Genomic DNA, 230,686 nt, shown 5'->3' with positions numbered 1-230,686 from the left:
GAGAATGAGCAGAAGATGGAGATAGATGAGGAAGAAGAACGGATAGGCGAGCATCTGCACGCGCTTCCATCGCTGCGCGTCCATGCGTTTCCGCAGGCTTTTGAACGACGTGAGCGTGAGCGGCGCCAGGAGGACGACGAGCATCGCCGAGACTGCGAACGACGCGATCATGGTGGCGGGCATGCCGCCCAGGTTACCGGGAACGTAGCGGAGGTAGGACGCTCCGTAGCCGACCACGTGGCCGCAGGCGAGTATCGCGGCGATGATGGACAGCTCCCCGCGGATGGGCGTCAGGTAGCGTCGCGGCTTGGAATCGTCCGGAAGGACGCCGATGAACATGACTACGGCGAACATCCCGAAGGCGAGCAGGCACCGTTGCACGTAGGGCTGCAAGGCACGGTCGAGCATCGGCGCGAAACTGCCGAAGGCATGCGAGGCGAACAGGGTCGCCACGATGGCCGCGGCTGCGTAGAAGACGATCGGGCGGGCTTTGATGGCGTTTCTGCACGCCAAGGCGAACAGGACGCTTGCCGCGAGTGCGATGAGGGGTTCCATGGACGACCTCCTGTCGTTAGGGGGCGATGAGCGCGGTTCCGAAGCGTCCGACGGCGCGGTACAGCGGGTGGGCGCTTTCCTCTGTGCAGCGCGCGAAGAAGCAGGCGAACCATTTGGTCGCGTGGATGCGCTCGAATTCCGCGAGGCGCTCGGAAGCCGCCGCTTCCGCTTTCCCGTCCCCGTCGCGCAAGGCGCATGCGCGCTCGCCGTGCAGGCGGGCTGCGAACTCGAGTTCGGTGGAGATGCAGTCGGCCGGTACGTTGGCGTCGCTGCTGCGCTTGAACCCCGCTTGGCGATAGCATCGCTCGGCATCGAGGGCTGCGGGGTTGACGAACAGTCGCGCGCCGGTTTTCGGCTTGCCCGCCCGCACACGCTCCTCGTCGAGGAAAACGCCTTCGAACAAGGGGATCGCCGGGTGGTCGGGGTGGTTGAACAGCCGCGTGTACTCGCGGCGGGCGTCGGCGAGCGATGACGATCCTGCGGTCAGGCTGGCAGCGAGCTCGGCGAGCTCGGCGCGCGCCCGGCTCGTTGCCGCTCGATCGAGCGAGAGCTCGCGAGCGATTGCTTCGACATCGCGTTCGAGCGATTCGTCGCTCAGACGGGGGAACCAGCTTGCATCGGGAAATTGCAGGAGCAACGCGACGAGCGCGTAGCCGTCGGCAAGCGCCGTCTCCCGCACGAGGTCGCTGGAGATCGGTTGGTCGGTCGTTTTCATGACGCCTCCTCGGACGCCCCCTTGGGCGCCGCAGCCGAACGTGGCGCGCTTCGGCTGCGGCGGGAGGGAGGGAAATCGTGCTAGCTTTTCTTGGCCGTCACGTAGTAGACGTTCGGCTCGGTGCCGGCTTCTACGAGCAGCCGCTCGTAGTCCTTATCCTTGAGAAACGTGGCGACGTCGCTGTTCGGGTCGTCCATATCGCCCCAATGCCGCGCGCGGCCCGGACACAGCTCCATGCAGGCCGGCACTTCGCCGCGGTCGAGGCGGTTCGTGCAGAACGTGCACTTCTCGGCTGTGCCCGCCTTGTGCTGCGGCGCGTCGTAATCCCCGAGCGGGAAGTCCACGACGTATTCCGGCTCGTCCTCGATGAGCGTGCGCACGTCGTAGGGACACGAGGTTATGCAGGTGCCGCACCCGATGCAATCGTCCTGCTTGATGGCGACGATGCCGTCGTCGCGCTGGTAGGACGCTCCCGTGGGGCACGTGGCCACGCACGCCGGCTTACTGCAATGCTGGCAGTTGACGGGGTAGTGCATACGGTGCAGGTCGGTGGGGTAGGTGCCCCGTGCGGTGTCCATGTAATCGCCGCCGTCGGTATCGACCCTGTTCCACCAAACGGTTTGAGCGAGGTTGTTGTTGACCTTGCAGGCGACGCTGCATGCGTGGCATGCGATGCAGCTTGAAAGGTCGATCGCCATTGCGTATCGCGTCATGATGCCTCCCTCCCTATGCCTTCTCGATTTGGCACAACGTATCGAATGGATGGTTCGTGGGGTAATAATCGCGCGTAGCTATCGAGGTCAATTCGGAGTAATGGCCCTCTTTGTACTGCTCTTGGAGCCAGGTGTGCTCGGTCCAGACGAGCCCGGGCCGCATGCTGGGATCGAGATGGGCTTTCATGACGACGCTTCCCCGATCGTTGAATACGCGCGCATAATCCCCTTCGACGATGTTGCGTTCCTGGGCGTCGTCCGGGTTTATCTCGACCGTCGGTTCGGGCTGCAGCTCCGTGAGGATGGGGCTCAGGGCGAACGTCGAGTGGACTTTGAACTTGTCGCGGTGCGTGAGGATCGTCAGCGGATAGGTTTCCCGCAACGGGTTGCTCTCATAGGCCTCGATGGGTTCTTCGTAGAAGGGGAGCGACAGCAGAACCGTGTCGAGCTGCTGACCGTAGTCGTAGCGGGGCTTCACGTCTTCGAGGAAGAACTCGGCGCGGCCCGACGAGGTGACGAAGGGGTTCTCGTCGCGTCCGTACAGATACGTTTCGGGAAGGACCTGGATGCGCTTCTTGTCCTTCACCGTGTCGAGATCTAGGCCCAATGCCCGGGCACCGTCGCTGTCGAGGAGGATGTTGTGGTAATCGTCGGTGGTCAGGTCCATCCCCTTCAGGCCCATGCCTATGCCCAGCAGTCGCGCGATTTCGACGTCGTCCTTGCATTCGAACTGCGGCTCGATTGCCCTTTCGTTGAAATCGCACGTCATGCCCGGTGTGGTCGAGATCGTCTCGTATTCGAACCAGTGCGGTGCCGGTAGGATGATGTCGGCGTATCGAGCGGTGTCGTTCATGATCGTGTCGACGAACACGAACAGCTCCACCTTGTCGAGTGCCTTGATGAGGGCGTTGCGGTCGGTGTGACACGCCAGGGGGTTCGAGCAGTAGCAGAACAGGCTCTTGACCGGGAACGGCATGTCGCCGTACGTCCCCGTCTCCATGATCTGGGGAAGGTAGAGCAGCGTCGTCGAAAGCCCCCCGATTGCGCCTTCGGGATAGAGGAGGCCGGCCATGTTGGCGGCCGCCCAGCCCGAGCTCGATCCGCCTTGGGCGCCGCCCACGCCGGCACCCGGCTTTCCGAATTGGCCGGTGACGAGCGGCAGCGTCATCTGGCAATGCGTGATGCTGGCGCCGTTGCCCCAATGGTCGTTTCCGAACCCGACGTTGAGGTTGGTCGGCCCCTCGGCGTACATCCGCGCAAGCTCGCGGATGGTGTCGGCCGGAACGTCGCATGTTTCCGCGGCCTTTTCCGGGGTCCATTCGGCTATGCGCTCGACGAGCATGTCGAATGCGGTGGTAACTTCGTGTCCGTCAAGCGTGAAGCTGCCGCGAATGGCCGGCGAGGCGATTTCCTCGAGCGTGCCCTGCTTTCCGGTTTCGTCTACGACGACGATGGGGTCGATGACGGTCGGTTGGCCTGTCATGGGGTTGAGGGGGCCTTCTTGGGGCTCCGTCCCGAAATCGCTCATGCGGAGGAACTTGTTGGTGTCTCTCTTGACCAGATAGGGCGCGACGGTGTACTTCATCAGGGCCTCGTCGTCTTGGAGGCCTTCGTCGATGACGACTTTGACCATCGACATGGCCAAGGCGCCATCGGTTCCCTGTTTGATGGGCACCCATAGGTCCGCTTTCGCCGCCGCGTCGGTGTAGTTGGGATCGATGACGATGTGCTTGGCGCCGTTCTTGAACGCTTCGAGGAGGTAGGGCCAGCGGGCCATCTGCGAGATGGTGGTGTTGGCCCCCCAGGTGAATATATATTTCGAATCGAGGACGTCGCGCGGATGATTGCCGATGAGGTAGGTGGCCATGCCGTACATGCGCCAGCCCTGCTCAAGCGCTCCCATATCGTAGCCCTGCTGATAGGTCGTGCCGCCGAGCAGGTTGAACAGGCGCGAGTACACGAAGTAGTTGTAGGCGTACGTGCCCGCCCCGAAGGTTTGACCGATGCTGGCGGGCCCGTACTCCGCGAGGTAGCCCTTCCATTTCGTGCAGATGTATTCGATGGCTTCGTCCCAGGTGAGACGTTCCCATGCTTCCTCGCCGCGCGCGGTGCCCTCCACGCGTCGCATGGGGTACTCGATACGCTCGGGAGCGTATATCCTTTGCGCTTGGGTCAGCCCGCGCTGGCAGATGCGCGTATCGAGGGGATTCTCCTGAGGCTTCACCGAGGTTTTCACGACTTTGCCCTCGCGGACGTGCACGTTCATGCAGCATCCGCCTCCGCAGTTCCCTCGGCAGATCCCCTGAAAGATTCGCTCGTCAGGAGGCTCTACGGGTTGTACAGCCTCCTCGAGCTCCGGTTTCGGAGCGCATCCGGCTCCTGACAGGGCGACGAGCCCTAAAGCCGCCGCCGACCCTTTGAGAAACGTCCGTCGGCCAAAGCTCGCTTGGGACGCGGTTTCAGTGCTGGTATTCAGACTCATGTCTCATACCCCCTTGTTCCACAGAGTTGATGTTTCCTGCGTGAAAACGAGAAAGATCATTCAGTGGCTGCTCCTCCCCATGATCGTTCGAGTAAGGGGATCCCCATTCCCTACGTGCTGTGCAGAACGACATGTCGAAAGGTGAATGCAAGGCGATGGCCGCGTCCGGATTCCCCCAGTATCCTCCTTCATATTGTCTATATTATCATACGAATACTATGATTAATAGGTATGGCGGAGGAAGGGGTTATCCTATTTTCAGGATCATGCGCTGTGCCGGGGTCGGCCCCTTCGGGCGACATCGGGCGGTGCAGGGGAGGGCGCGTCGAGGCGTTGCAAGATGCCGTGCGCCTACCTCCGTAACCCTCGACGAAGCTTAAAGTGTCAGATTGGCACTCCAAGCTTCGTCGAGCTCTGCTCGTTGCAATTGAAAGCGATAGTCTTCCTGAAAGCAATTCTCGTACAATAATGGGAGGCTATTCGGATCGGGAGGTCTCCTTTTCGAGCAGCTTCTCCAGGGTGCGCCAGGCGAGTTCGGCGCACTTGACGCGGGCGGGCATGCGGGCGATGGACTCGAGCTCGGCAGCCTCGTCGAGGTCGGCGCGCTCCTCGTCGGTGAGCGGGCGGCCCTTGATCATGTCGAGGTAGAGGCCGCTCAGGCGGCGCGCTTCGTCGACCGTCTCGCCGGTGACGAGGTCGGCCATCATGTCGGCGGCCGCCTGGCTCACGGCGCAGCCGTGACCGGTGAAGGCGGCCTCCTCGATCACGTCGCCCCTCAGGCGCAGCGCCAGCGTCAGCTCGTCGCCGCAGCTGGGGTTCACGCCGTCGTGCGTGCACGTGGGCTCGTCCATTTGGTACTTGTAGTCGGGGTGCGCGTTGTGCTCCATGAGCGCCGCGGTGTAGATGCTAGCCATTGAACGTCCTCCAGACGGTATCCAAACCGGCGACGAGCGCGTCGATGTCGCCCTCGTCGTTGTAGAACGCGAGCGACGCCCGGCAGCACGACTCCACGCCCAGCCAAGCGAGCAGCGGCTGGGCGCAGTGGTGCCCCGCGCGGATGGCCACGTTGTGCTCGTCGAGGATGCTTGCCACGTCGTGCGGATGGATGCCGCGCACGTTGAAGCTGATGGCACCGTGGTGCTGCGCCGGGTCGGGGTGGCCGATGATCTCGATGTACGGAAGCGCCGCCATGCGCTCCATGGCGGCGCGCACGAGCGCCTGCTCGCGCGCCTGCAGCGCGTCCCAGCCGATGCCCTCGAGGTAGCCGAGCGCGGCGGCGGCGCCCACGATGCCGGCGGCGTCCTGCGTGCCGGCCTCGAACTTCTCGGGCACCGGGGCCCATACGGCCCCGTCCTGCGTGACCGACGAGATCATCTCGCCGCCCGTGAGGAAAGGCGGCATGGCCTCCAGCAGGTCGAGCCTGCCCCACAGCACGCCCACGCCGAAGGGCCCGAGCGCCTTGTGCGCCGAGAACGCGAAGAAATCGCAGCCGAGCTCCTGCACGTTCACGGGCATATGCGGCACCGATTGCGCGCCGTCCACCACCATGAAGCCCCCGTGCGCGTGCACGCGCCGGGCCATGGCCGGAACAGGGTTCTCGATGCCGAGGACGTTCGACACCTGGGCGGCGGCGACGATCTTCGTGCGCGGGCCGATCTTCGCGTCGAGCTCCGCCTCCGAGATCACGCCGTCCTCGTCGGGGAAGAGGTACACGAGGCGCGCGCCCGCGGCGCGGCACGCCTGCTGCCAGGGGATGAGGTTCGAGTGGTGCTCCATGATGGTGATGCACACCTCGTCGCCCGGCTCGAGCACGGTGGGCGCGAAAGCGAGCGCCACGAGGTTGAGCGCCTCGCTCGCGTTGCGGCAGAACACGATCTCGCGCGCGTCGGCGGCCCCGATGAACCGCGCGACGTGGGCGCGGGCCTCCTCGATGGCTTCGGTGGCCTCCACCGACAGGCGGTAGAGGCCGCGCAGCGCGTTCGCGTTCATGGTCTCGTAGAAGGCGCGCTGCGCGTCGAGGGCGACGGCGGGGCGCTGGGCCGTGGCCGCGCTGTCGAGGAAGGCGAGGTCGGGGTTGGCCGCCAGCAGGGGGAAGTCCTGCTGGTAGGGGTTCGCGGCGATGTTGGCGGGGTCGGTTGCGCGGGCGCTCATGCGACAGCCTCCTCTATGCGTACGCCGCGGGTTGCGGCGAGGCGGGCGACGGCGGCGCGGGTGCGCTCGTCGGGCGCGTCGATGGCCGCTCCTTGATACGTGGCGGTGATGAACAGGCGCTCGGCGTCGTCGGGGGAGATGCCGCGGCTGGCCAGGTAGAGCAGCTGCTCGGGGCGCACGTGGCCGATGGTGGCGCCGTGGTTGCCGGCCACGTCGTCCTCGTCGCAGAGGATGACCGGCACGGTGCGGTTCACCACGCGCTCGTCGGCCAAAAGCACCGTCTCCTGCTCGGAGCCGACGGAGCCCTTGCAGCCGTGCACGAGCTCGATGGTGCCGCGCAGCGTCTTGCTCGATCGGCCCGCCAGCACGCCGTTCGCGTCGAGGTTGCAGACGGTGCGGCGCCCGCGCTGGTGGGCGACGTAGTTGAAGTCGCGCTGCTGGGCGCCATGCCCCAGGTAGCGCGTGTCGATGTCGAGGCGCGCGTCGTCGCCGCGCAGGTCGGCGTCGAGCCCCGTGTAGGAGCGGCCCGCGCCCAGCACGATGTGGCGCACCTGCACGCGGGCGCGCTCGTCGGCCACGATGCCCGCGTCGTCGAGGACGATCCACGAGTCGTCGAGCGTCTGCGTGCAGCTGACGTCCACGTGCGCGTCGGCACCGGCGAACACGCGCAGCCGCGTGCCCACGACGCCGGTGCCCGGGGCGGGCGAGTCGAGCGCGATGGCCAGCGACAGCGACGAGCCCGGAGCGGCCACGACGTCGATGGCGGCCGCGTTGGCCGCGCCGTCCACGCCTTCGACGCGCACCGTGGCGCACGTGCGCTCGCCGGGGCGCGTGGCGAACACGATAGGCTCGCCCGCCACGAACTCGAGGTACTCCCGCGCCTCGTCCCCCATGCCCGTGGTGAACACGTCGGAAGGGGCGAGGTAAAGGTTCTCAAGCGCCTGCTGCTGATAGAGGGAGAGAGCCCCGTCCTCCATGGCTGTCGTCCCATCCTCCATGGCTGTCGTCCCATCCTCTATGGCTGCAGGGAGGGTTCCTTGGTCGTCAACCTGGTGCGCAGCCGATGTCGGGACGCTCGCGGGTTCAACGGGGGAGAGCCCCTGGTCGGCCGCGCATGCGACAGGTTGATCCCGAAGCCCCTGCGCGGCCACGGGAAGGGGGTCGGCCATGGAGCGGAGCGCGCGATCGAACGCATCAGCTTCCCCTCGCAGCCCTTCCTCGCATGACACCTCAACCTGTTGGGCGGCCGCAAGTCCGCTGGGCAGCTCGATGTCCGCATCGTTCATGTGCAGGCGGTGCCACGTGGGGGCGGGCATCGCGTTCGCGTGTTCTATCGTGAGGGTTCCCATTATCCGATGGCCCCTTCCATTTCAAGCTTGATCAGGTTGTTCATTTCCACGGCGTACTCGAGCGGCAGCTCCTTCGACACGGGGTCGGCGAAGCCGTTCACGATCATCGTGCGCGCCTCCTCTTCCGACACGCCGCGGCTCATCAGGTAGAACACCTTGTCGTCGCCGATGCGTCCGATGGTGGCCTCGTGGCCGATGTCCACGTGCTTGCAGCGGATGTCCATGGCCGGGATGGTGTCCGAGCGGCTGAGGTCGTCCAGCATGAGCGACTGGCACGACACGCTGGCTGCGGCGCCTCGAGCGTTCTCGGTGGCCACGATGGACGAGCGGAACGTCGAGACGCCGCCGCCCTTCGAGATGGACTTCGTCTCCACGGTGGCCGACGTGTCGGGCGCGGCCAGCACCACCTTGCAGCCGGTGTCGAGGTTCTGACCTGCGCCGGCGAACGTGATGCCGGTGAAGCTGCTGGTCGCCTTGCGCCCGGCGAGGATGGACATGGGGTAGAGGTAGCCCACGTGGCTGCCGAACGACCCGCTGATCCACTCGACGGCGCCGCCTTCCTCCACCACGGCGCGCTTCGTGTTGAGGTTGTACATGTTCTTCGACCAGTTCTCGATCGTGGAGTAGCGCAGGGAGGCGCGCTTGCCCACGAACAGCTCCACCGCGCCGGCGTGCAGGTTCGCCACGTTGTACTTCGGGGCCGAGCAGCCCTCGATGAAGTGCAGGCTGGCGTCGTCCTCCACGATGATCAGCGTGTGTTCGAACTGCCCCGCGCCCTTCGCGTTCAGGCGGAAGTAGCTTTGCAGGGGGAAGTCCAGCTGCACGCCCTTCGGCACGTAGACGAACGAGCCGCCGCTCCACACCGCGCCGTGCAGCGCGGCGAACTTGTGGTCGGTGGGCGGGATGAGCGTCATGAACTTCTCGCGGATGAGCGCCTCCCACTTCGGCTCGCGCAGCGCCTCCTCGATGCCCGAGTAGACGATGCCCATGTCGGCGGCCGTTTTCTGCATGTTGTGGTACACCAGCTCGGAGTCGTACTGCGCGCCGACGCCGGCCAGGTAGGCGCGCTCGGCCTCGGGGATGCCCAGGCGGTCGAACGTGTTCTTCACGTCGTCGGGGAGGCTGTCCCAATCGCTCGCCTGTTCGGCGTTCGGCTGCACGTACGTCACGATGTGGTCCATGTCGAGGCCCTCGAGGCCGGGGCCCCAGTCGGGCGCCTCCATGCGCTGGTAGGTGTCGAGCGCCTTCAGGCGGAAGTCGAGCATCCAGGACGGCTCGTCCTTCTTGGCCGAGATCTCGCGGACGATGTCGGGCGTGAGGCCCGCATCGAGGTAGCGAGAGGCGTCGGTCGCGTCGCTGATGTCGTACAGCGTGCGGTCGACGTCTTCGACGTAGGTGCGGTTTTCTGCTGGCATGCGGGCCTCCTAGCGCTCGATCTGCTCGAATTGCTCGAAGCCCTGCTCGTCGATGGCGTCGATGAGCGACGCGTCGCCCTCGGCAGTCATGCGGCCGCGCACCATGACGTGCACGCGGTCGACGTCGAGGTGCTCGAGGATGCGCGTGTTGTGGGTGATCACCACGAGCGCGCCGCCGGTGGTGCGGCGGTACGCGTCGATGCCGCGCGACACCACGCCGAGCGCGTCCACGTCGAGGCCCGAGTCCGTCTCGTCGAGGATGGCCAGCTTGGGGCGCAGCAACAGCAATTGCAGCATCTCGAGCTTCTTCTTCTCGCCGCCCGAGAAGCCCACGCCCAGCTCGCGGTCGAGATACGACGGGTCCATGTCCAGCTCGTCGGCCAGCGCGCGCACGTGCTTCTTGAACTGCTTGCCCTTGAGCTCGCCGTCGCGTCCGGCCATCGTGGCGCGCAGGAAGCTGGACAGCGGCACGCCGGGGATCTCGACGGGCGCCTGGAAGCTGAGGAACAGCCCCGCGCGCGAGCGCTTGTCGGGGGAGAGGTCGGTGATGTCCTGGCCGTCGAACTCGACCGTGCCGCCGTCCACCGTGTAGGCGTTGTCGCCCATGACGACGTGGCCGAGCGTGGACTTGCCCGCGCCGTTCGGGCCCATGATGACGTGGGTCTCGCCCGCGCCCACGTCGAGGTCGATGCCGTGCAAGATGGGGGTTTCGTCGGCCGAGGCGGAAAGCCCGCGGACGGAGAGGAGCGTATCGCGCGTCGTGGTCGTCATGTGCTGTGCCTTTCGTTAATCATATAGTTTTTCTAGGATTAAGATAAGGGCAAGCGAGAAATTGTCAAGACTTAATCCTACTTGTTTGCTAGAATTTACGGAAACCGGTTGGCTGGACCCGTGGTGCGAGGCGTGGCTTGCGGTTCTCGTCTCTATGGCGCGGGAATGCGTTTGCGAGCCGATGCGCGCGTTCCGCGCCGATTCGCGATCGGCGCGATGCGGGACGCGCTGGCCCCACGGCTTTCGTCGCGCCAAAGAAACAGGGCAACCCTACCGCTTCGGCGGCTGCCCCTTCCGCGCGCCCGCCGCTCGTGGATGGCCGGTTGCGAGAAGGTTGACCGCCCGCTGGGCGCAGCACGAACGGATGTTTCACGTGAAACATCCGCAGGGAGGAACGCGGGGCTGTCGCGCGGGCGCGCTCATGCACGCGGCACGCGAAACGGAAACGAAAACGGAAAGGACGACGGATGCTCGTATCGACGAAAGGGCGCTATGCGCTGCGGCTCATGGTGTGCGTGGCGCGCGCCGGCGCGGAGGGCAAGGTCGCCCTGCGCGAGGTGTCGGAGCGCGAGGACATCTCGCTCAAGTACCTCGAGCAGCTCGCTCGCCCGCTCGTGCAGGCGGGCCTGCTGCGCAGCGTGCGCGGCAAGGGCGGCGGCTACGCGTTGGCCCAGGAGGCCGCCGCCATCAAGGCCGGCGACGTGCTGCGCGCCGTCGAGGGGACCACGGCTCCCGTTGCGTGCCTCGACCTGGAGGAGGGCATGGCCTGTCCGCGCGCGGGGGAGTGCACCACCGTGCGCTTCTGGGCCGGCCTCGACGGCGTCATCGAGCGCTACGTGGACGGCGTCACGCTCGCCGACCTGGCCGGCGAGCCCGGCCCGCTGCCCGTGCCCGCTATCTAACGCGGGTGTGACGAGGCCCTAACGAGTTAGATCACGATGACTTTTCCGCTCCGGGGAAGCGATGCGCGCGCCATACAATGACCGGACAGCGTATCGAGGTTCCACCGAAGGAGTTGCATGAAACGGGTTATCGTGATCGGCGCCGGCGTGGCCGGCTTGGCGGCGGCTGTGCGGTTGCAGCACGCCGGATACGAGGTGACGCTCTTCGAGAAGGAGCCGCTCGTGGGCGGCAAGATGAACCAGATCCGCGAGGACGGGTTCACCTTCGACGTGGGGCCGACCATCGTCATGATGCCCGAGCTGTACCGCGAGGTGTTCGAGGCGTGCGGTCGCGACGCGGACGACTACATCCCCATGGAGAAGGTCGAGCCGCTCATGGACATCTCCTTCGGCCCCGGCGACCGCATGCGCCTGTCGAACGACCTCGCGTCCATCACCGCAACCGTCGAGGCCATCGGCGAGAAGGACGCGCAGGGCTACTTCGAGTACCTGGCGCTGCTGTACAAGCGCTACCTCATCGCGAAGGACAACTTCCTGCAGCGCTCGTTTCGCAAGCCCTCCGACTTCTACAACCCGAAGAGCCTCGTGGCTGGCGTGCGCCTCCACACGCTCGGCGACGCGTACTCATCGGTGGCGCGCCACGTGCGCGACGACCGGCTGCGCAAGGCGCTCGCGTTCCAGACGCTCTACATCGGCATCTCGCCGTTCGAGGGGCCATCGCTGTACATGATCATCCCCATGATCGAGCTCGTGTACGGCGTGTGGTTCATGAAGGGCGGCATGTACACGATGGCGCAGGCGCTGGGGCGGCTGTTCCTCGAACAGGGCGGCGACCTGCGCATGTCCACGCCGGTGGAGCGCATCGTGGTGGAAAACGGGTGCGCGTGCGGCGTGGAGGCGGGCGGCGCCACGCACTACGCCGACTACCTCGTGTGCGACGCCGACTTCCCGTACGCCATCACGCAGCTCGTGGACGAGGCCGACGCGCGCGGCAAGTACACGCCGCAGAAGATCGAGGAGATGGAGTACTCCTGCTCGTGCTTCATCCTGTACCTCGGCCTGGACAAGCGCTATCCTTCCGACGCCGTGCACTCCATCAGGTTCGCCTCCGATTTCGAACGCAACATCGACGACATCTTCGACGACGCGCGCTTCCCCGACGACCCGTCGTTCTACTGCTACGCGCCCTCGTCGCTCGACCATTCGCTCGCGCCCGAAGGCTGCTCGACGCTGTACGTGCTCGTGCCGGTGCCGCCGCTGTCGCCCGCGTCGCCGCGCTGGACGGACGCGGAGGTGGCGCGCTATCGCGACCAGGTGCTCGACCTCATGGAGCGCGAGACGGTGTACGAGGACGTGCGCGACCACATCGTGTTCGAGCGCGCCTACACGCCGCTCGACTTCGCCGAGCGCTTCAACGCCTACGACGGCGCGACGTTCGGCCTGCGGCCGACGCTCGCTCAGAGCAACTACTGGCGGCCGCACAACAAGGCCGCCGACTGCAACCGCCTGTACTTCTGCGGCAGCAGCGTCCATCCGGGCGCGGGCGTGCCCATCGTGCTGATGAGCGCGAAGCTGGCGGTGGAGGAGTTGATGCGCGATGACCGCGTCTCCTAGCGCGTTCGCCGACCGCGCCGACGATTTCGCCTGGTGCGAGAGCGTGATCGAACGGAACTCCAACAGCTTCTACCGGGCGTTCTCGCTGCTGCCCGAACCGAAGCGCCAGAGCGTGTACGCGCTGTACGCGTTCTGCCGCTTGGCCGACGATTGCGTCGACGTCGACGCCAGCGCGGCGAAGCTCGAGCAGGTGAACGACGACCTCGTGGGCTTCTTCGCGGGGCGCGTGCCCGACGCGCCGCTGTGGCGCGCGCTCGACGCCGTGTGCTCCCTGTTCGACCTGGAGGCGGCGCCCTTCTTCGACATGCTGGAGGGGCAGCGCCGCGACCTGGCGTTCCGCCAGCCCGAGACGATGGGCGACCTGGAGGAGTACGGCTACTACGTGGCGGGCTCGGTGGGGCTCATGCTGCTGCCGATCCTGCACGCCGGCTCTGCGGTGGACGATCGCCTGCGCGACAGCGCGGTGGCGCTCGGCGTGGCCATGCAGCTGACCAACATCCTGCGCGACGTGGGCGAGGACCTGACCAACGGGCGCGTCTACCTGCCCGCCCGCGTGCTGGAAGCGGCGTCGTACGGGCCGGAGCGCCTGCGCGCGCACGTGGTGGACGGATCGTTCCGGGACGCGTGGGAAGCGGTGGCGCGCCGCTCGGAGGAGCTGTACCGGCCCATGGAGCGCGACGTGTTCGCGCTCGACGGCGACAGCCGGCTGCCCACGCTGTCGTCGCTGTACCTGTACCGCGGCATCCTGGACGAGGTGCGCGCGAGCGGCTACCAGTGCTTCGAGCGCCGCGCCGCCGTGCCGAAGGACGCCGCGGCGCAGCTGGTGGGCGACGCCGTGCGCGCCCTCGAGGAGGGAGGGCGATGATGGAGAACCTGATTGGCCTGGGCGTCTCGCTCGCGTACGTGCTGGCGGTGCTGGGCGCGTCCAGCCTGGCCGCGCGCCGCGGCGCCACGTCGGAGGCCACCCGCAAGCTCGTGCACATCGCGCTGGGCGGCTGGTGGCTCATCGCAGCGGGGTTCTTCACCTCGGCCGTGTGGGCGGCGGTGCTGCCTGCCACGTTCGTCCTCGTGAACGCGTACGCGTACCGTCGGCAGAAGCTGACGTTCATGGGGCGCGACGGCGGCGAGGACACGCCGGGCACGGTGTACTACGCCGTGTCTCTGACGGCGCTCGCGCTGTTCTCGTTCGGCATCGGCGCGCCGTACGTGGGCGCGCTCGGCATCTTCTGCATGGCGTTCGGCGACGGGTTCGCCGCTGTGTTCGGCAAGCGGTTCGGGAAGCGGAGTGTGCCCGGCGCGCCGGGCAAGACCTTCGTGGGAAGCGCGACGATGTTCCTCGCGAGCTTCGCGTCGTGCGCCGCCGTGCTGGTGACGTCCGGCGTGCCGATGGCCACGGGCATCGCGCTCGTGTTGGCGGCGGCGGCCACGCTGCTGGAGTTGTTCTCCGTGGACGGGCTCGACAACCTGTTCGTGCCGCTGGGCGTGTCGGCGCTGTACGCGGTCGCGTTCCTGCCCGCGGCGGCGTACACGCCCGCGCTCGTGGGAATGCTGCTGTCCGGCGCGGTGGCGCTCGCGTCGTTTCGGCTGCGGCTGCTCACCGTGCCGGGCGGCCTCGGCGCCGTGGCGGTGGGCACGCTCGCGTTCGCCATCGGCGGCTGGCCGCTGTGGCTGCTGCTCATGTGGTTCTTCGGCAGCTCGAACATCGCCTCGAAGCTCATGGCGCGCCGCGCGGCGAAGCGCGACGGCGGCGCTCCCGCGTCGCGCAAGCACGGCGGCCCGCGCAAGCTGCGGCAGGTGCTGGCGAACAGCGTGCCGTTCCTCGCGTGCGCGCTGGCCTACACGGCGTTGGGCGACCCGTGGCTGCTCATCCTCGCGTCGGGCGCGCTGGCGGCCAGCACCGCCGACACGTGGGCGTCCGAGGTGGGCGTGTACAGCCGCAGGCCGCCCGTGAACATCCTCACGCGCGAGCCGATGCAGCGCGGGCTGTCGGGCGGCGTGAGCCCGCTGGGGCTCGCGGCCACCGTCGTCGGGTCGGCGACCTCGGCGTTTCTGGCCATGCTGCTGTTCCACGCGTTCGGCTACGCGCTGCCCACCGGGCCCGACGCGTTCTTCTTCATCGTCGCGTGCGGCATCGTGGGCTCGCTCGTGGACAGCCTGCTGGGCGTGCTCATGCAGGCGAAGTACCGGTGCCCAGGCGACGGCGAGGACGACCTCGTGGAGACGCCGCCGTGCGGCGCGCAGGCCGCGCTCGTGTCCGGCTACGCCTGGGTGACCAACGACGCCGTGAACCTCATGAGCGGCATCGCCGTCGTGCTGCTCGGGCTGCTCGTGGTGGTGTAGGGAGCGGCGTCCGGACGGCGGGCGGCCGTTCGTCGATGGGGGCCCCGGCGATCTGGGCGCAAAACGGCACCCATGACAATTTTGGGACGCGTTCGACTGCCGCATCGCTTCGGTGACGCACAAAAGCCCAGGTGGCGAAACCCCTCTGCTCGTTCACCGCACGATTTCTCCCTTCGGAATTGTCATGGGTGCCGTTTTGCGTCCAGAAACTTGGCGCGGCGGGGCGCGAGGGGGGCGTTGCGAGGGTTCTGTGGCTTGACGGTAACGTTTGGGTGGAGAACGTACGGGCTTCATATTCCTCGGGTATGTTCGAAGGGAGAGACCGGCGATGGGCGCCGGCGAGAACGACGCGAGGAGGACGTGCGATGGCGCAGCGGGCAAGCGACGAGGGGACCAAGAAGGGCGGCCTTTTCGACGATCTGTCGTTGGCGCAGGTGGCTGCCGGTGCGTTAGCCGCGGTCACCTCCATGCTGCTGGCTTCCCAGATCGGCATCTACGGCTCGGTCATCGGCGTGGGCGTGGGCTCCGTGGTGTCGGCCGTGGCATCGCAGCTGTACAAGAAGTTCCTGCAGCGCTCGGCCGACAAGCTGCGCGACCTGCATCCCGGCGAGACGGCGGCGATGGGGGCGAAGGGCTCGAAGGACGATGCGGGCGAAGGCGCGGATGCGGAAGGCGGAACGGGCGCGGGCGACCGCGCGGACGCGGCATCGCACGCCGCGGCGACCGCGCGGCTCGACGCCGCCGAGACGACGGCGCTGCCGACGGCCCCGTCGCGCACCCGCACGCCGCGCGCCGACGACGCCTCGCTCAGCGGCGACGCGGCCGTGCGGCGGGCGCGCGCCGAGCGCCAGCGCAAGAAGAAGTTCAAGCGCGGCGTGGTGATCGTGTCCATCGTGTCGGCGCTGCTGGCCGTGGCGGTGTCGGCGTTCGTCATCGACTTCGTGTCGGCCGGCCAGGGCGTGGGCGCGAAGACCGACCCCATCCTGCCGTCGCGCAGCCAGCCGGTCGACGATGCGCCGGCCGCTTCGTCCGGCACCGACGCTTCGTCGGGCTCCTCCTCGTCCGGGACGAAGGACGACGCGTCCAAGGACTCCTCGAAGGACCAGAACAAGGACTCGTCGGGCGATCAGGGCTCGTCGGGCTCGGGCTCCGGCTCGGGAACCGATTCCGGGTCGAGCTCGGGGTCGGGGTCGTCGGGGTCCGGTTCGTCGTCGGGCTCGGGCTCCGGTTCGGACACGGGGTCGTCGGGTTCGGGCGGCTCCACGGGCTCCGACGGCTCGTCGGGCAGCGGCAGCGGCTCGGGCAGCGGCGATGCGGGCTCGGGCGGCGCGACGCCCAACACGGGAAGCGACGGCTCCAGCGGCGGTTCCGGCTCCGGCTCGGGCAGCGCGAGCGGCTCGACGGGCTCCGGAAGCACGGCCGGATCGACGACGGGCTCCGGCGCGTCCGGCACCCTCGGCTCCGCCCAGCCGGCCACGGCCGCGACCGCAGGGGCCGCGGCGGCGTAACGGCGCGGCAAGGGGTATACTGGCCGGTATGAAATCCCTCGCCGTCAACATTCCCGACGTCGCGCTCATCATCGAGGGCGGCGGCATGCGCGCCAGCTACACGGCGGGCGCGGTGGTCACGCTGCTCGAGCGGCAGCTGAACTTCGGCCGCGTCTACGGCATCTCCGCCGGTTCCAGCCACACGGTGAACTACGTGTCGCGCGACATCGCGCGCACGAAGGCGTCGTTCGTCGACCTCGTGAAGGACCCGCGCTTCGGCGGCCTCGGCAGCTTCGCGCGCGGCACCGGCTACTTCAACGCCCCGTACCTGTACGAGGGCATCGCCGAGGAGCACGCGGGCTCGGGCGACACGATGGCGTTCGATTGGGAGACGTTCCGGCGCAATCCCGCCGACGTGCACATCGAGGGCTTCGACGCGGAGACGGGCGCCACGGCCGCGTGGACGAAAGCCGACATGCCCACGATGCGCGCCATGATGCTGCGCGTGCGCGCGAGCTCCACGATGCCGCTGTTCATGCCGCCCACGACGATCGACGGGCGCACGTACCTCGACGGCGGCATGGGCGAGAGCTGGGGCATCCTGCTCGACGCGGCGCGACGCGACGGCTTCGAGCGGTTCTTCGTCATCCGCTCGCAGGTGCGCGGCTACCGCAAGAAGCCCCTCGCCGCGCCCGTGCGGGCCCTGTTCCGCACCGCGTTTCGGACGTATCCGGCGGTGGCCACGTGCACCATCGAGCGCTGGCGCCCCTACAACGCGCTGTGCGACGAGGTGGAGCGGCTCGAGCGCGAGGGCGCGGCGTGCGTGTTCTATCCCGAGGAGATGCCCGTGTCGAACAAGGAGACGAGCTACGCGAAGCTGCAGGCGGCCTACGAGCGCGGGTACGCGCAGGCGCAGCGAGAGGCCGATGCGTGGGAGTCGTGGCTGCGTCCCGCGCAGGCGACGGGGTAGCGCGTGGAGCTCGGCATCACCATACCCCTGCAGCGCCACCTGCGCCTGCCGCGTCCGCCGTACGGCGAAGTGGACGACCTGCTGTTCTGCTGGGAGGCGCATCGCGTGGCGCTCGGCGGCTGCGACATGCTGTTGTTGGCGAACGCGAGCAACCGGTTCGCGGCGTTCGCGTGCATGCAGCCGGGGGAGTGGCGCGATTGGGAGCGCGTTGCGCTCGCGGCGCTGCGCGCCTCGCTTGCGGCCAGCGGGTTCGACGAGGGCGCGATCGACGCGTACCTGTTCTTCGGCGGCGCGGCGGACGTGACGCGCACGCACGGTCGGAGGCCCGTCGCGTTCCTCAACGTGCTCGTGGACAAGCTGCTGCCGCTCTCGCTGCCCCTTCCGCTCGACGAGGGCGCGCCGTTCCCGCTCGAGCTGTGCCGCCTCGCCAACGAGCGGATGGCGTGCCGGGCGGCCGGCTTCGAGGGCCTCGGCCTGCCGGCCGAGCGCTTCGCCGCCGACCTCGAGCGCCTGGGAATCGGCGCCCCGGCGTAGGCGCACGCGCGTGGCCGTGCTACCATGGTCGCCGACAGAAAGGACGCGCATGACGGCAACCGGCGACACCGCCACCTCGAAACTCGAACTGATCATGGGGCGCGACGGGCTCGCGCGCCTCGCGGAGTCCACCGTCATGGTGCTGGGCGTGGGCGGCGTGGGCTCGAACTGCGTCGAGGCGCTCGCCCGCGGCGGCGTGGGCCGGCTCATCGTGGTGGACCACGACGTGGTGCAGGCCAGCAACATCAACCGCCAGGCCATCGCGTTTCGCAGCACCATCGGCCGCAAGAAGGTGGACGTCGCGCGCGGCATGATCGCCGACATCAACCCCGACGCGCAGGTGGAAGCGCTCGACGAGTTCGTGCTGGCCGAGAACGTGCCGGGGTTCCTGGGCGCCTACGCCCACCGCGTGGACTACGTGGTGGACGCCATCGACACGATCTCGGCGAAGCTGGCCGTCGCGCAGTACGCCGACGCGCACGGCGTGCGCCTCGTCAGCAGCATGGGCGCGGCGAACAAGCTGCGGCCCGACTGCTTCCGGTTCGCCGACGTGTTCGACACGGTGAACTGCCCGTTGTGCCGCATCATGCGCAAGGAGGCGCGCAAGCGCGGCATCCGGCAGCTGCGCGTGCTGTACTCGTGCGAGCAGCCGGTGGCCGTGCCCGTGCGCGAAGGCGCCGAGCGGCGCGAGCGGTCGAACCTGGGCACCGCTTCGTTCGTGCCGCCCATCATGGGCCAGATGATCGCCGGCGAGGTGCTGTGCACGCTCGCGGGCGTGGGGCAGCGCGACGGCGCGGACGCGGGCGAGGGCGAGGGGCGCGCATGAGCGGGCCGGCGCTGTTCGACATGCATTGCCACCTGGACTTCGCTCCCGACGCGCAGGCGGCGGCGCGCGCGCTGGCCGCGCGCGGGATGGGGGCGTTCTCGGTGACGGTGACGCCGCGGGGCTACGCGCGCGCCGCCGAGCTGCTGGCGCCCTGCGATGCCGTGCGCGTGGGGCTGGGGCTGCATCCCTGGTGGATCGCCGACGGCAGCTGCGACGAGCGGGACGTGGCGCTGTTCGAGCACCTGGCTGCGGACGAGCGCTTCATCGGCGAGGTCGGCCTCGACTTCGCGGGCGATCGTGCGGCTGCGCGCGATGCCCAGGTCGCGGCGTTCGAGCGCGTGGCGCGGGCGTGCGCGGGCGGCGGGAAGGTGCTGTCGATCCACGCGGTGCGCGCGGCGGGCGAGGTGCTCGACGTGCTCGAGCGCGCGGGGGCGCAGGCGGGCAACGCCTGCATATTCCACTGGTTCTCGGGGACGTCCGACGAGCTGCAGCGGGCCCTGCGCGCAGGGTGCTTCTGCTCCGTCAACCCGCGCATGCTGGCCGCGAAGCGCGGCCGCGCCTACGCGCAGGCCGTCCCCGCCGAGCGCCTGCTGCTGGAAACCGACGCCCCGTCCGAGGCCGGCGAGCCCTACGATCCCGCCGCCGAGGCCGCCCGCTTGGCCGCCCTGCTCGAAACCCTCGCCGAACTGCGCCGCACACCCGTCGACGCCTTGGCTGCCCGTATAGCCGAAACCAGCCGCGCGCTCCTGTTCCCCGCCTGATACGCCGCACGCCGGGGAGGGAGGGGCGTGCGGCGCGGGGCGTTTCGGAGGGTTCTATTCCTTCGCGATGAGCTCGCGGGCGGCTATGCGGCCGAAGACCATGCATTCGGTGATATTGCCGCTGCCCTGGTACTTCGAAGCCCAGATGGAACCGAACTCGCCCGACGAGTACAGGTTGGGGATGGGCTCGCCGTCCACGTCGATGATCTGAGCCTTCTCGTTGCGGCGCGGGCCGCCGTCGGTGTTGAGCACCTCGGGGATGCATTCGATGGCGTAGAACGGAGGCGTGCGCACGGGCGTCAGCTGGTCTGCCGGGCGATGGAACTGCTCGTCCTCGCCGTTGTCGCACGAAGCGTTCCACCGGTTCACCGTGTTCACCAGCTCGTCGACGGGAACCTCGATCTGCGCGGCCAGCTCCTCGATGCTCTCAGCGGTGTACGCATAGCCGTCGGCCACGGGGTCGATGCTCGGATCGTTCTCGGACTTCTCGGTCTGGTTCTGCAGCGTGTTGCTCGTGGAGTTCGAGCCGAGGTACGCGCTGTACTTCAGGCCCTCGGAGTCGAAGACGAACCACTGCTTCGGAGGCAGCGGCAAGCAGCGCCAATCGCCGCCGAAGTTCTGGTGGCCGTGGCGGCAGCCGTAATGGAGCTCGAGCGGCCCCTCCTCGCCAGGAGCGAACATCGTCGTGCCTTCCCATTCCTGGTAGAAGCGGCGGCCGTTGATGCCCACGACGATGCCCTGGGCCTTCTTCAGCGAGCGGTAGGCCATCATCTTCTCGCCGTCGATGCTGATGCCGTTCGACCAGGCGCCCGCGAAGCTGTTCATATGCCACATGCTGGCACCGAGCTTCGCGCAGATGCGGTGGCCGTCGCCCGTGTTCATGGTGGCGCCGGCGGCGTGCATGCGCTCGAACGACAGGTAGTCCTGCAGCATCTCGGGGTCGTTCTCGAAGCCGCCGCACGTCATCACCACGCCGCGGCGCGCCTTCGCGTAGACGCTCTTGCCGCCCTTCTCGTACACGCCGCCGAGCACCGCCCTCGTCTCGGGGTCTTGCACGAGCGCGGTGAGCGGCGCGTTGGTCAGGCGCGTCACGGCGTCTTCGTGCTGGTCGAGGAATTCGCTCAGAAAGACGCTGATGTGCTTCGGACGGTCGGCGTTGTCGCTTTTGAACTGGCATTTCGAGAACGCGTCCGAATGCTCGATCTCGAAGTACTCGGCTTTGCCGGCCTGCGGCGTCACCTTGACGTCGCTCTCGAGCATGCCGAGCCCCGTGAGCCATCCCCAGTTCTCGGCCGCGCCCTGCGCGTACGTCTCGTACATCGACGCGGGCGTGCTGGTGAAGCCTTCCACGAGGGCTTTCACGTAGAGGGCGAAGTTGTCCGGGTCGTCGGTGATGTGGAACGACCCGCTGCACACCGGCGAGTTGCCGCTGCCGGTGGGCGTCGACCCCTTCTCCAGCAGCAGCGTGGTCAGCCCTTCTCCTTCGGTTGCCAGCGCAGCGGCCGTGGCGAGGCCGGCTGCGCCCGCGCCCACCACGATGACGTCGTACTCCTCGTCCCATGAGATGTCGGCCACGGACGTCGCGGCGTCGTTGGCGGCGTTCTGCGCCGGCTTCGGGCCGCACCCCGCCAGTCCGAGCGCGGCCGCGCCCAATGCGGCCATGCCGCTTGCCTTGATGAAGCTGCGCCGCGAGAGCGCGTCGTTCTTTTCCATGTCTCCTCCTTGATTCCGGTGCCTCTGCCGGTTCAGCGTACGACGATGCGAGCGTTTGCGATGAGACCCGGATCGGAGTAAAGGCCTGGTGAGCGTGTCGCCCGAATCGGGCGAACTTGTCCTCGCGCCCGGTTGGGGAGGGACGCGGGTTCCGTTCCGTGCGATAATGCGGCACGGGGAGGGATGGAGATGGAAGAGAAGCGGAACCGGTGGGGAGTGCGGGCGGGCACCGTGGCGATGGCGGTGGGATTCTTCGTGTGGTACACGTGCTCCAACTGGGTGAGCGCGCTGACCTACGACGCCTCGTTCTCGTACTGGTGGCTCAACAAGTCGGGCGCCGTGGTGCTGGTCACCGTTCTCGCCTGCGCCGTCTTGTGGCGCATTTCCGTGCCTGCGCGCGTGGCGCGGGCGCTCGACTGGGCGTTCGCCGGCGTGTACGCGTGCTCGCTCGTCGTGCTGCTCGGAGGGGCGGGCGTGGTGAGGCCGTTTTCGGATGTGTGCGGGCTGCTGCTGTTCGCGGCGGCTCAGACGTGGATGGTCGTGCGCTGGGGGTCGTGCTACGCGCGCTCGTCCACCGACGAGGTGACGCGCGCGCTGCTGCTGGCCATCGCGCTCGTGGCTACCGCGAAGTGCGTGACGACGTTCTTGCCGGAGACGGCGACGATGGCGCTCATGTTGGCGCTGCCGTTCCTGTCGACGGGGATGCTTGCGGTTCGCCTGCGCGATGTGGGCGACGAGCGTCCTGCCGAGCAGTGGTTCTCGCGCGCGTCGCTTCCCTCGTTCGGCCGCATCGTGATGGCGATGGCGGTATTCTTCTTCATCTGGTCCATCCTCAACATGACCTTGAAGCACGGTACCGGCCACTACAGCTTCGGCGCGGCTGCCACGCCGGTGTACACGCTGCTGTCGCAGGCTATTCTTTTCGCGTTCTGCGCGTTCACCTGCTGGTGGGTGTTCGGGCGCCGCCGCCGTCTCGACATCACCGTCGTGTGGCGTTTCACGTACGTGCTCATGGCGCTCGCGCTGTTCATGCTCGTGGCGTTCGGCATGGCGCAGTTCATCCAGGCGTTCACGGGCGCGGCCGTGGTGGTGGCGAAGATGTTCTTGTGGCTGGGGCTGGCGAACGTGGCGCATCATGGCGCGTTCAAGCCGTTCATGGTGTTCTGCCCGGGCATGCTGCTGTACTCGCTTCCCGATTGGCTGGGGCGCAGCGCCGCGTCGTTCCTCGGGCTGGAGTCGCTCAACCCCGCCATCGCCTCGTTCATGCTCGTGGTGACCGTGGTGATGGTGGCGTTCTTCCTGCCGTCGCGCTCGCCCGACGTGCAGCTGCTGCTGTCCGATCTGAACGGCGACGGGCATCGCGCCATCGGCGAGGGGGACGGCATCGACGAGCGCTGCCGCGCGGTGGGGGAGCGGCGCGGGCTCTCGCCGCGCGAAATCGAGATCATGCAGTACCTGTGCAAGGGCCGTTCGCGCCCCTACATCGCCGAGACGCTGTACCTGTCGGAGAACACGGTGCGCACCCACTCGCGCCGCATCTACGGCAAGCTCGACGTGCATAACAAGCAGGAGCTGCTCGACCTCGTGCGGGGGGAATGACGGTCGCCATCCTGCCGTTTGCTTGCCCCGCGCTACAGCTTCCCACCGGCATGGTGACGGTTGCTCGCGCTTGCGCTCGGCGCGGGGCGCGCTCGCGTATCGTGGACGGGTACGCAGGCGGCAGCGGCGGCGAAGGAGGCGGCAGGGCATGTTGACGAGCACCGTGCACGATGTGGCCCTCGTGTTCGAGGGCGGCGGGATGCGCAACTCGTACTCGGCCGGCGCGATCAGCGTCATGTTGGAGCGCGGGCTGTTCTTCGACGACGTGTACGGGCTGTCCGCGGGTGCGACGAACGCGATCGACTACCTCTCGCGCGACGCGCGTCGCAACGAGGCCTCGTTCACCACCTGCCTCGACGGCCTGTCGTTTCGCTGGTGGGTGACGCCGTTCGTGGACACCGACGGCGTCAGCGCGGCGCTGCACGGGGACGCGCGGGCCCGCTCGGGCTGCGCGCTGCCGTTCGACTTCGACGCCTTCCAGGCGAACCCGGCGCGCGCGACCATGCAGGCCATCGACCGCGACACCGGCGAGACCGTGTACTTCACGCGCGACGATTTCCCCACGGAGGCTGCGCTCATGGAGCGCGTCCGCGCCTCGACGAGCTATCCCATCGTCCTGCCGCCCACCGTCATCGACGGGCGCGCGCTGTACGACGGCGGCATCGGCCGGGGCGGCGGCATCATGGTGCCGCGCGCGGTGGACGACGGGCTGCGGAGGTTCTTCGTGGTGTGCACGCGCCCGCGCGGCTTCCGGCGACCGCTCAAGCCCAAGCGCTTCTACGACGCGTTCTTTTGGCGCCGGCCGCGCATGCGGGAGGCGCTCGACACGTGGAGCCGCCGCTACGATGCCGAGCTCGACCGGCTCGATCAGCTGGAAGCCGAGGGCCGCGCCTACGTGTTCTACGCGAACGACCAGGGCGTCAAGAACACCGAGCGCGACGTGGAGAAGCTCGCGCGCAACTACGAGCGCGGCCGCGTGCAGGCGCGCTCCGAGCTGGGCGCATGGATGAGGTTCCTCGAACGCCGCTGACGGGAACGTCCCCGTCTAGCGCCAGTCGTCCTCGTCGGCGAACTGCCAGCCCAGCAGGGCATCGCCTATCAGGCGGAACGTGAAGGGGAGGGGCTTTTTGAGGTTGCCCTGGTCGATATGCTCCGAGATGCCTTCCAGCTCGTCGAGCAGGTCGAAGAACGACGTTTCTTCAAGCGAGGGCATGCCGGCGGCTATCTCGTCGGGCGAGATGGTCATGATGCCCAAGACGATGTCGAGGTAACCGCCGAGCTGGTCGTTGCTGCGCTGCAGCTCCTCCACGGCGTCCTTGTCGAAGAACGACTCCTCGATGCAGTACCAGCCTTTGACGTCGTCGTCGGCATCGTCTTCCATGAGCTCGCTGGGGATGATGCCGTGCTCCGCGAGATCGTCCACGGTGAAGCACGACATGAGCGTGTCGGGCGTGACGAGCACCCCGTCTTCGTCATCGAGGTCGCTCATCACGTAGACGACGCGTGCGACCAGCCCGTTTTCCACGACGTCCAGCGCTACGCCGTAGTGGTATCCCGGATTCGCGTGACGCGTGCCCCAGTAGAGTTCGCCGTTGTTCTCGATAAGCGTTTTGACGGTTGCGGCCATGGGGATCCCCTTCGCGTGACGTGCCTGATCGGATCAGTCGAGTATAGAGCATCGCGGCGCGCGGTGGTACGATGGTCGCCGACTGAAAGGAAAACGACATGCCGATCATCCATCTCGACGGCCTCGACGACCCGCGGCTCGCGGCGTACTCGGGCATGACCGACGCGCAGCTGCGCGACTGCCCCGACAGCGCGCACGGCCTGTTCATCGGCGAATCGCGCAAGGTCATCGAGCGCGCGCTGGCCGCCGGCGTGCGGATGCGCTCGCTGTTCATGGAGGAGAAGTGGCTCGACCAGACGATGCCGCTCGTCGATTCGCTGCTGGACGGCGACCCCGCCTTCCCGGTGCTCGTGGCCACGCGCGAGCAGTTCCGTGCCCTGACCGGTTACGAGGTCACGCGCGGCGCGCTGGCCGCGTTCGAGCGGCCCCCGCTGCCGAGCGTGCCCGACCTCCTGGCGAACGCGCGCCGGGTGGCCGTGCTCGAGGACATTACGAACTACACGAACATCGGGGCCGTGTTCCGCTCGGCTGCGGCGCTCGGCATCGACGCGGTGCTGGTCACGCCGTCGTGCCACGACCCGCTGTACCGCCGCGCCGCGCGCGTGTCGATGGGGACGGTGTTCCAGGTGCCGTGGACGCGCATCGGAGGCGAGCGCGCGTGGGCGACCGGGGGCGTGCCGCTGCTGCGCTCGCTGGGCTTCGCGACGGCCGCGCTCGCGCTGTCCGACGACGCGCTCTGCCTGCACGACCGGCGTCTGCGCGATGCCGACCGCCTCGCGCTCGTGCTGGGCACCGAAGGCGACGGCCTGGCCCCCGCAACGATCGCCACCTGCGACTACACGGTGAAGATCCCCATGGACCACGAGGTGGACTCCCTCAACGTGGCGGCCGCCAGCGCCGTAGCGTTCTGGGAGCTCAGGACGAAGTGGCGGTAGGAGTATCTTGGCGCGATAGGCTGTGGCGATGCATGTAGCACGCCATTCGTCTCCAAGAGTACCGGAAACGGTACATGAGGCACATTCCGATGTGGTATGGTGTTCGAATAGTAATTGAAAAGCACATAGTAATACCTGGGCGGATCAAGAAAAAAGCCCCTTTCGGGGCTGGTTTGCCAAAAGGGCAAACTGAGAAATCATCGCGGCTAACGAGTCCGCAACTTATTGGGAACCACTCGCCACACAGAGTATCACGCAAGGCTCCTTTTTTCCAGTTCCAATTTGATATTGTGAACGGGAAGCATCGAAGACTGTATTGCAGGGTTCATGTCGAAAGGGTTCGTTATGGGGAAGCGCAATCGTCGTTATCGTGTTGGGATCGATGTAGGCCTCTATTCTGTTGGGTTGTCGGCGATTGAAATCGACGACTCAAGCGACAATCCCTACGAAGCAATGCCACTCGATATTTTAAGTATCATGTCCGTTATCCACGACGGGGCTTTGGATCCAACCGGGCAAAAGAGCGCTGACTCTCGAAAGGCCATATCCGGTACGGCGCGTAGAACACGGCGTCTGTTTCAAACAAGGCGTGAGCGCTATCAAGAACTCGACAGTTTGCTGAGCGAATACGGTTACCCTGTGGCGCAGGCGAGCGAGATGGTTTCGAACATGCACGGCGAAGATCCCTATCTTCCTTGGCGAGCCCGCATATCGCTGGTTGAGGGCTTTATCGAAAACGATGCAAGGAGAAAGCTTTCCCTCGCCATTGCCATGCGCCACATAGCCCGACATCGTGGATGGCGCAATCCTTATTCCAGCGTGAACGCGCTTAAGGAGAGCGCCCTTGTTGCCTCTTCGTTCTACATGGAGTTTTTCCTTAAAGTCCAAAGATGACTTTCCCGAAACGGCGAGGAACTATTCAAGGGTGTGAAAGTGAGAGAAGATGCGGATGGCAAGGTGCTGTTTGAGGGAATTCCCGCATGGGATACTGAGCCGCTTGACGAACCGAGGCTTACCGTTGCTGAGCTGTTAGAACCGCTTCTCGCGCCGAATCGGAACAACCGATTCAGGAAAACTCCGCCAGCAGGATTCCCTGCCGAGCAATTTGTCCACGTCGGAAAACTGCACCAAAGCGACAACTACTACGAATTGAGTCGTATATTTGAAATTCAGAACGTACCCGAGGCGCAACAAAAGGTTTTCTTCGAGGCGGTTTTTCGTCAGGCTAATCCAAAAGATACAGGTGCGGCGGCGAGTCTCATAGCAAAAGACGACTTGCAGCCATCTAAAATCCGAGCCTCAAGAGCTTCGCTTGCCTTTCAGCGCTACCGCATTCTCACAACGTTTGCGAATCTCAGAATCAAGCAGAAAGGGGAGGGGAGGCGCCCTCTTTCCGACGAGGAGCGGCATGGGTTGTTCGACTACTTGACCTCTTGGGAGGTGTCGTGTCGAGGTTCGGATCTGACATGGCACGATGTTGCTGACGTGCTGGGCGTAGAAAGGTGCGATCTTGGAGGCGTTGGCGGTCAGACTGCGGACGGGTCTCCTATTTCTTCAAAGCAGCCTCCTTACCTCAACACGGAATATGCGATCCTGTCATGCGACAAGATCGATAAACAGCTAGAACCACTACGGGAATGGTGGCGGGAAGCCGAACCCCTCAGCAAAGAATTCCTTATCGAGTTTCTCGGTAACGTCGGAATCTCCGGATCCTCTTTGAGCGACGAGGGGCAAAGGGCGATGGCTTCTGTTGAAGAGCTTCTTGCTGATCTGGGCGAAATGGGAGAGGAAACGATGGCCTCTTTGGATAAGATTCGCCTATCCTCCGGCCGCGTTGCTTACAGCGTCGATACTCTCGAGCGGCTCAATCGTAGAATGCTCGACGAGGGGCTCGATCTCTTTGAGGCGCGCAAGGCGGAATTCGGCGTTGAAAACGATTGGCAACCCAAAGCGAATCCGCTGGGAACTCCGACGGGCAACCCTGCTGTTGATAGGACTATCAAGATAGCCTCGCGGTGGTTGCGTGCGTGCGAGCGAGAATGGGGCAAGCCGGAAACCGTTTTCGTGGAGCATGTTCGAGAGGGCTTCAAATCCGAGAAGCAGAAGCGCGAAGAGCAATCGAACATGGACAAGCGCTATCGGGCGAATGGCGCTGTGCGTGAGGAGATTGTAGCGGCGCTTGGGGAAAAACCGGGATCGGGCGCGGTGGACAAAGAGGCGATCCGGCTTGCGGAAATCAGGCGCTGGCAGGCGATTCAGCGGCAAAACGGCTGTTGTCTCTATTGTGGAACGGGCATCGACTTCTCAAATTCCCAGATGGATCATATCGTTCCACGCAAGGGCGTCGGTTGCTCGAACGAGCTTCCTAACCTCGTTGCAGTGTGCGCTGATTGCAACGCTAGCAAGAACAACACGCTGTTCTATTCATGGGCTAGTCCCGAGATGTGCGAAGCCGCTGTGGAGCGGGTATTCTTTTGGAATCGCGACAGCTATTTCTCGTCGGAAAAGCAATTCGGGTCTTTCAAAAACGATGTCATAGCACGGCTGAAGCAAAAAGAAGAAGACGATCCGATCGATGCACGCTCCATTGAGTCGGTGGCATGGATGGCGCTCGAATTAAGGAACCAGATTGCCGGGCACTTCGGCTATGAAGGGATGGTGTCGCTGGCCACGGAAGGCAACGATCCCTTCGCTATGCAGCGTGTCCGGGTATTCAAGGGATGGATTACCTCTGAGGCGCGAAAAGCGAGCGGTTTGGAGAAGAGCCTTCCCTGGATTGGGTCGAGCTCTGAAAAGACGAGGCTTGACAGGCGCCATCATGCCGTCGATGCGGCCGTAATCGCAATGATGAGGCCCGAAGTGGCGAAAACGCTGATCGAACGCGATGCGATTCGAAGAAGTTCGCGCGATATAGGGCGGAGGTTCAAGAGAGGGGAAGAAGGAGATTGGCACGTCTATCGGGGCGCAGACGAGAATCAAAGCAAACTGTACTGCTTCTGGCGTGATGTGCAAATGCAACGTCTCAAAGAACTGATGATCCAGTATATGAAGGATGATCGTATTGTGGTGTCGAACCCGCTGCGTTTGCGTGTCGGGGTTGGACGTGCTCACAAAGACACGATATCGAAACTGACGAAGCGGAGAGTGGGAGATGAGCTGAGCGCTGCGGCGATTGACAAGGCGGAGACTTCTGCGTTGTGGATCGCCTTGACCAGGCAACCGGATTACGATGAGAATACTGGGTTGCCTGCGAACGACGCCCGACGTATCAGATTACATGACCGCTGGCTATCCGCAGACGATCCCATTTACTTTATGGCAAGCGAATCCGAGCTGGATATGGTAAAGGATGCCGTCTATGCTCCGGTGCGGAATGGCTATGCGCCCATTGGGGATACGATCCACCATGTGCGACTTTATCGCGTTCCGAAGCTGAATAGCAAAAGAAAGCGGACGGGATGGCAGTATGCCTCCTTGCGTGTGTTCCAGGTGGATCTGGTGAAGCATGCCCAGCATAATTTGTTCGACATCGATCTGCCCATGCATTCCATATCGGTTCGCTCCGCTGTGCCTATCTTGCGATCTTCGCTTGCTGGGGGAACCGCTGAGTATCTTGGCTGGGTTGTGGTCGGGGACGAGCTTGTCGTGGACGTTGAGGCTGCGCTGTTCAGTCCCGAGGGCTCTCAGAAGATGAACAAGTTTATGAAAGCATTCCCGGGTGTCCGACGGTTTTCTATCACTGGGTTTAACACCAATTCGAAGCTTACCTTAGCTCCCCGGTATTTCTCTTCTGAAGGTTTGCCGGACATTGACTGGAAGGGAGTTGATGTCGACATCGAAAAGACGATCAACCGCACGTACGGGAGCTATGGCTGGAATAAATCTGATGTCGACGCTATCAATTTTGTGATAGAAAAGGGGTGCCCTCTATCGATTGACAAGGTGCTTGCAACGCACCCAACCGTTATGCGGCGAAATGCATTGGGCGTGCCGCGTTGGGGGTCTGACAACAACATGCCGGTGAGTTGGAAAATACCGCCGCATCCGATTCAATAGGCGGTGTTTCGGATGGCGGACAACTGGAGGATGCTTGATTTTACAGCGTTTCACGGTGAGCTTCGCTTTAACAAGCACGCAAGGAAGCTTCAGACCATCGATTTGGACACGGGCGAAACCACGGAGCATTCGCTTTGCGACGTGAACATCGTGTTTGTCGGCATCAATGTACGGCTTGCACCTGCGATGATGTACCATTTCGCCAGCCAGGACGTGGTCGTGCTCTTTTGCGACTGGAAAGGTCTTCCGGTGTGTGGCGTGTATCCATGGGTTGACGCACATGGCCGTGTTGCTGCGAGGCAGCGCGCTCAAGCGTCGTTGAGCGCGCCCCGCTCGAAGAATGCCTGGATGCGCATCGTGAAAGCAAAGATCAAGGGACAGGCAAACAATCTCAAAGTTTTGGGTTTGTCCAATGCGGCAAGGCTCGACGAGTTGTCTCGGAATGTGCGTACGGGAGATTCGTCGAATGTCGAAGGTTTGGCTGCGCGAATATACTGGTCCTCCTTGTTTGAAGGCGAGGCGTTTTCTCGAATGCCGGGCGAGAGGGCGGGAGGCCGCAATTCGTTGCTCGATTATAGCTATACGCTTATGCGCGGGCACAGCATGAGAGCTGTTCTTTCCGCCGGATTGACTCCGGCGCTGGGCATGTATCACCGCAATCGCTCTAACATGTTCGCGCTCGCCGATGATCTGATCGAACCGTTTAGGCCCGTTGTCGACTTCGCCATTGTGAATCTCGGACCGGACGCCGATCTCGAAGATCGCAACGTGAAGCGCGCATTGATGCAATCCACTCTCACCACGTTTAGCAACAATGGTTTATCCGTGCCGGCAGTTATGACGGATTTTGCCCAGCAGTATGGCAAGTATGTTGAAGGAGAAATTGAGCATTTGGATGTTCCCGTATGGAACCCTCGAATCGAAAGCGAGCCTCATGAGTCCTAGGAGATACGATGCTATGTGGTGCGTTATTATGTTCGACCTGCCTGTTCAGACGAAGCTGCAGCGCAAAGAGGCAAGCAAGTTCAGAAAAATGCTCGTCGATGCCGGATATTCTATGATCCAATTCAGTGTTTACGGGAAATACTCGCCTACCACCAACGGCAACATGAGCTCGGAGCGGTCAATAAAACAGAATCTTCCCGCAGATGGGGAGGTAAGAATATTTCATCTGACAGATAGCCAATGGGCTTCTGCTACTCGATTTCGCGCGAAAAAGATCGAGAGAAATGAGGAAGCGCCGGATCAAATTGCATTGTTTTGATAGCGATTTCTAGCCTCCCTGTAACCGAAAAACAAGTGAAACACCAGATGGTTGGATCAAAGCTGCTCGAGGTGGTTCGGTTTATGTTGGGAACCACTCATTTTCCCATCTGATACACTACTCGTCATTATTCTACCCACTTAATCATGCGTTGGGAACCACTCATTTTCCCATCTGATACACTACCAGACCAATAGCAAGAGCAACTAACTCGGTTGGGAACCACTCATTTTCCCATCTGATACACTACCAAAAATCGTGATCAACGACGTAGACGGGTTGGGAACCACTCATTTTCCCATCCGATACACTACAAGGAGCTGTCTTCCTTCCTGAAATCGTCGTTGGGAACCACTCATTTTCCCATCTGATACACTACACGAACTCACTACCTGCGAGCGTCATGCGTTGGGATCCGCTCAATTCCCCGTCTGATACACTATCGACCGATCGAAGGCCCATATTGGGAATCACCCGTTTTTCATCCGGAATTGATCGCTCATGTTTGCGATTTGTCTCTAGTGGATCGAGTTCCGTTACCCCAGATCCAACCCGCCGATGACTTCCTGCAGCGCTTTCGCCGACGCTTGCAGCCTTGCCAGCTCGTCGGTCGACAGCGGGCAGGGCACCTGGTACTCGATGCCGTCCTTGCCCACCACGGCCGGCATCGACAGCACCACGTCGTGCAGGCCGTGGACGCCGTGCTGGAAGTTCGACACGGGCAGGATGGGCTTCTCGTCGCGCACGATGGCCTCGCAGATGCGCTTCACCGACATGGCGATGCCGTAGTAGGTGGCCCTCTTCTTCGCGATGATCTCGTAGGCGCTGTTCTTCACGTCCTCGGCGATGCGCTGCATGGACTCGTCGTGGTCGAAATGGCCGCGCAGCTCGCAGAAGTCGTTCACGGGGATGCCCGAGACGTTCGCCGTGCTCCACGCTGCGATCTCGCTGTCGCCGTGCTCGCCGATGATGCGCGCGTGGACGTTGCGCGGGTCCACGCCGAGGTGCTCGCCGAGGATGTACTTGAAGCGCGCGGTGTCCAGCACGGTGCCCGAGCCGATGACGCGGTTCTCGGGCATGCCCGACAGCTTGAGCGCCACGTGCGTGAGGATGTCCACCGGGTTCGACACCACCAGCAATATGCCCTGGTAGTCGCGCCGCGCGATCTCGGGGATGATGGACTTGAAGATGCCCACGTTCTTGTGCACGAGATCGAGGCGCGTCTCGCCGGGCTGCTGGTTCGCGCCGGCCGTGACGATGATGATGGCCGCGTCCACCGCGTCGTCGTAGTCGCCCGCGTAGATGTTCATGGGGCCGGCGAAGGGCATGCCGTGCGCGATGTCGAGCGCCTCGCCCTCGGCGCGGTCGCGATCGACGTCGATGAGCACCATCTCGGTGAACAGCTCGCTCTGCATGAGCGCGAACGCCGTGGCCGAGCCCACGAACCCGCATCCGACGATGGCCACTTTCCGATCATTGACAACGCGCTGCATAGGCACCCTTCCGTTGGCTCGTACGCTTCATGTTCGACTGAGAACCTACTGCATGCCGCTGCCCGCGTCAAGGACGTTCATCGATTGTCTGTACCGAAAGAGGGATAGGGGTTCCATTCTGATCGTCTGGCGCGCGGAGCGTGCCAGACATCGTTCGGGCGAAGAGGGGAAGGTGGGCCGCATGCGGGGAGGGGGTCCGCCGATGCTCGTCGTGCGATTGACGGGGAAGCTGCGCTTTCCCGCGGGCGCGGCCGCACGGGAAAGCGCAGGGGCGGCCGGCATGGGCCGCCCCTGCGTGTGGGGTAGGTCGAAGATACGGGCCCCTAGGCGGCTGCGAGGTCGATGGAGATCGCGGGGATGACGGTGGAATCGTCGCTCGCGGCGGCGCTGTCGACGGTGATATCGACGCGCGTGCCCGTGATCAGGCCTCCCGTGGTGTCGGTGGCCTCGTCTTTCGCGAACGTCATCGTTGCTCCGTCATCGGTGACGATGGTGACGGTATTCATGGTGCCGTCCGTCACCGCCCCTGTGTACACCGCGTTCGTCGCCGCGTTCGCGTCGTCGTCCTCCACGCTGACGACCGTTGCCGTGCTGGGGTCGCTCGTGAGCTCGCCGGTGTACGTGATGCTGACCGAGTTCCCCGTCTGGATGCCGTTCTTGTAATGGTGCTGGGCATCCGTCACGTTCAGCGTGATCTCGACGCCGTCTATCTCCACGGTCAGCGTGTTCATGGATGCGTCCTTGACCGTGCCCGTTGCAGCTTGTTGGGTGGGCTCGGGTGCGGGCGTCGGATCCGGTTCAGGCGCGGGGACGGGGGTGACTACCGGGGCCGGCTCGCCGCCTTCCGTTTGGGGCGTGGCCGCCGGTTCGCCGCTCGTCTTGGCGGGCGCTGCGCTCGCGGCCGGGGCCTGCGTGGTCAGGTAATCGCCGTAGATGTAGGCATCGGTGCCGTTGTAGTTGACGCGCGACCAGCCGTTGTCGCACACGCCGGTGCGCTGGATGGATTGGCCTTGGGCAAGGTTCCCCAGAATCTCGGAATCCGTGGAATACGAAGCGCGTATATGCACGCCTGCCGTGGCGTACGTCGTTTCGTCCACGGCCTTGATGTTCATCTGCTGCTTGGCCTGCTCGACGGTGTTGGGGTCGTTGTCGGTTATCTTGACCACCTTGACGCTGGAGCCGTCGGTGCCGTTGATCGTGCCGAGATAGGTCACTACCACCCAGTTGCCTTCGCGCATGCCGTTCGCGAAGTCGTGTTCGCAGTTGCTGGAGTTGAACGTGATCTCGGTTCCGTCGTTCTGCTTGACGGTGATGGTGTTCATGCTCATATCGACCAGCGAGCCGACCACCTGCTGCTCCTGCTGCTGCGTGGGCGCCGCTCCCTTGTCCTCGACCAGCGTCACGTTGACTCCCTTTGTGCCGTCGGCGTCCAGATCGCCTTCGTAATGCACCACGATCTCATCGCCGGCAACCATGTTGGCGGCCGATACGGTGGCTTCCGACACGTCGAACGTGTAGGATTGCGCGTTGCTCTCCATCACCAGATCCTTGCCCGAGAAGCTCACGAGCGTGCCTTCGATCGAGGCTTCCTGCTTCTCCGCTGCCTGGTGTTGCGGCTGCGGGTCGGCCTCCTTCTGATCAGGGCTGCTGCATCCTGCGAGTGTTCCCGCAAGCACCGCCGCCGCTATCAGCGTTGCCGCTTTCCATCCTCTTCCCCTCATCGCGAATCTCCTTTTCAGCAGGGTGCGCTCACGCACCGCATGGCTTAGGTATGCCCCAAGGCTTCCACGATTATATCTTCGGGAATGTTTGCCGATACGCTTTCGACCACGGTTCAACAGGCGGTGGAGGACGCAAGTTCCGTGCGGCAGACGTTGGACGGCATCGAGATGGCCGTCGCCTGCGGCGAGGCGTCGCTCTCGGCGTGTTTGAGATCGCAGCCCGCCTCGTCAAGGACGTTCATCGATTGTCTGTACCGAAAGAGGGATAGGGGCCCTATACTGATCGCATGCGCGCGAGATGCGCCGCGCCCGGCCGTTGCGAGGAGGAGCCATGTCCGCGAACCGTCAGAAGCTCAAGCTGCTGTACCTCATGCAGATGCTCGAGGAGGAGACCGACGCCGAGCGCGGCCTCACGATGATGCAGATCCTCGAGAAGCTGGAGGAGCTGGGCATCTCGGCTGAGCGCAAGTCCATCTACCGCGACATCGAGGCGCTGCGCGAGTTCGGCGTGGACGTGCGCACCTACCAGCGTGCGCCGGTGGAGTACGCCGTGGAGCACCGCGCGTTCGCGTTCGCCGAGCTGCAGCTGCTGGTGGACGCGGTGCAGAGCTCGCGCTTCCTCACGCAGCGCAAAAGCGACGCGCTCGTGGAAGGCGTGAAGCAGCTGGCCTCGCGGCGGCAGCGGGCGCTGCTCGACAAGCGCGTGCACGTGGAGGGCCGCATCAAGATGCAGAACGAGTCGGTGTTCGGCAGCGTCGACCGCATCCAGGAGGCCATCGCGCGCAAACGCAAGATATCGTTCACCTACTTCAAGTACGACGCGGCGAAGCGCAAGGCGCCGCAGCGGGGCGGCGAGCGCTACGTCGAGACGCCTGTGCAGCTCGTGTACGCCGAGGGGTACTACTACCTGGTGGTGTTCAACGAGAAGCACGACGGCTTCGCGAACTACCGCGTCGACCGCATGGACCGCATCGAGGTGCTCGACGAGCCGGCGCTCAAGAACGAGCGCATCGCCACGTTCGACGCGCGCGAGCTGGAAAGCCGGGCGTTCGGCATGTACAGCGGCGAGCCGGTGGCGGCCACGCTGCTGGTGGACGAGGAGGTCATGGGCGCGGTCATCGACCGGTTCGGCAAGGACGTGGAGTCGATGCCGACGGGGGAGGGCCGGGCGCGCGTGTACGCGACGGTGATGAAGAGCCCCGTGCTGTTCGGCTGGCTGGCCCAGTTCGGCGGCCGCATCCGCATCGAGAAGCCGGCATCGCTCGCGCAGGAGTACCGCGCCTACCTTGCGGACATCGTCGCCGCGTACGAGTAGGCGCCGCCGCGCCAGCGCTTCGGCTGCCCGTGCGATTCACACCGCTCGCGGCATCGCGGCCGCGCCGTGCTCGCAGGCGGGCCGGCCGTCGCCGATGACGAGCCGTCCGCCGTCGTCGAGAACGACCTCGAGCTCCACGAGCAGCCCGTGCTCGTCCGTGCTCATCACGAGGTCGCTCACCCGCCGCCCGATGGCGTACGAGCAGGGGCGCAGGCTCTTCCAGCGCAGCCCCGCCACAGGCGCGTCGGTTTCCACGCTGCCGACATGCAGCGCGATGTGCGGCTCCCGCATCACGAACGCGGCGAGGTCGCACGTCTCCAGCCTGAGGACGGTGGGCGCGCCGGGCAGGTAGGCGCGGGCGCGCTCGTCCCAGAGGGTGAGCACGTCGGCCACGTACGCTCCGATCGCCCCGCACGCCTGCCGTCTGGTGGAGGCGGCCAGGCCGCGCGCGTCGTCGAACCATCGCTGGTACAGGCTGGCGAACGCCGCTGCGGCGTCGACGGGGGCGGATGCGCTCATCGCGCGTCCCCCGCGTACAGTCCCGCGCGCCCCTGGCGCCAAGGGTCGGCTTCCGCATCGACCTGCAACACGCGCTGCTCCGTTCCCGGCTTGGGCTCGCCGAGGGCGAGCGCGCCGTCCCCGTGCCGGAGCCCTGCGATGCAATAGGTCGCCCTATGGCGCGACGGTTCGTGCATGATGCCTCCTCTTCTTTCGCTTCGATGCCGCCTATCCTAATCGTGCGCGTGGGCGCCACGTGTCCCACGCGTGGGACATGCGCACGGTTTTTCGCGATCGCGGTCGCCGATGCGTGCAAATGCGGCTCTTTGTGATGAAAAATCGGGTTTTTGGCAATCCTCGCCCATCCGAACCTGCTGTTGTGCCACCACGGAGACCGGCGACCTGGGGTTTCGCGCATGGAAATCCCCGAGAAGATCGCCAAGATTGCCAAAAACCCGATTTTTCCGCACATAGCCCAGCCCCACCGTGCATCCGGGTTCCATCCGCCGTGCGTCCGAAGGTCGCGTCCCGATTCGTGCATTCGGATCCTCGTCCTCGAGGCGAAGCGCGCACGCGGAGGACGCCGGCGCGTCCGTCCATCCCGTGTGCCTTCTTCGCCGGTTGGTTGGCAGGGGGTTGCGAGCCGCCTCGTTGCGTTAGAATGACGCACGGAGACTACGGGGCGCGCAGGGCGCGCGGCCTCGATTACGGGATAGAGTGGACGGAGAACCGTTGAGCAAGCTATCGATAGCGCCCCGGTCGCGCGACGACGCGCGCATCGCCGCGCAGCTGGGCGCATACGGGCGGCGCGTGGAGGCCACCCCGCCGGGCATGTGCCCGCTGGCCGTGCAGCTGACGATGCTGCAGGCGAGCGGCGCGCAGACGTGCGGCAAGTGCGTTCCGTGCCGCGACGGCATCCCGCAGCTTGCGGCGATGCTGCAGCGCGTGGTGGACTGCGACGCGGACGAGGGCGCGCTGGAGAACCTGCGCGCGCTCGCCGAGATGATCCGCGACACGTCCGATTGCGCCATCGGCTACGAGGCCGCGCGCCTCGTGCTCGAGGGCCTCGAGACGTTCGCCGACGAGTACGCCAGCCACCTGCACGCGCGTTCCTGCCAGGCGGGCGTCGGCCAGACGGTGCCGTGCGAGACGATGTGCCCGGCGCACGTGGACGTGCCCGGCTACATCGCGCTCACGGCGGCGGGCGACTACGCCGGCGCGGTGAACATGGTGCGCAAGGACAACCCGTTCCCCACGGCGTGCGCGTTCGTGTGCGAGCACCCCTGCGAAACGCGGTGCCGCCGCACGCTCATCGACGCGCCGCTCAACATCCGCGGCATCAAGAAGTTCGCCGTCGACCAGATGCCTGCCGACCAGGTGGTGCCGCCGCAGCGCGGCGTGGACACCGCGCGCACCGTGGCCGTCATCGGCGGCGGCCCGAGCGGGCTCACCTGCGCGTACTTCCTCGCGCTCATGGGGCACCGCGTGACGGTGTTCGAGGAGCGCTCCCAGCTGGGCGGCATGCTGCGCTACGGCATTCCCGCCTACCGCTTCCCGCGCGAGCGCCTCGACGAGGACATCCGCGGCATCCTGAACGCCGGCACCATCACGGCGCGCTGCGGCGAGGGCGTCGGCGCGCACGAGATGGCCGAGATCGCCGACACCTACCATGCCGTGTACGTGGCCGTCGGCGCTCAAACGGGGAAATCGCTGCGCATCGACGGCGTGGATGCCGAAGGCGTCATGTCGGCCGTCGACCTGCTCGGCGCTATCGGCGACGGCGTCTACCCCGACTTCACGGGCAAGCGCGTGGTCGTGGTGGGCGGCGGCAACGTGGCCATGGACTGCGCGCGCACGTCGGTGCGCGCGGGTGCGTCCGAGGTGTCGGTGGTGTACCGCCGGCGCCAGGACGACATGACGGCGCTTCCGGCCGAGGTGGAAAGCGCCATCGCCGAAGGCGTGGAGATGATCGTGCTCGAAGCGCCGGCGTCCATCGAGACGGACGAGCGGGGGCGCTGCACGGCGCTCATCACGCAGCCCCAGATGATCGGCCCGGTGCGCGGCGGCCGACCGGCGCCGGTGGCGGCCGACAAGCCGGCGCGCCGCATCGAGGCCGACGTCATCCTCATCGCCGTGGGCCAGAACGTGGTGTCGGCCCCGTTCGAGGAGTTCGGCATGCAGACCACCTGGGGATGCTTCAACGCCGACGAGCACCTCGCGGCCGAAGGCTACGACAACGTGTTCGTGGGTGGCGATTGCCAAACCGGTCCCTCGACGGTGATCCGCGCCATCGGGGCGGGGAAGGTGGCCGCGCGCAACATCGACGAGTTCCTGGGCTACCACCACACGCTGCCGAGCGACGTCGAAGCGCCGCCGGCCAGCCCGAACGACCGCACGCCCAAGGGGCGCGTGGAAATCACCGAGCGACCCGCGCGCGAGCGCAAGCACGATTTCGAAGGCGTGGAGACGGGTATGAGCCGCGAGGAAGTCGTGCAGGAATGCGGACGCTGTCTGCGCTGCGACCACTTCGGGTGCGGCGTGTTGGAAGGAGGTAGGCACCAGTATGCCTAGCATCACGATAGACGGAACCACCCTCGACGTTGCCGAGGGCGCAACCATCCTCGATGCCGCGCGGCAAGCCGGCATCCGCATCCCCACGCTGTGCTTCCTGCGCGAGCGCAGCGCCGTCGCGTCGTGCCGCGTGTGCGTCGTGGACGTGGAGGGGCTCGACCAGCCGGTGCCCTCGTGCGCCACGCCCGTGCGCGACGGCATGGCGGTGCACACGAGCTCGCCGCGCATCGAAGCGTACCGCCGCATCGCGCTCGACCTCATCATCGCCGATCACGGGCTCGATTCCACGAACTACTGCTTCTCGTGCGACAAGAACGGCGCCTGCGAGCTGCAGGCCCTCTGCCGCGAGTACGGGGTGCTCGAGTCGCCCTACGAGACGGCGCAGAAGCGCGAGCCGGTGCTCGACGACAACCCCTTCCTCTCCTACGACCCCAACCTGTGCATCCGCTGCCAGCGCTGCGTGGGCGCGTGCAACGACGCCGCGCGCAACCACACGCTGCGCACGGGCAAGCGCGGGACGCGCACGCTCATCGAGGCCCCGTTCGGGGAGGGCTGGCGCGCCACCGACTGCGAATCGTGCGGCAACTGCGCGCAGGCGTGCCCGACGGGCGCGCTCACCGAGAAGCGCCGCGCGGCCTACCGTTCGTGGGAGACCGAGCGCGTGCGCACCACGTGCCCGCATTGCGGCGTGGGCTGCCAGCTCGATCTCGTGGTGAAGGACGGCGTCGTCGTGGACGCTGAGGCCGCGCCGGGACCCTCGAACCGGGGGCTCTTGTGCGTGAAGGGCCGCTCCGCCAGCTTCGACTTCGTCGACGCGCCCGACCGCATCCGCACGCCGCTCGTCAAGAACCGCGAAACGGGCGAGTTCGAGCCTGCCACCTGGGACGAGGCGCTCGATCTCGTGGCCCGGCGCTTCACGGAGCTGCGCGACGCCCACGGCGGCGAGTCGCTGGCGGCGTTCGCCTGCTCGCGCTCGACGAACGAGGACATCTACCTGTTCCAGAAGATGGCGCGCACCGCCCTCCAAACGAACAACGTGGACTGTTGCGCGCGTGTTTGACACGCCCCCACGGTCGCCGGTCTGGCGACCATGCTCGGTTCCGGCGCGATGACGAACTCCATCCAGGACGTCACGCGCGAGGCAGAGGTCATCATGCTCGTGGGGTCGAACCCCGAGGAGGCGCACCCCGTCATCGGCATGCAGATCCGCGCGGCAGTCGAGCGCGGCTGCCGCCTCATCGTGGTCGATCCGCGCGACATCGGCCTGGCGGCGCATGCCGACATCCATCTGAAGCTGCGGCCGGGAACGAACGTCGCGTTCGCGAACGGCATCGTGAACTACCTGATCCAGAACGACCTGTACGACGAGGAGTTCGTGCACGAGCGCACCGAGGGCTTCGAGATCCTCGCGGCCACCGTGCGCGACTACACCCCTGAGCGGGTGGAGGACATCTGCGGCATCGACCGGCGCGACCTCGTGGCGGCGGCCAAGATGTACGCGACGGCCAACGCCGCCGCCATCGTGTACTGCCTCGGCGTGACGGAGCACTCGACGGGCACCGACGGCGTCATGGCGCTGTCCAACATCGCGATGATCGCCGGCAACCTGGGGAAACCCGGCGGCGGCGTGAACCCGCTGCGCGGACAGAACAACGTGCAGGGCGCCTGCGACATGGGCGCCGGCCCCGACGATCTGCCCGGCTACCAGAAGGTGGCCGACCCCGAGGCGGTGCGTCGCTTCGAGAGGGCGTGGGGCGCGACGCTGCCCCGCGCGCGCGGCCTCAAGGCCACCGAGTGCTTTCCGGCCATGGTGGAGGGCGGCGTCAAGGGGCTGTTCCTGTTCGGCGAGGATCCCGTGCGCACCGATCCCGACACGCACCATGTGATCCGCGCGCTCGAGGCGCTCGAGTTCTTCGTGGTGGACGACCTGTTCATGACCGAGACGGCGAAGTACGCCGACGTCATCCTGCCCGGCCGCAGCTACGCCGAGAAGGAGGGCACGTTCACGAACACCGAGCGGCGCGTGCAGCGCGTGCGCAAGGCCGTGGACATTGCGGGCGATACGCGCCTCGACACCGACATCTTCATCGAGGTCATGAACCGTATGGGCTATTCGCAGCCGCACCTGACGGCGGCCGAGGTCATGGACGAGATAGCGGCCGTCACGCCCACGTACGGCGGCATGAGCCACGCGCGCCTCGACGGCGATGCGGTGGGCGGGCGTGGCCTGCAATGGCCCTGTCCGAACGCGGAGCATCCCGGCACGCCCATCCTGCACATGGGCGAGTTCGCCCAGGGCCTCGGCGCGTTCTCCACGCCCGACTACCAGCCCTCGGCCGAGCTGCCGGATGCGGAGTACCCGCTGGTCATGATGACGGGACGTATCCTGTACCAGTACAACGCCTGCGCCATGACCGCGCGGACCGACGGCGTGAACGAGATCGCTGACCATTCGTTCATCGAGCTCAACACGCGCGACGCCGAAGCGCTCGGCATCGCCGACGGCGACCCCGTGCGCGTCTCGTCGCGCCGCGGTACCATCGCGTCCACCGCGCACGTGTCCGAGAAGACGAACCCCGGCCATACCTGGATGCCCTTCCACTTCCAAGACGGCAACAGCAACTGGCTCACCATAGCCGCGCTGGACCGCGTGTCCAAAGCCCCCGAGTACAAGGTGTGCGCCGTGAAGGTGGAGAAGGCGTAAGAGAAAGCGAGTGCGACGTGAAAACGATTCAGGTTGTTGCAGCCATCATCAAGAAAGATGGCAAGATTCTGGCTACGCAGCGTGGTTACGGCGACCTTGAAGGAGGTTGGGAGTTTCCTGGCGGAAAAGTCGAACCGAACGAAACGCCTGAGGAGGCTCTCGTTCGCGAGATTGAAGAGGAATTGCGAACGCGTATCGAGGTTGAATCGTATCTTACGACCGCCGAACATGATTACGAGAAGTTTCACTTGAGCATGCGATGCTACGTCTGCTCGCTTGTCGAGGACCATATGGTCCTCACCGAACATCATGCGGCGCGCTGGCTCGATGGCGAGACCATCGATTCCGTAGCATGGCTTCCGGCCGATATCCAGGTGGTCGAAGCGATCAAAGCGGCGAACCTCGTATAAGACGTGGCTCGCCGCTTTCGAGTGGGCTATTGGTCCAAATCGCTTGTGAGGTAGTCGTATAGGTCTGCTCGCACCGGCTGGTCGAGGCGGTAGGTGATCTCGACGGCCGAATTAGTGGTGTTAGGCATCGTGAAGAGGCGGTACGTTCCACTTGGGGCGATCTCCCCAAGGAAGTAAAACTCCTTGCCTCCGTCTTTGTCGTCCTTGTTCTTGCGAACGAACAGGTACGAGCGCATGCCGTTTCCGGGCCACGCTTGCAGGCGTTTGATTTCGGGGGATTGAAGCGTTCTCGGTGCTTTCGAGATGGCTATGAGCTCGCGGTCCGATACGAACCGGTCTTCGTATCGGATGGTGTCGCTAATGCTCGGGTCTTTGTCGTAATTGATGAAAACGGGAAAGGTGTTCGTGCCTTCGTCGTACTTATATCCGCTGATGATCTGGCCGTTTACATCCTTTTCCCAATTGAGCAGCCTGCAGACGTCTTCGTACGTGTACTTGGCGTTAAGAACGAAGCTCGTGTCGCGATACGGCTCGCCGTATAGCGATGCGTTTCTGGAGATGCCAAAATCGATTGCCTCGAGAACCTGGCGCTTGAACTCCTCCTGGTTGAGCGAAGCGGCGAATTTCGCATTCAGCAGGTATCGTTCTCCGTCGAACGCAATAAGAGGTTGTCCGGACGACGAAAAGCTTCCGGAGAGCACCCGGCAGGCGGATTCGACGGTTCGTTGATTCGTCGATCGCCCCGTTGCCTCGAAGATGGCCTCGAAAAGGCATTTGGTGGGTAGCTCCGAATTGCTCATGAGCTCTTTCATGAGCAGAAGCTCTTCGATGCGCTTTCCATTCGCTAGTTTCTGAGAAATGAATTTCAACGCGATGCATTGTGCGTCATCGAAAACGGTAGCGTATCGAGGCTCGTAGCGCTCGAGAAAAGCATGGTATGAGCCGAACTTCGCGAATATGCGTTGAGGGTCGATCGACTCGTTCTCGTCGAAATCGAACAAGGTGGGAATGCGACCGAGCATTTGTTTCAGATGCTCGTATTCCTCGCGAATGAGTTTGACCCCGTTGAAGCTGCCGTCGTCGATGGAGCGGAAAATGCGCGTTTCGGATACGCGATCGAAATTGATGGTTGAACAGCCGGGTATGATGGTCGAACCCTCTTTTACGAATGCTCGCAAACTGTCTTTGTTGTACGTGCGATCTCCCGATAATGCGATGGGGATGAAATAGTTCTTCTGGTAATTGCCGATGAAGTCGAGGACGAGCGTGTACTCCTTTTCTTCGGCCTTTCTCAATCCGCGGCCGAGTTGTTGGATGAACACGATTGCCGATTCCGTTCGGCGAAGCATGATGATCTGGTTGACGGAGGGTATGTCGATCCCCTCATTAAAAATGTTCACGGAGAATATGTATTCGATTTCTCCGTTCTCGAGCCGGAGGATGGCGTCGTCGCGAACCTTGTCCGAGTCGTTTCCGCTCAGCGCCATCGTTCGGTATCCCAAAGCATTGAGCTCTTTCGACAGGGCAGCCGCCTCTTCGTTCTTATTGCAGAAGATGAGCCCCCTTCGGTTCTTCTTGTCCACGGAGTATGCTTCGATTTTCTCGGCAATGTGACGCGCGCGCTCCTGGGAGCAGAGCATGGCGAAGAGCCGCGGATCATCGACGACTTCGTCATCGATGAGCAAGTCGGCGATCCCGAAGTAATGGAAAGGTGCCAGCATGTCGTTTTCAAGTGCGTCCTGCAGCGTGATGCGATATGCTATAACGTGATTGAACAGGCTGTACACGTCGTAGCCATCGGTTCTGTCGGGAGTTGCAGTCATGCCGAGGAAAAAGGCAGGCGTAAAGTGATCCATGATGGCTCGGTAGCCATCCGCGCCGCTGCGATGCGCCTCATCGATGATGATGTAGTCGAATTCGTTAGGATCGAATTCGACAAGGTGCCTCTTAAGCGTTTCAACCATGGCGAATGTGCATTGCGCGGTTGGCTTGGCCGAGCCGGATCCGTATGTCTCATAGGTGTAGCGATCGCCGAGGACCGTTTCGAAGCTCTTTTTCGATGCATCGAGAATACGCATTCGGTGAGCGACGAACAACACGCGTTGAGGTTTGGTTGCGAGAACGTCGAATGCTGAGAGGTAGGTCTTGCCGGTCCCTGTCGCGGATATCAACAACGCTCGCGGTTCTTCGCGATCATGCAGCTCGTCAAGCGCTTCGAGCGCATGCTGCTGCATGCTGTTCGGAACGACGGTCGATTCGCCGTCGGCACTAAGAACCGTTTGTCCAGCTTTGAACGTGCTCCTGCGAGTGCTCTTAGGAGCGTCTTCCTTTGCGTTGTATCGTTCGTATTCGCCGATCCATGCTTCGGTGAGGTTCGTCGTGACGGCATCGCTCCAGAGATTCTCGAACTCTTTGCACGCGGATTTGAGCATTTCTCCGTTGGCGTACGAATGGAAGAGCACGTTCCATTCCTTATTGCAGGTGAGGGCGGTTTGCGTGCAGTTAGAGCTGCCGATGATGACGGTGCTCAGCTCCCCCTTGTTGAAGAAGTAGCCTTTTGCATGCATATTGCCCTGGTAGACGCGCGTTTCGATATTCGGAAACTCGAGGAGTTTTCTCAGCGCTGCCGGACTGTTGAAATTCAGGTACGTGGAGGTGAGAAAGCGCCCGGGAATACCATTGTCACGCAGCTCGTTGAGCACTTCGATGAGCGCTTGCAAACCGCCATCCGAGATAAAGGCGACGGAGAAGTCGAAGCTTGCGCACGATTTGAGCTGGGTTTTGATGACCGAAAGCAGGTTGGTGGCGGATCTTTGATCGTTCGCTATGATGCGTGGGTTGAGAGGGCTGTCCGATCGTTCGGTTTCTTTTCCCGAGTCGATGTAGCTCGCGTGGAGACACTGCTCGAAACTGACGATCGCATAATCACGAGGATCGGCCAATGCTAGCTTCTTTCGTCGGGGACACTACCGTTTCAGTATACTCGAGCTGGACTTCGATGAGTATCCGGGTTCGGGACATCCCGACGCGTTCCTCCCGCCACGTTTCCAAAAGATTTCAAGGGCGTGGGGCTTTGTTGAAGTTGACCTGCGCGCGTTGACGATGCGGGCGGTGTCCGTGCATCATTGACCCATACTTTTTCGGAACATCACGGTGAGGAGCGGCACATGACGAAAACGCGCGTCGGCATATTCGGATACGGCAACCTCGGGCGCGGCGTGGAGCTGGCCTGCAGGCAGAACGACGACTTGGAGCTGGTGGCGCTGTTCACGCGCCGCGACCCGGCGAAGGTGGTGCCGGCCACCGCGGACGTGGCGGTGTACGCCGCCGACGACCTGGCGGCGCATGCGGACGACATCGACGTGCTCGTCCTGTGCGGCGGCAGCGCGAACGACCTGCCCGAGCAGACGCCGGCGTGCGCGAGCCTGTTCAACGTCGTGGATTCGTTCGACACGCATGCGAACATCCCCGCCCACTTCGCGCAGGTGGACGCCGCCGCGCAGGCGGGCGGCAAGGTGGCCATCATCTCGGCCGGCTGGGATCCGGGCATGTTCTCCATCGCGCGCCTGTACGCCTCCAGCGTGCTGCCCGACGGTCGCGACTACACGTTCTGGGGCCGCGGCGTCTCGCAGGGCCACAGCGACGCCATCCGCCGCATCGACGGCGTGGCCGACGCGCGCCAGTACACGGTGCCCGTCCCGGCGGCGCTCGAGGCCGTGCGCAACGGCGAGAACCCGCAGCTGACCACGCGTCAGAAGCACACGCGCGAGTGCTTCGTCGTGGCCGAGGAGGGTGCCGATCTGGCCGCCATCGAGCAGGCCGTCGTCGAGATGCCGAACTACTTCGCCGACTACGACACCACGGTGACGTTCATCTCGCAGGAAGAGCTCGACCGCGATCATGCCGGCATCCCGCACGGCGGTTCGGTGATCCGCTCGGGCGCGACCGGCGAGAAGGGTGAGCACACCCACGTGGTGGAGTACTCGCTCAAGCTGGATTCGAATCCCGAGTTCACCGGCAGCGTGCTCGCGGCCTGCGCCCGCGCCGCGCATCGTCTGAGCCGCGAGGGCGTCGTGGGCTGCAAGACGCTGTTCGACATCGCGCCGGCCTACCTCTCCGCGAAGAGCGACGAGGACCTGCGCGCCGAAATGCTGTAACTGCGCGGATCGCGCGCCTGCACAGGCGTTGCAAAGGGCCCCGAGGGTACGATTTCCCATCGTCCGCTCGGGGCCCTTCTTTTTTCTGGGGGGGGGGAGGGGGTCAGGGGCGGGCGTCTCGATTCCTGCTCATGAGCCGCGCCGATTCCGCCAAAACGGCATGCCCTTCGTCGTCCATCGCGTCGTAATACCTCTCAAGAGCGGCACGGTGGGGGTCCTCCGACGCCGGCGCGTGCACGAGCCCCGCGATCTCGTCGATGGTGCAGTTGAGCGCGACCGCGCAGTTGTACGCCTGCTCGAGGGTCATCTTCGTCGTGCCGGTTTCCCATGATTTGTAGGTGTGCCTGTTAACGCCGATCTTATCTGCGAAAACGTCCCTGCTCTTGTATCCGGCGAGTTTCCTCAACCGCATCAATTGGAGATCCATGATGTCTTTCCTTCGATCGGCGAATGAGCAAATCATACAAGGAACGTGTCGAATGTTCAATTTACTTGGATGTTTTCGCTTGACATAGATACATATGCTATCTATTATGCTCGACAATAGGTATGTAACCTATCCGTTACATCTACCGAGAGCGTATGGACATCCGCTTGTCGTCGGGCCTCGTCGTTTGCCTGGCAACAAGACGTTCGGATGGAAAGGGACGAGGTGGCAGGCTACAGCAACAAGGCGTTCTCACAGCGCCTGGAGGCGAGACGCGTCGAGGCGAAGCTGTCGCTTGAGGGCCTCGCCACCGAATCGGGCATTGCATCCGGTTTGATCGCTCGCTACGAGGCGGGACAGGCCACGCCGGATCTGGAGACGGCCTATACGCTCGCATTGACCCTCGGGTGCGGCATCGACGATTTGGCGGGTTTGCCGTTGCCGAGGGAGCGTGGACGATCTCGCACTTGAACCGCCGACGTTGCAGCGACCCTGCGGCAAGCCCATCCCTCCCTTCCGAGCTTGCCGCAGGGGTCCGAAAAAGAGGCGCGAAACAAGGGACGGAATCGAAAGGGGCGGTTCATGGGGAAGACGAATGCGCGTTTGCGACACCTTGTATTGGGTTTGGCGGTTGCGGCGGCTGCGGTGCTCGTCGGTTGCGCGCCGCAAGCGAATGACGTGGCGGGAGGCGGCAGCACCGGTCAGGACGAACCCGCTGCCGTCGATTTCTCCTGGTCGCAAGAAGCGGATTGCGCGATGTGCCATGCGGCGGAATCGGCGTCCATGGAGGATGCATCCTGTCAGGCTGCGATGCACGAACAGCAAGGCGTGCCGTGCTCGGGATGCCATGCGGACGAAGCGGGGCTGGCAACCGCTCACGAAGGGGCCACGACCGCATCTTCCGCCCCTGTGCGCCTGAAGTCGACTTCGATCGACGAGTCGACGTGCACGAGCTGCCATGGGGACCGTGCGGCGCTTGCCGTCGAAACGGCGGAGAGCGCTGCGCTCGTGGATTCGCAAGGCACGACGGCGAATCCGCACGAGCTTCCTTCGTCGCCGGACCACGACGGCATCGCTTGTTCCGATTGCCACCAGATGCATGTCGCCGGCGCTGCGGGCGAGCTTGCCAAGAAAACCTGCATCGCATGCCATCACGAGGACGTATTCGAGTGCGGAACCTGTCACGAGGAACAATAGGCGGGTAGAGGGCCTGCTTGTTGCATAAGGAAAGGGGAGCATCATGGAACATGCGGTATCGAGGAGAGGGTTTCTGGCGGGCGCGGCACTTGCTGCTGCGGGAGTTGCGGGTGCGGGCCTTGTCGGCTGTTCGGACGGTGCGTCGGCCGCAAGCGGCGCATCCGCCCCGACGTCGTCCGCTATTCCCAGCGCATGGGACGAGGAAGCCGAGGTCATCGTCGTCGGCGGCGGCGTAGGGCTGGCGGCCGCTATCGAGGCGGCCGACGCGGGCGCGAGCGTCGTCCTCCTGGAAAAAGGCGACCATACGGGAGGCTTGTGGATGACCGCCGGCGGCAGCTGCACGATGGGCGGCAACAACGTCGTGCAGCAGCGCGACGGCGTCAAGGACGACGACGAGGCGTGGTTCGAGGCGGAGATGTACAGCTGCGAGTACCGCGGCAACGCCGAGATCATGCGCATGCTCGTCGAGAAGGGCGCCGATACGGTGAAGTGGATGGAGGATCTCGGCATCGTGTGGGCGCCTATATCCGCAGGCGTGCTGGGCGGCGATGTCAAGCGCGGTCTGGCTCCGGATGTCAACCCCGGCGTGTACGAGGGCGGAAAGGGCACGCCGAACAGCGGCATCTGCTGGACGCAGGTGTGGGAGAAGAAGCTGGGCGAGCTCGAAGTGCCCATCAAGCTCGAGCATCGCATGACGCGCGTGTACCGCGAAGCCGACGGCCCCGTCGTGGGCGTGGAGGTCGAAACTCCCGAGGGGACCAAGAACTTCAAGGCGACCAAGGGCGTGATCCTCTGCACGGGCACGTGGACCGACAACGCCCATATGGCAGCCGGATGGGATCCGCGCATCGTCGGGCCCGACACCTACGGCGACGGCGGCGTGCCTGCCGAGAACCTGCTGTACGTCGACAGCTCGGGCGACGGCCATATCGCTGCATCGAAGATCGGCGCCGCGTTCGCCGACATGTCGTTCGTGTCGTATCTGTACCTGTTCTTTGGCGCGCGCTCCTACTGGGGTTGGGGCGAAGACCCGGTCGATTGGACGACGAACGAGAACTACGCGGCAGGCAAGGGCCTCTCCCGCAAGCCGGAGCTGTACCAGAAGCCGATCATCGTGAACGGGAAGGGCGAGCGCTTCGTCAACGAGGCGTCGGCTGCCGACGAGATTCCTGCCGGCCGAGGGGCGCTCTCCGAGAATCCCGAGATGCCGTTCATGGAGGCGTACTTGTCGCTCGAGCAGCCGCGCAACGTGTGGATGGTGGCGGATTCGACGACGGCCGAGGAGTTGAAATGGCCGATCGACGAAATGAGCAAGCCCAACCCGAAGACGGGCAGCATGTTCGATCCCGCATGCCTGGCCATCGCCGACACGATCGACGACTTGGCGAAGCAGATGGGCATCGACGCGGCGGCCCTCAAGGCGACCGTCGACCAGTACAACGCCGATGCCGATGCGGGCGAGGACTCGGCGTTCGGCAAGCCCGGCCCCCTGAACAAGATCGCGACGCCGCCGTTCTACGGCGCGAAGGCGAGCCTCATCCGCCACACCCAGCGCAACGGCGTGCGGGTGAACACGAAGTCGCAGGTGATCGATGGCTGGGCGGCGATCGACAACCCGCTTGAGCCTGCCGCTTCCATCGACGACGAGCCGGTGATCCCTCATCTGTACGCCGCAGGCGAGTTGGGCGACGCGCTCGGCTGGCGCCGCGTGCACAACTCGCTCGGCCATTACACGACCGCCGCCCGCAACGCCGGCGCGAATGCCGCGAAGGAGACGGAGGCGTAGCGCGTCTCGCGAGTACTATCCCGCTTACGAGGGCCGGCCGCATCGCATCCGATACGGCCGGCCCTTTCTCGTCAGATCAAAATGCCGTTGCAGTGGTCGATCTCGTGCTGGATGATCTGGGCGGTGAATCCCGTGAACGTTCCGGTGCGCGGCTTCATGCCGAGGTCCTGGTAGCGCACCTTGACGGTGCGGTAGCGCGTCGCGGTCCGTGTGCCCGCAAGCGACAGGCAGCCCTCCTCGGCGGGGTAGGCGCCCGCCTGCGACACGATCTCGGGGTTCAGCATGACGAGGTAGGAGCCGTCGTTGTCGAAGGCGATGATGCGCTTGAGCTGGCCGATCATGTTCGCGGCCATGCCCACGCAGGAATGGCGGTGAGCCTCCAGCGTGTCGAGCAGGTCCTGCGCGATGGGCAGGTCGGCCTCGGCAGCCGGCGCCGATGGGCGTTGCAGGACCAGCTCGTTTCTCATGATAGGACGAATCATCGCGGTGCGCCTCTCCGGAATCGCGGATGTTTCCTGCGATTCTACCATGCGCCCGCCGTCACAGGATCGCCGCAGCCAGCGCAGCGAGGGCGAACAGGGTGCCGAACGCCGCCGCGACGACGCGCTCACCGGAGGTGAGCTCGAAGCCGACGCCGCGCATGCCGTCGAGTCGGCGGGCCTTCGCATGACGGGGGCTCGGCTTCTCGCGCAGCAGGCCGCCGGGGATGACCCGGACCTGCACGGGTTCGGCCGTGCGCTCGTGGGCTCCGCGGATCTGCTCGGCGTGGGCTGCGCTGCTCATAGGGTTCTCCTTCGTTTGCTTTGTTCTCGTACCGTGCAGGATACCGGAGGACCGAGGGTCAGCATGTCCCACTAAAGGTACAGCGAAGCGAGCGTAAAAAAGCCCGACGGACTATCCGCCGGGCTGATCACACGAGGTGGAGCGAGCGGTTATTCCTTACCGGTCCAGCAGTACGTGCACACCTTCTCGGGATCGATGCCAATGGCTTCCAGCATGCCGTCGAGCGACTGGTAGCCCAGCGAGTCGAAGCCCATCTGCTCGCAGATGGAGCGCAGCATGCACTTCCCGCGCTCGGTGGAGCCGTCGGCGTACTCGTCGAGGTGCTGCGCGCCCTCGTCGCCTTCCAGCTGGTGCACCATGCGGCGCGAGAGCAGCTCCATATCGGAGCGGCTGCTGGAGAAGCTCAGGTACTTGCAGCTGAACATGATGGGCGGGCAGGCCGAGCGCATGTGCACTTCTTCGGCGCCGCACTTGTACAGGAAATCCACCGTCTCGTGCAGCTGCGTGCCGCGCACGATGGAGTCGTCCACGAACAGCAGCTTCTTGTCGCTGATCAGCTCGGGGATGTGGATTTGCTTCATCTTCGCCACGCGGTTGCGCACCTCTTGGTTGCTCGGCATGAACGAGCGCGCCCACGTGGGCGTGTACTTGATGAACGGGCGCGCGAAGGGGGTCTTGCACTCGGTCGAGTAGCCGATGGCGTGGGGCACGCCCGAGTCGGGCACGCCGGCCACGTAGTCCAGCTCGGGGATGCCGCCGTCGCCCGCTTCGTCGCGCGCCATGATGGCGCCGTTGCGGTAGCGCATGACCTCGACGTTCACGCCCTCGTAGTTCGAGTTCGGGTAGCCGTAGTACACCCACAGAAACGCGCAGATCTTCATCTTGTCGCCGGCGGGGGAGATGGTGCGGTACTCGTCGGGATTCACCAGCACGATCTCGCCGGGTCCCAGCTCGTACTCGTCGCGGAAGCCCAGCTTGTGGTACGCGAACGACTCGAACGAGATGCAGAAGCCGTCGTCGCTCTTGCCGATGAGCACGGGCAGGCGGCCCATCCGGTCGCGCGCGGCGATGATCTGGCCGTCCTGGGTGATGATGAGCAGCGTGAGCGACCCGTCGATGGATTCCTGCGCGTGCTTGATGCCGGAAACGAAGTCGTCCTTCTGGTTGATGAGCGCGGCGACCAGCTCCGTGGTGTTCACCTTGCCCGAGCTCATGGCCATGAACTGCCGTCCGCCGCTGGCGAAGTTGGCTTCCACCAGCTCCTCGGCGTTGTTGATGGCGCCCACGGTGGTGATGCCGAACGTGCCCAGGTGGGAGCGCACGAGCAGCGGTTGCGGATCGGTGTCGCTGATGCAGCCGATGCCGCTGCAGCCGTGGAAGCCCTGCAGGTCGTCTTCGAAGCGCGTGCGGAACGGGGTGTTCTCGATCGAGTGGATCTCGCGCTGGAAGCAGCCTTCCTCGGCGTCGTGGAAGATCATGCCCGCGCATTTCGTTCCCAGGTGGGAGTGGTAGTCCACGCCGAAGAACACGTCCAGCACCACGTCGTGATGTGCTGCCGCCCCAAAGAATCCGCCCATTGCTTGCCTTTCGTCGTGCCTGCTGCTCGTCCGTGCCAACAAAGGTTTCAGTATACGGCTCCGAGCGGTCCGAAGGAACCAAACGCGCGCACGATTCGCGGTTTCTGCACGATCGCGGGCGTCACTTCTGCTGGTCGGCCTTGTCGGGCACCAGGAATATGAACACGAGGGAGCTGATCAGCAGTAGGAACGGGTAGAACAAAAACGGGATGATCTGGAACGCCGACACCGCGAAGCCCAGCTCGGCGGCGGCCGAGATGGCCACGAGCATCTGCGCGCCGTAGGGCAGGATGCCCTGGAACACGCACGAGAACGTGTCGAGCAGCGACGCCGTCTTGCGCTTCGAGATGCCGTACGTCTTCGCCATGTCGGCCGCGATGGGGTTCGAAATGACGATGGCCACGGTGTTGTTCGCGGTGGCGATGTCCATGGCGCCTACGAGCAGGCCCATGCCCAGCTGGCCGCCCTTCTTGCTTTTGAACAGGCTCTTGATGCCGTTCAGCAGCGCGACGAAGCCGCCGTACTCGCGGATGAGCGCGCAGATGGCCGACACCAGCAGCGCCACCATCGTCGTCTCGAACATGCCCGCGGCGCCCGAGCCCATGTTGGCCAGCAGGTCGGTGGCGGCGGTGGCGCCCGTGGCCACCATGATGATGGAGCCCGACAGGATGCCCAGCAGCAGCACGATGAACACGTTCACGCCGATGATGCCGCCGACGAGCACGATGAGGTAGGGGATGAGCTGGACCAGGTCGTACTCGTGCACGACGCTGCCGCCGAGATCGGCGCCGAACGACAGCACGAGGATGACTGCGAGCGATACCAATGCCGCCGGCAAGGCGATCTTGAAGTTCTCGCGGAACTTGTCCTTCATCTGGCATCCTTGGCCCTGGCAGGCCGCGATGGTGGTGTCGGAGATGAACGAGAGGTTGTCGCCGAACATGGCGCCGCCCATGACGCTTGCCACGCACAGCGGCAGGTCGAAGCCCGACGCGGCCGACACCGCCACGGCGATGGGCGTGATGAGCGTGATGGTGCCCACCGAGGTGCCCATCGACAGCGACACGAAGCAGCTGACCACGAACAGCACCGCCACGGCGAACTGCACGGGGACGACGGAAAGCAGCAGGTAGGCCACGCTTTCAGCGCTGTCGCGGCCCACGGTGCCCACGAAGATGCCGGCCACCATGAAGATGAGCACCATGGTGACGATGGTCTTGTCGCCCATGCCGCGGCCCATGATGACGAGCTTGTCGTCGAAGGGGAGCTTGCGGTTCTGGAAGCACGCCACGAGCAGCGCGAGCAGGAAGATCACCACGACGGGGATGCTGTAGAACCCCATGGGAATGCCCATCCCGTACTCGAACAGAACGCCGAGCCCCAGGTAGCATACCAGGAACACCCCGATCGGCAGCAGCGCTTTGACGTTGCCCTTCTTGGCGGTTTCGGTGGTTTTCTCCTCCATGTTCGCCCCTTCTTACCTTCGGTCGTTACGTGCGGTTTCCCATGATACCGCAAGGCGGGCGCGATGGGGGCCGGGGCGCGCGCTCCGAATGCTACACTGTGTCCGGAACGGATGAGCGGAGGAAAGCGACGACATGAAGAAGATATTGCTGGTGGCGACGGGCGGGACCATCGCGTCGGTGGAGGACGGGCGCGGGCTGGCTCCGGCGCTCGGCGGCGAGGAGCTGGCGCGCTACGTCCCCGAGATCGAGGGGCTGTGCGACTTCGACGTGGTGCAGCCCATGAACATCGACAGCACGAACATGCGCCCCATCGACTGGATGCGCATCCGCGACGAGATCGTGGGCGCCTACGACGCCTACGACGGGTTCGTGGTGCTGCACGGCACCGACACGATGGCCTACACGGCCGCCGCGCTGTCCTACCTGGTGCAGGGCAGCCCGAAGCCCATCGTGCTGACCGGCTCGCAGCAGCCCATGGCCAGCCCCTTCACCGACGCGAAGCTCAACGTGTACCAGAGCCTGCTGTTCGCTTGCGACGACCGCTCGTGCGACGTGTCCGTCGTGTTCGGCGGCGCGGTGATCGCGGGCACGCGGGCGCGCAAGCAGCGGACGATGAGCTTCAACGCGTTCACCAGCGTGAACTTCCCCGAGATCGCGCTCGTGCGCGGCGGGCGCGTCGTGCGGGCCGGGGCGCCGGTCACGTGCGCGGGCGGGGGCGGAGCGCCGCGCGTGTACGACCGGATGAACGAGCGCGTGTTCGTGCTCAAGCTGACGCCCGAGATGGACCCGAGCATCTTCGACCTGCTCAAGCGCGACTACGACGCCGTCATCCTGGAGACGTTCGGCATCGGCGGCATCCCCGACTACGGCGACTACCGCCGCGCCATCTTCGACTGGGTGGACTCCGGGCGCACGCTCGTCGTGACCACGCAGGTGCCCGAGGAGGGCTGCGACCTGGGCGTGTACGAGGTCGGCCGCGCGTACGCGGGGCACCGCGGCATCCTCAAGGGCGGCGACATGACCACCGAGGCGCTCGTGGCGAAGACCATGTGGGTGCTCGGCCAGACGAGCGACCCCGACGAGGTCCGCAACCTGTTCTACCGCGTGGTGAACCACGACCGGGCGGTGGAGGAAGACTAGGCGCCCTCGCCCCCGGCGCGACCGGTGCCGAGGCGCACCGTGCGCAGCGGCTGGTAGATGGCGCCCGCGCGGTCGAGCGTGCTCTTGTACAGCGTGACGTCGACGGCTTCGTCGTCTTGGGGAAACGCCAGATGGGGCAGGCCGACGTGCGGGATGCGGGCGCGGCGCGCGAGCGTGAGGTGCGCCTTGAACGGCTTGGCGTCGAACGGCACGTCGCGGTCGCGCAGCTCGTCGCGAAGGCGCGCTGCCAGCTGCTCGAGCTCGGGCGCGGGGGCGATGCCCAGCCATAGGGTCGCGTCGCTTGCGCGACCGAATTTCCCCAGGCCGTCGCTGCGCAGCGGGACGGGGGACGCGCCGGCGCAGGCGGCTTCCAGCGCGTCGGTCGCGGCGGCGAGCTGCGCCTCGTCGACGTCGCCGAGGAAGGCGAGCGTGAGGTGGTAGGTGCCGCGCGGCAGGAAGCGCCCCTCCATCGACGCGCTCAGCCGGCGGGCGAGCGCGGCCGCGTCGTCGGCGAAATCCGGCGGCAGGTCGAGCGCGATGAACGTCCTCATGCGGCCTCCTTATTCCATGTCGAGCGGCGTCTTGCGCGCAGGCGCGGGGAAGCGGCGGTCGAGCAGCGCGAGGTCGTCGCCGGTGAGGCGCAGGTCGAGCGCGGCGGCGTTGTCTCGGGCGTGTTCGGGCGCGGCGGCCTTGGGGATGGCGACGACGTCGCCCGAGCGGATGGCGAACGCGAGCAGCACCTGCGCGGGCGTGGCATCGTGGCGCGCGGCCACCTCGGCGACGGACGGATCCTGCAGCAGCCCGCGGGCGCGGGCGAGGCGACCGGCCTGCGCGAGCGGGCAGTACGCCATGAGGGGGATGCCGCGCGCGGCCTGCCGGGGCGCGAGGTCGAACTCGATGCCGCGCGATCCCAGGTGGTAGAGCACCTGGTTGACGGCGCACGCGTCGCCGCCCGGCACGCTCATGAGCTCCTCCATGTCGGCCACGTCGAAGTTCGACACGCCCCAGCGGCGGATGAGCCCCTCGGCCCGCAGCTCTTCCATGCAGGCCACCGTCTCGGCGAGGGGCACGTCGCCGCGCCAATGGAGCAGGTAGAGGTCGAGCGCGCCCGTCCCGAGCCGGTCGAGCGAGGCGCGGCAGCTGTCGAAGATGTGCGCGCGCCCGGCGTTGTGCGGGTAGACCTTCGACACGAGGAACAGCCCGTCGCGGTCGAGCGGGGCGATGGCCTCGCCCACGAGCCGCTCGGCGGCCCCCTCGCCGTACATCTCGGCCGTGTCGATGAGCGTCATGCCGCACGCGACCCCCGTGCGCAGCGCCTCGATCTCGCTCGCGCGCCGGGCGGGGTCGTCGCCCATATGCCACGTGCCCTGCCCGATGGCAGGCACGAGCGTCCCGTCGGGAAGCTTCACCGTGCGGTTCGTCATAGGGGGCTCCTTTCCCTCGAGCTTCGCTACCATTCCAGTTCGCGCTCGGCCCAGGCTTTCATCTCTTCCAGGATGGGGACGAACGCGCGCCCGCGCTCGGTCAGCCGGTACTCGACGCGCGGCGGAACTTCTCCGTAGTCGTGGCGTTCGATGAAACCGTCGTCGGCCAGCTCGCGCAGCTGCTTCGACAACGTCGACTCCGAGATGCTCCCGATGCAGCGGCGCAGCTGGCCGAAGCGCGAGACGTCCTTCATGCCAAGGTAGAACAAGATCTCGATCTTCCACTTGCCGCCGATCATCCGTTGCAGCGTTGATACCGCGGGGCATCGCTCCACTTCATCGCCCGACCGTCGTGCCATGCGCATCCTCCGTGTTCGTCCCTACTCCATAAAAAGACAGTACTTCATTCTTCGTAGCTCAAGGAGCATAGTACAGCCGAGCAACGAGGAAAGGAAGGACCATCATGCATTTCACGGGAACGATCTGGCGCCCGCCGTACGAGGCGGGGTCGGCGCTGTTGCAGGTGACGGTGGGGTGCACGCACCATCGCTGCCGCTTCTGCGACCTGTACGACGTGCCGTTCGCGCTGTCGCCCGACGACGAGGTGGAGGCTGACATCGACGAGCTGGCGCGGTTCTCGCCCGGGGCTCGTCGCGTGTTCATCACGGGGGCGAACCCGTTCGGTGTGGCGAACGCACGGCTTGCGCCCATCTTGGAGCGCATCCGCGCACGCATCTCCGGTGTGAGGACGATCGGCGGGTTTGTGCGCATCGGCGATCTGCGCCACAAGTCCGACGAGGATCTCGAGCAGTGGGCGCGTCTCGGCGTGGATGATCTGACCATCGGCGTGGAGACCGGTTTCGATCCGGCGCTCGCGTTCATGGACAAGGGGCACACCGCCGCCGACGAGCTTGAGCAGTGTCGCCGGCTCGACGCGGCGGGCATCCGCTACAGCTTCTTCTATCTGGCCGGCATCGCGGGCGCAGGGCGGGGAGAGGAGGCGGCGCGGGCATCGGCGGAGGTGTTCAGCCGGCTGCGCCCGGTTCGGATCGGCGTGCTGTCCATGACGCTGTTCCCCGCGTCGCGCCTTGCCGAGGATGTGCGTGCGGGGCGGTTCCAGATGGCGAGCGAGGGGGAGCTGCTGCGGGAGATCCGCACGCTCGTCGGCGAGCTGAGGTGCGAGGCGGTGCTGTCCACGGCCCACGTCTCGGACGCGGTGCATGTCGAAGGGCTGCTCCCGCGCGACCGCGAGCCGATGGTGGCGCGTCTCGACCGCGCCATCGCGCAGCTCGATGAGGACGCGCTGTCACGGTACCGCCGCAGCATCCGGTCGTTGTGAGGGGGCGTGATGGAGTTCTCCGGACGCACGTGGCGCCCGCCGTACGAGCGGTACACACCCATCGTCGAGGCCACCGCGGGATGCGCGTGGGGCCGCTGCACGTTCTGCACGCTGTTTTGCGAGGAGCGGTTCTCGGTCGGTCGTCTCGATCGTTTCGAGCGCGATCTCGACGAGGTCAAGCGCTTCGTTCCCCATGCACGCCGCTTGTGGCTCACGGGAGGGAGTCCCTTCCAGATGAGCTTCCGGCAGCTTGAGGAGCGGGCGATGGCCGTATGGGATCGCCTCATCAAGTGCCAGAGCATCGCCATGTTCGCTTCGGTTCGCGACATCGCCCGAAAGTCGGACGAGGAGCTGCGGAGGCTGCGCGCGTTGCACGTGAACGGCCTGACGCTCGGCATGGAGAGCGCGAACGACGAGGTTCTCGAGCTGGCGGGGAAGGGGTACGGCCGCGCGGACGTGCTCGCGCAATGCCGGCGATTGGACGCGGCGGGCATCGAGTACAACCTGATCTACCTGACGGGGCTTGCCGGTCGCGGGCGCGGGAGGCACAACGCGCGCACGACCGCCGAGGTGCTCAACCGGCTGAATCCGCGGATACTGGAGATCAGCTCGCTCGAGCTGATGCCGGGAAGCGAGCTGGCCCGCCGCACCGCAGCGGGGGAGTTCGCGCCGGCGAGCGCGGCGGAGCGGATCGACGAGCTGCGCGTGCTGGTCGAGGAGCTGCAGCTGCGCGTGCACCTGGAAGCGAGCTCGCAGACGAACCCGCTTCCGCTGGTGGGGATGTTGCCGTACGACAAGCCCTTGCTGCTCGCCGCGCTCGAGGAGGGCGCTGCGCGGGCGCGCGCTACCCCCGCTTGGAGCCCTGCCGGCTGATGCCGCCCTTGTGGCCCGATGCCTTGTTCGGGCCCAAGCCGCCGCGCAGGGCGCGGTTGAGCTTGGGCGGCAAGGGGCGCTCGGCGGCGTTCGGTTTCTTGCCCATGCGGCTAGACCAGCTTGCCCTTGCAGTGGTCGATGCCGTGCTGGATGATCTGCGCCGTCCAGCCGGTGAAATCCTTCTTGCGCGGCTTCAGCTCGCCGTCGACCAGCTCGTCGTACCCGACCTTGACGCGGTCGAAGCGCGTCACCTTGGAGTCGGCCTCCAGCGACAGGCACCCCTCGACCGTCTTGAACGCGCCGAGCGCCTGCAACAGGCGCGGGTTGTACATGACGTGCGGCTGATCGTCGTCGTCCAGGTACGCGATGATGCAGGTCGTGGCGCCGATCTGGTTCGCTGCCAAGCAAGCGGCGCCGTCCATCGACGTCAACGTTTCCACGAGGTCGTCCGCCACCTGCGCGTCCTCGGCCGAGGCAGGGGTGCACGCCTGCGAGAGGATGGCCTCGTCCTTTACCAGTTCTTTGATCATGATGCTCCGTTCAAAGATGTCTCGTCGTTCGATGCTTGTCCGAGGATTTTATCACGAAGGAGGGTGCGGGTTGCCGCTGTCGTCGTTTTTGCGCTTGAGCTTGCTGGCGATGCGCGATGCCTTGTCGGCGGCAGCATGGCCGAGCTTGGGTCATATGTATGTGACCACGGTCTCTTTTGCGCTTGATACCGTCGATCCGCCGTTCAGACTCCTTTTACGGTTTCTTTCGCCCCGGCTTACGCCGCGCGACCCTCTTCGATAGTAATTTTGTGCGAACAAACAAAAAGTGTGGGCTTGTGTTCATTTGACAAGAAGGCACTGATGGAGATTGTAATGATGCCGCGCAGCGCGCTACTGAAGATCCGCTTCGCCGAACGAGGGGGGTTAGAAACGCGATCCTGTCATGAGGCATGCAATGAGAATCGTGCCGTTGGCTCATGCAGTTCAGTTACGATGACGTAACCGGATATGCATTTTTCGTGCTTACATTTAAGACTAGCTCGCTCTAGATCCTATGAGCGAGCTGTTGGCTAAATTAGATATTGCTTGGATTGACAGCTTCTAGTGCTTGCATAATTCCTATTGCGTGATTTTCCAAATTGGCAGCGATTGAATAGGAAAACATATTGATTCCAACCGTTGCTACTGCTTTGGGATGATCAGAGATGGTCGTAGGGTACAGTTGCATTGGGGCATCGTCGGGATAGACGAGGATAGAAATAGGGGCTTTAAATGTAGCCGCTGTAGCGATAGCTTGATAAAGATCATCGCGTAAGAGCTTGCTTGTTTTGTACTTTGCATCAATGCAGGCGATAATTTTTCCATTTCTGATTAGCAGTCCGTCAGGCTTTACGCTGCGATTGCATCCCTTTAAAATTCTTCTAGATTTTTGCGTTTCGTAACGGTCGGCGTAATGAGCTTCAGAACAAATCCATTTAAGACAGCGTTCCAATAGGGTCTCCAACATAGGCCAAGGCTCAACAGCGACTTCGACTCCAAATTCCGTGCCGAAGGAGCCGCTTTTAAATAATCCGCCACGAATGAATGCTGAAGCCATTTCCCAAGCTTGTCTGTAGCCGGGCCACTGTTCCGGAAACAATCGTTCAGTGATGGAGCTGTTTGCTGAAAATGATCGAGGGCAATCCGGTCTCATCTCTCTTATCGCACGCTGCAAGTGCCTCTTAGTAGCTGGAGTTACATTCGATGTGAGAATCCGCTCCGCGACGGCGCACATGGCTCTAGAGAACTCATTGTCGGATTTCAATTCGTCTTTGGTTATGTCGAAATGAGCTGGATCGATTGAAGCTCGAGCAATCCATTTGCTAAGATTCAATCGACCAGATAGTTTCGATGAGGAGCGACGCTCTCTCTCGTATGAAAGCATAGGTCCTTCTTTTAGTACGGCCCGATGCAAAAGGTTCGAATATGCCATCGCTAAGACTTCTGTTAAGGTGGGTCGAAAATCCTGCTCCCTGCTGGCCCTTTTTGTTGTCGATATATAAAATCGTGTTTTGGAATCAATGAGCCCTAGCACCGCTTGTTCCCAGGAAGATGCTTGAATTTTTGGAGCAATCTCGATCAGAGTTCCGTCTTTTAAGCTTAAGACGCCAATCATGTTTTGTATTTGAAAGGAATGAAGACTTTCGCAGTACAAGGGGATTGACGGTCTGATGATCGAAGAAGCTTTATCGAGCTCATCACGGAGCTCTTCAACTATTCGTGGATCTTCCAGACCAAGAATGTTTTCGGACTCTCGAAAGCCGTAAAAAGACATCCTATGCTCCGGCTATCATTTTGAATAGTTTGAGTTTGGTCGAGGAATCAAGTATTTCCAGGCGACGCAATCGTAATCGACTTATGCCTACTTTCGTCAAGTCATTTGGAACTTCAGTCCACTCATATGCTAGACCTTCTGCAGTGTCGCCTAGGATGCCGGCAAGGGATTGGTCGTCATCGCGATAATTCATGCGCAGAATTGGCGCTATGCGACTATCCCATTCTGCTGCAATAGAGTCAAGCACGCAGGGGGCGGATTTTGAAATGTGAATATTCCAAAATAGGGACTGTCCCAGCTCGAAATCCTCTCCAGAGATTATTGAAATGCGTTTGTTGATATTTTTCAGCATCTTTACAGCAAGGGCCCCTATCTCTTCAGGCTTGCTGTTCAAGTTCAAGGCTGATAGATTCTGAACGGCCTTTGCGCCAAGGTGTGCTGTGAGCGTTTCGTAATCCGGAGGCATGAACAAAACGGAGAATCGCCTTCTTAGCGCAGAGTCCAATGGCACTGCGCTTCGATCACTAGAGTTCATCGCCCCCACTATCCAGAGGTTGCCGGGTAGGGTAAATTCGTTTCCTTCAAGCCATCTTTCTTCTGTTGCAAGTGTTGCGTCTGCTGGTATGCGAATGCTAAGGCTATCGTACGGCAAAAGAATTGTCTCGACGTCTCTCTTATCGGCATCAAGAAGAGTTAGAGTCTCGCCGAATATTGCCGCAGCGTTCCCTCGGTTGATTTCGTCTAATACTAGAAGCGATGTCTTCAGAGTGAACTGAGAGAAGGCAGCCAATTGCACTAATGGTCCCGCAACAGCCTCCACACCCATGCCGTGTGCTGTTGGTTTTGGGACGAGGCCAACAACAAAGTTTTCGTATGAATAGCTTGGATGGAAAGCTAGGGATTTCGTGGCGCCTCCTGATTCGACGGTGCTCCAATCGGATTGAGTTTCAGTGTCAAAGGTTGTTATCCCATTCGCAATGTAGGTTCTGAGTTTGTTGAGCAGCACGGTTTTCCCCGTGCCCGGAGGGCCAACAAGAAGCAGGTTGGGATTTTTTGATAACAAATCCAGAGCCTTTTTGAACATAGGATCATTAATGTTGATGCCCTTGTCAAATGGAACGCAGGCGGTCATTTTTGAGCGACTGCCTTTTAACTGCGATAGCGCGTTTTGAATAGGGCTGGGTAACCTGGAGATACTTAATTGTTCGAGTCCTTCAGGAGGGTTCTCTATGTAAGTGCGAAGGTGCAGAGTATTGTCTTCGTTGTATAACTTGATGACGAAAAGAAAATAGATACTATCCGTTCTACATGCTTCGAGATTAAACTCTTCGAGTATTTTGTCAGCTTCCAAGGACGACTTGGCTCCAGGGTCTCCCTTGATGACCCTAGGTCCCATAGTCGTTGGATTGGGAGACATCATGAAGCATTCTGGAATATCGCCGGCCGTCCATTTCAAATGAAAACGATCGGAGGACTTTTCTATTGACCCTCGTGTCGAATCTGTTCCGCCAATCCATTTGTATTCTACATTTGTTCTACCATCTACGAGCTCGAAGATGGTTTCGACTTCTAAAGAGTTGGTGGCAAATTGCAGGTAGTCTTTAGTGTAAGTGTTTCCGCTGAATCTTCCGTACACTGCTTTTTGTATTGAAGTTGGCTTCGTCTGGCTGCTCTCGCCTTGCGCGATTGATGGATTGTATTGCCAGATCCAGACACATTCCACTTGCTTCTTGGTCATGCGCTCTCCCCAATGATTAAAGCTTCTGGCGATTCTCTTTCTTCAACTTTTCTCTTGCTTTGTGCGGCAAGAGATCTCGTAGTAGTAAAACGTACGATGTGATACTGCTTAAACAGGTCGCTAACCTCCGGCGTGTCCCTATTGCTCATAAGCCAATGCACGCCTCTGTTAGTAAGATCTTCACAAATGTCAGCTAAATCAATCAGGTCGTTCTGGCTAAAAGGCTTTGCAGTGTACTTGTTGAATTTAGAAGTAGGCTCTCTTTCCTTTTGATTGGTAAGTATTGGCAGATATGGCGGATCGAGATAAACAAAATCCCCCCTCTTCGGCTTTTTCAAAGCTAGCCTGAAGTCCTCGACTTCAATTTCGGCTTTTTGGAGGTTGCTTCCGATTGATTTCATTTCGTCAATCGTAAAACCCCTGAACTTTCTATTTCCCCAAGGAGTGTTCATGGCACCGGTTCTACTATTCTCTCTCCACAAGTGATTCCACGAAGTGCCGTTAAGGTAAAAGAACCGCGCCGCTCGCTCTATCTCACTTGATGGCTCTTTGGCTCTCATCTCGTAGTAAAAACCTTCCGAGTCCCTTTTTATGTACTCGTCGAAATAGGGAAGGAGTTGTACCGGATGAGCTTTCATTATTTGCCAAGCATTAATCAAATTGGCATTGAGATCTGATAAATACGCTGTTCCGCTAATTCTTTTCTGGGCGGCAAAAAAAACAGCTCCTCCTCCTACAAAGGGTTCATAGTAATCGCGTATCTCTAATGGGATGAAAGGGAGTATTCTCTTCAGAAGTCGGGTTTTCCCTCCGGCCCAACGAATGAAAGGTTTCGCTGCTGGAGCTACTATCGCTGAATTTTCGATTACTTTCCTGGTCGACATTATTTACTTCTCCGGTTTCAATGATTTCTTCCTGAAATGAACATGATAATCCGAATAGGTCTCCAATACTGCTAAAATACTGTATTCTACAACTACTTGTTCGGATAGGTGGCGGGTTTCATGGTGGCAATGCGGCATAATAATGACGTCGAGCTTCAATGGCCGAACAAACAGCTTTCTTTGCGTGCTGCAGGCGCAAATTCATATGAATGGATACATCCTCAGGATTCGCGTCTTCAAGGAAAGCCATTTATTGAATTGCTCGGATCGCAATCCCCTTTGACGCATGAAGAGAACATACTTGTTGCAGGGGATGGGCTGGATGCTGTAGAGGCGTTGGCTTCGGAAGAGCTATTTGGTAAAGGGGCAAGGCTCGTATATATCGACCCACCCTTTAATACGGGGAAGGTGTTCAATCAATACGGAGATAATCTCGCTTCTCCAATGTGGTTGTCCATGATGCGTGATAGGCTGTCGGCTATTCGACCGATTCTGGGTGAAGGAGCATCAGTCTGGCTTCACTTAGATGATAGTGAGCTTCATCATGCTCGCTGCATAATGGATGAAGTTTTCGGCGAGAAGGCGTATGTGGCTTCAATAGTTTGGCAAAAGAGAACTACCAGAGAATCTAGATCTGCATTTTCTAACAACCATGACACAATACTTGTATACGCGCCAGAAGGTCCGAAAAAATGGAAACAGCGCAGGAATCTTCTTGTTAAAAATTCGAGCAAACTAATAAACCGCGACAATGATCCCAGAGGGCCTTGGACGGATGCTCCCTTTACCGCGCCCGGCTATCGTTCGGGTCAGCAATATAAAATCGTAACCCCTTCAGGTAAGGTTTTGACTCCGCCAAGAGGAAGGTCGTGGTATGCAACCGAGCCGACGTATAAGCATTTGCTGGAAGATGATAGGATCTGGTTTCCCAAAGACGGCGCAGGAGCACCGAGGTTGAAATTGTTTCCCAATCAGATTCGTGGACTGGTTCCCTTTACTGTATGGTTGTCTTCGGACGTGGGTACAACCGATTCTGCAAAGAAGCATCTTCTGAAACTTTTTCCCGATAAGCCGGTCTTTGACACCCCGAAACCTGAAGAATTGCTCGAGAGTATTATTCATATTGCCACCGACCCTGGTGAGTTAGTGGTTGATTTGTTTTGCGGTTCCGGAACAACGGCTGCTGTTGCGCAAAAGATGCATAGGAGATGGATTGTTGCAGAGAGGAACTATGCAACAATATGCGGCTGTGTAATCCCGAGACTCGAGAAGGTCATTAATGGCGATGACGATGGCGGAGTCACTGAAAAAGTTGCATGGAGGGGTGGCGGAGGGTATCGGGTGGTCAGGGTACCTCCTCGTTTGGGCAGAAAGCCTTCAGCGTCCAAGCTCGATGACGCAATAAAAAAGTCATGCGTTATGATTTAAGCTTGTGCAATGGGGTCATCGTCAGCGTGCGGCATTAGAGAAGGTTTAATATCGCACGTTATGTTGCATGGATGAGGCTGATGTCTTTTCGTTGACGGCGAAAACGGCCCAGGGACTTCTCCGAAAGAATACATTGGCGTTTTTTGCCTCTTTAAATGTGAAACTCATTGTAATGGGATTCAACTTATGGAGCTCTCTGAGAATACTCTTTTTCTAAGAGAAGAGTATTCTTATTCCCACTCGATCGTCGCGGGGGGCTTGCTGGTGATGTCGTATGCTACCCGGTTGACTCCTGGGACTTCGGCGACTATACGACCTGATACGCGCGCCAGCACGTCGTACGGCAGCTTGGCCCAGTCGGCCGTCATCGCGTCGGAGCTCTCGACGGCTCGCAGGATGATGGGGTAGGCGTACGTCCGCTCGTCGCCCATGACGCCGACGCTCTTGACGTCGGGCAGCACGGCGAAGTACTGCCACACGCTGCGCTCGTCGTTGCGGTCGCCGGTCTCCTCGAAGATGCGGGCGTTGTAGGCGTCCAGCTCCTCGCGGACGATGGCGTCGGCGTTCTTCAAAATCTCCAGCTTCTCGCGCGTCACCGTGCCGATGATGCGGATGGCCAGGCCCGGGCCGGGGAAGGGCTGGCGATGCACGATGTGGTCGGGCAGCCCGAGCGCCGTGCCCAGCGCGCGCACCTCGTCCTTGAAGAAGTGATCCAGGGGCTCGATCAGGTCGAACGACACGCCGTCGGGGAACGGGATCAGGTTGTGGTGGCTCTTGATCGTGGAGGCCTTGCCGCCGGTCTTGCGGGCGCCGCTCTCGATGATGTCGGGGTAGATGGTGCCCTGGGCCAGGTACTTCACCGGACGCCCGCCCTCGGCGAGGTCCTCCGCCACGGCGAAGAACTCCTTCCAGAACTGCGAGCCGATGATGCGGCGCTTCTGCTCGGGCTCGACGACGTCGGCCAGCAGCGCGGCGTAGCGGTCCTCGGCGTGCACGTGCACGAAGTCCACGTCGAACTGCTTCGTGAACACGTCCTCCACCTCTTCGGGCTCGTTCTTGCGCAGCAGGCCATGGTTGATGAACACGCAGGTCAGCTGCTTGCCGATGGCCTTCGCGCACAGCGCGGCCACCACGGAGGAGTCCACGCCGCCCGACAGGCCCAGGATCACGCGGTCGCTGCCCACCTGTTCGCGGATGGCTTCGACGGCGTCGTCGATGATGGAGTCCATCGTCCAGGAGGGCTCGAGGCCGCAGATGCCGAACAGGAAGTTCTTCAGCAGCTCGTCGCCGTGCGGCGTGTGACGCACCTCGGGGTGGAACTGCGTCGCGTACAAACGCCGCTCCGCGCACTCCATCGAGGCCACGGGGCACGTGTCGGTCGAGGCCGTCACCGCGAAGCCCGCGGGCGCCTCGGCCACGGCGTCGCGGTGGCTCATCCACACCGTCTGCTCGACAGGCGTCTCGCCGTACAGCAGGGACGCGCCCTCGTCGCAACGCGTCAAAGCGGCGGCCCCGTATTCCCCGGCGTCGGTGTGGCCCACAGTGCCGCCCAGCGTGACGGCCATGATCTGCTGTCCGTAGCAGAAGCCCAGCACGGGGATGCCCAGCTCGAAGACGCCCGGGTCGATGGACGGCGCGTCCTCGGCGTACACGCTGGCCGGCCCGCCCGACAGGATGATGGCCGCCGGCGCGAGGTCGCGCACTTCCTCGGCGGTGATGTCGCACGGGACGATCTCCGAGTACACGTGCTGATCGCGCACGCGGCGGGCGATCAGCTGCCCGTACTGGGCTCCGAAATCGACGACGATGACCAACTGGCTGGACGGGGTGGGTGCTTGCGTCACAGATGCTCCTTCGTACTGGCGTCATGCAGGGCGAAACGGCCCTTCTCTCGTATGCCGAACATCTTACACGAAAGCCCGTGGCGCGTGCAGTTTGCTCCCTGCAATGCACACGCTCTGCATCAGCGTACCATGCCGAATCCATGATGGTTCCAATCAGGAAAAAGCCTTGCGACGAGCACCTATGCATCGGCGAACAGGCGGGTGTAACCTCGGGGAAACACGGCTGCGCCACGCGTGCGTCCGTGCGGGGATGGTATACTATAGGTTACAGGGGAGGGCTTCGCGAAACCATTGAGGAGTGCGGATATGCCCGACAGCGATACGCTCGATACATGGTTGTCTTCGGTAGGCAAGGAATCGGTTCAAGCGTTCCAGGACGATTTCTCGGGCCTGACCGACGTAAGCCTGTGCCTGGTCTATCTCGATGGGACGCCCGCGCTCGTGGCGTCCAACCGCTCGCTGCTCTGCTTCCATATCGAAGACCGCAACCGCACGCGCTGCCACATGCAGCATCAGCAGATCCTCGAGCGCATGGCGCAGCGCGGGGTCGCCATCATCGATACCTGCTACGCAGGGCTTACCTGCTTCGCCTGCCCCGTCTTTCGCGACAAAGACGTGGTGGGCGCGTTTTTCGGCGGCATGGTCCTTGGCGACAACGTCGAAGCCGTCAGCGCGATCGATGCGGAGCGCTACGACGTGAGGGCGATGGGCCGGTTGGAGCTGGAGAAGGTGCTGCGCTTGCTGGGCTCGACGCTTTCCCTACTCAAAGGCGTTCGGCTTGCGAGCGGGGCGACCATCGACGAAACGGGCCACGAGCTGATGGAGGCGTTCGGGCTGACGAGCCGTGAGGTGATGGTGGCGGGCCAGATCATCCAGAACAAAAGCAACCGCGATATCGCCGACGCGCTGTTCATCAGCGAGAAAACGGTGAAGACCCATGTCACGAACATCCTGAAGAAGACGGGGGCTAAGAACCGCTACGACATGGCCCTGCTGTGCAAGAAGTACTTCAACGCCTAGGCCGCTCCATGAAGATCAACCGGCAATTCACCTTGGTTCTTCTCGGCAGCGTCCTGTTCTTCGCGCTCGTTTCCACCGGGGTGAGCTACCTCGTGCTCGGCAAGATGCAGGAGCAGGCGTCCTACAGCTTCCTCACCACGACGAGCGGATTCGCCGAATCCATGATGCAGGATCAGGTGCGCGTGTTCGAGGCTGCGGGCGTTGCCGCGGCGTCCAGCGCGCCGCGCGAAGGCGATGACGCGGCGCGTTGGGACGAGTACATGGCCTCGCTCGAGGAGGCGCTTCCGGATTTGGGATTCGCCCTCGTGGTCGGCGGAGGGGGAGAACTGCTGGCTTCCACCCCGTCGGTTCGCGCCGATGCCAGCGCGTCCTTCGGGCGCTATTTCGACGCGGTCGAGCAGGAGGGCGTCTCGTCGATCGGCTCGATGGACGTGGTCGACCTCGGGGCCGTGTTCGAGGAGGGCAGCCCGGAGTACGAACGCTATCTCGTGCGCACGGCCGACGGGTTGGTCACGCGCGCGCTCGTGAACCTCGCCGTCATCGCCCCATCCGGTAGTGACGCGCTGCTCGTCCTCGGGGAAGTGATCAACAACAACATGCGGTATCCGGAATACTATACCGAGCGCGTCGCCGACTCGTTCCTGTCGTTCGTCGTGGACGACGTGCGCGTGTCCACGAACCTTGCGCCGGGAAAGGACCTTTCGTCCCAGCTGGGCACGTCGGTGCTCGTCTCGCTCGCCGACGTGTCGGACGGAGGCTACTTCGGCAGCGAGCTCTCCTCGGCAGGATACCAGTACTACTACCTGTACACCGCGGCCGAGAACCACTGGGGCGAGCCCATCGCCAGCATGGGCGTGGGCATTCGCGAGGCCGTGTACTCGAACCTCATCCACAACAACGTGCGCGTGGTGTTCATCGTCGCCCTCGTGCTGTCGCCGTTGGTGATCGCCGTCAGCTGGCTGTTCAGCAACCGCATCACGCGGCCGCTCAAAACGGGCAAGCGGATGGCGGAGCGCATCATGCAGGGCGATTACGAGGCGGTGGCGCGCTATCCTGCGCCCGAGGACATCATCAACGAATCGGACCAGCTGGTGGCCAGCCTGCAAACGATGGCGGTGGGGCTCAACGAAAGCCAGCGGAAGATCAGGGAGACGGTACGCGATCTCAAGGCCAGCAAGGAGGCGGCGCAGGATCTCTCCGACCAGCTGCTGCGCGCGAACGACAACCTGGAGATCACCGTGCGCGCCCGCACTTTGGAGCTGCAGCAGCTTGCCGAGGGGCTCGCGGTGTCGAACTCCACGAAGACGCGCTTCATCGCCAACATCAGCCACGAGCTGAAGACGCCGCTCACCAGTTCCATCTCGGCCGCTGACCTGCTACTCTCGGAAATGTTCGGCACGCTGAACGGCAAGCAGCGCGACTACGTGGGGAACATCCATCGCAGCAGCTCCCACCTGCTCGAGCTCATCAACGACATCCTGGCAACGGCGAAGATCGACGAGGGAAGGTCGAACCTGTACTTCGAGGAGTTTTCGGTCGTCGACGCGCTCGACGAGGTGGTGAGGACGGTTTCCGGCTCGAGCCCTGCGAGGGCGGCCGACGTCCGCGTATCGTGCGAGCCTGCCGACCTCGCGCTCTCGGCCGACCGCGTGGTGCTCAAGCAGGTGCTGTACAACCTGCTGTCCAACGCCACGAAATTCTCGGAGGTGGGCAGCGAGATCCGCATCGACGTGCGTGAAATCGAGCGGGGAGGGCGCTGCGTCGTGGACTTCTCCATTGCCGACCGCGGCATCGGCATCGCGGCAAGCGATTTGGATCGCGTGTTCTACGAGTTCGAGCAGGTGGAGAACTCGTATTCGCGCACGTACGAGGGTACGGGCCTCGGCTTGCCGCTTGCGCGCCGTCAGGTGGAGCTGCACGGCGGGAAGCTATGGCTTGAAAGCGAGCTGGGGTACGGCACGACCGCGCGGTTCTACGTGCCGGCGCAGCAGGATGCCCCGCTCGACGCCGATGGATCGGAAACGCAAGGAGCGGCGTATGAATGAGAAGGTGCTCGTCGTCGACGACAACGACGCGAACCGGCAGATGATGGTGGACGTGCTGGTGCAGTGGGGCTATCGGGTCGAGGAGGCTCGAAACGGCAGGGTGGTGATGAAGCTGGTGGAGGAGTTCCATCCCGACCTCATCCTGCTCGACGTCATGCTTCCGGGGATGAACGGCTACGAGATATGCCACCGTCTGAAGCAAGATCCCCAAACCGACCACATCACCATCATCATGCTCACCGTGCTCAACGACAGCGAATCCCGCACGCGCGGCATCAGCGTGGGGGCCGACCTGTTCGTCAGCCGACCTCCCAACTATGTGGAAATGCACAAGAATATCGAGTCGTTGCTGACCAACAAGCGAAAGTATCGAAGGATGGAGAGTCTCGAAGCCCTCTGCGGCTTCCTCGAAGGGCTCGTGGAGCGGCTGTCGCCGAGCGAGTTCGCTCGGTACCAGAAGGTGTTCGGGTATGCGAAGCGCACGGCGAAGATCCTCGGCATCGACGACGACGCGCAGCGACGCATGATGATGGGTGCGCTGTGCTGCGCGCTCGAGCAGGCGCTCGCCGAGACGGGCGGCGCGTCGCCGGCCCTCGCGGACATCGTGGCGCCTTTGAACGCCGCGCCGTGGGTGGAGCGCTTCGCGGCCTACCAGCGCAATCCCAGCGCAGTCGAGGCCGAGGATGCGGTGGCGGCCGTGTACTACGTGTGCACGCACTACTGCGAGCGAAAGGAGCTGGGAGGCTCGGACGACGCCGTGCTCGGGGACGTGCGGAAGCATCTCGTGGGATACTCGGCGCGCACTTCCGTGTTCGAAGCGCTCAAGCAGGCTATCAGCGACGAAGCGTTCCTCAGGCACCTCACCGGCCAGGGCGAGGACGCGGCGGGGGAGCGGCTGATCGGCTAAGGGGCCATGCGCGCGTTGGCCTCGTCGAGCCCGTCGTAGCCGTACAGGCGCACGAGCTGCTCGTACACGAGCTCGCTGCCGTTCTTCCCGGCATCTGCCAGGCTGCGCAGGTGACGGGCGTACAGCCGCAGCGTTCGGAGCGAATACGTGGCCAGCTCGGCGCGCAGGTACGTCTCGAACGACGTTCCCTGCCGGCTCGCCTCGTCGCTCGACAGGTCCCGGCCGCGCTCGACGATGAACGGGTAGCGCTCGCGCACGGCTTCCTCCCACGCCATGATCCGCGTCGCCGTCTCGTTGACGAGCGCTTCCGCCTCCTCGTCGAGGGGCTCGAGCCAATCCTCGAGATCGGCGTAGGCATCGGGATCGGTGCGCTGCATCATGCGCGCGTATTTCTCGGTCATGAGGTTGCGCCCTTCCGCCTGCGCTGCCCGAACGTCGTCGCGATAGCTGCACAGCACGATGGCGGGCCAGGTGAGATATTGGCTGCGTCGTTGCAGGTCGAACGTCTCGGGCTGCTGCTGGCATGCGGCTTCGCCGCCGACGTTGCGCACGGTCGCGAACATCTCCCATTCCGTGGAGATGATCTCGTCGATGAGGGTGATGCGTTCGTCCATCAGGGTTCCTCCGGTTCGGTCGATTGTTTCAGCAAGGCGCTTCGAGCGGGATCGCGCGCAGCCAGTCGGTTTCGATGCCGCGGTGCAGCTCGACGGCGACGGCGTACAGGTCGTCGTCCGACGAGGCGGCCAGCCCGCAATCGCACAGGGCTTCGGCAAGCTGCCCGCACCAGCGATTGATCACCACGGCGCTGCGCGGCCATCGGGCGTCGTCGACGGAATCGGGGCCTGACAGCGCGTCGGCGTACTGGCACGACGCCTCCCCGAGCACGGGCAGGCCCACAGTTAGCGGGTGCAGCCACTTGTAGAACGGCGGGTACGCGTCGTTGAGGTAGTACGTCATGCGCAGCGCGGCGGTCATGAACGTCGTCAGCGCCAACAGCGCCGCGCTGCGGTAGCCGCGGCGCATCATGCGCGGGTAGTTGTACTGTCCCGCCTGCAGGGCCAGGTAGCAGCAGTACGCCAGCTTCTTCAGTTTGATATCGCGCGGATACCCGCCCGCAAGCGTCTCCCTCCAGGCGCTGAACCGCCCCAGGTTGTCGCAGAACACCGTGCCGTTCGTGACGGTGGCCAGGTTCGCGTCGGGGATGGCCCACCACTCCTGCAGCGTGCGGGGCGGGTGGTAGACGCCGGTGAAGCGCTGGAAGAAGCCCTCGATGGAGAACGCGCCCACCCGGCCGTCGTTCGAGCTCGCCAGATACGCGAACCGCGAGGGCACGCCGGGATCCGGCCTCAGGCCGCGCAGCGTGCGGGCGAGGGGAGCGGCGTGCTCGCGGTAGACGTCGGCGGGGAGCCAGATGCAGAAACCGGCTCCCCAGTCGTGGTCGCGCGACTGCGCGTCGTCCATGCCGAAGCACTCCGATCCTTCCCCGACGAGGCCTGCTGCCAGATAGGGCAGCACCTCCGGGTGGCAGGCCTCCAAGGCGGGCAGCCCCTTCGCGGCGAAGAAGGCTTCGCTCAGCTCGCGGCCGTTCATGGCCGTTCGGGCTCGCCTTGCGCCACGGCGGCCCGCGCGTGCTCGAGCAGCTCGTGGTCGTCGGGGAGGAGCAGTCGGTACGCTTCGATGGACTTGCGGATCAACTCGTCTCCCAACTCCTCCTCGCCGAGCTGTTTGAAGCAGAAACCCGTGTTGTACAGCGACGTGGCGTAGGCGACCGACGGCTCCTCCAGGCGTTCGAGGGCCATGCTCACCTGCAGGTGTCGGTCGATGGCCTGTTCGTAGTCGCCCGCGTCCTGGTGGCAGAGCGCCTCGTTGTTCACGGCGGTCAGGTACTCCATCGAGGTCTCGCCGAGCGTGCCGGCGAACACCTCCTCCGCGCGACCGAACAGCTCCAAGGCCTCGGCGAGCCTTCCCGTCACCCGCAAGGCGCCTGCGTAGTTCATCGTCGCCATGGCGCACTCGGGGCTCTCGGGACCCGCGGTCCGCTCGACCGCCTCGACCGCCTGGGCGAACCGCTCCGCCGCCTGCCCGTAATCGCCGGCGGCGCGCAGGCACGACCCCAGCTCGTTCAGCGCCGCGGCGTACTCCAGGCTATCCCGTCCGTGCTCGGCTTCGATCTTCTCGAGGGCCCGGCCCATGACCTCCGCCTTCCTCGAGCCGCTTCCCTCGCCCACGATGGCGTCCAGCTCGGCGAACAGATCCTTCATCGTGTCCATCAGTACAGCACCTCCTCGGCCACGTAGCAGGCGATGCCCCGGTCCAAGAACAGCTCCTGGATGTGCTCGAGTTTCGTTTCGGGCGTGGGCTTCTCCTCGGAGTACTCGTAGGTTTTCCCCAGCTGCGTGTACTTGGAATCCCCCAGCCGGTGGAACGGCAGGATGTTCGCCTCGAACAGCCCGAGGCCCTCCATGAACGCCGCCAACGCCAGGATGTTCTCGTCGGTGTCGTTGTATTCCCTGATCACCGGCATCCTGAGGATCAAGCGACCCTGCCAGTCGGACTGCGCGAGCGCGGCTATGTTGCCGAGGATCAGCTCGTTGCGCACGCCCGTCTTCTCGAGATGCCTCTCCGAATCCATGTGCTTGACGTCGATGAAGGCGAAGTCGATGTGCTGCATCGCGTCCAGGAACACCGAGCGCTCGGCGAAGGCCGTCGTCTCAATGGCGATGTGGATCTTCTGCTCCTTGCACCACCGCGCCAGCTCGCGAACGAACTCGTGCTGCATGAGCGCCTCCCCTCCGGAGAGCGTCACGCCCCCGCCGTCGGACCAGTATTTGCGGTCGCGCAGGATCACGTCCCTCACCTCGTCCTGCCCCATCCACGTGCCCGACAGCTTGACGGCCTCGGCGTAGCAGCTGGCCACGCATTCGAACGTGTCGCACGCGGCGCATGTGTCGTGGTCGAACGCGACCGGCGCCCCCTCCCCGGCGCCGGTCGGTTTCACGGCCCCGCGGGGACAGGCGTCGATGCAGCGCGTGCAAGCGTACTTCGAGCGCTTGCACCGCTTGGATACGAACATCACCTTCTGCTTGAGCTCGAGCCCTTCGGGGTTGGAGCACCATGCGCAGCGCAGGGGGCATCCTGCGAAAAAGATAAGCGTCCTCGCGCCCGGCCCGTCGTGCACCGAGAACCCCTGGATGTCGAAGATGAGCGCCTTGTCCATGCCTGCCTCCTTGGGAACCGCCCGGGCGGACGACGCGCCGCCACCCGCCCGGGCTCGATGGATGCCTACTCTTGGTAGCTCTCGCACGTGGTCGCCGACCTGCTGCCCAGCGTCCAGTGGGACTCGTCGGACAGGCCGGTGCATGTGCCGATGTTGTCCTCATCCGGCGCGTTGAAGTTCTTGCACGTCTCGCACTTCGGCTTGCGCACGTAGGCCGGGCACGTCTCGCCGGCCCACTCCACCATGCCGCCGTGCTTGAGGCAGACGCCCTTCACGACGTCGATCGCCTGGTAGTTCCAACAATCGATATGCTGTGTCATGGTTATCTACACTCCTTCGTACTCGGTGCGGGCGATGATCTCGTCCTGGATGGGCTTGCTGATCTCGACCCAGTACTGGGTGAACCCGGCCACGCGAACCATGAGGTCGCGGTAGTTCTCGGGTTCCTTCTTGGCCTTCTGGAGCATCTTGCTGTCCACGACGTTGAACTGGATGTGGAATCCGCCGCTCACCATGTAGGCGCGCACGAGATCGGCGAGGTGCTTCGTGCCGACGTCGCTCTTGATGGCCGTCGGGTGGATCTTCATGTTCATCTGCGAGTTCTGCGACTGGCTCTGGTCCCAGCAGCATGCCGACTCGAACAGGGCGTACGGGCCCTTGCGGTCGGTGCCGGGCGCCGCCGACATCGAGGCGTCGGCGAACGTCACGCCGGCGAGGCGCCCGTCGGGCGTGGCCACCTCGTTGTTGCCGAACACGCCGTGGGTGGAAACCGAGATCTGGCAGGGGTAGAGCGGCTCGTCCATGAAGGAGCGCAGCGCGCGCGGGAACTTGCAGAACCACTTCTCGTACTCCTGCAGGATGCCGTCGGCGTACGGGTCGCCCACGCCGAACTTGGGCGCGGCCAGGCAATCGCTCAGGATCTGGTCGTACTCGCCGCCTTCGGGCTTCTGCACCTGCTCGGACATCGAGTAGCTGCCGATCTCGGAGGCCGTGTAGAAGCCGAAGTTGTTCTCGATGGCGTCGCGCATCTCGTCGAGGGAGTAGGTTCCCTCCTCGTAGACGAGCTTCTTGAGCGCGGCGAGCGAGTTCACCATGTTCACCGTGCCGGTGGATTCCACGCCGAAGAACGTGGAGTTGTACAGGGCGCCCCGGTGCTCGATGTCGTGGCCCTTGTCCAGGCATCCGGGCGTCGTAGCCGAGCCGAACAGGGTGGGCAGGTACTTGCGATGCAGGTCATGTTGGATGTTGCCGAACTTCAGCTGGATGCCCACGATGAACTCGTAGTAGGCCTGGTACTGCTCCCAGAACTCCTCGTAGGTCTCGAGGGCGCGGTTGTGCGGGGGCAGCAGCTGGATGCCGGTGCGCTTGTCCATGCCGTTGAACAGCACGAGGTTCACGACCGACGGGTTGGAGATGAAGTGCACGCCGTTGACGGTGGCGCCGCTCGCGCCGCTGGGGATCTCGTACTCCTCGCCTCCCACGTGCACGGTCTTCCACGTGCCGGCGTTGGTCTCCAGGCAGCCGCCGATGGCGAAGGCGCGCGCCTGGTCGACGGTCATGCCCTCGTGGGCGCACTGGTCGAGCACGAACTCCTGCGCCACGCGGCAGTTCATGTAGGCGGGGAAGCCGTTGCCCAGCTTCACGACCTCGGCGGCCTTGAGCAGGAAGTCCTCGGGGAGCTTCTCGTCCCACAGCACGCTCAGCGTGGGCTGGGTGGTGGGGACGCGCTCGGCGGCCTCGAGGAACATCCAGTCCAGCTTGTTGTTGGCCGGGCGTCCGTCGCGGGTGAGGCCGCCCAGGGCCACGTTGCTGAACGTGTTGCCCATGAGGACGCTCGACGACGCGGTGGACACGAACAGGTCGATGGCCGTGAATTTCACGCGCATGAGCTCGAGGATCTCCATGACCTCCTCGTCGGTGGTGCGCCCGTTCTTGATGTCCTGGTCGTACCACGGGTAGAGCACCTGGCCGAGGCGCCCGGGCGACATGCCGGAGGCCACTTCCTCGTTCACGAGCGCGAGCTGCGTGAACCAGCAGATCTGCACGGCTTCGCGGAACGTGCGCGGCGGCTCGTGCTGGATCCAGGCGAGGACCTCGCGCGTGCCCTCGTACTCGGCCTGCTGCTTCGGATCGTCGGTGAGGGGGATGCGCCGGTCGAGCTCCTTGATGTAGTTGCCGATCCAGGCCTGGATGCCCTTGATGACGATGCTGACGGCCTGGTAGAAGTACATGCGGTCGATGCCGCCGTAGCCGTCGCCGTCGGCCTGGCCGGCCACCTCGAGGTACTTCTGGTCGCAGATGTCGATCATGCCGTCGAAGCCGTACTCGAGCGGGTAGTAGTAGGACACCACCGTGCGGCCGACGGGAATGGTGTAGGCGGAATCGGCGCGCGACGTGGCCGTGCGCAGCAGGTTGTTCTTCACGTCGAAGCCGGGCACGGTGGAGCTGATGCGCTCGCCGACCTCTTCGAGCGTCTTGCCGGCCCAGTAGTCGGTGATCTTGTTGAGGGCGGGCACTTCCTCGGCGCGCAGGCCGAACTTGCCGGCCAGCGAGATGGCGCCGGGCAGGTCCTTCGTCACGTTGCCGCCGCCGGCGCCGATCTGGGCCAGCTTGTCGATGTCGTTGCGGGCGTTGCTGTCGGATTTGTACTTCTCGTAGAGCTCCGAGCTCTTCGCCACGAAGAACGACTGGATGAGCCAGGGATTGCCGAACGAGCCGCGCAGGTAGTTGGTCTTGGCGCCCACGATGAGCTCGCCGGGGTAGATGGCGGGCTCGAGGTGCGCGAACGCGTAGGCCTGGGCCTTGGCGCGGCGCAGAACGGTCAGGTCGCCTTCGAGCTCCTCCCACTTGCGGGTGAAGTTGTACTGCCACTCGGTGGTGGTGGAGGCCAGCGCCTGGTAGTAGTCGTCCAAGAGGGCCTTGGCGCGGTCGGACGCGCTGTAGCCCAGGTCCTCGCGCTCGACGATCTCGTCGCGGTTGATCGAACCGTCGCCGCCGTAGCGGAAGTTGAGGCCCTGGCCTTTCTCCTCCAATATCTCGGTGAGCTTTCGGGTTTTCTCTGCGGTGGTCATATTCCTTCCTTTCTGCTTGCCTTGCCGTGCACGGTCAGGGGCTCGCGGCCCCGCTTGCCTCGGTTACGCAGCCGCCTTCTTGCCCTTGCCCCGCAGCAGCACCAAGCCGATGAGCAGGCAGATGAAGATGCAGACGGCGTAGATGATGAACGCCATCGTGTACGCGCCCGTCATGTCGAAGATCGCGCCGGTGAGCGGGTTGCAGATGATGGGGCCGAAGTAGAAGAAGAACTGCATGGTGCTGTAGATGCGCGTGTATTCCTTCTCGCCGAACGCCGCGTTCACCAGCAGGGCGGCGAACATGGTGGGCGTGGCGAACGACAGGCCGAACAGCACCGCGTGCACGTAGCACAGCGCCGGGTTGGTTCCCACGAACAAAAGCAGGATGTACTGGACGACGAAGATGCTGAGCGCGATGACGAACGTCGCCTTCATGCCGATGCGGTCGCGCAAAAATCCCCAGATGAACTTACCGAACATGAGGAACAGGCTGACGGCGGACACCACGGAGGCGGCGAACACCTTCTCGTAGCCCGTGCCCACGAGATAGGCCGAGAGCTGCTGGAACGTGCCCATGGACATGCCGGAGAGGCAGATGATGACGAAGGCGAGGATGTAGAACTTGGGCGAGCGGATGGCCTCCTTGTAGGTGTAGCCCTCGCGCACGACCTCCTTTTTCTCACCAGAGCCGCCGTCGGCTGCGGCCTGAGCGGCCTGCTCGGCCTGCTTCTCCTCGTAGCCGAGGGGCACGAGGCCCTTGTCCTCGGGCTTGAAGACGTAGAGGGCGAGCGCCGGGATGAAGCATACGAACATGATGGCGCCGAGGCACAGGTAGGCGGTCTGGTAGCCCATGTTGCCGATGAGCTGCTGCGCCACGGGGTTGAATATCATGCTGCCGAAGCCCGAGCCGGCCATCGCGATGCCCATGACGGTGCCCTTGTTCTTGATGAACCAGTTGTTGATGAGGACGCCGACCGTCGTGGTCGACACGAACGCCAAGCCGAAGCCGATGAACACGCCGCATACGTAGAACTGCCAGGCTTGGGTGCACTGGGACAGCAGACAGTACGCCGCGCACATGATCAGGAAGCCGATGATGGTCATGGTCTTCGGCTTGATCTTCGCGTAGATCTTGCTCAAGAACGGCACGGTGAGCATGAGGGCGATGTTCTGGAACGACGTGTACAGCGTGAACGCCGCGCGAGACATGCCCGTCTGCTCGGTGATGGGCAGCACGAACTGGTTCACCGTGTTGACGATGATGCCCGTGCCCACGATGAGCATGATGATGCACGAAACCATGATCGCATAGCCGTAGAACAGCTTCCCTTTCTGTTGCGTCATGATCCCTCCTTTGGTCGATGGTGGTGGTCCCGCCGCCTCGGGGCGGGGTCGATGATGAGCGAGCTGATCTCGGGCTTACGGCCCCTTCCGGTGCTTCACGAGCGCCTCACCTCCTTGAGCGCACGCGGCCTTGCGGCCCTCGGTGCTTACGCGGCGGGCTGGTCCTTGCGCTTGTTCGAGAGCATGATGGAGCCCACGATCAGGCAGATGAAGATGGCGATGCCGTAGAGTATCCAGGCGCCGGTGTAGGAGCCCGTGCCGTCGAAGATGGCCCCCGACAGCGGATTGCCGATGATGGGTCCCAGGTAGAAGAAGATCTGGACCGATCCGTAGATAGAGCTGAACTCCCGCTCGCCGAACGACGCGATGGTCAGCAGCGGCGAGAACACCGTGGGCGTGGCATAGGCCAGGCCGAACACGACGGCGAACACGTAGCACAGCGCGGTGTTGAGCGGCACGAGCAGCACGAGCACGTAGGACAGCACGAAGAAGCTCAACGCGATGATGAGCGTCGGGCGCGGGCCGAACGTGTCGCGCACCTTGCCCCAGATCACCTTGCCCACCATGAGGAAGGCGCTCGTGATGCCCAGGATGGACGCGGCGAACACGGCGTCGAGCCCCGCGCCGGTGAAATACGCCTGCAGGTGCGTGAACGTGCCCATGCCGCAGCCGCTCAAGCACAGCACGATGAACGCGAGCAGGTAGAACTTCGGCGAGCGAATGGCCTCCTTGTACGACACGCCCTCGCGCTTGACCTCGCCCGGTGCGGCGCCGTCGGAGGTTTCCGTCTCGACGTACCCGAGCGGCTTGAGCCCCATATCCTCGGGCTTGAAGCGGTAGACGATCATCACGGGGATGAACACCACGAAGATGATGGCAGCAAGCATGAGGTAGGCGGTCTGATAGCCGTAGGTGGCGATGAGCTGTTGGCCGACGGGATTGAAGATCATGCTGCCGAAACCCGAGCCGGCCATGGCGATGCCGATGACGAGGCCCTTGTTCTTGATGAACCAGTTGTTCATGAGCATGGACACCGTCGAAGTGCTCACGGCGGCCAGCCCGGCGCCGATCACGAAGCCGCAAATCCAGAACTGCCATGCCTCGCGGCACTGCGACAGCGTTGCGAATGCGGCGATCATCACGATGGCGCCGCAGATAGTGAACAGCTTCGGCTTGATCTTCTTGTAGATGATGCCCAAAAACGGCACGAGGATCATGAGCGCCGCGTTCTGGAACGAGAGGTACAGCGTCATGCTGCTGCGCGGCAAGCCCAGGTCGTCGCATACCGGCGTGATGAACTGGCCTGCGCAGTTGTTCACGATGCCGGTCCCCACGATCAGCATCACGAGGCAGCTTCCCAGCATGTAGTACCCGTAGAAGATGCGTTTCTTTCCCTCTGTCATGGCAGCACCCACTTCCCCTTGACGAACCTCGGTTGATGAAGCTCCTGGCGCGGCGGGGCCGACAAGGTGAAACTCCGCTGCGTGCCCGCTTCAAACGATACGGAAATCGCAGGGGGCTTTGAATCCGTCCAGGGTCGCAATGTCTGCGGCTTCGGAGGGCTTGCGGGCGCGTTCCTGCGACCTTTTGCGACCACGGGCGAGCAAAGTCGTAGACGGAAGTCCCTTCCGTGCGGCTCGGGGGCGCATGCCGTATACTGAACCTATGGTTGAAGGGGGTGGCGATGGTGCGAGGTCTTGCGAGGCTGCTGCTTGTCGGGTTGCTGCTGGCGTGCGGCGCGTTGCTGCCCGCATGCGAGCGCGAGACGCCGGCGCCGATAGCGCCTCCCGAGCACGCCGTCGCGCTGGACGCCATCCCCGCGTTCTCGGGCGATCCGTTCGTCGAGATCGACGGCAACGAGCCTTCCTTCTCCGAGGCCGAGCATCAGCTTGCGGCGTTCGAGGCGTATGCGCCGCTCGACGGGCTCGGGCGTTGCGGGACGGCGTTCGCGGTCGTCGGTCCCGAAACGATGCCGACGGAAGAGCGCGGGAGCATCGGCGGCGTGAAGCCGTCCGGCTGGCACCTCGTCAGGTACGACATCGTCGACGGGGCGTACCTCTTCAATCGCTGCCACCTCATCGCGTACCGGTTGGTCGGCGAGAACGCCAACGAGCGCAACCTCGTCACGGGAACGCGGTTCATGAACGCCCAGGGCATGGCGCCGTTCGAGAAGCGGGTTGCGGATTACGTCGATCGGACGGGCAATCGCGTTTTGTATCGCGCGACCCCCGTGTTCGAGGGGGACGATCTGGTTGCGCGCGGCGTCCATCTGGAGGCGGAATCGATGGAGGACGACGGGGCGGGCGTCAGCTTGAACGTCTTCGTCTACAACGCGCAGCCCGGCATCGAGATCGACTACGCGACGGGGGAGAGCCGGCTGGACGGAACGCTCGCGCCTCCGGACCGATTCGACGCGTCGCAGCACGCCTACATCCTCAACGTCAACACCAAGCGCTTCCATCGGCCCGATTGCCCTTCGGTCGACGACATGAAGGCGGCCAACCGGGAAGGCTTCGACGGCACGCGCGAAGAAGCCGAAGCGCGCGGGTACGCTCCCTGCGGAAGATGCGAGCCGTAGCGATCTCGGTCTCCTCGCGATGTTGCCCCTGTGGTTTCTCTTCGCTCCTCGCTCATCCTCGTGTACAATTCGCGGCATGGAGAACGCGCGAAACGACATAGAGGCGCTTGACGACCTGGAGCTGGACGCGCCCGCGCCCGCCCCGGCGGTCGACGATGCGCCCGCGGCGAAGCGCCCGCGTCGGGAGCCGCCGTCGGACGAAGAGCGCCAGCAGATGCACGCCTCGTTCAACGACCGCATCTCCTATCTCTGCAAGATGGCGGCGCTCGTGGTGGCGCTCGTCTCCCTTGCCACCATCGCGCTCGGGCAAGAGCTTCCCCAGTTCGTCCTCATGGGGCTGTGCCTGTCGGTGGCGCTGCTGGCCATCGCCATGCTGCAAGACCATCATCAGCGCAAACGATAACCGCATCGACTCAACCAAGGATACGCACGCATGATCATCGAAGCATTGAAGGCCTTCCTCATCGGCATCGTGGAAGGCATCACCGAATGGCTGCCCATCTCCTCGACCGGCCACATGATCCTCGTGGACGAGTTCGTGAAACTGCAGGTGTCCGACGAGTTCCTCGCCCTGTTCCTCGTGGTCATCCAGCTGGGCGCCATCATGGCCGTGCTCATCCTGTACTTCCACAAGCTCAACCCGTTCTCGCCGAAGAAGGACGCCGTCGAGAAGAAGAGCACGTGGCGTCTGTGGGGCATGGTGGCCATCGGCTGCATCCCGGCCGCCATCATCGGCCTGGCGTTCGACGACCTGGTCAACGAGTACTTCTACAACAAGGTGACCGTGGCGGCCATGCTCATCCTGTACGGCGTGGTGTTCATCGTGCTCGAGCGCCGCAACCGCCGCCGCCTGCGCGAGGCCGAGGCCGCCCTCGAGGCGCCGCGCGGCCGCCATGCGCGCGTGGCGTACGGCGACGCGGCCGACGAGGCCGAGGCGTCGCTGTTCAAGATCACCGACGTGGACGAGATCGACTGGAAGACCGCGCTCAAGATCGGCTGCTTCCAGGTGCTGGCCATCATTCCCGGCACGAGCCGCTCCGGCGCCACCATCATCGGCGGCATGCTGGCCGGCTGCTCGCGCACCGCGGCGGCCGAGTTCACGTTCTTCCTGGCCATCCCCATCATGTTCGGCTGGGGCCTCGTGAAGTGCCTCAAGTTCTTCGCGGCCGGCATCGCGATGACGTCCACCGAGGTGCTCGTGCTCGTGGTGGGCATCGTCACGGCGTTCGCCATGTCGGTGGTGGCCATCAAGTTCCTCATGGGCTACATCAAGAAGAACGACTTCACGGCGTTCGGCTGGTACCGCATCGTCGTGGGCGTGCTCGTCCTGGGCTACTTCGTCTTCGAGAGCATGGGCATGCTGCCGTAAGGCGCGCTTGCACGGAGCATCGCACGGTTCGCGGCGCGCCTTCGGGTGCGCCGCGTGCGTTCGGGGTGGGGCGTCTCGGGCCTCGGAGGACTCTCGTCCCCGCGATATCCCATGAACTTCCTCGCAAATTCGGGCGGCGCGTCGTTGGAGCGCGTCGCTTTTGCTATGATGTCAGGCACACGTGATGCCCGCGACGCGGGTCGAGCGTTACCGCATTTGAGAGTCATGAGAGGAAAAGCCGATGTCTGAAGAGAACAGCTCCCTGGCGGAGATCCAAGAACATCGTGCCAAGATCGACGAGATCGATCAGCAGATCGTCGCGCTGCTCAACAAGCGCGCCGGCCACTCGCTGGTCATCCGCGGTCTCAAGCCCGGAGCCCATCTAGGGCTGTACGACGCCAAGCGCGAAGAGGAGATCTTCGCGAAGGTGAGCAGCTACAACGAGGGTCCCCTGTACAACGAGAACCTGCGCGAGATCTACTCGGCCATTCTCAAGATCATGAAGGAGACCCCGTCCGTATGAGCGAAGCGAAGATTGCCCCCATCCCCGACTTGGGAACCCGCACCGACGAGATCACCATCTTCGCCGGCCCCTGTTCCGTCGAGTCGGTCGAGCAGTTCGACGAAGTGGCGGAATGCGTCGCGGGCCTCGGGTTGCAGTGGATTCGCGGCGGCGCGTTCAAGCCCCGCACGAATCCGCACTCGTTCCAGGGCCTGGGCGAGGAAGCCCTCAAGATCATGCGCGACGCGGGTCAGAAGTACGGCCTCAAGACGCTCACCGAAGTCATGGACTCGGCGCACTGCGAGCTGGTCCACTCCTACGTGGACGGCCTGCAGGTAGGCGCGCGCAACTTCCAAAACTTCAGCCTGCTGAAGAAGATCGGCCAGGTCACCGCCGAGTCGCACAAGATGGTGCTGTACAAGCGCGGCTTCGCGGGCACCATCGCCGAGTGGCTGGCCGCCACCGACTACCTCACCGCCGAGGGCAACGACAACGTGGTGCTGTGCGAGCGCGGCATCCGCACGTTCGAGACGGCCACGCGCTTCACGCTGGATATCGCCGCCATCCCGGTGATCCACAAGCAGTCGCTGTGCCCCGTGTGCATCGACGTGTCGCACCCCGCCGGCCAGCGCGACCTCGTGCCGGCGCTCGCCTACGCCGCCGTGGCGGCCGGCGCCGACTCCATCATGATCGAGGTGCACCCCAACCCGCCCGTGGCCCTGTCCGACGGCCCGCAGCAGCTGACGCCCGCCCAGTTCGAGGTGCTCGTCGCCAAGCTGCGCGAGATCGCCGCCGTCTTCGGCAAGAAGATCGTGTAAAGAATCGAGCGCGTCCGACGGCCTGAAAACCGTCGGACGCGCCCCTTTTGTAAAAACTTTACCCGAACTTTACCTTCCCTTGACCAGGGTCTTACCGACTCCCCGGTATCCTTTCGGTTCACGTGCTTGAGCGCTTGCAACCGACGATGCGAAGGGGAGTCCCGCGTGAACGCTCCGATGGAAACCGTGTTCGGCCTGGCTGGCGGACTGGCCGTGTTCCTGTTCGGCATGAACATGATGTCCGAGGGCCTGCAGAAGGCCGCCGGCGCCAAGATGAAGTCCATCCTGTCCCTGCTCACCTCGAATCCCGTGCTGGGCGTGCTGGCCGGCGCGGTGGCCACCGCCGTGCTGCAAAGCTCGAGCGCCACCACGGTCATGGCCATCGGCTTCGTCAGCGCGCGCCTCATGACGCTGCGCCAGGCCATCGCCGTCATCTTCGGCGCGAACATCGGCACCACGATGACCGCGCAGCTCATGGCGTTCAAGATCAGCGACTACATCTGGCTCATCGTGTTCGCCGGCTTCATCGTGTGGTTCGTGGCGAAGGACGAGCGCATCAAGAACGTCGGCCAGACCGTGTTCGCGTTCGGCCTGCTGTTCGTGGGGATCGACACGATGGGTGCGGTCATGAAGCCGCTCGCGCAAAGCGACGTGTTCCTGGGGCTCATCGACCAGGTGAAGGGCATCCCCGCGCTCGGCGTGGTGGTGGGCACCGTGATGACGCTCGTCGTGCAAAGCTCGAGCGCCACCATCGCGGTGCTGCAGAGCTTCGCCTCGCAGCCCGGCCCCGACGGCGTGACCAGCGTGCTGGGCCTCCAGGGCGCCATCCCCATCCTGCTGGGCGACAACATCGGCACCACCATCACGGCGCTGTTGGCCTGCATCGGGCAATCGCGCGACGCGAAGCGCACGGCCGTGGCGCACAGCGTGTTCAACATCACGGGCGCGTTCGTGTTCATCTGGTTCGTGCCCCTCATCGCGCAGTTCGTGCAGTTCCTCACGCCCGGCCCCGACCTCGACGTCATCGCGCGCCAGATCGCGAACGCGCACACCACGTTCAACGTCGTGTGCACCCTGCTGTGGCTGCCGCTCATCGGAGTGATGGTGAGGATCGTGACGTTCCTCGTGCCGGGCAAGGCCGACGGGGAGGCGCACGCCGCCCTCGTCACCCTCGACGACAAGATCCTCGGCCAGCCGGTGTTCGCCATCAGGATGTTCGGCGAGGAGCTGCAGGCGTACTGCGGCAAGGTGCGCGCCATGCTGGGCGCCCTGCCCGGGGCGATCGCGAACCGGGACGCCGCCGCGCTCAAGGCGCTCCAGGCCGATTGCGCGCAGGTGGAGGCCGCCGAGGGGGAGCTGGCGAACTACGCGGTGGAGCTGCTGAGCGCGGGCGCGACGTCCGAGCGGCAGGCCGCGGAGATATCCGACCTCATGTTCATCGTGGACGCGGTGGGACGCATCGGATCGCGCTGCGGCGAGACGGCCGCGCTGTACGGTGAGCGCCTCTCGTCCAAGAAGCCGTTCTCGGACGAGGCGCGCGAGGAGCTGGCCGAGAGCGCCGCGATGGTGTCGGACATGTACGACGCGGTGCTGCGGTTCCTGAGCGACCAGGACGCCGCGTCCGAACGGGTGCTCGACGAGCGCCGCCGCCAGATCATCAAGCGGCAGAGCCGGGCGCGCAAGGCCCACTTCCGCCGCGTGGGCAGCCAGCTGTGCGCGCCCGAGAACAAGGCGGTGTACAACCAGCTGCTGCTGTGCCTGGAGCGCGCCGGCAACGAGTGCTCGAACCTCGTGGAGCACGGCGCGGAGCTGTCCATGTGGGGCGATGCGCTGGGCGCCGACCGGCGTCCGGATGCGCCCGCCGGCGAGCTGGCCGAGGCGCTCGCGTAGCGGTCCGCGCGCTTGCGCAGATTGCGCGCGTTTGCCTGTCGCCGGTCGAGAAACGCGGTAGAATACGGAAGCTTGTTTTCACCTCCATCCGTAGGAGACTGCTCATATGTCAATCGATATCGACAGCTTGAACGGGCCGCAACGCGAGGCGGTCGTCACCATCGACGGGCCGCTGCTCGTGCTCGCGGGCGCCGGCTCGGGCAAGACGCGCGTGCTCACGTACCGCATCGCGAACCTCATCGAGAACCACGACGTGGCCCCGTGGGAGATCCTGGCCATCACGTTCACGAACAAGGCGGCCGCCGAGATGCGCGAGCGCCTGAACGGCCTGGTGGGCCCCCGTTGCCGCGGCATGTGGGTGTCGACGTTCCACAGCATGTGCGTGCGCATGCTGCGCTCCGACGCCGAGAAGCTGGGCTTCACCCGCAACTTCACCATCTACGACACCGACGACCAGAAGCGCCTGTACAAGGAGATCATGGCCGAGTTCGACATCGATCCGAAGCGCTTCCCCGTGAACGCCCTCATGAACCGCATCTCCGCCGCGAAGAACGAGCTCATCGTGCCGAGCGCCTTCGAGAAGGAGGCCAACGACCCGGTGGGGAAGGTGGCCGCGCGCGTGTACGCGCGCCTGCAGGAGCGCCTCAAGGCCGCGAACGCCTTCGACTTCGACGACCTCTTGCTGTACGCCTTCCTGCTGCTCAAGAACCACGAGGACGTGCGGTCGGCCTACCAGAGCCGCTTCCGCTACATCATGGTGGACGAGTACCAGGACACGAACCACGCCCAGTACTCCATCACGGGCCTGCTGGCCGAGGGGCATAAGAACATCATGGTGGTGGGCGACGACGACCAGTCCATCTACTCGTGGCGCGGCGCCGACCTGCGCAACATCCTCGAGTTCGAGCAGGACTACCCGAGCGCCCACACGGTGAAGCTCGAGCAGAACTACCGCAGCGTGGGCAACGTGCTGGCGGCCGCGAACGCCGTCATCGCGAACAACCAGCACCGCAAGGCGAAGAAGCTGTTCACGAGCGCCGAGGACGGCGACAAGATCCAGGTGTACATGGCCGCCGACGAGCGCGACGAGGGTCGCTGGATCGCCGGCGAGATCGAGAAGCAGCGCGCGGCGGGGCTGTCGTACAACCAGGTGGCCGTGTTCTACCGCACGAACGCGCAGAGCCGCATGCTCGAAGACATGCTGCTGCGCGCCGGCGTGCCGTACCGCATCGTCGGCGGCACGCGCTTCTTCGACCGCGCCGAGATCCGCGACGTGATGGCCTACCTCACGCTCGTGGTGAACCCGGCCGACGACATCGCGGCGAAGCGCGTCATCAACGTGCCGCGCCGCGGCATCGGCAAGACCACCATCGAGCGCATCGAGCAGTTCGCCCGCGAGATGGGCATGACGTTCATGGAAGGCGCCGAGCTGGCCATCGTCGACCCCGAGCTGCGCGCGTCCGCGCGCCAGGCCATCGGCGAGTTCGTGGGCCTCATCAACGAGGCGCGCACCTACGGCGGCGACCTGCGCAAGGTCATCGAGATGATCATCGACAAGAGCGGCCTCATCGGCGCGTTGCAGGCCGAGAACACCGACGAGGCGCGCGGCCGCATCGAGAACATCCAGGAGTTCCTCGGCGTCGTCGACGAGTTCACCGAAACCCACGAGGACGAGGACGCGATGTACGAAGCGCCCACGGCGGGCGGAGCGGAGCTCGCGGACGAGGAGGCCGCCCCGGCGTTCTCTGCGCCGGCGGATGCGCCGGCCGGGTCGTTCTACGCCTTCGCGGGCGCGAACGAGCTCGCGAAGGCGTCCGAGGACTCGCCCGTGCGCGTCCTGCGCGGCGACTCGCTGGCTGACTTCATCGAGTGGGTGCGCCTGCGCACCGACCTCGACACGGTGGCCGAGGACGGCCATGCCGTCACCATGATGACCGTGCACTCGTCGAAGGGCCTCGAGTTCGACTGCGTGTTCGTGGCCGGCATGGAGGAGACGCTGTTCCCCCACATGAACAGCGTGGGCGACGCGGCCGGCATCGAGGAGGAGCGGCGCCTCGCGTACGTGGCCATCACGCGCGCCCGCAAGAAGCTGTTCCTCACCTGCGCCTACGCCCGCCAGATCTTCGGCCAGACGTCGTCGAACCCCATCTCCCGGTTCGTCCAGGAGATCCCCTCCGAGCTGCGCCAGACCACCGGCCTCGGCTCGGCCGGCTTCAGCGGCACCGGCTGGGAGAAGCGCGGCAGCCGCAAGGGCATCGCCGGCAGCGGCACCGAGGCGGGCGGCGGCCGCGTGTTCGGGCGCTCGAGCGCGTCGGGCCCGACGAACCGCACCGACGACCGCGCCGCGCGCGTGAGCGGCTCCTACGTGCGCCCCGGCGCCGAGAAGAAGGCGGCAGCGAAGATGACGTTCGCCGCCGGCGACACCGTGGACCACAAGACGTTCGGCCGCGGCAAGGTGACGAAGGTGGACGGCGACACGCTGTTCGTGAAGTTCTCCAAGACCGGCCAAACCAAGAAGCTCCTCAAGGACTACGCGCCCATCGTCAAGATCGGCTAGCGCGAAGCCCGCATCGGACACGGTGCGGGCTTCGTCGTTTCTTCGCGGTTTCGGTTCCACTTTCGTTCGACCTCTTGCAACGCGCTGCGCTATCCCGCATGATGAACGCATCGACGACGTGCGGTCACCACCGATCCACAACCCCGCGCTCTTCGTCCCACTGGCGAGAGAAAGAGGTTCCCATGAAGATCGTCACTGATTCTTCCGTCATGTTCTCCGTGGAAGATGGTGCGCGGCGCGGCATGACCGTGCTGCCGCTCGTCGTGGCCATCGACGGCCAAACCTGGCTCGAATACGAGGACATCTCGGCCGAGGAGTTCCTGGCGAAGGTGCGCGCGGGCGCGTTGCCGCAAAGCGCGTCGCCGCCGCCGGCGCTCACGCTCGCGGCCTACGATACCGACGACGAGGTGATCCACCTCGCCATGGCCGACGGCCTGTCGGGCGCCTACGAGGTGGCGTGCGGCCTGGTCAAGCAGGCGCGTCATCCCGAGCGCGTGCAGGTGGTGAACACGCGCACGCTGTGCGTGCCCCATCGGGTGCTGGCCTGCACGGCGGTGCAGCTGGCCGGGCAGGGGCTCGACGCGGCGGCCGTCCTCGAGGCGCTGGACGCCCAGATCGCCACCGCGCACTCCTACCTCATCCCCGAGGATTTCGACTACCTGCGCCGCGGCGGGCGCCTCACGCCGCTCGCGGCCACGTTCGCCCACCTCGTGAAGGCGTTCCCCGTCATGAAGCAGACCGACGACGGCACGCGCCTCGAGAAGATGAAGGTGGCGCGCTCGTTCGCGAAGGCCGTCAACGCCATCGCCGACGATCTGGAAGCGCGCGGCGTGGGCGAAGGCTTCTTCCTCAGCGTCAGCCATGCCGACAACCCCTCGCAGGCCGAGGAGGCGTCGCGGATGCTGGCCGAGCGCTTCCCGGGATGCCGCCGCGGCATCTTCGAGCTGGGCCCCGCGTTCATCACGCAGGGCGGCCCGGGCTGCCTCGCCATCCAGGCCATCGACCTGGGAGCGTTCCCCGACCTCGTGCTGGAATAGCGCACAGGGAAAGCGGCCGTGCCTGCCAAGGTGCGGCCGCTTTCTTGTCTCGTATCGTAAAGGCCGCTTTGACGTCAAGCCGCCATGGCGTCTCGCGAACCCGGATGCGCTCGTCACCCTGTACGTCAATGGCGGTTTTGCACCGGAAAAGGCGATTCTTGCACGAAAAGCGTCGATGTGCGAAACCTCCGGTCGGCATCTTCCGGTTCGCTGTATCCAGTTTTTCGAAAACCGCAGGTCGGCGATATGGCTCCCGGTGAGCAGGGTCGAGTGCCGCGCCAGCTGGCGTCCTCACGTCTCGCACGCCGTCGATTTTTGTGCGCTGGCGACGGGATCACCTGCAGCGCGCCCGTCGAGCGCTAGGCGCAGTCCGGGCAGTAGGCGCAGGCCGTCGGCGCGGCGGCGATGCCGCCGAGCGCGCTTTCGCGCAGCTCGAAGGGCAGCGAGCGTCCCACCTTGCGCATGGCCTCCACCGTCTGGTCGAAGTCGACGAGGTTGCCGATGCCCGCGAGCGCGATCTGCGCGCTGACCAGCGCGACGGCGGCTCCGGCGGCGTTGCGCTTCTGACAGGGCTCCTCCACGAGGCCGGCGATGGGGTCGCACACGAGGCCCATCATGTTCGTCAACGCGTTGCTGGCCGCGGCGAAGCACTGCGCGGGCGTGCCGCCCATGAGCTCGACGGACGCGGCGGCGGCCATCGCGGCCGCCGAGCCCACCTCGGCCTGGCAGCCGCCTTCGGCCCCCGACACCGTGGCGTTGCGCGTGATGAGGTAGCCGATGGCGGCTGCGGCGGCCAGACCGCGCGCGAGGTCGTTGTCGCCGTAGCCGCGCGTGCGCTGCAGCGCCAGCAGCACGCCGGGCAGCACGCCCGCCGAGCCGGCCGTGGGCGCGGCCACGATGCGGCCCATCGACGCGTTCGTCTCGAGCACCGCCATCGCGTAGGCGATGGCGCACGACAGCTGGTCGTCGCACAGCTCGCCGCCGCGCTCGTGCAGGTCGGCCAGCTTGCGCGCCTCGCCGCCGATGAGGCCGCCCATCGAGGGCAGCGCCTCGTCGATGGGGCGCCGGGCGGCGCACCTCATCACGGCCAGCGCCTCGCGCAGGTACGCCGCCGCGCCGTCGGCGTAGCCGAGGCTCGCGGCCAGCGCCGCCTCGCGTGCGAGGAACGCCTCCGACAGCGTCGCGCCGTGCTCCTCGCAGTACGCCAGCAGCGCCGCGCCGTTGCCGAAGTCCAGTTCGGCGAACCGTTGGAGCGCGGCGGCCGCGTCGGGCACGGCGACGCGCTCGACGTCGGCGCGCGCGTCGCCGGGGATGATGCGCACGTCGTAGATGGCGGGATGGTCCTCGATGGCCGCCTTCGCCTCCGCGCCCACCGCCTGATCGGTCTCCAGCACGGTGTAGGCGGTGTCGCCCTTACGCTCGCGGTACATGCGCGTGGTGGCGATGTTCACGCCCTCGTCGCTGATGCTCTGCGCGATATGGGCCAGCACGCCCTTCTCGTCGCGCTGCCGCACGACGATGCTCGCGCTCTCGCCGGTGATGCGCACGTCGATGTCGTCGATCTTGCGGATGACGGCCGCGCCGCCGCCGATGCTCTCGCCGCGCACGTCCATCGCGTTGCCCGCGGCGTCCACGATGCGGACGTCGATGGTGTTGGGATGGTCGTACTCCGCGTCGGGCAGCGTGACGAACGAGAACGCGAGCCCCGCCTCGCGCGCAAGGTCGAAGGAGTCGCGGATGCGCAGATCGTCGGTGGCCAGCCCCAGCATGCCGGCCACGAGGGCCTTGTCGGTGCCGTGGCCGGTGAGCGTGTGCGCGAACGACCCCAGCAGCCTGAACTCCACCGTCTTCGGCTCGGCCAGGCACAGCCGGCGCGCCATGTAGGCGATGCGCAGCGCGCCCGCCGTGTGCGAGCTCGAAGGGCCCACCATGATGGGGCCGATGACGTCGGTGAGGCCGAGTGTTTTCATGGACGCTCCTCGCTTTGCCGGTTCCGCTGGTTCTGCGCATGGTCGGGGTCGGATCGTGCGCGCCTATGGTATCACGGACGGGTGCGGCCGTCGCGCGCGGGCGCTTTTTGGCTCTTTCGTGACATTTGCGCCCGAAACGGCTGATCGGGCGACACCCGTTTCGCCCGTCCCGCTATACTGGGGGTTCTCGGCAGCCGCGCGGCCCCGCATCGGGGGCGCAGCGAGCATCCGCATGACTGCAACGTGAGCGGGGCGCCGCGCGTGAGCGCCCTCGGATAAGGAGTACAGCAATGTCGGCACCGATCATCGTCGTGGGCCATAAGAACCCGGACAACGATGCGATCAGCGCAGCGGTGGGCTACGCGTATCTGAAGAACGAGCTTGCCCGCCGGTCGCAGGATCCCGAAGAGGCGTCCCGCGTCTACCGTCCCGTCCGCCTCGGCCCCCTGCCGCCGGAGACCGCCTGGATCCTCGAGAGGAACGGCATCCCCGCCCCCGACATCATCGCCAACGTGTACGCGCGCGTGTCCGATGTCATGACGCCCGATCCCATCTCCATCGGCCACGACGCCACCTTGCTCGAGGCGGGGCGCCTGCTGCGCCAGCACAACGTGCGCGCGCTCGTCGTGACGAACGACGACGGCTCGTACCGCGGCCTCATCACCACGCGCATGATCGCCGAGCGCTACATCACCGCCACCGACGCGCTCGAGGAAGGCGGCTCGAACGAGATGGCCGTCGCGAGCGACCTCATCGCCTCGCTGGGGCAGAGGGTGGAGGACATCACGGAAACCGACGTGCTCGTGCTCAGCAAGGACGGCCTGTTGAAAGAGGCCGTCGAGGACCTCATGGCTAGCGCGTTGCGCGAGGCCGTCGTGCTCGACGACGAGGGGCGCGCCATCGGCATCGTCACGCGCTCGGACGTGACCGTGCGCCCGAAGCGCAAGGTGGTGCTCGTCGACCACAACGAGATACGCCAGGCGGTCAACGGCATCGAGGAGGCCGAAGTCGTCGAGATCGTCGACCATCATCGCATCGCCGACGTGATGACGGCGAACCCCATCAAGTTCCTCAACCTGCCGGTGGGTTCAACCGCCACCATCGTGGCGATGGAGTTCCGCCGTCACGACGTGGAGCTGCCGCCCGCCATCGCGAGCGTGCTGCTGTCCGCCATCATGACCGACACCGTCATCCTCAAGTCGCCCACCGCCACCTACGTCGATCGCGAGCAGGTCGAGTACCTGGCCGGAATCGCGGGCGTCGATCCCATCGAGTTCGGCCTGTCCGTGTTCAAGTGCCGCGGCGGCGAGGACGACATGCCCGTGTCCAAGCTCGTGGGGGCCGACTCCAAGGAGTTCCAGATCGGCGACTCCACCGTGCTCATCGCGCAGCACGAGACGGTGGACCTGCCCGCCGTCATGAAGCGCGAGGACGAGATCCGCGCGCACATGCGCCGCCTTCGGGAGGATCACGGCTACGAATTCGTGCTGCTGCTCGTCACCGACATCGTGGCCGAGGGCAGCCAGTTCTTGTGCGAGGGCAACCGCCGCATCGTCAACCGCGTGTTCGGCATCGAGTGCACGGGCGAGGGCGGCACGTGGATGCCCGGCGTCCTCAGCCGCAAGAAGCAGGTGGCGGCGCGCATCCTAGGCGCGTAGGGGCGAGGGCTCGCGCCAGCGCGCTTCGAACCGAGAGACGAGGAAGCCGTGGAATGCCGCGGCTTCTTTGCTGAGAGGGCCGTGTGCCGGCTCGATCTCGATGGTGCGCGCGAACGGGGCGTCGGCGATGGCCGTCAGCGTGGCGCTGCTGTCCTCGAGGCTGCCCCAGCTGCGCTCGGGCCAGAACCCCACGCCCAGCCCCAGCCCGATCATGCTCTTCACCACGGCGGGGCTGTCGCTCTCGAACGCCACGCGCGGCGCGAACCCCGCCTGCGCACATGCCTCGTCGCACACCGCGCGGAACGTGCGGCTGCCCGCGAGGCAGATGAAGGGCTCGCCCTCGAGATCGGTCAGCGCGAGCGGCCCGCCCGCGGCGCGCTCGGCGGGCACGGCGATGCCGATGCGCTCGGTGAAGCGGCGGGCGCCCGTGGCCGCGCCGTCTGCGCGCACGGTGCGGATGCGCAGGTCCCAGCGGCGCGCGGCGGTTTCCTGCGCCACCACGAAGCGCGCGTCGGGGTGGGAGGCGCGGTACGCCGCGATGGCGTCCACCGCCAGGGCCGAGGCCGACTCGATGGCGAGGTGCACGGCGGCCTGCTCGCGGCCGGCCACCACCGCCAGCTCCTCCGGCAGCTCGTCGAGGGCGGCCAGCAGCGGCGCGATGCGCTTCTGGAGCGCCGCGCCGCACGCGGTCAGCCGCACGTTGCGCCCGACGCGCTCGAACAGCGTCACGCCCAGCTCGCGCTCGAGCCGGCGGATGGACTGGGTGAGCGCGGGCTGGGCCACGTTGAGCTTCTTCGCGCTGTTCGTCACGTGCTGGGTGCGCGCCACCTCGTCGAAGTACCTGAGCTGCTGCAGTTCCACCGCGATCCTCCCGATCGTCGTCCGCCCGGACCCTTATCCATAAGGTTCATCATATCATTTAAACATGAATTCATATTGGACAACGCAGGGACGAGCGCGTAGGGTGGTGGACGTTGCGGTACGGCGAGGCCGGCGGTCGAGATGCGACCCGGCACGATAAAGGAGATGATAGGCTCGTGGCAGAGCTCTTGGAAGCGGCGATGCTCGTGTGTTTCGGATTGTCGTGGCCGCTCAACGCGTACAAGAATTACAAGGCGGGCACGGCGGCCGGATCCAGCTGGCAGTTCATCGCGCTCATCACGGCGGGCTACGTGGCCGGCATCGCGGCGAAGTTCGTGTCCGGCTCGGTGAACTGGGTGCTGGCCGTGTACCTGCTCAACATCGCGTGCATCGGCGTCAACTGGTTCGTGTACTTCCGCAACCGCCGTCTCGATGCGCAGCGCCGCATCGAGTTCGAGCGCGTCGAGGCTTAAGGCCCGCGACGCCGAAGCGCCGCGGGCCGCGTGCGCGCTACAGCAGCACGTCGGAGAGGGCGCGCTTCGGCACGTAGTGCACGCCCGCCCCGTCGCGCCAGTACTCGGTGGCGCCGCCGGCCGGAAGATCGACGATACGCACGTCTTCGACGGGCTTGCCCAGCGCCAGCACGAGATCGGGCTGGAAGCGCTCCGCGTCGATCCCCAGCGCCTCGGTCAGGCTGCGCTTCTTGAACGATGCGACGATGCAGCCGCCGAAGCCGGCCTCGACGGCCTGCAGCATGACGGTCTGCGCGGCGATGCCCTCGTCCCAGGCGGTGAAGGTGTCGGCCAGCGTGCGCTCGTTGTCGCGGCACACCACGATGTAGGCGCTCGGCCGCTCGCCCGGCTCGGGCCCCGGCCAGTCGGGCAGGGCCTTCGCCCACGCGCAGCACGAGAACACGCGCTCGCAGGCGCGCTCGTCGCTGACGATGGCGTAGCGCAGCGGTTGCGCGTTGCCGCTTGAAGCCACCAGCCGCGCGGCGTCCACCCACGCGGCGAGCAGCTTGCGATCGATGCGGTCGCTTTCGTCGAAACGGCGATAGCTTCGACAGGATTTGATGATGTCCTGCACTCGGAACCTCCCTCGATTTCGCGGTACGGATCGCGTGGCCCCGTTGCCGGGGTTCTCGCGAGTATGGTGCTGCTGCTGATTATAATGGCTTTCGGTAACCGAACGCATCGTCGTTGCCAAGCGTTTTGCTTGGCGGCTGAAGGAAGGACCATCCATGCAAGCGAATCGTCTGCTCGACCTGTTCTGCGAACTCGTCCGTATCGAAAGCCCGTCGTTCCACGAGGCCGCGATGGCCGCCCGCTGCGCCGACGAGCTGCGCTCCCTCGGCTTCGAGGTGCGCTTCGACGACTCGGCCGCCCGCGTGGGCTCCGACACCGGCAACCTCGTCGCGCATCTTCCGGGCACGCGGGCGGGGCACGTGGTGTTCTCGGCGCATATGGACACCGTGCAGCCGTGCGCGGGCATCGAGCCCGTGGTCGTCGACGGCATCGTGCGCTCGGCGGGCGACACCATCCTGTCGGCCGACGACAAGGCCGGCGTGGCGGCTATCCTCGAAGGCGTGCGCTCGGTGCTGGAGGCCGACGCCCCGCGCCCCGACGTCACCGTGCTGTTCACCACCTGCGAGGAGCAGCACCTGCTGGGTTCGAGCGCGCTGGCCGACGGCCTGCTGCCCGCGGGCGCGCCCTGCTACGTGCTCGACGCCGACGGCGCGCCCGGCACCGTCATCACGGGCGCGCCGTGCCACTGGACGTTCAACGCCGCGTTCGCGGGCCGTGCCGCGCACGCGGGCGTGTGCCCCGAGGAAGGCGTCTCGGCCATCGCGATGGCGGCCGCGGCCGTCGCCGCCATGCCGCTCGGCCGCCTCGACGAGGCCACCACGGCCAACGTCGGGTTCATGGAGGGCGGCGGCGCGACGAACGTCGTGCCGGACGCCTGCACGCTGGCGGGGGAGTGCCGCTCGCTGTACGCCGAGCGCGCCGAGGCCCAGAAGGCGGCCATGACCGAGGCGCTCGAAGCCGCGGCGGCGCGCTTCGGCGGCACGGTGGACGTCGCGTGGACGAAGAGCTACGACGCCGTGCTGTTCGACGAGGAGGACGAGCTCGTGCAGGCCATCGCCCGCGCCGCCCGCGCGGCCGGCCTCGAGCCGCGATTCCACCGCTCCGGCGGCGGCTCGGACGCGAACGTCCTGGCCGCCTGCGGCGTGCGCCCCATCACCCTGGGCGTGGGCATGGCCAGCTTCCACTCCGCCGACGAGCACATCGCCGTCGCCGACCTCGAGGGCACCGCCCGCCTCGTCGAGGCCCTCATAGCCGAAGGCGTCGAGTAGGGGGAAGGCGCGCGGCGCGCGTTCCCGGGTCTAAGCCTGCGGAAGTGCGCCCGCCCGCGCCGCCTCGAACGATTTGAACGGGATCGGCCCGGAAAGCCCGTTCTCCGATCGTTTCGCCCGCGTGCAGCGCGCCATGGCACGACGGTAGTCGAGCACCTCGACGCGCCCCGGTTCCTCGCCATCGACGACCGCCTGCACGAAGCGCTTCGCCTCCTCGTATTCGCGCGCGTCTTCGACGTCCACCTCCAGGATGACGGGCGTCCCGTCGGGCTCGTCAGCCCAATACTCCACGAATGCGCGGGCGAAGCGTCCTGTGGGGCCGTCGGTTGCCGTGCGGGCGCGCCGCGCCTCGACGGACGCGCGGCTGACGAGGACGCGTCCGTCCTGGCGCGTGCCGGCCAGCACCCCGTTGGCCACCATGGCGTTGACGCGGAAGCGGCTCAAGCCCAGCAGCTCGCCCGCCTCGTCGGGGGATATGAGATCGTCCTCGTCGGCATCGTCGAGCAGTTTGCCCACCGCCATGCCGGGCCTCGTGATGGGCGGGGCCAACTCGATGCGCCGCTTCGCCTCCTCGAGCGTCGGGACGGTGCGGGTCGCCAGACGGGGGTAGCGCACCTCGAACGCCCCGTCGTCCGTTTGCACGATGCACCCTCCGGGAACGGGTGCGCCGTTGATGCGCACGTCCCAGCATCGCGGCTCTCCCTCGGCCCCTTCACGCTCGTGCCAGGTTCTGATCTGCCGTGTCATGGTTCCTCCTTGTCTCGGTCGGTGTCTCGGTCGGCCGTTCGGCGAACGCGGGGCAGCGGGGATAGCGCCCGCCGAACCGCGCCTCGATGGCCGCGATGGTTCCGTAGCGCCCCAGGTCTTCCAGGTTCTCGCGGGTAACCCAGCCGTATCCCAGCAGATCGCGGGCCAGATCGTCGCAGTACGTGCACGTGTGGCAACGCCGATTGCACGTCGAGGTCCGCTTGAAGTGGGAGGTTCGGTCGAGCGCCTTGTTGTCCACGTGCGCGCTGTGCTCGATGCCGTAGAAGCCGATGCTGCTGCACAGGATGTCGAACAGGTTGCCCTCGTAAGACTCGTCGAGATAGGCTTGCGTGCAGCGCAGGACCTTGCTCGGCAGCATATCGCGCCCGACGATCTTGAAGAAGCGGGTGATCTTCTCGTAGCGTACCAGGTCTTCCGGGCGCACCCAGTTCGATTTGAACACCTGGCCCGGATCGCGCAGGATGATGTCTCCGCAGGCGAACGAGAACGCCGTGCCTTCCGAGGCCGTCTCCCTCGATTTGTGCGAGATATAGTTCATGTGGAACTTCCGGTACGGGCACTTGTCCAGGCACCCTTCGTTCACCATGAGCTTGACCTCCACGCCCAGTCGATCGGTCATCTGGCGCAGCAGCTTGAGGTCCTTGTTCGCGCTCGTGTCCACCGTCACGGTGCTCGCGCCGGCGCGCGCATACGCTTCCGCACGGGAAAAGCAGTCGATGTCGGCCAGCACCGAGGCGCTGATCTCGATGGCGGGGCACGCGTCCCGCACGCGCTCGATCAAAAACGGGTTCGCGAGCGTCACCGCCTCCACGCCGCGCTCCTCGTGCATGCGCCGGACGAAGCCCACCTGCCGGCTCACGGTTTCCCGGTCGTACCATTCCGCGCCTTCGCACGTCGAGTTCATCGTGATGTCCGCTCGCACGCCGCCGTCGTGGATGCGCTCGACGGTCTCGACGAACGCGCGTTCCGTCGTTTCGGCCCCCACGCGTCCCGATCCGGTCACCGATTGCGGCGCGTTCAGGTACACCTCGCGGATCGCGTTGCCATCGCGACCTCGGAGTTTCAGAAGCGCATCGAGCGTCCCGGGGTCCCCGTTGAAGGGGACGGAGAATTCGTATGCGGTCATGAGCTGCCTTTCCTCGGATGCCCGGCAGCATCGCTGCCGTCTGTGCGGCGCGAAGCTGCCGGGCCGTTCGACCGTGCCTACTTGCCCTCGGCGGCGTCCCATGCCGAAAGCGCGGCGGCGCTGCGTCCTGCGATGCGCCCGACGCACCAGTTCTCCGAACCGTTGCCGCCGGTGATCGCATACGTGTGGCCGTTCATGTTGCCGAACGAGCCCGCCGAGTACAGGCGCGGGATAGGCTCGCCGTCCGGGTCCACGACGTTGGCGTGCTCGTTGCGGCGCGCGCCGCCGATGGTGTTGCAGATGCCGGGGTAGAGGGGGATGGCGTAGAAGGGGCCGGTCTCGATCTTGCCCATCTCCTCGCGCCCGAAGTCCTCGTCGACTCCCTTGTCCACCAGCTCGTTCCAGCGCTCGACGGAGGCCTTCAGCTTATCCGCGTCCATCTTGTCGTCCCACTTGCTCTTGGCGAGGTTCGCGGCCAGCTCGTCGAGCGTTGCTCCCTGCGTGATCCATCCGCGCTCGAGCTCCCATGCGTTGTCGGCCGACCAGCCTTCCCATCCGCCCAGCTCGGGGTCGAGGCCCTCGGTCATGTAGCCGATCCCCATGCCGCCGTTCTCCTTCGCGGCGCCGCCGACCATGCCGCCCCAGCTGCCGCCCTCGAACGACGTCTGGTCGAAGACGTACCAGGAGGGGATGCGGTCGAAGTCGCAGATCTCCTCGTTGAAGTTGGCGTAGGGTTTCCACCCGCCGTGCGGGCTCGACGTGTCCTTCTCGCCCCAGCGCTCGCCCAGCCGGTTCACCTTGATGTAGTTCGGCGTGGGGCTGGACACCGAAACGCCGCCGGGGACGATTTCCGGATCGTCGAACCAGGCATCGTCGCCGCCGCACACCTGCTGCATGTGCCAGAGGTCGGCGCCCACCTTCTGGGCGATCTTGATGCCGTCGCCCTCGTTGTACTTCCAGCCGTAGAATCCGCGCATCGGGTAGCATTTCAGATACTTGGCCTGCAGCTCTTCGTTGAACTCGAACCCTCCGGTGCACAGGATGACGCCCTTGGAGGCCTTCACGGCCTTCTTCTCGGCGTCGTCGCCGATCAGCGTGTAGCATCCGACGATCTCGTTCGTCTCGGGGTTCTGGATGAGCTCCTCGTCGTGGCAGTCGAACACCACGTCGATGCCGCGGTCCTGACGATGCTGGTCCATGGCTTCGAAGAACGCCTTGCCGTAGCCCGTTCCCGCACCGACGTACATCTCCTCGTATCCGGTGAAGATGTCGTACTCGGCACGCGGCGTCTCGCCCAGCGTGTATTCGAGGCCGTACTCGTCGGCGTAATCGGGATTCTGCACGGCTTCGTCAGCCCATGCCTGGCAGACCTCCAGCGGCGTCTGGCCGTGGAACGCCTCGAACGCGAACTGCGCTGCCGCGTCGGCATCGTGGGGAGCGGTCCACTGCCCCATGTTGATGGACGACGAGCCGCCTCCGCGGAACGGGGCCTTCTCGAGGAACAGCACCTGCGATCCTTCGTCGTAGGCCGTGATGCCGGCCCAGAGCCCGGCTCCGCCGTACCCGATCACCAGGACGTCCGTCTCGTAGTCCCAGGTCGCGGGCATCCAGCTGGGCGTCGCCTCCTCGGCCTGCGCCGTGCAGCCCGAAAGCGCCGTAGCTCCCGCGGCGCCTGCTGCGGCGAGCGCCGATCCCTTGAGAAAGCTGCGCCTTGAGATTCCTTCTTGCATGATGCCTCCTTGTTGTAGCGGTTCGCTTGCATCCGCCTTCGTGCTCGGCGGACGGTACCGAAAGAAAGCGGCCGCGCCCGATCGCCGCTCCGAATGAGGGAGGGGGTCGAAGGGTGATCGGGCGGCGCCTTCGGTTAGTCGTGGCAGGTGTTGCACTCGTAGATGCCCATGTGGTGGCAGCTGATGCAGGCTTTCTGGGCCGTTTCGGCGATGTCGTCGGAAGCGTGCATGTCGTGGCAGCTGCCGCAGGTGACGGTCTCGTGGTCTGCGTTCTCGGGCAGGTCGTGCGGATTCACGACGGTGCCGTTGCTGTCGGTGAGCAGCGTGCTCGACGAGGTCTTCTCGGCCAGCGTCTCGTAGCTGCCGTGGCAGGCTTCGGCTTGGCAGGTGGATTCTGCGACGTCGGTCGTCTTGAGGCGTTTTGCCCCCTTGTCTCCGTAGGCGACGCCGTCGTGCGGGGAGGCCAGGCCGTCGACATCGCTGTGGCACGTGGTGCACGTGAGCGCCGCATGGTTGGATGCCGCGCATGCGCTGTCGCTGAAGGAGTCGCCTTCCACGGTGTGGCAGACGGCGCAGTCGGCCTCGGCCGAGAAGGCGAAGTCGCCCGTTGCGATGGTGGTTGCGGCTTCGGCTTCGCCTGAGGATTCCGATGGATCCGTCGAAGCCTGCGGTGCGCAGCCCGCGAGGCACACCGAAACAAGGATGACGATCGACGCGACGGTCGCGACGCCCCGCTTCAGCGTGTTTTGTTGTTGCATGTTTGCCCCCTTGCATGATGACTGCCACTTCTTCCGCAGTGGCCGCGGTGCTTGAATGCGATGGCGAGAGTTTCGACCGGCAGCCGGGCCTTCGCATCATCCGAAAGCGATGCTCCGCGTTGCTGCTTGGGATGATTTTCCGGAGCGGCTATCATCTATTTCGGATGAATCGCCTGATGAGAGGTGTCTCGTCGCGAAGCCGGCAACCATGATCTGCCCAGGTCGCCCAAGCGAATGTTGCTATACTGAAGGGGGATGGATGCGAGCGGTTGCCTCTTGCGGCGGCTCGAAAGGGGAGATCATGGGGAATGCGAAACGCGCGGGCACGGCCCGCGTCGCCAAGGGATCCGCCGTTGGCTCGGGGAGCGAGGGCGGTGCCCGGCGCGCGACGGCGTGGATGCCGGTGTGGTGCGTTGTCGGCCTGGTCGGCGCTCAGGCGTGGATGCCGGCCGTCGGGCTCGTCGCCGACAAGTACCGCTCGTCCGCGTTCTCCATCGACGAGCTTGCCCCGCTGCTGCTGTCGTATCTCGCGTCCCTTGCCGTCGTCTCGGCCCTGTTCGCGGTTCTGCGCATGCGAAGCCAGCCCTCGAAGGGAACGTACGGCGTGCTGGCGGGCGCGGCTTTCTCCTGCATCGGCGCCCTGCTGCTGCATTTGCTCGACGGCATGGCGCCCGATCGCGTGGCGTTCCTGTTCTCCCTGTCCGGAGCGTTGCTGGGGGCGGGCAACGGCCTTATGGCGCTCGTGTGGAGCTCGGCGATCGCCCGCCTTCCCGGTCCCGCGCAGGCGGGCAGCAGCGTCGCGGTCGTCCTGGGGTGCTGTTCCTTGGCCGCTTTCGCGCAGGCGGTGGGGGCGAACGCGCTTCTGCTGGGGGCGACGATGGCGCTGGCCGTCTCGTCTGCGCTCTGCTTCGTGCTTGCGGCCAGCCGGGGCGACGTCGTCGAATCGCCGGCCCCTCAGAAGGGGGTCGGTTCCGCGTATGTGCGCGTCGGGGCGGCGATGGGCTGTTTCGGGTTCCTGTTCGCGATGATGATCATGCAGTTCGTCATCGCCCCGCACGGCCGCGCGAGTACGTTCACGTGGGCGTACGGGTACGCGGGCGTGCTTGCCGCGGTGGTGTTCCTCGTCCTCGTCCGCGTCGTGCGCTCTTCGTGGGACTTCCTGTTCGCCTTGCGCTTCGTGGCCGTTCCGCTGATCGTCGCGTTTTACCCGTTCGACACGGGAACCGATTTCTCCGTCAAGTTCGCGCTCTGCTTCTCGACGTTGGCGCTGTGGTGCTTTTGCACCATCGCGCCGGGCGTCTTGCGCGAAGCGGCCGACGTGCTGCACGCGCCGGTATACGTCATGGCATCCGTCGGGGTCGGGGGGCTGTGCGGCGGCGCGGCGGTCGGCTATTGCCTCGCCGGCGTGATCGAGGCGGTCGGCCCCACGACGAACTACTTCATCAAGATCACGGCGATCCTCGCCATGGTGCTCGGGCTTCTCGGGACGAACATCGTGGTGACGAAGGGCGGGCTCGTCCGGATATTCAGGAAAGCCGCGGTGGCGACGGGGTCGACGACGGAGAGCGATTCCTTTCTGGAGGAGAAGGCGGCGCTCGTTTCACGGTGCTACGGGCTTACCAGCCGGGAGTCCGACGTGCTGCGCATCTTGGCGAAGGGCCACGGATTGGGGAGGGTGCAGGAAGAGCTGTTCATCTCCGAGGGCACGGCCATCACCCATCGGCGCCACATCTACCAGAAGCTCGACGTCCACGCCAAATCCGAGCTGATCGACCTCGTTGCCCGCGCCGACGAGGCATGCGAGGAAGACTGATCGCCGCGCGTCCCTGCGAACGCGTTTCACGTGAAACATCCGTTCTGATCCCCGCTTTTTTGGCGCACGGTCGAACGGGACGCGGCATCGGCCTTCCGGGCTTGCGCCGCCGCAGGTGCCGCAAAACCGCACCATTTGGGTGAGAACTGCACGGAAACGGGGCGGGAGGGCTCGCCAAACGTTTGGCTGGATTACTGCATCGCCACGATCAAGCGCGCTCGCTGCTCGGCAAAAAAACTTCTTGATTCTTTGAGAAACGGTGAACTTTTCGTCGACGATTCGCCATGTATCCGCATTCCACCTGCGGATACGGATGTCAAGAGGTGTAGATACTCCCGGGTGCGTGGCGTTTGACAACCCTGATGGCCGATGGTAGAGTTCACCTTCGCGTCTCTCAGGAGGCGATAGTTTTCGTGTGCGTACCAGCTGAACGCACTTGGAAACGGTGTTCAAGCGGGCGTCTAGCGGTACTAGGCGCTCGGACAAGCAAGAGGTAAAAGGAGAGAAGCTTTGCCTACCATTAACCAGTTGGTCCGCAAGGGCCGCAAGCAGGCGGTCGACAAGAGCAAGACGCCTGCCCTCAAGGGCAACCCGCAGAAGCGCGGTGTGTGCACCCGCGTGTTCACGACCACGCCGAAGAAGCCGAACTCGGCCCTTCGCAAGGTCTGCCGCGTGCGCCTCGTCAACGGCATGGAAGTGACCGCCTACATCCCGGGCGTCGGCCACAACCTCCAGGAGCACTCCATGGTGCTGCTGCGCGGCGGCCGCGTGAAGGACCTCCCCGGTGTGCGCTACAAGGTCATCCGCGCCGCGCTCGACTGCGCCGCCGTGGACAACCGCAAGCAGGCTCGCAGCCGCTACGGTGCCAAGCGCCCGAAGTAACACCCGCTAAGACGCGCGGGCCGCATCAACCGTCGAAGCCCAAAGGGGGCTGGCGGGCGGTCTAATGAACGGAGAGAAAGCCGTTCCGAAGCGCGCAGGACCCAGAAGGAGAACACATGCCGCGTCGTGCAGCAGCAGTCCGTCGAGAAGTTCAGCCGGACGCCCAGTACAACAACCGCCTCGTCACGCAGCTGATCAACAAGATCCTGCTTGACGGCAAGAAGGCCACCGCCGAGAACATCGTCTACGGCGCCTTCGCCATCGTCGAGGAGAAGACCGGCGGCGATCCGCTGTCCGTGTTCAAGAAGGCCATGGACAACGTCCGCCCCACGCTCGAAGTCAAGCCGAAGCGTGTCGGCGGCGCCACCTACCAGGTGCCGATGGAGGTCAACTCCCGTCGTGCCACCACGCTTGCTATCCGTTGGATCGTCGACTTCTCGCGCAAGCGCAAGGAGCACACGATGAAGGAGCGCCTCGCCGCCGAGATCATGGACGCCGCCGAGAACACCGGCGCGTCGGTGAAGAAGCGCGAGGACCTGTACAAGATGGCCGAGTCGAACCGTGCGTTCTCGCACTACCGCTTCTAAAGGAGGACTCGACTCATGGCTAAACTGGAACTGAAGGATACGCGCAACATCGGCATCATGGCCCACATCGACGCGGGCAAGACGACGACGACCGAGCGCATCCTCTACTACACGGGCAAGACCCACAAGATCGGCGAGGTGCACGACGGCGCCGCGACGATGGACTGGATGGTGCAGGAGCAGGAGCGCGGCGTGACCATCACCGCCGCCGCTACGACGTGCTTCTGGAACTACCCCGGTGGCGCGGACGACGGCAAAGAGTACCGTTTCCAGATCATCGACACCCCGGGCCACGTGGACTTCACGGCCGAGGTCGAGCGCTCTCTGCGCGTGCTCGACGGCGCGGTCGCGGTGTTCGACGCCGTGGCCGGCGTGCAGCCGCAGTCCGAGACGGTGTGGCGCCAGGCCAGCCGTTACGGCGTGCCCCGCATCGCCTACATCAACAAGTACGACCGCGTGGGCGCCGACTTCTTCCACGCCATCGACACCATGAAGGATCGCCTGGGCGCGCCGGCCGTCGCCGCGCAGATGCCCATGGGCGCCGAGGACAACTTCTGGGGCGTCATCGACCTCGTCACCATGACCGCATGGGACTTCAAGGCCGACGAGAAGGGTATGACCTACCCCGAGCCCATGGACGCCATCCCGGCCGAGTTCGCCGAGGAGGCCGAGCTGCGCCATCAGGAGCTGCTTGAGGCTGCCGCTGACTGCGACGACGATCTCATGGAGAAGATCCTCATGGAGGAAGAGGTGACGGTCGACGAGCTGAAGGCCGCCATCCGCAAGGGCACCATCGCCTGCCAGATCCACCCCGTGTTCGTGGGCTCGTCCTACAAGAACAAGGGCGTGCAGGAGCTGCTCGACGCCGTGGTGGACTATATGCCGTCCCCGATCGACGTGCCGGCCATCAAGGGCACGAACCCGGACACGGGCGAGGAAGACGAGCGTCCCTCCGACGTGAAGGCGCCGTTCTCGGCCCTGGCCTTCAAGATCATGACGGACCCGTTCGTGGGCAAGCTCACCTACCTCCGCGTGTACTCGGGCCAGCTCGACTCGGGCTCCTACGTGAAGAACGCGTCGAAGGACAAGAAGGAGCGCATCGGCCGTCTGCTGCAGATGCACTCGAACCAGCGCGTCGACATCGACGGCTGCGCCGCGGGCGACATCGTCGCCGTCGTGGGCCTCAAGGACACCTCGACCGGCGACACGCTGTGCGACGAGAAGCACCCGATCATCCTCGAGTCCATGGAATTCGCCGAGCCGGTTATCGACATCGCCGTCGAGCCGAAGACGAAGGCCGAGCAGGACAAGATGGGCATCGCGCTGCAGAAGCTCGCCGAGGAGGACCCGACGTTCCGCGTGTCCACCAACCAGGAGACCGGCCAGACGATCATCGCCGGCATGGGCGAGCTGCACCTCGAGATCATCGTCGACCGCCTGCTGCGCGAGTTCAAGGTCGAGGCCAACGTGGGCAAGCCGCAGGTTGCGTACCGCGAGACGGCCACGAAGGAAGTCGACAACGTCGAGGGCAAGTTCGTGCGCCAGTCCGGCGGTCGCGGCCAGTACGGCCACGCGGTCATCAACCTGCTTCCCCAGGAGGCCGGCAAGGGCTACGAGTTCGAGAACAAGATCGTGGGCGGCGTCGTCCCCAAGGAGTACATCACCCCGATCGACCGCGGCATCCAGGAAGCCATCAACTCGGGCGTGCTCGCGGGCTACCCGGTTGTGGACATCAAGGTCGAGCTCGTCGACGGTTCCTACCACGACGTCGACTCCTCCGAGGCGGCGTTCAAGGTCGCCGGTTCCATGGCGGTCAAGGCCGCGCTCAAGAAGGCCGCTCCGGTCATTCTCGAGCCGATGATGGCCGTTGAGGTCGAGACGCCCGAGGAGTACATGGGCGACGTCATGGGCAACCTGTCCAGCCGTCGTGGCCAGATCCAGGGCATGGGCGACCGCGGCAACGCCAAGACCATCAAGGCGAAGGTTCCGCTGTCCGAGATGTTCGGCTATGCCACCGACCTGCGCTCCACGACGCAGGGTCGCGCTTCGTACACGATGCAGTTCGATTCGTACGAGGCAGTTCCGAAGAACGTGGCAGAGGAAATTATCAGCAAGGCCGGCGGCAACGCCTAGGGCGTGCGCGCGAGCATAACGGAGGTAAAGTAAGTGGCTAATCAAAAGATTCGCATCCGCTTGAAGGGGTACGATCATGAGATCGTGGACCAGTCCACGAAGCTCATCGTCGATACCGCGCAGAAGACGGGTGCCAAAGTGTCCGGTCCCATTCCGCTGCCGACGGAGCGCAACCTGTACTGCGTCGTCAAGGGCCCGCACGTCGACAAGGATTCGCGCGAGCAGTTCGAGATGCGCACGCACAAGCGTCTCATCGACATCCTGGAGCCGACCCCGAACACGGTCGATTCCCTGATGCGCCTCGATCTCCCTGCCGGCGTCGACATCGAGATCAAGCTGTAAAGGGGGATGTGCGATATGATCAACGCCATCTATGGTAAGAAAATCGGCATGACCCAGATCTTCAGCGAGGACGACCGCGTCATCCCCGTGACGGTGATCCAGGCCGAGCCGAACAAGGTCTGCCAGGTCAAGACGAAGGACAGCGACGGCTACGAGGCCGTGCAGCTGGGCTTCGGCGCCATCAAGGAGAAGAAGGTCAACAAGCCGATGGCCGGCCACTTCGCCAAGCAGGGCGCGGCTCCCACGCGCTACCTGCGCGAGGTGCGCGTCGAGAACGCCGGCGAGTACAACGTGGGCGACGAGCAGACGGTCGCCGCGTTCGCCGAGACGAAGAAGGTCGACGTGACCGGCACGTCCAAGGGTAAGGGCTTCGCCGGCGTCATGAAGCGCTACGGCCATCGCGGCGGCCCGGGCGGCCACGGTGCGCACTTCCATCGCGCTCCCGGTTCGGTCGGCCAGTGCGCCACGCCGTCCCGCGTGTTCAAGGGAGTCAAGCTCCCGGGCCACATGGGCGTCGACACCGTGACCGTGAAAAACCTGGAAGTCGTCCGCATCGACGAGGAACAGAACCTCATCCTCGTCAAGGGCGCCATCCCCGGCGGCAAGAACGGCGTCGTTCGCGTCCGCATGGCGTAGTTGAAGTAACCTATAAGGAGCTTGTATATCATGACGACTATCGAGATCAAAGACGCGAGCGGAAAGAAGGCCGGCACCACCGACCTCACCGCTTCCGTGTTCGGCATCGAGCCGAACGTGCCCGTCATGCACCAGGTTGTGCGCGCCCAGCGTGCGTCCTGGCGCCAGGGCACGCACAGCACGTTGACGCGCGGCCAGGTGCGCGGCGGCGGCAAGAAGCCGTGGCGCCAGAAGGGCACCGGCCGTGCCCGTCAGGGCACCATCCGCGCCCCTCAGTGGGCTGGCGGCGGCGCCGTGTTCGGCCCGCATCCGCGTTCCTACGCGTTCCGCGTGAACAACAAAGAGGTCAAGCTGGCCATGCGCTCCGCGCTGTCCGCGAAGCTGGCCGACGGCGAGCTGTACGTGGTCGACACGTTCAACTTCGAGAAGCCCTCGACGAAGGCGGCTGTAGCTGCGCTCAAGGCCCTCGGCCTCGACCGCCGCACGACCGTCGTCATCGCCGACGACGACGTGAACGCCTACCTGTCGTTCCGCAACATCCCCACGGTGAACATCCTGCCCGTGGCCGAGGCGAACACCTACGAGCTGATCGACAACAAGGCGCTCGTGTTCACGGCCGACGCCCTGAAGCGCATCGAGGAGGTGCTTGCATAATGAAGGACCCCCGCGAGGTTATCATCCGCCCCGTCATCACGGAGCATAGCTACGACCAGATGGAGAAGAACACCTTCACCTTCGAGGTTGCCAAGGATGCCAACAAGGTTGAGATCCGCCAGGCCGTCGAAGCCATCTTCAACGTGACGGTGGTCAAGGTCAACACGCTCAACGTGAAGCCGAAGCCGAAGCGCGTGCGCTACCAGCTCGGTAAGACCCGCGCCTGGAAGAAGGCCATGGTCACCCTCAAAGAGGGCGATACCATCGAACTCTTCGCTTCCTAAGCGACCCGCACATCGTGCACCCAAGCGCCCCCGCATTCGCGGGGGCGCTTCTGCGTGATGCGGCGCATCGCGCCCCGCACCCGGCGCCTCCCCAAGCGAGCCGTTCCGCCGGGTCGCCGGATGGTTCGCGCGAACCATATGTTCTCGTTCGTCGTGCATGCGCGTTCAACGGGCCGGCGTTCGTGACGGCGGCGTGTTGTTGCTGGCGCTGGGGGATGGGTTCGTGTATGGTGGGGGAAACGGGTATTCGAGCTGATGGAAGAAGGCAGGCATGGCGTTCGTGGAGTTTCGCGACGTGCGCAAGGTGTACCGCATGGGCGAGGTGGAGGTCGCCGCCGTCGACGGCATGACCTTCGACATCGAGCGCGGCGAGCTCGTCGTGGTCGTGGGCCCCTCGGGGGCGGGCAAGACGACGCTGCTCAACATGCTGGGCGGCATGGACGCCTGCTCGTCGGGCACCATCATGCTCGACGACCGCGAGATCAGCGCCTTCTCCGAGAAAGAGCTCACGTACTACCGCCGCTACGACATCGGGTTCGTCTTCCAGTTCTACAACCTCGTGCAGAACCTCACGGCGCTCGAGAACGTGGAGCTTGCCAGCCAGATCTGCAAGCACCCGCTCGACGCGGGCACGGTGCTCGAGCAGGTGGGGCTGGGCCACCGCCTCGACAACTTCCCGGCGCAGCTCTCCGGCGGCGAGCAGCAGCGCGTGGCCATCGCCCGCGCGCTCGCCAAGAACCCCAAGCTGCTGCTGTGCGACGAACCCACCGGCGCGCTCGACTACCACACGGGCAAGGCCATCTTGAAGCTGCTGCAGGACACGTGCTTCGAGACGGGCAAGACGGTGGTGCTCATCACACACAACTCGGCGTTCACCGCCATCGCCGACCGGGTGATCCACATCCGCGAAGGCCGGGTGGCCGGCGTCGAGGTGAACGATGCTCCCGTGTCGGCCGAGACGATCGAGTGGTAGCGGCACGAGAGTGAAAAGCGCGTTCAACACCGAAACCCTGCGTTCGATCACCCACTCGCTCGGGCGCTTCCTGGCCATCGCGGCCATCGTCGCGCTGGGCACGGGCTTCTACGCCGGCCTGCGCATGACCGCGCCCGACATGAAGCTGGCGGCCGACGAGTACTTCGACGGCACGTCGCTCATGGACATCCGCGTGCTGTCGACCCTCGGCCTCACCGACGACGACATCGCGGCGCTGCGCCACGTCGAGGGCGTCGAGGCCGTCATGCCCGCGCGCGAGACCGACGTCATGGTCACCATCGACTCCGAGCAGTACGCCGCGCGCATCCACTCGCTGCCCGACGCGGCGCGCACGAGCGACACCTCCGACGGCGTGCACGCGCGCTCCGACGATCCGGACTATCTGAACCGCCCCCTTCTCGTGCGGGGCTCGTGGCCTCAGAAGGCGGGGGAGTGCGTGCTGTCGTCCAACCTCGTGGAGAACGACGCCATCGCCATCGGCGACACGGTGACCATCACCGAGGGCACGCAGGACGTGGACGACACCCTCGTCACGCGCACGTACACGGTGACGGGCTTCGTGAACGCGCCGTACTACGCCACGTCGTCGAGCATGGGCGAGACCACGCTGGGCTCGGGCTCCATCCAGCAGTATATGTACGTGCCCGAGAGCGACTTCTCGGCCGACCTCCCCTATACCGAAGCGTACGTCACCGTGCGCGGCGCGGCGGACGAGCACGCGTCGAGCGACGCGTACGACCGGCGCGTGGCCGAGGTGATGGACCGCATCGAGGCGCTCGCCCCCGAGCGCGAGCAGGCGCGCGTCGACGGGTTGAAAGCCGACGCCCAAAAGGAGCTCGACGAGAAGCGCGCCGACTACGAGCGCGAGAAGGCCGACGCGCAGGCGCAGCTCGACGACGCGCAGCGCCAGCTCGACGAGGCCGCCGCCACGATCGCCCAGAGCGAGCAGCAGCTGGCCGACGGCCAGGCGTCCTACGACAGCGGCGTGACCGAGCTGGCGAACCAGAAGGCGAGCGCCGATGCGCAGCTGGCCGACGCCGAGCGGCAGATCGCCGACGGTCAGGCCCAGCTCGACGCGCAGCGCCCCGCGCTCGAGGACGGCGCCGCCCAGCTGCAGCAGGGCTGGGACGCCTACGACGCGCAAGCGGCCCAGGTCGAAGCGCAGCTCGCGCCCGTCGAGGCGCAGATCGCCGCCGGCCGGCAGCAGCTGTCTCAGATGCAGGCCCAGCTCGACGAGCTCAACGAGGATCCGGAGGCCAACGCCGAGGCCATCGCGGCCCTGCAGCAGCAGATCGCGGCCCTCCAGCAGCAGCTTGCCGCCGCGCAGCAACAGGTCGACGGCGCGCGCCAGCAGCTGGCCGACGCTCGGTCGACCCTCGACCAGCAGCAGGCTTCCTACGACGCCGGCAAGGCGCAGTTCGACGCGAGCGCCCAGCAGCTCGAGCAGGCGCGCGCCGAGCTGGCCGCCGCGCGCTCGCAGGCCGACTCCCAGATCGCCGCGGCTCAGCAGCAGCTCGACAGCGCCGCCGCGCAGCTGCAGGACGGCCACGCCCAGCTCGAGCAGGGCCGCGCCGACTACGACAGCGGCCTCGCCGAGTACGAGCGGCAGAAGGCCGACGCCGACGAGCAGCTGGCCGACGCCGAGCGCCAGCTCGACGACGCCCAGCGGCAGATCGACGACCTGGAAAGCCCCGAGTGGCTCGTCATGGACCGCACGGCCAACTACGGCGCCGCCAGCTTCGAGGCGGACGCCGACCGCGTGGACAGCATCGCCGCCGTGTTCCCGTTCATCTTCTTCCTCGTGGCCGCCCTCGTGGCCCTCACCACCATGACGCGCATGGTGGAGGAGGAGCGCGCGCTCATCGGCACGTTCAAGGCGCTCGGCTACCGTCGAGGGCGCATCGCGTCCAAGTACCTCGCGTACGCGGCCGTGGCCAGCGGCGCCGGCAGCCTCGTGGGCATCCTCGTGCTGTCGCAGGTGCTGCCCGCCGTCATCATGAAGGCCTACGGCATCATCTACTTCGTGCCCGAGCTGCCGCTGCCGCTGCCCATCGATCCCTGGTTCGCCGGGCTCGCGGCCGGTCTCGGCGTCGGCGTGACGCTGTTCGCCACCTGGGCTGCCGTCACCGCCACCCTGCGCGAGCGCCCCGCGCAGCTCATGCTGCCGCGCGCGCCGAAGGCCGGCAAGCGCTTCCTGCTCGAGCGCATCGGGCCCCTGTGGCGGCACCTCTCGTTCTCGTGGAAGGTGACGTTCCGCAACCTGTTCCGCTACAAGAAGCGCTTCATCATGACGGTCATCGGCATCGCGGGCTGCACGGCCCTGCTGCTGACGGGCCTCGGGCTGTCCAACGCCATCAACGACATCATCGACAAGCAGTTCGGCGAGATCACGAAGTACAACGCCACCGTCACGCTGGCGGACGACCTGTCCGACGAGGAGCGGCAGCGCGTGGACGACCTGCTGGACGACGGCTCGCTCGTCACCGCGCACACGATGGTCATGCGCCAGAACATGCTGGCGAGCGGGCCGGACGAGCAGGACAAGCGCATGGAGCTCGTCGTGCCCGAGGACCCGGCGTCGTTCGACGACTACGTGGCCCTCGACACCCGGGTGGGCCACGAGCCGGTGGAGCTGGCCGACGACGGCCTCGTGCTCACCGAGAAGCTGGCGGGCGAGCTGGGCGTGCGCGTGGGCGACGCCGTCGCGCTGACCGAGCAGGACGCCCTCGGCAACGCGACGAGCGCGTCCTACGAGGCAACGGTCACGGGCATCGTCGAGAACTACGTGTACCACTACGCCTATATGGGCCCCGCGCTCTACGAGCGGCTCATGGGCGAGGCGCCCGACTACCGCACCGTGCTGGCCATCACCACGTCCGACCCCGACCAGCGCGCGCAGCTGTCGAGCGACCTGCTGGCCATCGGCGGCGTGAAGACCGTGGCGTACAACGACGAGACGATCGACGCGTACCGCGACATGATGTCGAGCGTGAACATGATCGTGGTGGTGCTCGTCACGGCCGCGGCGGCGCTCGCGTTCATCGTACTGTACAATCTCACGAACATCAACATCACCGAGCGCATGCGCGAGATCGCCACGCTCAAGGTGCTCGGCTTCACGCCGCGCGAGATGAACGCCTACATCTTCCGCGAGATCTTCCTGCTGGCGGCCATCGGCTGCGCGGTCGGCCTCGTGCTGGGCGTGTGGATGGAGAGCTTCGTCGTGGTCACGGCCGAGGTGGACCAGATCATGTTCGGCCGCGACATCCACGCCACCAGCTTCCTGCTGGCGTTCCTGCTGACCATGCTGTTCACCGTGCTCGTCATGCTGGCCATGCGCGGCAAGCTGCACCGCATCGACATGGTGGAAAGCCTCAAGTCCAACGAGTAATGCGCTACAATGAGCGCTTGACGATCAAACTAGAAGGGGACGCCTTATGAAGGTAACCGAAAAGAAGCTCGACGACGGCCAGGTTCTGCTGGAAGCCGTCGCGTCCACCGCCGAGGTCAGCCATGCCCTGACGATGGCCCAGTACGGGTTCGCCCAGCAGATGGGCATCCAGCCCACGCCAGGCATGTCCGTCGAGCAGGCCGTGGAGAAGCAGCTCGGCATCAAGGATCTCGACGCCATCGTGCAGCAGCAGGCCATCGAGTACCTCGTGCCGTTCGCCATCGACAAGCGCAACATCACGCCGGCTTATCCCGCCCAGCCGAAAGCCGACGGTCCGCTCAAGCGCGGCCAGACGTTCTCGTTCGAGCTGCGCGTGGCGCCGAAGCCCGACTACGAGCTGACGTCCTACGAGCCCGTGTCCATCACCGTGCCGCCGTTCGAGGTGGAGCAGGCCGAGGTGGATGCCCAGATCGCCCAGATCGCCGAGAGCTACGCCGAGTTCGTGTCGGACGAGCCGCACCCGGTGCAGAGCGGCGACGGCTTCCTGCTGGCCCTCGACGCCTCCCAGAACGGCGAGAAGATGGACAACCTGTCCACCGAGGGACGCACGTACCTCACCGGCATGGGCCTCATGCCCGAGGACTTCGAGAAGCACCTCATCGGCATGAACGTGGGCGAGACGAAGTCGTTCTCGTTCGACCTGCCGGGCATGGGCGCCGAAGGCGATGCCAAGGGCGACACCATCGACTGCACCGTCACCGTCAAGGAGATGCAGAAGAAGGTCGTCCCCGCCATCGACGACGAGTGGGTGGCGAAGAACCTGCCCATGTACCGCGACGCGGCCGCGCTGCGCGGCGGCATCGCCGAGCGCTTGACGGCCGACCGCCGCGCGCAGTACGAGGCGTACAAGCTGCAGGTGGCCGCCTCCGAGCTTGCCAAGCGCTTCCAGGGGCGCATCCAGGACGAGGTGTACGAGGCCATGCAGAAGACGCTCGTGTCCAACCTGCGCGGCCAGCTGCAGCAGCAGGGCATCCCGTTCGAGCAGTTCGTGCAGAGCCAGGGCGGCGAGCAGCAATTCGGCATGCTCATGATGATGCAGACCCGCGAGATGCTCGTGCAGGGCTACGCGCTCGACGCGCTGTTCCGCCACGAGAAGCTCACGCTCACCGACGAGGACATCGACGCGGCCTGCCGCTCGATGAACCCGCAGAACCCGGACGCCGTGAAGCGCGAGATGCAGGAGAACGGGCGCGGGTTCGCCCTGCGCGAGGCCGCCGAGCGCATGAAGGCGAACCAGTGGCTGCTCGACCACGCCACGGTCACCGTGGAGGACCCGAAGGAGCCGGCCCCGCAGCAGTAAGCGCCGCAGGCAGCGAGAAACGAGAAGGGGGAATCGGCTTCGGCCGGTTCCCCCTTCTTCTTCGCCGTTGCGAAGCGAAGCGTCTCTAGGAGCGCTCGCTCGCCGCGATGACGGCCGCCGCATCCTCGGGCGGCAGCGGCCGCGAGAACAGGTAGCCCTGCATGAGGTCGCAGCCGCAGTGGTCGAGGTAGGCGCGCTGCTCCTCGGTCTCCACGCCCTCCGACAGCGCCTCGGAGCCGATGGACGAGAAGCACGCGATGAGGTACGGCAGGAACGCCGCGTTGTCGCTTCCGGCCGTGGCCGACCACAGGATGCTCTTGTCGATCTTCACCACGTCGAACGGCAGGTTGAGAACCGTGGACAGGTTGGAATAGCCCGTGCCGAAATCGTCGAGGTAGAAGCGCACGCCCTCCTCGCTCATACGGGTCATGAACGTGCGCACGGCCTCGGGGTTCGCGATGATGGCGCTCTCGGTGATCTCGATGCGCAGGTACGACGCGGGGATGCCGTGGCGCTCCACGATGGCCAGCACCCTTTCCGCCAGGTCGTTCTGCACGAACTGCACCGACGAGAGGTTCACCGACACGCCGCGGAACGCGGTGCCCGGATGCTCGTCGCAGTAGGCCCGCACGAACGCGCACGCCCGATCGAGCACCTCGTAGGTGAGCTCGGGGATGATGCCGGTCTCCTCGGCGATGGGGATGAACTCGTCGGGCGGGATGGGCCCCAGCTGCTCGTCGTACACGCGGCACAGCGCCTCGGCGGTGACGAACGCGCCCGCCTTCTCGGACCAGATGGGCTGGTAGTGCACGGTCAGGCTGTTGTCGGCCACCGCCTCGCGCACGATGTCGGCGATGGTGCTGCGCCGGTTGATGGCGTCCATGATGGCGGGCGTGCAGATGCACGACGACCCCGATTCGAGCCGCTTCGCCTTCGCGGCGGTGTATTCGAGCGCGGTCACCACGTCGGCGGGGGTGTGGGCGATGGCGGGGTACGACACCACGCCGATGGCGGCCGTCATCGTGTAGGAGTAGCCGCCGATGGTCCAGGGCTGCTCCAGCCGCTCGTGCAGCGCATCCAGCACCGCGTCCACGTCGTGATCCGGGTTGCCCTGCATCTCCTCCTCGTCCATGAGCAGCGCGAACTGGTCGCCGCTGTAGCGGTACAGGCGCACGGTGGGCCCGAGCGTCTCGAGGAACTGCGCGAACTCGCGCAGGAAGCGGTCGCCGTTGTCGTGCCCGAACTTGTCGTTGATGAACTTGAAGTTGGACAGCGACACGAGCAGCGTGGTGAACGGCCGCTGCTTGTCGTGCATGAGCGCCACCATGGACAGGAACTCCTGGCGGTTCGGCGCGCCGGTCAGCAGGTCCACCGACAGGCGCTTGTTCTGCAGGTACAGGTAGATGATCAGCAGCGAGCACGCCGCGGCCGAGCCCGACAGCAAGTAGGAGGGGAACACCTGCTGCACGGCGATGACGGCCACGGCCACGAGCGGGAACACGGCCAGGATGCGCTTGATGGCCGGGTCGATGGGCGAGCGCGTGAACACGACGAGCGCGAAGCACGCGATGCAGTAGAAGTAGAACACGAGGTACGTGGTCAGGATGAGCGGCCCCTGGTGGTAGCCGCCCGCATCGTCGAACCAGAACAGGCAGTTCGTGGCGAAGTTCGCGATGACGCAGAGGAAGTACAGCACGCAGGGGACGGCGCTCACGGCGATCTGCCAGCGTCCCACCGAGCTGGCCTCGCCGACCACGGCGACGGCGTAGTAGAAGTACACGGTTCCCAGCAGCGGGGTGAGCACGAAGTAGACGGCCGTCACGAGCCAGGTGAGGGGCAGCAGTTCCGCGGGCGCGTAGGCGATCATGAGCGTGGAGGCCAGGTTGGTGCCGATGGCGCCCAGCGTGGTGATGAGGCAGAGGCGGAACAGCAGGTTCTTGCGCGACGGCACTGCGTGGCTTTTGCGCGAGTACACCGAGATGATGAGCACGATGATGAAGGCGATCATTTCCGCCGAGACGTTCCATGCCATAGTGTCCGCCGTTCACGCTTTCTCGCAACTTCCCCGATGCGCCCCAAGCGCACTGCGCTCATTGTACCCCACCTTCGGGCGCTCCAAGCGCGCGTATTCGACACGGGGAGAGGTTGTCTTCGCGGTTGAATCGCCTGCTGTGCGGGCGGTTACACGAGCACGAGGCGGGCGCGGTGGGGAAGGCCGATGTCGCCGATGACGCGGCTGGGGTCGATGAGCGAGCCCGTGTCCTCGGACATGAGCGCGTTGCCGCGCACGACGTCGGGCCGGGCGGGCGCGCGGGAGGCCAGCGCGCGGGCGATGAGCAGGCTCGCCTCGCGCACGGTCAGCGCGGAGGGCACCCAGAGGTCGTAGGCTTCGCGCGTGGCGGGAAGCAGGACGTTCACGAGAATCTCGTCGCGCATCACGCATCCTTTCCGCGCATCCGATCAACTATGAGCAATAGTATCATGGTATTGACGGCGGCGGGGGGCGCGAAGGCGCGTTTTGAACGAAACCGGGAAGCGGGGAGGGCCCCGCCCGCCCGTGGAGCACTTGTGCGCAGGTTGTGTCTGTGAAATTGCTTCTTGAATACAAGGCGTTTTCTGCGTATAATTCTCGGTTGCGTCTGGACTTCGATGGATACACCCGGACGCGTGGCAACCGGAGTCGCACGTACCCAGCCTCCCTGAGGTACACCGGCGGCAATCGGAGCCACGAAGAGACGAAGGATTCTCGGTGTACGGAGAGGCGTGCGAGCGAGAATCCGCAGAAAGGAAAGCAATGGGAGTCAAACAGTACAAGCCGACCAGCCCCGGCCGACGCTTCCAGACGGTCTCGGACTTTGCCGAGATCACGACGTCGAAGCCGGAGAAGTCGCTGCTTGCGCCGCTGTCCAACAAGGCAGGGCGCAACAACAACGGCCGCATCACCACCCGTCACCAGGGCGGTGGCAACAAGCGCCGTTACCGCATCATCGACTTCAAGCGCAACAAGGACGGCGTCCCCGCGAAGGTGGCGACGATCGAGTACGACCCGAACCGCAGCGCCCGCATCGCCCTGCTCAACTACGTTGACGGCGAGAAGCGCTACATCCTTCATCCGAAGGGCCTCCGCGTGGGCGATACCGTCATGAGCGGTGTCGAGGCCGACATCAAGCCGGGCAACGCCCTGCCGTTGGCCAACATCCCCGTCGGCACGCTCATCCACGCGGTGGAGCTGCAGCCGGGCAAGGGCGCCGCTATCGCCCGTTCCGCCGGCACGAGCATCCAGCTCATGGGCAAGGAGGGCGACTACGCCATCCTGCGCATGCCTTCCTCCGAAATGCGCCGCGTGCTCATCACGTGCCGCGCGACGGTGGGCGAGGTCGGCAACGCCGAGCACTCCAACATCAAGATCGGCAAGGCCGGTCGCAACCGTTGGAAGGGCATCCGCCCCAGCGTTCGCGGTACCGTCATGAACCCGGTCGACCACCCGCACGGCGGCGGCGAGGGCAAGAACAAGTCCGCTGGTCGTCACCCGGTCACCCCGTGGGGCGTTCCCACGAAGGGCCATCGCACCCGCAATCCCAAGAAGGCTTCGAGCCGCTTGATCATCCGCCGTCGCAAGAAGTAGCGCAAAGCGTTAAGGAGTAATAGTGAGTAGAAGTTTGAAGAAGGGTCCTTTCGTTGAACCGCGCCTTCTTGATCGTATCGAGAAGATGAATGCGGCGGGCGAGAAGAACGTCGTGAAGACCTGGTCGCGCTCGAGCACCATCTTCCCGGAAATGGTGGGTCACACCATCGCCGTGCACGATGGCCGCAAGCACGTGCCGGTATACGTTACGGAATCCATGGTCGGCCACAAGCTGGGCGAATTCGCCCCGACCCGCACGTTCAAGGGTCATTCCGCCGACAAGGGCAAGAAGAGATAAGAAGGGGTGAAAACAATGGAAGCTAAAGCAATCGCACGCTACGTCCGCGTTTCGCCCCGCAAGGCGCGCATCGTCATCGATCTGATTCGTGGCAAGTCCGTGCCCGCCGCTCGCGAGATCCTGCAGTTCTCCGACCGCGCCATCGCCGAGGTCGTCGCCAAGACGCTGAACTCCGCTGTGGCCAACGCCGAGAACCTGCACCACGTGCGTCCGGAAACGCTCGTCGTGAAGACGGCCTTCGCCGACGAAGGCCCCACGCTCAAGCGCATCCGTCCGCGCGCCAAGGGCTCCGCTTCGCGCATCCGCAAGCGCACGAGCCATATCACCATCATCGTCGCACCGCGAGAGGAGGCATAAGCCGCATGGGTCAGAAAGTAAGCCCCACCGGGTTCCGCCTCGGCATCACCGAGGAATGGCGTAGCCGCTGGTATGCCGACAAAGACTATGCCAAGAACCTGGCAAACGACTTGGCCATCAGGAAGTTTTTGGACAAGCAGCTCGCCCGTGCCGCCGTCTCCAAGGTCGAGATCGAGCGCGCTGGCGACAAGATCAAGATCATCGTGACCACCGCCCGCCCGGGCGTCGTGATCGGCAAGAAGGGCGCCGAGATCGACTCGCTGCGCAAGAAGCTCGAGAAGGTCGCCAACGGCCCCGTGTCCATCGAGGTCGTCGAGGTCAAGCGCCCCGAGCTCGACGCCGCGCTCATCGCGCAGTCCGTCGCCGAGCAGCTCGAGGGCCGCGTCGCCTTCCGTCGCGCCATGCGCAAGGCTGTCCAGTCCGCCCGCAAGAGCGGTGCCAAGGGCATCCGTATCCAGTGCTCCGGTCGTCTCGGCGGTGCCGAGATGAGCCGTCGCGAGTGGTATCGCGAGGGTCGCGTGCCGCTGCACACGCTGCGCGCCAAGATCGACTACGGTTTCGCCACGGCTGCCACGACGATGGGCTCCATCGGCGTGCAGGTGTGGGTGTACCACGGCGAAGTGCTCCCCGGCCAGAAGGCTCCCCAGCCGGCGCTCGAGGGCAGCTCTCGTCCCAGCCGTCCCCGTCGCAACGATCGTAACGATAGGAGGGCAAAGTAAATGCTCGTACCTAAGCGCGTTAAGCACCGCAAGGTGCAGCGTGGTTCCATGAAGGGCAAGGCCAAAGGCGGCACCCGGTTGAACCACGGCGAATATGGCATCCAGGCGCTCGAAGCCGCATGGATCACCAACCGTCAGATTGAGGCAGCCCGTATCGCCATGACCCGCTACATGAAGCGTGGCGGTAAGGTGTGGATTACGATCTTCCCGGACAAGCCCATCACGCAGAAGCCTGCCGAGACCCGCATGGGTTCCGGCAAGGGCAATCCCGAGGCGTGGGTCGCGGTCGTCAAGCCCGGCCGCATCATGTTCGAGATCGGTGGCGTCGACGAGGAGACCGCTAAGGAAGCGCTCCGTCTCGCCATCAACAAGTTGCCCATCAAGTGCAAGATTGTTTCTCGTGAAACGGAAGGGCAGGAATAAATGAAAGCAGCAGAGATCCGTGAGCTGTCTGCCGACGATTTGCAGGCGAAACTCAAGGAAGCGCGCGCGGAGCTTTTCAACCTGCGCTTCCAGATGGCCACGAGCCAGCTTGACAACACCGCCCGCGTGAAGCAGGTCAAAAAGGACATCGCGCGTATTCAGACCGAGATGCGCGCCCGCGAGCTGAGCGCTTAGCTCGTCAGGAAGGTAGAGTACCCATGAGCGAAGATCGTAACTCCCGCAAGGTCCGTCAGGGCGTCGTCGTGAGCGCCGTCAACGACAAGACCTGCGTCGTGCAAGTCAAGGAGCGCAAGCCGCATCCGGTGTATGGCAAGATGATGACGACGACGAAGAAGTTCCATGCCCATGACGAGAACAACGAAGCCGGCCTCGGCGACACCGTTCAGATCATGGAAACGCGTCCGCTGTCGAAGATGAAGCGCTGGCGCCTCGTCAAGATCGTCGAGAAGGCCCAGTAGTCCCGCGCGTTTATCGCGAGAGACTATCGAGATGAAAGTTAGGTTGAAGCAATGATTCAGATGCAAACCATGCTCGCAGTGGCCGATAACTCCGGCGCTCGCAAGGTGCAGTGCATCAAGGTCCTGGGCGGCTCCAAGCGCCGCTACGCGGGACTGGGCGATGTCATCATCTGCAGCGTTAAAGAAGCCGCGCCGAACACCAACGTGAAGAAGGGCGATGTCGTCCGCTGCGTGGTCGTGCGCGTGAAGAAGGAAGTTCGTCGTCCCGACGGCAGCTACATCAAGTTCGATCAGAACGCAGCCGTCCTGATCGACACGAACGGCGCGCCGCGCGGCACGCGTATCTTCGGGCCCGTCGCCCGCGAGCTGCGCGACAAGAAGTACATGAAGATCGTGTCCCTGGCACCGGAAACGCTCTAAGGAGGTGTTGCGCAATGAATAGCATGAACATCAAAAAGGGCGATAAGGTGAAGGTCCTGTCCGGCAAGGACAAGGGCAAGGAGGGCGTGGTCCTGCATGCCCTTCCCCAGAAGGAACGCGTCGTGGTCGAGAAGGTCAACGTCGTCAAGAAGGCGCTGCGTCCCACGCAGCAGAACCCGCAGGGCGGCATCTCCTCGGTCGAGGCTCCCATCCACGTGTCGAACGTGATGCTGGTGTGCCCGAGCTGCAAGCAGCCCACGCGCGTGAGCAACAAGCGCGACGAGAACGGCAAGAAGGTCCGCGTCTGCAAGAAGTGCGGCAAGGACATCGCCTAGTTTGCGAAGGTGGCGCGGCGCTTCGGCGGCGTGCCCCTTCGAGCAATGACCCCCGCTGGCCACAAGGTCGGTTGGGGACGCAGGGTCGGAAATCCTGCGTTTAATTCATCGAAAGGATTAAGGACATATGACTGCTCCTCGCTTGAAGGAAAAGTACACCAACGAGATCGTGGCCAAGCTCGAGAAGGAACTGGGCCTCGATAACGTGAACAAGGTTCCGCGTCTTGAGAAGATCGTCGTCAACATGGGCGTGGGCGCCGCTGCGGCCGACCACAAGCTGCTCGACGCCGCCATGGGCGACCTGCGCATCATCACGGGCCAGCAGCCCTGCGTCACGCGTGCCAAGAAGTCCATCGCCGGTTTCCACGTGCGCGAAGGCCAGCCCATCGGCTGCAAGGTCACCCTCCGCGGCGACCGCATGTGGGAGTTCCTCGACCGCCTGCTGGCCACCGCGCTTCCCCGCGTGCGTGACTTCCGCGGCATCTCGCCGACCAGCTTCGACGGCCGTGGCAACTACACCATGGGCGTGACCGAGCAGCTCATCTTCTCGGAGATCGACTACGACAAGATCGATCGCACGCGCGGCATGGACATCACGTTCGTGACGTCCGCGCAGGACAACGACAGCGCGTTCGCACTGCTCGATGCGCTGGGCTTCCCGTTCAAGGACAAGGAATAACAGCCGCGAAACCCCACCCAAGGCTGTCGCTGGCAGCCTGCGCTGCAAGTGCACTCGAGCCCGTCCGGATGATCGGACGGGCTGGATATAAGAAAGAAGGATTTGCATGGCTAAGAAATCGATGGTCGCCAAGGCCAAGCGCGAGCCGAAGTTCTCGACGCGTCAGCATAACCGCTGCACGCGCTGCGGACGTCCCCGCGCCTACTACCGCAAGTTCGGCCTGTGCCGTATCTGCTTGCGCGAGTTGGCCAACAAAGGCGAACTGCCCGGCGTGACCAAGGCGTCGTGGTAGGCGCTACGACGGACTACGCTCGGGTGTGCCACGGTTCAGGCGGAGGCGTTATGGGCGCCGACGAACCGAACCGCTAGGCTCATCACGGACCAAAGGAGAAAATCACTATGACCATGACCGACCCCATTGCAGATATGCTTACGCGCGTGCGTAACGCTAACTCTGCCGGCAAGCCGACGGTTTCCATGCCGTCGAGCAAGAAACTTGTCGAGATAGCCCGCATCATGCAGGAAGAGGGCTATGTCCAGGGCTACGACGTCGTCGAGGGCGAGCCGCGCGCTACGCTCGAGATCACGTTGAAGTACGGCGACAAGAAGGCCAAGACGATCCGCGGCATCAAGCGCATCTCGAAGCCCGGCCTGCGTATCTACGCGGGCAAGGACGAGCTGCCTCGCGTGCTCGGCGGCCTCGGCACGGCGATCATTTCGACGAGCAACGGCGTGATGACCGATCGCGACGCCCGCAAAAAGGGCGTTGGCGGCGAAGTCATCGCCTACATCTGGTAGGAAAGGGAGGTTTGATATGTCTCGTATCGGCAAACAGCCCGTCACCGTTCCTGCCGGCGTCGATGTGACCATCGACGGCAACACCGTGACGGTGAAGGGCCCGAAGGGCGAGCTCACGCGCAGCTTCCCCTCCATCATGATCATCAAGCGCGAGGGCGACGACGTCATCGTCGAGCGTCCGGACGACACCCGCGAGGCGAAGGCCTACCACGGCCTCGTGCGCACGCTCATCGCCAACATGGTGGAAGGCGTGTCCACGGGCTTCACCAAGAAGCTCCAGCTCGTCGGCGTCGGCTACCGCGCCGCGCTCAAGGGCAAGGACCTGGAGCTGCAGCTCGGCTTCTCGCATCCGGTTTCCATCGAAGCCCCCGAGAACATCACGTTCGAAGTCCCGAGCCAGACCGAGATCATCGTGTCCGGCCCGAGCAAGGAGCAGGTCGGCCAGGTGGCCGCCAATATCCGCAAGTGGCGCAAGCCTGAGCCGTACAAGGGCAAGGGCATCCGCTACGAGGGCGAGCTCGTGCGCCGTAAGCTCGGCAAGGCCGCTAAGGGCGACTAAGCGTAGCCGCGAACGATTGAGATCGAAGGGATTATCATGAACAAGCTTCAGAAAAAGCAAGCTGCGCTGGCTCGTCGCCATCGTCGCGTTCGCGGAAAGATCGCCGGTACGGCGGCCCGTCCCCGCGTGTGCGTCACGCGCAGCAACTCCAACCTGTACGTGCAGGTGATCGACGACGTCGCCGGAAAGACGATCTGCGGCGTTTCCACGCTCGGCCCGGACTTCAAGGCTACGGGCAAGAACGGCGCGACCGTCGAGGGCGCTGCCGCGCTCGGCGAGATCGTGGGCAAGAAGGCGCAGGAATCCGGTGTCACGGAAGTCGTGTTCGACCGTGGCGGCAACCTGTATCACGGGCGCATCAAGGCTTTGGCCGATGCTGCTCGCGAAGCAGGCTTGAAATTCTAGAAGGGGTTAAGGTCTATGGCTCGTAACAAACAAGACAACGCCGCGGTCCCCGAGCTTCAGGAACGCGTCGTCTACATCAACCGCGTGTCCAAGGTCGTCAAGGGCGGCCGCCGCTTCGCGCTTACCGCGCTCGTGGTGGTCGGCGACGGCAACGGCCGCGTCGGCGTGGGCATGGGCAAGTCCCAGGAAGTGCCGATCGCCATCAAGAAGGGCGTCGAGGACGCGAAGAAGAACATGTTCAGCGTGCCGCTGACGGCCGAGAAGACGCTGCCGCATGAGATCATCGGCGAGTACGGCGCCGGCCGCGTGCTCATCAAGCCGGCTACGCCCGGTACCGGCGTTATCGCCGGCGGCGCGGCCCGTGCGGTCATGGAGCTCGCCGGCGTGACCGACTGCTTCGCGAAGTCGCTCGGCACCGACAACGTGATGAACGTGGTCAAGGCCACCGCCGAGGGCCTCAAGAGCATGGAGAGCCCCGAGCAGGTCGCGGAGCGCCGCGGTCTGTCCGTCGCTCAGATCTACGGCTGGAAGGAGAAGAACTAATGGCTGACGCAAAGAAGACGCTGCGCATCACCCAGGTGAAGAGCTCCATCGGCTACAAGGAGGATCAGGGCAAGACGCTGCGCGCCCTGGGTCTCGGCAAGATCAACCGCACCGTGGACCAGGTGGACAACGAGTCCGTCCGCGGCATGATCTTCAAGGTGAAGCACCTTGTCAAGGTCGAGGAAATCTAGGCTTTTGCTTTATAGCAAGTAAGATATAATGATTCATCGGCGTGCCGCAACGGCGCGCCGATGGTCGATTTACGGAAGTTTGCTGGCGGCGAGCTGCCAGCGCCGGGATGCGTCCCGGACAGCGAAAAGAAGGAGAATCACAACATGGAACTCAAGGATCTCAAGCCGGCTGAAGGTTCGCGCAAGCCCCGCAAGCGCGTGGGTCGCGGTCCCGCGTCCGGCACCGGCAAGACGGCCGGCCGTGGCATGAACGGTCAGAAGTCGCGCGCTGGTGGCGGCAAGGGTGCCGGCTTCGAGGGTGGCCAGACGCCGCTCGCTCGTCGTCTCCCCAAGCTCCCGGGCTTCAAGAACATCAACCACGTGGAGTACCTGCCCGTCAACGTGAAGCGTCTCGAGGAGCTCTTCGAGGCCGGCGACGTGGTGAACGGCGAGAGCCTCAAGGCCAAGGGCGTCATCAAGCATGAGGACGCGCTCGTGAAGGTGCTCGGCGACGGCGAGATCACGAAGGCCCTCACCGTGCAGGTGGATAAGGTGTCTGCTTCGGCCAAGACGAAAATCGAAGCAGCTGGAGGAAAGGTCGAAGAGCCTTGCTAAGCTCGATCATCGATGCATTCAAGGTACCGGAGCTGCGCAAGAAGATCTTGTTCACCCTGGCCATCCTCGCGCTGTATCGTTTCGGCGCGTACGTGCCGGTGCCCGGTATCCCGTTCAACGAGTTCGCGAACTCGTTCCAGGACTCGGGCGTGTCCATGACCATGCTCGACCTGTTCACGGGCGGCGCGCTGTCGAACTTCTCGGTGTTCTCGCTCGGCATCATGCCCTACATCACGGCGTCGATCATCATGCAGCTGATGCAGGGCGTGATTCCCGCCATCGGCCGTTGGGCCAAGGAGGGCGAGACGGGTCGTCGCAAGATCACCCAGATCACGCGCTACCTGACGCTGGGTCTCGGCCTGATCAACGCCGTGGGCTACCTGCTGCTGTTCAAGTCGCCGCAGTACGGCGTGGTGTTCTCGACGGCCGTGCCGGAGGTTCTCACCGACGTCCTCGTCGTGTTCACGCTCGTGGCGGGCACCGCGTTCATCATGTGGATGGGCGAGCTCATCACGCAGCGCGGCATCGGCAACGGCATGTCGCTCATCATCTTCGTGAGCATCGTGTCGCGCGTGCCGAGCGCCATCTTCTCGTCGATGAACCTGACGGCGGACACGGGCATGGGCATCGCTATCACGGTGCTGACCCTGATTGTGGTGCTTGCCTGCATCCCCGCGATCATCTTCGTGGAGCGCGCGCAGCGCCGCATCCCGGTGAACTACGCCAAGCGCGTGCAGGGTCGTAAGATGATGGGCGGCCAGTCCACCTACATTCCCCTCAAGGTGAATGCGGCGGGCGTCATCCCGATCATCTTCGCGAGCTGCCTGATCTACTTCCCGGCGCAGCTGGCGGCCCTGTTCAACGTGGACTGGCTGACGGCGGTGGCGGACGCCATCTCCACCGGCTGGGTCAACTGGATCCTCACGGTGGTGCTCATCGTGTTCTTCGCGTACTTCTACACCTCCATGGTGTTCAACCCGGAGGAGACGGCCGACAACCTGCGCAAGCAGGGCGGCTTCATCCCCGGCGTGCGCCCGGGCACGGCGACGGTGACGTACATCAAGAACGTGCTGCATCGCGTCACGCTGCCCGGCGGCATCTTCATCGCCGCCATCGCGGTCGTGCCGACGATCATCTTCTACTTCACCGGCAACACGCTCATCCAGGCGTTCGGCGGCACCTCGATCCTCATCATGATCGGCGTGGCCCTCGACACCATGAACAAGGTGGAAAGCCAGCTGAAGATGCACAACTACGACGGCTTCTTCAAGTAGGGAACCGTACAAGCGTGCAAGAAGGGGAGGGCCTGCGGGTCCTCCTCTTTCGTTCTTGGCGCAAGATTCTCCCGGGGATGCCCGCGTCGCGCGCCAGAAGGGAGAATGCCCCCCTCTGGTCGAGGTCCCTCCGTTTTCCGGTGGTCTTCCGTGTTTTTGGGTCGGCGATAGTTTCCGGTGCAGGGCTTTGGTACAATACGGCGCATCGATTGTATGTCGAAAGGATTGAACCATCATGAATATCGTGTTGTTGGGGGCGCCGGGTGCCGGTAAGGGCACGCAGGCGGCCAAGCTGGTCGAAGAGTTCGGTACGCCGCATATCTCCACGGGCGACATGCTCCGCGCCGCCGTGAAGGCCGGCACGCCGTTGGGCCAGAAGGCGAAGTCCTACATGGACGCGGGCGATCTCGTGCCCGACGACGTCATCATCGGCCTCGTCACCGAGCGTCTGCAGGACCCGGATACCGAGAAGGGCTTCATCCTCGACGGCTTCCCGCGCACGTCCGCCCAGGCGGTCGCGCTCGACGCCGAGCTGTCCAAGCTGGGCCGCCCGCTCGACGCGGCGCTGCTCGTGGACGTGGACCCCGAGGTCATCGTCAAGCGCCTCACCTCGCGCCGCATGTGCCGCGACTGCAACTACATCGGCACGGCAGCCGACGAGACGTGCCCCAAGTGCGGCGGCGAGATGTACCAGCGCGACGACGACAACGAGGCCACGGTGCGCAACCGCCTCGACGTGTACGAGAAGTCCACGGCGCCGCTGATCGACTACTACCGCGGCTGCGATCTGCTCGTCTCCATCGACGGCGACCGCGACCCGAACGTGGTGTACGGCGACGTGAAGCAGGCGCTGGGCCTGTAAGGCGCGCCGCGCGCGGCTTTTTGCACGCAATCTTGAAGGCGGATGGGGCTTGAGCTGCCCCCTCCGCCTTTTTTCATCTATAATTCTTTACCATTATGCCGACCGTACGCCAGAACATAGCCTATGCCTATACCGGCTTCATGAGCAGGCACCGCCCGGCGGTGATCCACTTCGTCAAGAGCGCGCTCGTCATCGTGGCGATCTCGCTTCTGCTGGAGACGTTCCTGTTCAACATCAACTATTTCACGTCGGCGAACTACAACACCATCTCGCTGAACGACAAGCTCACCTTGCAGGAAACCACCGACGACCAGTACAAGGTGACCGCGGTGAACCACGTGCTGGAGTTCTCGAACCTCAACACCGAGGTGCACAACGTCTGGCTCAATTTCGACTACCTGCAGCCCGCGCAGGAGCTGACGGTGAAGATCCAGTTCACCGACGACGCGCACCACACGTACTTCGACTCCACCGAGTACACGGTGGGCGTGCCGGAGGTGGGGGTGTCCACGTTCAGCGACCAGAGCGAGTACATCAACCTCAACACCACGGGCCTCGTGAAGAACCTGCGCATCGAGATCACCGGCGACGACGTGAGCTATCCCATCAAGTTGAGCGACGTGTGCATCAACGCGCACCATCCGTTCGACTTCAACACGACGCGCTTCTTCGTCTGCATGGGGCTGCTGGCGCTCGTGTTCGCGTTCCGCCCGCGCTCCGCCATCTACCGCATCGGCATCGTCAGCGAGCCGCGCAAGTCGAAGGCCGCCATCATCGCCACGGTGGCCATCGAGGTGTGCCTGTTCAGCTCGTTCATGTTCCTGGGGTCGAACCTCGTGGGCGTCGCCACGCAAAGCTACAACAGCGGCTCGTGGGACGGCAAGAGCCTCATCAACACGTTCGAGGTGGGCGGCGACAACGCGCAGCAGTACGCGGAGCTTGCGAAGGCCATGGCGCACGGGCAGCTGTACCTGGAGGAGGAGCCGCCGCAGTGGCTGCAGGACTCCAACGACCCCTACGACAAGGGCGCGCGCGACGAGATGCAGAAGGAGACGGGGGAGTCCTACCTCTTCGACGTGGCGTACTACGAGGGTCACTACTACGTGTACTTCGGCGTGGTGCCGGTCATCCTGTTCTACCTTCCGTTCTACCTGATCACGGGTGCGAACTTCCCCACGGCCATCGGCGTGCTCATCGCGGTGGTGGCCTTCGTGCTGGGATGCTCGGCGCTGTTGGACCGGTTCGCGCGCTACCACTTCAAGCGGGTGAGCCTGGGGCTGTATCTGCTGCTGCAGATACCGCTCGTCATGTGCTGCGGCGTGCTGTACCTGCTGAAGTTCCCGACGTTCTACTCGCTGCCCATCGCGCTGGGCCTGGCGTTCTCGGTGTGGGGCCTGTACTTCTGGATGAAGGGGCGCGCCTCGGCGGGGCCTGAGAAGTGGTACCTCGCGGGATCGCTGTGCATGGCGCTCGTGGCGGGCTGCCGTCCGCAGCTGCTCGTGCTGTCGCTGCTGGCCTTCCCGCTGTTCTGGCGCACGTACATCACGAAACGCCGGCTGCTCACGCCGCGCGGCGCGCGCGAATTCGGCTGCCTGATCGCGCCCTACCTCGTGGTGGCTGCGGGGCTGATGGCGTACAACCACGCGCGCTTCGGCTCGTTCACGGACTTTGGCGCGAACTACAACCTCACGGTGAACGACATGACGAAGCGCGGCTGGAACGTCGGCCGCCTGGCCCCGGCGCTGTTCGCGTACTTCCTGCAGCCGCCGAGCGCGACGGGCGTGTTCCCGTACCTGCAGCCGGCCCCGTTCGACACCACGTACATGGGGCAGACCATCAAGGAAGTCACCTTCGGCGGCATCTTCGCGTGCCTGCCGGTGCTGTGGGTGCTGCCGTTCGCGCGCCGCATCCTCAAGCTGCGCATCAACCAGCGTTCCACCCGCACCATCGCGGGCGTCATCATCGTGCTGCTGCTGGGCGGCGTCATCGTGGCGCTCGCCGACGCGGAGATGGCCGGCATCCTGCAACGGTACTTCGCCGACTTCAGCTTCATGTTCCTGGCGGCGGTGGTGCTGCTCGTGTTCATCGTGAACGAGAACTTGAAACCGGGTTCCACCGCGCAGAACCTGCTCATGAAGGTGCTGCTCGTGCTCGTGGCCGTTTCGGTGCTGTACAGCACGCTGCTGTGCTTCGTGCCGGAAACGGGTTGGTACTCCGACGTGTACCCTTGGGCATATCGGAATATCATCGAAGCCGCGCAGTTCTGGACGTAGGTTCGCGTTCGCATCGCATCCGTATCCGCATGCGCATTTCCATCCGTTCGATCCGAGAGAAGAGAGGTTCTATGGAATTCATCATCGCCGACAGCACCGAGGATATGAGCCGCCGGGCGGCCGACCGCATCGCATCGTTCGTCGAGGCCGATCCCGCGTGCGTGCTGGGCTTGGCCACGGGCACGACGCCCATCGGCCTGTACGCCTGCCTCGTTGACGATTGCGCGCAGGGCAAGATCAGCTTCGCCGACGTCACCACGTTCAACCTGGACGAGTACCGCGGCCTCGATCCCGAGCACGATCAGAGCTACCGCTACTTCATGAAGAAGCACCTGTTCGACCACGTGGACATCGACCAGGCGCGCACGCACGTTCCCGAGGGCTCGAACCCCGACGCCGAGGCCGTGTGCGCGGCCTACGAGCAGGCCATCGAGGAAGCGGGCGGCATCGACCTGCAACTGCTCGGCCTCGGGCCGAACGGGCACATCGGGTTCAACGAGCCCGAGGACACGTTCCCGAAGGCCACGCATTGCGTCGACCTCACCGAGAGCACCATCCAGGCGAACAGCCGCCTGTTCGACCGCGTCGAGGACGTGCCGCGCCAGGCGTACACGATGGGCATCGGCACCATCATGGCCGCGCGCAGCGTGCTCGTGGTGGTGGAGGGCTCCCACAAGGCGGAGATCGTGAAGCAGGCGTTCTTCGGCCCCGTGACGCCCGAGGTTCCGGCGTCCATCCTGCAGTTCCACCCCGACGCCACCGTCATCGTCGATCCGGCGGCGGGCGCGCTGTGCAAGTAACGCGCTGCGCGATGCCGTCAGCGCCTGTGAGGCAATCATGGAAGGAGCGTGTATGCTCATAAAGAACGGAAGCGTGTTCAACGGCGAGGGCTTCGAGACGCGCGACGTGGCCGTGCGCGGCGACCGGTTCGCAGGAGCGGAAGCGGCCCCGGCCGACGGCGAAGTCGTCGATGCCGCGGGATGCTACGTGATCCCCGGGTTCGTCGACGTGCATTTTCACGGCTGCGTGGGAGCCGATCTGTGCGACGGCACCGACGAGGGCCTCGCCGCCATCGCCCGCTACGAGGCGAGCCGCGGCGTGACCGCCATCTGCCCCGCCACGATGACGTACCCCGAGGACGTGCTCACCGCCATCGTGAGCACCGCCGCTGCGCACGAGGAGGCTGCGGACGAGGCGGCGCTCGTGGGCATCAACATGGAGGGGCCGTTCATCTCGCCCGACAAGATCGGCGCGCAGAACCCCGCGTACGTGCAGGTTCCCGATGCGGGCATGATGCTCCGGGTGCAGCAGGCGGCGGGCGGCCTCGTGAAGCTCGTGGACATCGCGCCGGAGGAAGAGGGCGCGCTCGCGTTCATCGACGAGATGGCGGGGGAGATACGCGTGTCGATCGCGCACACCATGGCCGACTACGACTGCGCCCGCGAAGCGTTCGAGCACGGCGCGCGCCAGCTCACGCATACGTACAACGCCATGCCCTCGCTGCATCACCGCAAGCCGGGCCCCATTCCCGCCGCGTTCGAGCGCGACGACGTGACCGCCGAGCTGATCGCCGACGGCGTCCACATCCACCCCGCCATGGTGCGGATGGCGTTCAAGCTGTTCGGCGACGACCGCATGATCCTCATCAGCGACTCCATGCGCGCCACCGGTTTGGAGGACGGGGAGTACGACCTGGGCGGTCAGAACGTCATCGTGCGCGGCAACCTGGCCACGCTGGCGGACGGGACGATCGCCGGATCGGCCACCGATCTGGCCTCGTGCGTGAAGTGGGCGGTGCGCGAGGCGGACGTCCCGCTGGCAAGCGCCGTCAAGGCCGCCACCGCGAACCCGGCGCGCGCGATCGGCATCGACGCCGAGCGCGGCACTATCGAGGAGGGCAAGATCGCCGATGCGGTGGTGCTCGACGAGAACCTCGAGGTGAAGCACGTCATCCTGCGAGGCAACCTGCTGAAGTAGGCGAGGGGGCGACCCCCTGCCCGTCGAGGAGCCTCCCTTCTCCTTTGCGCCCGCGAACTCTGCGGGAGGAGCGGATTGCGCGGCGGGCGCAACCCACGCATTCCGCAGGTTGTCCCGCCGCGCATAGGTAAGGCGCACAGGGGAGCTCGGAACCCTACCGTTCGGTGACGCTCTTCCTTCGCGTTGGCGGCATTCGGGCGGCGGGGTTCGCTTGCATCCTATACTCTCCTTTTACGTTGAAGCAGAAGGAGAGGCAAGCCTATGTCGATGGATGTCGCGCTACCGACCGTCGGCGTTCTGGCGGTATTCGTCGCGCTGCTCGTCGTGCTCAAGATCATGCGCTCGAAGGGCCTGAGCTTCACGGTGCGGGTGTTCACCGCCCTCGGCCTGGGCATCGTGCTGGGCCTGGGAATCCAGCTGCTGCTCGGCCGCGACGGCGAGGCCGTCACGACGGCGCTCGACTGGATATCCATCGTGGGGCAGGGCTACATCGGCCTGCTCAAGATGCTCGTCATGCCGCTCGTGTTCGTGGCCATCCTCGGCGCGTTCACGCGCGCGGAAGTCACCGAGCACTTCGGGCGCATCGCCGCCGCGGTGCTGGCCGTGCTGCTGGGCACGGTGACCATCGCCGCCATCGTGGGCTGGGGCGCCACGGTGCTCACGGGGCTCACGAACGCAGGCTTCCTCGACGGTGCGACGCCCGATGCCGCGGAGCTGTCGTCGCTCGTCTCCCAGCAAGGGCAGGTGAGCGACCTCACGCTGCCGCAGGAGATCCTCTCGTTCATCCCCACGAACCCCTTCGCCGACCTCGCGGGCATGCGCTCCACGTCCACCATCGCGGTCGTCATCTTCTCGGCCATCCTCGGGGTTGCGTACCTCAAGCTGCGCGACAAGGACGGCGAGCAGGCCGACTTCTTCAAGCGCCTCGTCGACAGCCTGTACGGCATCGTCATGCGCGTGGTGGCCATGGTGCTGGGGCTCACGCCCTACGGCATCCTCGCGCTCATCGCGAAGGTGATGGCCACGAGCGATTACCACGCCATCCTCGGGCTGGGGAAGTTCGTGCTCGTGTCGTACGGCGCGCTGCTGGCGGTGCTGGGCGTGCACTGCCTCATCCTGCTGGCGAACCGCGTGAACCCGGTGACGTACTTCAAGAAGGCGTTCCCCGTGCTGAGCTTCGCGTTCGTGTCGCGTTCGAGCGCGGGCGCGCTGCCGCTCAACATCGAGACGCAGCATCGGGCCCTCGGCGTGGACGGCGCGTCGGCGAACCTCGCGGCCAGCTTCGGCATGTCCATCGGGCAGAACGGGTGCGCGGGCGTGTACCCGGCGATGCTCGCCACCATCGTGGCGCCCACGGTGGGCATCGACGTGCTGTCGCCGGCGTTCTTCGTGCCGCTCATCGTCGTGGTGGCCATCAGCTCGTTCGGCGTGGCCGGCGTGGGCGGCGGTGCGACGTTCGCCTCGCTCATCGTGCTGGGGACGATGGGGCTGCCCATCGAGGTGGTGGCCGTCCTCGCATCGGTCGAGCCGCTCATCGATATGGGCCGCACCGCGCTCAACGTGAGCGACTCCATGGTGGCGGGCATCACCGCCTCGCACGTCACCGGCAACCTCGACCGCGCGGTGCTCCACGATCCCGAAGCGCGCGTGACCGCCGACGCCCACGTGGGCTAGCGCGCGCGACCTTCCTGCGAACGCTTCGCCTTGGCCTCGTACAGCTCCCTGTCTGCGGCGCGGATGAAATCCTGCAGCGTGCGGATGCCGCTTTCGTAGCGAGCGCCGCCGACGCTGACGCGCATCTCGTACGGTGCCCCCGCCTCCTCGTTGAGCTGGGCGAGCTCCGCGTTGAGAAGCGCGCTCGCCGCGACGGCGTCGCAGGTGCCCGGGGCGTCTTTCACGATGATGAACTCGTCTCCGCCGTAGCGCGAGAGGAAAGCCGGCTCCTTCGCGCTGAGGCGCCGCATGGCGTCGGCGACGCGTTGGAGCGCCCGGTCTCCCTCCACGTGCCCGAAGGTGTCGTTGATCTGCTTGAAGCGGTCGACGTCGATGATGAACAGGCAGAGCGTGCGCTCCGCGTCGCGATGCCTCATCTTCTGGGCCACGTACTTCGCCAGATGCGTTCGGTTGTTGAGCTGCGTGAGCGGGTCGAGCGAGATGTTCTGCTCCTGCATGTTGAGGTACACCCACAGCAGCGAGAACGTCATGCCGACGCAGGTGAGCGGCACGCCGGGCAAGGCGGCCTGCAGGCTGATGAACAGCAGGGGAAATATCGCGAAGTAGGTGAGCGTCAGATACTGGGAGCGCAGCGCGAAGTTCTCCTTCTTGAACGCGTTGAACACCGCGTGGACGGCCGTGACCGCGCCGTAGCCGTACACGATGGCGAACTGCACGTAGTACCCGTCTCCCCGCTCGTAGGCGCCGGTCTCGTCGATGGACAGCACCCAACCGGTCGCGGCGGACGACACGATGAGCGCGAACGAGATCATCAGCGGAATCGCGCAGATCAGCAGACCCCGGCGCGTGCGGGCGAAGCGCGAGCGCTGCACGCGTTCGGAGTAGACGAACCAGCAGTAGCTGGCGACGGTGGCGAGGAAGTAATAGGATGCGTTGATGAGGAAGCTGCCGAGGAACCCCACGTCGAGCGCATCGGTCATCACGAAGGTCCAAACGATGTCGAGCGAGAAGGCGGCGATGCCCGCGCAGAGCACCGCAACGAACCAGGTCTGCGTGTCGCGCGATTCGTTGCTCTTGGTCGCTTTGATGGCCAGCAACAGCAGGATGAGCACGCATAGCAGGTTCACTTCGATATACAACAACAGGGGTTGCACGAGCGCTCTCCTCGTTTGCGGGCTCTTGCACGGCGCGGCAAGCTTCGCATAGAAGTATACCGTATTCCTAGGAGTTGGAGGAGGCGCGGATCCCGCAGGGGCTTTTGTCGGCGTTGCCGTCGTGCGGACGGAAAACGAAAAGAGCCGCCGCGCGGGGCGCGCAGCGGCTCGTGTCGATGGAGCGTTGTGCCGGATTACGGCTTAGAGCACGGCCGGCAGGCTCGCGGCGGCCACGGACTGGCCCACGCGGCGCATCATCTCGTCGGGCAGCGTGACGTTGATCTGCGCGTCCAGCTCGGGATGCTCTTCGGCCAGCACGCGGTTGCACTCGCTGATCACGAGGTCGCCGCCCACGCCGGAAGCCACGCGGCCCAGCACCAGGAGCGTCTTGATCTCGTAGAACGCGCTGTACAGCACGAGCGTGTGCGCCAGGTACACGCCGATGGAGCGGAAGATGTCGAGCGCGCCGGCATGGCCCTCGTCGGCCAGGCCCTGCACTACCTTGAGCTTCTCGGCGGGGGAGAGCGTCGGGTCGAGCTCGATGCCGGCGGCGGGCGCCAGCTTGATGACCGCGTCCTGGCTGAAGTACTTGCAGCCCACGCCGAAGTCGCCGGACCACTCGTCCTGCATGGCCTCGGGCGACAGATCGACCGGCGCGAACGCCAGCTCGTTGATCCAGCCCAGCACGTTGCCCTCGTCGTTGACGTAGCCTACGGCCTCGGAGGTGCCCATGGCGATGCCGAGGATGTCGCCCGAGCCCGTGCTCATGAAGCCGGCGAGCGCGGTGACGTCGCCGTCGTTGGCCACCACCAGGGGCACGTCGCCGATCTCCTTGCCGGCGCGGTCGTAGATGCTCTTGACCTCGTCGCGGCGCTCGCGCGGCACCTTGATGAACAGGGAGGCCACCATGGGGCTGTTGCCCACGAACGTGCCGGCGGACGACACGCCGATGGCATCGACGCGCGGCATCTTGGATGCGGCGGTCTTGAACGCCGTCACGATCTCGTTGAAGTGGTACTCCGGATCCTCGGTGACCTTCGGGAACCACACGACCTCTTCGGAGTACACCGACTCGCCGTCGATGACGGCCGACACCTTGCGATCCGAGCCGCCCGCGTCGAAGCCGATGCGGCAGCCCTCCATGTGGCCGCCGATCTTCTTGGCGGCCTCGTTGGCGGCGGGGAAGTCGGCCTCGGAGCAGGCGATGACCTCGAGCGGCTTCTCGTACACGTCGCCCACGAAGCCGTAGTCGAACGCGCGCGCGCCGTCGGGCGCATAGGCGGCCGCCAGCTTCGCCGCGATGTCGTCGCAGCCGCAGAGGTAGACGCGGAAGCCGCCGATGCTCCACAGCTCGAACTTCACGAGGCGCTCCACGTAGCGCAGGTCGGCCTCGGCGAACTCGCCGCCGCGGATGAAGCTCTTGCGCACGGAGATCAACCCGTCCTCGCGTTCGACGGCCACGGCGATGGGCGTGTGCGCGTCCTCGAGGTAGGCGCGCATCCACACGCCGAAGGGGATGAACCCGTCGTCGAGGACGGGAACGTTCTTGATGTCGTAATCGATACCCAGGTAGTTCATGGCGTTAGTCTCCTATCAGCTCGGTCAGCACGCGCTCGGTCATGGACAGCGCGCGGGGGACGTGGAAGGGCCCTTTGAACGTGGAACCCTTGGTGGGCGGCATGGTGGGCAGGCCGTCGCGGCGCAGGTAGCCGTACCATTCGCCGTACTCGGGGTCGGCGAAATGCTGCTTGCAGTAGTCCATCGTCTTCAAAAGCCAGTCCAGGTAGTACTCGTCGCCGGTGTCGCGGTACGCCTTCGACGCGGCGATCATGATCTCGTTGTGGGGCCACCACAGCTTCATGTCGTGCTCGTACGCCTCGGTCGGCAGGCCTTTGGCATCGATGAAGTACAGCAGTCCGCCGTACTCCTCGTCCCAGCCGGCTTCGATGGCCAGGCGGAATATCTGCTCGGCGCTGCGGTGCAGCTCCTCGTCGCCGCGGAAGTTCGCCTCGTCCATCATGAACCAGCTGCACTCGATGTCATGGCCGGGATTGACCACGCGCCCGGCGGTGTACCACAGCTCCGGCTCGCCGTCGAGGTTGACGCTTTCCAGCGTGCAGCCCAGCTCGGGACGGTAGTGCTCGTTCACGATGCGGTCGGTGCACTCCTTGGCGTGGCGGTTGTACTCCTCGGTGTTCGCGGGGTCCACGCGGCGCATGATGCCGATGATGTTCAGGAAGATCATCGGGTCGCCCAGCGCGCGGCCCGACCGCGTTTCGGGGATCGTCTTGGGGCCGAGGCCCGTCGGATCCTCGATCAGGCCGTTGTTGAGGTCGTAGATCATGCGGTACGCACGGCGCGCCCGTTCGAGGTACGCGTCCTCGCCCGTCAAGCCGTAGTACTCGGCGTTGGCGATGGCGTAGAAGCCCTCGGAGAAGCAGTAGCGCCTCTGGCGCAGCGGGCGCCCTTCGGCGGTCACCGTGAAGTACAGGCGGTCGCCTGCCTCGCGGTTGATGCAGTGGTCTTCCAGGAAGTCGAGGCAGCTCTTGGCGGCCGCCATCCATTCCGGCTTCTCGCCGTACAGGCGGCACAGGTGCGAGAACGTCCAAGCGCAGCGGCCCTGCATCCACACGCTCTTGTCGGTGGAGTAGATCTGGCCGGTGCGGTCGAGGCAGGTGTACACGCCTCCGTTTTCCTCGTCCATGCCGTGCTCGAGCCAGAAGGCGACGCAGGCATCGAGCTCCTGGCGGAGCCAGTCGCGCGCCTCGATCAGCTGTGCGGTGGTATCAGCGGTCACGGAGCCTCCTTACTTCGGCTGCCCGACGGTGGGGCAGGCGCACCAGGTGGACTGACGCGTCTGAGCGTCGGCCTCGAGCAGGCCCGCGCCCTTCAGCACCTCGACGATATGGTCCACGTCCTCGCCCTCGAGCGCGCACACGGGCTCGCGCATCTGGTTCGTGTTGAACACGCCCATCTGCCACAGCGCCGTCTTGAACGCGCCCACGCCGGCGCCGAAGCCCACGGTGGCCTTCACTTCGCGCGTGACGTACATGAGGCGGGCGAGGTGGTTCTGGATCTGGCGCACGCGCTCCCAGTCACCGGCCTGCGCCGCGCGCCACTGCTCCACGTAGCTTGCCGGGTCGATGTTCGCGAGGCCCGGCACCGAGCCGTCGGCGCCGCCGAGGTACGCGCCGTCGACGACCACCTCGTGGCCGGTCAGCAGCCGCAGCGGGTGGCCGGCGTCCTCGTTTTGCAGGCACATCCAGCGGAACGACACGTCGTCGCCCGAGGAGTCCTTCACGCCCTGCAGCACGCCGTCCTCGCCGAGGCGCACGAGCATCGTGGGATCGAGCTTCGTGTGCACGCAGGCGGGCAGGTCGTAGGCGAACAGCGGCAGGTCGGTGTACTCGCGGATGGCGCGGAAGTGGCGCTCCACCTCTTTGGGGCCGCCGAGCGCGTAGAACGGGGCGGTGGCGACGAGGGCGTCCACGCCGAAGCCGGCAGCGCGCTTGGCCTGGTCGACCACGCGCATGGTCTCCATGTCGATGATGCCCGTGAGCACCGGCACGCGGCCGTTCACCATGGCGACGGCCTCCTGCAGCACGTGGTAGCGCTGCGCGTCGGTGAGGAAGGCCACCTCGCCGCTGGAACCCAGGAAGAACAGACCGTCGACGCCGGCCTCGATCATGCGGTTGATGGAGCGCTCGAGCGCCTCGAGGTCGAGCTGGCGCTTCTCGGTCAGCGGAATGACGACCGGGGGAATGACGCCGCGGAACGGTGAATCAGTCATAGGAACAAGCCTCTCTTCGTTCGTCGGTAAACGGTAAAAGGGTAAACTCCCTCAGCGCAAGCGTCAACGAATGAGGGCAGGTCACCACATAAAAAGCGCCCCCGGTCCGAGAACCGGGGGCGCGGTGAAAACGGGTGGGGCGCTACTTGCCCAAGTCGGGGTGGAGCAGCGACGGGGCGGCGCCCAGCAGCAGCTTCGTGTAGTCGTGCTGCGGATGCTCGAACACGTCCTTCGACGCGCCGCGCTCCACGGCCTCACCGGCGTTCATCACGATGATCTGGTCGGAGATGTAGCGCACCGTCTGGATGTCGTGGCTGATGAACACCATGGACAGGCCCAGGTCGCGTTTGAGGTCCATGAGCAGGTTCAGGATCTGCGCACGCACCGACACGTCGAGGGCGCTCGTGGGCTCGTCGGCGATGATGGCGTCGGGCTCGAGCGACAGGGCGCGGGCGATGGCCACGCGCTGGCGCTGGCCGCCGGACAGCTGGCCCGGCAGGGCGTCGAGCACGGAGTTCGGCAGGCCCACCATCTCGATGAGGTCGAGCACGCGGCGCTCGCGCGACTTCTTGTCGCCCACCTTGTGCACGGTGAGCGGGTCCATGAGCTGGTCGTGCACGCTCATGCGCGCGTTCAGCGCCGTGGCGGGGTCCTGGAACACCACCGAGATCACGCGGCCGATGAGGCGGCGTTCGGCGGCCGTGCGCTTCGTCACGTCCTGCCCCTTGAAGTACACCTTGCCCGACGTGGGCTGCTGCAGGCCGCACATCACGTTGGCCGTGGTGGACTTGCCGCAGCCGGACTCGCCCACGATACCGAGCGTCTGGCCCGGCATGAGCTTGAGGGTGAGGCCGCGCACGGCCTGCACCTTGTTCGGATGCAGGATGGAGCCCGTGCGCGTCTTGAACGTCACGCGGATGTCGTCGAGGAAGATGATGGGGGTGGGCTCGCCCGCCTCCGCTGCGGGCTGGGCGCCCGCGTTCACGCGTTCCTGCTCGCTCATATGATGGCACCTCCTGGGACGTACGGTTTGATGCCGAGGCGCTTGAGCTCGCTGTCGGGCAGCTCGGCGAAGTAGTGATCGGTGTCAGCGACGCGCTTGAGCACCGGACGCAGCTGCGAGACCTTGTCGGGATGGCTCGAGCGCGGCGTGAAGCGGTCGCCCTCGGGGAAGTCCTTGGGGCTGGGAACGCTGCCGGGCACCTGGTGCAGGCGCGTGCCGCCTGCTTCGATGGACAGCACCGAGCCCAGCAGGCCGCGCGTGTACTCGTGCACGGGGTGGCACAGGATGTCGGACACGGGACCCTGCTCGACCACCTGGCCGGCGTACATGACGGTGATGGAGTTGGCCACCTCGGCGACGAGCGCGAGGTCGTGGCTCACGAACACCATCGCGAAGCCCAGCTCCTTCTGCAGCTTGTTCAAGAGGTCGATGACCTGCTTCTGCACGGTCACGTCGAGGGCCGTGGTGGGCTCGTCGGCGATGATGACCTTCGGGTCGCGCGTCAGCGCCATGGCGATGAGCACGCGCTGGCGCTGGCCGCCCGACAGCTCGTGGGGGTAGGAGTCCAGCGTGCGCTTCGGGTCGAGGCCCACGAGCTCCAGCAGCTCCTCGGCCGTGCGGGTGCCGCCGCGCTTCGTGAGCTGCTTCATCTGCGCCTTGATGAGCATGGACGGGTTGAGCGAGGACAGCGCGTCCTGGTAGATCATGGCGATCTCGCGGCCGCGCAGGGCGTTCATCTGCTTCTGGTTCATGTCGAGCAGGTTCTGCCCGTCGTAGAGCACCTCGCCCGTGACGGTGGCCTTCGGGTCGAGCAGGCCCATGATGGTGAGCGAGGTGATGGACTTGCCGCAGCCGGACTCGCCCACGAGGCCCATGGTCTGGCGCGGGCGCACCACGAAGCTCACGTGGTCGACCACGTTCACGTCGCCGTGGCGCGGGAACTTGATGCAGAGGTCCTTGACTTCCAGGATGGGCGGCACGTCGGTGCGCGCCTCGAAGCGGTCGGTGCGCGTCTTCTCGACGGCCTGCAGCTGGGAGAGGCGCTGCTCGAGCATCTCGGCCTGAGCGGCGTAGGCCAGCGTCGGGTCGGCGACCATCTTGTCGGCCTCGCGGTTGGCGGCCAGCGCGTCGTCGGCGGCCTTGACCGGGGCCTTGGGCGCGGCGGCCATGGCGTCGGTGATGCCCTCGGACAGGATGTTGAGGCACAGCACGGTGATCATGATGGCGAGGCCCGGGAACAGCGCCTGCCACCAGCGGCCCGCCAGCACGCCGCCGCGCGCGTCGGCGAGGATGTTGCCCCACGTCGGCGTCGGCTCGGGGATACCGGCCGAGATGAACGACAGGGAGGCCTCGAACACGATGGCGTCGGCCACGAGCACGATGGTGAACACCATGACCGGGGCGATGCAGTTGCGGATGACGTGCTTCACGAGAATCCACGGGGCGCGGGCGCCGGACACGACGACGGCGCGCACGTAATCCTGGTTGTACTCGCTCACCACGTTGGCGCGCACGATGCGGGCGATCTGCGGGATGTACAGGAAGCCGATCGCGAAGATGAGCGAGGGCACCGAGTTGCCGAACACGAGCACGAACGTGGCGGCCAGCGCGATGCCGGGGAAGGACATGATGACGTCCAGGATGCGCATGATGACTTCCGACACCCACTTGCGGGCCACCGCGGCGATGGCGCCGATGATGGAGCCGCACACGAGCGCGAAGGCCGTGGCCCCGAGGCCGATGATGAGCGAGTAGCGCGCGCCGTACATCATGCGCGACAGCACGTCGCGGCCCTTGTCGTCGGTGCCGAACAGGAACTGGGCGTCGGGCGCCTGGCGGGCGGTGAAGATTTCCAGCGGGTTGTGCGGCGCCAGGACGTTGGCGAGCACGGCGATCATGACGATCAGGATGAGCACGATCAGCGAGATGCGCGATCCGATGCTCATGGCCTTCCACCGGCGGAAGTGCACGTTGCCGGCGTTCGATTCCATAGACTCTGTGAGGTTTCCTCGAAGTTTCACCATGTCGCTACACCGTCCTGATTCGCGGATCGATCAGGATATAAAGCATATCCACGATAATGTTGATGATGATGAAGGTGATGGCCACCACCAGCACGACGCCCTGCACGAGCATCGTGTAGCTGGACTGGATGCCCGAGAGGATGGCCATGCCCATGCCGGGGAGGTTGAAGATGACCTCGATGACCACGGCGCCGCCGATGAGGTAGCCGATGCGCAGGCCGAGCACCGTCACGGGGGTGATCAGCGCGTTGCGCAGCACGTTGCGGGCCACCACGACGCGCTTCGGGATGCCGGCGCCGAGGGCCGTGCGCACGTAGTCCTTGTCGAGCTCCTCGACCATGGACGTGCGGATGACGCGGGTGAGCTGGCCTGCCACGGGGACGCCCAGCGCGACGGCCGGCATGGCCATGCGGGCGAGCCAACCGCCGGGATCGGAGGTGAGGGAGGGCAGCGCGCCGGATGCGGGCAGCAGGTGCAGCATCGACGAGAACAGCAGGATCATGAGCACCGCCAGCCAGAACGAGGGCGTCGCGATGCAGGCGATGGAGAACACGCGGATGATCTGGTCGGGCCATCGATCTCGGTACAGGGCCGAGATCACGCCCAAGATCACCGCGATCACCACGCCGATGATGAGGCCGAAGAACGTCAGCTGCAAGGTGACGGGCAGCGCCTCGCCGATGCGGTCGGCCACCGAGGCGTTGTTCGCGCCGTAGGTGCCGAGGTCGCCCTGGACCAGGCCGACGATGAAGTTACCGTACTGCACGAGGATCGGATCGTTCAATCCGTGCTCCTCGCGATACTGCTCGGCTTGGGCTTCAGTGGCGTTCTCGCCAAGGACCGAGTACGCCTGGTCGATGGGTGAGAGCGCCATGATGAAGAAGACGAGGATGGTGACACCGAAGATCATGATCGGCAGCGCTATGAGGCGTCGTCCGATTAATCGTAGCAGGTTGCTCACCGTATCCCCCTTTCGCTTCGTGGGCCCGAGAGCCCGCTTGCACTGACAACTGCTGCCTGCATCGCGCGCACAGGCGCGGTAAGCGTGTAGACAACCAATCGTATTTTATCTGATCTGCGCAGATTATGCAGAGAAATAAGAGCGATCTTGAACCATATCCTGCGCCGCCGGTTCAAGCGTTCCTCCAGATCAGGATTTCCCCTGATCGCACACGAGAAACCAGCTGCTTCCCGTGCTGCGGGCGTGCTCGCAGCCGACGCACGCGACGCCGGGGCAGAGCTCTTCGGAGCGCAGGGAGGCGTCGAAGAGGTCGGCGGGCAGCGTGCGCGCAGCGGGTTCGGCGCCTTCGATGCACGACGCGATCATCGCAGCCAGCTGGCGCATGCCGCGCGCGTTGGGATGGGTGCCGTCCACGGCTTCGTAGTCGACGCCGAACGCCTCGAGGTTGGCCACGCGGCAGCCGTGCTCGCGCGCGGACGCGCGGATGGCTTCGTTGTAGGCGCGAAACGGCGCGCCGCGCAGGTTCCAGGCGAACGTGGGGCGCTCCTCGCCCGCAACGCGGCCGGGGCAGAGCGTGCAGCACCACGTCTCGGCCTGCGGGTACGTGGCGCGGAGGCGGCTGAGCAGCAGGTCGTATGCGGCGCGGAACCCGGCGACGGCGTCGGGGGAGGCGCATCCGGGGGCGTGCGGTTCGATGGCGTCAAGGTCGAGCGTTGCGGGCAGGGCGTTGCCGCGGCCGGCGGCCTGCGCCGCCGCGCCGCCCCAGCCGTAGTCGTTGATGCCCATGAACGCGATGACGACATCGGGCTGCACGCCGTGCGCGGCCAGCGCGTCGATGCGCTCCTGGCTGCTCCCCGCGGGGAAGCCCGCCCCTTCCACGAGGCTGCCCGAGAAGGCGCTGTTCGCCAGCAGCCGCCCGTCCAAGCGGGCGACGACCTGGGACCACCAGGTGTCGGCGGGCGTCAGCACGCCGGTCTGCGCGCAGCGGTCCCCTTCGTAGAACACGCGGTAGCCGGGCGGGTTGCATCCGTCGAACGTGCTGATGGAGTCGCCGAGGATGGAAATGGATCGCATGGGTCCTCTTTCTCAAAAGCAAGGGCCCGCCCCTTGCGGAGCGAGCCCTCTCGTTGCGTTTACCTCAGATGATGCGTGCGCTTACGCCTTCACGCTGGCGCCGAGGAACACGAGGCCCGTCGTGGCGATGGGCTCGAAGCCGGTGATCTGCGTCTCCTGATAGCCCGTGGCCAGCTCGCGGTGGAACAGCGGGTACAGCGGCACCTCTTCGGCCAGCAGGTCGAAGCACTTGTTCCACAGCTCCTGCTGCTCGTTGCCGGTGGCCTCGCGCGCCTGCTGCATGAGCGTCTGCAGCTCGTCGAACTTGCCGTCGCCGGCCTTCTTCCAGCAGCTGCGGCCCTGGGTCCACACGTTGTCGCCGTACCACCAGGACATCAGCAGGTCGGGGTCGTTGCCGAAGCAGGTCGGGTCGCCCGGGGTGAGCATGACGTCGTAGGGCAGCACGTCAGCCGACTCGGCCAGGGACGCCCAGTCGACCTTCGTCTCGTTGATGGTGCAGTTCAGGCCGATGTCGTCCAGGTTGTTCTTGATGCCTGCGGCCAGATCCTTCACCCAGTTGTTGTTCGTCATCAGCTCGAAGCTCAAATCGGTGACGCCGGCCTCGGCGAGCAGGCTCTTGGCCTTCTCGGGGTCGTAGGTGTACACCGTGGAGGCCTTGTGGTAGTTCTCGTGGCTCTCCGGCAGGAAGCCCGTGACCTTGGCGGCATGGCCGGCCATGGCGTTGGAGATCAGCTTGTCCACGTCGACGGCGTAGTAGAACGCCTGGCGGACGCGCTTGTCGTTGAAGGGCTCCTTCAGCGTGTTGAACATGAAGAACGGCTGGTTGAAGCCCTGGATGTAGTCGACGGAGGCGCCGGCGGCCTGAAGCTGGTCGGCGTTGGCGTCGGGCACGTTCTCCATGACCTGAACCGTGGCCTCCTGCAGCGCGGTGGTGCGGGAGGTGTTGTCAAGCAGGATGTCCCAGTGCATCTTGTCGGCGGTCGCGGCGTACTTGCCGTTGTAGTTCGTGTTGGGCACGAACTCGATGGCGCCGCCGTCGTCGCCGTTGATGGTGTCGTACATCCAGGGGCCGGAACCGATCGGCTTGGTCTTCAGGTCGTCGTCGGTCAGCGTCGCGGGGAACACCTTGACCACGCTCAGACGGCCCTTGAGCAGGCTGTCGAAGGGGTACTTGAGCGTGAAGGAGACGGTCTTGTCGTCCTTCGCGGACACCGTGTCGATGAACTCGAGGAAGGCGCCGTAGGTGGCGTCGGCCATGTTCTTCTCGAACGCGTTCACCACGTCGGCGGTCGTGACGTCGGTGCCGTCGGAGAACTTGGCGCCGTCGCGCAGGGCGACCTCGTACTCGGTGTCGGAGACCTTCGTGGGCTCGCCGGCGGCAAGCGCGTTGTAGGTCTTGTAGGTGTGCAGGTCGAGGTCGTACAGGCCCTCGAACACGTGCCACGTGGCGGCCAGCATCAGCGCGGAGCTGTTGCCGATCGGGTTGACGTTCGTGCTCGTGTAGGCCATCGCGCCGGTCAGCGTGCCGCCCTGGGCAGCCGTGCCGGTGTCGGTCGTGCCCGCATCCGTCGACGGGGTGGACGTCGTGTCGCCGCCACCGCCGCAACCTGCCAGGCTGAGACCGGCCGCTGCGGCTGCAACGGCGCTGCCTGCCAAGAACGTGCGGCGAGACAAAGACGCTTTCATAGGCTGTTCCATTGGTTTCCCTCCATTTCGGTATCGGGGCAGGAGGCCCCGAACGTACGTGCGTGCTTGCGCACGCGCACAACAGCACTGCCTATTATCGGGGAAAACCCTGAGAAAATAAAGAACCTGTAAGCTCAATGTTGTGATGATTATTTCGCTGAGAGAATAGTTTACCTGGGAAAATCAGTGGTATCATGCGCGGGATGGTTCGTAAGCAACATAAAAGTAACGGTTGGCTAACGGTGTTCCTCGGCACTGAAAACCAGCCGTTTCCCGCATTGGTGGACCGCCTTGCGCGCCCGGCGCTGCCCGCGCCCGCCAAGCTGCTGCCGCCGCCCGCGTCGAGCGAGGCCGTGCGCAAGTCGATGATGGGCAACAAGCGCAGCAACACGAAGCCCGAGCTGCTCGTGCGCCAGCGCCTGCGCGCGGCGGGCCTGACGGGCTACCGGCTGCAGTGGAAGGTGCCCGGACATCCCGACGTGGCATGGCCCGGCAAGAAGGTGGCGCTGTTCGTGAACGGGTGCTTCTGGCACCGGTGCCCGCGGTGCAAGCCCAGCATGCCGAAGCGCAACGTGGAGTACTGGGTGGTGAAGTTCGAGCGCAACGTCGAGCGCGACGAGCGCAGCCGCGCCGCGCTCGAGGAGCTCGGCTGGACCGTCCACGTGATCTGGGAGTGTCAGCTCAAGAAAAAGACGATCGACGAAACCTTCGCCGAGCTGCTGCCCGTGCTCGCCGAGGAGCTGGGGAAGGAACTCAAGGACGCGTAGCCGCCCGCCGCCGCGTGCGGGCCCCGTCTTCACGCTCTCCCTACATTTGTGGCCGTTTGCCGACGTGGGCGACCGCGGCGAGCCGCCCATCGTCCTCGTCGCACCGCAACGCGATTTCGGGCTGGTATCATGAATGCCGTGTATTCTGTCAGGCGAAGCAAACTGAGCTAGAGGAGAAGGTCGGGGCCCCGATGCGCTCGGTCGGGCGAGCATCCCCTTCGAAGGAGAGGAATATGACGAGAGAATTCAAATCCATGGACGGCAACAACGCCGCCGCGTACGTCTCCTATGCGTTTACCGAGGTGGCGGGCATTTATCCGATCACCCCGTCGAGCCCGATGGCCGACTTGGTGGACCAGTGGTCCGCCGCTGGGAAGAAGAACATCTTCGGCACCACGGTGAAGGTGTGCGAGATGCAGTCCGAGGGCGGCGCCGCGGGCGCGGTGCACGGCTCGCTGGCCGCAGGCGCGCTGACCACCACCTACACCGCCTCCCAGGGCCTGCTCCTCATGATCCCCAACATGTACAAGATGGCCGCCGAGCAGCTGCCGTGCGTGTTCCACGTGAGCGCGCGCACGCTGGCCACCCAGGCGCTGTCCATCTTCGGCGACCACTCCGACGTCATGGCGTGCCGCCAGACGGGCTTCGCCATGCTCGCCGAGACGAACGTGCAGGAGGTCATGGACCTGTCCGCCGTGGCGCACCTGTCCGCCATCAAGGGCCGCATCCCCTTCATCAACTTCTTCGACGGCTTCCGCACCTCGCACGAAGTGCAGAAGATCGCCGTGTGGGACTACGAGGACCTCGCCGACATGTGCGACATGGAGGCCGTGAGCGAGTTCCGCGACCACGCCCTGAACCCCGAGCGTCCGGCCATGCGCGGCAGCCATGAGAACGGCGACATCTTCTTCCAGCATCGCGAGGCGTGCAACGGCGTGTACGATGCGCTGCCCGCGGTGGTCGAGGACTACATGCACCAGGTGAACGCCAAGCTGGGAACGAACTACGAGCTGTTCAACTACTACGGCGCCCCCGACGCCGACCGCGTGATCGTGGCCATGGGCTCGTTCTGCGACGTGGTTGAGGAAGTCGTCGACTACCTCAACGCGCAGGGCCAGAAGGTGGGCCTCGTGAAGGTGCGCCTGTACCGTCCGTTCGTGTCCGAGAAGTTCATGGCGGCGCTGCCCGCGACCGTGCAGAAGATCGCCGTCATGGACCGCACGAAGGAGCCGGGCGCGCTCGGCGAGCCGCTGTACATGGACGTCATCAACGCGCTCGCGCACGAGGGCCGCGCCGACCTCACCGTGGTGGGCGGCCGCTACGGCCTGGCGTCGAAGGATACCCCGCCGTCTTCGGTGTTCGCCATCTACCAGGAGCTCGAGAAGGACGCGCCGGCGCGCGAGTTCACCGTCGGCATCGTCGACGACGTGACGAACCTGTCGCTGCCCGAGGATCCGAACAGCCCGAACACCGCGGCCGAGGGCACCATCGAGTGCAAGTTCTGGGGTCTCGGCGGCGACGGCACCGTGGGCGCGAACAAGAACTCCATCAAGATCATCGGCGACCACACCGACAAGTACGTGCAGGCCTACTTCCAGTACGACTCGAAGAAGACGGGCGGCGTGACCATCAGCCACCTGCGCTTCGGCGATTCGCCCATCCGCAGCACCTACTACGTGAACAAGGCCGACTTCGTGGCCTGCCACAACCCCTCCTACGTCACCAAGGGCTTCCGCATGGTGAACGACGTGAAGCCGGGTGGCGCGTTCATGATCAACTGCCAGTGGACGCCGGAGGAGCTTGAGCACCACCTCAACGCCGAGGCGAAGCGCTACATCGCCAACAACGACATCAAGCTGTACACCATCAACGCCATCGACCTCGCCGCCGAGATCGGCATGGGCAAGCGCACGAACACCATCCTGCAGTCGGCGTTCTTCACGCTGGCGAACGTGATCCCGCAGGACGAGGCGCTCCAGTACATGAAGGACGCCGCCACGAAGTCCTACCTGAAGAAGGGCCAGGACGTCGTCGACATGAACCACCGCGCCATCGATGCGGGCGCTACGGCGTTCGTGCAGGTGGAAGTGCCTGCAAGCTGGGCAAACGCCGTGGACGAGGGCGAGGCTCCCGTGCTCGAGGGCCGCTCCGAAGTGGTGAAGATGGTGCGCGACATCATGGAGCCGGTCGGCCGCATGGACGGCGACCGCCTGCCGGTGTCCGCGTTCCTCGACCATGCCGACGGCCAGTTCGAGCAGGGCGCGGCCGCCTACGAGAAGCGCGGCGTCGCCGTGAGCGTGCCCGCGTGGGATGCCGCTTCCTGCATCCAATGCAACCAGTGCGCGTTCGTGTGCCCGCATGCCACCATCCGCCCGTTCGCCCTCACCGAGGAAGAAGCCGCCGCCGCTCCCGCCGCCACCGTCATGGTGCCGGCGAAGGGCAAGGCCGCTGCCGGCCTGCAGTACACGCTGGCCGTGTCGCCGCTCGACTGCATGGGCTGCGGCGTGTGCGTGAACGTGTGCCCGTCCGACTCGCTGACGATGGTGCCCACGGAAAGCCAGCTGGCGCAGCAGGACGTGTTCGACTACTGCGTTGACAACGTGTCCGAGAAGCCCGCGCTCGAGGATGCCACGGTCAAGGGCAGCCAGTTCAAGCAGCCGCTGCTGGAGTTCTCCGGCGCCTGCGCCGGCTGCGCCGAGACGGCGTACGCGAAGCTGGTCACCCAGCTGTTCGGCGATCGCATGTACATCACGAACGCCACCGGCTGCTCGTCCATCTGGGGCGGTCCGGCCGCCACGTCGCCGTACACGGTGAACGCCGAGGGCCGCGGCCCGGCGTGGTCGAACTCGCTGTTCGAGGACAACGCCGAGCACGGCCTGGGCATGCTGCTGGGCCACGAGGCGGTGCGCAATCGCCTGATCGCCAAGCTGGAGGAGATGGCCGAGAACGACAAGACGCCGGCCGACCTCAAGGAGCTTATCGCGGCGTACATGGACACCGCGGAGGACAGCGAGGCCAACGCCAAGGCCGTCGAAGCGCTCATTCCGGGGCTTGAAGCCGCGGTTGCCGACGGGTGCCCTACGGCCCCCGAGATTCTCCAGGACAAGGAATACCTGTCCAAGAAGTCCGTCTGGATCTTCGGCGGCGACGGCTGGGCCTACGACATCGGCTACGGCGGCCTCGACCACGTGCTGGCTTCCGGCGAGAACGTCAACGTGTTCGTGTTCGACACCGAGGTGTACTCCAACACGGGCGGCCAGGCGTCCAAGGCCACCAACATCGGCCAGGTTGCCCAGTTCGCCGCTGCCGGCAAGGACATCAAGAAGAAGAGCCTCACCGAGATCGCTATGGCGTACGGCTACGTGTACGTCGCGCAGGTTGCGATGGGCGCCAAGCCGGCCCAGACCATCAAGGCAATCGCCGAGGCCGAGGCGTATCCGGGACCGTCGCTCATCATCGGCTACTCGCCGTGCGAGATGCACTCCATCAAGGGCGGCATGGCGAACTGCCAGGACGAGATGAAGAAGGCCGTCGATTGCGGCTACTGGAACCTGTTCCGCTTCAACCCGGCCGCCGATGCGGGCAAGAAGTTCACCCTCGACTCCAAGGAGCCGTCGGGCGGCTACCAGGAGTTCCTCATGAACGAGGCCCGCTACAGCCGTCTGACCCGCGAGTTCCCCGAGCGCGCCGGCGAGCTGTTCGAGCGCAACGAGAAGGCCGCGATGGATCGCTACGAGCACCTGCTCAAGCTCAAGGACGTCTACGCCGAGGCGTAAGCCGAACCTCTGAGAGCATCGCGCGCTGAAAGCCCCCGGCATCCGCCGGGGGCTTTTTCGCGCATGAGGGCGCCAGGGGAGGGGCGGTCGTTATCCGTCGATGCGGTCGGCAAACTTGTAGCCGACGCCCCACACGGTGAGCACGTACGCTGGCTGGCTTGCTTTGTCCTCGATCTTCTCCCTGATGCGGCGGATGAACACCGTGATGGAATTGGTATCGACCGCACTGTCCTCGCCCCAGATGTGCTCGTATATGTGCTCGCGCGTGAACGCCTGACCGGGGTTTCCCGCCAAGAGGGCGAGTATCTCGAACTCCTTGCCGGTCAGATCGAGCTTCACGCCGCGCTTGCGCACGACGTAGCCGCTGAAATCGATCTCGAGATCGCCGATGACGCTCGTTCCTGCACGAGCGTTCGCTCGTGCGAACGCGAGGTCTGACTTATGTCGATTGAGATGCGCCTCGATGCGCATGAGCAGCTCTTCGTTGTTGAAGGGCTTCACCAGATAGTCGTCCCCTCCCGCTTTGAATCCGATGCCCTTGTCCACGATGTCGCCCTTTGAGGAGAGGAACAGAATGGGAATGCGCCGCCCCTGCGCCCGCATCTCGCGGCACACGTCGTAGCCGTTCATCTTCGGCAGCATGACGTCGAGCAGCAGCAGGTCGGGGTGCTCTCGGCCGAGCATGTCCAGCCCGGTTCGGCCATCCGACGCGCAGCAGAATTCATAGCCTTCGTCGCAGATGATGCATTCGAGCGCCAGCTGCAGGCTGGGGTCGTCGTCGATGAGCATTATCTTATGCATAGTCTGCTCCTTCTGGTGGCAGGTTGGCGGGTATGCGCACGGCGAACGTGCTGCCGATCCCCGGTGCGCTTTCGACTTCTATGCTGCCTCCGTGCAGCTCGACGAGCTCCTTGCACATGGCGAGTCCGAGGCCGCTGCCGCCGTACGAGCGGCTGATGGAGCTGTCGGCCTGGGTGAACTTGTCGAAGATGCGCTCCAGATCGTCTGCCTCGATGCCGACGCCGGTATCGCTGACGCTCAGAACCACGCACATGCCGTGCTCGTCGTAGCGACAGGCGATGCGAACGCATCCGCCAGCGGCCGTGAACTTCACGGCATTGCCCGCAAGGTTTTCCGCAACGCGATGGAGCTTTTCCGCATCGCCGACGAACAGCGGAATGTCGTCGGCGACGGAATACTCGACGTGCACGCCTTTTCTGTGAGCGAGCGGGTCGATGGTGGGCTGCAGGCCCGCAACGACGTCGACCATGTCGGTCACTTCGAGGCACAGGTCCTCCTTGCCCGCTTCAAGGCGGGCCATCACGAGAATATTGTCGATCATAGCGAGCAGCGCTTGGTTGTTCGTTTCGAGCTCCGACCAGAGCCGCTCGTCGTCGGCCGAGAGCTGGTGGCGCTCCTTGAGGATGCCGGAGAATGCCATCGACGCCGCGAGTGGGGTTTTGAGCTCGTGGCTCATCATGGCGAGGAAGTCGCTCTTGTACTGGTTCTCGTCGGCGAGGCGGTTGTTCGTGCTCGCCAGTTCGCGTCGCTGGGCTTCAAGCGCTTCGTTCGCCTGGCTCAGCTGCTGGGTTCGCGCGTCGACCGTTTCCTCGAGCGTCGTGTGCGATCGCTCGAGCTCATCGGCCATAGTGTTGAATCCGCGCGTCAGAACCTGAATCTCCTTCGATTGCCCGTCGGGGTTCAGGCGCGTGTCGTAGTCGCCTTTCTCGAAGCTTTCCATCCCTCGTTTCACCTGATCGATGGGCTTGGTCACCAACGAATTGATGGCGACCCAGATGATGGAAATGGACGCGATCACTGCAAGCGCGCTCAGCAGCACGCTCTGCTCCCTGCTGGTTTGCGCGGATTCGATATACGTGGTCGCGGGGATGGCGAGGGAAATGGCGCCGTACAGGTCGCCTTCTTTGAGCCCTTCTTTCGGATAGCCGGCAATATCGATTTCCCCGATTGGTTCGCCGTGGCATTGCAAACAGGATGTTTCCATGTCCATGCGTTTGAGATAACGGAAGTACGTGCCCTCGTCGAACTCCTCGAAGCGATAGCATTCGCTGAGCGACGGGTCGTTCGAGAAAGATTCGAGCGCCTCGCGCTCGAACGCATCGGGCTCGTCGAAGTCGTTGCGCGGGGAGAGGGCCACGTAACTCGTCTGGTAGTTGGTGGCGCGCGAGAACAGCGATCCGATCGAGCGGCCGGCGATGGAGCACTGCAATCCCTTGAACTCGTAGTTGCCTTGGGAATCGTAGTTGATGAGGTCTTGGTTCACCGTCATGAAGAACCATACGGCATCCATGTTGGCCGAGATGGCCCGTGCCTGCTCCGTGAGCTCCTGCCCGATGCGTTCGCTGCTGGAATGCTGCTGCCACAGCACGTTTGCCCCCAGCATCGCCACGATAACCGATACGAGGAGCACGATAAACTTCACGCGAAGCGAACCAGACGATTTCATGTATCCCGCATCCCCATTCTGCAGGTGTATGAGGCTTACCAGTATAGCATTTTCACGGCGCATTCTCGGGAGGCTCGGGTGTGGTATCGTTTGGTCTGATGAAGTGCAAACGTGTGCTCTGACCAGGAGAGTAATGAATTGGCAATATCTGGTCAGGGAATTGTCACATCCTGTCAATGTCTATGACGCGCGTTGGTTCCTATACTCGGGCTATCGGTTAGGGGCAAGGGACGAGAAGGAGCGGATGATGACCGACAGCATGTCGAACAAGACAACGATGGACCGAAGGAGCTTCGTAACCGCAGGCGCGGCCGTCGCGACCGCGCTGGCAACTGCCGGTGCGCTGTCGGGGTGCGCACCGAAAGCGAAGCAGGAGGCGGAGGGGATCGGTGCGTTTGCGCCCGAGGGAACGTTCGAGGGCGGCAAGACCATGACGACCCTCAACGATGGCGAATGGAAGAACGTTCCCTGCTTTCATGGGTGCGGCAACGCCTGCGTGAACAAAGCGCTGGTGAAAGATGGCGTCGTCGTGCGGACGAAAACCGACGATACGCACGAAGACACCCTCGGGCGTCCGCAGTTCCGCGGGTGCTTGCGCGGCCGCTGCATGACCGAGCTGGAATTCGGAGCCGACCGCTTGAAGTACCCCATGAAGCGCAAGAGCTGGAGTCCGGAAAACCCGCACGACGAATTGCGCGGAACAGACGAATGGGAGCGTATCAGCTGGGATGAGGCGCTTGATATCGTGGCCGATCAGCTGCGGGCGGTGTACACCACCTATGGGCCGCGTGCCGTGTACAAAGACTGGGATCTGTACCACCAGCGCAGTCCTGTTCTCGATGCGTGCGGAGGGTTTTTGACCACGTGGGATACCGCTTCCTTCGGCAGCTATCTGTCGGACGTGTCCCAACTCGGCATGCCCTTTCTGGACGACTGCGCGTCGAGAGATCTCGGGCTGCCTTTTTTGGGTGAGGGCTCGGTTAATGATCGCTTCGACCTGGTTGAGAACCCCGACTTGATCGTCCTGTATGCGCAAAATCCTGCTTGGAGCGCAAACGGGCTTGCGGGATGGCTGTTTTGGCAGGCAAAGCAGCGCGGGGCAGAATTCATCTGCGTCGGCCCTGAGAAAAATGCCAGCGCAAACTTGTACGATGCCAAGTGGATACGCCTGTTGCCGGGAACCGACACGGCGTTTCTGCTCGCGGTGGTCTACGAGATGGTGCGCCTGGACGCCGAGCAAGGGGACGTGATCGATTGGGATTTCCTGCACACCTACTGCGTTGGATTCGATGACGAGTCCATGCCGGCGGAAGCGAAGCTGCAGGAGAACCTGTTGGGCTACGTGCGCGGCGACTACGACGGCATTCCTAAAACCCCTGAATGGGCGAGTGCCGTGTGCGCGACGCCGCCCGAGGACATCACCTACTTTGCCAACGCGGTGAAGAAGACGACCAACGCGATTCTCTCTCATGGCTATGCAGCAGGGCGCTGCTCGGGGGCGGAAGAGGTGCCGCAGCTGTTCCTCACGGTGGGATGTCTCGGCGGCCATATCGGTAAACCGGGAAATGCGTGCGGGGTCTATTATTGCGACCGGAGCGGTGTTGGCGGCACTATGATATTCAAAGCTGGCGACCCGGGGGATGCGTGGGACGTATCGAGCTGCGAGCCGCTCTGCGCACCGGAAGAATCGTTCGTTTCCGGAAGCTGGGATGCTGGAGATTACGTCAACGGCAATCAGATTTTCGACGCGGTGGTCGAGGGAGGCTACCAAAACGTTGGAATATGCTGGAATGGAAGCTGGAAGCCTATCGAGCAGGCCACCTGCGATATTCATTTTATCGAGGGCAAGAACGATTCCAGCCTGAGGTCGGCGCCGAATACGGTGAAGGGTATCGAAGCGTACCGAAGCGTGGATTTCGTCGTCATGCGCGACTACATGGCCAAGGCGAATTGCTGCTACGCCGATGTGGTTTTGCCGACGACGGGGCGCCTGCAAGAAGACGATGTGATGGTTGGCGGGCAAGGGGATCGCGAAGCGATTCAATACTTCACGAACGTGCTCGATCCCGAGGACGAGGCGAAGTCGAACCGATGGGTTGACGAGCAGCTTCTCGAGCGTTTGGGCTACGATCCCTCGAAGGTGTATCCGGTGAGTTCCGGACAGGCTCTTTATAATAAGGTTGCCGGGGCCGCCATGATGAACGATAAAAAGGAGTACGAAACCCTGATTACGCTCACGCAAGAAGACATCGACGAAATGGGAGCGCAAGGTAAGCCTCAGGAGGGAAAAATCACCCTTGCTGAACTCAAGGAACAGGGTATTTATTCAATCGAGCGTCACTCGGGCGATGCATTCTGCCACATCGGCTACGAGGAGTTCATCAAAGACCCGGAGAAGAATCCGCTCTCGTCCTCTTCGGGAAAGTTCGAGCTGTACTGCCAGGAAAAAGCCGACGCGTACAACATGATCAGTTTCGATGGCGAGCAGTTCAAGCCCTATCCCACCTATCATGACATCGCCCGCATCGAAGGTTACGATTTCGTCTGCTTCAGCCCGCACTATCTTCGAACCGCCTGCACCGACTTCGGAAATGTCGCCACCTTGCGCGAAGCGTGGATACTGCCGCTGACGATCAATTCGAACGATGCGGCGGCACGGGACATCGCCGATGGCGACACCGTGCTGGTGAGCAGCCCCTACGGCAAAATACTGCGCAAGGCAACCGTCAGCGGGCAGATTATCGAAGGTGCCGTCGGCTTGCCGAACGGAGGCTGGCCGAAGTTCGACGACGAAGGCATTGATCGGGGCGGCTGCGCCAGTACGCTCATGGGAGCCAAGCCGACGGGCATGGGGATCTCCGGGCACAACAATATCTGGGTCACGTTTGAAAAATGGACGGCATCCGAGCTTGAACCCGACTGCGACTGGCAGCTGCGGGTCGAGGCGAAGGCGTAAGGGGGAGCGACATGAAACGCGTAGGATTTTATTTCAACAGCGCTCAATGCAAGGGTTGCAAGACCTGCCAAGTTGCCTGCAAGAAGCGCAACGGCCTGCCGATCGGCATCAACTACCGCCAGGTGCATACGTTCGAGGTCGGCGCGTATCCCGACGCAAGCTGGTATCATGTGTCGGTAACCTGCAACCATTGCGAGAATCCCGCCTGCGTGCGCGCGTGCCCGACGGGTGCCATGTACAAGTCCGACGAGGACGGCACGGTTCAGCACGACGACGGCGTATGCATCGGGTGCCAGCAATGCGTGAACAGCTGCCCCTACGGCGTTCCACGCTACTTCCCGGAGCTCAAAATCGTGGGCAAATGCTATGCCTGCAAAGACACGCGCGAAGCCGACGGCGCGCCAACGTGCGTCGCATCGTGTCCCCAGCGCGCCCTCGAGTTCGGCCCGTTCGAGGAGCTTGCGGCCGCGCATCCGGATGCGATTGCCGATATCGCGTGCTTTCCCGCCTCGACCGAAACCGACCCGAGCGTGCTCGTGGACGTGAGGCCGATGGCGCTCGAGGAGGAGTATCGGGAGCTTCGCCTGTAGCTCAAGGGCGGCATGGCGAACTGCCAGGACGAGATGAAGAAGGCCGCGATGGATCGCTACGAGCACCTGCTCAAGCTCAAGGACGTCTACGCCGAGGCGTAAGCCGAACCCCTGAGAGCACCGCACGCTGAAAGCCCCCGGCATCCGCCGGGGGCTTTTTCGCGCACGGGGGCGCCAGGGGAGGGGCGCTGCCGACTGCGCGTGCCTTCGTGGCAGATTCGGGGAGTTTTTCGTCATTTTCGCCCGCAGCGCGCGTCCGTTTGCGCGCATGCGCCCTGCGCGGCTCGCATCGTGCCTGGTGGGGAGTCTCGGCGTCGTGCGGAGCCGCGCTTGGGCGCGATAGCGCGACGAAAAACTCCCCGAATCTGCCACGAACGTCGCGGGTGCGAGGTACGCTGCCGCGAGGGGCGCATGCGCGCGAGCTCGCGAGCGTCAGGGGCGCGCAGCGCGCAGTGCCCTACACTAGAGGGGGCGCGGCGCGGGGGCGCCGTCCCGCCCGTTAAGAATTTGGAAAGATCCGAGTAAGAAAGTCTCAAGAACCGGGACATGGCAATTAACGGATGCGGTTCGTATGCTGATATCAAGCCCGAAAAGGGCTGTTCGTAGGGGGTGCGAGGCAAAGGAGGAGAGATGACGAGCTATTTGGAGAAGGCGCGGCGTTCGCCGCAGGTGAGTCGTCGGGGGTTCGTCAAAGCGAGCGCTGCGGCAACGGCCGCGCTGGCGGTTGCGGGCCTGGCGGGTTGCTCGAACAAGGTCGAGCCGGTCGAGGACTCGGCGGCGGACGGCGTCCAGCAGGCGTCGCTGACCGAAGGCACGTGGATTCCCGCCGCGTGCTGGCACAATTGCGGCGGCCGGTGCCTCAACAAGGTGCTGGTGAAAGACGGCGTGGTCGTGCGGCAGAAAACCGATGACACGCATGAGGACAGCGTCGAGTTCCCGCAGATCAGGGCTTGCTTGCGCGGGCGCAGCCAACAGCAGCACGTGTTCGGCGCCGACCGTATCAAGTATCCGCTCAAGCGCAAGCACTGGGAGCCGGGCGGCGGTCGGAAAGAGCTGCGCGGCATCGACGAGTGGGAGCGCATCAGCTGGGACGAGGCTATCGGCTACGTGGCCGACGAACTGAAGAAGGTCTACGAGACGTACGGCCCGACGGGCGTTCTGATCGCCGGGTACGGCACGGGTCAGAACGTGCGGCTCATCAGCTACTTGGGCGGCGCCGTGGCGGAATGGGACTCGGCCTCGCACGGAACGTACCTGCTCAACGTCGGCAGCCTGGGGCTGCCCCATATGGGCGTCGGCCCGGGTGCCGTCATGTGCACGTCGGCGAACGATCGGTTCGACCTCAAGAACTCCGAGACCATCGTGCTGTACGGCTGCAATCCCGCGTGGGCTTCGGCGGGCAACCGCTGCAAGAACTTCCTGGAGGCGAAGGAAGCAGGCACGGAGTTCGTGTACGTGGGCCCGAGCTACAATCCTTCGGCTTCGCTGCTCGAGGCGCGGTGGATTCGCGTGCGGCCCGGCACCGACGTGAGCTTCCTTCTGGCCGTCGCCTACACGATGGTGACGCAGGACGACCCGCAGAGCAACCCGCTGGTGGACTGGGATTTCATTGAGAAGTACACGGTGGGTTTCACGGCCGACACGATGCCCGAAGAGGCGACGCTTGACGAGAACCTCCACGACTACCTGCTGGGGGCATACGACGGCGTGCCGAAAACCCCCGAGTGGGCTTCGCCGATTTGCGGCACGCCCGTCGAGGATATCGAATGGTTCGCCCAGCTCGTCGGCAAGGAGCACAAGGTCGCGCTGCTGCACAGCTTCGCGGCGGCGCGCAACAAGGGCGCGGAGGACTTTCCGCAGATGCTCATGACCATCGGCGCTTTGGGCGGCCATATGGGCAAGTCGGGGCATGCGTGCGGCTCGGCGTTCGGTCCGACGGCCGGCGATGGCGGCCCGTCGCTCGTCATGCCGGGCCAGGCGGGGCTCACGCCCATCCCGAACACCCTGGGTTATTTCGTTGCAGGGCCCGACACGTGGAACGCCGTGTTGACGGGCAGGTTCTTCGATACGGGCCACAACATGATGGGCTCCGAGCAGGGGTTCCCGCCGCCGGTCGAGCGCGAGGTGGACATTCACCTCATCTGCCACGATGATTCGGGGGCGGCGCTTCAGTCGCGCATCAACATCCCGGGCGGCATCGAGGCGCATCGCAAGGTCGATTTCGTGTTCACGCAGGCCTACACCATGACCACGAACGCGAAGTACGCCGATATCATCTTGCCGGCTTGCACGCAATGGGAGAAGAAGGCGTCGTATTTCCAGATGATCTATCCCGGCCGCGACTTCGAGGTGTTCCCGTCGAAGGTGGTGGACCCGCTGTACGAGTCGAAGTCGGACTACGACATCATCGTGGCCATCGCGGAGCGCATGGGCATCGATCCCAAGGCCATCTTCGATTTCGACGAAACGCAGCAATGGTTCAACGTCATCGTCGGATCCACCGTCATGAAGGAGGACGGGACGGGCTACGAGCCGCTCGTCACCGTCACGCAGGACGATATCGACGAGTGGGGCGTGCAGGGCCAGCCGCAAGAGGGCCGCATCGGCATCAAGGAGCTGCTGGACAAGGGCATCTACCAGGTAGAGCGCTACGAGGGCGATCCGTACACCTTCATTGCGTACAAAAGCTTCGTCGACGATCCCGTGGCGAATCCGCTGCCGTCGCACAGCGGCAAGTTCGAGATCTACTGCCAATGGAAGGGCGACTGGCTGGCGGCTTCGCCCCGCGGCGACACGCCGTTCAAGCCGTACCCGACCTACCAGGTGCCGATCGAGGGATACGAGACGACGTTCGACGATTGGGACAACCAGGTGAAGGGCGACTACCCGTACCTGTTCTTCACGCCGCACTACCTGCGCCGCGCCCATACGACGCTCGACAACGTGCCCTGGTTGCGCGAGGCGTTCGAGAACCCCGTGTTCATCAGCGCCCAGGACGCCAAGGAGAAGGGCGTCGTCACGGGCGACACGGTGCTCGTGCAGAGCCGTTACGGCAAGGTGCTGCGCATCGCGAGCGTCACCGAGACGCTGATGCCGGGCGTGCTCGCGCTGCCCCATGGCTCGTGGGTGGACATCGACCAGGAGACGGGGTGCGACAAGGGCGGTGCCGACAACGTGTTGTGCGGCCCGGTGACCAGCAACAGCGGCGTATCCGGGTACAACAACTACAACATCAATTTCGAGAAATACGATGCGGAGCAGCTCCTGCCCGACGTCGAGTGGCCTCAGCGCATCGTGGATGCTGAATAGGGGGATAAGCAATGTCGAATGCCAACGTTGAACCGAAGGGCTTCTACTTCAACAGCCTTCGCTGCTCCGGATGCCGAACGTGCCAGGTGGCGTGCAAGGACAAGAACCGCCTGGACCCGGGAACGTTCTTCCGCCACGTGACGTCGTACCAGGCCGGCACGTATCCGAACGCCATGCTGTACCATTATCCGGCCACGTGCAACCATTGCGCGAACCCGGCGTGCGTGGCGGTGTGCCCGAACGCGGCGATGTACGTCGACGAGGACGACGGAACCGTGCAGCATGACGACGAGAAGTGCATCGGATGCCAGTACTGCGTGAAGGCCTGCCCGTACGGCGTGCCGCAGTACCTGGAGGCCTTGCAGAAGACGCACAAGTGCGATGCGTGCATCGGGCTCCGCGCGGCAGGCGAGTCGCCGGCGTGCGTGGCGGCGTGTCCCATGCGTGCTTTGGAATTCGGGCCGATCGCCGAGCTGCGCGCCGCGCATCCCGACACGGTCGACGAGATCGCCGTGCTGCCCGAAGCATCGCAGACGACGCCGTCGGTGGCAATCCTGCCGAAGGCAGCCATGCTGGAGAAGGGCCCGGTGCCGGTCATCCTGTAGCGCGATCTACTATTCGACAGAGCCTCGGCGGCGGCGCTCCCTCCCTCCCGCTGCCGAGGCTCGCGTCAAGGGAGGAACGATCATGGACGATTCGATGGAACTGTTGCTCAGCAATCGGCGGTTTCTCTACACCCTTCTAGCGCGTGCGTTCGCGTCGGAACCCGATGGGACGCTGCTCGGCGTCGTGATGGACGAACGCACGGGCGACGAGTGCGCCCTGCTCGACGGCGACGAGGGCGCGGGCCGCCGCCTGTGGCGCGTTCTGGCCGATGAGGCTGCCGCCGACGAGGACGATCGCCTGCGAAGCGAATACACGCGGCTTTTCCTGGGCCCGGAAAAGCTTCCCGCGCCTCCGTGGGAATCGGTGTACGTGAACGGCGAGCCGCTGCTGTTCCAGGAGAGCACGCTCGTCGTGCGCGAGGCGTATCGCCGTTCGGGGTACGTGTCCGCCGGGTACCCTCGCGAGGCGGACGATCATGTGGCCATCGAGCTCGACTTCATGGCGACGCTTGCGGCGAAAACATGCGAAGCGGCGGCGGGCGATCGGGGCGCGCTCGAAGCGCAGCGCGCGTTCTTGGAGGAGCATCTGCTCGCGTGGGTCGATTCGTTCGCTGAGCGCCTCGGGTCATGTGATACGGTATCGGGGTTCTATCCGTCGTTCGCGCGTTTGGCCGCGCTCGCATGCCGACGCGACGCGGGAGTGTTGAAGGAGCTGCTCGCCGCGTAGCGAGGCGAGCATGCGGCGCAGAAGGGGGAGATGCGCCATGGGGAACATCAAGCTGAAGACGAAGTTCGCGGGCCTGATCGTGGTCTTGCTCGCCGTGTCGCTGATCGCGAACATCGGCTGGACCACGGTGAACAAACGCGCCCAGATGGAGAACGAGCTGCGCGAGAAGGGCCAGGTGCTGGCCCAGCAGATGGATGCCATGTGGGAGTTCATGGCGTCGAACCAGTACCGCCTCGAGCAGATTTCCTACACGGAAGACGGGGTGTACCAGGGCCTTCACTGCGCCATCGTGGGCCGCAGCATCGGCGCCCTGTTCACCTCGCAGTCCTCGTACACCACGCGGTTCGTGAACTTCAATCCTCGCAACCTTGCCGACGAGCCCGACGAGTTCGACGCGGCCGCGCTCGATGCGTTCAACGCAGGTTCCGTTGCCGAGTACTACGGCATCACCGAATACGAAGGCGAGGAGGTGTTCCGCTACCTTGCGCCCATGCGCATCGAGGAGAACTGCCTCGATTGCCACGGCGAACCTGCCGGCGAGATCGATGTGACCGGGTACGAGAAGGAGGGGTGGAGCATCGGCGACGTCGGCGGCGCCATCAGCATCATCATGCCGCTCGACGTGTACATGGAAAGCGAGCAAGCCTCCATCGTGCAGGACGTGATCTTCTTCGGCGGCATGCTGGTGGTGTGCCTGCTGATCATGTACGCGGCGCTCAGCTATCTCGTCACGCGCCCGTTGAGCAAGATCCAGGCGGGCGTCGAGTGCATCCAGACGGGCGACTTGAACGTGCAGCTGGCCTACACCGAGTCGTCGCGCGAGATGAACACGCTCATGACCGAGTTCAACCAGATGGCGCGCGAGCTGTCGGACATCTACGACAACCTGGAAACGCAGGTGGAGGACCGCACCGCCCAGCTCGCCAGGGCGAACACCGTGCTCGAGCAGCAACGCACGCAGCTGGAGGAGGCGAACGAGCGCCTGCGTGACGAGAACCAGTACAAGTCGGACTTCCTGGCCATGATGAGCCACGAGCTGCGCACGCCGCTGACCTCGATCATCGCGTTCACCGAGCTGTTGAACCGCGACAGTCGGCCCTTCGACGAGAAGGAGGCCGAAACCCGCGGCGAGATCGAGGCGAACAGCCGCGCGCTTCTGCTGATGATCAACGACATCCTGGAAATGAGCCGGCTCGACGCCGGAAGGACGGATATGAACATCGAGATTATCGATTTGGGCGATATCGCCGGCATGGTGGAAACGGTGGTGCAGCCGCTCGCCGACAAGAGCCGCGTGGCGTTCGCCTGCGATATCGATCCCGACGTGCCGCTCATCGAGGCCGACTTCGAGAAGGTGCGTCACGTGCTGGAGAATCTGTGCGGCAACGCCGTCAAGTTCACGCCCGAGGGCGGTTCGGTGACGCTGCGCATGGTGCACCATCCCGAATGCGGCGAAGTGTGGATCAAGGTGTCGGATACGGGCATCGGCATCGCGAAGGCCGACCAGCAGCGCATATTCGAGCGCTTCGTGCAGGCGGATTCGTCGCCGTCGCGCAAGTACAACGGCACGGGCTTGGGGCTGTCGCTGGCGAAGGAGTACACCGAGATGCACGGCGGCGCCCTTTCGGTGGAAAGCGAACCGGGAATGGGCAGCACGTTCACCGTGCGCATCCCGGTCGAGAGGACGGGGGAGCGATGATGGGGAAAGCGAAGATCATGCTCATCGACGACGATGAGAGCCTGCACGTGCTCATCCGGCGCATCGCGGGCGAGGCGGGCTACGAATTCTGCTCTGCGACCTGCGGAGAGGAGGGGCTGGCCGCGCTTGCGGCCGAAAAGCCCGACCTGCTGCTGCTCGACGTGATGATGCCGGGGATGAACGGGTTCGACGTGTGCCTGCGCATGCGCGAGGAGGGGCGGCGCATCCCCATCATCTTCCTGTCGGCCAAAGGCGACATCGTGGACAAAAGCATCGGCTTCAAAGCGGGCGGCGACGACTACGTGGTGAAGCCGTTCAGCTCCGACGAGCTGCTGCTGCGCATCGAGGCGCATCTGCGCCGGCATCGCGACGACCTCGCGTTCGCGAAGGCCGTGAGCCGCGAGGGCAGCAACCGCACGGGCGACTTGGAGATCCTGTTCAACCAGTACGAGGTGCGCCTGCGCGGGCAGCGGGTTGACCTCACCGCGAAGGAGTTCGAGATCCTCGCGCTGTTGGCCGCCAATCCCGGGCAAGTGTTCACGCGCGGCCAGATATACGAGCACATCTGGGGCGGCGACAGCGAGGTGGACGAAAGCAGCATCACCGTGTTCATGCGCAAGATCCGCGAGAAGATCGAGGACAACCCCTCGCAGCCGAAGTACCTCCTCACCGTCTGGCGCGTCGGCTACAAGTTCGCCGAGCGGGTGTGAGGCGCGGGACGCATCGCGCCGCGCACCCGCGGTCGATCATGCCGTCCCCGCGAGCTCTTCGAGCAGGGCTGCGTCGACGGCGATGAACGCGGCGACGGCCGCGCACAGCGTTGGGTACAGGTAGTCCGTGCGAGCGCCTTTCGCGCGCTCGGCGAACGGCGGAAGCCAGGTGAGCAGGTGGTCGTTCTCGAACGAGCGCTGCACCTCGACCAGGCGGCCGAACTCCTGTCGATCGTCACAGCGCAAGGCCTCGAGCGATCGATCGGCGAGGTGCGCCAGGAAGTCGAGTTCGTACACGATGCCGTCCTCCGCTTCGCGCGTTTCGGCGTCGATGCGATAGCCTTCGGCTTCGTAGCGCTTGCGCACGTCGGTCGTGCTTTCGAGGAAGAGCAGCTCGCGCGGGTCGAGGTACACCGATTCCCAGAAGGGCGCGACGATCTTTTCCGGCCCGATGAACAGCGTCGTGTATTCGCGGCGCAGGGCGGCGAGGGTTTGCGCCGCGTCGTCGTTGTGCGAGAGGGAGCGCATCGTCTGCGCAAGACGATCAAGCTCGTGATGCCCGTCGACGGCGAATGCTTCGATCGACGCGACGGCCGGCTCGCTCGCGAGCAGCTCCAGGAGCGTCTCGTCCGGCTCTTCGGCATATGCGTGCCGGAACAACATGAGGGCGAGCGTGCGTTGGCGCAGGATCGCTTCGGTTGCGTCTCGAGGGTCTTCCATGGCTGGTTCCTCTCCGTTTCCCTTACCGTGCGTTAAGATTCATTACTCAAAAACTATCCCGTTTACCAGGGGAAATGCTTGTTTGCACCCCCTTTGGCGGCTATATTATAGCGTGTCGGAACCGATGATCAAGCCCCGGCGAAAACCCGGAGTTTCGCAGCTGCCGAACCGGCGTGCTGTGCGATCATCGACATGCATTGAGGAGTAGGGGGAGCTTATGGGAAGCCTCATCCAAGAGGTATCGGGCAAGGTGCTCAGTCGTCGCGGCTTCGTCGCCGGCAGCGCGGCCCTCGCCGCGTCGCTTGCGGCATCGTCGTCGCTCGTGGCCTGCCAGCCCGGCAGCCAACAGCAGGCGGAGCAGGGGGCCGAGTCCGCCGAAGGCGAGGGCGTTTGGATTTCCGCAGCCTGCTGGCACAATTGCGGCGGCCGTTGCGTCAACCGCGTGCTCATGAAGGACGGCGTGGTCGTGCGCCAGGGCAGCGACACATCGCACGAGGACAGCTTCGAATGGCTGCAGCAGCGCGGGTGCCCGCGCGGCCGCTCCCAGCAGCAACAGTGCTTCGGGGCCGATCGCCTGAAATACCCCATGAAGCGCGCAAGCTGGCAGCCGGGCGGCGGCGAGGCGTCGCACGGCGAGCTGCGCGGCAAGGACGAGTGGGAGCGCATCAGCTGGGACGAGGCCATCGGCTACATCGCCGAGGAGGTACGGCGCATCTACGACTCCTACGGACCGCGCGCGGTGGTGGGCAACGGCGGCCCCGGCATCGAGCAGGTGCTGGTGAAGCTGGGCGGCTATCTCCAGGTGACGGATACCAGCTCGTGCGGCACGTATTCGTTCAACGTATCGAAGCTGGGTTTGCCGGCGACCGACCTGGGCGAGACGAACGACCGGTTCGATCTGAAGAACGCCGAGACCATCGTCGTCGTCGGTGGCAACTCCGTATGGTCGTCGGGCGGCACGACCATGAACAACTTCAACCAGGCTGTCGAGGCGGGAGTGAAGTTCGTGTACGTCGGGCCTTCGTACAACGCCACGGCCGCGTACTTCGATGCTCGCTGGATACCCATCTACCCGGGAACCGACACGGCGTTTCTGCTGGGCGTTGCCTACGAGATGCTCCAGCAAGACGTGGTCGACCGGGAGTTCCTCGACACGTATTGCGTCGGATTCGATGCCGACCATATGCCCGAGGACGCGACGCTCGACGAAAACTTCGAGGGCTACCTGCTGGGCGAATACGATGGCCAGCCGAAGACCGCCGCGTGGGCGAGCGCCATCTGCGGCGCCCCGGAGGAGGATATCGCGTGGTTCGCGGAAACCGTGGGCAAGGACCACAAGGTCATGCTGTTCCACAACTACGCGCTTGCGCGCTGCACCAGCGCCGATAACGTCCCGCAGCTTTTCATGACGGTGGGCGCCATGGGCGGCCATATGGGAAAGTCGGGCCACGCGATGGGCGGCGCCTACAAGACGTTCGCGGGCACGCACGGCCCCACGCTGGTCGCGTACGGCGAGACGGGCGTCAAGGCGATGGCCAACCCCGTCAAGGAGTACATCACGGCGCCGCTCTTGTGGCAGAGCTTGCTCGACGGATCGTTCAACAGCACGGGCAAAGCGTATTCGAACGAATTCAACGCGCAGGACATCAAGCAGGCCGACGTCAAGTACCTGTCTCTCGAGGGCGCCGCGCGCGTGCAGAACACGCCTTCGTCGGTGACCGCCATCGAGGCGATCCGCAGGATGGACTTCGTCACCTGCTCGTCGCACTTCTTCAACGCGCAGGCGAAGTACGCCGACATCGTGCTGCCCATCACCACGGAGTGGGAGCGCGTGGGCGGGTTCCCCGGTCACCAGCGCAGCCGCGAGACGGTGATCGTGTACACCCAGGTCACCGAACCGCTGTACGAAGCGAAGACCGATCAGGAGATCGGGACGATGCTCGCCGAGAAGCTCGGCCTCGACGCGAAGGAGCTGTGGCCGATCAGCGAGAAGCAGCAGTTCTTCAACCAGATTCTCGGCTGCACGTTCGTCGATCAGGCGGGCGAGGACCAGGTTCTCGTCACGATCACGCAGGAAGACATCGACGCGTGGGAGTGCGAGGGCGCGCCGCAGGAGGGCGTTGTGGGTTTGGACGAGTTCCTGAAGAACGGCTGCTACACCATCAAGCGGGCCGAAGGCGACGCCTACGTGCGCATCGGGTACCAGGACTATATCGAGGATCCCGAAGCGAACCCGCGTCCCAGCGATTCCGGCAAGTTCGAGATCTACTGCCAGTACAAGGCGGACACGCTGAACAGCATGGGCTACAGCCCCGACGGCACGTTCAAGCCGTATCCGAACTACGTAGCCGCGCCTGAAGGACGCGAGGGCGCCTTCGTCGACGGCGTCGTCGGCGGGGAGCCGAGCGCGTATCCGTTCGTGGTGTACAACCCGCATTACCTCCGTCGCGCGCATCCCGTGCTCGACAACGCTCCGTGGTTGCGCGAGGCCTGGCCCAACCCCGTGTTCCTCAACGCGTCCGATGCCGCCGCGAAGGGCGTGTCGGACGGCGATACGGTGCGGGTGTTCAACGCGCACGGCGCCACGCTGCGGACGGCTTCGGTAACCGAGATCGTCATGCCGGGCTGCGTCGGCCTGCCTCACGGCGCGTGGCTCGACTACGACGAGGAGGCCGGCATCGATCGCGCCGGCACCGACAACGTGCTGTGCGGCACGGTGACGAGCGGCATGGGCACGTCGGGGTACAACAATTACAACTGCGATTTCGAGCGTTACGACGGCGAGGCGCTCGCTGCCGATTGCACGCTGCCTCAGCGCATCGTGTCGCTGGACTAAAGGGGGAACAGCATGGCCATGAAGCAAGTGGGGTTCTACTACGACCAAACCCGGTGCGCCGGATGCAAGACCTGCCAGGTAGCGTGCAAGGACAAGAACCGCCTCGAGGTGGGAACGGTGCTGCGCGAAGTGCGTACGTACCAGGTGGGCGCGTTCCCGAGCGTGAAGATGTACCATTTCGCCGCCACCTGCAACCACTGCCAGGTGCCCGCCTGCAAGGACGTGTGCCCGGTGGGCGCCATCACGAAGAACGAGGACGACGGCACGGTGGTCATCGACCACGAGGCGTGCATCGGCTGCTCCTCGTGCGTGAACGCCTGCCCGTACGGCGTGCCGCGCATCGACGAGAAATCCGGGCTCTCGTACAAGTGCGACGGATGCATCGAGCTGCGCGCGCAGGGCTATCAGCCGGCATGCGTGGAGGCGTGCCCGTACCGTGCGCTCGCGTTCGGCGACATCGAGGAGCTCAAGGCCCGCTACGGGAGCGAGCTGGTTACCGAGCTTCCCGCCATGGGCGAGGGGAAGACGGGGCCCAACACGCTCATCAACCCACGCGCGGTTGCCGTCGAGGAGCTGGGCGTGCCGATCACGCTGTAGCGGCCCGGGGGCGTCCGCCGATCATTCCGCGCTGCAAGCCGCCCTCCCGGCTTGCAGCGCGATCGCGTTGCGGGTATCGTTCGGTGTGCGCGAACCGCGAAGGGGCCAAGGGGGTGCGGGGATGAATCGAAAAGAAGCGCGTGCGTCTCGGGGGAGGCGCACGCTGATCGTGCAGTACGTCGTGCTCATGACGTGCATCGCTTCGGTTCTGGTGGTGGCGTACAGCGCGTGGTCGTACGGGCAGCAGACGCGCCAGATCGAGGAGCAGATGCTGTCGGAAGCGCGCGTGCTGGAGAAATCGGTGCAAGCCACCTGGGATTTCATCGACTACGAGCAGCCGAACATCAACTACGATCGCGATGGGTCGTACAACTTCAAGGGGTTGTACTGCTCGCTTGTGGGCAAGAGCGTCGGCAAGATATTCTCCATGAGCACCGACTACCAGTACACGTTGCGCTACACGCGCAACGATCCCCGCAATGCGCTCGACGAGCCCGATGCGTTCGAGAAGGCGGCGCTCGACAGCTTCTACGCCGAAGGGCAAGAGGAATACTACGATGTCGTCGACGACGGGCAGGGCGGCAAGAACTTCCGCTACGTGGGCGCCATCTACCTGACCGAGAGCTGCATGGATTGCCACGGCGGTCCGAAGGGCGAGCTCGACGTGACCGGGTTCGAGAAGGAGGGGCTGGCGGTCGGCGATATCGGCGGGGCGGTCAGCATCACGGCTCCCGCGGGGCTGTACCAGGCGGGCATCGACCTCAACACGGGGCGTACGGTGCTGTTCTTCGTGTTGTTCCTTTCCGTCGCCTTCGGGGCCAGCGTCCTGTTCTTCAGGCACAACGTGACCGCGCCCATCGCCCATCTCGAAGATGCCATGGTCGACATGGGACGCGGCAACCTCAAGGTGGATATCGACGACGTGGGACGCACGCGCGAGCTGAACGACCTGGCCGAGGGTGTGCGCGCCATGGCCGGCGAGCTCGATGCGCTGTACACCACGCTCGAGGAGAAGGTGGATACCCGGACGAGGCAGTATCGGGAGGCCAACGAAATGCTCGAGGAGCAGCGGGAGCGGATCGCCCGAGCCAACGAGCTGCTGGCCGAGACGAACGAGAAGCTGCAGGAGGAAAACGAGTACCGCACGAACATCGTCGCCATCCTGAGCCACGAGCTGCGCACGCCTCTGACGGCCATCCTCGCGTTCGTGGATCTGTGGGAAACGTCGGGGGAAGAGCACAGCGAAGAGAGTCGTGAGTGCATCGCGAAGGTGAAAACGCACAGCCTGACCTTGTTGGAGATGGTCAGCAACGTGCTGGACATGGTGCGGGTCGAATCCGGCGCGCTCGATATCGCGAACGAGACGATCGACCTGGTGGACGTGGTTCGATCGGTGGTGGACGTCGCCGATCCCATCGCTCAAAACAAGCGGATCGCCATCGTGTCGCGCATCGATGGCGACGTGCCGCTCATCAAGGGCGACTGGTCCCAGATCGAGAAGATACTGGGCAACCTCATGAGCAACGCCGTGAAGTTCACCGAGGAAGGGGGGCGCGTGTCGTTCGACACGACGTTCGACGCGGCGAAGAGCTGCGTCGTGTTCTCGGTGTCCGACGACGGCATCGGCATCGCCCAGGAGCGCCTCGACGGCATTTTCGATCGGTTCGTGCAGGCGGATGCTTCGATATCGCGCAAGTACCGGGGCAGCGGTTTGGGGCTGTCGTTGGTGAAGAAGACGGCGCAGGCGCTCGGCGGCGATGTGCGGGTGGAAAGCGCGTTGGGGGTGGGCAGCACGTTCACGGTGACCTTGCCCGTCGAGGTGGTCGAGGAGGATGAGTTCGATGAAGATACTGATTGCCGATGACGAACGCGATCTGTGCGATGCCGTTCGCAAGATCGTGGAGCGGCGGGGCCACTCCTGCCTTGCGGTGCTCGACGGGGGAGCGGTGCTCGAGACGTACCGGCGCGAGCGTCCCGACCTCGTCATCCTCGACGTCATGATGCCCGAGGTCAACGGGTTCGATCTGTGCCGGGAAATCCGCGAGCTCGATGCGAAGGTGCCCATCATCATGCTGTCGGCGAAGAGCGACATCGTGGACAAGAGCATCGGGTTCGCCGCCGGCTGCGACGATTACGTGGCGAAGCCCTTCAACGGCCAAGAGCTGCTCATGCGCATCGAGGCGGGGCTGCGCCGCGCCTCGATCAGCGAATCGGGCGAGGCGGGACGTCGCAGCCGCGCGATCGTGCGCGTGGGCGACATGGAGATCCGCCTCAAGAAGAACGAGGTGCTCGTGCACGGCGCGTACGTCAACCTCACGCCCAAGGAGTTCCAGATCATCGCGTTCCTCGCGAACCACCTCGGCGAGGTGTTCACCGCCCAGAGCATCATCGAGAACGTGTGGGGCCCGTCGTACATGCCGGAGTCGGCGAGCATCGCCGTGTTCGTGCGCAAGATTCGCAGCAAGATCGAGGACGATCCCTCGAAGCCCCGCTACCTGCAAACCGTATGGCGCGAAGGGTACCGCCTGGGAGACGAGGGCATGATCGGCCCCGGCGAGGAGCCTTCGCGCGAGGACGCCGCGCGCTAACCCGCGTTCTCGATGCCCAGCAGGCCGAACAGCTCTTTGCGGGAGTGGACATCGAGCTTCTGGTAGATGTGCTTGGTGTGGGTCTTCACGGTGCTGTTCGCCACGAACAGCTCGCGTTCGATGTCGGCCGGCTTCTTGCGCTGCGCGAGCAGCAGCAGGATCTCCTCCTCGCGCTGCGTGAGCGCGAACCGGTCGGCCAGCTCGTGGCACTTCGTTCCCAGGCGGTTGCGCTCCTGGGCCAGCTCGCTGTTGCTGAACGCGCCCTTGAGCACGGCGCCCCACGGCGACGACAGCTGGCGCTCGGACAGCAGAAACGCCGTCGCGGCGATCACCGACACGGCCACGATGCCCGCCGCGGCCACGTCGAGCAGGGGCGAGGGGGCCGCGTGGTCGAACATGCCGCGCGCGAAGATGCCGGCCTGCACGGACAGCAGGCGCACGGCCCTCTCGATGCCGAACAGCCACAGCGCGTTCATGCCGTAGCGGTACGTCAGGTTGCTGAGGATGACCATGATCACGATGAGGCACAGCGAGTAGCTCCCCAGCGCGAAGAAGCTCGAGAACTCGCTGCCGAACGGGATGAACGCTTGGAACGGCACGAGCGAGAGGATGAGCAGGGGGCATGCGAGCTTGCACACCGACGAGAAGCGGAACTCGCCGCGCTTCACGCTGATGCCGACGTACACCACCGCCGCCGCGAACACGCACCCGAGCCCCGAGTTGATGCCGAGCATGCCGTTGAACACGTACTCGCATAGCCCGTACGCGAACGAGTACAGCCCCACCACCGCCATCGGCTTCCACGGCAGCGAGAACGACCCCCAGGCGGCATGGGGCCGCTCGTCGTCGGGCAGCATGCGGTAGGCGCGCTGCAGGCAGGCGAGCGACGCGACGGGCACGAGGCAGGCGCACACCCACAGCCACGGCACCAGCAGCCCCTTGAACAGCCACAGGATGAGCGACCCCACCACGATGCCGCCCGAGTAGTACAGCCCCACGCGCAGCGGGTTCAGGCAGCCGAACAGCTCCGACCACAGCAGGATGATGAAGGCGATGCCCACGCCGCCGAACAGCACGGCGGGCAACCCGACGGCCGCGGCGCACGAGGGCGCGTACAGCGAGAAGAAGTTGAGGCTGGCCGACGCGATCATGAGGAAGCCCGTGAGCGGCGTCATCCAGCGCTTGCCGTACAGCGGCGCGATGCGCCGCGAGAGCAGCGCCATGGCGATGAGCGTGATGGCGGCCACGATGTCGAACACGGTGTAGCCGAGCCCGGTCGCGGTCTGCGCCGGGAAATCGATGGTGCCGTTCGCGTAGACGGTTTCCGTCCATGCTCGGAACATGCCCATGCCGGTGAAGCAGAACGGCATTCCGAGCGCCTTGCCCTTCGGTCGATCCATGGTTCCCCTCCCTCGTCCGACCCGAGGTTGATTATAGGGGGTTTGCCGGCCATCGATGCTGGTCTTGGGCAAAATCCCCCTGTTTTCAGCGAGGTGGGGGAGAGCGCGGGCGCGAACTTCCCCCTGCCGCGATGCGCGGTGGATGATGCGGCGGCCGCCGCTGCGGCGTACGGTGGCCTCCGGCGCCTGTAAAGCGTCGGATCGAGCAAGCGAACATCGAGAAGGTCAGGGAAAGGGAGGCGGTTTTCATGCAGGACTTGACGCGCAGGGGGTTTCTGACGGCTGCGGCGGCGACGGCGGCCACGGCGGCGATCGCGGGCATGGCGGGGTGCGCGCCGCAGGATGCGCAGACGAAACAGGATGCCGAGGCTGCGAGCGCGAAGACGCGCTGGAGCTGGGAGACGAAGCCCGAGCCCATCCCCGCGGGCGACATCGCCGAGACGATCGAAACCGACGTCTGCGTGGTGGGCTTCGGCGCGACGGGCGCGCCGGCGGCGTTGGCTGCGGCGCAGAGCGGCGCGAAGTGCGTCGTGCTGCAGAAGGAGAGCACGGTGGTGACGAACGGGTGGAGCGCCGCCGCGTTCGGGTCGCGCCGCTTCCTCGAGGCGGGGCAGACCTACAACCTGGGGGAGATCTACGCGCAGTTCGCCGAACTGTCGAACGGCCGCGACAACCCGCGCGTCGTGCGCCTGTTCCTCGAGCGCAGCGGCGAGGTGATGGACTACCTGCTCGACCAGACGCCCGAGCAGGAGCCCGTGCTGCTGGAGAGCGGCCACACGTTCGGCTGGTACATCAACAACGACATGTCCACGCGCTACGACCAGTTCAAGAAGCTGCTCGAGAACATGGCCGGCAAGGCCGAGGCCGCGGGCGCGCAGGTGCTGTACAAGACGCCGGCCGTGCAGCTCGTGCAGGATGAGAGCGGGAGGGTGACCGGCGTCATCGGCGAGCGCTCCGACGGCAGCTACGTGCAGGTGAACGCAGCGAAGGGCGTGGTCATGGCCACGGGCGACCTCTCCGACGACGAGGAGATGGTGGAGTGCTACACGCCCATCCTCAAGGGCGTGCAGAACATGCACGGCGCGCCGTGCAACACCGGCGACGGCTTCAAGATGGCGCTGTGGGCCGGCGCGTCCATCGACAGCGCGCCGCACTGCATCATGATGCACTTCGATCCCACGTGGATGCCCGAGGGCAACGCGCCGTACTCCGGCATCCCCTGGCTGCGCGTGAACCTCAAAGGCGAGCGGTTCGCGAACGAGAACCTGGGCTACCAGAGCGTCGTCACCTCGGTGCGCCTCCAGCCCGAGCAGACCGCCTTCCAGATCACCGACGCGAACTGGGCCGTGCATGCCTCGGTGGACGACTACCAGCACCCGAACAGCCACAGCCGCCACACCACCAACCCGCAGGCCGATTGGGACGACGCCATCAAGCGCGGCGCCATCGTGCAGGCCGACACGCTCGAGGAGCTGGCCGACGCATGCGGCATCCAGAAGGACGCCTTCCTCAAGACGGTGGCCCGCTACAACGAGCTGGTGGACAAGGGCGTGGACGAGGATCTGGGCGTGCGCGGCGACTACCTGTCCTGGAACGCCATCAAGGAGCCGCCGTTCTACGCGCTCAAGCGCATGCCGGGCGTGCTGGCCACGGTGGGCGGTCTGACCGTGAACGAGAAGCTGGAAGTGCTCGACACGGCCGGCGAGCCCATCCCCGGCCTGTACGCCGGCGGCGACGCATCGGGCTCCTACTACGGCGACGACTACCCGCTGTTCATCACGGGCGGCTCGCTCGGCCGCGCGTTCGCCTTCGGCGTGCTGGCCGTGCGCTCGGCCCTCGGCAAGCTCGACGAACCCCTCGACGGCCTGGGCGCGAGCGCCTAGCCGAGAACGTACCCCGCCGCGCCGAACCCCTCCCCGGCGCCGGCTTCGCAGCGGCCCGAAGCGCACGGCGTTTCGGGCCGCCGTGCGTACGGACCGGTGTCAGGTGCGCGTTGCCGATGCGCGCGGCGTGTCCATGCGCTACCATGGAGTCCCGCCCCCGTTTCCGAAGGAGCCGACGCACGCCATGGACGAAGCAAGAGATTCCGCCCCTCATGCCCTCGACCGATTCTCGGACGAGGTGCGCGGCTGGTTCCTCGACGCCTTCCCTGCTCCCACGCCGTTGCAGGAGCGGGCCTGGGACGTCATCGAGGGCGGCGACAACGCGCTGGTCATCGCGCCCACCGGCTCGGGCAAGACGCTCGCGGCGTTCCTGTTCGCCATCGACGAGCTCATGCGGGAGAAGGCGCGCAGCGCGCAGCTGCCGAAGAAGGAGCGTCCGGGCAAGGGCGTGCGGGTGCTGTACATCTCGCCGTTGAAGGCCCTCGGCGCGGATGTGGAGCGCAATCTGCAGGCGCCGCTCGCGGGCATCGCGGCGCGGCTCGCGGCCGACGGCGCCGCCGTACCCGAGGTACGCACGGGCATGCGCACGGGCGACACGACGCCCGAGGCGCGCCGCAGCCTGCAGCGCAACCCGCCCGACATCCTCATCACCACGCCCGAGTCGCTCTACCTCATGCTCACCTCGCAGGCGCGTGAAACGCTGCGTACGGTGGAGACGGTCATCGTCGACGAGGTGCACGCGCTGGCGGGCAGCAAGCGCGGCGCGCATCTGGCCCTCAGCCTCGAGCGTCTCGACGACCTGCTGGAGCGGCCGGCGCAGCGCATCGGGCTGTCGGCCACCGTGCGCCCGCGCGACGAGATCGCGCGCTTCTTGGGCGGCCCGCATCCCGTACGCGTGGTCGCCTCGGAGGGTCGGCCCGACATGGACGTGCGCGTGCGGGTGCCCGTGCGCGACATGACGGCCGTGCCGGTGTACGGGGGAAGCGACCTGACCGGCGGCGATGCTGCGAAGCGCGGGGGAGGCGCCCGCGGAAGCGCGCCGCGCCGCGGGCCCGCGGAAGACGCCTGGAAGTCCGACCGCGCGATGCGCGCCGCCATGGCTAACCACGCGCTGCCCGCGAGCACGACGAGCCCCGACAGCCGTCTGGGCACGTCGTCCATCTGGCCCTACATCGAGGCGACGATCCTCGACGAGGTGCTGGCGCACCGCACCACCATCGTGTTCGTGAACTCGCGCGGCCTGTGCGAGAAGCTGACCGCCCGGCTGAACGACCTGTACGCGAAGCGGATGGGCATCGCGCGCGGCGCGGACGAGGACGCTCCGGCCGCGCCTATCCGCTCGGATCTCGGCTCCACGACGGAGCTGAGCGGCGGCGCTCCGGCCATCGTCGCGAAGGCGCACCACGGCTCGGTGTCGAAGGAGAAGCGGCTGCAGGTGGAGCGCGAGCTGAAGGCGGGCGAGCTGCCGTGCGTGGTGGCCACGTCTTCGCTGGAACTGGGCATCGACATGGGATCCATCGACCTCGTGCTGCAAGTGGCCGCCCCGCCGTCGGTGGCCAGCGCCCTGCAGCGCATCGGCCGCGCGAACCACCAGGTGGGCGGCCGTTCGACGGGAGCCATCTTCCCGCGCACGCGCACCGAGATCATCGACGCGGCCGTGGCGGCCGAGGGTATGTACGAGGGCCGCATCGAGCAGACGGCGTACGTGAAGAACGCACTCGACGTGCTGGCGCAGCAGACGGTGGCCGCCGTGGCCATGGACGAGCTGGCGGTGGACGACTGGTACGACACCGTGCGCCGTGCGGCGCCCTACGCCGAGCTGCCGCGGCGGGCGTTCGACGCGGTGCTCAACATGCTGGCGGGCCGCTACGCGACGGCCGACCTGGCCGAGTTCTCGCCGCGCATCGTGTGGGATCGCGAGCATGGGCGGTTGTTAGCGCGCCCGGGCACGCAGCGCCAGGCCGTCACGTCGGCCGGCACCATCCCCGACCGCGGCATGTTCTCGGTGGTGCTGCCCGAGGGCGACGGCAACGAGGGCCGGCGGCGCGTGGGCGAGCTCGACGAGGAGATGGTGTACGAGTCGCGCGTGGGCGACATCATCACGCTCGGCACCAGCTCGTGGCGCATCGGCGAGATCACGCGCGACCGCGTGATCGTGGAGCCCGCCCCCGGGCGCTCGGCGCGCCTGCCGTTCTGGCACGGCGAAGGGGTGGGGCGGCCCGCCGAGACGGGGCGCATGCGCGGCGCGTTTTTGCGCGCGATCGCCGGCGGCATCGAGGGCGACGACGCGGAGGCGGACGAGGGCGGCGGCTTCGGCGTCTCCTCCGCGGTGCGCGAGCGCCTGGCCGCGGACGGCCTCGACGACGACGCGCAGCGCAACCTCGTGGAGCTCGTCCGCTCGCAGCGCGCGGCCACGGGCACGATTCCCGACGACAAGACGCTCGTGGTGGAGCGCTGCGAGGACGAGCAGGGCGATTGGCGCGTGCTGCTGCACTCGCCGTACGGGCGCCGCGTGCACGAGCCGTGGGCGATGGCGGTGTCCGACCGCATCGCCCAGATGTACGGCTACGACGCGCAGGCCATGGCGGCCGACGACGGCATCGTGCTGCGCATCCCCATGACCGAGACGCGTCTGCCGGGGATGGAGCTGTTCGTGTTCGACCCCGACGAGCTCGACCGCATCGTGCGCGACCGCGTGGACTCCACGTCGCTGTTCGCGGCGCGGTTCCGCGAGTGCGCTGCGCGCGCCCTGCTCATGTCGCCCATCGCGCCGGGCAAGCGCGCCCCGCTGTGGCAACAGCGCCTCAAGGCCGGCCAGCTGCTGGAGGCCGCGCGGCGCGAGCACGAGTTCCCCATCCTCGCGGAGACGGCGCGCGAGTGCCTGCAGGACGTCTACGACATGCAGGCGCTGCACGAGCTGATGGAGCGCGTGCAGGCGGGGTCGGTGCGCGTGGTGGAGGCGCAGACGTCCGTGCCGTCGCCGTTCGCCGCGCCCCTGCTGTTCGGGTACGTGGGCGAGCATCTCTACGCGGGCGACCTGCCGCACGCCGAGCAGCGCGCCTCGTTGCTGTCGCTCGATCCCACGCTGCTGGGCGAGCTGCTGGGTTCCGCCGACTTGGGCGAGGTGCTCGACGCGGAGGTGACCGCCGGCGTGGAGGCCAGCTTGCAGCGCCTCGCCGCCGACCGGCGCATGCGCGGCGTCGAAGGCGTGGCCGACCTCTTGCGCGTGCTGGGCCCGCTGTCCGTCGAGGAGGTGGCGCAGCGGCTCGAACCGACGGATGGGATCGAAGCCGAGGGCGCGGCCGCGACCGCGGCTGCGCCCTCGGAGGACGCGCGCGCGGCGCTCGAGGAGCTGCACGCCGCGCATCGCGCGTTCCCGACGGTCGTCGGCGGCGTCGAACGCTGGGCGGCGGCGGACGACGCCGCGCGCCTGCGCGACGCGCTGGGAACGGCAATCCCGCCGTGGGAGGAAGCGGTGGCGGTCGCGGGGGCCGAAGAGGAGGGGAGCGCGCGCCATCCCCTCGACGAGCTGCTCGCACGCTACGCGCGCACGCACGGCCCGTTCTCCGCCGAGGCCGCGGCCGCGCGCTTCGGCCTCGGCGTCGCCGTCGCGCAGGACGGCCTCGCGCGCCTCGCGTCGGCCGGCCGCCTCATGCAGGGCCGGTTCGGCGAAGACGACGACGGGCGCGCGCTCGCGTGGGTCGAGGCGGGCGTGTTCCGGCGTCTGCGCTCGCTGTCGTTGGCGGAAGCGCGCCGCGCCGTGCAGGCCGTGAGCCAGGGCGCGTACCTGCGCTTCCTGCTCGACTGCCAGGGCGTCGGCCCGCTCGGCGAGGAGGGGTACGAGGGAGTCGACGGCGTTGCCCAGGTGATCGCCCAGTTCGAAGGCGTGTTCCTGCCCGCCGGCGCGTGGGAGGGGCACGTGTTCCCCAGCCGCGTGCGCGATTGGCGCCCGGGCATGCTCGACGAGCTGCTGGCCTCGGGCGACGTCGTGTGGGCGGGATCGCGCCGCGAGGGCGACGACGAGGGCGCCCCGGCGGGGCCTCCGTCCGAGCGCCGCGGCCGCAGCGGACGGGAGCGCGAAGGGGCGGGGCTCGTCGCCTTCTATCCCACCGACTCGCCGTTCGCGCCCGTGCAGCCCGATCTGGCCGATGCGCCCTCCGACGCTCCGGATGCGGACTCGTCGATCGCGCCTCCGACCGTCGAGGGGGCGGTGGTTGACGCGCTCGGATTCGGCGGCGGGCTGTTCTTCCGCCAGATCGTCGACGCGGTGCGGCGCCGGCTCGCGCCCGAGTTCGTCGACGAGGCCGCCGTGGCCGTGACCATGCGCGAGCTCATGTGGGACGGCCGCGTGACGAACGACACGTTCGCCCCCGTGCGCGCCGCCCTCGACGCTGCGGGCGGCGCGGGGCCCAAGCCGCGCAGCGCGCCGAAGCGCCGCGTGAGCAGCCGCCGGTCGGGCCTGCGCCCTGCCGACCCGTCGACGATGCGAGGCATCGCGTCGGCCCAGGCCGCCGTGGGCGCCGCGCTCACGGGACGCTGGTCGCTCACGATGCCGTCGTCCGAGAACGACACGGTGCGGGCCATCGCGCTCGTCGAGTCGATGCTCGACCGCTACGGCGTGCTCTCGCGCGACGTGGTGCAGCTGTCCGGCGTGCCCGGCGGCTTGGGCGCGCTGTTCCCCGTGCTGCGCCAGATGGAGGACACGGGCGACCTGCTGCGCGGCGCGTTCGTGCAGGGTCTTGGCCCCGCGCAGTTCGCCGCGCGCCAAACCGTCGACGTGCTGCGCACGTACGAGGCGAGCGACGAGGAGGCTGCGCGCCGCGAGACGGTGGTGCTCGCCGCCGACGATCCCGCCAGCCTGTTCGGGGCGGGCATCCCCTGGCCGCCGGTCGCCGGCGACGATGCCGAACCGCAGGCGGAACGCCCCGCGCGCCCGACGCGGCGCGCGGGCGGCCTCGTCGTCGTGCGCGGGGGCGAGCCGGTCCTGTACGCTGCGCCGGGGCTGCGCTCGCTGCTGTCGTTCACGCACGACGGCGAGGCGCTCGCCGACGCCGTGCGCGCGCTCGTGGCGCACGAGAAGCGCGCGCTCAAGCGCGCCGGTGCCGAGGGTGCCCGCAAGAAGGTGGTCGTGGAGACGTTCAACGACCGATCCGTGCTGGCAACCCCGGCAGCCGACCTGCTGCGGGAGGAGGGCCTCGTCCGCCTCCCCGACGGCATGCGGCTGTACGTCTCGCCGTTCTGACGAACGGCCCTCGCTGACTCGCTGCGCCCACCTGCGCGCCCATCATGCGCCCTGCGGGCGCATGGGCCGCATCGCTTCGCTCGCGACCCTCGTTCGCGCTCGCGCGCGAATCGGCCGCTCCCCACATCGCGCAATCTGCGGATGGCGCGCCTCGGGCCCGTTCGGTATGGTCGATCCATGGAGGCGCCGGGCGCGGCGCGGTCGGACGAGGAAGGGGCGGCTTCATGGCGTGGCGCGAAAGCGATCATTTCCTCGAGGGGCTCGACCTGCAGACGGCGCCCGCCTACTGGGCGCGGCGCCGGCCCGACCACCTGGCGTTCGTCGACGCCGAGCGGCGCCTCGCGTACGCCGAATTCGCCGCGCTCGTGGACCGCTGCGCGCGGGGCATGCGCGCGGCGGGCGTCGGCACGGGCAACATCGTGGCGGTCATGCTGCCGAACTGGCACGAGGCGCCCGTCGTGTTCTTCGCCGCCGCGCGGCTGGGAGCCGTGCTCGTCTTCTGCGACGAGGTGATGGAGGAGGCCGACCTCGCGCTCAGGCTCGATCGCGTCGATCCCGCGCTCGTCGTGCTCGCCCGCGCCGACCTCGCCGAGGCGGCGCGCACCCACGCGCCCCGCGCCCGCGTGGTCACCGTGCGCTTCGACGCGCCCGACTGCACGGCCTTCGACAACCTGCTGGCCGACGGCGACGGCCCCTGCGAGCCCGCGCCCGTCGACGCGCTCGAGGATCCCTTCGTCATCGCGTTCACGTCGGGCTCCACCGGCCAGGCCAAGGGCGTCGTGCTGTCGCAGGAAAGCTCGCTGTTCTCATGGCGCAGCTACGGCCGCGCCATGCAGTGCACCTCGGACGACGTGTTCGCCGTGCCCATCCCGCTGTCGCACATGTTCGGCGTGAACATGGGCATCGTGCTGCCCGTCATGTTCGGCGCCACGGCCGTCCTCGTGGAGAAATTCGAGCCCCACGACCTCCTGCGCACCGTCGAGCGCGAGCGGGTGTCGGTGATCTACGGCGTGCCCACGGTGTTCGGCCGCGTGCTGCTCGACCTCAAGAAGCATCCCGTGGACCTGTCCAGCGTGCGCACGGGCCTCGTGGGCTCGGCCACCGTGGCGCGCGAGCTGGTCGAGGACGTGTGGGAGCGGCTGCGGTGCCGGGTGGTGGTGGGCTACGGCTCCACCGAGGCCGTGGCCGTCACGTGCACCACTGTCGAGGACGATCTCGAGCGTACGGCGTCCACGGTGGGCCGCCCGTTCCCTGGCGTGGAGGTGCGTCTGCTCGGGGACGACGGGGCGCTGAGCGAGCGCGGCGAGGGCGAGCTCGTCGTGCGCAGCCCCTGCATGATGCGCCGCTACTGGCGCGACCCCGAGCGCACCGCCGAAAGGTACGCGCAGGGCTGGCTGCGCACGGGCGACGCGGCCGCCATCGACGACGAGGGCTACGTGCGCATCCTCGGGCGCATCGACGGCATGATCATCCGCGGCGGCTTCAACGTGTACGCCGCCGAGCTCGAGCACCTCTACAGCGCGCATCCCGCCGTGCTCGAGGCCGCGGCGTTCCCGCTGCCGCATCCGGAGCTCGGTCAGCAGATCGTCGTGGCCCTCACGTGCAAGCGCGGCACGCCCATGGACGCGACGGCGTTCCGCCGCTGGGCCGAGGGCCGCATCGCGAAGTTCAAGCTGCCCGACCGCATCGTGTTCTTCCACGAGCTGCCGAAGCTGCCTACCGGCAAGATCGACGCCTCCGCCATCAAAGCGGCGGTGCAGCCCTGACAACGCAAAAGGAGCCGCCCGAGGGCGGCTCCTTGCTCGCGCGTTCCAGCCTAGCCGAGCAGCTTCTCCACGTAGGCCAGCTTCACGCAGACGGTGAACACGTCCATGGCCTCGTCCAGCTCCTCGAGCGGCGGCAGCGTGGGGGCGATGCGGATGTTCGCGTCGTGCGGGTCCTGCTTGTAGGGGTAGGTGGCGCCGGCGCCCGTCATCGTGACGCCCGCTTCCTTCGCCAGCCCCACGATGCGCTTGGCGCACCCCTCGGGCGCGTCGAACGACACGAAGTAGCCGCCGCGCGGGTTGCTCCACGAGCAGCCGCCCACCTCGTCGAGGCCTTCCTCGAGCTTCGCGTTCACCAGCTCGAACTTCGGGCGCAGGATGGCGGCGTGCTTGCGCATGTGCGCCGCCAGGCCCTCGGCGTCGCGCAGGAAGCGCACGTGGCGCAGCTGGTTCAGCTTGTCGTGGCCGATGGTCTGCACGCCCACGCGCTTCTTGATCTCGGCGACGTTGGCCGGGCTCGCGGCCAGGGCGGAGATGCCCGCGCCCGGGAACGTCACCTTCGAGGTGGAGGCGAACTTGAAGCAGCGGTCCTCGGTGCCCGCTTCGCGGCAGGCCGCGGCGATGTCGAGCAGCTGGTCCTGCTCGGCCGCCTCGTCGAACAGGTGGTGCACGCAGTACGCGTTGTCCCAGAAGATGCGGAAGTCGTCGGCGGCGCACTCCATGGCGGCCAGGCGGCGCACCGTCTCGTCGGAGTACGTCACGCCGCCGGGGTTCGAGTATTTCGGCACGCACCAGATGCCCTTCACGGAGGCGTCGGAGGCGGCGATGCGCTCAACCTCGTCCATGTCGGGGCCCTCGTCGGTCATCGGCACGGGGATCATCTCGATGCCGAACTCCTCGGTCACGCCGAAGTGGCGGTCGTAGCCCGGAGCGGGGCAGATCCACTTCACCGTGTCCAGCTTGCTCCACGGCGTCGAGCCCAGCGTGCCGAACATCCAGCAGCGCGCCACGGCGTCGTACATGATGTTGAGGCTGGCGTTGCCGAACACGATGACGTTGTCGGCCTCGTCGTCCAGCATGGAGGCCATGAACTCCTTGGCCTCGGGAAGGCCGAATCCCACGCCGTAGTTGCGGCAGTCGGTGCCGTCGGCGGCCACGCAGTCCTCCATCGTGGTCACGGTTTCGAGCAGCGGCATGCTGAGGTCGAGCTGCGCCTTGGCGGGCTTGCCGCGCGCCATGTTGAGCGCCAGGCCCCGCGCCTTGATCTCGCCGTATTCGCGTTCGAGCTCCTCCCTGAGCGCCGCCAGCTGAGCCTGATCCATCTCCGCGTACGTGGGCATCGTGCTTCCTTCCATTGTGGGTCGTGTGTACGATCCCCAGTATAAGGTTACGGGGATGGCCCGTCGATAGCGTTTTCGCCGAACGACGACCCGGTGTCTGCCGCGCAACGCTGCCGCCGCGCCCCGCCGCGCCGGGCTCGCCGCGCGCTACGATGCGAGTTCCCGACGAAAGGAGGCGCTCATGCCCATACCCGATCCGCGCGCCAACGAGAAGAAGGAAACGTACATCTCGCGCTGCATGGAGCATATCACCCGCTACGAGAAGGACAGGTTTCCCGACCAGGATCAGCGTGCCGCCATCTGCTATTCCACCTGGGACCGTTGGCAGAAGGACCACGGCCATCCCGAAAAGGCCGAGAAATGAAACACGGATGAGACGCGGGGGCGGGCATGATGGCTCGCCCCCGCTCCAAGTAGTCGCGCTTCGCCCCTCTCGGTTGTCGTATAATCCCCTCGTTTCTAACGGAGATTTTGCACAGAGGAGAGGGGAGGAGCACCCGTGGTTTCCAACGATTTTCTGGTCGTGTTCGCGATGCTTTTGTACTTCGTCGCGGTGCTGACCATCGGGTTCGTGTACGCGAAGCGCTCGAACTCGTCGACGGCCGAGTACTTCCTCGGCGGGCGCGGGGTGGGGCCGTGGCTCACGGCGCTGTCGGCCGAGGCGTCCGACATGTCGGGCTGGCTGCTCATGGGCCTGCCGGGCGTGGCGTACTTCACCGGCGCGTCCGACGCCATGTGGACCGCCATCGGGCTGGCCATCGGCACGTATCTCAACTGGAAGTTCGTGGCGAAGCGTTTGCGGAAGTATTCCGTGGTGGCGGGCGATTCCATCACGCTGCCGGAATTCTACAGCAAGCGCTTCCACGACCGGAAGAACATCGTGTCCACCGTGGCCGCGCTCATCATCATGGTGTTCTTCTGCGTGTACGTGGGCAGCTGCTTCGTCACGTGCGGCAAGCTGTTCGCCACGCTGTTCGGCCTCGATTACGCCACGATGATGGTGCTCGGCGCCATCATCGTGTTCCTGTACACGCTCGTGGGCGGCTACCTGTCGGTGGTCACCACCGACTTCGTGCAGGGCGTGCTCATGTTCTTCGCGCTGGCCACCGTGTTCGTGGGGTCGGTCGCGTGGGCGGGCGGCGTCGACAACACCGTCGCGTTCCTGCAGAACATCCCCGGCTTCCTGAGCGGCACCCAGATAGCGGTGCCCCTCGTGGACGACGCGGGGCGACAGCTCGTCGAGGGCGGGGCGCCGCTGTTCGGCGACGCGGCCGACTACCCGCTCATCACCATCGCGTCGATGCTGGCCTGGGGCCTCGGCTACTTCGGCATGCCGCAGGTGCTCGTGCGCTTCATGGGCATCCGCTCGGCCGACGAGGTGAAGAAGTCGCGCGTCATCGCCGTCACGTGGTGCGTCGTGTCGCTGGCCTGCGGCATCTGCATCGGGCTCGTGGGGCGCGCCATCATCCCCACCGACTTCGCCACGCAGGCGCAGGCCGAGAACGTGTTCATCGTGCTGTCCCAGATGATCCTGCCGCCGTTCATGTGCGGCGTCGTGGTGTCGGGCATCTTCGCGGCGTCGATGAGCTCGTCGTCGTCCTACCTGCTGATCGCCGGCTCCTCGGTGGCCGAGAACATCTTCCGCGGCGTCATCAAGAAGGACGCCACCGATCGCCAGGTCATGATCGTGGCGCGCCTCACGCTCGTCGCGGTGTTCCTGTTCGGCATCATCGTGGCCTACGACGAGAACTCGTCCATCTTCGGGGTGGTTTCCTACGCCTGGGCGGGCCTCGGCGCCTCGTTCGGCCCCCTCACGCTGTGCACGCTGTACTGGCGGCGCACGAACATGCAGGGCGCGCTGGCCGGCATGCTCACCGGCACGGCGGCCGTGCTCGTGTGGCACAACCTCGTCAAGCCCCTCGGCGGCGTGTTCGGCATCTACGAGCTGCTGCCCGCGTTCGTCCTGTCGCTCGTCGCCATCGTCGCGGTGTCGCTGCTCACGGCGCCCCCGTCCGAGGCGGTCGTGCGCGAGTTCGATCACTACATGGACGAGGGGGAAGCGGGCGTCGAAAGAAGCGCGCAGTAGACGGCGCGTCCACGGTTCTACAACATCTAGAGGAGGTCACCACAACACCTGGTGGCCTCCTTGTTTATCCTATCGTGCCTGATGGCGGGCTTGTTTGTGGATTCGTTACGGGCGGGAAACGCCTTCGGCACCGCGGCGTTTCCCGACGTGGGGGCTTTGAACTGGGGTTATGAAACGCGTTCACAACCTTTTTTGACCATCCGCGCGAACGTGGTATTATGCGTTCAGCTTTTGCCCATACATACTACGTGCTCAATCTAGGAGGATTTCATACATGAGCGAGCATACAATCGGACTGAGCAGGCGAACATTTCTCACCGGCGCGGCTGCGCTCGGTGCCCTCTCCGTCATGGCTCCGACGACCGCCTTCGCCGAGACCGCTGCTGAGAAGCAGGCCGAAGCCGATGCGGTGCGCAACCAGCTGATCGGTTTGCAGACCGATCTCGAGGCTGCCGAAATCAGCTATTACGCCGCGCTCGACGAGCGCGATGCCGCGCAGACGGCGATGGAGGCCGAGCAGGCCAAAATCGACGACGCTAACAGCCAGATCAGCGATTTGCAGGACAAGCTGGGCACGCGTGCCCGCAACATGTACCGCAACGGATCTACGAGCTTCGTCGATTTCGTCCTGGGTGCCGCCTCGTTCGAAGAGTTCACCCAGAACTGGGATCTCCTCAACAAGATGAACGAGAACGACGCCGACATGGTCGACCAGACGAAGACCCTGCGCGAAGAGCTTCAGACCGCCAAGGACGAGTACTCCCGCCAGGAGCAGATCGCCTCGGCCAAGGCCGAAGAAGCCAAGCAGATCCAGAGCGAGGTCCAGGCCAAGGTCGATCAGGCCACCGAGCTGGTCAGCTCCCTCGACGCCGAGGCCCAGGAGCTCCTCCAGCAGGAGCAGGCCGCAGCGGCTGCCGCAGCGGCGGCGGAAGCTGCCGCCGAGGCCGAGCGCCAGCGTCAGGCGGAGGCCGCGGCGAACACCGGCAACTCCGGTGGCGGCAGCGGCTCTTCCGGCGGCGGCGGTGGCGGCACCTCCGGCGGCGGTGGCGGCGGGTCCGTCGTGTACCCGAGCCGTCCGGTCGGCTCCTACGACTCGGTCGTGGGCTACGCCATGAGCCGCATCGGCTGCCCCTACATCTGGGGTGCCGAGGGTCCCGACTCGTTCGACTGCTCCGGTCTGGTCACGTGGGCGTATCGCCAGGTGGGCATCTCGCTGCCGCACCAGAGCGAGGCGCAGTACTCGGCGGCGAGCTACGTCGGCTCGGTTTCCGAGGCGCGACCGGGCGACGTCCTGTGGCGCTACGGCCACGTCGGCATCGCGGTGAGCTCGGGCGGCTCGCACTATGTGCACGCCCCCACCTTCAACGCGTACGTGCGCGACACCGATCCGCTGTCGTGGGCGCAGTTCACGAACTGCCTGCAGTTCTAAGGTTCCATACGATGACAAAGGGAGGGCTTCGGCCCTCCCTTTGTCATCGTATGGTACGAACCGTTGGGCTCGCGCACGAAAGGAGATCGACCATGCGCATATCCGTCGAACTCGAGCAAGGGCTGCTGCCCGACCGCTTCGGCAAGCACGCCCCTGCGGCGCACCAGCTGGACGGCCATCCCATCCGCTCGTTTCCCATCGAGATCGCCGACGTGCCCGAAGGAGCGCGGTCCCTCGCGCTTACGCTCCTCGACTACGACGCCGTTCCCGTGGGCGGCTTCTGCTGGATACATTGGCTCGCGTGCGACATCGCGCCCGATGTCGCGCTCATCCCCGAGAACGCCAGCGCATCGGGCGAGCTCGCCTGCGTGCAGGGCTCGAACAGCGATTGGTCGCCGTTGGCGGGCAGCTGCACCGACCCGCGCATCGTCCATCGCTACGCCGGGCCGTACCCGCCCGACAAAACGCACGACTACACGCTCACGCTGTACGCGCTCGATCGCACGCTCGACCTTCCCGAGGGCTACTTCCTCAACGAGTTCCGCCGCGCCGTCCGCGGGCACGTGCTGGCCGAGGCGTCGCTCGAGCTTCCCAGCCGGGCGTAGGGGAGGGGCGTCCGTGGAAGCAGCGCGCATCGTCCATCCGCTCGAACCACTGTATACGGAGCGTTCGCGCGTGCTCGTCCTGGGCACGATGCCCTCGCCGAAGTCCCGCGAGGTCGGCTTCTACTACGGTCATCCGCAAAACCGGTTCTGGAAGGTGCTGGGCGCGCTGTTCGGCGAACTCGAGCCGCTCGGCATCGAGGGACGTACCGCCTTCCTCCACGCGCACGGCATCGCGCTGTGGGACGTGCTGGCCTCGTGCACCATCGTCGGCGCCTCGGACGCGAGCATCGCCGACCCGGTTCCGAACGACCTGGCCCGTATCGCCGCCGTCGCGCCGCTCGAGGCCGTGTTCACCACGGGAGGGAAGGCGACGGCGCTCTACCAGCGTTTCGGAGCTTCCCAGCTTCCCCGCGTCGCGCACACGGGGCTTCCGTCCACCAGCCCGGCGAACGCGCGCATGCGCCTCGACGATCTGGTGGAGGCGTATCGCCCGCTGCGCGACGTCCTGGACGCGGCGAACCCCGTCCGCGTGTGATCCTCGCGGCGCTTTTCCGGCGTTCGCGGCCGCACCCCTCGGCGATTCGCTGGGCGGGGAGGTCGAGAAAAGGAGGAATGATGGAGACACACCCGGGGGCGTGTAGACAGTTGACACGCTGGTGTTCCTAGCGTATTATTCTCCTGCTCGCGCGTTCGGGTTCGCCGAAAAGCGCGGCAGGCAGCTTGATAAATACACATGAATTAAGCAGCGAATTATGGGCGTGTGCCCGAGTGGCTAAAGGGGACGGGCTGTAAACCCGTTGGCTATGCCTACCTAGGTTCGAATCCTAGCGCGCCCACCATTTTTCGCCTGTGTAGCTCAGTCGGTAGAGCACTTCCTTGGTAAGGAAGAGGTCGTCGGTTCAAGTCCGATCGCAGGCTCCATTTTTTGCTACCTGGCGGTGTAGCTCAGTTGGTTAGAGCACACGGTTCATACCCGTGGCGTCACTGGTTCAAATCCAGTCACCGCTACCATTGTATTATTTCGCGTCCGCTTTGTCGGACGCGTCGTTATTTTGTTTTCGTTTCGCGAAAATATCCTATAAGGAGGATGAAACATGGCTAAGGCTAAGTTCGAGCGTTCCAAGCCGCATGTTAACATCGGCACCATCGGCCACGTCGACCACGGCAAGACGACCCTGACGGCCGCCATTTCCAAGACGCTGTCCGAGAACGACGGCTCGCATGGTTCCGCCCACGCTGACTTCACGGCGTTCGAGAACATCGACAAGGCCCCCGAAGAGCGCGAGCGCGGCATCACGATCTCCATCGCTCACATCGAGTACGAGACGGATGCTCGCCACTACGCCCACGTTGACTGCCCCGGTCACGCTGACTACGTCAAGAACATGATCACGGGTGCTGCTCAGATGGACGGCGCCATCCTCGTTATCGCCGCCACCGACGGCCCGATGGCCCAGACCCGCGAGCACATCCTGCTCGCCCGTCAGGTCGGCGTTCCCTACATCGTGGTCTTCCTGAACAAGTGCGACATGGTCGACGACGAAGAGCTCCTCGAGCTCGTCGAGATGGAAGTTCGCGAGCTGCTCGACTCTTACGAGTTCCCCGGCGACGACACCCCGATCATCCGCGGTTCCGCTCTGAAGGCCCTCGAGGGCGACAAAGAGTGGCAGGAAAAGGTCTGGGAGCTCATGGACGCCGTCGACTCCTACATCCCGACGCCGGAGCGCATGGTCGACAAGCCGTTCCTGATGGCTGTCGAGGACACGATGACCATCACCGGCCGCGGCACCGTTGCCACCGGTCGTGTGGAGCGCGGTACGCTGCACGTCAACGACCCGCTGGAGATCATCGGCATCAAGGAGACCGCCAACACGGTCTGCACCGGCATCGAAATGTTCCGCAAGCTGCTCGACGAGGCTCAGGCCGGCGACAACATCGGCTGCCTGCTCCGCGGCGTCAAGCGCGAGGACATCGTTCGCGGCCAGGTTCTCTGCAAGCCCGGTAGCGTGACCCCGCACACCGAGTTCGAGGGCCAGGTTTACATCCTGACGAAGGAAGAGGGCGGCCGCCACACGCCGTTCTTCGACGGCTACCGTCCGCAGTTCTACTTCCGCACGACGGACGTGACGGGCGTTGCCCACCTTCCCGAGGGCGTCGAGATGGTCATGCCGGGCGACAACGTGGAGATCAAGGGCGAGCTCATTCACCCGATCGCCATGGAAGAGGGCCTGCGCTTCGCTATCCGCGAGGGTGGCCGCACGGTCGGCTCCGGTCGTGTTACGAAGATCATCAAGTAACACCGCTTCATCGCAATCAGGCGGGGCCCGCTCCAAGCGGGCCCCGCTCATGAGAATTCATGTGTATGAGATCCAAGCTCGTTTCAGTTGAGGCATAAAGGAGAATTCATGCGTACGTTGGTCACTTTGGCGTGCACGGAGTGCAAGCGCCGTAACTACACGACCAAGAAGAACAAGCAGAACAATCCTGATCGTATCGAGTTGAAGAAGTACTGCAAGTGGTGCCAGTGCCACACGGTGCACAAAGAAACCCGATAGCGTATCAGAGGTTTGCACGAGCATAGGCCAGTAGCTCCAATTGGTAGAGCGGCGGTCTCCAAAACCGCATGTTGGGGGTTCGAGTCCCTCCTGGCCTGCCAGCTCGAGTATATGAGCAGCTTGCATCAGGTTGCTTGGATGAGCAGCTTGTGATCAGGCTGCTTGTTTGGCGTTTACACGGATACGAATCCCCGGTTAAGGAATCACATGGCGAAGAAATCAAAGACACAGCGAGCGAAGGCATCTGCCGCACGCGCAGCCCGCAAGGAGCAGGCGCTTGAGGCCGAGGTCGCTGCCGAGGCGAACAAGAACGCCGAGGCCGATGCTGCTGCGACCGAGGCGCCTAAGAAGCGGTTTTTCAAGAAGGCCGACAAGAGCGACGCGGCTGCGGAAAGCGGCAAGCAGGCGAAGGCCCCCGTCAAAGCCGTGGAGAAGAAGGTCGAGAAGGCTCCCGAGAAGAAGCCCGCTAAGAAGCGGCGTTTCGGGTTCTTGAAAGACGTGCGCACGGAGCTCAAGCGCGTCACGTGGCCGACCAAGCAGGACGTCCTGCGTTGGAGCGTCGTCGTGGTGGTTGCGCTCGTGTTCTTCGGCGCATACGTCGCCGTGCTCGACAACGTCGTCATCACGCCGTTGCTGATTGCTATTTCCGGTTTGGGGGTCTAGGCGCATGGCGAAGAAGTGGTACGTCCTGCACACGTATTCAGGATACGAGAACAAGGTCAAGAAGAACCTCGAGACGCGCATCGAGACGATGGGCCTTGAGAACAACGTCTTCGGCATCGAGATTCCGACGGAGATGGTCACCGAGATCAAAGAGGGCGGCCGTCGCGTCGAGAGCGAGAAGAAGGTGTTCCCGGGCTACGTGCTCGTCCGCATGGAGCTCGACGACCGCAGCTGGGCTGCGGTTCGCAACACCCCGGGCGTGACCGGGTTCGTGGGTGCCGACGGCAACCCCGCGCCGCTCACGCGCGACGAGTACAACAAGATCATGAAGCGCACGAGCCGCGAGGCTCCGAAGAAGACTTCGTCGAGCCTGGAAGTCGGGCAGTCGGTGAAGGTGGTCTCGGGTCCGCTCGCCGAGTTCGACGGCGTGGTGTCCGAGGTGTCGCCCGACGCCGGCAAGGTGAAGGTCATGGTCTCCATCTTCGGCCGCGAGACGCCGGTCGAGCTCTCGTTCGATCAGGTGGCCAAGATTTAAAGGTGCGAACACAAGCGGCGTCGCGTGCCCGCGTGGACCGGGGCTTCTCATTCGACCCTGCCGCTTTGTTGATAGATTTTGAAATAATGCGTTTTTGCGATTGTGATCAGCTGAAAGGAAGCTCTCATGGCTGAAAAGAAACAAACCGGCTTTATCAAGCTGCAAATCCCCGCGGGTGCCGCGAACCCGGCTCCTCCGGTCGGCCCGGCCCTCGGCGCCCAGGGCGTCAACATCATGCAGTTCTGCCAGGCGTTCAACGCCCAGACGCAGGACCAGTCCGGCACCATCATCCCGGTCGAGATCACGGTGTACGAGGACAAGTCGTTCACGTTCGTGTGCAAGACCCCGCCGGCGGCCATCCTCATCAAGGAGAAGCTGGGCATCAAGAGCGGCGCGGGCATCCCGCACATGCAGGTTGCCGGCACGCTCACGGAGGATCAGCTCCGCGAGATCGCCGAGATCAAGATGCCGGACCTCAATGCCAACACCATCGAGGCCGCCATGGAGATCATCGCCGGCACGGCTCGCAGCATGGGCGTGCGCATCGAGGGTCGCGACCTGAAGATCAAGTACGTGCCTTCCAAGAAGGTTGCCGCCATGCTCCAGGGCAAGACGCTGGAGGACTAGCTCTCCAGCCGTTCGATACGGAATGACCGGCCGCCGTCACGGCGGCCGTTGTTCGATGAGATAGCAGTGGAAGAGCGCTGAGAGCGCTCGCTACGCACCACGAAAGGAAGCATCATGACGAAGCAGTCCAAGAACTACCGTGCCGCGGTCGAGAAGATCGGCGAAGGCACCCGCGCTCCCCTCGAGGCGCTCGCCCTCGTGAAGGACGTCGCGTTCGCGAAGTTCGACGAGACGGTCGAGGCGGACTTCCGCCTGGGCATCGACACCCGCCAGGCCGACCAGCAGCTCCGCGGCACCGTGAGCCTGCCGAACGGCTCGGGCAAGACCGTCCGCGTGGCCGTGTTCGCCGAGGGCGAAGCCGCTCGCGCCGCCGAAGAGGCGGGCGCCGACATCGTCGGCACCGACGAGCTGACCCAGCAGATCCAGGCCGGCGAGTTCAACTTCGACGCCGCCGTCGCCACCCCCGACCAGATGGGCAAGGTCGGCCGCCTGGGCAAGATCCTCGGCCCCCGCGGTCTCATGCCGAACCCGAAGCTGGGCACCGTCACCAACGACGTGGCGAAGGCCATCAACGAGCTCAAGGGCGGCCGCGTGGAGTACCGTGCCGACCGCTACGGCATCGCGCATGTCATCCTCGGCAAGGTGAGCTTCACCGCCGAGCAGCTCGCCGAGAACTACGGCGCGGTGTACGACGAGATCCTCCGCATGAAGCCGTCTGCCGCGAAGGGCAAGTACGTGAAGTCCATCACGGTGTCCTCCACGATGAGCCCCGGCGTGTCGGTCGACCCGTCCGTGGTTCGTGGCTACACGGATGCCGCCGCTGAATAAGCGCAATCGCAAACGCTGGGAAAAGGAGCCGCAAGGCTCCTTTTCTTTTGCCTGATGGGCGAACAAATGTTTCACGTGAAACATTCTGGCCTTACGATGCTGCAAACACGGCAGTGCGGCTTCCGTTTACGATCTCAAAGTGATATCATATTCGTATCACCTCCTTTCGGAGGAGGAACGGGCGAGCGCATGGGGCGCAGAGCCTGAGAGAGAAAGGGAACATCATGTCCGTCGAGAAGACCGTCCACGCGAGGAGCGGCTGGCCGATGCTGGCGCTCATGCTCGTCGTCACCGCCCTTTGCATCGCGCTGATCGTGGTGGGAGCGACCATGCTGCCGCCCGACGAAGCGCCCATCACGACGGGGACGCAGACGCTCGGCGTCGTGCTGCTGGTGGTGGGCATCGTCGCGGTGTGCGTGGCGCCGCTCCTGATGCTGATGGGCTTCTTCACCATCCAGCCGAACCAGGCGCGCGTGCTCATCCTGTTCGGCGACTACAAGGGCACCGTGCGCGACGAGGGCTTCCACTGGGCCAACCCGTTCTACTCGCGCAACGCCGGGGCCACCGTCGACCCGCAGACGGGCAAGCCCGTGGGGAAGTCGACGAAGGTCTCGCTGCGCGCCCGCACCTACAACGGCGAGCACCTCAAGGTGAACGACAAGTGCGGCAACCCCATCGAGATCGCCGACGTCATCGTGTGGCGCATCGAGAACACGGCGAAGGCGCTGTTCGACGTGGACGACTACAACACCTACGTGCACACGCAGAGCGAGACGGCGCTGCGCCACGTGGCCACGACGTACGCCTACGACCAGATGCCCGGCGAGCCCGAGGGCGAGATCACGCTGCGCAGCAACATCGAAGAGGTGTCCGAGGCGCTCAAGGAGGAGCTGGCCGTGCGGCTCGAGAAGGCCGGCGTGATCATCGACGACGCGCGTCTCACGCACCTGGCGTACGCGCCGGAGATCGCCCAGGCGATGCTCCGCCGCCAGCAGGCCGAGGCCGTCATCGCCGCGCGCGAGAAGATCGTGCAGGGCGCGGTGAGCATGGTGGACATGGCCCTGGCCGAGCTGTCGGCGAAGAACGTGGTAGACTTGGACGACGAGCGCAAGGCCGCCATGGTGTCGAACCTCATGGTGGTGCTGTGCGGCGAATCCGACGCACAGCCCGTGCTGAACACGGGTACGCTGTACCAGTAGGAAGGAACGCCGCGGCTCGGGCGCATTGCTGCCCGGGCCGCAGGCGCGGTGGCAAGCTATGGCGAAGCGAAAACAGTATCCCTTGCGCATCGACTCGGACGTGTGGGCCGGCATCGAACGGTGGGCCGCCGACGATCTGCGCAGCGTGAACGCCCAGGTGGAGTTCATCCTGCGCCGGGCGCTCAAAGACGCAGGGCGCCTCAAGGAGCCGGGCGGCAAGCAACCCGGCCAACCGGGGTCGGAAGGGGACGGCGAAGCGCCCGCGGAGTGATTCCGCGGGCGCTTTTCGTTGCGGGACGAGCTGGGACGAGCCGGGAAGGGAAGGGGCGGGCCGCTTACGCCAGCACCGCTTCGCGCTCCTCCAGCTTCTCGCGCGCGGGGGCGCGCTTGGAGTCGTGCTCGGCGTTCTGCACGCGGCCGAGCTTCGTGTTGTCCTCCTTGCGGTTGCGCAGCGCGCGCACGGGGCTTTGCCCGTCCTCCATGCGGTAGTCCTCGCCGTGCTGCTTCTGCTCCTCGCGGACGATGCGGTGGCTGGGCACGTCCTGCACCCGTCCGTTCACGCGGTCGTTCCATCCGAAGAAGCGGTAGTCGCTCGGCAGGTCGTCGACCTCGACGAACTCCTCGCCCTGCGCGGTGAGCGTCACCTGCTCGTCGAGCACTTCGCGCACGTAGTCCTTCGTGGGATGGAGGTCGAGCAGCTCGGGGAACTCGCCGTCGGGGATGAGCGCCTGCCATTCCTCGTCCTCGTGCCGGTACAGAAGCTCGGCGGCCTTGTGCAGGTGCGCGACCTCCTGCTCGAAGTGGCGCTCCCAGATCTTCTTCACGTACGGGTCGACCTCGGTCTCGTAGAACGAGTAGTACAGATACGTTTCCATGTACTCGCGCAGCAGCAGGTTCTGCAGCCAGGTGGCCGACGGGTCGAGCAGCGCGCTGTAGTGCGTGACGTGCTCTTCCTCCACCATGCCGATTTCCAGGTAGAGGTCGCGCGCGACCCCCTCGGGCTGCGTGTTGCCCAGGTTCATGTAGAAGTTCATGGTCTGCTGCTCGCCGGCGGTGAGGATGAGCGCGCCGAGCGTCGTGCGGATGTCGGCCGTCTTGGCGTTGCGCGGCGCGCGCACCGAGTCGAACGGATGGCGATGGTGCGCGATGGTGGGGCGGCCGGGCGTGATCTCGATGGTGTCGCGCACGAGCTTGTGCGCCGGCAGATCCTCGTCCATCTTGAGCAGGTTCGCGTAGCGGTACAGGTGGTCGAAGTCCTCGAGCAGAGCGAAGTCCATGCACGACTTCGCATACGCGTCGGGCTCGTGCATGGCGAGCCATGCCGTGAGGTCCACGGCCAGCTGCTCGTAGCCGATGGTCGTCTCGAGCGGCGTCTCGTCGGAGGGCGACAGCCAGTTCACGTGCTTCTGCTGGCCGGCTTCGATGCGGCGCAGCAGCGCGAGCTCGCGGCGCAGGTCGTTGTCCTCGCAATTGCGGTTGAAGTTGTGGCCGAACATCACGGCTTCCACCTCGATGCCGTTCATGAGGATGATCCGGGCCTTCGTGTAGGGATCGGTGTTGAGCTTCTTGTAGGGGCGGGGCGAGAGGTCCTTCCAGTCGAGCATCATGTCCTCGAGGGGCTTGGACGGTTTCAAGTCAAACGGGTTCATAGAGCCTCCTGTTCGTCGGTTGGCGATCCGTGCCGCTCCATGCTAGCAAGGGTCACCCGTGCGGCTTTCCGGCCGCCCTGCGGGCGTTTCGGGGGCGTGAAGGGGCTGTAACGGCCGCGGAAGCCGATGGGGCAGTGCTATACTGGGCGGCGGCAAACGAAAGCGTATAAGGCAAGGTGCGAACGCGAATGATCATCAGGAAGTCTCCGGCCGAGATCGAGGCCATGAAGGAAGCGGGTCGCGTGTCGGCCAAGGTGCTGCGCGAGGTGGGGGCGCAGGTGCGGCCCGGCGTGTCCACGCTCGAGCTGGACGAGCTGGCCGAGGCGCTCATCCGCGCGGAGGGCGGCATCCCCGCGTTCAAGGGCTACGGCGGGTTCCCCGGCTCCATCTGCGCGTCGGTGAACGAGCAGATCGTCCACGGCATCCCCTCGCGCGGCGTGGTGCTGCGCGAGGGCGACATCATCTCCATCGACACCGGCGCCATCGTGGACGGGTGGGTGGGCGACAACGCCTGGACGTACGCGGTGGGGAAGGTCTCGCCCGAGAAGAAGCGCCTGCTCGAGGTGACCGAGCAGTGCATGTGGGCCGGTCTCGACGCCGCCCGTCCGGGCAACCGCCTGGGCGACATCGGCCACGCCGTGCAGAGTATCGCCGAAGCCGCCGGCTACGGCGTGGTGCGCGAGTACGTGGGACACGGCATCGGCCGCGACATGCACGAGGATCCCAACGTGCCGAACTTCGGTCGCAAGCACACCGGCGTGAAGCTGGAAGCGGGCATGGTGCTGGCCATCGAGCCGATGATCAACCTGGGCACGTACAAGACGCGCCAGATGTCCGACGGGTGGCTCGTGTGCACGCGCGACGGCCAGCCGTCGGCGCACTTCGAGAAGACGGTGGCCATCACCGAGGACGGCCCCGTGGTGCTCACCACCGAAGAGGGGCATCGGCGGCCGGTGTAAGGCGTCAGCCCGAGAGCGCGCCGCGGCCGAACGAGAGCACGATGCCGACGTAGATGACGGTTTCGATCATGCCGAGCACCAGGAAGAGGGTTCGGAGGTTGCGGGGGCTGTCGATGCCGTGAACGAGCCCCCTGGCGAAGAGCGCCTCCGCCTTCCAGGAGACGAGCGCCAAGGCGAGGTTGGGAAGGGCGAGGAGGCCTGCTATGGGCAGCAGGTCGTACTTGGAGCCGTAACGGTCGATCGTGCCGTCGATGCCGACGTGCATCGCTATGGTATCGGGCAGCGACCCGAGCGCCGCCGCCACGGCGAACGGCGCGATGCACAGCGCCAGCCAGACCGCCCATTCCCAAGCCTTCACCCGGCTCCTTCCTTCCCGCGCCTGCGTTGCCTTGCGCGTTACTTCAGCTGCTTGCCGTCGGTGTCCCAGTAGAAGCGCTTGAACTTGGGGATCTGGTTCACGTGCATGGCCTTCGCCCAGAAGTTGTGGACGAGCGAGTCGGGCGCGTAGTGCAGCGGGTAGGGCTCGGGGGTGCGGCGCAGCGTGTCGAGAGCCTGCTGCAAACGGGCGCGGTTCTCCATGCTGCGGTCGAGCACGTAGCGCGGCACGCAGCTGTACACGAACGGATCGTACGCTTCGCGGTAGTCGATGGCCTCGCCCAGCAGGAACTCGCGCACGATGAGCTCGACGAAGTTCACGCCGCCCAGGCTCAGGTAGTACGTGTTGCGGCCGCAGCGCGTGTTCACCTCGAAGAAGCGGAACGCCCCGTCGCGCTCGTCCAGCTTGATGTCGAAGTTCGCGAAGCCGCGGTAGCCCACCTCCTTGAGGAAGCGCTTGGCGCACGCGATGATCTCCTCCTCGCGCTCGCCCATGATGCACAGCGGGTTGCCCAGCGCGGTGGGGTCGTGATCCTGCAGGCACACCACGCCGCCCGACACCACGCGCACGTCGCCCGAGGCGTCCGAGAACGTCGTGAGCGTGCGGATGGCGTCGTCGCCGCCGGGGATGAAGTCCTGCAGCACCAGCTCGTTGTCGTAGTCCGACGCGTGGATGTCGCGCCACACCTGCGCCAGCTCCTCGGCGCTGTCGATCTCGTAGATCTTGCGCTTGCGGGCGATGGTGGCGTCTTGGAACTGCGCGGAGTTCGACGGCTTCGCGATGAGCGGGTAGGGGAAGTCCTGCACGGGCAGGTTCTCGGGGCCGTCCGGGCCGCAATCGAAGTACCATGTGCGCGGGAAGGGGATGTCCAGCTGCTCGCACAGCTCGTAGAAGCGGCGCTTCTGCGTGATGTCGTCGAGCAGGTCGAAGTCGATGTAGGGGACCGTGTACCCGGCCGCTTCGAGGCGCTGCTTCCCCGACGAGAGCATGCGCGCGTGGCAGTCGTCGCAGCCGAGCACGAGCAGCACGCGGTCGGGGTCGTCGGCGCGCACCTGGGCGGCTGTGCGCTCGAGCGCGTCGTAGAGGCCTTCCGGGTCGTGGATGAGCGGTTCCAGGCGGTAGTCGGTGAAACGGCTCGACGACAGCATCTTGATATCCTGCGTGGCCAGCACGATGGTGCGCTCTATTCGATAGGCGCGGTGCAGCTCGCGCACGTAGCTGTAGGCCAGGATGTCGCCGCCCACGACGACCGGCTGCAAGCGGCGGGCGACGTCGGCGGAAGAGGCGATGCGGGGTGAAGCGGGCATGATCGAAATCTCCTTCAGATACGGTGATCAGGTCATTATCCCACAGCCCGCCCGCCCCGTGCGCGCTTCATGAAAAGAGCCCACAGATGCGCTTCTGCCGTTTCGCGAGTCCGCTCGGGAAGCCCTTCGGACACGGGAATCGGCGCGAAGTAAGCAATTTTTGCGTTTTGCGTGCTTTTCGGGTGCGTTTCGAGCGTCGGTGACGGAATCGGGAATCTCTGACCTGGGACGATGCAGCTTCTCTATGGTGTGGCGAGGGCTGGGAGCTCGTCCGGGCGGCGAAAATGTACGCAAAACGAAAGAATTGCTTAGAATGCGGGAGTTTCGCTGCCGCCGACGCGTTTGGTTGTGTAATTCGGCTGAGTCCGTCTGCGGTTTTCCCTTGTGAATCTTGGGATTAGAGGGAGCGTGGCGTATCATACCGGAAGATGTGAACGTATTCGTGCCGCGTGATCGTGCGGGCACGCGCTCAGGAGGAGAACCAGCCACATGTGCGGATTCGTGGGATTCACTGCGGTCGATTTCGACCGGGAAACGAACAAGGCGGTCGTCAAGGACATGGCCGATCGCATCGCCCACCGCGGGCCCGATGACGAGGGCTTCTTCGTGGACGACGACATCGCGATGGGATTTCGCCGCCTGTCCATCATCGACCTCGAAGGCTCCCGCCAGCCCATGCAGAACGCCGACGGTACCGTGACCGTCACGTTCAACGGCGAGATCTACAACTTCCAGGAGCTCCGCGCCGAGCTCGAGGCGCTCGGCTACGCCTTCGTCACGAACGGCGACACCGAGACCATCGTCCACGGCTACGAGGCGTGGGGCACCGACGTGTTCGAGAAGCTGCGCGGCATGTTCGCCATCGCCATCTGGGATGCGCCGAAGAAGCGCCTCGTGTGCGCGCGCGACCTGTTCGGCATCAAGCCGTTCTACTACCAGACGTGCGGCAACCGCCTCATCTACGGCAGCGAGATCAAGGCGTTTCTGGCGCATCCGGCGTTCGCCAAGGAGCTCAACCGCGAGATGCTGCCGCAGTACCTGTGCTTCGAGTACATGAACGACTCGCAGACCATGTTCAAGGGCGTCCACAAGCTGCTGCCCGGCCACTTCATGGTGTTCGAGGACGGCGCGTTGAATATCGAGTGCTTCTACCGCATCACGTACAAGATCGACGAATCGAAGGGCCTCGACGAGTGGGCCGACGAGATCAACCGCGTGTTCGACGAATCGGTGGCGGCGCACGAGATCGCCGACGTGGAGATCGGCAGCTTCCTGTCGGGCGGCATCGACAGCTCGCTGGCCGCGTACTGCATGGGGCAGCACGCCCCCGACATCAAGACGTTCTCGGTGGGCTACGACATTGGCTGCGAGGACAAGCTGGCCGAGATCGACGCGCTGCCCGACTTCGACATCAAGCTGAACGAGCTGGACGATGCCACGGCGTTCGCCGAGTGGGCGCAGCTGCCGAACTTCCAGACGCAGGTGAGCGCCGAGGAATTTCTCGACATCGTGCCCACCGAGCAGTACCACATGGACGAGCCCCTCGGCGCGCCGAGCGCCATCCCGCTGTTCTTCGTCAGCAAGCTGGCGCGCGAGCAGGTGAAGGTGGTGCAGTCGGGCGAGGGCGCCGACGAGCTGTTCGGCGGCTACTGGATCTACCACGACCAGTTCGAGTTCGACAAGTACTTCAAGGTGCCGCGCCCCCTGCGCGCCGCCGCGGGCGCCGTGGCCGAGAAGCTGCCGCCGTTCCACGGGCGCCGTTTCGCCATGCGCGGTTCGGGCGGCCCCGAGAAGTCGTACCAGCGCGCGAGCATGAACTACATGTGGGACGAGATCCCCAACGTGCTGAAGGACTACGCGGGTCCGTGCAAGCCCTGGGAGTGGTGCAAGCCGCACTTCGACGAGGCGGCCAAGCAGGACCTCGACATCATCACGCAGACGCAGTACGTGGACATGGTCAGCTACATGCCGTTCGACATCTGCCTGAAAGCCGACAAGATGTCCATGTCGCAGTCGCTCGAGCTGCGCGTGCCGTTCCTCGACAAGAAGGTGCTCGACGTGGCGCTGCAGCTGCCCACGGCCTGCCGCGTGGACGACGACCACGCGAAGTACGCGCTGCGCGTGGCCGCATCCAAGCTGGGCTTCCAGAAGAAGGTGGCGAACATGCCGAAGCAGCCGTTCATCACGCCTTTGACCGTGTGGCTGCAGACCGACCTGTACTACGACCGCATCAAGGAGGCGTTCACGAGCGATGCCGCGCACGAGTTCTTCAACGTGGACTACCTCGTGCAGATGCTCGACGACCACAAGTCGGCCGACTTCTCCACGGTGGAGGGACGCGGCAAGCTCAAGATGATGCGCATCTGGAACATCTACTGCTTCCTGTGCTGGTACGAGGTGTTCTTCGGGAAGTCGAGCGAACAGCTGAAGCCGAAGACGAAGGTGGCGTAACGGCGCCGCTGCGACGCACGACGGCCGCCCTCGGGCGGCCGTTCTTTTGCGTGGCGAAGTGCGAGCATGGAGTGAGCATGGTGCATGAGGAAGGTTCGCACCGGAATCGGGGCGGGGAAGGAGTCGCCGCGGCTGATTTTGCGCGCATGTAATCCCTGCTTTCCAAGATGTTGTGCGACGACGACGGGCCGTGCCATAATTGTTGCAGTCGCATCCCGCAAGGGATGCGGGGATTGAAATTTCTACGGGTGAATTTAATCCCGCTCTTGGGTCGGTCGCATCCCGCAAGGGATGCGGGGATTGAAATACGGTGAAGGGCCAGCTCGATCTCCCGTACTACGTCGCATCCCGCAAGGGATGCGGGGATTGAAATACGAGCCCGGTCAAGGCTTGCACGTACGACAGTGTCGCATCCCGCAAGGGATGCGGGGATTGAAATGAGTACGGCACGAACATCTACTGGGCGGCCCCGCGTCGCATCCCGCAAGGGATGCGGGGATTGAAATGAGCTTGGCGAGATATGGTCAAACGTGCCGCTCGAGTCGCATCTCGCATGGGGTGTGGGGATTGAAATATGTTGCGCACGAAGTAACGCATATCGTCGCGAATGTCGCATCCCGCAAGGGATGCGGGGATTGAAATACGCATGTGCCGAAGCCTGAGTTCTCGCGCTTGACTAGTCGCATCCCGCAAGGGATGCAGAGACGGACCTCGTTCCCGGGCGCCGGTTCGTGATGCGCGCGACGTGCGACCATCGCGGTTTGGGGCGCTGGATCCCCCAGTCTCCGCCCGCCACGGGGGTGGGCGGTTCCACCCCCCCCCGACAACGAGAAGTTGCTGCGGCGTCAATGCATGCATGACGGGGGCTGCGTGCGGGGCGTGGTACGCTAACAGCGTTGAAACACGTGTTGAACGAAGCATCACCTCGAGGGGCATCAAGCGAAGATGCCGGGCCTTGTGCGGCTCGGGCATCGCATACATTCGAGTGACCGGAGGGATCACGTGGATACGTCTACATCAACGAATCATGGGGAATCGAACAACGCGAACGGCGGCTTCTCGCGCAGGGCGTTCGTCAAGGGCGGCCTGGCCGCCAGCGTCGCCGCGCTGGGCGGGATGGCGCTGACGGGATGCGCCGCCGCGCCGGCATCGTCCAAGAAGGCGCAGGCGGCCGATGCCGCAGCGCCTGCCGACGAGGTGACCGCGCGCCTCGTCGAGCGCGTGCACGACGCCAACCTGCCCGACGCGGCGCCCATCCTGCCGGTCGAGCCGCCGGCGGCGTGGGACGACGAGGCCGACGTGGTCATCGTCGGCGTGGGCGGCGGCGGTATCGTGGCCACGGCGTTCCTCGCGCAGCAGGGGCTCAAGGTCATCGGCATCGAGAAGGAGGGCCAGGTGGGCGGTGCGAGCCGTCACGCCTGCACCTTCGCCAACGTGTTCGGCGGCTCGAAGGACCAGAACGCGCTCGAGTTCGGCGTGCCCACGTTTCCGCCCGACGCCAAGGCGTTCACCCGCATGTACGAGGAGCAGAACGCGTACTCCATCGACGAAAAGTTCCTCATGAACCAGCTGCTCATGTCGGGCGCGGCGTGCGACTGGATCATGGAGCAGGACGGCATGAACATGGAGTGCTTCGGCCCCATCTGGCACGACGCCGACGTCCATAGCGGCAAGCAGAGCGTCGTGCTGGGCATGAACAACCCCACGAACGCCCTGGAGGCCGTCGCGCTGGCGGCGGGCGCCGACATCCGCCTGTCCACGAAGTGCGAGAAGCTCGTCGCCGACGGCGACCGCGTGGTGGGCATCGTCGCGAAGGGGACGGACGGCGCGGAGCGCTACGTCAAGGCGTCGAAGGGCGTCATCCTGTGCGCCGGCGGCTTCGGCATGAACCGCGACCTCATCCGCGCCTACCTGCCGAGCGCCTACGAGGGCACCGTGCAGGGCGGCCCCATGCCGTCGCACACGGGCGAGGCGTTCCGCATGGGCCTCGGCGTGGGCGCCGACTTCTCCGGCTTCGACTCCTGGAGCTGCTGGGAGGGCGCCATCGACGAGGAGACGGCGGGCGGCGACGGCCAGTTCTGGCACTACTTCTGGCACGGCGAGCGCCAGCTGTTCCACAACCCGTGGCTCATCATCGACAAGCGCGGCAACCGCCAGCCGTACTTCGCGGCCACGCAGGAGCTGTTCGCGAACCCGGGCGGGCAGATGGGCGACCTCAGCAACTGCGCCGCGTGGATGTCGGCCGTGGGGCACCACGTGTATTCCATCTGCGACTCCAACTTCCCGACCACCGTGTTCGAGAAGAACGTGCTCACCGACGAGGGCACCGACCGCAACCGCATCCCCATCACCGACGCCAGCACGCTCGTCGACACGAAGGGGCTCGTGTCGGCTGATTGGCTCGCCGAGGTGGACGAGGCGGTGGAGCGCGGCGCCGTGAAGAAGGCCGACACCATCGAGGAGCTGGCCGATATGCTGCTGCTCGACCGCGACGTGCTGGTGCGCGCCGTGAAGGAGTACAACGAGCTGTGCGCGAAGGGCGTCGACGAGGAGATGTCCACCCCGTACGATCCGACGTGGCTGCATCCCGTGCAGGATCCGCCGTTCTACGGCGCCATCGTGGGCAGCCAGATGGCGAAGACCATGTGCGGCCTGCGCACCGACGAGCACCTGCAGGTCATGCGCGAGGACGGCACGCTCATCGACGGCCTGTACGCGAACGCGACTACGGCCGGCGGCCTGTCGGGCGAGGCGAACTACGGCTGCTTCTGGAACTCGACGGTGTTCGGCGGCGTGGGCACGAGCTGGATCACCGGGTGGATCGCGGCGAAGTCGCTGCTGGACGCCTAGCGCCGCACGCCGTTGCGGATGAAGCTGACCAGCTTGAGCGCCAACGGCTTCGCGAGCGTCTCGCGGTAGGCGAGGCACAGGGGGAGGTCGATCCGCTCGCCCGGGTGGAACGGCATGAAGACCGACTGCGGGTAGGCCTCCTCCATGCAGGGGTCGTAGGGTTGCAGGTGCACCCCGCCGCCGCTGCAGAACGCGTCGATGGCGTCGTCGTTGAGCGGCACCTCGCGGAACAGCGGGTTGAAGCCGCGGGCGTGGCAGGCCGCCACGAAGCCGGTGGTGAACAGGTCGAAATCGAAGGGGCTCCTGATGGGGACCCCTTCGAGGTCGGCTATCGCGAGGGGCGCGCGCTCGCACAGCGGGTTGCCGCGCAGCGTGATCGCCCGCGTTTCCACGGGGCCGAGGGCAAGCAGCTTGATGCCCGGGCGCTTGTACGCGCCGTGGACGAAGCCGAGGTCGATGGCCTCCTCCTCGAGGGCGTTCAGGATGGCGGTGTCGGACATCTTGAACGTCGAGACGGCGCAGCCGGGCGTGCGGGCGGCGAACTCGTTGACGAGCGCCACCGCCTCGTGCCCGTCGTTGAAGAACAGGTAGTCGAGCGGGAACGACTTGAACGCGATGGCGAGCGATTCCGGGGCCACGTCGCCCGTCTTGCGCTCCTGGACGAACCGGTCGATCTCGTCGAGCTCGCGCAACACCGCGTCGGCGTGCACGAGGAACTGCCGGCCCTCGTCGGTGGGGTGCATGCGCTCGCCGCGGTCGAACAGCTCGAAGCCCGCCTCGTGCTCGAGCGCGCGGATCGCCTTGGAAACGGCCTGCTTGGAGACGAACAGCTCCTCGGAAGCCTTCGCCACGCTTCCGCAATGCGCCACCGCCGACATGTATCTCAACTGATGCAGCTCCACGGCACCTCCCCTGTGCTCGCTTGCGTGCTTGCTCGCGCCCGCTTTGCGGCAGGCGCTGGCGCTACCCGCGTCCCAGCTTGCCCTTCACCTTGCTCGCGATGGAGCTGACGAAGGCCGCCTCGGGCACGTGCAGCTTGATGGACAGGCCGAACGTCACCACGAGCGCCACGATGCCGCCGACCAGCACGTAGGCGAGCGCCTGCGGAATGGAGCCCGACAGCGGAGCCAGATACGTTTGCAGCGCGAACAGCACGCCGCCGCCCGCCGCCGCTCCCAGGCCGCCGAACACGAGGCCGCCCAGGCACGCCTTCACCACCGAGCGCAAACCGAACGGCCCCAGGTGGCGCCGCAGGTAGATGAACAGGCACACGTCGGCCACCACGTAGAACAGCACCTCGGCCACCGCGATGATCTCGATGGGGAAGCGCTCCACGTTCGCCGCGCCGAACATCGTGAGCGCGATCTGGGCCGCGCCGGCCACGAAGTTGAACACGGCGAAGACGCCCATCTTCCTCAGGCTCGAGAATATCTTCTGCAGGTACGTGTTGATGCCGTACACCGGCAGCGCGAACGCGAGCACGGACATGTACGTGGCGATGGAGGAGACGTTCTCCATCGTGAAGGCTCCCGCGTGGTACAGGGTGACCAGCGGCAACGAGAACACCATGAGATACAGCGCGAAGGGGATCATGAAGAACAGGATCTGGTTCGTGCCCCCGACGATGCCGCGCTTCACGCCCTCCATGTCGCCTTCAGCCTGCATGTCGGCAAGCTCGGTGAACATGGCGGTGGTGATGGGCACCGCCAAGAACGCGTAGGGGAGCGTGAACCACTGGCGCGCGTACAGCAGGATGGACGGGCCGTTGTCGGCGAAGCCGTACGATGCCGCGTTTTGCACCGACACCACGATGAGCGAGCACAGCATGACGAACACGGCCGGCACGCCGATGGCCACCGTCTCGCGCAGCGAAGGATCGCGCAGGTCGATGCGCGGGCGCACGCGGATGCCGTTCTTCTTGAGCGCCGGCAGCTGGATGGCCAGCTGCACGAACACGCCCAGCGGGTTGCCGAACGCGATGATGTACAGCGCGAGCTCCTGGTTCTGCGGCGCCACGACGGCGTACAGCACGAAGGTCGTGATGACGATGACGTTGTTCGCCACGGGCGCGATGGACGACCAGAGGTAGTCGCGATTGGCGTTGAGCAGGCCCGATACGATAGCGGTGGCGCCGTACATCACGATCTGTATCGCGAAGAACTGGAAGAAGAACACCGACTGGGCCATCTCGTTCTGGTCGGAGTAGAAGCTTTGCGTGTAGATGGCCACGCTGGGGAAGGCCATGCACAGCGCCGACACCACGCCGAGGAACAGCACCACGATGGTGAGCAGGTTCGACGCGTAGCGGTTGGAGGCGTCGCGCCCGAGCTTCTTCTTCACCGACATATATACCGGAAGGAATGCCGTGACCAGCATGCCGCCCACCACCAGCTCGTACAGCTGGTTCGGCAGGTTGTTCGCCACCTGGTAGGAGCTCGACAGCAGGGTGGATCCCAGCGCGAAGGCCATGACCCAGGTGCGGGCGAAGCCGGTGATGCGCGAGAGCATGGTGCATATGCTCATGAGCGCCGCCGACGATCCGACGGCGGACGTGGCATCCTCGGGCTCGGGCTGCTCGACGCGGGCGAGCGTGCGGTCGGCGCCGGCGTGCTTGCTGATGATGGGCAGCTCCGAGGTCGATCCGGGGAACGCGGCGCGCTCGGCGCGCGAGCTGGGCATCGCCGGGGCGACGCGTGCGCGCTCGCGCTCGCGCGGGTCGGGCGTCGAAGGCTCGAAGGGGTCGCGGGGCGGGGTGGTGCGATCGGGGCCGGCGTGGCGGCCGCCGATGTGGATCTCGGAGGTTTCCCCCGGCGCGGCCGCGCGCAGGCGGGCCTTCGCGCTGGCGGGGTCGAGCCGCGGCTGCGGCTTGGGGACGACCTGCTGGGCCACGGCCGCCGCGATGACGGTGCGGTCGAGGCCGGCGTGGCGGCCGCCCACTTTGATTTCCGACGTGGAGCCCGGGTCGGCCGCGCGCACGTGGGTGCGCTGGGGACGCAGAGGCGCAGCGGCGGGCTGCTCGGGTGCCGGTTCGGCAACGCGCGTGTGTTGAGCTCGTGCGAGCTTGTCGGACATGGACGGACGCTTCCTCATGCTTCGGATATAATGGCCCCATCATAGCAAACCCGGAAAGAAGACCTTCATGCACATCCTCATCGTACGCAATAATTCCAACTCGCAAGCGGTGGACGCATCGCTGCTGCTCGCGACGTACCTTGCGACGCAGGGCCTCGAGTATACGCTGGTCGATTCGTCCGATCTCTCGTGCCGCTGCGATCACGACGGCGTGAACGCGGCGCTGGCCGCGGGCGTCGAGATGACGGTGGTGCTCGGCGGCGACGGAACCATCCTGCGCACCGCGCGCCAGATCGGCACGTCGGGCGTGCCCATCCTCGGCATCAACTTCGGGCGGTTGGGCTTCCTGGCGAACTCGAGCGACGACGGCGTGATCGCCATCGTATCGTCCGCGCTGGCCGGCGACGTGGTGGCCGAGCAGCGCACGAACCTCCGCATCGACGTGGTGTGCGAGGGCGAGGCCGACCCGTGGGACGACGACAGCGATGCGGCCGTGCCCGAGTTCGACGATCCTGCGCGCACGTTCTTCGCGCTCAACGAGCTGGCCGTGACGCGCGGCGCGAACGGCCGCATCATCGACTTCGGCTTAAGCATCTCGGGCGACCACATCGCCGACATGCGCGGCGACGGCCTGGTGGTGGCCACGGCCACCGGCTCGACGGCCTACGCGCTGTCGGCGGGCGGGCCGCTCGTGGCGCCCGGCTTCAACGGCCTCGTGGCCGTGCCGCTGGCGCCGCACACGCTGCACTCGCGCGCCATCGTGACGGCGGCCAACGACGTGGTGGAGATGGACCTGTCGCTCAACCGCGACCCCCGCGAGGCCACCCTGTTCGCCGACGGCGAGCTGCTCACGTTCGACGCGCCGGTGAAGCGCGTCTACGTCGCCCGCGGCACCGCCCCCACCACGCTGCTGCGCTACCAGCGCGAAGGCTTCTACGAACACGCCGCCAAGGTGTTCTTCTAAGAGGGCCAATCGACGGAAGACGGCCCCGGTTCGCTGCGACGAGCCGGGGCCGTCTTGCCGCTACAGCCACAAGCGGTAGGCGACGGCGGGGTCGTAGTCGATGAGTTGCAGGCAGAAGTCGGACGGGTCGAGGTCGTCGAACGCGTTCTGGTCCTTGAGGGCGTTCTTGTTGACCTTGAACGGCAGAATGATCTCGACCGATTCGCCGGGTTCGACTGCGTCTTGTCCCGACCTGTAGAGCTCGTTCGCGAAGTAGTACGCGTCGTCCAGGCGCGCGCCTGCGCCGAGGCTGTCGTCGATGTAGTCGAGGTTCTCGCCCCACAGGGAGAAATTATGCATGGGGAAATCGCGCTGCAGGTCTACTGCGGCGGGCGAGACGTTGGCGACCGAGACGGTCACCGCGACGAGCTTGCTGCTTTCGTAGACGGGTCGATACGGACCGCCGTACTCGGGATACCAGTCGGTGAAGCTCTTCGTCGTGATCACCTTGATCTCGCGCACGGACAGATCGAGGTCCGGGGCGTCGTATTCCCACATCCCCTGCTCTTTCCATAGCTCGGCCACCTCGGGCGGCGTCCTCTGCGCCACCTCGTCGGGCCTGCCGTTGTAAGCTATCCCCTGCGTGATGCCGCGCAGTTCCAGCGTGGAGCCGGGCGCGAGGTCCACGATCTCGCTTGCGGCGTACCCGGTCTCGGAATAGAGCCCGTCGCCGATGCGGGGCTCGGCCTCGTGCGGCGTCCCCGGGATGTAGCGTCCCACGAACCAACCCATGACGAGCGCCACGACGACGAGGCAGACGGCGCCGACCATCGCACGTTTGCTGCGGTTCATCTGCATCGTCTCTCCTCCTTCGCTCGTTTGGGCCGATCCTAGCATCGTGCCACGTCAGGCGGCAACGGTGATTTATTTCACCCTACCACAGTCCGGTATTCTTCGCGGGAGCGAAGCGGGAGGCTGCTACACTCCGGGCAACGGGCGCCGCTGCAAGCGCCCGACCTCGCATGAAGGAGGCTTTTATGGTGCGAAACCTTACGGCGCTGATCCTGGCGACCGTGCTGTGCCTGGCGGGCTGCGCGCCGTCCGGCGGCGCGCGGGGTACGGGGACGACGCCGGCGAGCGGCACGGCGGCCGTCTTTGCGACGAGCGTTCCCCATTACGAGGAGAAGGTTCGGCTGTCCGCGGGGATGAGCGAGATCCTCGACATGCGGCTCACGGAGGAGGACGGGCTGTTCGTCGCGGCTACCGACGCCCGGCGCTCGCACGTGGCCGTGTTCGCGCAGGCGGACGACGGCACGTGGGAGGAGGCGTTCGATGCCGACGATCTCATGGAATCGCTCGGCGAGAACCGCTATTTGAGCAGGGCCGCCTTGACGCCGCAGGGAACGCTGCTGTGCATCGCGTCGTCGTCCGGCGGGTCGAACCCGGCATGTTACGCGGTCGATCGCGACGGCTCGTTCTCCCGCTCGTCGCTTCCGATCGGCTCCGATGTGTTCAAGTTCCGCGTCGACGACGACGGTTCGGTGATCGTCTCGCAGTCGGGCAGCATCACGCGCACGAAGGGCGGCTTGGTGCGCTACGACGCCGCAGGCGGCGAAGCCGTGGAGTACGAGCTTGCCGAAGGCGAGTTCGCCTTCGATTTCGCCGTGCATGAGGAGACGCTGTACGTCGTCGTCACGCGCAGCAACAGCATGCAGATGGAAAGCGACATCGTGGCGTTCGAGGCGCGAACGGGAGCGATGGTCGACGTCGACCCCTCCTTGCGCGCCGCATTCGACCAGGTGCTCCCCGCCCCGAACGGGTTCGACCCCGGCGCCTCGCCGGTGCTGGCAAGCGGCTCCGACGCTCTGTACGTGTGCTCGAAGGGTGCCGTCTTCCGGTGCGCCGACGGCGCGGCGGAGCGCGTGCTGGACGGGGCGGGCACGCATTTGGAGAACTCCACCGAGCAGCCAGCCGGCTTGCTCCTGCTGCCCGACGGCAGCCTTGCCATCCAGTATCAGGATCGCATGTCGAGCGAGGGCGCCGTGTACCGCTACTTCGAGGGCGAGCGCGAGCAGACGGCGGAGCTGACGGTGTACGCGCTCGAAGACAACGCCGACGTGCAGCAGGCGGTGGTCGCCTTCCGCGACGACCACCCCGAAACGGCGGTGGAGCTGCAGGTGGGCATCCCGGCCGGGTCGGGGCTCACCGCCGACGATGCCATCCGGGCGCTCAACGCCGATCTGCTGGCGGGAACGGGCCCCGACGTGCTCGTGCTCGATGGGCTGCCGATGAAGGACCTCGTCGAGCAAGGGATGCTGCTCGATCTCGAAGACGACGTGCAGGCGGCGCGTTCGCGCGAATCCTACTACGAAAACGTCCTCACGGCGTTTTCGAGCGATGGCGGCTGCTTCGCCGTGCCCACGCGCTTCGCGCTGCCGGCGGCGGTGGGCGACGAAGAGGTGCTGGAGCACGCGGGCTCCCTCGAGGAGCTGGCCGCCTACGTCGATCGAAGCGACGAGACGCGCGCGCAGCTCGGGTCGTTGTCGTTGGCGGCGCTGTACACGGCGTCCTATCCCGTCATCGTGGACGAGGACGGCAGCGTCGACGCCGACGCGCTCGCGGCGTTCTTCCGCAGCGTGCAGCGGCTGGTGGCGATCTCCGAGGCGAACGTGGGAGAGGGCGTCGATCCCTCGTACGACTACATCGGCGCGCTGTTCAGGAATTTCGACGGCGATACGTACGGGCTGGACAACGGGGTCATGGGGTTGCTCGACGGCGACGACCGCATCGCCGTCGGGTCGCTGGTCGACACGACCGATTACGGCATGGCGGGCATCGCCGTGGCGAACGCGGACTACCCGTGCGCCATCGTGCCGCTTGCCTTCGACGGCGTGCGGACGTTCGAGCCCCGCACCGTGGTGGGCGTCAGCGCCGACAGCCAGAACGCCGATGCCGCGCGGGACTTGGTCGCCTTCGTGCTGGAGAAAACTCAGCAAGCGGGTGGCCGCTCCCTCGGCCTGCCCGTGTGCAAGAGCGTCTTCGAGGAAGCCGCGCAAGCGCTCGGCGGCTACAGCATGGGCTCCATGAGCGCCGAAGGCGGCATGACGAACTACGAGCGCGCCGCGCTCGCCGACGACGAGATCGCCGCGTACCATCGCATGGTGGAAAGCGCCACGGCGGCCAGCGTGCCCGACAAGGTGGTGACCGACGTGATCGCGGCCGAGCTGGAAGCGTGCTGCCGCGGCACCGTCTCGCCCGACGACGCGGTGGGCAACGCGTTGCAGAAGCTCAAGCTGTACCAGGCGCAATAGCGCTATCGCCGCACCAGCACGTTCTCCTCGGTCGCGGGGTCGAACAGGAAGACGCCGTCGGCGCGCAGGCTCGCGTTGACGGCGTCTCCCGGTTGATAGCGTCCGAACTGCCGCACGTCGGCCTTGGCGACGAGCGGGTACCCGGCTACCTCGATTGACAGGTAGGCGTCCGCTCCGGCGATCTCCCCACGCTGGAACCGTCCGACAAGCGCGGTCGCGCCCGCGGCAGGCCCCGCGCCGCCGCGAGCGAGCGAGAGGCTTTCGGGCCGCACTCCCAGCACCAGCTCGCGCCCTTCGTAGCGCGCCGCCACACGCTGGGCGCGCGCGGGGAGGGGAACCCCGACGTCGCCGAAGCGGAGCGTCCCGCGCACGAGGCGGCAGGGAACGAAGCTCATGGCCGGTGAGCCGATGAACCCGGCCACGAACAGGGTGCGCGGCTCGAAGTAGAGCTCGGCCGGCGTCCCGACCTGCTGCACCTCGCCCGCATCCATCACGACGATCTTCGTGGCGAGGGTCATGGCCTCGGTCTGGTCGTGCGTGACGTACAGCATGGTGGCGCCGGTGCTGCGGTGCAACCGCGCCAACTCGCCGCGCATATGGGAGCGCAGCTTCGCGTCGAGGTTCGACAGCGGCTCGTCCATGAGGAAGAGCGCCGGGTCGCGCACGAGCGCACGGCCGATGGCGACGCGCTGCTGCTGGCCGCCGGAGAGCTTCGGCGGCGTGCGATCGAGGATGTCGCCGATGCCGAGCGTTTCGCTGACGGCCGCCACCCGCCGAGCGCGTTCGTCTTTCGGGATCTTGCGCGCTTTGAGGGGGAACGCGATGTTGTCGAACGCGCTCAGGTGAGGGTACAGCGCGTAGTCTTGGAACACCATGGCGACGTTGCGGTCCGCCGGACGCAGGCGCGTGACGTCGCGCCCGTCGAGGACCACGCGTCCGCAGTCAGGCGATTCCAGCCCGGCGACCAGCCGCAGGATGGTGGACTTGCCGCAGCCCGACGACCCCACCAACACCATGAAATCGCCCTGGTCGACGGTGAGCGAGAAGTCGCGCACCGCACGCCCCGCCCCTTTGTCGAACGCCTTGTCGAGGTGCTCCAGTTCCAGCAATGCCATTCATCCCACCTGCTTTCGTGCGTGTTTGGCCCGCGCGAGCGCCGCGTGCACGCGGAGCTGCAGCATCGCAGCCGCGAGCGCGGCGAGCGCGGATAGGCCGAGCAGCACCGCCGCCGCTGCGGCGATGAGCGCGGGTTCGTCGAATACGGTTTGCCGCGCGAACACGAGGCGCGCGAGGCCCTCGGTCCAGCTGCGCCATGATTCCTGCCATGCGGCGAAGTCCGACCAGGTCGTAGGATAGAAGCTGCCGAAGCGCGACAGGGAGGACGCGAACGCGCCCGTCGCTCCCAGCGCTCCGACGCCCGCGATCGCGAGGCACGCGAGGCGCGACAGCGGGTGCGCGCTCGGCTGCGTCCCGCTCCGACGGCACAGCGAGACGAGGGCGATCACGAGTGCGAGCGGGTACGCGAACAGGCATGCGTACGCCAGCAATTCAGCTCCGCGAACGTCGAGCATTTCGACGTTCGCGTCCAGGACGGACGCTGCGAGATCGGCGGTCACGGGAAACCCGTCGGCATCGAACGCGCGCGTGGTGAGCCGTGCGAACGCGCGATCGGCGCCGCCTTCGCGTACCGCCAGCGGCTCATCGCTCGGCAGCGCGCCCACCGCCCGGTAGGGGATGCCGTCGATGAGCACGTCCAGCCCCGTCGCGTCGGGCTGGCCGAACAACGAGACGCTTGCGGCGCTGCTGAGGATGCACGCGTCGGGCTCGGCGGGGAAGGACGCGGTATCCGGCAGCAGCAATCCGAGGTCGCCTTCGTAGGAGACGACCTCGATCTCGATCGTCGCGGCGAGGTCGGGGTTCGCGGCGACGTGCCCGCCGTCCTGCGACCACAGGACGACGCTTCCCAGCGCGTCCCGGGCCGTTTCGACCGCGTCGAGCGGGACGCGGTCGCCGCCCAGTTCGAAGGTGCTCGTGCGCATGCACGTCTCATGCACGCGCACGAGGCTGCCCGTGCCTGCGGCGAACAGCAGGAGCGATACGGCGAACAGCGCGGATGCGAGGGCGGGCGGATGCGTCGGCTGACGGAGCTTACGCATCGGCCGCCCTGACCTTGTCGCCTTCGGCGATCACCTTGTCCGATCGGACGACGGCCTGCTGTCGGGCGGAGAGCGCGCCGTCGGCCAGGGCGGCATAGCCATCGCCGGTATCGAGCACGGTCACGCTCACCGATCGGGCCACCTGCTCGGTTCCAAGAAAACCCTCCCGATCCTCCACCACGTACACGGAGAACCGCGACGGCCCCTCCTGATGCAACGCCTCGAGGGGGAGGCAGGTCGCATACTCGCTCGAGGACAAGTCGACGGTCACGGCGCAGGTCATGCCCGCAGTCACGCCTTCGGCATCCACGTTCGCGCTCAGGCGGGCCCCTCCGTCGACGTCTCGCGCGATCGAGAAGACGACGTCTTGCAGCACGAGATCATCCGAGAAGCGCACCGTGCCCACGGCCTCGGACCCCAGATCCTCGATGTCGCCTCCCGTCGCCGTCGCTTCGACGACGAGCCCCATCGCGGGGTTCGCCAGGGTCAGCACGGCGGCGGTCGACGTCATGCTTCCGACCGGCGCGAGCACGGAGACGACCGTGCCGCTGTGGGGAGCAAGCACTTCGCCGCCGGCGTCGCGAAGCGCGACGAGCCGATCGAGCGTCGTTTGCTGCAGGCGTCGATCCAGCTCGAGCGACTCGATGGAGGCGCTCGCCGCCGCCCCGCTCGCCGCCGCGCCGCCGCTGCCCGCGTCGTTCGCACCCGTTGCAACCGCCGCCGCGGCGGCGTTTCGCATGCTCGCGATGTCGATGTCCAGCTTGCGCACGGCTACGCTCGCGCGTTCGATTCCGTCGTCCAGCACGCCGGCATCGACGGCGAACAGCGCCTCTCCGGCCTGCACCGTATCCCCTTCGCGCGCGAACAGCGCGCTTACCACCTGCCCCGCTTCCGTAAGCACCGCGGTCTCGCCGCGAAACGCGACGACGCCTTGCGCCTGCACCTTGTGCGCTATCGTGCGGGCGCCGACGTTGACGGTTTTCACCTGCGCGACGCCGGCCGCATCGACGGCGCGGGCCAGCATGGCGAAGCACGCCATCGCAACGGCGAACGCGAACAGGGCGAGAGCTGTCTTCCTTCTCATCTACCGGTCCTTTCCCGTGGTCGCGGCGATGCCCTGTTCCAGGTAGTCCTTGCCCATGAGGAACACGAGCACGGCGGGCACGGCCGCCACCACCGCGGCCGCGAACAGCGTGCCGACGGTTTCCGCGCTCAGGGCGGGTTGGAACAGCGACAACGGCCACAGCGCTTGATTCTTGAGGAACGCGAGCGGCTGCTCCACCGCATTCCAATATTCGAAGAAGCCCAGGACGAGCGCCGCGAACACGCCCGGCGCGCCCAAGGGAAGCCCGATGCTCCAGAACACCCGCCATTCGCCCGCGCCGTCCAGGCGCGCCGCGTCCACGAGGCTGTCGGGAACGCTCGCGAAGAAGTGGTGCATGATGAACACGGGAAACGCGCTGAACGCTCCGGGCAGCACGACGGCGAGCAGGGTGTCGTTGATGCCGAGCGCGTTCAGCACGAGGTAGTTCGGCAGCATGACCACCTGGAATGGCAGCATCATGAGCAGCACGTACAGGAAGAACACCGCGCGCTTGCCGGGAAAGTCGAAGCGCGCGAGCGCCCATGCCGCCGGCGTGGCGAACACCGCCTGGCCCGCCAGCGCGCCCACGACGATGATCGCCGAATTCTGAACGAGCACGTGGTAAGCGGGCGTGTCGACGAGCACCGCGACGTAGGATGCGAGCGTCGGGCGGCTCGGAACCAGCGGCGCATTCGCGAATCCGGCACCGGGAGCGACAACGCCGCCCAGCGTCGAAGCGAGCTCCTCGTTGCCCATGAAGGAGCCGACGATCAGGACGGCAAGGGGAAAGCAGACGACGAAGCCGACGACGGCCAGCGCCAGCGGGACGAGCCACGAGCGCGCCGTCATCGCCGCCCGCCTCCCTGCTTGCCCCACGCGCGAAACAGCAGGCCCACCACCGCCAGCAGCACGAGGCTCAGCAGCATGCCGCCCGCCGCCAGCTTGCCCACCGACAGGCTGGCGAACCAGTTGTTGAACACGTGTCCCACGAGGTAGATGCTCTCGGGCGGATAGCTTCCCGCCACGAGGTACGCTTCGCGGTACACCTTGAACGCGTTGATCACCGCGAGCGTGGCCACGACGAAGCACGAGGGCACCACGAGCGGCAGCGTGATGCGCCGCGCCGTGAGCCAGGCGCCGGCGCCGTCGATGCGCGCCGCCTCGTAGAGGCTCGCCGGTATGCCCGACAGCGCCGCAAGCCACAGAATCACGCAATAGCCCAGGTTGCGCCAGACGTAGTCCGCCACCAGCACGAAAAGCGCCGCGTCGCCGGAAAGCCACGCCGCAGGCTCGCCTCCCAGGGCGGACAGCATGCCGTTCACGATGCCCTCGGCGTTGAAGAACACGTCGATCAGCAGCGCGGCGGTGAACGCGGGAATGGCCAGCGGGACGAGCAGCGACGCCTTCATGAAACGGCGAAACGGCGTCGCCTTGCGCAGGGCGACGGCGATCGCCAGCGAAAGCGCGAGGAGCAGGGGTATGCACACGAGCACGAAGCGCGCCGTGTTGCCCGCCGCGAGCGCGAACGCGTCGTTGCCGAGCACGGTGGCGTAGTTGTCCAGGCCGACGAACCGCTCTCCCGAGGTGTTCGTGAACGATCGGCGCGCCACGTCGACGAAGGGCGCTACGAAGAAGATCGCGAGGCCGATGAGGCTCGGGGCCAGGAAAGCGGCGCCGGCGCCGCGCTGGACGATCGAAGGACGAAGGGGCTTGACTCGCACGGCGTTCCTCCTTCGGCAGGCTCGACAGACGGTGGCTCCCGTGCGGTCGAATCTACCATCGCCCGCTGCGCGTGCCTACGGTGAATTAATTCACCCTGGTCGTTCGACCTGCGCGAACACCGATTAGCGCACGTCAGTTCGAGCCGCCTGTGGTACCATCGTCTCAAACAAGTGGATCGAAGATGAAAGCGGGGTGCCATGCTTCCCGAGGGCATGTTGACCGGCATCGTCGTAGCCGCGACGGCCGTTTTGTTCGTCGCCTGCTGCATGCAGATCGCGCGCGCGTCGTTCTTGGAGCGCGCCTCGCGTGCCGACGTGAGGCTCGCCGTGTTCTGGGTGCTTGCGTTCGCCGCTTCCGTCATCGGGTGCCTCGCCTTCACCGAGGCGTACGGCAACGAGGTCGCCGCGCTCTACGCGAGCGCGCTCTGCGTCGCGGCGTTGGCCGCGGGCCGGCTCCTCCTGCGATCGTGGCGCGCGGGCGAGGCTGCCGAACTCGCGCGCATGGCCGAGCTGCGTGCGCTCGTCGATCGGTATCGGGAGGGGGAGGACTCCGTCGAGGCCCGGTGTGCGCGGGCGGCGCGGACGTTCGATCTGACGCGGCGCGAGGAGGAGGTTCTGGCCTTGCTGCTGGAGGGGCGCACGCGCTCCGAGATCGCGCGCGAGCTGTACGTATCGGGCGATACGGTGAAGACGCATATTCGGAACCTGTACCGCAAAACGGGCGTGGCGGGGAAGGACGAACTCGTCGAGGCGATGGGCGTGCAAGGCTGACCCGATCCCTTCCTGGTATTCAATACCTCGTCAGAGGATAATGGATACTGCCTGATCATATGGGTGAAACTATCATCGATTGAAAAAAATTGAAGCGGCTCCAAATATTCCTCCCAACGCCATTGACTTGCCATCCCCCGTGGCGTATCTTAGCTAACTAAGTTCCCATGTTTATAACACGGGGGCTTCCGTAAAAGGGGTACAGTACGTATGAGCGAGCAAGAGACGACGAGCACGCAGAGCCTTCCAGTAGACGATGTCGAACCGAACACCTCCCAGCATCAGACGGGCAGCGAAAACGCCGCCGATGGTGCCGTGCAGGGGCAGGGTTCCGACATACCTTCTGATCCGGTGTCTGCTTCGACCGCAACCGATACCGGGGCTTCCAAAACCACGTCATCCGCTTCAAACGCCGCAGCCGAAGTTGCCAAGAAAACCGGCAAGATCCTCGGCATGTCCAAGCACGTGTTCGCCGGCCTCGTGGCCGTCGTCGCCGTGTCCGCCGCGGTGGTGGCGGGCGTCGTGCTGACGCAGCAGCCCGCGCTGGAGGATTGGTACGACTCGAACGCCGCGCAAGGCCAGTTCGAGGGCAAGTCGAAGGAAGAGATCCAGGCGGCGCTCAACGAGGAAGTCGCCAAGGGCATGATGAACATCTCCATCGCGGCGTCCATCACGTTCGCCGACGGCTCGTCCGAGGGCGAGGCGCGCATCGAGAACATCGCCGCGAACCCGATGGACCAGAAGGTCGTCATCACGTTGAAGGACTCGGGCGAGACGGTGTACGAATCCGCCGCCATCGCGCCCGACCAGCATATTCAAACGATCAAACTCACGAAGGATCTCGATCCTGGCGAATACGCCGCCGTTGCCACGTTCACCGGCTACGACCGCGAGACGCACAAGCAAACCGGCCAAGCGGCCGCTGAAATTGTTTTGAACGTCGAAGGCTAAGGGGCCTTCTGCGGGGAAGATACCTAGAGCATATCTGGCAACGTAAGGGCACATCGGGAAAGGGAAAGATCATGAGTAAGAAAATCGGGCGTTTCGAGTACGTCAAGCGCGGCCTGGTAGGAGTCTGCGCAGCCACGATGCTGGCAGGAATGTGTGCGGTTCCGGCGTTTGCGACCGATATCAAAGGTGGGGATACAACGGGTTCGAGTTCCGTGACGGTAAAAACGGACATTCAGATGTCCGCAACTGTGCCGACGACTATCCCGATGGAAATCAACAACGATGGCATTGCTGTACCGGATACTAGTGTCCTGAAGATTCAGAACCTAACCAAGAATTACGGCATCACGGTCACCAATGTTAAAGCTGATATCAAGGACTCGACGATGACCCTAAGTTCGACCGGAACGGATCTTGCGTCGAACCAGTTGGCGCTTGCGGTCGACAAGTCGGGAGGATCGTCGCCTGTGTTTGTCGACGCGACTGGGGCAACTCTCGATTGGCCGATTGACGCAAGTGCAGATGGCAAGATTGCTAAAGAAGTCTCGTTTTCTTTGACTCCGACGAGTGGGACGCTTACCAAGGATTTCTTCGGAACCTACACGGCGGCAGCCGAAGCCTTGACTATCTCTTGGACCGTTGCTCTGTCGTAGCATTACAAGGAAGGCCATGAAAAGGTATTGATTGGGCGAGAAACATATAGCATCGCACCGCGGAAAGCCGCACCCCTTACGGGTGCGGCTTTCGCGCTTTGCTTGCTGCTGGTGTTCGGGTTGCTGTGGCCGGTGCCGGTTTCGTTTGCGGCTGAGGAGGCCGAGGCGCAGGCTGGCAGCGTCGACAACGTGGTCGTCGAGACCCCTGCGCCGAGCGAACCTGCGGCCAAGCCCGAGCCTCAACCTCAGCCCGATTCCCAGCCTGAGCCGACCGTCCCGGAAACCCCCGTCGCGCCCGAGCCCGAGTACGAGAACGCGTGGGCCATCGGTGCGGACGAGGCCTCGGCGGTGGTGGCGGAGCTGTGGGCCGACGGGACGTTCGTGGTCGACGGGGCGGGGGAGACGGTCGCGTTCGACGACGTCGAGGACGTCCCCTGGCTTGCGGCGGGCGTGGCCGACGACATCGAGCGCGTGATCTTCGCCGACAAGGTGGAAGCGTCGAGCTTGGCGCATTGGTTCGAGGGGTGCTCGAACTTGCGCGAGGTTGCGAACGTGCCCGCCGACGTCGAGGATATGACGCGCGCGTTCTACGATTGTCCGAAACTCGTCGAGCTTCCCGACGAATTCGCGTTCGCCGACGAGGCGGTCGCCGAGGCGTGCTTCGGGTTCGAGGAACCGGCCGAAACGCTGCTGACCACGGCGTATCGCGGCGCGGACGAGAATGTGCTGGCGTATGCGTGGGAGCTCGACGGGCGCGAGCTCGTGAATCCTGATGCGCCGGAGCCGCCGGCGGCCGAGGAGCCGCAGGACCCCGTCGAACCCGAAACGCCCGAAGACTCCGAGGACGCCGAGGATCCCAACGCTTCGAAAGACCCCGATGCTCCCGCAAACGAACCTGCAGAGCAACCGACGGACGCGTTCGCCGACGAACCGACGGAAACGCCCGCCGAAGAGACGCCCGCGCCCGACGCGGCCCCCGAGCCGGAACCCGAACCTGCACCCGCGCCCCAAGAGGAAGCCCAGGTCAACATCACCGTCCCCTCGTCGGTGGCCATGATGCTGAACGCCGAAGGCGACAACACCGCCCTCATCCCCGTCGCGGCGGCGAACCGCTCGGAGCGTAGCGTCGCCATCGTCGGCGCACGCCTCAAGCGCGCGAGCCAGGACCTGCCGGGCGGCTCGTGGTCGCTCACCACGGAAAGCGGCTCCACGACGTTCGTGGAGGACGCGCGCTTCACGCCGCTGGGCCTGGAAGTGACGTTCGACCGGCCGGTGATCCTTGCGGCGGGCGACGAAGGCACGATGCTCGTCTGGCATGGCACGTTCACCGACTACGGTATGAAGCAGCTGGTGGGCGCCGCGGTGGACGCGGGCGACGAGGGGTTCGCCTACGGCTCGATGATCTGGATCGTCGCCGCCGCGTAACGATCCGACGTTTGGCGTGTGCGAAGTCCTTGAGTTTTGCACCCTGTTGGCATCGAAAACCCCTTAAAAATGACGAGTCCGCGAGTTATGCACCCTGCGGTGAGGGCGTTTCGACCTATTGACGCAATCCGACGACGTGTCATCAGGTCTTATGCAAACCTGCTGCGCTCAAGTTCGTCTTTGGATGGCGCACGGACGTGTCAACGGGGTGCATAACTCAAGGACTCGGCCACCTTGGGCGCGGACATGGTAGAGAGCCGCCTTGCGACAAGGCGGCTCTCATAAAACCGGCGGCATTGCCTTTACTTGTGATAGTACCGGTGCTGCTCGTACTTCGGCTCGCAGCAGACGTTGATGCCGAGCGTGCGGTAGAGCTTCTCGTCGGTGGCCGACAGGATCACGCTGAAGAACGCGTCGCATCCGCGCAGGTCGTTCACGTGGTCGATGAGCTTGGCCGCCAGCGGGTCGGTGGCGGAGCTGATGGACAGCGCGATGAGCGTCTCGTCGGAGTGCAGGCGCGGGTTGCGGCTGTGCAGCTGGTCGGTCTTCAGGCGGCAGATGGGCGTGATGGCCTCGTCGCTGATCACGTCGATGTCGTCGTCCACGCCGGCCACGCCCTTGAGCGCGTTCATCAGCAGCGACGACGCGGCGCCCAGCAGCGTGGACGTCTTGCCCGTCACCACGGTGCCGTCGGGCAGCACCATCGCGCCGGCCGGGCCGCCGGTGGTCTCCTCCTTCAACAGCGCCGCCGAGCGCGCGGGCGACAGGCTCGCGTTCACGCCGGCCTGGTTCATGAGCAGCTCGAGGCGCTCCATGCGCTCCTGGCCCACGCCGAGGCGCTTCACCTCCACCGCGGTCTGGAAGTAGCGGCGCACGATCTCCATCTTGGCGGCATCGCGCACGGCGTCGTCGTCGACGATGGCGTTGCCGGCCATGTTCACACCCATGTCGGTGGGCGACTGGTACGGGCTCGTGCCCGAGATGCGCTCCATCATGGCCTTGAGCACGGGGAATATCTCCACGTCGCGGTTGTAGTTGACGGTGGTCTTTCCGTAGGCTTCGAGGTGGAAGGGATCGATGGTGTTCGCGTCGTCGAGGTCGACCGTGGCCGCCTCGTAGGCGATGTTCACGGGGTGCTTGAGCGGCAGGTTCCACACGGGGAACGTCTCGTACTTCGCGTAGCCGGCGGCGATGCCGCGCTCGTGCTCGTGGTACAGCTGCGACAGGCAGGTGGCCATCTTGCCCGATCCGGGGCCGGGCGCCGTCACCACCACGAGGGGGCGCGTCGTTTCCACGTACTCGTTCTTGCCGTAGCCCTCGTCGCTGACGATGTGGTCGATGTCGTAGGGGTAGCCGGCGATGGGGTAGTGCAGGTAGCTCTTGATGCCGAGGCTCTCGAGGCGGCGGCGGAACGCGCCGGCCGAAGGCTGGTTCGCGTAGTGCGTGATCACCACGCCGCTCGTGGCGAAGCCCATGGAGCGGAAGATGTCCATGAGGCGCAGCACGTCCTCGTCGTAGGTGATGCCCAGATCGCCGCGCACCTTGCTCTTCTCGATGTCGTTGGCGTTGATGGCGATGATCACCTCGACGTCGTCCACGAGGCTCTTGAGCATGCGGATCTTGGAGTCGGGCTCGAAGCCGGGCAGCACGCGCGCGGCGTGGTAGTCGTCGAACAGCTTTCCGCCGAATTCCAGGTAGAGCTTGCCGCCGAACTGGTCGATGCGGTTGCGGATATGCTCTGCTTGGAGCGCGATGTACTTGTCGTTGTCGAATCCAGTGCGCATGGAATCCCTCTTCTTCTTCGAACCGTTTTGCTCTAGCACTAATGCGATAGCATACCACGATACCGGGCGAACCCGCCCCAAACCATCAGCTGTACAGAGCGGCGTAGGGACGCGAGGTAAGGGGGCGGATGCGGACGAAGCCGCGGCCGGTCGCGTCCACCTCGCGGCCGAGCTCGCGCGCGAAGCGGCGGTTGTATTCGCCCAGCAGGTCGGCCAGCAGCGCGCGGTCGGCCTCGTCGACGGGCTCCTGCACGAGGCCGGGCTGCACGTCTTCCGGCGCGATGGGGAGCCGGAGGTAGATGATGCCGCCGTGCATGCCCGTGGCCAGGTAGGGCCCGGGGCGGCCGAGCAGCGCGATGACGCCGCCGGCCAGGTACTCGCCGAGGAAGCTGCCCGCATCGCCGCCGACGACGATGGCGGGCCGCTTCCCCTCGAACTGTTTCATGTGGATGCCCACGCGCCAGCCGCAGCCGTCGCGCACGAAGATGCGCCCGCCCCGCATGCCGTAGCCCGCCGCGTCGCCGCAGCGCCCGTGGACGACGATGCGGCCGTCGTTCATCGTGTTGCCGATCTGGTCCTGGGCGTTGCCGAACACCTCGACGTCCCCGCCGTCCAGGTAGCAGGCCATGTCGTTGCCCGGCACGCCGTGGATGGCCAGCCGCTTGCCCCGCGGCAGCGCGCAGCCCAGGTAGCGCTGGGCGAACGCCTCGCGCACCTCCACGGCGTCGGCGCGCTCGAGGGCCGCGCGCACCAGCTCGTTCGCCTCGGTGAAATGCCCGGTTCCCAGCGTCACCGTCTCCGCGGGCTCCGCCGCGCCCGCGGTCATCCGCGCCGTTTGCGCTTCCATCGCCGTTCCTCCCATGCGCGCTCCTTCCGTCGCCATCGCCGTCACGCCCCCGCGTGCTTCACGCCGAGGATGTCCAGCTCGCGATCGGTGAGGCCGATGCCGCGCAGCATGAGGCGGTTGCCGCGCAGGCTGTCGATGGCGTTGATGCCCATGCCGCCCATCATCTCCTGTATCTCGCGGTTCCACGCGCGCACGAGGTTCACCACGCGCCGCGCGCCCTCCTCGGGGTCCAGCCGCTTCGTCAGCTCGGGCCGCTGCGTGGCGATGCCCCAGTTGCACGTGCCGCTGGCGCAGTCCTGGCACTGGTGGCACCCGAGCGCGATGAGGGCCGCCGAGGCGCAGTACACCGCGTCGGCCCCCAGCGCCACGGCGCGCACCACGTCGGCCGAGGAGCGGATGGACCCGCCGGCCACGAGGCTCACCCGCGAGCGGATGCCCTCGTCGCGCAGCCGCTGGTCCACCGCCGCCAGCGCCAGCTCGATGGGGATGCCCACGTTGTCGCGGATGCGCGTCGGGGCCGCGCCCGTGCCGCCGCGGAAGCCGTCGATCACGATGACGTCGGCGCCGGCGCGGGCGATGCCCGACGCGATGGCCGCCACGTTGTGCACGGCGGCGATCTTCACGGCCACGGGCTTGGCGTAGCGGGTTGCCTCCTTGAGCGAGAAGACGAGCTGGCGCAGGTCCTCGATGGAGTAGATGTCGTGGTGGGGCGCCGGCGAGATGGCGTCGGTGCCCTGCGGGATCATGCGGGTGCGCGACACCTCCTCGTCGATCTTCTCGCCCGGCAGGTGCCCGCCGATGCCGGGCTTGGCGCCCTGGCCGATCTTGATCTCGATCATCGCGCCGGCGTTGAGGTAGCGCACGTCCACCCCGAAGCGCCCCGAGGCCACCTGCACGACGGCGTGCGCGCCGAAGCGCTCGAGGTCGCGATGCAGCCCGCCTTCGCCCGTGTTGAAGCACGTGCCCAGCTCCTGCGCGGCCATGGCGAGCGACATCTGGGCGTTCAGCGAGACGGAGCCGAAGCTCATCGCCGAGAACATGAGGGGCACGTCGAGCTTGATCTGGGGCGGCATCTTCGTCAGGACGGTGTGCGAGCGCTCGTCCACCTCGAGCGCCTCGGGGCGGCTGCCCAGGAACACGCGCGTCTCCATGGGCTCGCGCAAGGGGTCGATGGAGGGGTTCGTCACCTGGCTCGCGTTGAGCAGCAGGCGGTCCCAGTAGAGGGGGTAGGGCTGCGGGTTGCCCATGGACGACAGCAGCACCGCGCCCGTCTGGGCCTGTTTGGCGATGTCCTGCATCGCGGAGAGCGTCCAGTTGTTCGAGCCGTTTCCCACCTGGGGCCATGCGGTTATGGCGAGCGCCTGGACGGGGCACGTGACCACGCAGCGCTGGCAGTTCACGCAGCGCGCGTGGTCGGCCCGCAGGCGGCCGCGCTCGTCGTCTGCGCGGTGCACCCCGTTCGCGCACGACGGCTCGCACACGCCGCAGCGCACGCATTGGTCCTGGTCGCGCAGTACTTTATAGCGCGGCAGCAGATAATCGAGCATGGCGTCACGCCTCCTTTCGGTCGTCGAGCCGCACGACGAAGGGCACGCCGCCTTCGATCGAGCGCACGTTCTCCACGTCGGGGCACACGATCTCGATGGCCGCCTGCTCGGAGGCGAGGTAGACCATGCTGCCCTTCTCGCCCGCCATGAGCGCGCGCAGCTTCAGGCGGTCGTTGAGCGCGAGCAGCCCCTCGTCCGAGCCGAGGATCACCGACATGGGGCCGTTGACCAGCGCGCTCGCGTACACGCAGCGCAGCGCCTCCTCGTAGGCGGCGCGCTCGGGCTCCATCCGGTCGATGGCGTCCCAGGCCGGCGCGCACATGATGCGCGCCGCGGTTTCCCGCGAGAAGCCGTGGCGGCGGATGAGCAGGTCGAACAGGTACGTGATGACCTCGGTGTCGGTCTGCAGGGCGCAGTCGTAGCCGAACTGCTCGACGTAGCGGCGGTTCGCGTCGTAGCTGGATATCTCGCCGTTGTGCACGATGGACCAGTTCAGCAGCGTGAACGGATGCGCGCCGCCCCACCAGCCGGGCGTGTTCGTGGGGAAGCGCCCGTGCGCCGTCCACAGCCACGCCCGGTAGTCCTCGATGCGGTAGAACGCGCCGATGTCCTCGGGATAGCCCACGCCCTTGAACGCGCCCATGTCCTTGCCGGAGGAGGCGACGAACGCACCGGGAACGGCAGCGTTGATGTGGAAGACGTGGCGCATGGTGTGCTCGGCCTCGTCGAAGCCGTCCGTTCCGGGCGGGGCCGGCGGCGGCGCGAGGAAGTAGCGCCAGATGTCGGGCGGGTTCTCGATGCCCGGCACGCGCTCGGTGGGGATGCGCTCCTGCTTCTCCACGACGAAGTGCTCGTCGAGGTACGCCTCGGTCCGCGCGCGGGATTCGCGCGCCTCGTACATAATATGGAACGCGTACAGCTCGCGGTACTCCGGGTAGATGCCGTAGGCGGCGAACCCGCCTCCCAGGCCGTTGCTGCGATCGTGCATGAGCGCGATCGAGGCGAGGATGTCGCTGCCGTCGTGGCGCGCGCCGCTGCGGTCCATGATGCCGGCGATGGCGCATCCCGACGGTATTCTGACGTCCCCCTCGCGCAGGCTGGCGCGCTGCTCCATGGCTCGTACTCCTCGTCTCGGGTGTCTGACCTGCACCAAGGACCCCGCGCGCTCGGAGGTGCGAAGGGCGCGCAAGGATGGAGGTCCGAGTTGGCGCGTCGCCCTTGCCTGCGCGTGGGGCCCTTGGATGGCTCTACGGTACCGCGCGAATGTTTCCGCCGCATGCGCGCCGCGTTTCGGTTGTGTTTCGGGTCGGCACGCGCGGCGCGGCCCGCCCCGCATCGACGTTGCAGGCCTGTTAAATCACGCGTCGGGAGGGCTCCTGCGGGCGCGCGGGGCGGTATGATCGCGACGATGGCGGAAGCGGCGGGAGAACGCCGGAAAGGAACGGGATGCGCTCATGGAACTCGAATTCGCCAAACTGCACGGGTTGGGCAACGACTTCGTGGTCGTGGACGATCGGGCGCGTGCGATCGAGCTGACGGGCGCGCAGGTGCGGCGCCTGTGCGACCGCCATATCGGCGTCGGGGCCGACGGCGTGATCCTCGTGCGCCCCTCCGACGATCCTGCGTGCGCGGCCTACATGCACTACCTCAACGCCGACGGCACGCTCGCGCAGATGTGCGGCAACGGCGTGCGCTGCTTCGCGAAGTACCTCGTGGATCGCGGGATCGTGCCGTCGGATGCGCGCGAGCTCGTGGCCGGCACGCTGTCCGGGCCGAAGCCGATCGGCTTCGAGGCGGACGGCGACGGCAGGCTCGTGCGCGCCACGGCGGACATGGGCGCGCCGACGCTCGACCCGGCGGCGGTGCCGGTGCGCGCGGCGGCCAACGCCGTGAGCGCGCAGGGCGAGGAGTACGTGCGCGACGCGCCCCTCGCCTCGCCCTGGGGGATGTTCCGCTTCACGTGCGTGTCGATGGGCAACCCGCATGCCGTGTGCTTCGTCGACGACTGGGACGCCCTCGCCGACGAGCTGTTCGCCGACTCGTCCGACAAGCGTCTCGCCACGTTCGACGTGGGCCGGGTAGGCGCGTTCTTCGAGGCGCACGAGCTGTTCCCGGAGAAGGCGAACGTCGAGTTCGCCACGGTCGGCCCGCGGGGCCTCGCGATGCGCGTGCACGAGCGCGGTTGCGGCGAGACGCTGGCCTGCGGCACGGGGGCGTGCGCGGTGCAGGTGGCCGCGTCGCTCACCGGGCGCGCCGGCTGCGAGAACGACGTGGAGCTGCGCGGCGGCGTCCTGCACATCGCCTGGGGCGACGACGGCCGCGTTCGGATGACCGGTCCCGCAGAGGAGAGCTTCGCGGGAAGGACGGTGGTCGCATGAGGACGGCGACCCGCCTCGATCATATGGCCCCGTACCTGTTCGCGCAGATCGACGCGAAGCGCGATGCGCTGCGGGCGCGCGGCGTCGACGTCATCTCGCTCGGCATCGGCGACCCCGACCTGCCCACGCCCGCGCATATCGTGGACGCGATGGCGGCGGCCGTCCGCGACCCGCAGAACCACCGGTACCCCGACTACGCCGGGTCCGACGCCTACCGCGCGGCGTGCGCGTCGTGGATGGAGCGCCGCTTCGGGGTGGAGGTCGACCCGCAGCGCGAGGTGCTCGCGCTCATCGGCAGCAAGGAGGGCATCGCGCACCTTTGCACCGCCTTCCTCGATCCGGGCGACTACGTGCTGGCGCCTTCCATCGGCTACCCGGTGTACGCGGGCGGCGCCACGCTGGCCAGCGCGAACGCCCACTTCATGCCCATGCGCGAAGAGGACGGGTTCCTCGCCGACTTCTCGCAGGTGCCCGACGAGGTGCTGGCGCGCGCGAAGATCATGTTCCTGGGCTACCCGAACAACCCCACGGGCGCCTGCGCCACCGAGGAGTACTTCGACCGCGCCATCGCGTTCTGCCTCGAGCACGACCTGCTGCTCGCGCACGACAACGCCTACTGCGACATCTGCTTCGACGGCTACCGTGCGCCCTCCATCTTGGAGCGCCTGCGCGCGCGGGAGTGCTGCATCGAGTTCTTCAGCCTGTCGAAGTCCTACAACATGACGGGCTGGCGCATCGCCTTCGCCTGCGGCAACGAGCGGGCGGTGGGCGCGCTGGGCACGGTGAAGAACAACCTGGACTCGGGCCCGTTCACGGCCGTGCAGGACGCGGCCGTCGCCGCGCTTGCCGGCAGCCAGGACTGCGTGGCCGAGCTGTGCGCGCTCTACGAGCGCCGGCGCGACCTCGTGGTGGACGCGTTGCGCTCCATCGGGATGGAGTGCGCCGTGCCGAAGGCGACCATCTACGTGTGGGCGAAGGTGCCCGCCGGCGAGACGTCCGCGTCGTTCGCGACGAGGCTGCTGGAGCGGGCGCACGTGATCGTGACCCCCGGCAGCGGTTACGGCCCCGGCGGCGAAGGCTACGTCCGCATCTCGCTGACCACGCCCGACGACCGGTTGCTGGAAGCCGCCCGGCGCATGAAGGCGGCGATGTAGGCCCTCGCCGCCCCGCGTGCCGAGCGCCCCGCGCCCTGCCCGCCGAGGGGGTCGCGCGCCGCGGGGGTCCCCCGCCGCCCGCGGCCGCCTAATGTTTCAAGCAGGTGAAATCACCCGATCGGCGCAGCCGCGCGCCGGGCGCTTTCGTACAATAAAACGACGTTGGGACGGAAGGTCGCTCGGCGTGCATCGGGCGTTTCTCCTGCCCGCACCGGAAGAGCATCGCGCGAAAAGGAGAACCATGGCCAAGCACATCTTCGTCACCGGCGGCGTCGTCTCATCGCTCGGGAAGGGCATCACGGCCGCATCGCTCGGCCACCTGCTCAAGGCGCGCGGGTACAAGGTGACCATGCAGAAGATGGACCCGTACCTCAACGTCGACCCGGGCACCATGTCGCCCTTCCAGCACGGCGAGGTGTTCGTGACCGAAGACGGGCACGAGGGCGACCTCGACCTGGGGCATTACGAGCGCTTCATCGACGAGAACCTCACGCGCGAGTCCAACTTCACGCAGGGCTCCGTCTACCAGAGCCTCCTCGCGCGCGAGCGCCGCGGCGACTACCTGGGCGGCACGGTGCAGGTCATCCCGCACGTCACCGAGGCCATCAAGGCGCTCCTGCGCCGCATCGCCGAGACGACCGGCGCCGACATCGTCATCTCGGAGATCGGCGGCACCGTCGGCGACATCGAGTCGCTTCCCTTCATCGAGGCCGCGCGCCAGTTCAAGAAGGAGCTGCCGTACGGCGACGTGCTGTTCGTGCACGTGACGCTCGTGCCCTACATCGCCGCCGCCCACGAGGTGAAGACGAAGCCCACGCAGCATTCGGTGAAGGAGCTGCGCTCCATCGGCGTGCAGCCCGACTTCATCGTGTGCCGTTCGGACCACGAGATAGAGGCCGCGGTGCGCGAGAAGATCGCGCTGTTCTGCGACGTGCGGCCCGACGAGGTGCTGGCCTGCACCGACGCGCCGTCCATCTACGAGGTGCCGCTCGGCCTGCACGAGCAGCGCTTCGACGAGATGGTGCTCGACCGCTTCGGCCTCGAGCGGCGCGCGATCGACCTCGCGCCCCTGCGCTCGTTCCTCGCCGCGGCGGACGGCTGCGAAGGGGAGGTGGACGTCGCCGTGGTGGGGAAGTACGTGAGCCTGCCCGACGCGTACCTGTCGGTCATCGAGGCGCTCGGGCATGCGGGCGTGCGCCGCGGCCGCCGCGTGAACGTGCACCTCGTGGACGGCGAGGAGCTGTCGGACGGCAACGCGGACGAGGTGCTGGGCGGCATTGACGGCATCCTCGTGCCGGGCGGCTTCGGCCAGCGCGCGTTCGAGGGCAAGATCGCCGCCGCCCGCTACGCGCGCGAGCGGGGCGTTCCCTACCTGGGCATCTGCCTGGGGCTGCAGGCCGCCGTATGCATGTTCGCGCGCGACGCGGCCGGCATGCCCGGCGCCACGTCCGCCGAGTTCGACGCCGAGGCCGCCTATCCCGTCGTCGACCTCATGCCCGAGCAGCAGGACGTGGAGGACAAGGGCGGCACCATGCGCCTGGGGGCGTACCCGTGCAAGGTGGCGCCGGGCACCCGGGCGTTCGAGGTCTACGGCGAAGCCGTTATATATGAGCGGCATCGTCATCGTTATGAGGTGAACAACGCGTTCCGCGAGCGCCTCGTCGAGGCGGGGCTCGCGGTGTCGGGCACGTCGCCCGACGGGCGGCTCGTCGAGATGGTGGAGCTGCCCGGCCACCCGTGGTTCGTCGCCAGCCAGGGCCATCCCGAGTTCAAGAGCCGTCCCACGCGCCCGCATCCGCTGTTCTGCGGTTTCGTGAACGCGGCTGCCGACCGTCGCGGGTGAGCGGGTGAGGAAGGCCGAAGGCGTGCTATCCTGTGAACTATATCATGCAGGTGGTTCGGCGGAGGAGCCCCGGATGTTTCACGTGAAACATCCGTTCGGTGCTCCATGGCGGTGCGACGACGAGGGTGGCGGATGGACGAGCTGTATCGAGAGTACCTGGCATATCTGCGCGTCGAGAGGGGTAGCTCCCCGCTGACCGTGTCCGCGTACGCCGCCGACCTCAAGGACTACGCGCTGTTCCTCAAGAAGCGCGGGATCGAATCAGTGGACGACGTCGATCGCGAGGTCATCGTGGCCTACGAGTCCGACCTCTTCGACCGTGCGTACGCGGCCTCGACGGTGGACCGCCACGTGTCGGTGCTCAAGGGATTCCACCGCTTCCTCGTGCGCGAGGGCTACGCGCGCCGCAACCCGGCCGACACCATCCAGCTTCCCAAAGCGCCCGACCGCCTGCCCGACGTGCTGTCGGTGGCCCAGGTGAACGAGATGCTGTCGAAGCCGTTGGGCAGCGGGCCTTTGGCCCTGCGCAACCAGACCATCCTCGAGGTGCTGTACGGCTGCGGGCTGCGCGTGAGCGAGTGCACGGGGCTCGACTTGGGCGACGCCGTGCTCGAGGACGGCTACCTGCACATCGTGGGCAAGGGGAACAAGGAGCGCATCGCCCCCATCTCGGGCGCTGCCCTGCGCGCGCTGCGCGACTACCTCGAGCGCGGGCGCCCCGAGCTCGTCCGCTCGTACGCGAAGTCCACTCCGGCCGTGTTCCTCAACGCGCGCGGCGGCCGGCTCACGCGTCAGAGCGTGCACGCCCTCGTCGCCGAGGCCGGCCGCACCATCGGCGTGGCGAACCTCCACCCGCACACGCTGCGCCACTCCTTCGCCACCCACATGCTGACCGGCGGCGCCGACCTGCGCGTCATCCAGGAGATCCTCGGCCACTCCGACATCTCGACGACCCAGATCTACACCCACGTCAACCGCGCTCACATCCGGGAAGAGTACCTCCACGCCCACCCCCGCGCGAAGTAGGGGGAAGGGGGGCGGAAGTCTGGCGAATCGGCCTCGGCTCCGGTCCCGGCCGTGCCGTTTCCACGCGAACGAATGTTTCACGTGAAACATTCCGAACTCCGCGTCCCGCCGTGCGCTGCGGGGAGGCGCGCCCTGCAGCGGGGAGGCGCGGCGCGCTGCGGGAAGGAGCGCCCCGCTGCGGGAGGCGCGCCGTGCGCTGCGGGGGCGTCCGCCGCAGCGTCGCGGGAGGCGCGCGCGGCGCGTCCCGCCGCTCGCCGGGGTTTGGGGATTGAAATTCGGGTTGAGGATCGACCCTGCCACAGATTCCGCATAACTCCCCACATCGTCCCACCGCGCAGGGGAGCGATCTATATCTTGTGCCCCGCTTTGCGCGTGCGGTCTACATGTGGGCCTGGCTATTTCCTGCAAGGAGGGGGTCAACTTGACGGGAGAGAATACGGTGGGTTTCAGAATGGGGAAAATGGGGGCCAAGGAGCATATTTTGTTGCGAAGTGGGGCGAAGTGGGATAGAATTCCAAACATCGAAAGGGCCGTGGAACGGCGGCGGAAAGGAAGGCATGGCGGAAGAGGACAACAAGGTTGTTGATCTCAACAGCGCGTACCGCCATAAGGTGGACGCCAAAGGCCGCATGTCTCTTCCCGCAACGTTCCGCAAGGTGCTTTCGACGGATTTGGTGGTAACCCGCAACCCGAAGGACGAGTGCCTCTACGTGTTCGAGCCCGATGCGTTCAACGCATGGGTGGCCGGCGTGTTCGAGGACAAGTTCGGGAAGTTCGACCGCACCAACGATCTCCACGTGCGCCTGCGCCGCAAGCTGAAGTCGCGTGCAGCCGATGTGTCCATCGACGCAGCCGGCCGCATCATGATCTCGGCCGAGCAGCGCGAAGCCACGGGGATCGACAAGGAGGTCGTGGTCGTAGGCAACACGGGCTACTTCGAAATCTGGGACGCAAAGCGCTACGACGCGGTGGACGACGAGACCGATCTCGGTCTGTTGTTCGACTGATCGTAAGGCGTGAGCGATATGACAAGCGAATATCGGCATACACCCGTTCTGCTCGCCGAGTGCCTCGAATACTCGAACCTCAAACCACAGCACACATTCGTGGACGCAACACTCGGCGGTGCAGGGCATTCCTTCGAAGCGGCCAAGCTCATCGGGAGCACGGGCACGCTCATCGGCATCGATCAAGACGAGGTGGCGCTCGCCGCCGCCCGTCGAAAACTCGGGACGCTGCCTGATGATGTGCGCCCGCGCCTCGAACTGGTGCGCGGCAACTTCGGAGCTATGGACGAAGCACTTCTCAGCACGGAGGTACCCGGCGTCGACGCGGTTCTGTTCGACCTCGGGGTGTCCTCGGTGCAGATCGACACGCCGTCTCGAGGCTTCTCCTTCAAGGAGAACGGCCCTCTTGATATGCGGATGGATCCGGGTAAACAAACCCTTACCGCAGCAGAGATCATCAACACTTACAACGCAGCAGATCTCACTCGGATCATCCGTACGTACTCGGACGAGAAGTGGGCCAGCCGTATCGCGGACTTCGCGGTGCGCGCGCGGCAGACCGCTCCCATCGAGACGAGCGAGCAGCTGGTCGACGTCATCAAAGCCGCCATCCCCGCCTCGGCCCGCCGAGCAGGGGGGCACCCGGCAAAGCGCACGTTCCAAGCGCTGCGCATCGAGGTGAACGGCGAGCTCGACGTGCTGAGGAGCGGCCTCGACGCGGCCATCCGCTGGCTCAACCCCGGCGGCAGGCTCGTGGTGATCAGCTACCACTCGCTCGAGGATCGCATCGTCAAGGAGACGTTCGCGAAGTTCGCGAACCGATGCACCTGCCCGCCCGACCTGCCGGTCTGCGCGTGCGGGAAGCAGCCGATACTCGACATCGTCACCCGCAAGCCGGTTTTGCCGACTGCAGAGGAAATCGAGCGCAACCCTCGCGCGCGCAGCGCCAAGCTCCGCGTCGCGCAGAAGCGCTGACAACCGTCCCGCTGACAGAGGCGGGCGACATACGCACCGCACACGACCTTTACACGCAGCCAAAACACAGAAAGGGGGTCGGATATGGGCGCAGCACCAGCGTATTCGTACTATCCCGAGCGCGCACCCGAGCGTTCGCCGCGCGAGCGCATCAGCGTCGTTCCGGGCCGCGGCACCCGTACCCAAACCCCGACGCTCCCCTCGAGCGTCGTGTTCCTGGCGAAGGTCGCCGCCGTCGTGCTGCTCGTGGTGTCCATCGTGGGGTTCGCGCGCATCGGGCTCATGTCCGCCACGATCTCCACGACGATGCAGTCGAGCGAGCTGACGAGCCAGATCAGCGATGCCCGCTCGTCGGGCGCCGCCCTCGAGGTGTCGCAGAGCACGCTGTCCAACCCGACGAAGGTGAAGCAGCAGGCGAACAAGCTGGGCATGGCGGCTCCCGAGACCACGGGCGTCATCGACCTTGAGAAGGACGTCGTCGCAACCGACGAGTCCGGCGCGCTGTCCCTGTCCAAGAGCGTGGCCATAGCGTCTGGCTCCGAGGCGTAAAACCCATGTCCGATAGATCGCACACGCCGCGAGGCGAGCGCCCTGCTCGCGGTCGCGGAAGCTCCCGTTCGTCCGCGCGTCCTTCCCGCCCGCCGCACGCTGCACGAGGCGGGCGACAAGCGCGCACGCCCGCCCGCTCGACCGCGACGGCGGCATTCAACCCCAACTCGAACCGCGTGTTCCTGCCCATCCTCGTCTTCGCCGCCATCGCGGCGCTGTTCGTGCTGCGCCTAGCGTACCTGCAGGTGATCGCAGCACCCGCCATGGCTTCGGAAGCCGAGAACGCGCGCATGAGCTACGACTGGATCGAGCCGCGCCGCGGCACCATCTACGACCGCAACGGCGTCGTGCTGGCGACCTCCGTGGAATCCACCACCATCTACATCGACCCGGTCGAGGTGGACGACGCGGATGCCACGGCCCAGGTGCTCGTCGACGTGCTGGGCGGCCAGAAGTCGGACTACCTCGAGGCCGTCACCGCCTCGAACACGCGCTACGCGGTGGTCAAGGAGAAGGCCGACGTGGCGGTGGGCGAGAGCCTGCAGGAGCGCACGAGCGAGCTTTCGGCCGAGGGCGGGTCGCGCGAGGGCATGGACTTCGGCATCCGCTACAAGACGGTGTGGAAGCGCGAGTACCCGAACGGCCAGGTGGGCGGCCAGGTGATCGGCGTCTGCACGCTGGAGACGGATCAGGATCTCAACCGCGAGTACTACCAGGGCGTGTCGGGCCTTGAGCTGTACTACGACGACATCCTGTCGGGCGAGGCGGGCTACACGCGCGAGGAGCGCAGCCCCGACGGCACGCCCATCCCGGGCGGTACGCGCGATTCCCAGGCGGCCGTGGACGGCCAGGACATCATCATATCCATCGACATCGAGCTGCAGCAGTACGTGGAGGAGCGCCTGACGGCCGACGAGAAGGGCATCACGGCCAACGGCGGCAGCGCCGTCGTGATGGACGGCGGCACGGGCGAGATCTACGCCGCGGCGTCGCTGCCCCTGCTCAACCCGGCGGACCGCACCGAGATGGAGGCCGACGCGCCCCGCCTCAAGTGCGTGACCGACCTGTTCGAGCCGGGCTCCATCTTCAAGTCGGTGTCCACGATGGCCATCCTCGAGACGAACACGATGGCACCCGACGACGAGCTGTTCTGCCCGGCGGTCATCACGGCCGACGGCTACGAGATCCGCGACGCGCACGAACGCGGCGATGCCACGTACACGCTGCGCGAGATCCTCGACCAGTCGTCGAACATCGGCATCTCGCTCGCGTCCGAGAAGATGGGCTTCAAAGAACTGTACGACCATATCCTCAAGTACAACCTGAACTCGCTCACGGGCGTGGACTACCCCGGCGAGCAGATCGGCTATCTGCTCGACTTCGACCAGTGGAGCAAGGTGCAGGCCTACAACGTGTCGTTCGGCCAGGGCATCTCGCTCACGCCGCTGCAGATCACGCGCTTCTACGGCGCGCTCGTGAACGACGGCGTGGAATGCACCCCGCACTTCCTGCTGTCGAAGCCGCTGAGCGGCGAGACGCCCGAGTACGAAACCGTCGACGTCATCGAGAACAAGGAATCCATCTCCACGATGACCGACATGCTGAAGACCGTCGTCACCGACGGCACGGGCAAGGCCGCCGCCATCGACGGCTTCAACGTGGCCGGCAAGACGTCCACGGCGGAGATCTACGACGAGGAGAACGGCGGCTATCGAAAAGGGGTGTACAACCTGGCCTTTACCGGGTTCCTGGCCGATTCTTCCAGCCAATTGGTTTGTTTTGTGGGTGCCAACGAGGTTCCCACCGACGGTGTGGTCACGCCGATTTTTAAGGATATAATGACTACAGCCATCGACCGATTCAATATTTACCCGGAGTGAGGAAGCCATGGGCAAGACCTGTACCGAACTGTTCGCAGGTATCGACTGCACCATCCTCGGCAACGCCGACGACGAGGTGAGCGGTATCGCCTACCGCAGCGATCGGGTGCAACCCGGCGACGCGTTCTTCTGCGTGGTGGGCATGACCTCGGACGGGCACTCGTTCGCCCAGGACGCCATCGACCGCGGCGCGAAGGTGCTCGTGGTGCAGCGCAAGGTCTACCTCGCCGACGCCACCGACGTCACCGAGATCGTGGTGAAGGACACCCGCAAGGCCATGGCGGCCGCCGCGGCGAACTTCTACGACCATCCTTCCCAGAACCTCGCGCTCGTGGGCATCACGGGCACGAACGGCAAGACCACCACCACCTACCTCGTGGAGCACATCGCGCGCGTGGCGGGCAAGCGCACGGGCGTCATCGGCACCGTGGGCATCCGCATCGGCGACGCGGCCGAGAAGTCGGCCCACACCACGCCGGAATCGCCCGACCTGCAGCAGCTGTTCGCGCGCATGCGCGACGCACGCTGCGACGTGGTGGCCATGGAGGTGAGCTCGCACGCGCTCGACCTCGACCGCACGTGGGACACCGCGTTCGCCGTCACGGCGTTCTCCAACCTGACGCAGGACCACCTCGACTACCATCACACGTTCGAGGCCTACTTCGAGGCGAAGGCGCGCCTGTTCTCGAAGGACTACCCGGCCAAGCGCGTGATCTGCATCGACGACAAGTGGGGCAAGGAGCTGCTGCGCCGCTGCTCGGTGGCCGAGGACAGCGTGGTCACGACGGGCTTCGACCCGTCCGCCCAGATCCATCCCGTGGACGT

198 protein-coding genes and 4 tRNA genes (2 of these 202 cut by a window edge) are annotated in these 230,686 nt (G+C 65.4%); 127 read left to right on the top strand and 75 right to left on the bottom strand.

What is annotated here, in order from left to right; translation table 11 throughout:
- The 9 genes from GS424_RS12890 to sufC all read right to left on the bottom strand — a co-directional run.
- On the bottom strand, positions 1 to 453 hold the 5' portion of the coding sequence (locus GS424_RS12890; RefSeq protein WP_193666522.1) for a ferric reductase-like transmembrane domain-containing protein. Its footprint begins 141 nt before the window's first position; the window shows 453 of its 594 coding nt (coding positions 1-453); it begins with the start codon at positions 451 to 453; its stop codon lies off the left edge, out of view.
- Positions 454 to 571: 118 nt separating this feature from the next.
- Positions 572 to 1,270: a TorD/DmsD family molecular chaperone gene (locus tag GS424_RS12885; protein WP_160942657.1), complete on the bottom strand. Its 699-nt coding sequence runs from the start codon at positions 1,268 to 1,270 to the stop codon at positions 572 to 574.
- Positions 1,271 to 1,350: 80 nt separating this feature from the next.
- On the bottom strand, positions 1,351 to 1,983 hold the full coding sequence (locus tag GS424_RS12880; RefSeq protein WP_160942658.1) for a 4Fe-4S dicluster domain-containing protein: 633 nt from the start codon (positions 1,981 to 1,983) through the stop codon (positions 1,351 to 1,353).
- Positions 1,984 to 1,996: 13 nt separating this feature from the next.
- Positions 1,997 to 4,465 (bottom strand): molybdopterin-dependent oxidoreductase, encoded by a 2,469-nt coding sequence (locus tag GS424_RS12875; RefSeq protein ID WP_160942659.1) that lies wholly within the window; start codon positions 4,463 to 4,465, stop codon positions 1,997 to 1,999.
- A gap of 476 nt (positions 4,466 to 4,941) precedes the next feature.
- A complete protein-coding gene (sufU, locus tag GS424_RS12870) occupies positions 4,942 to 5,379 on the bottom strand; it encodes a Fe-S cluster assembly sulfur transfer protein SufU (protein WP_160942660.1) in 438 nt (145 codons plus the stop codon).
- Complete coding sequence (locus tag GS424_RS12865) at positions 5,372 to 6,616, bottom strand: aminotransferase class V-fold PLP-dependent enzyme (protein ID WP_160942661.1); 1,245 nt, start codon at positions 6,614 to 6,616, stop codon at positions 5,372 to 5,374. Before GS424_RS12865 ends, sufU begins: the two co-directional genes overlap by 8 nt.
- Positions 6,613 to 7,593 carry a SufB/SufD family protein gene (locus GS424_RS12860; RefSeq protein WP_244977544.1) on the bottom strand — a complete coding sequence of 327 codons (981 nt, stop codon included), beginning with the start codon at positions 7,591 to 7,593 and terminating at the stop codon, positions 6,613 to 6,615. The genes GS424_RS12865 and GS424_RS12860 overlap by 4 nt, the downstream gene beginning before the upstream one ends.
- Positions 7,594 to 7,964: 371 nt before the next feature.
- A complete protein-coding gene (gene sufB / locus GS424_RS12855; protein ID WP_160942663.1) occupies positions 7,965 to 9,380 on the bottom strand; it encodes a Fe-S cluster assembly protein SufB in 1,416 nt (471 codons plus the stop codon).
- Between the two features lie 9 nt (positions 9,381 to 9,389).
- On the bottom strand, positions 9,390 to 10,151 hold the full coding sequence (gene sufC, locus GS424_RS12850; RefSeq protein ID WP_160942664.1) for a Fe-S cluster assembly ATPase SufC: 762 nt from the start codon (positions 10,149 to 10,151) through the stop codon (positions 9,390 to 9,392).
- 467 nt (positions 10,152 to 10,618) lie between these two features.
- On the opposite strand from sufC, the gene GS424_RS12845 reads away from it, so the two are divergent.
- The 9 genes from GS424_RS12845 (at position 10,619) to GS424_RS12805 (ending at position 19,585) form a co-directional block, all read left to right on the top strand.
- Positions 10,619 to 11,053, top strand: a complete 435-nt coding sequence (locus GS424_RS12845; protein WP_160942665.1) for an RrF2 family transcriptional regulator — start codon at positions 10,619 to 10,621, stop codon at positions 11,051 to 11,053.
- 117 nt (positions 11,054 to 11,170) lie between these two features.
- Complete coding sequence (locus GS424_RS12840; RefSeq protein WP_160942666.1) at positions 11,171 to 12,667, top strand: phytoene desaturase family protein; 1,497 nt, start codon at positions 11,171 to 11,173, stop codon at positions 12,665 to 12,667.
- On the top strand, positions 12,651 to 13,532 hold the full coding sequence (locus GS424_RS12835) for a phytoene/squalene synthase family protein (protein WP_160942667.1): 882 nt from the start codon (positions 12,651 to 12,653) through the stop codon (positions 13,530 to 13,532). The genes GS424_RS12840 and GS424_RS12835 overlap by 17 nt, the downstream gene beginning before the upstream one ends.
- Entirely contained in the window at positions 13,529 to 15,007 is a 1,479-nt protein-coding gene (locus tag GS424_RS12830; RefSeq protein ID WP_160942668.1) for a DUF92 domain-containing protein, read from the top strand. Before GS424_RS12835 ends, GS424_RS12830 begins: the two co-directional genes overlap by 4 nt.
- 365 nt (positions 15,008 to 15,372) lie before the next feature.
- Positions 15,373 to 16,515 (top strand): hypothetical protein, encoded by a 1,143-nt coding sequence (locus tag GS424_RS12825; protein WP_160942669.1) that lies wholly within the window; start codon positions 15,373 to 15,375, stop codon positions 16,513 to 16,515.
- Positions 16,516 to 16,543: 28 nt separating this feature from the next.
- Positions 16,544 to 17,464, top strand: coding sequence for a patatin-like phospholipase family protein (locus GS424_RS12820; RefSeq protein ID WP_160942670.1), 921 nt, complete (start codon positions 16,544 to 16,546; stop codon positions 17,462 to 17,464).
- Between the two features lie 3 nt (positions 17,465 to 17,467).
- The gene (locus tag GS424_RS12815) at positions 17,468 to 17,998 is read left to right on the top strand and encodes a DUF6933 domain-containing protein (RefSeq protein ID WP_160942671.1); all 531 of its coding nucleotides are present in this window, start codon (positions 17,468 to 17,470) and stop codon (positions 17,996 to 17,998) included.
- Positions 17,999 to 18,047: 49 nt separating this feature from the next.
- The gene (locus GS424_RS12810; RefSeq protein WP_160942672.1) at positions 18,048 to 18,824 is read left to right on the top strand and encodes a tRNA threonylcarbamoyladenosine dehydratase; all 777 of its coding nucleotides are present in this window, start codon (positions 18,048 to 18,050) and stop codon (positions 18,822 to 18,824) included.
- The gene (locus GS424_RS12805; protein WP_160942673.1) at positions 18,821 to 19,585 is read left to right on the top strand and encodes a TatD family hydrolase; all 765 of its coding nucleotides are present in this window, start codon (positions 18,821 to 18,823) and stop codon (positions 19,583 to 19,585) included. The genes GS424_RS12810 and GS424_RS12805 overlap by 4 nt, the downstream gene beginning before the upstream one ends.
- A 54-nt stretch (positions 19,586 to 19,639) precedes the next feature.
- On the opposite strand, the gene GS424_RS12800 is transcribed toward GS424_RS12805, so the two are convergent.
- Positions 19,640 to 21,298 carry an FAD-dependent oxidoreductase gene (locus GS424_RS12800; protein ID WP_160942843.1) on the bottom strand — a complete coding sequence of 553 codons (1,659 nt, stop codon included), beginning with the start codon at positions 21,296 to 21,298 and terminating at the stop codon, positions 19,640 to 19,642.
- Between the two features lie 189 nt (positions 21,299 to 21,487).
- On the opposite strand from GS424_RS12800, the gene GS424_RS12795 reads away from it, so the two are divergent.
- Complete coding sequence (locus tag GS424_RS12795) at positions 21,488 to 22,897, top strand: response regulator transcription factor (RefSeq protein WP_160942674.1); 1,410 nt, start codon at positions 21,488 to 21,490, stop codon at positions 22,895 to 22,897.
- Between the two features lie 148 nt (positions 22,898 to 23,045).
- Positions 23,046 to 23,927 (top strand): patatin-like phospholipase family protein, encoded by an 882-nt coding sequence (locus GS424_RS12790; RefSeq protein ID WP_160942675.1) that lies wholly within the window; start codon positions 23,046 to 23,048, stop codon positions 23,925 to 23,927.
- 15 nt (positions 23,928 to 23,942) lie between these two features.
- Here the strand turns inward: GS424_RS12790 and GS424_RS12785 are convergent, their stop codons facing one another.
- Positions 23,943 to 24,524, bottom strand: a complete 582-nt coding sequence (locus GS424_RS12785; RefSeq protein WP_160942676.1) for a hypothetical protein — start codon at positions 24,522 to 24,524, stop codon at positions 23,943 to 23,945.
- Between the two features lie 98 nt (positions 24,525 to 24,622).
- Here GS424_RS12785 and GS424_RS12780 point away from each other — a divergent pair, with 98 nt between their 5' ends.
- The 5 genes from GS424_RS12780 to cas2 all read left to right on the top strand — a co-directional run bounded on the left by GS424_RS12780 (position 24,623) and on the right by cas2 (position 30,779).
- Positions 24,623 to 25,459, top strand: coding sequence for a TrmH family RNA methyltransferase (locus GS424_RS12780; protein ID WP_160942677.1), 837 nt, complete (start codon positions 24,623 to 24,625; stop codon positions 25,457 to 25,459).
- Positions 25,460 to 25,804: 345 nt separating this feature from the next.
- A complete protein-coding gene (locus tag GS424_RS12775) occupies positions 25,805 to 26,353 on the top strand; it encodes a hypothetical protein (protein WP_160942678.1) in 549 nt (182 codons plus the stop codon).
- A 33-nt stretch (positions 26,354 to 26,386) separates the two neighbouring features.
- Positions 26,387 to 29,515, top strand: a complete 3,129-nt coding sequence (gene cas9 / locus GS424_RS12770) for a type II CRISPR RNA-guided endonuclease Cas9 (RefSeq protein ID WP_160942679.1) — start codon at positions 26,387 to 26,389, stop codon at positions 29,513 to 29,515.
- A 12-nt stretch (positions 29,516 to 29,527) separates the two neighbouring features.
- On the top strand, positions 29,528 to 30,460 hold the full coding sequence (gene cas1 / locus GS424_RS12765) for a type II CRISPR-associated endonuclease Cas1 (RefSeq protein WP_160942680.1): 933 nt from the start codon (positions 29,528 to 29,530) through the stop codon (positions 30,458 to 30,460).
- Positions 30,461 to 30,473: 13 nt separating this feature from the next.
- Positions 30,474 to 30,779: a CRISPR-associated endonuclease Cas2 gene (cas2, locus tag GS424_RS12760; RefSeq protein ID WP_244977543.1), complete on the top strand. Its 306-nt coding sequence runs from the start codon at positions 30,474 to 30,476 to the stop codon at positions 30,777 to 30,779.
- 536 nt (positions 30,780 to 31,315) lie between these two features.
- Here cas2 and GS424_RS12755 read toward each other — a convergent pair.
- Together GS424_RS12755 and GS424_RS12750 are read right to left on the bottom strand one after the other, a co-directional pair.
- Entirely contained in the window at positions 31,316 to 32,272 is a 957-nt protein-coding gene (locus GS424_RS12755; RefSeq protein WP_160942682.1) for an L-lactate dehydrogenase, read from the bottom strand.
- A gap of 323 nt (positions 32,273 to 32,595) precedes the next feature.
- Entirely contained in the window at positions 32,596 to 33,993 is a 1,398-nt protein-coding gene (locus GS424_RS12750) for an SH3 domain-containing protein (protein WP_160942683.1), read from the bottom strand.
- A 331-nt stretch (positions 33,994 to 34,324) separates the two neighbouring features.
- Here GS424_RS12750 and GS424_RS12745 point away from each other — a divergent pair, with 331 nt between their 5' ends.
- Positions 34,325 to 35,308, top strand: coding sequence for a helix-turn-helix transcriptional regulator (locus GS424_RS12745; RefSeq protein WP_160942684.1), 984 nt, complete (start codon positions 34,325 to 34,327; stop codon positions 35,306 to 35,308).
- 36 nt (positions 35,309 to 35,344) lie between these two features.
- Here the strand turns inward: GS424_RS12745 and GS424_RS12740 are convergent, their stop codons facing one another.
- A complete protein-coding gene (locus GS424_RS12740; protein WP_160942685.1) occupies positions 35,345 to 35,827 on the bottom strand; it encodes a hypothetical protein in 483 nt (160 codons plus the stop codon).
- Positions 35,828 to 36,538: 711 nt separating this feature from the next.
- Between GS424_RS12740 and GS424_RS12735 the strand changes: the two genes are divergently transcribed.
- The 3 genes from GS424_RS12735 to GS424_RS12725 are packed head-to-tail and all read left to right on the top strand — an operon-like array spanning position 36,539 to position 41,491.
- On the top strand, positions 36,539 to 38,377 hold the full coding sequence (locus GS424_RS12735; protein WP_193666521.1) for an NAD(P)-binding protein: 1,839 nt from the start codon (positions 36,539 to 36,541) through the stop codon (positions 38,375 to 38,377).
- Complete coding sequence (gene fdhF, locus GS424_RS12730; protein ID WP_160942687.1) at positions 38,370 to 41,081, top strand: formate dehydrogenase subunit alpha; 2,712 nt, start codon at positions 38,370 to 38,372, stop codon at positions 41,079 to 41,081. Before GS424_RS12735 ends, fdhF begins: the two co-directional genes overlap by 8 nt.
- Before the next feature lie 17 nt (positions 41,082 to 41,098).
- Complete coding sequence (locus tag GS424_RS12725) at positions 41,099 to 41,491, top strand: (deoxy)nucleoside triphosphate pyrophosphohydrolase (protein WP_160942688.1); 393 nt, start codon at positions 41,099 to 41,101, stop codon at positions 41,489 to 41,491.
- A 26-nt stretch (positions 41,492 to 41,517) separates the two neighbouring features.
- Here the strand turns inward: GS424_RS12725 and GS424_RS12720 are convergent, their stop codons facing one another.
- Positions 41,518 to 44,433 carry a DEAD/DEAH box helicase gene (locus GS424_RS12720; RefSeq protein WP_160942689.1) on the bottom strand — a complete coding sequence of 972 codons (2,916 nt, stop codon included), beginning with the start codon at positions 44,431 to 44,433 and terminating at the stop codon, positions 41,518 to 41,520.
- Between the two features lie 225 nt (positions 44,434 to 44,658).
- On the opposite strand from GS424_RS12720, the gene GS424_RS12715 reads away from it, so the two are divergent.
- Positions 44,659 to 45,648 carry a diaminopimelate dehydrogenase gene (locus tag GS424_RS12715; RefSeq protein WP_160942690.1) on the top strand — a complete coding sequence of 330 codons (990 nt, stop codon included), beginning with the start codon at positions 44,659 to 44,661 and terminating at the stop codon, positions 45,646 to 45,648.
- Positions 45,649 to 45,751: 103 nt separating this feature from the next.
- Here the strand turns inward: GS424_RS12715 and GS424_RS12710 are convergent, their stop codons facing one another.
- Positions 45,752 to 46,075 (bottom strand): helix-turn-helix transcriptional regulator, encoded by a 324-nt coding sequence (locus tag GS424_RS12710; RefSeq protein WP_160942691.1) that lies wholly within the window; start codon positions 46,073 to 46,075, stop codon positions 45,752 to 45,754.
- A 225-nt stretch (positions 46,076 to 46,300) separates the two neighbouring features.
- Here GS424_RS12710 and GS424_RS12705 point away from each other — a divergent pair, with 225 nt between their 5' ends.
- The 3 genes from GS424_RS12705 (at position 46,301) to GS424_RS12695 (ending at position 49,058) form a co-directional block, all read left to right on the top strand.
- A complete protein-coding gene (locus GS424_RS12705) occupies positions 46,301 to 46,546 on the top strand; it encodes a helix-turn-helix transcriptional regulator (RefSeq protein WP_160942692.1) in 246 nt (81 codons plus the stop codon).
- A gap of 111 nt (positions 46,547 to 46,657) precedes the next feature.
- The gene (locus tag GS424_RS12700) at positions 46,658 to 47,272 is read left to right on the top strand and encodes a cytochrome c3 family protein (RefSeq protein ID WP_160942693.1); all 615 of its coding nucleotides are present in this window, start codon (positions 46,658 to 46,660) and stop codon (positions 47,270 to 47,272) included.
- A gap of 43 nt (positions 47,273 to 47,315) precedes the next feature.
- Positions 47,316 to 49,058 (top strand): FAD-dependent oxidoreductase, encoded by a 1,743-nt coding sequence (locus tag GS424_RS12695; RefSeq protein ID WP_160942694.1) that lies wholly within the window; start codon positions 47,316 to 47,318, stop codon positions 49,056 to 49,058.
- Between the two features lie 71 nt (positions 49,059 to 49,129).
- Here the strand turns inward: GS424_RS12695 and GS424_RS12690 are convergent, their stop codons facing one another.
- The 4 genes from GS424_RS12690 to GS424_RS12675 all read right to left on the bottom strand — a co-directional run bounded on the left by GS424_RS12690 (position 49,130) and on the right by GS424_RS12675 (position 52,883).
- A complete protein-coding gene (locus tag GS424_RS12690; protein WP_160942695.1) occupies positions 49,130 to 49,540 on the bottom strand; it encodes a peptide deformylase in 411 nt (136 codons plus the stop codon).
- 58 nt (positions 49,541 to 49,598) lie between these two features.
- Positions 49,599 to 49,841 carry a translation initiation factor 2 gene (locus GS424_RS12685; protein WP_160942696.1) on the bottom strand — a complete coding sequence of 81 codons (243 nt, stop codon included), beginning with the start codon at positions 49,839 to 49,841 and terminating at the stop codon, positions 49,599 to 49,601.
- Between the two features lie 149 nt (positions 49,842 to 49,990).
- Entirely contained in the window at positions 49,991 to 51,418 is a 1,428-nt protein-coding gene (locus GS424_RS12680) for an amidophosphoribosyltransferase (protein WP_160942697.1), read from the bottom strand.
- 121 nt (positions 51,419 to 51,539) lie between these two features.
- Positions 51,540 to 52,883 (bottom strand): Na+/H+ antiporter NhaC family protein, encoded by a 1,344-nt coding sequence (locus GS424_RS12675; RefSeq protein ID WP_154333743.1) that lies wholly within the window; start codon positions 52,881 to 52,883, stop codon positions 51,540 to 51,542.
- Positions 52,884 to 53,016: 133 nt separating this feature from the next.
- On the opposite strand from GS424_RS12675, the gene GS424_RS12670 reads away from it, so the two are divergent.
- Positions 53,017 to 54,024: an asparaginase gene (locus GS424_RS12670; protein ID WP_160942698.1), complete on the top strand. Its 1,008-nt coding sequence runs from the start codon at positions 53,017 to 53,019 to the stop codon at positions 54,022 to 54,024.
- Here GS424_RS12670 and thpR read toward each other — a convergent pair.
- Genes thpR through GS424_RS12655 form a run of 3 tightly spaced genes read right to left on the bottom strand, consistent with a single transcriptional unit; the run spans position 54,021 to position 55,807 of the window.
- Positions 54,021 to 54,575, bottom strand: a complete 555-nt coding sequence (gene thpR, locus GS424_RS12665) for an RNA 2',3'-cyclic phosphodiesterase (RefSeq protein ID WP_160942699.1) — start codon at positions 54,573 to 54,575, stop codon at positions 54,021 to 54,023. The two genes, GS424_RS12670 and thpR, sit on opposite strands and share 4 nt — an antisense overlap.
- A gap of 9 nt (positions 54,576 to 54,584) precedes the next feature.
- Positions 54,585 to 55,448, bottom strand: a complete 864-nt coding sequence (locus GS424_RS12660) for an aldo/keto reductase (RefSeq protein ID WP_160942700.1) — start codon at positions 55,446 to 55,448, stop codon at positions 54,585 to 54,587.
- A gap of 26 nt (positions 55,449 to 55,474) precedes the next feature.
- Positions 55,475 to 55,807, bottom strand: coding sequence for a winged helix-turn-helix transcriptional regulator (locus GS424_RS12655; RefSeq protein WP_160942701.1), 333 nt, complete (start codon positions 55,805 to 55,807; stop codon positions 55,475 to 55,477).
- Between the two features lie 104 nt (positions 55,808 to 55,911).
- On the opposite strand from GS424_RS12655, the gene GS424_RS12650 reads away from it, so the two are divergent.
- The gene (locus tag GS424_RS12650; protein ID WP_160942702.1) at positions 55,912 to 56,787 is read left to right on the top strand and encodes a radical SAM protein; all 876 of its coding nucleotides are present in this window, start codon (positions 55,912 to 55,914) and stop codon (positions 56,785 to 56,787) included.
- Positions 56,788 to 56,796: 9 nt separating this feature from the next.
- Positions 56,797 to 57,660, top strand: a complete 864-nt coding sequence (locus GS424_RS12645; protein ID WP_160942703.1) for a radical SAM protein — start codon at positions 56,797 to 56,799, stop codon at positions 57,658 to 57,660.
- Here GS424_RS12645 and GS424_RS18070 read toward each other — a convergent pair.
- The 5 genes from GS424_RS18070 to GS424_RS12625 all read right to left on the bottom strand — a co-directional run bounded on the left by GS424_RS18070 (position 57,632) and on the right by GS424_RS12625 (position 62,586).
- On the bottom strand, positions 57,632 to 57,766 hold the full coding sequence (locus GS424_RS18070; RefSeq protein WP_268891945.1) for a hypothetical protein: 135 nt from the start codon (positions 57,764 to 57,766) through the stop codon (positions 57,632 to 57,634). The genes GS424_RS12645 and GS424_RS18070 overlap by 29 nt on opposite strands.
- A gap of 4 nt (positions 57,767 to 57,770) precedes the next feature.
- Positions 57,771 to 58,190: a peptide deformylase gene (locus GS424_RS12640; protein ID WP_160942704.1), complete on the bottom strand. Its 420-nt coding sequence runs from the start codon at positions 58,188 to 58,190 to the stop codon at positions 57,771 to 57,773.
- A 535-nt stretch (positions 58,191 to 58,725) separates the two neighbouring features.
- Positions 58,726 to 59,964, bottom strand: a complete 1,239-nt coding sequence (locus GS424_RS12635) for a 5-methylcytosine restriction system specificity protein McrC (protein ID WP_160942705.1) — start codon at positions 59,962 to 59,964, stop codon at positions 58,726 to 58,728.
- Between the two features lies 1 nt (position 59,965).
- Positions 59,966 to 61,702 (bottom strand): McrB family protein, encoded by a 1,737-nt coding sequence (locus tag GS424_RS12630; protein ID WP_160942706.1) that lies wholly within the window; start codon positions 61,700 to 61,702, stop codon positions 59,966 to 59,968.
- Positions 61,699 to 62,586, bottom strand: coding sequence for a DNA adenine methylase (locus GS424_RS12625; RefSeq protein WP_160942707.1), 888 nt, complete (start codon positions 62,584 to 62,586; stop codon positions 61,699 to 61,701). The genes GS424_RS12630 and GS424_RS12625 overlap by 4 nt, the downstream gene beginning before the upstream one ends.
- Before the next feature lie 120 nt (positions 62,587 to 62,706).
- Here GS424_RS12625 and GS424_RS12620 point away from each other — a divergent pair, with 120 nt between their 5' ends.
- The gene (locus GS424_RS12620) at positions 62,707 to 64,014 is read left to right on the top strand and encodes a site-specific DNA-methyltransferase (RefSeq protein ID WP_218958858.1); all 1,308 of its coding nucleotides are present in this window, start codon (positions 62,707 to 62,709) and stop codon (positions 64,012 to 64,014) included.
- A gap of 230 nt (positions 64,015 to 64,244) precedes the next feature.
- On the opposite strand, the gene guaA is transcribed toward GS424_RS12620, so the two are convergent.
- Positions 64,245 to 65,858: a glutamine-hydrolyzing GMP synthase gene (guaA, locus tag GS424_RS12615; RefSeq protein ID WP_160942708.1), complete on the bottom strand. Its 1,614-nt coding sequence runs from the start codon at positions 65,856 to 65,858 to the stop codon at positions 64,245 to 64,247.
- 306 nt (positions 65,859 to 66,164) lie between these two features.
- On the opposite strand from guaA, the gene GS424_RS18065 reads away from it, so the two are divergent.
- From GS424_RS18065 to GS424_RS12600, 3 genes are read left to right on the top strand one after another with little or no spacing between them, the layout of a single operon-like run.
- The gene (locus GS424_RS18065; RefSeq protein ID WP_160942709.1) at positions 66,165 to 66,878 is read left to right on the top strand and encodes a LuxR C-terminal-related transcriptional regulator; all 714 of its coding nucleotides are present in this window, start codon (positions 66,165 to 66,167) and stop codon (positions 66,876 to 66,878) included.
- A gap of 8 nt (positions 66,879 to 66,886) precedes the next feature.
- Positions 66,887 to 68,923: a sensor histidine kinase gene (locus tag GS424_RS12605; RefSeq protein ID WP_160942710.1), complete on the top strand. Its 2,037-nt coding sequence runs from the start codon at positions 66,887 to 66,889 to the stop codon at positions 68,921 to 68,923.
- Entirely contained in the window at positions 68,916 to 69,830 is a 915-nt protein-coding gene (locus GS424_RS12600; protein ID WP_160942711.1) for a response regulator, read from the top strand. Before GS424_RS12605 ends, GS424_RS12600 begins: the two co-directional genes overlap by 8 nt.
- On the opposite strand, the gene GS424_RS12595 is transcribed toward GS424_RS12600, so the two are convergent.
- From GS424_RS12595 to GS424_RS12560, 8 genes are all read right to left on the bottom strand, one after another.
- Positions 69,827 to 70,444, bottom strand: a complete 618-nt coding sequence (locus GS424_RS12595; protein WP_160942712.1) for a DUF4125 family protein — start codon at positions 70,442 to 70,444, stop codon at positions 69,827 to 69,829. The genes GS424_RS12600 and GS424_RS12595 overlap by 4 nt on opposite strands.
- A gap of 28 nt (positions 70,445 to 70,472) precedes the next feature.
- Entirely contained in the window at positions 70,473 to 71,420 is a 948-nt protein-coding gene (locus GS424_RS12590) for a DUF4037 domain-containing protein (protein WP_160942713.1), read from the bottom strand.
- Positions 71,417 to 72,100 (bottom strand): tetratricopeptide repeat protein, encoded by a 684-nt coding sequence (locus GS424_RS12585; RefSeq protein WP_160942714.1) that lies wholly within the window; start codon positions 72,098 to 72,100, stop codon positions 71,417 to 71,419. Before GS424_RS12585 ends, GS424_RS12590 begins: the two co-directional genes overlap by 4 nt.
- Entirely contained in the window at positions 72,100 to 73,047 is a 948-nt protein-coding gene (hpdA, locus tag GS424_RS12580; RefSeq protein ID WP_160942715.1) for a 4-hydroxyphenylacetate decarboxylase activase, read from the bottom strand. The genes GS424_RS12585 and hpdA overlap by 1 nt, the downstream gene beginning before the upstream one ends.
- A gap of 65 nt (positions 73,048 to 73,112) precedes the next feature.
- Positions 73,113 to 73,367: a 4-hydroxyphenylacetate decarboxylase small subunit gene (hpdC, locus tag GS424_RS12575; RefSeq protein WP_154333760.1), complete on the bottom strand. Its 255-nt coding sequence runs from the start codon at positions 73,365 to 73,367 to the stop codon at positions 73,113 to 73,115.
- A 6-nt stretch (positions 73,368 to 73,373) separates the two neighbouring features.
- Complete coding sequence (gene hpdB, locus GS424_RS12570; protein WP_160942716.1) at positions 73,374 to 76,118, bottom strand: 4-hydroxyphenylacetate decarboxylase large subunit; 2,745 nt, start codon at positions 76,116 to 76,118, stop codon at positions 73,374 to 73,376.
- A gap of 63 nt (positions 76,119 to 76,181) precedes the next feature.
- Positions 76,182 to 77,462, bottom strand: a complete 1,281-nt coding sequence (locus tag GS424_RS12565) for an MFS transporter (RefSeq protein WP_160942717.1) — start codon at positions 77,460 to 77,462, stop codon at positions 76,182 to 76,184.
- Positions 77,463 to 77,608: 146 nt separating this feature from the next.
- Positions 77,609 to 78,865, bottom strand: a complete 1,257-nt coding sequence (locus GS424_RS12560; RefSeq protein ID WP_160942718.1) for an MFS transporter — start codon at positions 78,863 to 78,865, stop codon at positions 77,609 to 77,611.
- Between the two features lie 281 nt (positions 78,866 to 79,146).
- Between GS424_RS12560 and GS424_RS12555 the strand changes: the two genes are divergently transcribed.
- The 8 genes from GS424_RS12555 to GS424_RS12520 all read left to right on the top strand — a co-directional run bounded on the left by GS424_RS12555 (position 79,147) and on the right by GS424_RS12520 (position 88,213).
- On the top strand, positions 79,147 to 80,040 hold the full coding sequence (locus GS424_RS12555; protein ID WP_160942719.1) for a DNA/RNA non-specific endonuclease: 894 nt from the start codon (positions 79,147 to 79,149) through the stop codon (positions 80,038 to 80,040).
- A gap of 76 nt (positions 80,041 to 80,116) precedes the next feature.
- Positions 80,117 to 80,443 (top strand): hypothetical protein, encoded by a 327-nt coding sequence (locus GS424_RS12550; RefSeq protein ID WP_035586164.1) that lies wholly within the window; start codon positions 80,117 to 80,119, stop codon positions 80,441 to 80,443.
- A 30-nt stretch (positions 80,444 to 80,473) separates the two neighbouring features.
- Entirely contained in the window at positions 80,474 to 81,409 is a 936-nt protein-coding gene (locus GS424_RS12545; RefSeq protein WP_154333765.1) for an undecaprenyl-diphosphate phosphatase, read from the top strand.
- A 241-nt stretch (positions 81,410 to 81,650) separates the two neighbouring features.
- Positions 81,651 to 81,932 (top strand): chorismate mutase, encoded by a 282-nt coding sequence (locus GS424_RS12540; protein WP_035586161.1) that lies wholly within the window; start codon positions 81,651 to 81,653, stop codon positions 81,930 to 81,932.
- On the top strand, positions 81,929 to 82,729 hold the full coding sequence (gene aroF / locus GS424_RS12535; protein ID WP_052106177.1) for a 3-deoxy-7-phosphoheptulonate synthase: 801 nt from the start codon (positions 81,929 to 81,931) through the stop codon (positions 82,727 to 82,729). The genes GS424_RS12540 and aroF overlap by 4 nt, the downstream gene beginning before the upstream one ends.
- Before the next feature lie 165 nt (positions 82,730 to 82,894).
- Positions 82,895 to 84,619, top strand: coding sequence for a Na/Pi cotransporter family protein (locus GS424_RS12530; RefSeq protein ID WP_160942720.1), 1,725 nt, complete (start codon positions 82,895 to 82,897; stop codon positions 84,617 to 84,619).
- A 106-nt stretch (positions 84,620 to 84,725) separates the two neighbouring features.
- Positions 84,726 to 87,176, top strand: coding sequence for an ATP-dependent helicase (locus GS424_RS12525; protein ID WP_035586157.1), 2,451 nt, complete (start codon positions 84,726 to 84,728; stop codon positions 87,174 to 87,176).
- 182 nt (positions 87,177 to 87,358) lie between these two features.
- Positions 87,359 to 88,213: a DegV family protein gene (locus GS424_RS12520; RefSeq protein ID WP_035586155.1), complete on the top strand. Its 855-nt coding sequence runs from the start codon at positions 87,359 to 87,361 to the stop codon at positions 88,211 to 88,213.
- A 359-nt stretch (positions 88,214 to 88,572) separates the two neighbouring features.
- Here the strand turns inward: GS424_RS12520 and sdaAA are convergent, their stop codons facing one another.
- A complete protein-coding gene (gene sdaAA / locus GS424_RS12515; protein ID WP_160942721.1) occupies positions 88,573 to 90,183 on the bottom strand; it encodes an L-serine ammonia-lyase, iron-sulfur-dependent, subunit alpha in 1,611 nt (536 codons plus the stop codon).
- A gap of 290 nt (positions 90,184 to 90,473) precedes the next feature.
- On the opposite strand from sdaAA, the gene GS424_RS12510 reads away from it, so the two are divergent.
- Positions 90,474 to 91,841 (top strand): putative manganese-dependent inorganic diphosphatase, encoded by a 1,368-nt coding sequence (locus GS424_RS12510; RefSeq protein WP_160942722.1) that lies wholly within the window; start codon positions 90,474 to 90,476, stop codon positions 91,839 to 91,841.
- Here GS424_RS12510 and GS424_RS12505 read toward each other — a convergent pair.
- Complete coding sequence (locus tag GS424_RS12505) at positions 91,830 to 92,702, bottom strand: LysR family transcriptional regulator (RefSeq protein WP_160942723.1); 873 nt, start codon at positions 92,700 to 92,702, stop codon at positions 91,830 to 91,832. The two genes, GS424_RS12510 and GS424_RS12505, sit on opposite strands and share 12 nt — an antisense overlap.
- Before the next feature lie 176 nt (positions 92,703 to 92,878).
- Between GS424_RS12505 and GS424_RS12500 the strand changes: the two genes are divergently transcribed.
- Positions 92,879 to 93,175 carry a hypothetical protein gene (locus GS424_RS12500; protein ID WP_160942724.1) on the top strand — a complete coding sequence of 99 codons (297 nt, stop codon included), beginning with the start codon at positions 92,879 to 92,881 and terminating at the stop codon, positions 93,173 to 93,175.
- A gap of 37 nt (positions 93,176 to 93,212) precedes the next feature.
- Here the strand turns inward: GS424_RS12500 and GS424_RS12495 are convergent, their stop codons facing one another.
- Complete coding sequence (locus tag GS424_RS12495) at positions 93,213 to 93,788, bottom strand: nitroreductase family protein (RefSeq protein ID WP_160942725.1); 576 nt, start codon at positions 93,786 to 93,788, stop codon at positions 93,213 to 93,215.
- A gap of 154 nt (positions 93,789 to 93,942) precedes the next feature.
- Between GS424_RS12495 and GS424_RS12490 the strand changes: the two genes are divergently transcribed.
- Positions 93,943 to 95,055, top strand: a complete 1,113-nt coding sequence (locus GS424_RS12490) for a M20/M25/M40 family metallo-hydrolase (RefSeq protein ID WP_160942726.1) — start codon at positions 93,943 to 93,945, stop codon at positions 95,053 to 95,055.
- A 30-nt stretch (positions 95,056 to 95,085) separates the two neighbouring features.
- On the opposite strand, the gene GS424_RS12485 is transcribed toward GS424_RS12490, so the two are convergent.
- The 4 genes from GS424_RS12485 to GS424_RS12470 all read right to left on the bottom strand — a co-directional run bounded on the left by GS424_RS12485 (position 95,086) and on the right by GS424_RS12470 (position 99,437).
- The gene (locus GS424_RS12485) at positions 95,086 to 95,802 is read right to left on the bottom strand and encodes a helix-turn-helix domain-containing protein (RefSeq protein WP_160942727.1); all 717 of its coding nucleotides are present in this window, start codon (positions 95,800 to 95,802) and stop codon (positions 95,086 to 95,088) included.
- The gene (locus GS424_RS12480; RefSeq protein ID WP_160942728.1) at positions 95,768 to 96,949 is read right to left on the bottom strand and encodes a U32 family peptidase; all 1,182 of its coding nucleotides are present in this window, start codon (positions 96,947 to 96,949) and stop codon (positions 95,768 to 95,770) included. Before GS424_RS12480 ends, GS424_RS12485 begins: the two co-directional genes overlap by 35 nt.
- Before the next feature lie 77 nt (positions 96,950 to 97,026).
- Positions 97,027 to 98,679, bottom strand: coding sequence for an FAD-dependent oxidoreductase (locus GS424_RS12475; protein WP_160942729.1), 1,653 nt, complete (start codon positions 98,677 to 98,679; stop codon positions 97,027 to 97,029).
- 134 nt (positions 98,680 to 98,813) lie between these two features.
- The gene (locus GS424_RS12470) at positions 98,814 to 99,437 is read right to left on the bottom strand and encodes a hypothetical protein (RefSeq protein ID WP_160942730.1); all 624 of its coding nucleotides are present in this window, start codon (positions 99,435 to 99,437) and stop codon (positions 98,814 to 98,816) included.
- 301 nt (positions 99,438 to 99,738) lie between these two features.
- Between GS424_RS12470 and GS424_RS12465 the strand changes: the two genes are divergently transcribed.
- From GS424_RS12465 to GS424_RS12415, 11 genes are all read left to right on the top strand, one after another.
- Positions 99,739 to 101,250, top strand: coding sequence for a response regulator transcription factor (locus GS424_RS12465; RefSeq protein WP_160942731.1), 1,512 nt, complete (start codon positions 99,739 to 99,741; stop codon positions 101,248 to 101,250).
- Positions 101,251 to 101,760: 510 nt separating this feature from the next.
- A complete protein-coding gene (gene rpsL, locus GS424_RS12460; protein WP_035586133.1) occupies positions 101,761 to 102,132 on the top strand; it encodes a 30S ribosomal protein S12 in 372 nt (123 codons plus the stop codon).
- Positions 102,133 to 102,248: 116 nt separating this feature from the next.
- On the top strand, positions 102,249 to 102,719 hold the full coding sequence (rpsG, locus tag GS424_RS12455; protein WP_035586130.1) for a 30S ribosomal protein S7: 471 nt from the start codon (positions 102,249 to 102,251) through the stop codon (positions 102,717 to 102,719).
- Between the two features lie 15 nt (positions 102,720 to 102,734).
- Positions 102,735 to 104,852 carry an elongation factor G gene (gene fusA / locus GS424_RS12450; RefSeq protein ID WP_160942732.1) on the top strand — a complete coding sequence of 706 codons (2,118 nt, stop codon included), beginning with the start codon at positions 102,735 to 102,737 and terminating at the stop codon, positions 104,850 to 104,852.
- A gap of 33 nt (positions 104,853 to 104,885) precedes the next feature.
- Positions 104,886 to 105,194, top strand: a complete 309-nt coding sequence (gene rpsJ / locus GS424_RS12445) for a 30S ribosomal protein S10 (protein WP_009304899.1) — start codon at positions 104,886 to 104,888, stop codon at positions 105,192 to 105,194.
- A gap of 15 nt (positions 105,195 to 105,209) precedes the next feature.
- Positions 105,210 to 105,830, top strand: a complete 621-nt coding sequence (rplC, locus tag GS424_RS12440) for a 50S ribosomal protein L3 (protein WP_154333774.1) — start codon at positions 105,210 to 105,212, stop codon at positions 105,828 to 105,830.
- Positions 105,831 to 105,860: 30 nt separating this feature from the next.
- A complete protein-coding gene (rplD, locus tag GS424_RS12435; RefSeq protein WP_160942733.1) occupies positions 105,861 to 106,484 on the top strand; it encodes a 50S ribosomal protein L4 in 624 nt (207 codons plus the stop codon).
- On the top strand, positions 106,484 to 106,768 hold the full coding sequence (gene rplW / locus GS424_RS12430; protein WP_154333776.1) for a 50S ribosomal protein L23: 285 nt from the start codon (positions 106,484 to 106,486) through the stop codon (positions 106,766 to 106,768). The genes rplD and rplW overlap by 1 nt, the downstream gene beginning before the upstream one ends.
- 271 nt (positions 106,769 to 107,039) lie before the next feature.
- Entirely contained in the window at positions 107,040 to 107,741 is a 702-nt protein-coding gene (locus GS424_RS12425; RefSeq protein WP_160942734.1) for an ABC transporter ATP-binding protein, read from the top strand.
- 10 nt (positions 107,742 to 107,751) lie between these two features.
- Complete coding sequence (locus GS424_RS12420) at positions 107,752 to 111,153, top strand: FtsX-like permease family protein (RefSeq protein ID WP_160942735.1); 3,402 nt, start codon at positions 107,752 to 107,754, stop codon at positions 111,151 to 111,153.
- Between the two features lie 46 nt (positions 111,154 to 111,199).
- Positions 111,200 to 112,513, top strand: a complete 1,314-nt coding sequence (locus GS424_RS12415) for a trigger factor (RefSeq protein WP_160942736.1) — start codon at positions 111,200 to 111,202, stop codon at positions 112,511 to 112,513.
- Positions 112,514 to 112,598: 85 nt separating this feature from the next.
- Here the strand turns inward: GS424_RS12415 and GS424_RS12410 are convergent, their stop codons facing one another.
- Both GS424_RS12410 and GS424_RS12405 read right to left on the bottom strand, forming a co-directional pair.
- The gene (locus GS424_RS12410) at positions 112,599 to 114,545 is read right to left on the bottom strand and encodes a putative bifunctional diguanylate cyclase/phosphodiesterase (protein ID WP_160942737.1); all 1,947 of its coding nucleotides are present in this window, start codon (positions 114,543 to 114,545) and stop codon (positions 112,599 to 112,601) included.
- A gap of 149 nt (positions 114,546 to 114,694) precedes the next feature.
- On the bottom strand, positions 114,695 to 114,949 hold the full coding sequence (locus GS424_RS12405) for a hypothetical protein (protein WP_160942738.1): 255 nt from the start codon (positions 114,947 to 114,949) through the stop codon (positions 114,695 to 114,697).
- Positions 114,950 to 115,307: 358 nt separating this feature from the next.
- Here GS424_RS12405 and rplB point away from each other — a divergent pair, with 358 nt between their 5' ends.
- The 23 genes from rplB to GS424_RS12290 all read left to right on the top strand — a co-directional run bounded on the left by rplB (position 115,308) and on the right by GS424_RS12290 (position 130,998).
- Positions 115,308 to 116,138 (top strand): 50S ribosomal protein L2, encoded by an 831-nt coding sequence (rplB, locus tag GS424_RS12400; protein WP_154333782.1) that lies wholly within the window; start codon positions 115,308 to 115,310, stop codon positions 116,136 to 116,138.
- A 22-nt stretch (positions 116,139 to 116,160) separates the two neighbouring features.
- Complete coding sequence (gene rpsS / locus GS424_RS12395; protein ID WP_009306352.1) at positions 116,161 to 116,436, top strand: 30S ribosomal protein S19; 276 nt, start codon at positions 116,161 to 116,163, stop codon at positions 116,434 to 116,436.
- Between the two features lie 15 nt (positions 116,437 to 116,451).
- On the top strand, positions 116,452 to 116,793 hold the full coding sequence (gene rplV / locus GS424_RS12390; RefSeq protein ID WP_154333783.1) for a 50S ribosomal protein L22: 342 nt from the start codon (positions 116,452 to 116,454) through the stop codon (positions 116,791 to 116,793).
- A gap of 5 nt (positions 116,794 to 116,798) precedes the next feature.
- Positions 116,799 to 117,512, top strand: coding sequence for a 30S ribosomal protein S3 (gene rpsC / locus GS424_RS12385; protein WP_101723128.1), 714 nt, complete (start codon positions 116,799 to 116,801; stop codon positions 117,510 to 117,512).
- Positions 117,513 to 117,935, top strand: coding sequence for a 50S ribosomal protein L16 (rplP, locus tag GS424_RS12380; protein WP_154333784.1), 423 nt, complete (start codon positions 117,513 to 117,515; stop codon positions 117,933 to 117,935).
- The gene (rpmC, locus tag GS424_RS12375) at positions 117,936 to 118,130 is read left to right on the top strand and encodes a 50S ribosomal protein L29 (RefSeq protein WP_009306348.1); all 195 of its coding nucleotides are present in this window, start codon (positions 117,936 to 117,938) and stop codon (positions 118,128 to 118,130) included.
- A gap of 23 nt (positions 118,131 to 118,153) precedes the next feature.
- Positions 118,154 to 118,414, top strand: a complete 261-nt coding sequence (gene rpsQ / locus GS424_RS12370) for a 30S ribosomal protein S17 (protein ID WP_101723126.1) — start codon at positions 118,154 to 118,156, stop codon at positions 118,412 to 118,414.
- A gap of 51 nt (positions 118,415 to 118,465) precedes the next feature.
- Complete coding sequence (gene rplN / locus GS424_RS12365; RefSeq protein ID WP_101723125.1) at positions 118,466 to 118,834, top strand: 50S ribosomal protein L14; 369 nt, start codon at positions 118,466 to 118,468, stop codon at positions 118,832 to 118,834.
- 14 nt (positions 118,835 to 118,848) lie between these two features.
- Entirely contained in the window at positions 118,849 to 119,169 is a 321-nt protein-coding gene (gene rplX, locus GS424_RS12360; protein WP_154333785.1) for a 50S ribosomal protein L24, read from the top strand.
- 127 nt (positions 119,170 to 119,296) lie between these two features.
- Positions 119,297 to 119,848: a 50S ribosomal protein L5 gene (rplE, locus tag GS424_RS12355; RefSeq protein WP_154333786.1), complete on the top strand. Its 552-nt coding sequence runs from the start codon at positions 119,297 to 119,299 to the stop codon at positions 119,846 to 119,848.
- Positions 119,849 to 119,954: 106 nt separating this feature from the next.
- On the top strand, positions 119,955 to 120,140 hold the full coding sequence (locus GS424_RS12350) for a type Z 30S ribosomal protein S14 (protein ID WP_101723122.1): 186 nt from the start codon (positions 119,955 to 119,957) through the stop codon (positions 120,138 to 120,140).
- Between the two features lie 107 nt (positions 120,141 to 120,247).
- Entirely contained in the window at positions 120,248 to 120,646 is a 399-nt protein-coding gene (gene rpsH, locus GS424_RS12345; RefSeq protein WP_154333787.1) for a 30S ribosomal protein S8, read from the top strand.
- A gap of 16 nt (positions 120,647 to 120,662) precedes the next feature.
- On the top strand, positions 120,663 to 121,205 hold the full coding sequence (gene rplF / locus GS424_RS12340; RefSeq protein WP_160942739.1) for a 50S ribosomal protein L6: 543 nt from the start codon (positions 120,663 to 120,665) through the stop codon (positions 121,203 to 121,205).
- A 36-nt stretch (positions 121,206 to 121,241) separates the two neighbouring features.
- Positions 121,242 to 121,610, top strand: a complete 369-nt coding sequence (gene rplR, locus GS424_RS12335; RefSeq protein WP_154333789.1) for a 50S ribosomal protein L18 — start codon at positions 121,242 to 121,244, stop codon at positions 121,608 to 121,610.
- Positions 121,611 to 121,625: 15 nt separating this feature from the next.
- The gene (gene rpsE, locus GS424_RS12330; RefSeq protein WP_154333790.1) at positions 121,626 to 122,153 is read left to right on the top strand and encodes a 30S ribosomal protein S5; all 528 of its coding nucleotides are present in this window, start codon (positions 121,626 to 121,628) and stop codon (positions 122,151 to 122,153) included.
- A complete protein-coding gene (gene rpmD, locus GS424_RS12325; protein WP_154333791.1) occupies positions 122,153 to 122,344 on the top strand; it encodes a 50S ribosomal protein L30 in 192 nt (63 codons plus the stop codon). The genes rpsE and rpmD overlap by 1 nt, the downstream gene beginning before the upstream one ends.
- Positions 122,345 to 122,488: 144 nt before the next feature.
- On the top strand, positions 122,489 to 122,938 hold the full coding sequence (gene rplO, locus GS424_RS12320; RefSeq protein WP_160942740.1) for a 50S ribosomal protein L15: 450 nt from the start codon (positions 122,489 to 122,491) through the stop codon (positions 122,936 to 122,938).
- The gene (gene secY, locus GS424_RS12315; RefSeq protein ID WP_154333793.1) at positions 122,932 to 124,212 is read left to right on the top strand and encodes a preprotein translocase subunit SecY; all 1,281 of its coding nucleotides are present in this window, start codon (positions 122,932 to 122,934) and stop codon (positions 124,210 to 124,212) included. Before rplO ends, secY begins: the two co-directional genes overlap by 7 nt.
- 235 nt (positions 124,213 to 124,447) lie before the next feature.
- Positions 124,448 to 125,074, top strand: coding sequence for an adenylate kinase (locus GS424_RS12310; protein WP_101723114.1), 627 nt, complete (start codon positions 124,448 to 124,450; stop codon positions 125,072 to 125,074).
- A gap of 140 nt (positions 125,075 to 125,214) precedes the next feature.
- Complete coding sequence (locus GS424_RS12305; protein WP_244977541.1) at positions 125,215 to 127,347, top strand: cytochrome C oxidase Cbb3; 2,133 nt, start codon at positions 125,215 to 125,217, stop codon at positions 127,345 to 127,347.
- Positions 127,348 to 127,418: 71 nt separating this feature from the next.
- The gene (gene nagB / locus GS424_RS12300) at positions 127,419 to 128,147 is read left to right on the top strand and encodes a glucosamine-6-phosphate deaminase (RefSeq protein WP_160942742.1); all 729 of its coding nucleotides are present in this window, start codon (positions 127,419 to 127,421) and stop codon (positions 128,145 to 128,147) included.
- Between the two features lie 52 nt (positions 128,148 to 128,199).
- Positions 128,200 to 129,324, top strand: a complete 1,125-nt coding sequence (gene nagA / locus GS424_RS12295) for an N-acetylglucosamine-6-phosphate deacetylase (RefSeq protein WP_160942743.1) — start codon at positions 128,200 to 128,202, stop codon at positions 129,322 to 129,324.
- 261 nt (positions 129,325 to 129,585) lie between these two features.
- Positions 129,586 to 130,998, top strand: a complete 1,413-nt coding sequence (locus tag GS424_RS12290; RefSeq protein ID WP_160942744.1) for an L-cystine transporter — start codon at positions 129,586 to 129,588, stop codon at positions 130,996 to 130,998.
- Here the strand turns inward: GS424_RS12290 and GS424_RS12285 are convergent.
- The 9 genes from GS424_RS12285 to GS424_RS12245 all read right to left on the bottom strand — a co-directional run bounded on the left by GS424_RS12285 (position 130,995) and on the right by GS424_RS12245 (position 142,702).
- Entirely contained in the window at positions 130,995 to 132,152 is a 1,158-nt protein-coding gene (locus GS424_RS12285) for a GGDEF domain-containing protein (protein WP_160942745.1), read from the bottom strand. The genes GS424_RS12290 and GS424_RS12285 overlap by 4 nt on opposite strands.
- 201 nt (positions 132,153 to 132,353) lie before the next feature.
- Positions 132,354 to 133,730, bottom strand: coding sequence for an ROK family protein (locus GS424_RS12280; protein ID WP_154333799.1), 1,377 nt, complete (start codon positions 133,728 to 133,730; stop codon positions 132,354 to 132,356).
- Positions 133,731 to 133,734: 4 nt separating this feature from the next.
- Positions 133,735 to 134,949 carry an AGE family epimerase/isomerase gene (locus tag GS424_RS12275; protein ID WP_160942746.1) on the bottom strand — a complete coding sequence of 405 codons (1,215 nt, stop codon included), beginning with the start codon at positions 134,947 to 134,949 and terminating at the stop codon, positions 133,735 to 133,737.
- A 9-nt stretch (positions 134,950 to 134,958) separates the two neighbouring features.
- Positions 134,959 to 135,942: a dihydrodipicolinate synthase family protein gene (locus tag GS424_RS12270; protein ID WP_160942747.1), complete on the bottom strand. Its 984-nt coding sequence runs from the start codon at positions 135,940 to 135,942 to the stop codon at positions 134,959 to 134,961.
- A 142-nt stretch (positions 135,943 to 136,084) separates the two neighbouring features.
- Entirely contained in the window at positions 136,085 to 136,945 is an 861-nt protein-coding gene (locus tag GS424_RS12265) for an ABC transporter ATP-binding protein (RefSeq protein ID WP_154333801.1), read from the bottom strand.
- Positions 136,942 to 138,969 (bottom strand): dipeptide/oligopeptide/nickel ABC transporter permease/ATP-binding protein, encoded by a 2,028-nt coding sequence (locus GS424_RS12260; RefSeq protein WP_160942748.1) that lies wholly within the window; start codon positions 138,967 to 138,969, stop codon positions 136,942 to 136,944. The genes GS424_RS12265 and GS424_RS12260 overlap by 4 nt, the downstream gene beginning before the upstream one ends.
- 4 nt (positions 138,970 to 138,973) lie before the next feature.
- Positions 138,974 to 139,930 (bottom strand): ABC transporter permease, encoded by a 957-nt coding sequence (locus GS424_RS12255; RefSeq protein WP_160942749.1) that lies wholly within the window; start codon positions 139,928 to 139,930, stop codon positions 138,974 to 138,976.
- A 189-nt stretch (positions 139,931 to 140,119) separates the two neighbouring features.
- A complete protein-coding gene (locus GS424_RS12250) occupies positions 140,120 to 141,004 on the bottom strand; it encodes an SGNH/GDSL hydrolase family protein (RefSeq protein WP_160942750.1) in 885 nt (294 codons plus the stop codon).
- Positions 141,005 to 141,085: 81 nt separating this feature from the next.
- Positions 141,086 to 142,702, bottom strand: coding sequence for an ABC transporter substrate-binding protein (locus tag GS424_RS12245; RefSeq protein ID WP_160942751.1), 1,617 nt, complete (start codon positions 142,700 to 142,702; stop codon positions 141,086 to 141,088).
- A 230-nt stretch (positions 142,703 to 142,932) separates the two neighbouring features.
- Between GS424_RS12245 and GS424_RS12240 the strand changes: the two genes are divergently transcribed.
- Positions 142,933 to 143,457: a very short patch repair endonuclease gene (locus tag GS424_RS12240; RefSeq protein ID WP_244977538.1), complete on the top strand. Its 525-nt coding sequence runs from the start codon at positions 142,933 to 142,935 to the stop codon at positions 143,455 to 143,457.
- Between the two features lie 233 nt (positions 143,458 to 143,690).
- Positions 143,691 to 147,233 carry a pyruvate:ferredoxin (flavodoxin) oxidoreductase gene (gene nifJ / locus GS424_RS12235; protein WP_160942753.1) on the top strand — a complete coding sequence of 1,181 codons (3,543 nt, stop codon included), beginning with the start codon at positions 143,691 to 143,693 and terminating at the stop codon, positions 147,231 to 147,233.
- Between the two features lie 90 nt (positions 147,234 to 147,323).
- Here nifJ and GS424_RS12230 read toward each other — a convergent pair whose 3' ends face one another.
- A complete protein-coding gene (locus tag GS424_RS12230; protein WP_160942754.1) occupies positions 147,324 to 148,034 on the bottom strand; it encodes a response regulator transcription factor in 711 nt (236 codons plus the stop codon).
- Positions 148,027 to 149,664, bottom strand: coding sequence for an ATP-binding protein (locus tag GS424_RS12225; protein ID WP_160942755.1), 1,638 nt, complete (start codon positions 149,662 to 149,664; stop codon positions 148,027 to 148,029). Before GS424_RS12225 ends, GS424_RS12230 begins: the two co-directional genes overlap by 8 nt.
- Positions 149,665 to 149,944: 280 nt before the next feature.
- Between GS424_RS12225 and GS424_RS12220 the strand changes: the two genes are divergently transcribed.
- The 7 genes from GS424_RS12220 (at position 149,945) to GS424_RS12190 (ending at position 160,296) form a co-directional block, all read left to right on the top strand.
- A complete protein-coding gene (locus GS424_RS12220; RefSeq protein ID WP_193666520.1) occupies positions 149,945 to 152,656 on the top strand; it encodes a molybdopterin-dependent oxidoreductase in 2,712 nt (903 codons plus the stop codon).
- Between the two features lie 11 nt (positions 152,657 to 152,667).
- The gene (locus GS424_RS12215; RefSeq protein WP_160942757.1) at positions 152,668 to 153,246 is read left to right on the top strand and encodes a 4Fe-4S dicluster domain-containing protein; all 579 of its coding nucleotides are present in this window, start codon (positions 152,668 to 152,670) and stop codon (positions 153,244 to 153,246) included.
- 630 nt (positions 153,247 to 153,876) lie between these two features.
- On the top strand, positions 153,877 to 156,555 hold the full coding sequence (locus GS424_RS12210) for a molybdopterin-dependent oxidoreductase (protein WP_160942758.1): 2,679 nt from the start codon (positions 153,877 to 153,879) through the stop codon (positions 156,553 to 156,555).
- Between the two features lie 11 nt (positions 156,556 to 156,566).
- On the top strand, positions 156,567 to 157,160 hold the full coding sequence (locus GS424_RS12205; protein ID WP_160942759.1) for a 4Fe-4S dicluster domain-containing protein: 594 nt from the start codon (positions 156,567 to 156,569) through the stop codon (positions 157,158 to 157,160).
- 82 nt (positions 157,161 to 157,242) lie between these two features.
- The gene (locus GS424_RS12200; protein WP_160942760.1) at positions 157,243 to 157,887 is read left to right on the top strand and encodes a TorD/DmsD family molecular chaperone; all 645 of its coding nucleotides are present in this window, start codon (positions 157,243 to 157,245) and stop codon (positions 157,885 to 157,887) included.
- A gap of 37 nt (positions 157,888 to 157,924) precedes the next feature.
- Positions 157,925 to 159,586, top strand: coding sequence for an ATP-binding protein (locus GS424_RS12195; protein ID WP_160942761.1), 1,662 nt, complete (start codon positions 157,925 to 157,927; stop codon positions 159,584 to 159,586).
- Complete coding sequence (locus tag GS424_RS12190; protein WP_244977537.1) at positions 159,583 to 160,296, top strand: response regulator transcription factor; 714 nt, start codon at positions 159,583 to 159,585, stop codon at positions 160,294 to 160,296. Before GS424_RS12195 ends, GS424_RS12190 begins: the two co-directional genes overlap by 4 nt.
- Positions 160,297 to 160,332: 36 nt before the next feature.
- On the opposite strand, the gene GS424_RS12185 is transcribed toward GS424_RS12190, so the two are convergent.
- Positions 160,333 to 161,016: a TorD/DmsD family molecular chaperone gene (locus GS424_RS12185; protein WP_160942762.1), complete on the bottom strand. Its 684-nt coding sequence runs from the start codon at positions 161,014 to 161,016 to the stop codon at positions 160,333 to 160,335.
- 217 nt (positions 161,017 to 161,233) lie between these two features.
- Here GS424_RS12185 and GS424_RS12180 point away from each other — a divergent pair, with 217 nt between their 5' ends.
- The 4 genes from GS424_RS12180 (at position 161,234) to GS424_RS12165 (ending at position 167,037) form a co-directional block, all read left to right on the top strand.
- Positions 161,234 to 163,852: a molybdopterin-dependent oxidoreductase gene (locus GS424_RS12180; RefSeq protein WP_160942763.1), complete on the top strand. Its 2,619-nt coding sequence runs from the start codon at positions 161,234 to 161,236 to the stop codon at positions 163,850 to 163,852.
- Positions 163,853 to 163,864: 12 nt separating this feature from the next.
- Positions 163,865 to 164,449, top strand: coding sequence for a 4Fe-4S dicluster domain-containing protein (locus tag GS424_RS12175; RefSeq protein WP_235904993.1), 585 nt, complete (start codon positions 163,865 to 163,867; stop codon positions 164,447 to 164,449).
- Positions 164,450 to 164,570: 121 nt separating this feature from the next.
- Entirely contained in the window at positions 164,571 to 166,313 is a 1,743-nt protein-coding gene (locus GS424_RS12170) for an ATP-binding protein (protein ID WP_160942764.1), read from the top strand.
- Positions 166,291 to 167,037 (top strand): response regulator transcription factor, encoded by a 747-nt coding sequence (locus GS424_RS12165; RefSeq protein WP_160942765.1) that lies wholly within the window; start codon positions 166,291 to 166,293, stop codon positions 167,035 to 167,037. The genes GS424_RS12170 and GS424_RS12165 overlap by 23 nt, the downstream gene beginning before the upstream one ends.
- Here the strand turns inward: GS424_RS12165 and GS424_RS12160 are convergent.
- Positions 167,034 to 168,437 (bottom strand): helix-turn-helix transcriptional regulator, encoded by a 1,404-nt coding sequence (locus GS424_RS12160; protein WP_160942766.1) that lies wholly within the window; start codon positions 168,435 to 168,437, stop codon positions 167,034 to 167,036. The two genes, GS424_RS12165 and GS424_RS12160, sit on opposite strands and share 4 nt — an antisense overlap.
- Before the next feature lie 248 nt (positions 168,438 to 168,685).
- Here GS424_RS12160 and GS424_RS12155 point away from each other — a divergent pair, with 248 nt between their 5' ends.
- From GS424_RS12155 to GS424_RS12145, 3 genes are all read left to right on the top strand, one after another.
- Entirely contained in the window at positions 168,686 to 170,320 is a 1,635-nt protein-coding gene (locus tag GS424_RS12155) for an FAD-dependent oxidoreductase (RefSeq protein ID WP_160942846.1), read from the top strand.
- A gap of 184 nt (positions 170,321 to 170,504) precedes the next feature.
- Positions 170,505 to 175,562 (top strand): DEAD/DEAH box helicase, encoded by a 5,058-nt coding sequence (locus tag GS424_RS12150; protein WP_160942767.1) that lies wholly within the window; start codon positions 170,505 to 170,507, stop codon positions 175,560 to 175,562.
- Positions 175,563 to 175,786: 224 nt separating this feature from the next.
- The gene (locus tag GS424_RS12145; protein ID WP_160942768.1) at positions 175,787 to 177,328 is read left to right on the top strand and encodes a class I adenylate-forming enzyme family protein; all 1,542 of its coding nucleotides are present in this window, start codon (positions 175,787 to 175,789) and stop codon (positions 177,326 to 177,328) included.
- A gap of 50 nt (positions 177,329 to 177,378) precedes the next feature.
- Here the strand turns inward: GS424_RS12145 and GS424_RS12140 are convergent, their stop codons facing one another.
- Positions 177,379 to 178,665, bottom strand: a complete 1,287-nt coding sequence (locus tag GS424_RS12140; protein WP_160942769.1) for an aspartate aminotransferase type Ic — start codon at positions 178,663 to 178,665, stop codon at positions 177,379 to 177,381.
- A gap of 181 nt (positions 178,666 to 178,846) precedes the next feature.
- Here GS424_RS12140 and GS424_RS12135 point away from each other — a divergent pair, with 181 nt between their 5' ends.
- From GS424_RS12135 to GS424_RS12055, 17 genes are all read left to right on the top strand, one after another.
- Positions 178,847 to 179,029 carry a hypothetical protein gene (locus GS424_RS12135; protein ID WP_160942770.1) on the top strand — a complete coding sequence of 61 codons (183 nt, stop codon included), beginning with the start codon at positions 178,847 to 178,849 and terminating at the stop codon, positions 179,027 to 179,029.
- A gap of 135 nt (positions 179,030 to 179,164) precedes the next feature.
- Positions 179,165 to 180,751 (top strand): sodium/proline symporter, encoded by a 1,587-nt coding sequence (locus GS424_RS12130; RefSeq protein WP_160942771.1) that lies wholly within the window; start codon positions 179,165 to 179,167, stop codon positions 180,749 to 180,751.
- Positions 180,752 to 181,025: 274 nt separating this feature from the next.
- On the top strand, positions 181,026 to 182,180 hold the full coding sequence (locus GS424_RS12125) for a C40 family peptidase (RefSeq protein WP_160942772.1): 1,155 nt from the start codon (positions 181,026 to 181,028) through the stop codon (positions 182,178 to 182,180).
- Positions 182,181 to 182,272: 92 nt separating this feature from the next.
- A complete protein-coding gene (locus tag GS424_RS12120; protein ID WP_160942773.1) occupies positions 182,273 to 182,785 on the top strand; it encodes a YbhB/YbcL family Raf kinase inhibitor-like protein in 513 nt (170 codons plus the stop codon).
- A 13-nt stretch (positions 182,786 to 182,798) separates the two neighbouring features.
- Positions 182,799 to 183,320: a DNA-deoxyinosine glycosylase gene (locus GS424_RS12115; RefSeq protein ID WP_160942774.1), complete on the top strand. Its 522-nt coding sequence runs from the start codon at positions 182,799 to 182,801 to the stop codon at positions 183,318 to 183,320.
- Positions 183,321 to 183,539: 219 nt separating this feature from the next.
- Positions 183,540 to 183,624 (top strand) — tRNA-Tyr (locus GS424_RS12110).
- 6 nt (positions 183,625 to 183,630) lie between these two features.
- Positions 183,631 to 183,706: transfer RNA gene (locus tag GS424_RS12105), tRNA-Thr, on the top strand.
- 13 nt (positions 183,707 to 183,719) lie between these two features.
- Positions 183,720 to 183,796 (top strand) — tRNA-Met (locus GS424_RS12100).
- A gap of 83 nt (positions 183,797 to 183,879) precedes the next feature.
- Entirely contained in the window at positions 183,880 to 185,082 is a 1,203-nt protein-coding gene (tuf, locus tag GS424_RS12095) for an elongation factor Tu (protein WP_160942775.1), read from the top strand.
- Between the two features lie 108 nt (positions 185,083 to 185,190).
- Complete coding sequence (rpmG, locus tag GS424_RS12090; RefSeq protein WP_080803366.1) at positions 185,191 to 185,340, top strand: 50S ribosomal protein L33; 150 nt, start codon at positions 185,191 to 185,193, stop codon at positions 185,338 to 185,340.
- A 24-nt stretch (positions 185,341 to 185,364) separates the two neighbouring features.
- Positions 185,365 to 185,441 (top strand) — tRNA-Trp (locus GS424_RS12085).
- A 106-nt stretch (positions 185,442 to 185,547) separates the two neighbouring features.
- Entirely contained in the window at positions 185,548 to 186,003 is a 456-nt protein-coding gene (gene secE, locus GS424_RS12080; protein ID WP_160942776.1) for a preprotein translocase subunit SecE, read from the top strand.
- A 4-nt stretch (positions 186,004 to 186,007) separates the two neighbouring features.
- On the top strand, positions 186,008 to 186,538 hold the full coding sequence (gene nusG / locus GS424_RS12075) for a transcription termination/antitermination protein NusG (protein ID WP_009306289.1): 531 nt from the start codon (positions 186,008 to 186,010) through the stop codon (positions 186,536 to 186,538).
- 126 nt (positions 186,539 to 186,664) lie between these two features.
- Positions 186,665 to 187,165, top strand: coding sequence for a 50S ribosomal protein L11 (gene rplK, locus GS424_RS12070; RefSeq protein ID WP_160942777.1), 501 nt, complete (start codon positions 186,665 to 186,667; stop codon positions 187,163 to 187,165).
- A 114-nt stretch (positions 187,166 to 187,279) separates the two neighbouring features.
- Entirely contained in the window at positions 187,280 to 187,993 is a 714-nt protein-coding gene (gene rplA, locus GS424_RS12065) for a 50S ribosomal protein L1 (RefSeq protein WP_160942778.1), read from the top strand.
- A gap of 224 nt (positions 187,994 to 188,217) precedes the next feature.
- Positions 188,218 to 189,192, top strand: coding sequence for an SPFH domain-containing protein (locus GS424_RS12060; protein WP_186939096.1), 975 nt, complete (start codon positions 188,218 to 188,220; stop codon positions 189,190 to 189,192).
- 58 nt (positions 189,193 to 189,250) lie between these two features.
- Positions 189,251 to 189,463: a type II toxin-antitoxin system antitoxin gene (locus tag GS424_RS12055; protein WP_160942779.1), complete on the top strand. Its 213-nt coding sequence runs from the start codon at positions 189,251 to 189,253 to the stop codon at positions 189,461 to 189,463.
- Between the two features lie 64 nt (positions 189,464 to 189,527).
- Here GS424_RS12055 and GS424_RS12050 read toward each other — a convergent pair whose 3' ends face one another.
- Entirely contained in the window at positions 189,528 to 190,841 is a 1,314-nt protein-coding gene (locus GS424_RS12050; protein WP_160942780.1) for a hypothetical protein, read from the bottom strand.
- Between the two features lie 188 nt (positions 190,842 to 191,029).
- On the opposite strand from GS424_RS12050, the gene map reads away from it, so the two are divergent.
- Positions 191,030 to 191,800 (top strand): type I methionyl aminopeptidase, encoded by a 771-nt coding sequence (gene map, locus GS424_RS12045; RefSeq protein ID WP_154333833.1) that lies wholly within the window; start codon positions 191,030 to 191,032, stop codon positions 191,798 to 191,800.
- Positions 191,801 to 191,804: 4 nt separating this feature from the next.
- Here the strand turns inward: map and GS424_RS12040 are convergent, their stop codons facing one another.
- On the bottom strand, positions 191,805 to 192,158 hold the full coding sequence (locus GS424_RS12040) for a DUF1648 domain-containing protein (protein ID WP_160942781.1): 354 nt from the start codon (positions 192,156 to 192,158) through the stop codon (positions 191,805 to 191,807).
- Between the two features lie 38 nt (positions 192,159 to 192,196).
- Entirely contained in the window at positions 192,197 to 193,483 is a 1,287-nt protein-coding gene (locus GS424_RS12035; protein WP_160942782.1) for a carboxylate--amine ligase, read from the bottom strand.
- Positions 193,484 to 193,972: 489 nt separating this feature from the next.
- Between GS424_RS12035 and asnB the strand changes: the two genes are divergently transcribed.
- Together asnB and GS424_RS12025 are read left to right on the top strand one after the other, a co-directional pair.
- A complete protein-coding gene (gene asnB / locus GS424_RS12030; RefSeq protein WP_160942783.1) occupies positions 193,973 to 195,934 on the top strand; it encodes an asparagine synthase (glutamine-hydrolyzing) in 1,962 nt (653 codons plus the stop codon).
- Between the two features lie 1,002 nt (positions 195,935 to 196,936).
- Positions 196,937 to 198,784 carry an FAD-binding protein gene (locus tag GS424_RS12025; RefSeq protein WP_160942784.1) on the top strand — a complete coding sequence of 616 codons (1,848 nt, stop codon included), beginning with the start codon at positions 196,937 to 196,939 and terminating at the stop codon, positions 198,782 to 198,784.
- On the opposite strand, the gene GS424_RS12020 is transcribed toward GS424_RS12025, so the two are convergent.
- Entirely contained in the window at positions 198,781 to 199,686 is a 906-nt protein-coding gene (locus GS424_RS12020) for a LysR family transcriptional regulator (protein ID WP_160942785.1), read from the bottom strand. The genes GS424_RS12025 and GS424_RS12020 overlap by 4 nt on opposite strands.
- A gap of 61 nt (positions 199,687 to 199,747) precedes the next feature.
- Complete coding sequence (gene murJ, locus GS424_RS12015) at positions 199,748 to 201,856, bottom strand: murein biosynthesis integral membrane protein MurJ (RefSeq protein ID WP_160942786.1); 2,109 nt, start codon at positions 201,854 to 201,856, stop codon at positions 199,748 to 199,750.
- Between the two features lie 67 nt (positions 201,857 to 201,923).
- Here murJ and GS424_RS12010 point away from each other — a divergent pair, with 67 nt between their 5' ends.
- Positions 201,924 to 202,820 carry an NAD(+)/NADH kinase gene (locus GS424_RS12010; protein ID WP_160942787.1) on the top strand — a complete coding sequence of 299 codons (897 nt, stop codon included), beginning with the start codon at positions 201,924 to 201,926 and terminating at the stop codon, positions 202,818 to 202,820.
- 60 nt (positions 202,821 to 202,880) lie between these two features.
- Here the strand turns inward: GS424_RS12010 and GS424_RS12005 are convergent, their stop codons facing one another.
- A complete protein-coding gene (locus GS424_RS12005) occupies positions 202,881 to 203,651 on the bottom strand; it encodes a hypothetical protein (protein ID WP_244977536.1) in 771 nt (256 codons plus the stop codon).
- A 185-nt stretch (positions 203,652 to 203,836) separates the two neighbouring features.
- Here GS424_RS12005 and GS424_RS12000 point away from each other — a divergent pair, with 185 nt between their 5' ends.
- Positions 203,837 to 206,110, top strand: a complete 2,274-nt coding sequence (locus GS424_RS12000; protein WP_160942789.1) for an ABC transporter substrate-binding protein — start codon at positions 203,837 to 203,839, stop codon at positions 206,108 to 206,110.
- Between the two features lie 2 nt (positions 206,111 to 206,112).
- Here the strand turns inward: GS424_RS12000 and GS424_RS11995 are convergent, their stop codons facing one another.
- Genes GS424_RS11995 through GS424_RS11975 form a run of 5 tightly spaced genes read right to left on the bottom strand, consistent with a single transcriptional unit; the run spans position 206,113 to position 211,071 of the window.
- Positions 206,113 to 207,225 (bottom strand): ABC transporter ATP-binding protein, encoded by a 1,113-nt coding sequence (locus GS424_RS11995; protein WP_160942790.1) that lies wholly within the window; start codon positions 207,223 to 207,225, stop codon positions 206,113 to 206,115.
- The gene (locus tag GS424_RS11990; protein ID WP_160942791.1) at positions 207,226 to 208,266 is read right to left on the bottom strand and encodes a hypothetical protein; all 1,041 of its coding nucleotides are present in this window, start codon (positions 208,264 to 208,266) and stop codon (positions 207,226 to 207,228) included.
- A complete protein-coding gene (locus GS424_RS11985; protein WP_160942792.1) occupies positions 208,259 to 209,350 on the bottom strand; it encodes an efflux RND transporter periplasmic adaptor subunit in 1,092 nt (363 codons plus the stop codon). The genes GS424_RS11990 and GS424_RS11985 overlap by 8 nt, the downstream gene beginning before the upstream one ends.
- Positions 209,351 to 210,199 carry a carbohydrate ABC transporter permease gene (locus GS424_RS11980; RefSeq protein ID WP_160942793.1) on the bottom strand — a complete coding sequence of 283 codons (849 nt, stop codon included), beginning with the start codon at positions 210,197 to 210,199 and terminating at the stop codon, positions 209,351 to 209,353.
- Positions 210,196 to 211,071, bottom strand: a complete 876-nt coding sequence (locus GS424_RS11975; protein WP_160942794.1) for a carbohydrate ABC transporter permease — start codon at positions 211,069 to 211,071, stop codon at positions 210,196 to 210,198. The genes GS424_RS11980 and GS424_RS11975 overlap by 4 nt, the downstream gene beginning before the upstream one ends.
- A 198-nt stretch (positions 211,072 to 211,269) precedes the next feature.
- On the opposite strand from GS424_RS11975, the gene GS424_RS11970 reads away from it, so the two are divergent.
- The 4 genes from GS424_RS11970 to GS424_RS11955 all read left to right on the top strand — a co-directional run bounded on the left by GS424_RS11970 (position 211,270) and on the right by GS424_RS11955 (position 214,871).
- Positions 211,270 to 211,842: a helix-turn-helix transcriptional regulator gene (locus tag GS424_RS11970; protein ID WP_244977535.1), complete on the top strand. Its 573-nt coding sequence runs from the start codon at positions 211,270 to 211,272 to the stop codon at positions 211,840 to 211,842.
- A 210-nt stretch (positions 211,843 to 212,052) separates the two neighbouring features.
- Positions 212,053 to 212,793, top strand: a complete 741-nt coding sequence (locus tag GS424_RS11965; protein WP_160942795.1) for a flagellar protein FliS — start codon at positions 212,053 to 212,055, stop codon at positions 212,791 to 212,793.
- Positions 212,794 to 212,864: 71 nt separating this feature from the next.
- Complete coding sequence (locus GS424_RS11960; protein ID WP_160942796.1) at positions 212,865 to 213,446, top strand: hypothetical protein; 582 nt, start codon at positions 212,865 to 212,867, stop codon at positions 213,444 to 213,446.
- A gap of 111 nt (positions 213,447 to 213,557) precedes the next feature.
- Positions 213,558 to 214,871 carry a hypothetical protein gene (locus GS424_RS11955; RefSeq protein WP_244977727.1) on the top strand — a complete coding sequence of 438 codons (1,314 nt, stop codon included), beginning with the start codon at positions 213,558 to 213,560 and terminating at the stop codon, positions 214,869 to 214,871.
- Positions 214,872 to 215,173: 302 nt separating this feature from the next.
- Here GS424_RS11955 and GS424_RS11950 read toward each other — a convergent pair whose 3' ends face one another.
- The 4 genes from GS424_RS11950 to GS424_RS11935 form a co-directional block, all read right to left on the bottom strand.
- Positions 215,174 to 216,655, bottom strand: coding sequence for a DUF1846 domain-containing protein (locus GS424_RS11950; protein ID WP_160942797.1), 1,482 nt, complete (start codon positions 216,653 to 216,655; stop codon positions 215,174 to 215,176).
- An 85-nt stretch (positions 216,656 to 216,740) separates the two neighbouring features.
- Positions 216,741 to 217,517 carry a GltB/FmdC/FwdC-like GXGXG domain-containing protein gene (locus tag GS424_RS11945; RefSeq protein ID WP_244977534.1) on the bottom strand — a complete coding sequence of 259 codons (777 nt, stop codon included), beginning with the start codon at positions 217,515 to 217,517 and terminating at the stop codon, positions 216,741 to 216,743.
- A 26-nt stretch (positions 217,518 to 217,543) separates the two neighbouring features.
- Entirely contained in the window at positions 217,544 to 219,049 is a 1,506-nt protein-coding gene (locus GS424_RS11940) for a glutamate synthase-related protein (protein ID WP_160942798.1), read from the bottom strand.
- A gap of 4 nt (positions 219,050 to 219,053) precedes the next feature.
- Positions 219,054 to 220,163 (bottom strand): class II glutamine amidotransferase, encoded by a 1,110-nt coding sequence (locus GS424_RS11935; RefSeq protein WP_160942799.1) that lies wholly within the window; start codon positions 220,161 to 220,163, stop codon positions 219,054 to 219,056.
- A gap of 340 nt (positions 220,164 to 220,503) precedes the next feature.
- On the opposite strand from GS424_RS11935, the gene dapF reads away from it, so the two are divergent.
- The 9 genes from dapF to GS424_RS11890 form a co-directional block, all read left to right on the top strand.
- Positions 220,504 to 221,427 carry a diaminopimelate epimerase gene (dapF, locus tag GS424_RS11930; RefSeq protein ID WP_160942800.1) on the top strand — a complete coding sequence of 308 codons (924 nt, stop codon included), beginning with the start codon at positions 220,504 to 220,506 and terminating at the stop codon, positions 221,425 to 221,427.
- The gene (locus GS424_RS11925) at positions 221,424 to 222,581 is read left to right on the top strand and encodes an LL-diaminopimelate aminotransferase (protein ID WP_160942801.1); all 1,158 of its coding nucleotides are present in this window, start codon (positions 221,424 to 221,426) and stop codon (positions 222,579 to 222,581) included. The genes dapF and GS424_RS11925 overlap by 4 nt, the downstream gene beginning before the upstream one ends.
- Positions 222,582 to 222,822: 241 nt before the next feature.
- The gene (locus GS424_RS11920; protein WP_160942802.1) at positions 222,823 to 224,424 is read left to right on the top strand and encodes a CTP synthase; all 1,602 of its coding nucleotides are present in this window, start codon (positions 222,823 to 222,825) and stop codon (positions 224,422 to 224,424) included.
- 132 nt (positions 224,425 to 224,556) lie between these two features.
- Positions 224,557 to 225,450, top strand: a complete 894-nt coding sequence (locus tag GS424_RS11915; RefSeq protein WP_154333853.1) for a site-specific tyrosine recombinase — start codon at positions 224,557 to 224,559, stop codon at positions 225,448 to 225,450.
- 557 nt (positions 225,451 to 226,007) lie between these two features.
- A complete protein-coding gene (locus GS424_RS11910; protein ID WP_154333854.1) occupies positions 226,008 to 226,457 on the top strand; it encodes a division/cell wall cluster transcriptional repressor MraZ in 450 nt (149 codons plus the stop codon).
- An 18-nt stretch (positions 226,458 to 226,475) separates the two neighbouring features.
- Positions 226,476 to 227,432 carry a 16S rRNA (cytosine(1402)-N(4))-methyltransferase RsmH gene (gene rsmH / locus GS424_RS11905; RefSeq protein ID WP_154333855.1) on the top strand — a complete coding sequence of 319 codons (957 nt, stop codon included), beginning with the start codon at positions 226,476 to 226,478 and terminating at the stop codon, positions 227,430 to 227,432.
- Positions 227,433 to 227,516: 84 nt separating this feature from the next.
- Positions 227,517 to 227,981, top strand: coding sequence for a cell division protein FtsL (locus tag GS424_RS11900; protein ID WP_154333856.1), 465 nt, complete (start codon positions 227,517 to 227,519; stop codon positions 227,979 to 227,981).
- A gap of 176 nt (positions 227,982 to 228,157) precedes the next feature.
- Complete coding sequence (locus GS424_RS11895; RefSeq protein WP_244977533.1) at positions 228,158 to 229,861, top strand: peptidoglycan D,D-transpeptidase FtsI family protein; 1,704 nt, start codon at positions 228,158 to 228,160, stop codon at positions 229,859 to 229,861.
- 7 nt (positions 229,862 to 229,868) lie between these two features.
- Positions 229,869 to 230,686, top strand: the 5' portion of a protein-coding gene (locus GS424_RS11890; protein WP_160942804.1) for a UDP-N-acetylmuramoyl-L-alanyl-D-glutamate--2,6-diaminopimelate ligase. The gene runs 679 nt beyond the window's last position; only the first 818 of its 1,497 coding nucleotides appear in the window; the start codon lies at positions 229,869 to 229,871; the stop codon falls past the right edge of the window.

The sequence above is a fragment of the Eggerthella guodeyinii genome, from assembly GCF_009834925.2.
Lineage (GTDB): Bacteria > Actinomycetota > Coriobacteriia > Coriobacteriales > Eggerthellaceae > Eggerthella > Eggerthella guodeyinii.
This window is presented reverse-complemented; position numbering and strand designations above follow the sequence as displayed.

Bases quoted from the DNA above. Each gene is read 5' to 3' on its own strand.
- GS424_RS12885 (WP_160942657.1), bottom strand. From the start codon at position 1,270: ATGAAAACGACCGACCAACCGATCTCCAGCGACCTCGTGCGGGAGACG.
- GS424_RS12880 (WP_160942658.1), bottom strand. From the start codon at position 1,983: ATGACGCGATACGCAATGGCGATCGACCTTTCAAGCTGCATCGCATGC.
- GS424_RS12875 (WP_160942659.1), bottom strand. From the start codon at position 4,465: ATGAGTCTGAATACCAGCACTGAAACCGCGTCCCAAGCGAGCTTTGGC.
- sufU (WP_160942660.1), bottom strand. From the start codon at position 5,379: ATGGCTAGCATCTACACCGCGGCGCTCATGGAGCACAACGCGCACCCC.
- GS424_RS12865 (WP_160942661.1), bottom strand. From the start codon at position 6,616: ATGAGCGCCCGCGCAACCGACCCCGCCAACATCGCCGCGAACCCCTAC.
- GS424_RS12860 (WP_244977544.1), bottom strand. From the start codon at position 7,593: ATGGAGGACGGGGCTCTCTCCCTCTATCAGCAGCAGGCGCTTGAGAAC.
- sufB (WP_160942663.1), bottom strand. From the start codon at position 9,380: ATGCCAGCAGAAAACCGCACCTACGTCGAAGACGTCGACCGCACGCTG.
- sufC (WP_160942664.1), bottom strand. From the start codon at position 10,151: ATGACGACCACGACGCGCGATACGCTCCTCTCCGTCCGCGGGCTTTCC.
- GS424_RS12845 (WP_160942665.1), top strand. From the start codon at position 10,619: ATGCTCGTATCGACGAAAGGGCGCTATGCGCTGCGGCTCATGGTGTGC.
- GS424_RS12840 (WP_160942666.1), top strand. From the start codon at position 11,171: ATGAAACGGGTTATCGTGATCGGCGCCGGCGTGGCCGGCTTGGCGGCG.
- GS424_RS12835 (WP_160942667.1), top strand. From the start codon at position 12,651: ATGACCGCGTCTCCTAGCGCGTTCGCCGACCGCGCCGACGATTTCGCC.
- GS424_RS12830 (WP_160942668.1), top strand. From the start codon at position 13,529: ATGATGGAGAACCTGATTGGCCTGGGCGTCTCGCTCGCGTACGTGCTG.
- GS424_RS12825 (WP_160942669.1), top strand. From the start codon at position 15,373: ATGGCGCAGCGGGCAAGCGACGAGGGGACCAAGAAGGGCGGCCTTTTC.
- GS424_RS12820 (WP_160942670.1), top strand. From the start codon at position 16,544: ATGAAATCCCTCGCCGTCAACATTCCCGACGTCGCGCTCATCATCGAG.
- GS424_RS12810 (WP_160942672.1), top strand. From the start codon at position 18,048: ATGACGGCAACCGGCGACACCGCCACCTCGAAACTCGAACTGATCATG.
- GS424_RS12805 (WP_160942673.1), top strand. From the start codon at position 18,821: ATGAGCGGGCCGGCGCTGTTCGACATGCATTGCCACCTGGACTTCGCT.
- GS424_RS12800 (WP_160942843.1), bottom strand. From the start codon at position 21,298: ATGGAAAAGAACGACGCGCTCTCGCGGCGCAGCTTCATCAAGGCAAGC.
- GS424_RS12795 (WP_160942674.1), top strand. From the start codon at position 21,488: ATGGAAGAGAAGCGGAACCGGTGGGGAGTGCGGGCGGGCACCGTGGCG.
- GS424_RS12790 (WP_160942675.1), top strand. From the start codon at position 23,046: ATGTTGACGAGCACCGTGCACGATGTGGCCCTCGTGTTCGAGGGCGGC.
- GS424_RS12785 (WP_160942676.1), bottom strand. From the start codon at position 24,524: ATGGCCGCAACCGTCAAAACGCTTATCGAGAACAACGGCGAACTCTAC.
- GS424_RS12780 (WP_160942677.1), top strand. From the start codon at position 24,623: ATGCCGATCATCCATCTCGACGGCCTCGACGACCCGCGGCTCGCGGCG.
- GS424_RS12775 (WP_160942678.1), top strand. From the start codon at position 25,805: ATGGGGAAGCGCAATCGTCGTTATCGTGTTGGGATCGATGTAGGCCTC.
- cas1 (WP_160942680.1), top strand. From the start codon at position 29,528: ATGGCGGACAACTGGAGGATGCTTGATTTTACAGCGTTTCACGGTGAG.
- cas2 (WP_244977543.1), top strand. From the start codon at position 30,474: ATGTGGTGCGTTATTATGTTCGACCTGCCTGTTCAGACGAAGCTGCAG.
- GS424_RS12755 (WP_160942682.1), bottom strand. From the start codon at position 32,272: ATGCAGCGCGTTGTCAATGATCGGAAAGTGGCCATCGTCGGATGCGGG.
- GS424_RS12750 (WP_160942683.1), bottom strand. From the start codon at position 33,993: ATGAGGGGAAGAGGATGGAAAGCGGCAACGCTGATAGCGGCGGCGGTG.
- GS424_RS12745 (WP_160942684.1), top strand. From the start codon at position 34,325: ATGTCCGCGAACCGTCAGAAGCTCAAGCTGCTGTACCTCATGCAGATG.
- GS424_RS12740 (WP_160942685.1), bottom strand. From the start codon at position 35,827: ATGAGCGCATCCGCCCCCGTCGACGCCGCAGCGGCGTTCGCCAGCCTG.
- GS424_RS12715 (WP_160942690.1), top strand. From the start codon at position 44,659: ATGACGAAAACGCGCGTCGGCATATTCGGATACGGCAACCTCGGGCGC.
- GS424_RS12710 (WP_160942691.1), bottom strand. From the start codon at position 46,075: ATGGATCTCCAATTGATGCGGTTGAGGAAACTCGCCGGATACAAGAGC.
- GS424_RS12700 (WP_160942693.1), top strand. From the start codon at position 46,658: ATGGGGAAGACGAATGCGCGTTTGCGACACCTTGTATTGGGTTTGGCG.
- GS424_RS12695 (WP_160942694.1), top strand. From the start codon at position 47,316: ATGGAACATGCGGTATCGAGGAGAGGGTTTCTGGCGGGCGCGGCACTT.
- GS424_RS12690 (WP_160942695.1), bottom strand. From the start codon at position 49,540: ATGATTCGTCCTATCATGAGAAACGAGCTGGTCCTGCAACGCCCATCG.
- GS424_RS12685 (WP_160942696.1), bottom strand. From the start codon at position 49,841: ATGAGCAGCGCAGCCCACGCCGAGCAGATCCGCGGAGCCCACGAGCGC.
- GS424_RS12680 (WP_160942697.1), bottom strand. From the start codon at position 51,418: ATGGGCGGATTCTTTGGGGCGGCAGCACATCACGACGTGGTGCTGGAC.
- GS424_RS12675 (WP_154333743.1), bottom strand. From the start codon at position 52,883: ATGGAGGAGAAAACCACCGAAACCGCCAAGAAGGGCAACGTCAAAGCG.
- GS424_RS12670 (WP_160942698.1), top strand. From the start codon at position 53,017: ATGAAGAAGATATTGCTGGTGGCGACGGGCGGGACCATCGCGTCGGTG.
- thpR (WP_160942699.1), bottom strand. From the start codon at position 54,575: ATGAGGACGTTCATCGCGCTCGACCTGCCGCCGGATTTCGCCGACGAC.
- GS424_RS12660 (WP_160942700.1), bottom strand. From the start codon at position 55,448: ATGACGAACCGCACGGTGAAGCTTCCCGACGGGACGCTCGTGCCTGCC.
- GS424_RS12655 (WP_160942701.1), bottom strand. From the start codon at position 55,807: ATGGCACGACGGTCGGGCGATGAAGTGGAGCGATGCCCCGCGGTATCA.
- GS424_RS12650 (WP_160942702.1), top strand. From the start codon at position 55,912: ATGCATTTCACGGGAACGATCTGGCGCCCGCCGTACGAGGCGGGGTCG.
- GS424_RS12645 (WP_160942703.1), top strand. From the start codon at position 56,797: ATGGAGTTCTCCGGACGCACGTGGCGCCCGCCGTACGAGCGGTACACA.
- GS424_RS18070 (WP_268891945.1), bottom strand. From the start codon at position 57,766: ATGGGCAAGAAACCGAACGCCGCCGAGCGCCCCTTGCCGCCCAAGCTC.
- GS424_RS12640 (WP_160942704.1), bottom strand. From the start codon at position 58,190: ATGATCAAAGAACTGGTAAAGGACGAGGCCATCCTCTCGCAGGCGTGC.
- GS424_RS12635 (WP_160942705.1), bottom strand. From the start codon at position 59,964: ATGTCTTTTTACGGCTTTCGAGAGTCCGAAAACATTCTTGGTCTGGAA.
- GS424_RS12630 (WP_160942706.1), bottom strand. From the start codon at position 61,702: ATGACCAAGAAGCAAGTGGAATGTGTCTGGATCTGGCAATACAATCCA.
- GS424_RS12625 (WP_160942707.1), bottom strand. From the start codon at position 62,586: ATGTCGACCAGGAAAGTAATCGAAAATTCAGCGATAGTAGCTCCAGCA.
- GS424_RS12620 (WP_218958858.1), top strand. From the start codon at position 62,707: ATGGTGGCAATGCGGCATAATAATGACGTCGAGCTTCAATGGCCGAAC.
- GS424_RS18065 (WP_160942709.1), top strand. From the start codon at position 66,165: ATGCCCGACAGCGATACGCTCGATACATGGTTGTCTTCGGTAGGCAAG.
- GS424_RS12605 (WP_160942710.1), top strand. From the start codon at position 66,887: ATGAAGATCAACCGGCAATTCACCTTGGTTCTTCTCGGCAGCGTCCTG.
- GS424_RS12600 (WP_160942711.1), top strand. From the start codon at position 68,916: ATGAATGAGAAGGTGCTCGTCGTCGACGACAACGACGCGAACCGGCAG.
- GS424_RS12595 (WP_160942712.1), bottom strand. From the start codon at position 70,444: ATGGACGAACGCATCACCCTCATCGACGAGATCATCTCCACGGAATGG.
- GS424_RS12590 (WP_160942713.1), bottom strand. From the start codon at position 71,420: ATGAACGGCCGCGAGCTGAGCGAAGCCTTCTTCGCCGCGAAGGGGCTG.
- GS424_RS12585 (WP_160942714.1), bottom strand. From the start codon at position 72,100: ATGGACACGATGAAGGATCTGTTCGCCGAGCTGGACGCCATCGTGGGC.
- hpdA (WP_160942715.1), bottom strand. From the start codon at position 73,047: ATGGACAAGGCGCTCATCTTCGACATCCAGGGGTTCTCGGTGCACGAC.
- hpdC (WP_154333760.1), bottom strand. From the start codon at position 73,367: ATGACACAGCATATCGATTGTTGGAACTACCAGGCGATCGACGTCGTG.
- hpdB (WP_160942716.1), bottom strand. From the start codon at position 76,118: ATGACCACCGCAGAGAAAACCCGAAAGCTCACCGAGATATTGGAGGAG.
- GS424_RS12565 (WP_160942717.1), bottom strand. From the start codon at position 77,462: ATGACGCAACAGAAAGGGAAGCTGTTCTACGGCTATGCGATCATGGTT.
- GS424_RS12560 (WP_160942718.1), bottom strand. From the start codon at position 78,865: ATGACAGAGGGAAAGAAACGCATCTTCTACGGGTACTACATGCTGGGA.
- GS424_RS12555 (WP_160942719.1), top strand. From the start codon at position 79,147: ATGGTGCGAGGTCTTGCGAGGCTGCTGCTTGTCGGGTTGCTGCTGGCG.
- GS424_RS12550 (WP_035586164.1), top strand. From the start codon at position 80,117: ATGGAGAACGCGCGAAACGACATAGAGGCGCTTGACGACCTGGAGCTG.
- GS424_RS12545 (WP_154333765.1), top strand. From the start codon at position 80,474: ATGATCATCGAAGCATTGAAGGCCTTCCTCATCGGCATCGTGGAAGGC.
- GS424_RS12540 (WP_035586161.1), top strand. From the start codon at position 81,651: ATGTCTGAAGAGAACAGCTCCCTGGCGGAGATCCAAGAACATCGTGCC.
- aroF (WP_052106177.1), top strand. From the start codon at position 81,929: ATGAGCGAAGCGAAGATTGCCCCCATCCCCGACTTGGGAACCCGCACC.
- GS424_RS12525 (WP_035586157.1), top strand. From the start codon at position 84,726: ATGTCAATCGATATCGACAGCTTGAACGGGCCGCAACGCGAGGCGGTC.
- GS424_RS12520 (WP_035586155.1), top strand. From the start codon at position 87,359: ATGAAGATCGTCACTGATTCTTCCGTCATGTTCTCCGTGGAAGATGGT.
- sdaAA (WP_160942721.1), bottom strand. From the start codon at position 90,183: ATGAAAACACTCGGCCTCACCGACGTCATCGGCCCCATCATGGTGGGC.
- GS424_RS12510 (WP_160942722.1), top strand. From the start codon at position 90,474: ATGTCGGCACCGATCATCGTCGTGGGCCATAAGAACCCGGACAACGAT.
- GS424_RS12490 (WP_160942726.1), top strand. From the start codon at position 93,943: ATGCAAGCGAATCGTCTGCTCGACCTGTTCTGCGAACTCGTCCGTATC.
- GS424_RS12485 (WP_160942727.1), bottom strand. From the start codon at position 95,802: ATGACACGGCAGATCAGAACCTGGCACGAGCGTGAAGGGGCCGAGGGA.
- GS424_RS12480 (WP_160942728.1), bottom strand. From the start codon at position 96,949: ATGACCGCATACGAATTCTCCGTCCCCTTCAACGGGGACCCCGGGACG.
- GS424_RS12475 (WP_160942729.1), bottom strand. From the start codon at position 98,679: ATGCAAGAAGGAATCTCAAGGCGCAGCTTTCTCAAGGGATCGGCGCTC.
- GS424_RS12470 (WP_160942730.1), bottom strand. From the start codon at position 99,437: ATGCAACAACAAAACACGCTGAAGCGGGGCGTCGCGACCGTCGCGTCG.
- GS424_RS12465 (WP_160942731.1), top strand. From the start codon at position 99,739: ATGGGGAATGCGAAACGCGCGGGCACGGCCCGCGTCGCCAAGGGATCC.
- rpsG (WP_035586130.1), top strand. From the start codon at position 102,249: ATGCCGCGTCGTGCAGCAGCAGTCCGTCGAGAAGTTCAGCCGGACGCC.
- fusA (WP_160942732.1), top strand. From the start codon at position 102,735: ATGGCTAAACTGGAACTGAAGGATACGCGCAACATCGGCATCATGGCC.
- rplC (WP_154333774.1), top strand. From the start codon at position 105,210: ATGATCAACGCCATCTATGGTAAGAAAATCGGCATGACCCAGATCTTC.
- rplD (WP_160942733.1), top strand. From the start codon at position 105,861: ATGACGACTATCGAGATCAAAGACGCGAGCGGAAAGAAGGCCGGCACC.
- rplW (WP_154333776.1), top strand. From the start codon at position 106,484: ATGAAGGACCCCCGCGAGGTTATCATCCGCCCCGTCATCACGGAGCAT.
- GS424_RS12425 (WP_160942734.1), top strand. From the start codon at position 107,040: ATGGCGTTCGTGGAGTTTCGCGACGTGCGCAAGGTGTACCGCATGGGC.
- GS424_RS12415 (WP_160942736.1), top strand. From the start codon at position 111,200: ATGAAGGTAACCGAAAAGAAGCTCGACGACGGCCAGGTTCTGCTGGAA.
- GS424_RS12410 (WP_160942737.1), bottom strand. From the start codon at position 114,545: ATGGCATGGAACGTCTCGGCGGAAATGATCGCCTTCATCATCGTGCTC.
- GS424_RS12405 (WP_160942738.1), bottom strand. From the start codon at position 114,949: ATGCGCGACGAGATTCTCGTGAACGTCCTGCTTCCCGCCACGCGCGAA.
- rplB (WP_154333782.1), top strand. From the start codon at position 115,308: ATGGGAGTCAAACAGTACAAGCCGACCAGCCCCGGCCGACGCTTCCAG.
- rplV (WP_154333783.1), top strand. From the start codon at position 116,452: ATGGAAGCTAAAGCAATCGCACGCTACGTCCGCGTTTCGCCCCGCAAG.
- rpsC (WP_101723128.1), top strand. From the start codon at position 116,799: ATGGGTCAGAAAGTAAGCCCCACCGGGTTCCGCCTCGGCATCACCGAG.
- rplP (WP_154333784.1), top strand. From the start codon at position 117,513: ATGCTCGTACCTAAGCGCGTTAAGCACCGCAAGGTGCAGCGTGGTTCC.
- rpmC (WP_009306348.1), top strand. From the start codon at position 117,936: ATGAAAGCAGCAGAGATCCGTGAGCTGTCTGCCGACGATTTGCAGGCG.
- rpsQ (WP_101723126.1), top strand. From the start codon at position 118,154: ATGAGCGAAGATCGTAACTCCCGCAAGGTCCGTCAGGGCGTCGTCGTG.
- rplN (WP_101723125.1), top strand. From the start codon at position 118,466: ATGATTCAGATGCAAACCATGCTCGCAGTGGCCGATAACTCCGGCGCT.
- rplX (WP_154333785.1), top strand. From the start codon at position 118,849: ATGAATAGCATGAACATCAAAAAGGGCGATAAGGTGAAGGTCCTGTCC.
- rplE (WP_154333786.1), top strand. From the start codon at position 119,297: ATGACTGCTCCTCGCTTGAAGGAAAAGTACACCAACGAGATCGTGGCC.
- GS424_RS12350 (WP_101723122.1), top strand. From the start codon at position 119,955: ATGGCTAAGAAATCGATGGTCGCCAAGGCCAAGCGCGAGCCGAAGTTC.
- rpsH (WP_154333787.1), top strand. From the start codon at position 120,248: ATGACCATGACCGACCCCATTGCAGATATGCTTACGCGCGTGCGTAAC.
- rplF (WP_160942739.1), top strand. From the start codon at position 120,663: ATGTCTCGTATCGGCAAACAGCCCGTCACCGTTCCTGCCGGCGTCGAT.
- rplR (WP_154333789.1), top strand. From the start codon at position 121,242: ATGAACAAGCTTCAGAAAAAGCAAGCTGCGCTGGCTCGTCGCCATCGT.
- rpsE (WP_154333790.1), top strand. From the start codon at position 121,626: ATGGCTCGTAACAAACAAGACAACGCCGCGGTCCCCGAGCTTCAGGAA.
- rpmD (WP_154333791.1), top strand. From the start codon at position 122,153: ATGGCTGACGCAAAGAAGACGCTGCGCATCACCCAGGTGAAGAGCTCC.
- rplO (WP_160942740.1), top strand. From the start codon at position 122,489: ATGGAACTCAAGGATCTCAAGCCGGCTGAAGGTTCGCGCAAGCCCCGC.
- GS424_RS12310 (WP_101723114.1), top strand. From the start codon at position 124,448: ATGAATATCGTGTTGTTGGGGGCGCCGGGTGCCGGTAAGGGCACGCAG.
- GS424_RS12305 (WP_244977541.1), top strand. From the start codon at position 125,215: ATGAGCAGGCACCGCCCGGCGGTGATCCACTTCGTCAAGAGCGCGCTC.
- nagB (WP_160942742.1), top strand. From the start codon at position 127,419: ATGGAATTCATCATCGCCGACAGCACCGAGGATATGAGCCGCCGGGCG.
- nagA (WP_160942743.1), top strand. From the start codon at position 128,200: ATGCTCATAAAGAACGGAAGCGTGTTCAACGGCGAGGGCTTCGAGACG.
- GS424_RS12290 (WP_160942744.1), top strand. From the start codon at position 129,586: ATGTCGATGGATGTCGCGCTACCGACCGTCGGCGTTCTGGCGGTATTC.
- GS424_RS12280 (WP_154333799.1), bottom strand. From the start codon at position 133,730: ATGAACTACCTGGGTATCGATTACGACATCAAGAACGTTCCCGTCCTC.
- GS424_RS12270 (WP_160942747.1), bottom strand. From the start codon at position 135,942: ATGACTGATTCACCGTTCCGCGGCGTCATTCCCCCGGTCGTCATTCCG.
- GS424_RS12265 (WP_154333801.1), bottom strand. From the start codon at position 136,945: ATGAGCGAGCAGGAACGCGTGAACGCGGGCGCCCAGCCCGCAGCGGAG.
- GS424_RS12260 (WP_160942748.1), bottom strand. From the start codon at position 138,969: ATGGTGAAACTTCGAGGAAACCTCACAGAGTCTATGGAATCGAACGCC.
- GS424_RS12250 (WP_160942750.1), bottom strand. From the start codon at position 141,004: ATGCGATCCATTTCCATCCTCGGCGACTCCATCAGCACGTTCGACGGA.
- GS424_RS12245 (WP_160942751.1), bottom strand. From the start codon at position 142,702: ATGGAACAGCCTATGAAAGCGTCTTTGTCTCGCCGCACGTTCTTGGCA.
- nifJ (WP_160942753.1), top strand. From the start codon at position 143,691: ATGACGAGAGAATTCAAATCCATGGACGGCAACAACGCCGCCGCGTAC.
- GS424_RS12230 (WP_160942754.1), bottom strand. From the start codon at position 148,034: ATGCATAAGATAATGCTCATCGACGACGACCCCAGCCTGCAGCTGGCG.
- GS424_RS12220 (WP_193666520.1), top strand. From the start codon at position 149,945: ATGATGACCGACAGCATGTCGAACAAGACAACGATGGACCGAAGGAGC.
- GS424_RS12215 (WP_160942757.1), top strand. From the start codon at position 152,668: ATGAAACGCGTAGGATTTTATTTCAACAGCGCTCAATGCAAGGGTTGC.
- GS424_RS12210 (WP_160942758.1), top strand. From the start codon at position 153,877: ATGACGAGCTATTTGGAGAAGGCGCGGCGTTCGCCGCAGGTGAGTCGT.
- GS424_RS12205 (WP_160942759.1), top strand. From the start codon at position 156,567: ATGTCGAATGCCAACGTTGAACCGAAGGGCTTCTACTTCAACAGCCTT.
- GS424_RS12200 (WP_160942760.1), top strand. From the start codon at position 157,243: ATGGACGATTCGATGGAACTGTTGCTCAGCAATCGGCGGTTTCTCTAC.
- GS424_RS12195 (WP_160942761.1), top strand. From the start codon at position 157,925: ATGGGGAACATCAAGCTGAAGACGAAGTTCGCGGGCCTGATCGTGGTC.
- GS424_RS12190 (WP_244977537.1), top strand. From the start codon at position 159,583: ATGATGGGGAAAGCGAAGATCATGCTCATCGACGACGATGAGAGCCTG.
- GS424_RS12185 (WP_160942762.1), bottom strand. From the start codon at position 161,016: ATGGAAGACCCTCGAGACGCAACCGAAGCGATCCTGCGCCAACGCACG.
- GS424_RS12180 (WP_160942763.1), top strand. From the start codon at position 161,234: ATGGGAAGCCTCATCCAAGAGGTATCGGGCAAGGTGCTCAGTCGTCGC.
- GS424_RS12175 (WP_235904993.1), top strand. From the start codon at position 163,865: ATGGCCATGAAGCAAGTGGGGTTCTACTACGACCAAACCCGGTGCGCC.
- GS424_RS12170 (WP_160942764.1), top strand. From the start codon at position 164,571: ATGAATCGAAAAGAAGCGCGTGCGTCTCGGGGGAGGCGCACGCTGATC.
- GS424_RS12165 (WP_160942765.1), top strand. From the start codon at position 166,291: ATGAAGATACTGATTGCCGATGACGAACGCGATCTGTGCGATGCCGTT.
- GS424_RS12160 (WP_160942766.1), bottom strand. From the start codon at position 168,437: ATGGATCGACCGAAGGGCAAGGCGCTCGGAATGCCGTTCTGCTTCACC.
- GS424_RS12155 (WP_160942846.1), top strand. From the start codon at position 168,686: ATGCAGGACTTGACGCGCAGGGGGTTTCTGACGGCTGCGGCGGCGACG.
- GS424_RS12150 (WP_160942767.1), top strand. From the start codon at position 170,505: ATGGACGAAGCAAGAGATTCCGCCCCTCATGCCCTCGACCGATTCTCG.
- GS424_RS12145 (WP_160942768.1), top strand. From the start codon at position 175,787: ATGGCGTGGCGCGAAAGCGATCATTTCCTCGAGGGGCTCGACCTGCAG.
- GS424_RS12140 (WP_160942769.1), bottom strand. From the start codon at position 178,665: ATGCCCACGTACGCGGAGATGGATCAGGCTCAGCTGGCGGCGCTCAGG.
- GS424_RS12135 (WP_160942770.1), top strand. From the start codon at position 178,847: ATGCCCATACCCGATCCGCGCGCCAACGAGAAGAAGGAAACGTACATC.
- GS424_RS12125 (WP_160942772.1), top strand. From the start codon at position 181,026: ATGAGCGAGCATACAATCGGACTGAGCAGGCGAACATTTCTCACCGGC.
- GS424_RS12120 (WP_160942773.1), top strand. From the start codon at position 182,273: ATGCGCATATCCGTCGAACTCGAGCAAGGGCTGCTGCCCGACCGCTTC.
- tuf (WP_160942775.1), top strand. From the start codon at position 183,880: ATGGCTAAGGCTAAGTTCGAGCGTTCCAAGCCGCATGTTAACATCGGC.
- rpmG (WP_080803366.1), top strand. From the start codon at position 185,191: ATGCGTACGTTGGTCACTTTGGCGTGCACGGAGTGCAAGCGCCGTAAC.
- secE (WP_160942776.1), top strand. From the start codon at position 185,548: ATGGCGAAGAAATCAAAGACACAGCGAGCGAAGGCATCTGCCGCACGC.
- nusG (WP_009306289.1), top strand. From the start codon at position 186,008: ATGGCGAAGAAGTGGTACGTCCTGCACACGTATTCAGGATACGAGAAC.
- rplK (WP_160942777.1), top strand. From the start codon at position 186,665: ATGGCTGAAAAGAAACAAACCGGCTTTATCAAGCTGCAAATCCCCGCG.
- rplA (WP_160942778.1), top strand. From the start codon at position 187,280: ATGACGAAGCAGTCCAAGAACTACCGTGCCGCGGTCGAGAAGATCGGC.
- GS424_RS12060 (WP_186939096.1), top strand. From the start codon at position 188,218: ATGTCCGTCGAGAAGACCGTCCACGCGAGGAGCGGCTGGCCGATGCTG.
- GS424_RS12055 (WP_160942779.1), top strand. From the start codon at position 189,251: ATGGCGAAGCGAAAACAGTATCCCTTGCGCATCGACTCGGACGTGTGG.
- GS424_RS12050 (WP_160942780.1), bottom strand. From the start codon at position 190,841: ATGAACCCGTTTGACTTGAAACCGTCCAAGCCCCTCGAGGACATGATG.
- map (WP_154333833.1), top strand. From the start codon at position 191,030: ATGATCATCAGGAAGTCTCCGGCCGAGATCGAGGCCATGAAGGAAGCG.
- GS424_RS12035 (WP_160942782.1), bottom strand. From the start codon at position 193,483: ATGCCCGCTTCACCCCGCATCGCCTCTTCCGCCGACGTCGCCCGCCGC.
- asnB (WP_160942783.1), top strand. From the start codon at position 193,973: ATGTGCGGATTCGTGGGATTCACTGCGGTCGATTTCGACCGGGAAACG.
- murJ (WP_160942786.1), bottom strand. From the start codon at position 201,856: ATGTCCGACAAGCTCGCACGAGCTCAACACACGCGCGTTGCCGAACCG.
- GS424_RS12010 (WP_160942787.1), top strand. From the start codon at position 201,924: ATGCACATCCTCATCGTACGCAATAATTCCAACTCGCAAGCGGTGGAC.
- GS424_RS12005 (WP_244977536.1), bottom strand. From the start codon at position 203,651: ATGAACCGCAGCAAACGTGCGATGGTCGGCGCCGTCTGCCTCGTCGTC.
- GS424_RS12000 (WP_160942789.1), top strand. From the start codon at position 203,837: ATGGTGCGAAACCTTACGGCGCTGATCCTGGCGACCGTGCTGTGCCTG.
- GS424_RS11995 (WP_160942790.1), bottom strand. From the start codon at position 207,225: ATGGCATTGCTGGAACTGGAGCACCTCGACAAGGCGTTCGACAAAGGG.
- GS424_RS11990 (WP_160942791.1), bottom strand. From the start codon at position 208,266: ATGCGTAAGCTCCGTCAGCCGACGCATCCGCCCGCCCTCGCATCCGCG.
- GS424_RS11985 (WP_160942792.1), bottom strand. From the start codon at position 209,350: ATGAGAAGGAAGACAGCTCTCGCCCTGTTCGCGTTCGCCGTTGCGATG.
- GS424_RS11980 (WP_160942793.1), bottom strand. From the start codon at position 210,199: ATGACGGCGCGCTCGTGGCTCGTCCCGCTGGCGCTGGCCGTCGTCGGC.
- GS424_RS11970 (WP_244977535.1), top strand. From the start codon at position 211,270: ATGCTTCCCGAGGGCATGTTGACCGGCATCGTCGTAGCCGCGACGGCC.
- GS424_RS11965 (WP_160942795.1), top strand. From the start codon at position 212,053: ATGAGCGAGCAAGAGACGACGAGCACGCAGAGCCTTCCAGTAGACGAT.
- GS424_RS11960 (WP_160942796.1), top strand. From the start codon at position 212,865: ATGAGTAAGAAAATCGGGCGTTTCGAGTACGTCAAGCGCGGCCTGGTA.
- GS424_RS11950 (WP_160942797.1), bottom strand. From the start codon at position 216,655: ATGCGCACTGGATTCGACAACGACAAGTACATCGCGCTCCAAGCAGAG.
- GS424_RS11945 (WP_244977534.1), bottom strand. From the start codon at position 217,517: ATGGGAGGAACGGCGATGGAAGCGCAAACGGCGCGGATGACCGCGGGC.
- GS424_RS11940 (WP_160942798.1), bottom strand. From the start codon at position 219,049: ATGCTCGATTATCTGCTGCCGCGCTATAAAGTACTGCGCGACCAGGAC.
- GS424_RS11935 (WP_160942799.1), bottom strand. From the start codon at position 220,163: ATGGAGCAGCGCGCCAGCCTGCGCGAGGGGGACGTCAGAATACCGTCG.
- dapF (WP_160942800.1), top strand. From the start codon at position 220,504: ATGGAACTCGAATTCGCCAAACTGCACGGGTTGGGCAACGACTTCGTG.
- GS424_RS11925 (WP_160942801.1), top strand. From the start codon at position 221,424: ATGAGGACGGCGACCCGCCTCGATCATATGGCCCCGTACCTGTTCGCG.
- GS424_RS11920 (WP_160942802.1), top strand. From the start codon at position 222,823: ATGGCCAAGCACATCTTCGTCACCGGCGGCGTCGTCTCATCGCTCGGG.
- GS424_RS11915 (WP_154333853.1), top strand. From the start codon at position 224,557: ATGGACGAGCTGTATCGAGAGTACCTGGCATATCTGCGCGTCGAGAGG.
- GS424_RS11910 (WP_154333854.1), top strand. From the start codon at position 226,008: ATGGCGGAAGAGGACAACAAGGTTGTTGATCTCAACAGCGCGTACCGC.
- rsmH (WP_154333855.1), top strand. From the start codon at position 226,476: ATGACAAGCGAATATCGGCATACACCCGTTCTGCTCGCCGAGTGCCTC.
- GS424_RS11900 (WP_154333856.1), top strand. From the start codon at position 227,517: ATGGGCGCAGCACCAGCGTATTCGTACTATCCCGAGCGCGCACCCGAG.